Raw genomic sequence first — 229,249 nt, forward strand, 5'->3', positions numbered from 1 at the left:
ATCCTCGTCGGCCTGCAGGTGCCGCAGGCGGACCACGCGGAGTTCGACCGCTTTCTCGCGGCGCTCGGCTATCCGTTCTGGGAAGAAAGCGACAATCCCGCGTATCGTCTCTTCCTGTCGTAATCCGGAATCCACATACGATATGAACCCCGAACACTCCCCGCTCGGCAAGACGACCGTCTACTCGGGCGCCTACGACGCGTCGCTCCTGTTTCCGATTCCGCGCGCGGGCGCGCGCGAACAGATCGGCATCGGCACGCAGTTGCCGTTCTTCGGCACCGACATCTGGAACGCGTACGAGCTGTCGTGGCTCAACGCACGCGGCAAGCCGCAAGTCGCGATTGCGACGTTCTACGTGCCGGCCGAATCGCCGAACATCGTCGAATCGAAGTCGTTCAAGCTGTATCTCGGTTCGTTCGCGCAGACCGCGTTCGAATCGGCCGACGCGGTGCGCGACACGCTCAAGCGCGACGTGTCCGCCGCGTGCGGCGCGAATGCGACGGTGCGCCTGTCGACGCCCACCGAGTTCCGCAAGCTGCGGATGGAGGAACTCGACGGGCTGTCGCTCGATCGCCTCGATCTCGAAGCCGATGTCTACGAACCCGATCCGTCGTTCCTCACCGCATCGCACGAAGAAGCGCCCGTCGAGGAAACGCTCGTGACTGATCTGCTCAAATCGAACTGCCCGGTGACGGGCCAGCCCGACTGGGGCAGCGTGCAGATCCACTATGTCGGCGCGCCGATCGATCATGCGGGCCTGTTGCGCTACATCATCTCGTTTCGCAATCACACGGGCTTTCATGAGCAGTGCGTCGAGCGGATCTTCATCGACATCCTGCGCGCGTGCAAGCCGGTGAAGCTCGCCGTCTACGCGCGCTACACGCGCCGCGGCGGGCTCGACATCAATCCGTTCCGCACGAACTACAACCAGCCGATGCCGGACAACGCGCGAACTGCGCGGCAGTGACGCCCGCGGTGCGGAAGCCGTTCGGCGCCGCGCGGCCGGTACCGGCACCCTGCGATCCGCTCGCCGGTTCGTTTGCCCAAGAAAAACGGGGCCCCGCTCGGGACCCCGTTTTCCGTTTACCGGCCGCGCTCGCCGCGCGTCACTTCGCCGGCGCCTTGTACGCGATGCAGTCGACTTCGACCTTGCAGTCGATCACCATGCTCGACTGCACGCACGCGCGCGCGGGCGGATGCTCGCCGAAGTACGAGATGAAGACCTTGTTGAACGACGCGAAGTCACGCGCGTCGTCGAGCCACACGCCGCAGCGCACGACGTGCTCGAGACCGTAGCCCGCTTCCTTCAGGATCGCGATCACGTTCTCGATCGCCTGCTTCGACTGCGTGACGATCCCGCCCTCGACGACCTCGCCGCTCACCATCGGCGTCTGGCCGGACACGTAAAGCCACCCGTCCGCCTCGACCGCACGCGCGAACGGCATCACCTGACCGCCCGTGCCCTTCGCTTCGCCCACGCCATATCGCTTCATCGTTTCACTCCTTCGTTTCGTTTGCCAACACGCGCCGCCTGCGCGATGCAGGCGACGCGCGACGATCGGTCGCCGGCGCGCGCGTCGAACGGCCCGCGCGCGCCGAAATCCGTCAATCGAGAATGCTCAGAACGCATCGTCCGCCGTCGCCGCAGCGCGCTCGCCGCGCGCGACGAAGCGGCCCGCGCGCTCGCCCGTCGGCTCGCCGTCGCGATACGACAGCACGCCGTTCACCCACACAGCCTCGATTCCGTGCGCGGGCTGCTGCGGCTTGTCGAACGTCGCGGCGTCGCGCACCCGCTCGGCGTCGAACAGCACGAGATCCGCGTGATAGCCGACCCGCACCTCGCCGCGCTGCGCGAGCCCGAAGCGCCGCGCGGATAGCGACGTCATCTTGCGCACCGCCTCTTCGAGCGGAATCAGCCGCTCGTCACGCGCGTAGTGGCCGAGCACGCGCGGGAACGCGCCCCAGAGACGCGGATGCGGCAGCGGATCGTTCGGCAGGCCGTCGGAGCCGACCATCGTCGCCGGATGCGACAGGATCCGGCGCACGTCGTCCTCCGACATGTTGTGATAGACGGCGCCCGCCGGTTGCAGGCGGCGCGCCGCGTCCTGCTCCGGGACGCCCCATTCGGCCGCGATCGCCTTCAACAGCTTGCCCGCCATCTCCGGATGCGGATTGGACCATGTGATCGTGATGTCGATGTCGCCCGTCGCCTGCTTGACGTCGAGCGTCGACGAGCTGCGGCTGTACGGATAGCAGTCGCAGCCGACGGGCTGGAGCCGCCGCGCGCCTTCGAGCGACGCGAGCACTTCGGCGCTGCGTCCCCAGTTCGACGGCCCCGCGCACTTCAGATGCGAGATCACGACGGGCACGCGCGCGTGCCGGCCGACGCGATATGCCTCGTCCATCGCATCGAGGATCGCGTCGAACTCCGTGCGCATGTGCGTCGTGTAGACGGCGCCCGCGTTCGCGAGCGGCTCGGCGAGCGCCATCACTTCTTCGGCCGGCGCGGCGAACGCCGAGCCGTACGCGAGCCCGGAGCTCAGGCCGAGCGCGCCGTGCGCGAGCGCTTCTTCGAGCTGCGCGCGCATCGCGGCGATTTCGGCGTCGGTCGCCGCGCGGTCGAGCCGGTCCATCTGGTTGTTGCGCAGCGCGGTATGGCCGACGAGCGCCGCGACGTTGACGGCCGGCTTCGCCGCGTCGACCGCGTCGACGTACGCGGCGAACGTCGGATAGCGGAACGCCGCGCGGGCGCCGAGCAGGTTCATCGGATCAGGCGGATCGCCTTTCAGCGCGACGGGCGACGCGCTGATCCCGCAGTTGCCGACGATCACCGTCGTCACGCCCTGCGAGATCTTCGGCAGCATCTGCGGCGCGTCGATCACGTGCGTGTCGTCGTGCGTGTGCACGTCGACGAAGCCGGGCGCAAGCGCCCGGCCGTTCGCCTCGATCACCTGGTCCGCGAGCCAGTTCGTCAGATTGCCGATCGCGACGATCCGGTCGCCGCGGATCGCGACGTCGCGCTCGACGCTAGGCGCGCCCGTGCCGTCGTACAACTGGGCGCCGACGATCAGCGTATCGGCTGCTTCGGGATGCGAGTGCATGTCAGTCTCCTAACGGTTGGCGGTCGCCGCCGCCGCGGTGCATGTCGAGCGCGTGCTTCATCCGGCGCAGCCGCTCGCGGCAGTCGTCGCCGAGCCGCAGCGCGACCTCGGTGACGAGCACGTCGAGCGCCATCAGCATCGCATAACGCGATGTCGACGGCTTGAAGATGAAATCGGTTTCGAACGCGACGACGGGAATCAGGTGGTCGGCGAGCTGCGCGAGCGGCGACGCCGGCGCGGTGATCGCGATGAGCGTCGCGCCATAGCGCTTCGCGAGCGAGCAGCTTTCGAGCTGCTCGGGGACGCGCCCCGTCACCGACAATGCGACGACGACGCAGCCGGGCGTCGCCGTGCTCGCGACCATCCGCTGCAGCAGCGCATCCTGATACGTCGCGACCGGCCGGCCGAAGCGCACGAGCCGAAAGCGCAGCTCGTCGGCGAGCGCGGTCGAGCCGCCGCCCTGCCCGTACACGTAGATCATGTTCGCGGCGGCGAGCGCGGCGGCCGGCTCGCCGAACGACGTCTGGCGCAGCAGCCGGTGGTTGTGCTCGAGCGCGATCTGCACATCCTCGTACACGCGCGCGACGGGCGTCTCGTCGCGCTGCGCATCGGCTGCGGCCGGGGTCAGAAAGCGCTGGCCGACGGCCGCCGCCTGCGCGAGCCGCAGCTTCAGCTCGCGCACGTCGCGGCAGCCGACCGCCTTCGCGAAGCGCGTGACGGTCGCGACGCTCACGTCCGCCTGCGCGGCGAGCGCGCTGATGCTCGCGTGCGTGGCGCGGGTCAGATCGCCGAGGATCAGCGCGGCGACCTTGCGTTCGGCGCCGCGAAGCTCGGGCGCGCACTCGGCGATCCGGGCGACGATGTCGAAGGCGGGCGGCTCGGTGGACGGAGTCATCGGCGACGGCTAGCAGGGACGGCCGGCGCGAACCGGCTTGTTAATAAATAACATTACCGCAGCGATGCTACTTTCTGTACTATCGCGAAGTCAACTTTGCATCAATATATATGGACGATGGAGCGAGATGAGATGAAAGTTACAAACTATCAGGAAGCGACGATCGATCCGTTCGGCAAGGGTCTCGGCAACGTACCGAGCGCGAGCGTGCCGCTATCGGACGCAGCCCGCCTCGAATGGAATCTGCTCGCCGAGGACGTGAGCCTGCCCGCTGCCGTGCTGTACGCGGACCGGATCGAGCACAACCTGAAGTGGATGCAGGCGTTCGTCGCCGAATACGGCGTGAAGCTCGCGCCGCACGGCAAGACGACGATGGCGCCGCAGTTGTTCCGCCGCCAGCTCGAGACGGGCGCGTGGGGCATCACGCTCGCCACCGCGCATCAGGTGCGCGCCGCGTATCACGGCGGCGTGCGGCGCGTGCTGCTCGCGAACCAGCTCGTCGGCCGGCACAACATGGCGATGATCGCCGAACTGCTGACCGACCCCGATTTCGAGTTCTTCTGCCTCGTCGATTCGGTCGACGGCATCGAGCAGCTCGGCCGCTTCTTCGGCGCGGCGAGGAAGCCGCTCAACGTGCTGCTCGAGCTCGGCGTGCCGGGCGGCCGCACCGGCGTGCGCGACGACGCGCAGCGCGACGCGGTGCTCGCCGCGATCGAGCGTCACGCGGGCGTGCTGAAGCTCGCGGGCATCGAGCTGTACGAAGGCGTGCTGAAGGAGGAAGGCGAGATCCGCGCGTTCCTGCGGCGCGCGGTGACGCTCGTGCACGCGCTCGCGGCGGCCGGCCGCTTCGCGCGCACGCCGGCGCTGCTGTCGGGCGCGGGCTCCGCGTGGTACGACGTCGTCGCCGACGAGTTCGCGCAGGCGTCGGACGCCGGCGTGATCGACGTCGTGCTGCGTCCCGGCTGCTATCTGACGCACGACGTCGGCATCTACAAGAAGGCGCAGACCGACATCTTCGCGCGCAACCCGATCGCGCAAAAGATGGGCGAGGGCCTGTTGCCCGCGCTGCAGCTTTGGGCGTACGTGCAGTCGATTCCGGAGCCGGAGCGCGCGATCGTCGCGCTCGGCAAGCGCGACTCGGCGTTCGACGCTGGCCTGCCCGAGCCGGCGCGCCACTTCCGCCCGAGCGCGGGCGGGCTGCCGCGCGACATCGCTCCGGGCGAAGGCTGGGAAGTGACCGGGCTGATGGATCAGCACGCGTACCTGAAAATCCCGGCGGGCGCGGACCTGAAGGTCGGCGACATGGTGTCGTTCGACATCTCGCACCCGTGCCTCACGTTCGACAAGTGGCGGCAGCTGCTCGTCGTCGATCCGCAGTACCGCGTGACCGAAGTGATCGAAACGTACTTCTGACGCCGACGCGAATCTCTGGCGGGCGCAAGGGCGGCGGCTGTCGCCCTTGCGGGGCGGCGCAGCGCGCGCCGCGCCGCCGCTTCCGCGCTTCGCTGCGGCCTCTTGCCTTTGCGACAAGCTCGCGCCTCGCATCATCGCGTGCGCTTTACGTCCGCTTCACGCGCGCGTCATCTGCGCCGCGGCGGGCCGGGGTACACTGCCCGTTCGTCCTGGATCATCCGCTGTTGTTCAACAGGAGAACACCATGGCAGCAAAGAAGATTCTGTTCCTGACCGGCGACTTCGCCGAAGACTACGAGACGATGGTGCCGTTCCAGGCGCTGCTCGCAATCGGCCATCACGTCGATGCCGTATGTCCCGGCAAGCGCGCGGGCGACCAGGTGAAGACGGCGATTCACGATTTCGAAGGCGACCAGACCTACACCGAGAAACCCGGCCACCAGTTCACGCTGAACGCGACGTTCGACGACGTCGACGCGACCGGCTACGACGCGATCGCGATCGCGGGCGGCCGCGCGCCCGAATATCTGCGTCTCGACCCGAAAGTGATCGCGCTCGTGCGCGCGTTCGCCGAAGCGAAGAAGCCGATTGCGGCGATCTGTCACGCCGCGCAATTGCTCGCGGCAGCCGACGTGATCCGTGGCAAGCGAATCTCCGCTTACCCGGCGTGTGCGCCGGAAGTGCGGCTCGCGGGCGGCGAATACGCGGACATCCCGGTCGACGCCGCCGTCACCGACGCGCCGTTCGTCACGGCGCCCGCATGGCCCGCGCATCCGGCGTGGCTGTCGCAATTCCTCGCGCTGCTCGGCACGCGCATCGAGCTCTGAGCCGCCGCGCGCGCCGGCACGCGACGCGCCCCACGCGCGCGCCTCGCGCTCAGCGCGGCGCGGCCTTCGTCTGCGCCGCGCCGCCCGCCTCGGCGACGCGCGCCTCCAGCATCGTCAACGCGCCGGACAGCGCGTTGAGTGCATCGTCCGGCAGCGACGCCATCGTGTCGTGCAGGAACGCGTTGCGGCGCGGCAGGCATGCTTCGAACGCCGCGCGTCCGGCCGGCGTCAGCTTCACGTTCGTCACGCGGTTGTCGCGCGAATCGGCTTCGCGGTCGATCCAGCCGAGCGTCTCGAGCGTCTTCAACTGGCGCGTGAGCGCGCCCGGATCGACGCGCAGCAGTTCGACGAGCCGCTTCTGCGACGACGCGCCGCCGTGCTGCTCGAGCGCGACCATGATGCGCCAACGCGGCAGCGGCTGCCCGACGTGCGCCTCGAACGCGGCCATGAACGCGCGGTATGTGCGTCCGAACTGCTGCAAGATCGCGATGCGGTCCTGTTCTTCCATGCGCTGACTTCGGCTCCGTAACTGACTGACTTGGATGACGTGAGCAAACGCTCGCTCACTCGGCGACGACGGCCGGCTCGAACGCGCGGCGCAGCTCGACGGGCGGCACGCGGCGGCTCTGCCACACCGCGACGAGCGCGACGAGCGCGCCGACCGCGATGCCGATGTGGATCGCGCCGACGAGGGAATCGCGCGCCGCCTCGAACAAATGGGCGCCATGATGCCCGGCGCGCACAAGTTCGTCCACCAGGCGCGTCTGCGCGGCGCGGTCGATCAGGACCTGCGGATCGGCGAGGCTCGCCTGCCAGCGCAGCGCGCCGTCCGCCGCGAGCGCGTCGTGCACGCCGCTCGCGTAGAGCTGGTTGACGAGCGTGCCCGTCAGCGCGGTGCCGACCATCCCGCCCACCATCCGCAGCGACTGGAGGAGCGCGGTCGCGATCCCGAGATGCTCGCGGCCCGCCGTCTGCTGCGCGAACACGGTCAGGTTCGGCAGCACGAAGCCGAGGCCGACGCCGCCTGCGACCATCAGCGCCATCAGCACCCAGCCTGGCGTCTCGTGCGACGACGCGACGACGCCCGCGCACGCGATCGCGAACAGCAGGAAGCCGGCGTACAGCATCGCGTTCGGGTTGCGGATCCGCGTGATCACGCGGCCGTTCATGATGCTGCCGATCGTGATGAACACGACGAGCGGCGTGATGACGACGCCCGCCTGCTGCGGCGACATCCCGAAGCCGCCCTGGAACAGCAGCGGCGCGTAGAAGAGGAGCGAGAACATCGCGAAGCCGGCGAGGATCGCGAGGATGAAGAGCGTCGACAGCGCGCGGTTCGCGAACATGTCGAACGGCAGAATCGGCTGCGCGCAGCGCTTCTCCCAGCGCCACAGCGCGACGCCGCCGGCGAGCGCGACGACGAGGAGGAGCGTCGGCCAGCCGCCGATCCCGTATTTCGGCAGCCACTCGACGAAGAGCTGCATCGCGCCGAGCGTCGCGGCGATGAGGAGCGCGCCCGGCCAGTCGAGCCGCATCTTGCTGCGGTGCTCGACGTGCCGCAGATGAGGCAGATAGCGCCAGACGAACAGGAGCGACAGCAGGCCGACCGGCAGATTCACGTAGAACACCGAGCGCCAGCCGTAGTGCTGCGTCAGCACGCCGCCGAGCGACGGTCCGACCGCGTTTGCAATCCCGAACGCCGAGCTCATCAGCACCTGCCAGCGCAGCCGCACGACCGAATCGGGAAAAAGATCGGGGATGCACGCGAACGCCGTGCCGACGAGCATCCCGCCGCCAATGCCCTGCAGCCCGCGCGCGAGCACGAGCGACAGCATGTCCTGCGCCATCCCGCACAGCACCGACGCGCCCGTGAACACGACGAGCGACGCGATCACGAACGGCTTGCGCCCATAATAGTCGCCGAGCCGGCCGAAGACCGGCACGGTGATCACCGACGCGAGCAGGTACGACGTCGCGACCCAAGCGTACAGGTCGAAGCCGCGCAGCTCGGCGACGATCGTCGGCAGCGCGGTGCCGACGACGGTCTGGTCGAGCGCGACGAGCATCGTGACGAAGGAAATGCCGAGCATCGCGAGCAGCGACTCGCGAAACGGCAGGACTTGCCCGCTCGAATGGTGGGCGGCGGTATGGACGGCCATCTTTTGTTCGTGCAACTTTTGATACATCAACGAATCAAAAATTCTATCATGCATCGGGTAATCTAGCCGGCGCCCCCATGCGATGCGCGCGCCGCGAAGGAGTCAGATGGAACCGCTCACAATCGTTGCCGGACCGACGCTGTCGGCCGAGGATCTCGACACGCTGCGGCGCGCGAAGCTCGCGCTCGAGAGCCCGTCGCTGACGGTCAAGCTGACGAGCGTCGTCGGCGCGCCCGTCGAGAAGATGATCGGCAAGCTGCCCGGCTTCGCGACCGACAAGATCAACGACGCGACGCAGCTCGCGCTGCGCAAGTGCCTGCACCTCGCGCTGCGCACGCTCGGCAAGTCGGGCGGCGTCGCGAGCGACGGCGAGACGCCGAACAAGCCGAGCAACCTGCTGCACAAGCTGGCCGTCGCGACAACGGGCGCGGCGGGCGGCGCGTTCGGCCTGTTCGCACTGCCCGTCGAGCTGCCCGTCACGACGACGCTGATGTTCCGCTCGATCTGCGACATCGCGCGCAGCGAGGGCGAGGATCTGTCGATCGCCGAGGCGCAGTTGCAATGCCTCGCGGTGCTCGGGATGGGCGGCGGCTTCGGCCCTCTGCCGGGCGCGGGCAAGAAGGACGGCAAGGGCGGCAAGGAAGAGGAAGACGCCGACATCGGCTATTTCGTGCTGCGCGGCGCGCTCGCGCAGGCGGTGTCGAAGGCGTCGTCGGAGATCGCGTCGAAAGGTTTCGCGACGCACGGCTCAACCGCCCTCTTCCGCCTCGTGCAGACGATCGCGTCGCGCTTCTCGGTGCAGGTGACCGAGCAGATCGCCGCGAAGTCGATTCCGGCGATCGGCGCCGTGCTCGGCGCGACCGTCAACACGCTGTTCATCGACCACTTCCAGCAGGCCGCGCACGGCCACTTCGCGGTGCGCCGGCTCGAGCGCGAGTACGGCCAGGCGGCCGTGAAGGCCGCGTATCAGACGATCGACGCGTCGGCCGTGCGCTGAGTCGCGCGCTCGACCGCGGTGCGCCGCACGAACGCGGCCGCGCGCACGAGCGCCCGCGCCGATTCGGGTACGAACGGCACGTAGATCTGCCATACGTGCGGCATCTCCGGCCATACCTCGAGCTCCACGTGCACACCTGCCGCGCGCGCCTTGTCGGCGACGCGCCGCGAATCGTCGAGCAGCACCTCAGTGCTGCCCGCCTGGATGAAGAGCGGCGGCAGCCCCTTGAAATCCGCATAGAGCGGCGATGCGTACGGATGCGTGCCCGGCGTGTCGCCGAGATAGAGGCGCGCCGCGCGGCCGAGCGCCGCGCCCGCGAACATCGGATCGAGGCCGTCGTGCGCGCGCAGCGTGTCGCCCGTCGCGGCGAGATCGGTCCACGGCGAAAACAGCACGGCCCCCGCGGGCAGCGGATCGCCCGCGTCGCGCAGCGCGACGAGCGTCGCGAGCGCGAGGCCGCCGCCGGCCGAATCGCCGCCGAACACGATCGACTCGGCCGGCGTGCCGGCCGCAACAAGTTGCCGGTACGCCGCGAGCGCGTCGTCGACCGCGGCCGGGAACGGATGCTCGGGCGCGAGCCGGTAGTCGAGCGAGAACGAGCGCACGCCCGCGTGCTTCGTCAGCGCGAACACGAGCGGACGGTGCGTCTGCGGTGAGCAGAAATAATAGCCGCCGCCGTGGAAATACAGCAGCATCCGGCTTTGCGGCGCGCGGCCGGACGCGGCGTCCGCGCGCTCGAGCCATTCGCCGCGCAGCGGCGCGTCGCCGGGGCCGTAGCGCTCGCGCAGCCGCCAGCCCGCGGGCGGACGGCGCGGCACACGCATCCGCAGCTTCGCCAGACGCCGCGCACGCGCCGGATCGATCACGGGACGCAGCGTCTCGGGACGAAACTGCCGGCGCAGCAGCCAGCACGCAACCTTGCTTTGCCAACTCATCGGACGTACTCCGAACCCAAACAACGTGACGATACTACGAGCGATTCGGCGCACGTCCGTCGATTGGCCCCTCTAAATCCGGATCGCCCGGCTCAGTTCGCCGGCCGGACCTGGCCGCGAATCTCGCCGCCAGGATGGGCCTTCGTGTGCACATTGAAATACCACTTGGCCGCCATCAGGTCGCCGACCTGCTCGTCGGTCAACGCCTTCTCACCTGCAATCGGACTCGCGAGCGCGTCCTTCGGAATCGGCACCTGCACGCCCGCGTTCTGGCCGACGGACGCCGGGCCGTGAAAGTGCGCGGCGGTCGCGGGTCCCGTCAGATCGCGATACGTGACGTTCCAGCGCAGCATGCGGGTTGCGGTATCGTAGGTCGCGTCGAGCGAGCCCGAGCCCTTGCTCGTCGTCGGCGGCACTTCGCTCGACGGCTGCAGGTTCGCGACGAACTTCACCGTCTCCGCACGCGCGATGCCCGCCGCGAATGCACACGCGAGCACGCCGATTCCGATCTTGCGCAATGTCAACATGATTCCTCCTTGCGATCGCCGACCGTATTGCGCGGGCGAGCTCGATGCCCGCCCGACATCCGATGGTAGTCGATCTTGTGCGCGCGGCGCTCGACGCAAAGTGGCGGCCAATCTCGCTCGGCGCCGCGTTCGGCGGCCGTTGCGCGGATGGCGGCGTGCGGCAAGCATCCGCCGAGAACAGAGATTTGCACGAAATCGTCTGAATCCGCATGCGGGGTTTCGCTACACTGCTTGTACACAGTTGCATGTTTCCTTCCGTTCGAAGGAATATCTGCGAGTTTTGACGCGGCCTTCGGGCCGCTTTTTTTGCGCGCCCCCAACGCGCGCGCGCCGCATCATCGACTGCATGGCGGCGGATCGCGTTCGCGCCGACTTCGCGCGGCATGCGCGCAACACCGCATTGCCTGCGAACGACTCGCGCGCGCCGCCATGAGCGAAATCAGCATCGTTCCCCCACGACACGACGATGCTTCACAATTTACGCGATAATCGGCTCGTCTCGAATGAAACAATGTGGAAGGCCATGCCGATTTGCCGCTTGTCGCCGCCGCTTCGCGTCACTCCGTTCGCCCGGCTCCTGTTGCGAAGCGCCCTCTGCTTATCCACGCTCGCCGCGACATCCGCACATGCGCAGGAATTCGCATTGTTCGGCGGCCTGCTCGCGGGCGGCGGCGGTCATAGCTACGCGTGGGCGTTCGATTATCAGGAAGGGCTCGGCCGCTATGCCGCCGCAGGCTTCACCTGGTACAACGAGGGACACATTCCGAATCACCATCGCGACGGCCAGGCGGTCCAGCTCTGGGGCCGACTGCCGCTGCGCGACAACCGCTTCGTGATCTCGGCAGGCGCGGGTCCGTACCGCTACTTCGACACGACCGCGGCCACCGAAGGCCGCGGCTATTCGAACTCGCACGGCTGGGGCGTGCTGATGAGCGTGCGCGCCGCGTATTACACGTCGCACCGCTGGCTCGCGCAACTGCAGGTGAACCGGACCCAGGTGTTCAGCGGGCCGAACACGACATCGCTGATGTTCGGCATCGGCTATCAGCTCGACGCGCCGGACACTCCCGGCCCGCGCGACTACGCGGCGAGCCGCGCAGGCCGCGTGACCTCGAACGAAGTCACCGCGATGCTGGGCGAGACGATCCTCAACAGCCGGCGCTCGCCGAGCGCGCTCGGCGGCAGCCTCGAATACCGGCGCGGCGTCGCGAAATACGTCGACTGGACGGCGACCTATCTATACGAAGGCTCGAAGCAGTCGATCCGCCGCAACGGAATCGCATCGCAGTTCTGGCTCACGCGCGCGTTCCTCGACGACAAGGTCGCGCTGTCGGCCGGCGCGGGCGCGTATCTGACGCTCAACGAGCGCGACATTCGCGACCGCCCCGGCGAAGGCGACGGGCGTGTGTCGGGCATCGTGTCGATATCCGCGAGCTACCGTTTCGACGATCGCTGGCTCGCGCGCATCACGTGGAATCGTGTCGTCACGCGCTACGATCGCGACACCGACGTGATTCAGGCCGGGCTCGGCTACCGGTTCTGAGTTCCGTCAATCCAGCGCGCGCAGCACGCCGATCAATTGCTTCGCGGCGACGTCCCAGCGGAATCGCGACGCATGCCGCCGCCCCTTGTCGCGCATCTCGCGCCGCAGCTCGGCATCGCCCATCAGCTGCGCGATCGTCGCCGCTATGTCGATCGCATCGTGTGCGTCGCAATACAGCGCGGCGTCGCCGCACGCCTCGGGCAGCGACGCCTCGCGCGACACGATCACCGGGCACCCGCAATACATCGCCTCGAGCGGCGGCAGGCCAAATCCTTCGTATAGCGAAGGAAACACGAAACAGCCGGCGTTCTCGTAGAGCGCCTTCAGCTCGCCGTCGCTCACGTAGCCTGCCCACGTCACGTTGCGCGCGCTTGCGTTGTCGCCGAGCGTCGACGTGCCGAAGATCTTGATGTTGCTGCCGCCCGCGATCACGAACTTGAGCTCGGGACGCGTGCGCTCGAGCCTCGCGATCGCGTCGAGCGTGCGCGCGAGATTCTTGCCTGGCGCGATCGAGCCGACGATCAGCACGAAGCCGTCGTATGCGAGACCGAGCCGCTCGAGCACCGCCGGATCGCTGTCGATCCTTCCAAAGTGATCGACGCCGGACGCGATCGTCGTCACGTCGGTCGGCGCGACGTTAAGGCGTGCGACGATCCGCTCCTTCGAGAAGCGCGACACCGTCAAGATGTGCCGCGCGTTGCGCTTCAGCATCCAGAACGCGAAGCGATACCAGAGCCGGAACGCGAGCGAATAGCCTTGCGGAAAGTCGAACACGGCGACGTCGTGAATCATCACCACCTGGTTGCGCTTGAAAAGCGGCCCGACGTTGCAGAGGCTGACGAGCGTCTGCCCGCGCGTCGCGAACGGCAGCGCGAGCTGCTCCCACAGCGCGCCGCGCAAGCGGGGCACGACGCGTCGCGCGACCGCGGGCGGCAGCGCATCGCTCGCGTGATCGCGAGGCACGACGAGCGTCGGATTGCGCTCGCCCGGCAACAGACGCGCGAGCGCCGACGTGAACTCGTGCGCGACGCGCTGCACCCCCGTCAGGCGCTGCGACGTGAACTTGCCGTTGATCGCGACGGGCGTCGGCAAGGCCGTGGCGCTCGCACGCTCGCCGGCAAATGCAACGCGATGCGGCGTGTCGTGCACCGTGCCCGCCGCCTGCGACGCGCTCGCCGACGTTACATCGACGTCCTGACGATCGCGCAGCGTGTGCAGCGACGGCTTGGATAAGGGGGAAGACAGATTCATGGCGGCTGCAACGGCGTGACGACACCCGGTTGACGAACGCATCCGCGACGTTCGCGGAAGCGCGCTATACACGTTCCAGTGTCGTCATTCCGTTGCGCGCGGTCTGTGCGTTCCGTCGCACAACGCGGCGCACGGCACGTGAATCTCGCCGTACGCCGCATTCGCGTGCGTCAGCGACCGCGGCTCACCGACCAGATCAGATAGAACGATTCGGCGGTCGGCAGGATCTGCGCGAGCATCCGATTGAAGCGCGCAGCGGGCGCCGTGCCGACGTATACGACGTCGAGCGGCTTCATGTCGAACTCGGTCGCGAGCATCAACGCGTCCACCTGCGTCATGTCGAGACGGAACACTTCGGGCTTGTTGTGTTCGGGCGCGTAGTTGACCTTCTTCAGGCCTTCCTGCAATCCGCTTTGCACGCCGGGCGCCTGCGCGAGCGGCGGATTCGGATGGCGAATGACGATTACCTGGCGCGGGTTCGCCCCCGTCGGATCGATGCTGCCGGCTGCGCTCAACGCGTCCGCGAGCGACAACTGCCCCTGGTTCATGTAGACCGTCTGCGGCTTTGGCACCTCGCCCATCACGAACACGCGGTTCTGCGTACGGTCGGGCACGTGAACGATGTCATCCGCTTGCAGCACGATGTTCTGTCGCAAGTCGCCGCGATTCAGAATGCGGTTCACGTCGATCGTCATCACCTGATCGCCGCGCGTAACGAGCACGCGCTGCAGATCCGCGTCGGAATTGCCGCCGCCCGCGCGGTTGATCGCGTCGACGACACGCAGATGCGAGCCCGTCAGCGACAGTTGCCCCGGGTTCTTCACGTCGCCCGTCACCTGCACGCGCTGGCTGCGGTACTGCATCACGCGCACGTCGATCTGAGGATTTCTGATCTGCTTGCTCAGACGCCGTGCGAGCAGCGCGGAGATCTGCACGGGGCTCATCCCTTCGACGCGCAAGCGGCCGAGCGTCGGAAAGAAGATCGTGCCGTTGGCGGCGACGCGCTGGCCCGGCGAGTCGACCTCGCCCTGCCCGTTCGTGCCGAATGCGCTGACCTGCTGCGGCAGCACGCCGCCGAGACCGCCCGACGCCTGCAGCGTGCCGATGTCGGCGAGCGGCGACGTGTCGGCGCCCGTGCCGTTCCCGCCGCCGCGCGAGAGCTCGGGGTGGTCCCAGACAACGATGCCGAGCACATCGTCCGGGCCAGCGCGATAGTCGGCCGGCGCAGCGGGCAGGCTCTGTCCAATGCCTGCCTCCTTCGCGCGCGTGTCGGCCTCGTCGGCCTGCTTGAGCGTATAGACGAGCTGCGGCGTGATCAGCTTGACGTCGTACACCGTCGAATCCGTCGGTGCGCTGAGGTTGTCGTTCATGCGGCTCGAATCGAGCGCCGGTCCCGGGGCCAGCGCACAGCCCGACAAGGCGACCGCCGCAGCGGTCGCCCATGCTAGGGGCTTCAACATCTTGTCGTTTCTCCTTGGTAGCGTGGTCGTCGAAGACGATCTTGGTTCTCGGTGTACGCGCTGCAGGCTGCTCAGAACGCGTTGCGGCCGATGAATCCCTTGACGAGCGTAATCAGGATGATCTTGATGTCGAACCAGAAGGTCCAGTTCTGCATGTAGAAGAGGTCGAACTTCACGCGCGCGGCCATCTTCTCGACCTTGCGCGTCTCGCCTCGATAACCGTTCACCTGCGCCCAGCCGGTGATGCCGGGACGCACGCGATAGCGGTACATGTAGCCGTCGACGAGCTCCTTGTAGATGTCGTCGTGCTCGATCGCGTGCGGACGCGGACCGACGACCGACATCTGGCCGAACAGCACGTTGAGAAATTGCGGCAGCTCGTCGAGCGACGTGCGGCGCAGGAACGCGCCGACCTTCGTGATCCGCGAATCGTTGCGCGACGCCTGGCGCACGACGCCTCCCTCCTCGGCATGCACGCGCATCGTGCGGAACTTCAGGATCTCGAACTCGCGGCCGTCGACGCCCTTGCGTTTCTGCCGGAACAATACGGGGCCCGGCGACGACAGCTTCACCGCGAGCGCGAGCGAGGCGAGAATCGGCGACAGCGGAATCAGCACCGCGAGCGCGAACAGACGATCGAACATGAACTTGGGCCACAGCTGCGGAATCGACAGCGGGCTCGTCGCGAGATTGATCGCGGGCATGCCGACCACCTGCGTGACCGACCGGTTGAAGAACGTGATGCCGCGCACGTCGGGCAGGAAGCGCAGGTTCACGAAATCGTGCCGAAACTCGCGCACGATCCGCTGAATCTGCCGCTCGTGCGACAGCGGCAGCGCCAGCCAGATCTCGTCGATCGCGCCTGCGCGCACGCGGCGCTTCAGCTCGCGCAGATCGGCGACGACGGGCACGCCGCCGACATGACGCTCCGCATCGGCGACGCACACGCTGTCGTCGAATACGCAAACCGCCTCGTAGCCGTGCGACGACGACGCACGCAGTTGCTCGATCACCGCACGCCCATAAACCTCGGAGCCGACGATCGCGACCGCGCGCGGCTTCGCGCCCGGCCGGCGCAAACCGGTCAGCACGCCGTGGATCGACGCCTTGCCGAGTAGCAGCACCGCGCCCGACATCAGCATCGTCCGGCCGAGCCAGACGAGCGACACGTCGGCGTCGCGATGCAGCAGCAGCGTGAACGCCGCGGCGATCGCGGCAACGCCGAGCCAGCCGAGCAACACGCGCGACAGCGTGCGATACGACATCTGCTCGCGCGCGCCGTCGTACACGCCGATCGCCGGAAAGACGATCAGCGTCAACGCGCACAGCAGCGCGATGGCCGTACGCTGCGCGTCCGGCACGTCGAGCGTGCCGCTGTCGTACAGCACCTGTGCGAGCAACGCCCCCGCTGCCACCAGTACCACGTCGAGCAACTTGTTCAAGAGTCCCAACATTGCCGAATCTCCACTTTCCTCGTTCTGTCGTCTCAAGCAGCCGAGCGCACGACGCCGTGATAACCGGCGGCGCGTAGCGGCCGGCCTTCCGCCGGAATCGGCTGCGGCGTGTGCGCTTCGCGCGTCGCCTCGAGGATGAGGCGGTTGAATTCGCCGCGAATCACGCCGTAGCACTCGCACGCGTGCGTTTCGAGGCCGTGCCGGTCGAGCACCGTGATGTGTCCGCGGCGCTGGCGGATGAACCCCGCCTCCTGCAGCTTGCCCGCCGCTTCGGTAATGCCTTCTCGACGCACGCCGAGCATGTTCGCGATCGTCTGTTGCGTGACCGCGAGTTCGTCGCCTTCGACGCGATCGTGCGCGAGCAGCAGCCAGCGGCTCAGTTGCTCGCTGACGGAGTGATGACGGTTGCAGAGCGCGCTACGCGCGATCTGCGTCATCGCGGCCTGCCAATAGCGGAGCATCAATTGGTAGGTGTCGAGCGAGCGGTCGAATTCGCGCCGAAACACCTGGGTCGGCACGCGATAGGCGAAGCCGCCGCTGCGCACCTCGACGCGGCCCGACGCCCCGCCGCAGCCGTAGTCGGCGAGCGTCGACACGCCGACCACGCCTTCTCTGCCGACCGCGGCGACTTCGACCATCGCGCCGTCCTCCATCAGATACAGCACGGACATCATCGCGGTGGTCGGGAAATACAGATGACGCATCGGCTCGTCGGTTTCGCAAAGTAGTTGCGCGCTCTTGATCTTCACGAGCTCGAGATGCGGTGCGAGCGCGCGGAGGCTGTCGTCGGCAAGCGAGCCCAGCAGGGCGTTGGCATGAAAACCACTGGTCTGATGAAGCATGTTCGTGTCCCGGTTTGTCAGCGCCGCTCAAGTCGCGGCGCAGGGTTCCGTTTTTCGCAAGACACGGTCACAGCAAGAATCGTTGTTCCTCGGAATCGTGTCGGCGGCCCTTCTGGTCGTCCTCATACAAGCTGATGCATCACCCTCTTGGGGGGGGGGGGTGAAAACCCTTAAGCGATTAACGTGCCAATTGGTACAGCTCCTTAATATATAAAGGCATTGGCCGGACAATTCCTATCTGAATATCCTTTCTCCAACCGAAAGCGTCTCATTCGCGGACACTTTGATACGGATCGAGCGACAGCAGGTGTCTCATCTAACAGTTTCGTAATCTTTACGCAGCCCTTGCCGCTTAGTGCTTGGCCCTTTCATTACAACGGCTTGTGAACCTTTACAGACAAGAATGAAATGATGTGAACATTTCATCTCAATAAAACGAGAGTTCGCAGCGGTTCTTGGGAAACTGTCTCAGATGTGAGTCAGCGAGGGACGGACACACTCTGTCATCCAACCCACATATACACGCCAAGCCATTGATTACAAACGATTTGACAAAAACACAAAAGGCTCGCGAAACCTAACCGGCGTAAAAAGGTAAAAATTTCTGATCAGCCCCCCCTGGAATCGGAAATAGATACCGAAAACGGAGGCACCAGCCCCATTAAAAATGGTAAAACCGATTACTCCCTCTCGAAATAATTAAATTCATCCGAAATTAATTTAGGAATATTCCTAAATGTCAAAACTTGTGAAATGCGCATCGCATGCAAACCTCAAAAATGCCGACGTGATAATCTGAAATTGCATTTTCAACGTCAAGCTGAATTAACAAATAAAAATCGTACCTGTCTAGCCAGGCGGGTTCGATTGCGCGCGGCGCCCGGCCAGGCACTGCGCCGTTGCTCCGGATCTGCGATCCGGAAAGGACAAACCGTGACCTACCGCGAATTCAAAGAGCCCGCGACGAGGGCCGGCGGCATCATCGAGCTGCCGCACCGCACCGACGCCAACCGCTTCCTCGCATCGCTCGGCGTCGCCGAGCGCGCGACGCTCGCGAGCCACCTGCAACTCGTGCACGTGAAGTCCGGCCAGGTGCTGTGCGAACCGGGCATGCCGCTCGAGCACGTCTATCTGCCCGTCACGACCGTCATCTCGATCCAGTACGCATCGTCCGACGGCATGACGCTCGAGATCGCGGAGATAGGCAACGAAGGGATCGTGAGCCCGCAGCTCGTCGGCAGCGACGGCGCGATTCCGTGCCGCGTGCTCACGTGCCGGGACGGCTTCTCATATCGGCTCAGCGCGCGCGTGCTGTCGAACCTGCTCGAGGAATCGACGCAGATGCGCCAGGCGGTCTTTCGCTGCACGCACCTGCTGATGGCGCAGGCGAAGCAGATCTCGTTTTGCAGCCGGCATCACGTACTGAAGAACCAGCTGTGCCGCTGGTTCCTGCTCGCCTACGACCGCTCGCGAAGCGTCGAGATCCAGGTCACGCACAGCATGCTCGCGCAGATGCTCGGCGTGCGCCGCGAAACCGTCACCGACGCGGCCGGCGACATCCAGAAAATGGGGCTGATCCGCCAGTACCGCAGCTCGATCATCCTCGTCGATCTGCCCGGGCTCGATGCACAGTCGTGCGGATGTCACACGATCATTCGCGAAGAGATGAAGAAGATTCTGTCCGCGCCGACGAGCGCGTCCGGCGCGCTCACCGAATTGCGCAGCTAGCCCGTTCCGCGCCGCTCGTTCGCAGCGGCGGCTGCGCCTCGCACGACAATGACGCCGCACGCGCGGCTCCCGCCTTCGGCGCGACGCCCGACACCGTCGGTTAGGTGCCGAACAGAACCGCCTCATGCCCGATGGTCTACTACCCGTCGTACGCCACGCGGGCGTCATACGTCTTGCCCGCAGATACGGGGACCCTCATCCAAGCCGGAGCCGCCAGATGAAAAACGAATTGAGAACAATCATCAAGGACGTCGCGCATCTCGAAGCGTCGATCGACCATATCGCGGACAGCGACGACCTTTACGAAGCGGGCCTGTCTTCGCTGAACACGATTCAGTTGATGCTCGCCATCGAGAAGCGCTTCAACATCGAGATTCCGGACGAAATGCTGAACCGCCAGCTCTTCCAGAGCATCGACTCGCTTGCCGGAGCCGTCACGCATCTGCAGCGTGCCGCACAATCCGCATGAAGCGCTTCGACGCCGAAACCGGCAACGCACGCGTCGCTGCCGTCGAATCCCTGCTCGCCGACGATCACTCGTTGAACGAAGCCGCGCGCCGCGTCGCGCAAGTCGCCGCACGCTTCGCCGACGCGGTCGATCGCGACGCGCGCTTTCCGACCGAAGCGATCGACGCGATGCGCGAAGAGCGCCTGCTCGGCGCGCTCGTGCCGGCCGAACTGGGCGGCCGCGGCGCTTCGCTTGCAGCCGTCGCCGCCGCGTGCCGGATCATCGGCCAGGCCTGTTCGTCGGCCGCGATGATCTATGCGATGCATCAGACGCAGGTCGCGAGCATCGTCGATCACGCGCTGTCGAGCGACTGGCACCGCCGCTTCGTCGAGCAGCTCGCCGAGCGCGAATGGCTGCTCGCGTCGGCGACGTCCGAAGAAGAAGTCGGCGGCAATCTGCGCAACAGCCGCTGCGCGATCGAAGCCGAAGACGACACCTTCACGCTCGCGAAGCTCGCGCCGACGATCTCGTACGGCGCGCAAGCGGACGCGATCCTCGTGACCGCGCGGCGCCATCGCGACGCGCCCGCCGCCGAGCAAGTGCTCGTCACGCTGCTGAAGGAAAACGCGACGCTCACGCGGCGCAGCGGCTGGGACACGTTCGGCATGCGCGGCACCTGCAGCGAAGGCTTCGCGCTCGACGCGCGCGGCCACTGCGAGCAGATCTTCCCCGTGCCGTTCGCGCAAATCGCCGAGCGAACCATGGTGCCGACGTCGCACATCCTGTGGGCGGCAGTATGGACCGGCATCGCGAACGACGCATTCCTGCGCGCGCATCAATTCTTCCGCGCGCAGATGCAGAAGCAAGGCGGCGCGCTGCCGCCGTCCGGCCGCCGGATCGCCGATGCGCTCGCGCTGCTGCAGGCGATGCAGGCGCGCATCGACGGTGCACTGCGTCTGCATGAGCACAGCGCCGCTCGCTCGTGGTCCGCGTCGATGGCGCAGGCGGCCGAGATCAACACGCTGAAGACCTACGTGTCGACGACCTCGCTCGACGTGGTCAAGCACGCGACGATGATCTGCGGGATGGCGTCGTACAAGAACGGCACGCCGTACACGCTCGGCCGCCACATCCGCGACCTGCATTCGGCGCCGCTCATGATCAGCAACGACCGCATCGAAGCCAATACAGCCAACCTGCTGCTCGCGTTGCGTCCGGCAACGCTGGAGAGAGAGATTTGAACGACATGACCAATCCTTCTGCGCACGCGGCCGAAACGGCTCAGGCACCCATCGATCGCGACGGCGTGAACGCGCTGCGCGACGAGCTCGTCGAAGCGGGGCTGTTGATCTCGACGGGCATTCAGGGCCTCTTCGGTCGCAGCGAGAAGTTCGAGCGCGTCGTCGACGCGCTCGACGCCTACATCACGCGCCTCGGCGCCGACCAGCATGCGGAAGTGCTGCGCTTTCCACCTGCGATGAGCCGACCGGAGTTCGAGCGCAGCGAGTATCTGAAGAGCTTCCCGCAGCTCGCGGGCACCGTGCACAGCTTCTGCGGCGGCGAGCACGATCAGCAGCGCGTGCTGCAATGCCTCGATCGCGGCGAGGACTGGACCGAGAGCCAGAAGCCGACCTACGTCGTGATGACGCCCGCCGCATGCTATCCGGTCTATCCCGTCATCGCGCGGCGCGGCGCGCTGCCCGCCGACGGCCGGATCGTCGACGCGTTCTCGTACTGCTTCCGCCACGAGCCGTCGCTCGATCCGACGCGCATGCAACTGTTCCGGATGCGCGAGTACATCCGGATCGGCACGCCCGAACAGATTCTCGCGTTCCGTCAGGGCTGGATCGAGCGCGGCACGCGGATGATCGAAGCGCTGCGGCTGCCGAACAGCATCGACCTCGCGAACGACCCGTTCTTCGGGCGCGGCGGCAAGATCGTCGCGAGCAGCCAGCGCGACCAGAACCTGAAATTCGAACTCCTGATTCCGATCGAATACGACGGACGCCTGACCGCATGCCTGAGCTTCAACTACCACATGGACCACTTCGGCCTGCTGTGGGGCATCAAGACGGCCGACGCCGAGATCGCGCACACGGGCTGCGTCGGCTTCGGCCTCGAACGCCTGACGCTCGGCCTCTTCAGGCATCACGGCTTCGATCTCGACGCATGGCCGCAGGCGGTACGCGACGTACTGTGGGGACATCGATGAGCAGCATCCTGCTCGATGCGCCGGCGAACGGCGCGTCGCTCGAAGAAATCTTCACCGACATCCGGCATCGCGTGCGGCACTACCGGCCGCACGCGCTGCACGGACCGCAGATGGTCTGGAAGCAGACCAACTGCTACGTCGATCTATGGATCGAAGTGCTCGGCTGGTGGGGGCTCAATCCGTATGCGGCGCTGCCGTTTACGATCACGCTCGACTTCGAGGGCGACCAGTTCTCGTTCTTCAAGTTTCCGTTCGAGGATCTCGAGACGCTGTACGGGATCGTCGTACAGGAGCATGCGATTTTCGAGCCGGTCGACGTGCACGTCGAGAACCAGGTCGCGCGCGGCCACCTGATGCTCGTCGAAGTCGATGCGTGGTATCTGCCGGATACGCGCGGCAACAGCTATCAGACCGAGCATACGAAGACGACGATCGGCATCGACGCGATCGACCGAGAACGGCGACGCGTCGGCTACTTCCACAACAGCGGCTACTACCTCGCGGAAGGCATCGACTACGACGGCCTGTTCGGCAAGCACGCGCCGTCGCAGCTCGTGCCATACGTCGAATGCGCGAAGCGCCGATTCAAGCCGCTCGAGGAACGCGAGCTGTGCGAAGCGTCGCTCGCGCTTCTGGCGCGCCATCTGAAGCGGCGGCCGACGTCGAATCCGATCGCGGCATTCCGCCAGCAGCTCGCTCGCGACGCGAAGACGATCGCGTCGCAACCGATCTCGTACTTTCACGCGTATTCGTTCAACACGCTGCGGCAGCTCGGCGCGAACTTCGAGCTGTTCGGCCGCTATCTGCGCTGGCTCGAAGCGAGCGGCTGCAGCGGCCCGTTCGACACGCTCGTCGCCGCATGCGACACGATCGCGTCGGAATCGATGGTGCTCGAATTCCGTCTCGCGCGCGCGAGCGCGCGCGGCAAGGAGGAGCGCGGCGAAAGCAGTCTCGACATTCTCGAGCGCGCGCATGCGTCGCTCGTCGGCGGCGTCGCGCGAATCGCACCGCCCGGCAAGGCCGAGCCGAATCCGCCATTCGGCACGCTGTACGTGCCGCCGAGGCCCGTCTCCGCGGTCAGATGAAATCCGCGCCGGATCGCGCGGCGCTCAGCGCCGCCCAATGGACGTTGATCGCGACGCCCGCGGGCGCGATCGCGCGACCGAGCGAGCTCTGCGAAACCGGCTGGTGCGCCGCGCCCGTGCCCGGCACCGTCGCGCAGGCGCTCGCCGCCGCGCGGCGCTTCGATCCCGCGCATCCGTATCCGCTCGGCGACAGCGACTATTGGTATCGAACGACCTTGCACGGCGCGGGACCGCGCATCGTCCGACTGAACGGTCTCGCGACGATCGCCGAGGTCTGGCTCGACGATACGCTGCTGCTCTGCTCGGACAATATGTACATCGCGCACGATGTCGCCGTGACGCTCAGCGGCGCGAACCGCTTCTCCGTCTGCTTCCGCTCGCTCGACCGGCATCTCGCCGCGCACCCGCCGCGCGGCCGTGCACGCTGGCGCACGCGTCTCGTCGACACGCCCGCGCTGCGCGGCGTGCGCGCGACGTTCCTCGGCCGGATGCCCGGCTGGTTTCCGGCGATCGAGCCGATCGGTCCGTGGCGCGCCATCGAAATCGCGAATCCGGCCGGCGCGCCGACGATCTTGCGCGACACGCTGCGCGCGACGTTCGACGGCCGCGACGGCATCCTCGACGCGACGCTCGAATTCGCCGCGCCGCTCGCGAACGCGGCGCACGCGCAACTCGTCTGCGGCGCGCACGCGGCGGCGCTCGAGACAACCGGTCCGCACACCGCGCGCGCGACGCTGAGGATTCCGAATGTCACGCCGTGGTGGCCGCACACGCACGGCGAGCCGGCGCTGTACGACATCGGCGTCGAAATCGGCGGCGCGACGATTCCGCTCGCCAAAACCGGCTTTCGCATGCTCGCCGTCGAACGCGGCGCCGATGGCCGAGGCTTCGCGCTGTCGGTCAACGGCACGCCGATCTTCGCGCGCGGCGCGTGCTGGACGAGCGCAGACCCGGCCGGCCTGCAGGCCGATCCCGCTGCATACCGCCGCGCACTCACGCTCGCGCGCGACGCCGGCTGCAACATGATCCGCGTCGGCGGCACGATGATCTACGAAGCCGACGCGTTCTACGCGCTGTGCGACGAACTGGGCCTGCTCGTCTGGCAGGACTTCATGCTCGCGAACTTCGACTATCCGTCGGCTGACCCGCGCTTCACCGAGTCGCTGAAGCGCGAAGCCGAACAGTTTCTCGATCGGCATGCCGCGCGGCCGTCGATCGCCGTGCTGTGCGGCGGCAGCGAAATCGCGCAGCAAGCGGCGATGGTCGGGCTCGCGCCAGACGAGCGTCGCACGCCGCTCACCGAGCAGTTGCTCGCCGAGCTCTGCGTCGAGCATCGGCCCGATGCGATCTACATCGCCGATTCGCCGCACGGCGGCGTATTGCCGTTCGCGCCGCGCGAAGGCGTCACGCATTACTACGGCGTCGGCGCGTATCTGCGGCCGCCCGAAGACGCGCGCCGCGCCGGCGTACGCTTTGCGAGCGAGTGCCTCGCGTTCGCGAATGTGCCGTGCGACGCGACGCTCGCATCGATCGGCTCGCCCGCCGCGCACGAGCCGAACTGGAAACGCGCAGTGCCGCGCGATCCGGGCGCACCGTGGGACTTCGACGACGTGCGCGACCATTACCTGCGCACACTATACGGCGTCGAGCCCGCGCGTTTGCGCGGCAGCGACCCCGCGCGCTATCTGACGCTGTCGCGCGCGATCGTCGCCGATCTCGTCGCCGAGACGCTGTCCGAATGGCGGCGCGTCGGTTCATCGTGCGCGGGCGCGCTCGTCTGGCAGTTCCAGGACGTGATGCCGGGCGCCGGCTGGGGCCTCGTCGACGCGCATGGCCGGCCGAAATCCGCCTGGCATGCGCTCAAGCGCGTGTCGCAACCACGGCAGATCCTGCTGACCGACGAGGGGCTCAACGGTCTCGACGTGCACGCGCTCAACGACACGCCCACGCCGCTCGACGCTCGCGTCGAGCTCGTCGCGTTGCGTGACGGCAGGACGCCTCTCGTGCGCGTGGACCATGCGTTGCGCATCGACGCCCACGCCGGCGTATGCATGAACGCCGCCGGTCTGCTCGGACGATTCTTCGACTTCACGTACGCGTATCGCTTCGGCCCGCGCGAGCACGACGTCGTGCTCGCATCGCTGTATGCGGCCGACGGCGCGCTGCTGTCGCAGGCCTTCCACTTCCCGGAACGTACCGCGCCGACCGTGTTCGAGCGCGGCGATATCGGCCTCGAAGCGAGCGTCGCGTATCGCGACGGCCGCTGGCACGTCGACGTGCAGACGCGCACGTTCGCGCGCTACGTGCACGTCGTCGCGCCCGGCCTGCTGCCGGACCTCGACTGGTTTCATCTCGCGCCCGGCGCCGCCGCGCGAATCGAGCTCTCTGCCGACCCTCGTTTCCCCGCTTCCGACGACAACCCGCCCGACGCGCCCGCAGCTCGCCCTGCGCCGCCCGCGATCGAGGTGCGCGCACTGAATTCCAACAAGACCGTTCGCTCGAGGATAGAAAATTGAGACCAGTTCGATTCGACGATTGCTTAGGATGGCTGCATGAGGGACGCACGCGACGCGGCGCTGTCATTTGCGAAGCGCTCGGACACGAGGCGTTGTGGACGCACAAGGTGGTTCGCGCGCTCGCCGAGCGTCTCGCCGACGACGGCATGTGGGTGCTGCGCTTTCATTACCCGTCCGCGGGCGACTCGGCGGGCGACGATCTCGCGCCGGGGCGGCTGCCTGCGAGCGTCGCGAGCGTGCGGCGCGCGCTCGCCGTGCTGCGCGACAGCGCGCCCGTCGACGACGTCACGCTCGTCGGCCTGCGCGCGGGCGCCGCGTTCGCGATGCTCGCGCTCGCGGGCAACGACACGCCGGCCGTCGATGCGTTCGTCGCGCTCGCGCCTGTCGTGCGCGGCCGCGCCTATCTGCGCGAACTCTCGGTCGTGCAGAAGCGCTGGCTCGACACGACGCCGCCCGCGATCCGCGAGCAGCATCACGAGGAAGCGTGGCTCAACATCCTCGGCCACCGCTACCCGGCCGATTTCGTCGCCGATCTGAAGCAGGTCGATCTGAACGACGCGGTCGCGGCGACGATCGCGCCGCCGCGCGCCGCGCTGCTCGTCGATACCGGCTACGGCGACGGCCCCGCGCTGCGCGCCGCGCTCGTCGCGCGCGGCGTGTCGACGGACGTCGAGCCTTTCCCGGAATGGCCGAACGCGCTGCAGGAAGGCGCGCGCTCGCGCGTGCCGCTCGCGGCGCTCGAATCGATCGCGCGCTGGATCGGGCGCGGCGAACGTTCGGCGGAATCGGCGTCGGCTGAGGCCGTCCGCGACGATCTCATGACCGCCGCACCGGCATCGAATGAGGCGATCGCGATTGCATCGCGCATCGCCGAGACGGCCAACGCAGCGAACGCTTCAAATGCAACGCGCGCCGCACATGATGCGAAAGCCTCTTCGCCGATCACGTTCGCATTCGACGGCGTCGCCGAAACGCTCGTCTACATCGGCGCAAAGCGGCTCGTCGGCACGCTGTGCGAACCCATCGCGCCTGCGCACGCCGGCACGCCGTGCCTGCTGATCGCGAGCACCGCGGCGAATCCGCGAAGCGCGGACGGCCGCATCGGCGTACGACTCGCGCGCACGCTCGCGCAACGCGGCATCGCATCGCTGCGGGTCGACATCGAAGGCATCGGCGACAGCGGCGCGCGCGCGCCGGACGATCAATCAGTGGTGCTGTATTCCGATCCGGCGATCGCGGACGTCGTCACGGCCGCCGACTGGCTCGGCGCGCGCTGCCGACGGCCGGTCGTCGCGTTCGGCGTGTGCTCGGGCGCGTTCGCCGCGCTGCATGCGACCGCGCATGCGCACGCGACCGTCGGCGTGATTGCAGTCAATCTGCCGCGCTTCATCTGGCCGCGCGGGCTCACGATCGCCGAAGCACGCAAGCAGCAGACGAACTCCGCGCGCGGCTATTTCGCATCGATGCGCGACTGGGACAAATGGCGCCGGCTGCTGCGCGAAGGCCGCGACCTGCGCCCCGTGCTGAGCGCGCTGCGTCGCCACGTCACCGCGCGCCTGAGCGAGCCGGCGGGACGCCTCGCCGAACGGCTCGGCCGGCCACCGAAACGCGACACGCCGCGCGGTCTGATCAAGGCGCTCACCGACCGAAATGTCCGCACGATGCTCGTCTACGGCGAATTCGACCCCGGCGTCGACGAGCTGAGCCGCTACTTCGGCTCGCCGCGCCGTGCGTTCAAGCGCTCGCCGCTCGTGAGCGTCGAGATGATCCGCCTGCTCGATCATTCGGTGTACGGCACGTCGGCGGCAGAGATGGTCATCGCGCTCTGCATCGACACGTTGACGGCCTGGGGCGACAAGACACGCGGACTGCAGCCGCGAATCCGGCCGACCGACAGGCGGCACGGCGCGCCGCACGCGGCTTCCGCCGATGCGGCCGCGTCGTCCTGACGGCGACGACGCTCGCGCGGGCGCGCCGCTTTCGCATCGGCGCACCGGCGCACCGGCGCATCAACTGGACGAAGCGGTGCTGCGCGGACGTTCGATGCCGTACGCCTCCATCCATCGATACAGCGTCGCGCGCGAGATGCCGAGCTCGCGCGCGGTGCCGGCGAGACGCCCGCGATTGCGCAGCAGCGCGAGTTCGATCACTTCCCGCTCGATCGATTTGCGAATCGCCGCGACCGACAGCGGCGCGACCTCGATGCAATGGTCGAGTTCGAGATCGTGCGCGGTGACGAGCCGCCCTTCCGCCATCACGAGCGCGCGGCGCACGCGATTGATGAGCTCGCGCACGTTGCCCGGCCAGTCGTGCTTGTAGAGCGCTGAGATTGCATCAGTCGAGAAGCCGCGCACACGGTGCCGCGCATCGGCGCGAAAGCGCTCGAGCATGTGCCGCGCGAGCAGCTCGATGTCCTTGCCGCGCGCGCGCAGCGGCGGCTGATCGACGCGCAGCACGCAAAGACGGTGATACAGGTCCGCGCGAAAGCGCCCGTCGTTCATCGCGCCGCGCAGGTCGACGTGCGTCGCCGAGACGATGCGCACGTCGACGGGCACGGGTTCGTTGCTGCCGAGCCGGTGAATCGTGCGCTCCTGCAGGAAGCGCAAGAGACTCGCCTGGCTTTCGAGCGGCAGATCGCCGATCTCGTCGAGCAGCAGCGTGCCGCCGTTCGCCGCCTCAACGTGGCCGATCTTGCGCGTGCTCGCGCCCGTGAACGCGCCGCGCTCGTAGCCGAACAGTTCCGACTGCAGCAGATGCGGCGGAATCGCGCCGCAGTTCACCGCGACGAACGGCCCCGCGCGGCGCGCCGAATGCTGATGGATCGCGGCCGCCGTAAGCTCCTTGCCGGTACCCGTCTCGCCCGACACGAGCACGGGCGCGTCGGTGCGCGCGATGCGGCGCACCGTGTCGAACAGTTGCAGCATCGCATCGCAGGTGCCGATCATCCCCTGGTCGGCGGACGCGATGGGCGCCGTGCTCGGCGCGAACAGACACTCCATGCCGTACGCGTGACCGACCGCGTCGGCGACCCGCTGATGCGATGCCGGCAGCGTGATGTAGTCGAAGCAGTAATCGCGCAGCAGCGTGCGCACGTCGGGCACGTTCGCCTGATGCGCTTCGACGAGCGCGACCCACGCGACATTGCGCAGCGACGCGCACACGGACGCGACTGCACTCATCTCCTCGATCGATACGGCGCTCAGATCGAGAATGCCGCCCGTGACTTCGCCTGCCGTCGTGCGCACCTGGTTCGCGCTCGCGACGACCGAAATCTTCCAGTCGCGGCGCGCGAGCTCCCGGCGCAGCAGCGTCGACGGCTGATGCGTCCAGTAAATCAGCGGCCGCTGTCGGATAGATCTCCGGGAGAGCCCCCCGATGATCGCGCTAGTCGTCACTGGTGCCTCCGATAATGAACTGACTGTGTGACTCGACGAATCCATGTGTGGGCAAAAGCCGACAATCGTCCGCCTGCCGGCAACGCCGTGCGAGATGGGAGCGTGTCGCACCCCGCCCGTACACGATGCCGGGACGCGCCCGCTCGTATCGTTCGGGAGCGCGCGTCAGATGCCTCTTTGGTCTCTGATTGAAGGTTAGATTTCGCAAAGAAAGCGGCGACGTATCGTTTCGGCCGCGTTTTTCACGTGCGGCGCGCCGCAGGATCCGCAGGCGGCCTTGGACAAGGGACGCAAGGTCCGCTCCGAAAGCCGCGACACGCGCCGAATCGCCCGCGTGGCCGGGCTTGTTGAACTCGTCCGGAAAGATCGTGCGGCACACCGCGCAATCCTCATCACCTCGCTCTCTCAAGATGGCTTTACTACGTCATGCTCATGAAGCCGACTGTCGAAGTTACTCTACCATTCGCACTCTTTTACGATCGAATTCCCAACCTTGATTTGACCATCGTTGACCATCTATTGGGCAATTGCCACGGCCGGAATCGGACACTTTCGCCACGGCATACCCATTGTGGCGCAGCGGCGCCGTAATGTTTGTGTATGAATGAAACAAATCCTTCCGGATCGATCGATGTCTGCCCGGTTTTTATTGAGATAAGACATTTGCGTTATTCCGTTGAGTCGTTTCATTGAATGTCTGCGTGGCTTCTCTGCGTTGCTTGAATATGGCTCGCGCGTTCAGCGCGTATCGTCGAGCCAGACGCGGCTCCATTCGGCGAATTTCGGCGCGGCGTGCGAAATCCATGCGCTCACAGGCGCGCTTCGTCCGTAACACGACAAGGCGATCGTGCAAGCCGCCGCGACGAACGCGATCGTCGATCGCGAAACGCCCGCTGCACGTCGTGCGGCGACGGCGTCGACGTACGCGTGCGTGTTGCGATCCGCACGCGTCGACGTCGAACGAACCGCGCCTGCATGCGCGTCGCCGGCACGCGCACCGGCGCGACGCAGGCGACTCGCCGTCGACATCGCGACGCCCGCGCCAAGCAGCCAGCCGGATGCGATTTCGGACCATGAATGAAAGCCGAGCAGCACGCGCGAAATGCCGATCGCGAGTGCGAATGCAAGACCCGCCGCCACTGCACGCCGTACGTGGGCGTCGCGCACGCTGATCGCCGCGACGAGCGGGTACACGGCCGCGCCGAGCATCGTGTGGCCGCTCATGCCGGTGAATCGCCAAGCGGCGATGCCGATTCCCCAGCCTGCGTAGATGAATTTCGTCGACGCGACCAAGCCGACCGCGCACGCGAAACCGATCGCCCAATATAGCGCTGCGCGACGGCGTCCGGTCGCCGCGAGCCAGCTCGACACCGCGACGGCGAGCGGCGCGGTAAGAAACGGGTCGCCGAAATTGGTCAACAGAACGAGTAATCGCATCACGTCAGATAGAAGAAGCGTCCGCGCTCAAGTGCGCGCGAGCGTTTCGTTCCGGGAGGCGTCGTGCAGCGACGTCGTCGCATCGCATTCGACGGGCGCGGTGCCCGCCGGGAACAGCGATGCAAGCGGCTCGGCTTGCGTCGTGGAAACGATCGACGCGCCCGGCGCCGGCGCGGCGCCCGACGACTCGCCCAATTCCGCTTGCAAGACCGCATAGCCTTCGAGCACGAAACGCGAGAATGCCGAGCGGAACCGCGCGGCGCTGAAACGCTCCGCATTCGCGCGACAAGCGTGCGGATCGAACGCGCCCGCCGGCATCGCCTCGAACCGGTCGATCGCATCGATCAGCGCGTCGCACGTCTGCTTCGCATAGAAAAGACCTGTCGGCGCCGTGCCCGTCGCGCGCACCGATTCGCAGACGCCGCCCTTGCCATACGCGATCACGGGCGTCCCGCACGCCTGCGCTTCGACGGGCGAAATGCCGAAATCCTCTTCCGCCGCGAACACGAACGCCTTCGCACGCTGCAGATGATCGTGCAGCACGTCGAACGGCTGGTAGCCCAGCAGCATGACGTTCGGGCCCGCGAGCGCGCGGATCTTGCCGGCCTCCGGCCCGTCGCCGATCACGACGAGCCGGCGCGACGGCATGTGCGAAAACGCTTCGACGATCAGATCGATCCGCTTGTACGGCACGAGGCGCGACGCGGTCAGATAGAAGTCGTCCTTCGCGTCGCGCAGCGCGAGATGATCGACGTCGACGGGCGGATAGATGACCGTCGCGTCGCGTCGATACGTCTTACGAATGCGGCGCGCGACGAAGCGCGAATTCGCCGCGAGCAGATCGACGCCGTTCGCCGAGCGTGCATCCCAATTGCGGATGTAATGCAGCAGCGAGCGCGCGAGCGCCGACTTCAAGCCGCGCGCGAGTCCTGCTTCGTTCAGGTACTGGTGCTGCAGATCCCATGCATAGCGGATGGGCGAATGCACGTAGCTCGCGTGCAACTGATCCGGCCCGTTCAACACGCCCTTCGCGACCGCATACGAGCTCGACAGGATCAAGTCGTAGCCGGACAGGTCGAATTGCTCGATCGCGAGCGGAAACAGCGGCAGGTAGCTGCGGTATTTGCTGCGCGCGAACGGCAGCTTCTGGACGAACGACGTGTGCACCGGCCGGCCACGCAGGCACGAGCGGTCGTCGAGAAAATCGACGAGGCTGTAGATGTCGGCTTGCGGAAAGCAGTCGATCATCTGCGCGAGCACACGCTCCGCGCCGCCATGCACCACCAGCCAGTCGTGAACGATTGCTACCTTCAAGCGGGAAGTCCTTTTGATGTGCGCATTGGCGCGTCGAATCGAACGCAGGGTGCGTCGTCAGCGAACGGCGCGGCGGGCACGGTGTCGCGTCGTCATCGCATGACGGCCATTATCCGAACAAGCGCGGACGCCCTATGTGCGGAAGCGCACAGTACGCAAGGATCGGCGCAGCGACTCGCGTGCGCTGCGCACACCGGCATGCAGCACGACGCGTCCCGCTCGTCACGAGCACGGTACGCTTTCGAACAGAACGGCACGAGGTCCGCCCGTATCTTGGCGACCATAGGCCGCATCGGGAACATCTCATGTCGCGGCGCACAAAACCCCGCGCCGCACGACGCGGCACGCGGCCCAGAAACGAGGACTCTCCATCATGGACTGGACATGCTGCGAATTCAGGCATCTGAATTCGAACGAGCTTTACATGATCCTTCGCGCACGCAACGCGGTCCTGGTCGTCGAGGATGCGCACACGTATCTCGACATCGACGGCAAGGACGAATTCGCGATCCACGTGTTCGCAACCGACAAGCGCGGCGAACGGCCGTCGATCGCCGCGTATGCGCGTCTTATGCCGGGTGACGACATCGATCCCGAAACGACGATCGACAAGATCCTGACGAGCGCCGCGCATCGCGAAGACGGGACGATAGACGCGCTGATCGAACACGTGCTGGCCGCCGCGCACGCGCGCTGGCCGGACGCGCCGGTGCGCGTTCAGGCGCCCGCGCATCGCGAAGACTTCTACAACCGCTTCGGTTTCCGCAAGGTCGACGGACCGTATCTCGAGCATGGCGCGCCGTACGTCGGCATGCTGCGCGCGGCGAGCAGCCCGTCGAAGGCCGTGCGCAACCTGCTCGATCTCGTCGGCGCCGCGACGACCGCGAGCGCCGTCGCGACATCGGCGCCGCGCGCGAAGCGCAAGGCCGATGCCGAATCCACCGCCGACGGCGAGCGCTATGCGTTCGCCACCCGACTTCCGGCCGATTCCGGGATGAACCGATGACCGATCACGCCATGAACCCGACTTCCGCCGCGCCGCGCCAAGCGCTGCCGCGCATCCTGCCCGTGATTCTCGCGGGCGGCTCCGGCACGCGCCTCTGGCCGCTGTCGCGCGAGCATCATCCGAAACAACTGATCGATCTGATCGCCGACGAATCGCCGCTGTCCGCGACCGCGCGCCGCCTCACGGGCATCGCGAACGCCGAGCTCGCCGACACGCTGCTGCTCGTCTGCGGCGAGCAGCATCGCTTCACGAGCGCCGCGCAAGTGAGCGCACGCGGCCTCAAGGCGCGCATCCTGCTCGAGCCGGCCGCGCGCAACACGGCGCCCGCGCTCACGCTCGCCGCGCTCGAAGCGCTCGCGCATCACGGCGATCCGGTGCTCGCGGCGATGCCCGCCGATCATGCGGTGTCCGACACGCGCGCGTTCCAGGACACGATCGCGCAAGCCGCGCGCTACGCGCAGGACGGCGCGATCGTCACGCTCGGCGTGCTGCCGCGCCGCGCGGAGACGGGCTACGGCTACATCAAGGTAGGCGCGCCGCTCGCGGATTCGCAGGGTGTCGAAGGCGGCCACGCGATCGACAGCTTCGTCGAGAAGCCGCATCAGGAGCTCGCGCAGCAATACCTGCAATCCGGCGACTACTGGTGGAACAGCGGCATCTTCGTCGTGCGCGCGTCGACGTGGCTCGCTGCGATCCGCGCGCTGCATCCGGACATGCATGCGGCATGCGAAGCCGCATGGCGCAACGGCACGACCGAAGGCTCGTTCTTCAAGGCAGACGCGACGGGGTTCGCCGCCTGTCCGTCCGACTCGATCGACTACGCGGTGATGGAGCGGTTGACGGGCGCGCGCGAGCTCGACATTCCGGGCGTGATCGTCCCGCTCGCGGCCGGCTGGTCCGACGTCGGCTCGTGGGACGCGATCTGGGAACTGCTGCCGAAGGACGAAGCGGGCAACGTCGCGCGCGGCGACGTGCTGTTCGAAGGCACCGTGGACAGCTTCGCGCGCTCCGAGGGCCGGCTCGTCGCATGCGTCGGGCTGAAGGACGTGGTCGTCGTCGAGACGCCCGACGCCGTGCTCGTCGCGAACAAGCATCGCGTGCAGGACGTGAAGACCGTCGTCGCGCGCCTGAAGTCCGGGCAGCACGAGCAGGTGCGCGATCATCGCAAGGTGCAGCGCCCATGGGGCTCCTATGATTCGATCGATCGCGGCGAGCGCTTCCAGGTGAAGCGGATCGTCGTCGATCCGGGCAAGCAGCTGTCGCTGCAGATGCACTATCACCGCGCCGAGCATTGGATCGTCGTGCGCGGCACCGCGAAGGTCACGCGCGGCGACGAAACATTCCTGCTGAGCGAGAACGAATCGACGTACATCGCGGTCGGCGCGGTTCACCGCCTGGAGAACCCGGGCAAGATTCCGCTCGAGATCATCGAGGTTCAATCGGGGGATTATCTCGGCGAAGACGACATTGTCCGATTCGACGACCGCTATGGCCGCGCGAGCGTGCAATCCACACCCGAAGCGGCGAAGCCGGCCGCAGCCGAGCTCGAGCCCGCCCGCGCGCTCGGCGAGCACTGACAAACGCGGGCGGGCCGCCCGCGTCGTTTCGCATGAAAGTACTCGTCATCAACGATTTCGCCCGCAAGGGCGGCGCCGAAGAGGTCTACCGGACATCGGTCGACGTGTTGCGTGCGCAGCCGGGCGTCGAAGTCGTGACGTTCGACGAAAGCGCGTTCGGCGGCGCATCGAACGGCGCGGCGCGCGCATGGAATGCGCCCGCCGCGCGCGCGCTCGCGGCCGTCCTCGGACGCGAGGCGCCGCAGCGCGTGCTCGTGCACAACTACCACAATCTGCTGTCGCCTTCCGTCGTGCCGGTGATCGCGCGCTATAAGCGGCGCGCCGGCTGTCGCGTGTACCTCACGTGCCACGACTATCACCTCGTCTTCTACAACCCGAACCTGCTGACCTATCCGGGCGGACGCGCGACGCCGCTGCCGCTCGACGCGCTCGCGCGCGGCACGCGGCTCTTCGAACGCGCGAGCCCGCGCGGCGCGCTGCACGACGCGATCAAGAAGCTGCATTGGCATGCGATCGACGCGCTCGTCCAGCCGGCCGGCGTATTCGACCTGCTGCTCTGCCCGAGCCCGTACATGCGCGACGCGCTCGCTCAGCGCGGCATCACGCGCACCGCGCTGCTGCACAATCCGGTCAGCACCGCGCTCACGCCGCGCGAACCGAAATGCGTGAATCGCGAAAAGCTCGACCTCGCGTTCGTCGGCCGCATCGATCCCGAAAAGGGGCTCGACGAATTCCTCGATCTCGCGCGCGCGTCGCGCTTCGATCGCATCGCGAGCGTGACCGTGTACGGCGACGGCGGCCAGCGCGCGGCGCTCGAACGCAAGTACGCGGACCTGCTCGCCGCAGGGCAGCTGCGCTTCGCCGGCCGCCTCGATCACGCGCAGCTCTTCGTCGCGCTGCGCGAGCACGATGCGCTCGTGCTGCCGTCGGTATGGGCGGAGAACGCGCCGCTCGTGATCGTCGAGGCGGCGATGATCGGGCTGCCGGTGCTCGTCCACGACGTTGGCAGCCTGTCGAGCTTCGGTGACGAGATCGGCAACAAGATCCTCTACACGCGCAACGAGACGAGCCTCGCGCACGCGCTCGACGCGCTGCGCGCGCATCTGCGCGATCCGCAGCGCCGCTACGACTGGTTGTTCTACACGCGCCGGCATTACGCCGAGCGTCTGACCGCGTTGCTGCAACTGAGCGCCGACGAAATCCGGGATCTCGCGCCACAATGCGATTGATCGATCCGGTTCACTCCGGCGCGTGCGCCACGCGCGCACGCGCCAAGATGTCGCCCGTGCGACGCGAAGGCCACGCATGACGACCGTCCGCAAGAACTTCCTGCTGCTGATGACGCTGCAGATCTCGACCTATGTCGTGCCGCTCGTCACGCTGCCGCTCCTCACGCGCGTGCTCGGGCCGGAAGCATACGGACAGTTGTCGCTCGTGCTCGCCGTCATCACGTATTTCATCAATTTCACGAACTACAGCTTCGATCTGACCGCGACGCCGCGCGTCGCGCTCGCGCGCGACGATCTCGCCGCGCGTTCGAAGATCTTCTGGGCGACCTTCGCCGCGCAGGCCGCGATCACGGTGGCCGGCTTCGCGATTCTGCTCGGGCTCACGTTCACGATCGACCGCTTCGCGCTCGATCGCACGCTGCTCGTCATCGGCTTCGGGATGACGGTCGGCGCCGCGCTCACGCCCGGCTGGTATTTTCAGGGCATCCAGAAGCTGCGCATCTACAGCATCACGCTGTTCGTGTGCCGCGCGCTCAGCGTGCCCGCGATGTATCTGCTCGTACGATCGCCTGCCGACCTGATCGATGCGGTCGCGATCAACGCCGCCGTGCCGCTCGTCTGCGGCGTGCTCGTGTTCGGCTATCTGATCGTGCAGCGCGAAGTCGAATTCGTGCGCATCGGCGCCGTCGACGTCGCCGCGTCGCTCAAGGGCGGCTGGCAGGTGTTTCTCGCGTCGACGTCGGTCGCGTTCTATGCGTCGACGAACACCGTGCTGCTCGGCTTCGTGTCGGGCAACGTCGCGGCGGGCTACTTCGCCGCCGGCGACAAGCTGATCCGCTCGGCGATCAGCCTGCTGCAGCCGCTGAAGGCGGCCGCGTATCCGCACGTCAGCTACCTGATGCATCACGCGCGCGAAGACGCGATGTCGTTCCTGCGCAAGCTGCTCGTCGTGCAGGGCGCGATGGTGCTCGCGATTTCGCTGACGATCTTCGCGCTCGCGCCGCTTGCCGTGCATATCCTGTACGGCCCGACCTACGAGCCGACCGTCGGCGTGCTGCGCTGCATGGCGTTCATTCCGTTCATGGCCGGCATGACCGATCTGTTCGGTGTACAAACGATGCTGCCGCTCGGCATGAAGACCGCGTTCAGCCGCGTGCTGATTTCCTCCGGCGTGCTGAACGTCGCGCTGCTGCCGATCCTCGCGAAGTTCTTCGCCGAGCAGGGCGCGGCCGCCGCGGTGCTGATCGCCGAGACCACGGTCGCCGCGACGCTCGCGTACGTGCTGTACCGGCGCCGCGTGTCGATCTTCGCGCGCCCGGCGCCGCGGCCCGCCGCGGACGGCTGACGGACGACGCTCGTCTGCGGCGCACGCGGCGCCCAGGTCCGTTCACGCGAACGGCGGGCTTGCGAACGCGCATCGCCGGTCGCAATGACGGCCCCTACGAACACATCGCCTCGCTCCACGGAACGGGCCGGCCGATGTAATAGCCCTGCGCATAGTCGACGCCGAGCGCGGTGAGCTTTTGCAGCGTCGCCGCGCTGTCGACGTACTCGGCGATCGTCTTGCAGTTCATCGCGTGACCGATGTCGTTGATCGACGCGACGATGCCGAGGCTCGCCGCATCATCGTTCGCGATGTCCGTCACGAAGCTGCCATCGATCTTCAGATACTCGACCGGCAGTTGCTTCAGATAACTGAACGACGCCATCCCCGCACCGAAATCGTCGAGCGCGAATCGGCAGCCGAGCGCTTTCAGTTCGTGCATGAAGCGCAGCGCGCCGGCCAGGTTCGCGATCGCGGCCGTCTCGGTGATCTCGAAGCAGATCAGCGCGGGCGCGACGCCCGTCCGCGCGAACTGGCCGAGCACGTAGCCGAGAAAGCGTTCATCGCCGATCGACATCCCGGACAGATTGATCGCGTATTCGGTGAAACGCCGGTACGGCGTGCGCGCGAGCGCGTCGAGCACGGTGCGCACGACCCAGCGGTCGATGTCGGTCACGAGCCCGTAGCGCTCGGCCGCGCGAATGAACAGGCCGGGCGGCGCAATGCCTTCGCGCGCGCCGAGCGTTCCCATCCGCAACAGCAGCTCGCCGCGGCTTGCATGCGGCAAGCCTGTCACGCCATGCGCCGCCGTATCGATGATCGGCTGCACATACAGGCAGAAATCGTCGTATTCGAGCGCTTGCCTCACGCGCGCACACCACGATACGTCGCTGATGTGATGCGCGAGCTCGCGATCGAGCGGATCGGCAAGCTGCACGCGGTTGCGTCCGCGCGCTTTCGCGACGTCGCACGCAATGCCCGCGAGGCGCACCGCATCCTCGACGCGCCGCGCGCGTTCGGGCGTACCGAGCAGCGCGACGCCGACGCTCGCCGTCACCGAGAACGGCTGGCCGTCCCAGACGAACACGAAGCCGTCGACGCTCGCGCGCAGCCGCTCCGCCGCGCAAACGGCCGCCGCTTCGTCGCACGCGTCGAGCAGCACGCAGAATTCGTCGCCGCCGAGCCGGGCGACGACGTCGCCCGACGCCGCGCACGCGACGAGGCGCGCGGCGAGCGCGGCGAGCATCGCGTCGCCCGCTCCATAGCCGCACGTGTCGTTGACGATCCGGAAGCGATCGAGATCGACGAACAGCAGCGCGACCGGTCCACGCGCGCCTCCCGCAAGCGCGAAATCGACGTGACGTTCGAATTCGGTGCGATTCGGCAGGCCGGTGAGCGGATCATGCGTCGTCTGCCACGCGAGACGACGCACGAACTCATGCTCGGTCGCGAGGCTCTTCAGCACGAGCACGCGGCCGCTGCCGCGCGTGCGCTCGGACGTCGGCGCGATCGACGACGCCGTCGCACGCACGGCGATCTCGCCGCCGTCCGTGCGATGCAGCATCACGTCGCAGCTTCCGCCGTCCTCGAGATCGCCGAGCGACGCATCGGGCGATTCGGGTGAATCGGGCGGATCGGCCGCGTCGCCATTCGCGCGCGACAGCCTCAACGTCGTGATGAGCGGCCGCCCTCGGCAATCGTCGGCGAGCAGGCCGATCAGTCGCTCCGCGGCGGGATTCAGGCATTCGACGCGCCCCGCCCGGCCGGTGAAGATCACGCCGTCGCCGACGGCGACGAGCGCCGCGCGAGTGCGCGCTTCGCTCATCGCGAGCGCGCCTTCCGCTTCGCCGAGGCGAAGCGCGAGCCGCCTGATCCGAAAGACAGGCAGCAGTGCGAGCACGATCATGCCGAGCAGGCCGAGTGCGAGCACGATGGCGGCCGGTTCGCGAAGCGTCGAATGGATCATGTCCGAATACGATTGCATGTGGGGGACCGCCGCGGCGCCCGCATCGGACTGCCGAGGCATCGAATTCGAAACGGCGCGCGGCGCGACGTCGACGCCCACGCCGCGATCGAGCGCATCGGCCCACGCGGACAGCGCGACCTTGCACGCAAGCGCACGCCCGGACCGCCACGCAAGCAGTTCGTCCGACGCCGTCGCGTTCGCCATGCACGTCGCACCGCGTGCGCGCGTTTCGCGCGTGCCGATTCTGCCGAACACACGCTGGATCGCATCTAAGTCAGCCGCCGCGCCCATCGACGCCGCGCTCGGCAACGATGCCGCTCCGACACGACCCGCGACGTCCATGCAGCGAAGCACGCGCGCGCCGATGCTCGCCGGTACCGCAAAATACGCATGGCCGCGCGCGATTTCGCGAAGCTCGACCGACAGCAGCGCCATACCGAGCAACACCGCCGTCAGCGCGGCCGCAATGGCCGAGCGCGCGCACCGAACGCGCCATGCGCCCGGACCGCCGGACAGTCGACTCGGAACGGAAGCCATCGATGCATCACCGAAAGCGGCAAGCCGCGATCATTTCGAGGGCGCGTTCTATTAATCGATCAATCTGAAATTCGGATGCCAAATCGATTTCAATTTTCGCCCATTCAATTTGATGCGATCATCCACGACATCAAGGCACGAGTGTGTGGGCTGGATGACGTAATTCATTTCGAATTAACCGGCGCTTCGCACGGCGATCCATTTTTTCGTATCCGTCACGCCTGGCGCGCGGTTCCACTATGCATCCGATGAAAACGAATCGGAACGTTCCTGCCGCACTCGCATACGAAAATCATCGAATGAAATCGAAAATTAAAACATAAACCATTAAATTTCACTTCCGAATGCCGACGTTCCGGTTCAATTGATTCTCTATATTTGAAGTCGATCCGGTGAACGATTTTGATCGAAACAATCCGCTGCCGCCGCATTCAGCCGCGGTAATTCGGATCGATCCGATCGACGATCCGCTGCAGCGCGTCGAACGCATCCTGTCCCGCGCCGTAGCGCGGATCGAGGTTCAGCGAATCGCGCGCGCACGCTTCGAGGATCGGCGTGCCGATCTCGAGCGGCGCGCCGACCGCGTGTGTCGCGACCTGCACTTCGCATGCGCGATTGAGCAGCCACATCAGCGAGAACGCGTGTGCGAGCGTGCCGCCGATCGTAACCGGCCCGTGATTGCGCAGCAGCAGCACCGGACGCCCCGCCGCGCTGTCGACGATCCGCTTGCCTTCGTCGAGCCGCACGGTGATGCCTTCGAAATCGTGATAAGCGACCTTGCCGTGCAGTTGCGCCGCGTAGAAGTTCGAGAACGACAGTCCGTGCCGCGACGCGCAGACGGCCATCGTCGGCGTCGTGTGCACGTGCATCACGCAATGCGCGCCGGGCAGCGCCGCATGAATCGCCGCATGAAACGTGAAGCCGGCCGGATTGATCGGCCAGTCCGCATGGCCGATCGGATTGCCGTCGAGATCGATCTTCACGAGATTCGACGCGCAGACCTCGCGATAATGCAGCCCGAACGGATTGATCAGGAAGTGTGCGTCTTCGCCCGGCACGCGCAGCGAAATGTGGTTGTAGATCAGCTCGCTCCAGCCGAGATGATCGACGATCCGATACGCGGCCGCCAATTGAACGCGCGCTTGCCACTCCGCTTCGGCAAACCGCGACGGGCGGGCGAACGGCTGGTTCGGCGCGTGAGTCATGTCGTGCGCTCCTTGTCGAATGGAATCGATGCGAACGCGCCGCGCACGCGAACCGGGCGCGGCGCTCCTGATTCCGGCGGCCGATGCCGCCGGACTCGCCGCTACAGAAACAGCAGCGCGCGATTGAGTGCGTCTTCGTCGCGCGGCTGCTCGCGCCAGCCTTCGAGGACAGGCACCGAATACAGCCGCTGCGCGCCGAAGCGCGGCCAGAAGTGGCAAAGGCCAGGCGCGATCACCTGCACGACCGGCAGGCCGATGTCGGGCCGCGTCTTGTCGACGACGAGCGTATCGATTCCCGCCGCCGACAGCCGTGCGACGCATCGCTCGATGTCGCCCTTCAGATCGGCGGCGGCGCTCGTCGCGCGCGCCGATGCGCGCGTCGGCGGCAGCGCGGCGTCGGGATGGAGGAACGCGTCGCTCGACAGCTTGTCGACGTCCCATGGCGGCGGCGCCGACGCGCCGACGTCGAGCAGCTGGTTCACTTCGGTGAGCGCGCGCTGCAGCGCGATCCGGCTGTCGAGATGGCAGCCGAAGCCGATCGAGAAGCGCCCCGTCGCGGCTTCGCGCGCGAGCGCGACGAAGACGGGAATGCGCAGGTCGTGCGTGATGTCGAGCGCCCACAGACGCCAGCCGAGCGATGCGTATTCGGCGACCAGCGCGTCGAAGTACGGATCGCCGAAGCTCGCGACGTCGATGCTCGGCCGGCAAAGTTCGTTGTACCACCAAATCGCGACCGCATCACGCTCGACGAGCTCGAGCAAACCTTGCAGGATCGCTTCCTCGATGCACGCGCCCGCCGCGCAACCGTTCGGGTTGTGCACGCAATAGGCGGCCCCGCTCGTTGCGGGCGCTTCAGCATAGCAATAACCGAGCGGCACGAGCCGCCGCACGCCCGTCGCGATCGACCATGCGGGCGTCCAGTCGATCACACTGTGCGACGTGAAGCGCCGCGGCACCTGCTTGCGCGGATCATCGGTCGTCGCGTTGTGGCGCTCGCGCCGTTCGAACTGGCGATCGCTGTACTGCTGCAGCGCGTTGACGTCGATCGGCCCGCCGCCCGGCGGCGCCTGCGCGGACAGTTCCGCGAGACTGCCGCGCAGCGCCGCTTCGTCGCCCTGATAAACGCCGCTGAACCGTTCGAGCGCCTCGGCGAGCGCGCTCGCGCGCGCCTGCGCGTCGCTCGCGCCCTTGCCCGAGCACAGCTTGTCGAACCGGTTCTCGCGCGGCGCGCTCTGTGGACACACCAGATAGCCCGCGACGTACACGTGCCGCATGCCGGCGTTGCGCCCCGGCATCGGATGCAGGTAGGCGATCGGGCCGCTCACCGGAGAAATCAGATGTCCGTAGCGTTTGAAGAGTTCGCCCGCGGCGAGCGTCCGATAGCCGCCTTCGCGACGCGCGCCCTCGCCCGCGTCCGCCACGGCGAGCGTCACCGGACGCTCGGCCTGCTCGCGCATCCACGCCGGATTTCCGCAGCGCGGGCATTGCGGCCGCCGGACCACGCGATGCGCGGCGGTCGCGAGCGTATCGATGCGCAGCGACACGATGTGCGTGCCCGCATGACGACGACGCTGCGCATTCACCGCGAACTGCTCGACGAACGATGCGACGAGTGCCGCGACGGCGGCGGCGCTCGCGCGGCTGTGCACGGGCGGCAGACGCGCCGCGTCGCTGCCGTGCATGCGTGCGAGCAGCGCTTCGACCGGACGGTTGAGCGCCATCCAGTAGCGCACGCATTCGATGCAAGGCGGCGCATCGGCCGCGCCGGGCGATGCCGCGAGCGGGCCGATCAATGGCCCGAGCAGCGGCTCCACGCGACCGGGGGCGACGACGAAGAGCGCGCCGCCTCGCGCGGCCGCGCGTTCGGCGGCATCGATCAATTCGGCGCGGTCGTATCCGTCGGTCAATGCGATCGTCATCGGCGCATCCGGCGCGACGTCGATCCCGCACGCGGCGAACGCATCGCGCTGCGCACGCGGATCCACGCCGAACGCTTCGACGGCGACCGCGAGCCGCGATGCGATGCCGCTCGCCGCATCGCCGTCGACGCCCGTACGCTCGAAGAAGCCGATCGCGGCGTCGCGCTCGCTCGGCGCGTCGGCGCGCGCGTAGCCGCGCCGCACGAGATGATCGAGCGCGGCGAGCACCTCCCATTCTGAAAACCGCACGGCCAGCGTCGCGAATGTCTGCGCGATCGTCAGGCCGTCGCGGATGCACGCGGCCAGTGCGGGAAACACGTCGCCCGGCAGCACCGAGCGTCTGAATTCGTCCACCACGTACAACGCGCCGGGACCGGCGTCGCGCACCAGCAGATGCGGCTTGAAACGCAGTACGCGCGAGAAGTCTTCGAGCATCGTCACCCCGTATCGGATACCGCGATCGGAATGGGCGGCGCGACCCGCGAGCGAAACGCTTCGGGCCGCGCCGCCCGTTGCCGTATGAACGGCTCAGCAGCAGGTGAACAGATAGGCAGGTCCGGCGTCGTTATACGCGGCGAGCGCGATGCCCTCGTCGGCGAGTTCGCCAGGCCGCGTCGGGATGCCGACGCTCATCGCGTTGACCGGCAGGTGCCAGCGCCGCGTATGCGGCTTCCAGCCATATCCGTCTTTCGGGTTCGCTTCGACGATCTTGAGATTCAGGATCCATGGACAGCGATAGTCGAGATAGCGTTCGAGCGCGTCGTACGGATCGGCGAGCAGCTTCTTCCTGAACTCATCGTTCTCCCAAGACAGCGCGATCGCGCGCAGATAGACTTCCTGAAACTCGAGCATCGATTCCTGCGAGGGGACTGCGTTGTTGTCGGCCATGTCAGATCTCCTTGCGGTCCGGTCCAAACAGACTGATGTGCTTCGCGTTGTACGCGGCGAGCGCGGCCGCCCGCTCTTCCGGCGGCGGCGCCGGCGGCAGCGCGAGCTCGAGCGTGTTGGTCTCGTTCGTCGTCCAGCCGCCGTTTATACGCGGCGCCCACGTCGCGCTGTCCTCATGCACCTTCAGATGCATCTTCATCGGGAACCGATAGTCGAAGTACTCGTGCAGCGCTTCGACCGGGTCGTCGATCAGTTGCGCGCGAAACTTCGGGTCGTGCCAGGCCGCCGCGATCGCCTGCACGATCACGGCGCGGTATTCGAGAAACTGGTCGTACGACGGCATATTAGGGCCTTGGTCCATCATCGCTCTTCTCCCGTGGTTGAACGGAGTTCTCGTTGCAACTCGCGCAGCTCCGCCTGCGCTTTCTTCACGATTCGAGCCATGCCGCCCTGCTTCGCGACGGCGGCAGCCTGCACGCACAACGCCTCGACGGCGTCGCCCGCGCGGCGCCCGTGCGCTTCGTGCACGCAGCGCGCTTTCTTGAGCAGCAGTTCAGCGACGTAGTAGCGCTCGTCCGTCGATTCGGCGAGCGCGAGACACTCGTCGAGCGTCGCAACGGCGGCATGCCAATCGCCGCGCGCGGCGTCGATGTCGGCGACGACCGACGCGTAATAAGTGAGTCCCAGCAAGCATCCCGATACGCGCAGCGCGTCGACGTTCGCGAGCGCCGCGTCGCGATCGCCGCCGCACCACGCGTGCACGACGGCCGCGTAGCGCTCGACCGCATTGAGCCCGTAGCAGCGCGACAGCCGCAGCACCGCGTCCGACGTCACGCGCGCGCCGTCGCGATCGCCCGCGCATTGCTGCATCCGCGCGAGATACATCATCGTCACGCCGATCGTCGGCAGATGATCGCTGCAGGTCGCGAGATGGACCGCATCGTGCGCGAGCGCGAGCGTATGCGCGACGTCGTCGTCGATGCCCCACAGCACGCTCGCGCGCGCGGTCAGCGCCCAGGCGCGCGTATCGAGGCCGAACGTGCGGCGATGGTCGGCGTCGCGGCGCGGGTCGTACGCGGCGAGCGCCGCATCGAACGCGTCGAGCGCGAGCGTGTAGTGGCCGTCGATCCAGAGGCTCATCCCGCGCAGCGTGTCGGCGGCGACGCCGAGATCCGCGAGCGCCGACGCGCGCGCGAGATCCGACAGCTGCGCGCCGATGCGGCGCACCGCCGCACGATCGCCCGCGACGTGGTGATACACGGCGACCGTCCACAACGCGCTCGCCGCCGCCTTCGCGTCGCGCAGCGCGCCGACGCGCGACAGCACGCGGTCGGTGTGCTCGCGCACGCGCGGCTCGCCCCAGCCGTCGCGCGCCATCTGCGCGTGCGCGAGCGTCAGGTCGACCGCGACCGCATCTTCTTCCTGCCCCGGATAATCGCAATGCAGCAGCCAGCCGCGCACGGCGCCCGCATAGCGGATCGCGTCGTCGTGCAGCGCACGCTCGAGCGCGCGGCGCGCCGAAGCAATGCCGTGCGGCACCGCTTCGGCGAACGCATGCGCGTGCGCGAAATGATCGGCGATGCTCGCGGACCGCGCCGCCGGATCGCCGCCAGCGGGACGCGCGAGCAACGCCTGCGCGACACGCCGGTGATTCGCGCGGCGCATCGCGGCCGGCATCGATTCATACGCGGCCTCGCGCAGCAGCGCGTGGCGGAACACGTACGTCGCGCCGCCGATCCGGTGCTGCGCGTACAGCACGCGGCCTTCGAGCAGCCGCCGCAGACGCTCGTCGAGCGCCGCGCCCGCATGCGGCGACGCGTCGGCGAGCAGCCGCGCGTCGACTTCGAGGCCGATCGTCGCGGCGAGCTGCACGGTGTCGAGCGCGTCGTCCGCGTGTTCGAGCGCGAGCTCGAGTGTCTCGCGCAAGCTGCCAGGCAGCGGGCAGCGCCCCGCCTCGGCGAGATCCGCCAAGCGCCCGCCTGCCGCCGGCGCGATGCCGCCGAAAGCGAGCGCGCGCATCGTTTCCTCGACGTACAGCGGCACGCCGCCCGTGCGCTTCACGAGGAAGTCGAGCGCCGCGCGGTCCGCGCCGGCATCGGGCATCAGCGACATGATCAGGTTGCGCGTCGCGGCGGCCGACAGGCGGCGCAACATGAGCCGCTCGGTGCCGCCGCGCCAGCGCTCGAGTTGTTCCGGCCGCGACGTCAGCACGACGCACACCGCCGCGCAGGCCGGGTGATGTCCGAGCGCGTCGAGAAAATCGCCTGTCGCGCTGTCGACCCATTGCACGTCGTCGACGATCAGGAGCACGGGACCGCCGCCGCCGAGCGAGCCGAGCAACTGGCACAGCACGTCGAAGAGCGCCTGCTGCTGCCGCGCGCCCGACCAGCGCAGCTTGTCGGCGCCGCCCGGCAGGCCGAGCCACGCGGCGAGCGTCGCGCGCGCGGACGCGCGATCGCCGTCGAACACTTCGAGCATCCGGTCGAGCGCCTGCGGATCGCCCGCATCGAGCTGCCAGTGCGCACGCACGAAGCGCAGGATCGGAAACAGCGCGTGGTTCGTTTGCTCCGGCAGGCACACGCACGCGGCGCACGCGCCGTGCTGCGCACGCACCGTCTCGCGCAGCGCGTGCACGAGCCGCGACTTGCCGATCCCCGGCTCGCCGACGACGAGCGTCGCGCGCCGCGCGGCCGCGTGCTTGCCGCCCGCCGCCGCGCGCGCCGCGTCGCGCCACGCGCGCGCGAGCGCCGCCTGCTCGCGATCGCGTCCGACGATCGGCGCCGCGTCGCCGAGTTCGAGCGACTCGAACGGCCCGCGCTCGTAGCGCTCGCCGAGCAGCTCGCGCACCGGCTGCGGCGCCGCGCCGGGCGCGGCGAACGCGAGCGGGGTCGCCGCGGCGTCGACGTGACGCTCGAGCGCGCGCGCCGCTTCGTCGCTCAACAGGATGCGGCCCGGCTGCGCGACGCGCTGCAGGCCGACGGCCGCGCTCGCGATCGCGCCGCCCGACGCGCCGCGCGCATTCGCGAGCGCCGTGCCGACATGGATCGCGCCCGCGATCTCGACGCGCCACGCGGGCTCACCCGCGCCGTCGGCCACCGGCTGCGGCGCGCTCGCCGCCTGCCCCGCCTGCCGCGTCATTTCGAGCGCCGCGCGGCACGCGCGCTGCGCGGGCCGATCGATCCCTTCCGGATAGCCGAAGTAGAACAGCAGCGTGTCGCCGAGCGCGCCCGCGACATGGCCGCCATAGCGCACCGCAATGTCCGAGCAGCGTGTGAGCCAGTGCGCGTGGAACGCATCGAGCGCCTCTTCGGCCGCCGCCGCGTCGTCCGGCTGCGCGCCGTCCGCGACGACCGCGACGCGACAGCACAGCGCAGTGACCTGCCGCCGTCCGACGGGCGCGTCGACGGCGGTCTGCCCGCCGCGCTCGCTGTACGCGACACCCGGCTCCGCCTGCGCGCGCGGCCCGTAGCGCAAGCCGCCGACGAGCGCCGGAAAATGGATCGCGCGAAACCGGTTCGCAAGCGCCTGCGCGGATTCCGCACGCTGCCGCGGATCCTTGTTCAGCGCATCGCGCAGCACGTCGCCGATCGGATGCGCGGCGATCGCAGGCGGCAGCGCGACGTCGACGGGGCTCAGATGCTGATACAGCACGTCCGCGACGCTCGCGCCCTGCATCACCGGATGCCCGGTCAGGCATTCGATCACCATCAGGCCCCACGCGTAGAAATCGCTTTTCGCGGTCGGCGGCTCGCCGCGCAGTTGCTCCGGCGCGCAATACTGCGGCGAGCCGAGCACCTCGGTCGTCGCGGTGAGCGTCAGCTCGTCGGCCGCATGCGCATCCGGCAGCAGCGCGCCGATCCCGAAGTCGAGGATCTTCGCGCGCGGCTCGCCGTCGATCGTCGTCACCATCACGTTCTGCGGCTTCAGATCGCGATGCACGACGCCGCTCGCGTGCGCGTGCGCGAGACCGTCGAGCACCTGCGCCATCAGCGCGCCCGTCGCCTCGGCGGGCAACGCGCCGTCGGCCGCGAGCAGCGCACGCAGCGTGCGGCCCGCGACGTGCTCGAACACCGCGAACAGCACGCCGTCCGGCGTCTCGCCGCTGTCGAGCAGCGCGACGACGTTCGGATGCGACAGCCGCGCGCACAGCGCCATCTCGCGGCGAAAGCGCGCGCGCAGGCGGGCGCTTTCGCGCACGCCGCGCGGCGCATCCTCACGCAGCAGCTTGACGGCGACGCGCTGCGACGTGTCGAGCCGGCTCGCTTCATGCACACGGCCCGCGCCGCCTTCGCCGAGCACGGCGCCGAGCCGGTAGCGATGCTCGCCCTGCAGCTCATCGCCTTCGCCGGGCAGCGGCGGCGCCGGCATGCGCGACGCGTGGCGATTGCCGGCGTGCGCGCGTTCGGCCAGAACGGAAGAAGACATGAAGTGCCGCTCAGCCCAGCGGGGCGGGCGAGACGAACGTCGATGCGCCGCGCGCGGCCGGTTCGGGTATCGGCGCGAAAGCGTCGGCCTCGACCGACTGGCATTCGAGCCGGTCGCCGCGCACGACGCGGAACGCGAGCGCGCCGAACCGCACGCCGCCGCGGCGGCGCTCGACGAGCTCGGGAGAGCCGGGGGACAGGAGCGGCAGGAATTGCGTGCGGGCGCGATGGATCTGTACGTTGACGTGCGATTCGTCGAGACCGAGCATGCGTGCGAGCACGTCGAGCTCGATCCAGCCCTGCGACGCGGCGTCGTAGCCCGCTTGAGCATCGGCGAAACGCGCGCGTGCGAGCGTCACGAGACAGTAGTGATGGGCGCGCGCGCCGAGATCGACGACGCCGCCGCGCGTGTGCAGCGTCGCCGTCACGTGCTCCTCGTCGCGGCTCACCGTGAAGTCGATTCGCTGCGGCAGCGTCGCATCCTGCGCGGCGCGCGGCAGCGCGGCCGTCATGCTGCGATGCGCGAGCACCAATTGCCATGCGAAATCGCCGCAGATCACCGCATCGCCATCGTGCAGCACGCGCGGCGGCGCCGTGTCGTCGCAGAGCCAGTCGCCCTGCGCGGAGCGGCTGACGGTGATCGCCGCGCCCGGCAGCGCCTGCGCGCGATCGAGCGTGATCGGCTGCGCGGGCGAACGCAGCGGCCACAGCATGTCGACGGGCTCGCCGAGATGACGGGCCCGCCAGCGAACCGAGCCGGCGCTGCCGAACTGGATCAGGTCGCCGTCGGTCAGCACGACCCGTTCGCCTTCGCCGACGAATCTCCCGGACACGAACGTGCCGTTGCGGCCGTGGTCGTGCAGTTCCCACTGCCCCGCCGCCCAGCAGATGCTCGCATGGATGCGCGACACGTAAGGATCGGCGATGACCGTGTCGCAGCGCTGCGGATCGCGACCCAATACGTGGTGCGCGCGCAGCAGACAGGCTTCCCCGGAAAGACCGTTTTCCAATAACGCCATTTCGTCGACCTGCGGAAAAATGCACGACAACCTGTGGCACCGCTATATGGATATCGTGCGCGTCTTATGTGAATGATTGACGGTCGAATATCAGATTCTGTTGAATCATAGGCAAGCGCCGCATCAGCGACAAGGCGTAATTGGATGTAATGGATTTCGTTGATCGTCTCGCCTACGTTTTGTTTCACCGGCACATCCGTATGCCGGCGAAGATTCAATATTCCGAAAATGTGACGGATATCTAGCGTTTGGAGACCATCATGGGATTCTATGGACCCGAGCCGTTCGAAAAAGCGCGCGCCACGTACGTGTGGCTGGGCCTGCGCGTACCCGGCGCCCTCATCGTTGAGGTGGAAGGCAACGCGCCTCGCTTCACGACTGGCATTCAACTGGTACGCGATCCACACTTCGTCGGCGGACTGAAGGTGGACGTGATGGGCTGGACGGGGCCGCTGTCGAGCGGCACGCAGCCATACCGGGTGCGACATACGTTCCAGGGCGTATTCCATCCGACGATCGTCGTCCACGGCAGCAACAAGACCGAGGTCGTCGAGGTCAAGCAGATCCCGCACGAAGAAGCCGACGCGTTCCTGCAGGCGCTCGACGCCGCGTGATCGCGGCGCGCCGGCCGGGTCGGAACCGGCCGGCGGCGGCGAACGCCGCATTCCGAATCGTTTGCACGACAATCGGAGACGAGCGCTTTAAAAGCCAGAAAATCGCCGAACAAGAACAAGCGAACGAAAGCACCCGGCGTCCGGCAACGGATCGCCGGTTTTTTTATCGCAAGTCCGCCGGTCTCTCGAAACGAGCGCGCCGCATCGCGATTATCGAGAGACAAATGCGCGACGCGCCGCGTTGAATGTGTTTCGATCCCGATGCTTCGCGATTGCGAATGTCGGCGACATCGCATTCATTGCCGACTGTCACGGTCGATGAATACGTCGATCGGAATCGGGACGATTTCGTGCGTGCATGTGTGCACGTGTGCATGCCGGCGGAATTGCTTGGCGACACGCGGCGGCGAAATCGATTTCGCATCGAGCCGCGGCTGCATGCGTCGATGCGAACCGAGGCGCGCCGCAGACCCACGATCCACCGCACACCGCCCGTCGCGCGCGACGTAATCGAGTGTAATGGATTTCGCCGCCCCGCCGCCGTACTGTTCGTTTCACCGGCACTGCCGCATGCCGGCAACGATGCTTCTCTCGATACATGACGCTGCGGGAAGCGGCGCGTGGAGACCAACATGAGTTCGTCGGACATCATCCAACCACGCCGGGTCCTCGTCTCGGTCGCGAGCGCAAAGGCTATGTATACGGCCTTGAGCCCGCACGTGCCGGGCTTCTTCCATATCATCGCGGAAGGCGAAGCGCCGCTCTTCGTCGGCAACATTCACCTCGCGCACGATCCCGGCTTCATCGGCGGGGTGCTCCTCCAGGTGGTGGGCATCGCCGGACGCCCGTCGCCGAGCGTCAAGAAGTACCGGACGCCGACTTGCTCGTTCGAGAGTCAGTATCACAAGGAGATCTTCATCCGTGGCGCGAACGGGATCATTCCCGTCAGCGTCGGGCTGTTCTGTCATGACGCCGCGCAAGCGCCCATGGCAACGCTCGACGCCGAGTGAGCCGACGAACGCCGCGCTTCCGCTCCGATCGATCGCCTGACGACAACAACAGAGAACGGGCATGAACCAAGACCTGCTCGCACATATTCGGGCCGACCAGCTCGACGAGAGTATTTTCAACGCGTCCGGACATTCGGTGACGATCGGTCCGGTCACGCTGGAGTTTCGCGTCAGCGGGAAACCGGCTTCCGCGACGGCCGAGCTGTACATCGCGCGGCAGTTGATCGGCGGCTGCACGCTGAACCCCGCGCATCCGAGCGGCAAGTTCGGCGGCGCGGTCGACAAGCTGAAGTCCGAAGTCGATCTGACGCTCGACGTGCCCGGTAAGAAGCTGGACTACAGGCTTACCGTCTGCGCGCCGATCATCGGAGGCACGAGCAAGAGCGGCACGCTCGGCCTGTGACCGTCGAACGAGGGCCGGCTGACTGCGAACCGGCCGCCGCGGATTGCCGCGGCGGCGGCAAGCGGGGCACGCGCGGCGGACATCGGCTTCGGCAAATCGTGCGCCGTCGATCCGAAACGGCGCCCGGCAGACCGCGCATCGTCTGTCCGGAATAAAAACTATTTCGGTAGCACCTTGGTATCGTTTCGCGATAATGCAGGCACGCCCGTCCGAATGCGGCGGGATCGACAAAACAAGAAGCGCGCAAACGAAAAACCCGGTGATCCGGTCAGGATCGCCGGGTTTTGTTTTTACCGGCCGCAGCCGAGGACGACGTGCGAGCGGCGCAGCGATCCCGCTTTCGTTTCGCCGATTCCCACATCGGATTGAAATACGTCTGTCAGGATGCCGAATGAGAAGGCGCGGCGGGGGCGTGGCCGGCTTCCCTGAAGCGCCCCGGGGATGAAGAGAGCGGGAGCATATCCGATTCCAACGGGAGAACTCGGGGTCACCGCATTTATAGCACCGTTACGCGGAACGGCGCGTGCAACGGCCGCTTCCGGTCGCCGCGGCCGTCCCTTGTGGGTCGCCTCCGGCCCGATCCGATTATAAAAACCTACAGGCCAATGATCCCAGCCTTATGCGTGAGCTTTGAGAGTTCCCGGCGGGAATGGCCCGCTCCTGCGATGCATTTCCGCGCCCCCTCCTCCAAAACCCAAACCACCGGCATTCAATCGCATCGCCGACATCAACATCGCTTACAACGGATGAGCCGCCCCCGCCTGCAACAACAACGACACAGCGACCGGATCGGGCATACCGTCTGCGTCGATCGCGCCCGCTCCCGCGAGCGCGCCGAGATCGCTGTCAACGCCCGCTTGTCCGACGACGAACGGCGTCGTCAGAAACGCCGGCGCCGTCAGCGTGACCGCATAGCGCTGCTGGAGGTTCGTGACGACTGCCGCTTGCGCGGCCAGCACGTCGGTCTGATTTTCCAGCACCTGCTGGAAGCGCGAATTGCCCGGAAAATCCCTGATCAGATGGGCCGTGTTCGTACCCAGCTGCGAAGCGAGGTAAACCAGCATCAGCTCGGTCTCGGGCGTCGTATTGAACGTGCCGCCGGCAAATGCCAGCGAATGCAGCGTCGTGCCGCCGGAACTCACGGAGATGACACAGGGAAGCGTGGCATTGAACGTGATGCTGTAGTGCCCGCCGCCATCCGACAGGGTAGCGCCCGAACCCTGCGCACAATCGACGTTGACCATCGCACTCGCCAGCGCCCGGCCAGTGGCGGCCGTGCCGGATAGGGAGATGGTCTGCATGCCGTTTTCGTTGAAACATCCGTCGAAGCCGAAGCAGGCGTCGCCGCCGCACGCGTAAAGCGTCGCAAGCGAAGCAACGCAAAGTGCGCCCAGTGTCGGGCGAACGAAGCGCACGCTGTGAATGTTCATGGCCCGTGCAGTCGATAGAAAGAGGAAAAAACGACTGGTTCCACGCCAGACGACAGGCGCTACGTCCCATTCTAGATCGTGGGTTCCGAAACCGCTGATCGCGTCGATCCCATTCGCGACCGCATTTGTTCTCGCGTCATGAAGCGCCAGCAGCGTCGGGTTATCGCAGCAGTCGTCGTGCAAGGACGCGGTGCGCCGTACCGACACTTTGCGACACTGGATGGATTCGCATGCCACGATCGTCATCGGACAGCGAAAGGCTAACGGCCTTATCGACGACTTCCACACCATCCGGCGGCCGCTTGACTCTGGAATCCGTCGTTCCCGTGATGATTCGTCGAAGGGTTGCAACGGATCGGCTATCGATACGGCCTTCGGCCGCAAGCGGATAGGCGAAGCGAGAGATTCCCGATACGCTTCACATGTCTGCAAAAACCGAAAACGATACAAAACCCCCACGAACGTCAACCTCCCCTCTCCCCTCCCGCCCCTCAACAGGACTACACTAAAGGCGCTGAAAGCGGAGACAACCATGATTCCTCCCGACCCTGAAAGCACCTTCCGTGGCTTGCCGTTGACACCCGAGCAGGACGCTGAAGTAAGGCATTACATCAAGGTTCGAACGCAGCGCGGTCTGCCGTGGGACACGCCCGAGTTGCAGGCGATGATTCGCGACATGATGCAGCCCCCGGAAGACGACGCCAACGAATCCGATTTCCTGTCTGACGAAGCGAAAGCGGTCGCCGAGCGCGCGATGTCGTCGGTGGAAGACGAGATGGACCCCACCGAGGCGCGCGAGGAATGGCGAGCGGCGATGGAAGCGGAAAACATGAAGGGCCTGCGCCGATAGCCGCCCTCTCCGCGTCCAAGGCCGTCGCGCGCAATGCGCCCCGCCAAGCACGACAGCGAATGTCCGTCATCGACGGTTTCCGCGCGCACGCGCGAGCCGCCGATCGCGTTGGCGTGACTCGCTCACGCCCCGTCCATTAACGTCGAACGCACGAGAGGACGACCATGCGACTGATTGAACCGAGCGAACACGCGGACTATCTCGCGGCCCTGCACAGCTGCGGCCTGTCGGGCAGCGACTTCGCGCTTCGCGAAACGGATACGACCGACCCGAAAAGCGACGAGAACATCGGGCAAATGGGCTTCGTCACGATCACCCGACGATCGACGCACGTGACGAAGGAATACCCGCTCGGCGACGCAAGCGATTGGCTCCTGCACTTCAGGAAGGATCTCGAAGCGGGCGTGTTCGACCAGGCGAACGACAACTCGCACGCCGCCGGGGCGTAACGATCAAGCAATGCGCGGCCGTCCCGCACACGGACGACGACATTACGCCCACCGATACATGCACGGGGGCCGCGGCCTCGACGATTCCGGCGTCTCCGAATCGGGGATGTCGCGCGCGCCATCAGCAAGCCGTAGTTGATCGCGCGATGATCGCAACTGCATCGTCCGCGGACGATCGGTGCGGACGAACAGCACCGGATATCGTGAACACCTGCGTCGAAATGGCTCCACGACCGCTTTGTCCGGAGCCTCGTTGCCCGCATCGCGTTCTCTGGCGACATCCTCATGCACGATTGCCCGTCGCCTATTGCGGCGCATCGCACACGCCCGACGATCTTTCATTCCCGGTCATCCTTAGACTGACGCGACCGACGAGGTCCATTCGAAACGCCGCGCGTGACCGCGCACGGCATCGATCGGTCCGCCGACCCTCAATGGATCGATCGCCCTCCATTACGTTCAACATCTACCTGATGCCGAGGATGACCCGATGATCGACCTGATACTCGAATGGCCGACCTACATCCTGTCGGGGACCATGCCGCCGGATGCGCTGGCCGCCGCGCGAAAGCGCGCCTCCGATCCGATCGTCGCGCGGCGACTTGAAATGTGCAGTCGACAAAAAAGCCCGCAACTGCGAGGGTTGCGAGCTTTTTAGCTACCGCTTCGTGAGATCCGGTCGGGGATTTAGAACGGGATATCGTCGTCCATCTCGTCGAACCCGCCGCCCGCCGGCGCGCTCGGCCGGCTCGCACCACCACCGCCGCCGCCGCTGCGCGCAGCCGCGCCGCCCGCCGCACGGCCGCCACCGCCATTGTTGCCGCCGCGCTCGGCATCGCCGCGACCGCCGCCATAACCGCCACCGTAGCCGCCGTCGTCACCACCGCCGCCGCCCGAACCGCCACGGCCGCCCAGCATCTGCATCTGGTCGGCGACGATCTCGGTCGAATAACGGTCCTGGCCGTCCTGGCTTTGCCACTTGCGCGTGCGGATCCGGCCTTCGATGTACACCGACGAGCCCTTCTTCAGATACTCGCTGACGATCTCGGCGAGACGACCGAAGAACGCCACGCGGTGCCATTCGGTCATTTCCTTGAATTCGCCGGACGCCTTGTCCTTGTAGCGGTCGGTCGTCGCGAGGCGGATGTTCGCTACCGCGTCGCCGCTCGGCAGATAACGCACTTCGGGATCGGCGCCGAGATTGCCGACGAGAATGACCTTGTTGACGGATGCCATGTGTTTCTCCAGTTGATTCGATGCAAAACAGCGCGGCAAAACCGTTCACGGCTTCATCGGCCGGCGTGTGCCGGACCGGAGCACGCCGCGCGCTTAGAAAGGCGTTCGCGTGTCAGGCTTTGCGCGGCGGCTGTTTCATGCCGGCCGCGATTATAAGCCACACGGCTACGAGTGCCGAACACGCGAAAAACACCGTATTCGCGCCGCCGCTCTTCAGCAGCAGGCCGCCCAGGCCGCCGCCCAGCGCGAGCCCGATGGACTGCGTCGTGTTGTACACGCCCGTGGCCGCGCCCTTGCGCGATCCGGGCGCGAGCTTCGACACGAGCGACGGCTGCGACGCCTCCAGAATGTTGAAGCCCAGGAAGTAGACGAACAGGATTGCCGCGACAATCAGAATCGTATGTGTTGCAAAGCCAAGCAACAACTGGCCGATTAGGATAGCTGCAATTCCGCCCAACAGCACGGGCTTCATCTTGCCCTGTTTTTCCGCGACGATGATGGCCGGCACCATCGTCACGAACGCGAGCCCCATCACCGGCAGATAGACCTTCCAGTGCAACGCGACGGGCAAGCCGCCGTCGACGAGCAGCCGCGGCACGACGAGAAAGAGCGCGGTTTGCGTCGCGTGCAGCGCGAGCACGCCGAAATTCAGGCGCAGCAGCTCGACGTTGTGCAGCACTTCGGCAAACGGCGCCGGTACGTGCACGGGCAGCGGCGCGTCCGGCACGACCCACAGCACGACGCCGATCGCGGCGACCGACAGCGCGCCGACGATCGCGAAGAGCCCGCTCATCCCGACCCAATGGAACACGATCGGCGCGCCGACGATCGCGACCGCGAACGACACGCCGATCGAGCCGCCCACCATCGCCATCGCCTTCGTCCGGTTGTGCTCGGACGTGAGGTCGGCGATGAACGCGAGCACCGCCGACGATACCGCCCCCATTCCCTGGATGACGCGGCCGACGATGATCCACGTGATGTCGTGCGCGAACGCCGCGACGAAGCTGCCGAGCGCGAAGATCAGCAGCCCCGTGGCGATCACCGGCTTGCGTCCGAACTTGTCCGACGCCCAGCCGTAAAAAATGTAAAGCAGGGATTGCGTGACGCCGTATGCACCGAGCGCGATGCCGACGAGCACGACGTTGCCGCCGCCGGGAATCGTCTTCGCGTAGACGGAGAACACCGGCATGATCATGAAGAGGCCGAGCATGCGCAGCGCGAAGATCGCCGCGAGCGACGTGGTCGCGCGCAGCTCGGGTGCGCTCATGCGAGTGGAAGTAGCGGACGGATTGGACATCGGGCGTGTGTTCGAGTGAATCGGTAGTCCGCCCGCTGCCGGGCGGCGGAAGATCCGGGCGGGCCGCCTGCCGCCGCGCGCCGCCTCGCTGCGGCTCGGGCGTCGCGAAAGCCCGCCGCCGGCAGGCGCGGGAATTGGTTGGGAGCCTGAAACGACGGACTCGAAAAGTCGTTATAGTAGCAGGTTTGGTTCTCTCATCTTCCGCCGGGTTCATGGAACAAATTCGTATCCGTGGGGCGCGCACCCACAACCTGAAGAACGTCAATCTCGACCTGCCGCGGCACAAATTGATCGTGATCACCGGGCTGTCCGGCTCGGGCAAGTCGTCACTCGCATTCGACACGCTGTACGCAGAAGGCCAGCGGCGCTACGTCGAAAGCCTGTCGGCATACGCGCGCCAATTCCTGCAGTTGATGGAGAAGCCGGATGTCGACCTGATCGAAGGCCTGTCGCCCGCGATCTCGATCGAGCAGAAGGCGACGTCGCACAATCCGCGGTCGACGGTCGGCACCGTCACCGAAATTCACGATTACCTGCGACTTTTGTACGCACGGGTCGGCACGCCGTATTGCCCGGATCACGAGATCCCGCTCGAGGCGCAAAGCGTGTCGCAGATGGTCGACGCCGCGCTCGCGCTGCCCGAGGAGACGAAGCTGATGATCCTCGCTCCCGTCGTCGCGAACCGCAAGGGCGAGCACGCCGAGCTGTTCGAGGAGATGCAGGCGCAGGGCTTCGTGCGCTTTCGCGTCCGCTCGGGCGGCGGCACGGCGAACGAAGGCGTCGCGAAGATCTACGAGGTCGATTCGCTGCCGAAGCTCAAGAAGAACGACAAGCACACGATCGACGTCGTCGTCGATCGCCTGAAGGTGCGCCCGGACATGAAGCAGCGTCTCGCCGAATCGTTCGAGACCGCGCTGCGCCTCGCCGACGGCCGCGCGATCGCACTGGAGATGGATACCGAGCAGGAGCATCTGTTCAGCTCGAAGTTCGCGTGCCCGGTATGCTCGTATTCGCTACAGGAGCTCGAGCCGCGCCTCTTCTCGTTCAACAACCCGATGGGCGCGTGCCCGGAATGCGACGGCCTCGGCCAGATCACGTTCTTCGATCCGAAGCGGGTCGTCGCGCATCCGTCGCTGTCGCTCGCGGCGGGCGCGGTCAAGGGCTGGGACCGGCGCAACCAGTTCTACTTCCAGATGCTGCAAAGCCTCGCGGCGTTCTACGATTTCGACATCGACACCGCGTTCGAGGACCTGCCCGAGAAGATCAAGAAGATCCTGCTGTTCGGCTCCGGCAAGCAGACGATCCCGTTCTCGTACATCAACGAGCGCGGCCGCACGACGATCCGCGAGCACGTGTTCGAAGGGATCATCCCGAATCTCGAGCGCCGCTACCGCGAGACCGATTCGGTCGCGGTCCGCGAGGAGCTCGCGAAGTATCAGAACAACCAGCCGTGCCCGTCGTGCGACGGCACGCGCCTGCGCCGCGAGGCGCGCTTCGTGCGCGTCGGCCAGGGCGACTACGCGCGCGCGATCTACGAAGTGAGCAGCTGGCCGCTGCGCGACACGCTCGGCTACTTCGACGGCCTCTCGCTCGACGGCGCGAAGCGCGAGATCGCCGACAAGGTGATCAAGGAGATCGTCGCGCGGCTCACGTTCCTGAACAACGTCGGCCTCGATTATCTGTCGCTCGAGCGCAGCGCCGAGACGCTGTCGGGCGGCGAGGCGCAGCGCATCCGGCTCGCGTCGCAGATCGGCTCGGGCCTGACAGGCGTGATGTACGTGCTCGACGAGCCATCGATCGGCCTGCACCAGCGCGACAACGATCGCCTGATCGCGACGCTCAAGCACCTGCGCGACCTCGGCAACTCGGTGATCGTCGTCGAGCACGACGAAGACATGATCCGCACGGCCGACTACGTCGTCGACATGGGCCCGGGCGCCGGCGAGCACGGCGGCACGGTGGTCGCCGAAGGCACGCCGAAGCAGGTGCAGGCGAACGGCGATTCGCTGACGGGCCAGTACCTCGTCGGCAAGCGGACGATCGAGTTCCCGGACGAGCGGATCGGGCCCGATTCGGAGCGGATGCTGCGGATCGTCGACGCGCACGGCAACAACCTGAAGCACGTCGACCTCGAGCTGCCGGTCGGCCTCCTGACCTGCATCACCGGCGTGTCCGGCTCCGGCAAGTCGACGCTGATCAATGACACGCTGTATCACGCGGTCGCGCGCCACTTGTACGGCTCGTCGGCCGAACCCGCGCCGCACGAGTCGATCGAGGGCCTCGAGCACTTCGACAAGGTGATCAACGTCGACCAATCGCCGATTGGCCGCACGCCGCGCTCGAACCCGGCCACCTACACGGGCGTCTTCACGCCGATCCGCGAGCTGTTCTCGGGCGTGCCGACCTCGAAGGAGCGCGGCTACGATCCGGGCCGCTTCTCGTTCAACGTGAAGGGCGGCCGCTGCGAGTCGTGCCAGGGCGACGGCGTGCTGAAGGTCGAGATGCACTTCCTGCCGGACGTCTACGTGCCGTGCGACGTTTGCCACGGCAAGCGCTACAACCGCGAGACGCTCGAAGTCCAGTACAAGGGCAAGAACATCAGCGAAGTGCTCGACATGACGGTCGAGCACGCGTACGAGTTCTTCAACGCGGTGCCCGTCGTCGCGCGCAAGCTGAAGACGCTGCTTGACGTGGGCCTCGGCTACATCCGGCTCGGCCAGTCGGCGACGACGCTCTCCGGCGGCGAGGCGCAGCGCGTGAAGCTGTCGCTCGAGCTCTCGAAGCGCGACACCGGCCGCACGCTCTACATCCTCGACGAGCCGACGACCGGCCTGCACTTCCACGACATCGCGCTCTTGCTCGAAGTGATCCACCGGCTGCGCGACCAGGGCAACACGGTCGTGATCATCGAGCACAACCTGGACGTCATCAAGACAGCCGACTGGGTGATCGACCTGGGGCCGGAAGGCGGCGCGGGCGGCGGCCAGATCATCGCGCAGGGCACGCCCGAGCAGATCGCGAAGACGAAGGCGAGCTTCACCGGCAAGTACCTCGCGCCGCTCCTCAAGCGCGGCAAGTAAGCGGGACGCGGCCGTCCGGGCGCACGCCCGGCGGCCGCCCGGTCCGCGCGCAACGCGCGGCCTCCATGCGCCCCCCCCAAAAACGGCCCCGGCGCACGGCCGATACGGCGCCAAATTCTTCCTTACAACATCCTAATATTCAGGTCGATAATCGTTGCTATACTTCGCGGCGATGCAAGGTTATGCCCGCTTGCGGCCACAAGCGCGCCGAATAGCCTCCGAATACAGGGATACTCATGGAGAAGCAATCTGAGCCGCCGCGCGAGCCGCAAACGCGGGAACCGCACCTGCGCAGCGTCCGGCTGACGAGCGATTTCAGCCTGCCGAAGCTTTCGGCGATCGAGATCGGCAGCTACCTCCTCGCCCTCGTCGGCCTGTGGCTCGTCCTGCACCTGAGGCTGCTCGGCGGCCTCTTGGCCGGCCTCCTCGTCTATCAGCTCGTCCACATGATCGCGCCCGCGATCGAACGCCACATGTCGAGCCAGCGCGCGCGCTGGGTCGCGGTCGTGCTGCTGTCGGCGGCGATCGTCGGCGGGCTCGCGGGCCTCACGATCGCGGTCATCGAGCATTTCGAGCACACCGTGCCGAACGCGCAGAACCTGCTCGGCCAGGTGATGCAGATCATCGATCAGGCGCGCATGCGCACGCCCGAGTGGATCTCGAACCTGCTGCCCGTCGACGCCGAGCAGATGCGCACGAAGGCCGCGGGCCTGATGAACAAGCACATGGATCAGCTGCAGCAAGGCGGCAAGAGCGTCGCGCGCGGGTTCGGGCACGTGCTGTTCGGGATGATCATCGGCGCGATGATCGCGATCGGCGTCGATCGCCACAAGCAGCGCCAGCCGCTGTCGACCGCGCTCGTCACGCGGATCTCGCGCTTCTCCGACTCGTTCCGCCGGATCGTCTTCGCGCAGATCAAGATTTCGGCGCTCAACGCGTTCTTCACGGCGCTCTACCTGCTCGTCGCGCTACCGATCTTCCATCAGCGGCTGCCGCTGTCGAAGACGCTCGTGCTCGTCACGTTCATCGCGGGCCTCCTGCCCGTGGTCGGCAATCTGATCTCGAACACGCTGATCGTCGCGGTGTCGCTGTCGGTCAGCATGGGCACCGCGATCGCGTCGCTCGTGTTCCTCGTCGTGATCCACAAGCTCGAATACTTCCTGAACGCGAAGATCATCGGCGGCCAGATCGAATCGCGCGCGTGGGAGCTGCTGCTCGCGATGCTCGTGATGGAAGCCGCGTTCGGCGTGCCCGGCGTGATCGCCGCGCCGATCTTCTATGCGTACATCAAGCGCGAGCTGATCTATCTGCGACTCATCTGAGCGCCGCGCGCCGCCGCCCGTCCGCGGGATCTCGCGCCGCCGCATTCCCTAGCAAAAAGAAAGGCCGCGTCCGTCGCCGGACCCGGCCTTCGTTCGTTTCGTTGCGCCGCCGCCCGCCGCCGCGCCTCGCGCGCCGGCCGAGCGGAAAACACGCGCGCGGCTTAGCAGCCTAGCGGAACACCACCGTCTTCGTGCCGTTCAGCACGATCCGGTGCTCGACGTGCCACTTGACCGCGCGCGCGAGCGTCACGCATTCGACGTCGCGGCCGACGGCCGTCAGCTCGTCCGGCGTCATGCTGTGATCGACGCGCTCGACTTCCTGCTCGATGATCGGGCCTTCGTCGAGATCGGTCGTCACATAGTGCGCGGTCGCGCCGATCAGCTTCACGCCGCGATCGAACGCCTGGTAGTACGGCTTCGCGCCCTTGAAGCTCGGCAGGAACGAGTGGTGGATGTTGATCGCGCGGCCGGCGAGCTGCTCGCACATGTTCGGCGACAGGATCTGCATATAGCGCGCGAGCACGACGAGATCGGCCGAATGCTCGTCGATCACCTCGAGCACGCGCGCCTCCTGCGCGGCCTTCGCGTCGGCCGACGCGCCCGCAGCGAGCGGGAAGTGATGGAACGGGATGTCGTAGCTCGCGGCGAGCTGATAGAAATCCTTGTGATTCGACACGATCGCCGAGATCTCGATCGGAAGCTGGCCGGTGCGGTAGCGGAACAACAGGTCGTTCAGGCAGTGGCCGATCTTCGACACGAGGATCACGACGCGCGGCTTCACCGACGCGTCGTGCAGTTCCCAGCGCATCGCGAACTGCTCGGCGAGCGGCGCGAACTCGGCGCGCAGGCCGTCGAGCGCGGTCGCGGCGCCGGCGCCGCTCGTCTGCTCGAAATGCACGCGCATGAAGAATTCGCCGGTGCGGCTGTCGCCGAATTGCGCCGAATCGACGATGTTGCTGCCGCGCTCGAGCAGGAAGCCCGAGACCGCGTGAACGATGCCGCGCCGGTCCGGGCACGACAGTTTCAGGATAAAGCTGTGATCGGCCGACATGACCGCTACTCCCTTTTCTAATCTTCTGAACAATGGATTCGATTCGCGCTCAGCAAAACGGCGGCGGCGGCGCGAACAGCGCGTCGAGCCCGCGCGCGTCGTCGGGCGGGATCGCGCGGTGGCGCAGCAGGCTGTCGAGCATCGCGAGGCTCGCATCGACGGTGGCTTCGCCCGCGCGCAGCCATGCGACCACCTCGTCGACGCCGGCGAGCAGGTGCTCGGCGACTTCGCCGTCCTGGTTGTGAGGCGCGAAATCGCCCGGCAGCGGCAAGTCGTAGATGAAAATCTGCTCGGCCTGCGTGCCTTCCGGCAGCGAGCACAGCACGTGCGCGATGCGGCCGGGAATCGCGCGCGCGGCGAGGTCGGCCGGAATGCCCGCTTCTTCCCAGCATTCCTTCGCGATCGTGTCCTCGATCCCGAGTCCCCAGCCGATGCCGCCCGCGACGACGTTGTCGAGCATGCCCGGATCGGTCGCCTTGGTCGCGCTGCGGCGGCCGAGCCACATCCGAAGCGGCGCCGAAGGCGCATATTCTACGATGCCGTTCAGATGCACCGCGTACGTCATCGTACCGAAGAAGCGCGACGCCGCCCGCTCGATGTACGCGAGCGGCGGATCGTCGAAGCGGTTGCGGATCGCATAGATCTCGTCGCGCCAGCCGACGATCGCGCCTTCCGCCGCGAGCGCGCCGATCGGGCTCGCGAGCGCCATGCTGCGTGCGTCGACGCTGTCGTAGCGCGCGCAAAGCTCGACGCATCCCGCCGGAAAATCGAACACGTCGGGCCAGCGCGCAAGGCGTGCGACGTCGTCGCGGCGCAGCCAGCCGACCTGCCGGCCGGCGATCCGGAACGGCAGGTGCGCGAACGCGTCGAAGTGGCGCGCGGCGGCGATGCACGGAAACGTCATCGCAATCTCCGTCAGTCCTTCAGCGCGACGCGCAGGCCGAGCGCGATGAACGTCGCGCCCGCGAACCGGTCGAGCCACACGCCGACGCGCGGCCGGCGCTTGAGCCACACGCCGATCACGCCCGCGCCGACGCCGAACACCGAGAACACGACGGCCGTCTGCGCCATGAAGAGCGCGCCCAGCTCGAGCATCTGCAGCGCGACGGGTTGCGCGCCGTGCGGATCGACGAATTGCGGCAGGAACACGACGAAGAAGAGCGTTACCTTCGGATTCAGCAGATTGCCGATCACGCTCTGGCGGAAGATCGTCGACAGCGGCTGCGGCGCGCGCTCGTGCGCGGTCGCGAGGCCCTTGCTGCGCAGCGCCTTGACGCCGATCCAGATCAGGTACGCGCCGCCCGCGAGCTTGAGCAGCTGGAACGCGACGGGCGACGAGCGCAGCAGCGCGGCGACGCCGAACGCGGCGAGCGTCGTGTGAAACAGCACGCCCGACGCGAAGCCGAGCGCCGCGACGATGCCGGCCGCGCGGCCTTGCGAGATGCCGCGCGCGAGCACTTGCAGGTTGTCGGGGCCGGGCGCGACGGTGATCGCGATCGACGTGGCGAGGAACAGCATGAAGTTGGGCATCGCGGGCTCGCTTGAATCGGCGGACAAGTGGACTGACGCTGAATGAAACCTGAACCGGGGGACGGACGACGCGCGGCGGCGCGCCGCGCTCAGTGTCCGGGAAATTCGGTGACCGTATAAAGCGGCAGGCCCGCCTGGCGCAGCAGCGCCGAGCCGCCGAGATCCGGCAGGTCGACGATCGCCGCGCCTTCGACGACGACCGCGCCGAGCCGCTCGAGCAGGTTCTTGCCCGCCATCATCGTGCCGCCCGTCGCGATCAGGTCGTCGACGATGACGACGCGGTCGCCCGGCCGGCAAGCGTCCTCGTGGATCTCGACGGTCGCCGTGCCGTACTCGAGCGCGTACGACTCGCGCTGCGTCTTGTGCGGCAGCTTGCCGACCTTGCGGATCGGCACGAAGCCGACGGAAAGCTCGTACGCGACGATCGGCGCGATGATGAAGCCGCGCGCATCGAGGCCGGCGACGTAATCGAGCTTCGCATCGACGTAGCGCTCGACGAACAGATCGACGAGCACGCGCAGCGCCTTCGCGCTCTGCAGCAGCGGCGTGATGTCGCGGAACATCACGCCCGGCTGCGGCCAGTTCGGCACCGTGCGGATGCGGCTGTGAATGAACTCGACGGGATCGAGCTGCGCGTCCGACGACGTGGACATCATGAAAATCTCCGAAAAAAACGGCGCCGAATCACGCGCTGTTCGTCGATCGCTCGACAACCCAAAAAAATCAGCGGCCGCACGATATCACGCCGCCACGGTCGATCCGCCGTCGCGCCGGTGCCGCGACAGCCGCTCCTCGGCCTCCGCGAGCGCTTCCGGCAGCCCGCGCAGCACGACGATGTCGCTCGCGCGCAGCTTCGTCTCGGGGTCGGGCTCGACGCCGCGAATCCCGTGGCGGCGGATCGCCGTCACCTCGAGGCCGAGCGCGAACAGCCCCAGCTCGGCGAGCGAGCGGCCGACCGCGTCCGCGCGCGCGTCGACGGGCACCGATTGTAGCCGCACCTGCTCGTGATCGTCGTCGTCCGCGTCGTCGGCGCCGCGGAAATAGCCGCGCAGCAGGCTGTAGCGCGCGTCGCGCATCTCCTCGACGCGCCGCACGACGCGCCGCATCGGCACGCCCATCAGCACGAGCGTGTGCGACGCGAGCATCAGGCTCCCCTCGACGATCTCCGGAATCACCTCGGTCGCGCCCGCGGCGAGCAGCTTCTCGAGGTCGGCGTCGTCGACGGTGCGCACGATCGCGGGCAGCGTCGGCTCGAGCTCGTGCACGTTGTGCAGCACGCGCAGCGCGGACGGCGTGTTCGCGTAGGTGATCGCGACGGCCGCCGCGCGGTGGATGCCCGCCGCGAGCAGCGACTCGCGGCGCGCGGCGTCGCCGAACACGACCGATTCGCCCGCCGCCGCGGCCGCCGTCACACGGTCCGGATCGAGGTCGAGCGCGACGTACGAGATTCCTTCCTGTTCGAGCATCCGCGCGAGGTTCTGCCCGGCGCGGCCGTAGCCGCAGATGATCACGTGGCCCTTCTGCTTGATGCTCTGCGTCGCGATCCGCGTCATCTGCAGCGACTGCTGCATCCATTCGGCCGACGACAGCCGCATCGCGATCCGGTCGGCGTTCTGGATCAGGAACGGCGCGGCGAGCATCGACAGCAGCATCGACGCGAGGATCGACTGCAAGAGCGTCGCGTCGACGAGATGCCGGTCGAGGATCAGGTTCAGCAGCACGAAGCCGAATTCGCCCGCCTGCGCGAGCCCGAGGCCCGTGCGCATCGCGACGCCAGGCGTCGCGCCGAACGCGCGCGCGAGCCCCGTGATCATCACGCTCTTCAGCAGCACCTGGCCGGCGAAGAAGCCGAACACGAGGAACGGATGCCGCCAGATCACGCTCGGATCGAGCAGCATCCCGGTCGTCACGAAGAAGAGGCCGAGCAGCACGTCGCGAAACGGCTTGATGTCCTCCTCGACCTGATGCCGGTACGGCGTCTCGGAGATCAGCATCCCGGCGATGAACGCGCCGAGCGCGAGCGACAGGCCGAAGCGATCGGTGATGAACGCGGCGCCGAGCGTGACGAGCAGGAGGTTCAGCACGAACAGCTCCTGCGAGCGCCGCCGCGCGACGACGTTCAGCCACCGCGTCATGAAGCGCTGGCCGACGATCAGGAGCAGCGCGAGCGCGACGACGATCTTCACCGCCGCGAACCCGAGCGACATCACGAGATCCTTCGACGACTCGCCGCCGAACGCGGCGATCACGATGAGGAGCGGCACGACGGCGAGATCCTGGAACAGCAGCACGCCGAAGATGTTGCGGCCGTGCTCGGTTTCGATCTCGAGCCGCTCGGCGAGCATCTTCGAGACGATCGCCGTCGACGACATCGCGAGCGCGCCGCCGAGCGCGACGCTGCCTTCCCACGTGATGTGCATCCAGCGCTCGAAGAGCGCGCCCAGCAGCAGCGCGATCGCGATCGTGCCAAGCACCTGCGCGAGCCCGAGCCCGAACACGAGCCGGCGCATCGCGCGCAGCTTCGACAGCGAGAACTCGAGGCCGATCGAGAACATCAGGAATACGACGCCGAACTCGGCGAGATGCTCGGCCCGTTCGAGGTCGGCCGCGAAGCCAAGCGCGTGCGGGCCGACGACGATGCCGACCGTCAGATAGCCGAGCATCGGCGGCAGGTTCAGCGAACGGAACACGACGACGCCCGCCACCGAGGCAAGCAGCAGCAGAAGCGTCATTTCGAGCGGGGAAATCACGGGCGAAGCGTCCTCGTTCGTCGTCGGCGCCGCATGACGGACGCCGGGTTGGGCCGGGAGAATACTCGGGAAGGTGGGCGCAAGGGGCCCGGCGCGGCGAACAAACGCCTTTGCTATACTCCGCGCATGATAGCGAAAATCAATGATGATCGGGCGCTCGCGCTCGCCCGCGACGTGCTCGACATCGAGGCGAACGCCGTGCGCGCGCTCGCCGATCAGCTCGACGGCGAGTTCGTCGCCGCGGTCGGGCTGCTTCTGAATTGCAGCGGCCGCGTCGTCGTATCCGGGATCGGCAAATCGGGGCACATCGCCCGCAAGATCGCCGCGACGCTCGCCAGCACCGGCACTCCCGCGTTCTTCGTCCACCCCGCCGAGGCAAGCCACGGCGATCTCGGCATGGTCACGAAGGACGATGTGTTCGTCGCGATCTCGCACTCAGGCGAATCGGAGGAACTCGTCGCGATCCTGCCGCTCATCAAGCGGCTCGGCGCGAAGCTGATCGCGATGACGGGCCGCCCGGCATCGAGCCTCGCGACGCTGTCCGACGTCCATCTGAACGCGGGCGTCGCGAAGGAAGCATGCCCGCTGAACCTCGCGCCGACGGCGAGCACGACGGCCGCGCTTGCGCTCGGCGACGCGCTCGCCGTCGCGGTGCTCGACGCGCGCGGCTTCGGCTCGGAGGATTTCGCGCGCTCGCATCCGGGCGGCGCGCTCGGCCGGCGCCTCCTCACGTACGTACGCGACGTGATGCGCATGGGCGACGAGGTGCCCGCCGTCCCGCTCGACGCGACGCTGTCCGACGCCCTCTTCCAGATCACCGCGAAGCGGATGGGAATGACGGCCGTCGTCGACGAAGCGGGCCGCGTGGCCGGCATTTTCACCGACGGCGACCTGCGGCGCGTGCTCGAGCGCGACGGCGATTTCCGCCGTCTGCCGATCGTCGACGTGATGACGCGCAACCCGCGCACGATCGCGCCGGACCATCTCGCCGTCGAAGCGGTGGAACTGATGGAACGCCACCGGATCAACCAGATGCTCGTCGTCGACGACAAGGGCGCGCTGATCGGCGCGCTCAACATGCACGATCTGTTCTCGAAGAAGGTGATTTGATGTCCGCGTCCCCTGTCACGGCGGCCGAACGCGCGAGCCGCGTGAAGCTGATGATTTTCGACGTCGACGGCGTGTTGACCGACGGCGGCCTCCATTTCACCGCGACGGGCGACACGATGAAGTCGTTCAACACGCTCGACGGCCACGGCGTGAAGCTCCTCGGCGAAGCGGGAATCGCGACCGCGATCGTCACCGGCCGCCGCTCGGACGCGGTCGCCGCGCGCGCGAAGGAAATGCGGATCGCGCATCTGCATCAGGGCGTCGAGAACAAGCTGGCCGTGTTCGGCGAACTGCTGCGCACGCTCGGCCTCGAAGCCGGGCAGTGCGGCTACATGGGCGACGACTGGCCGGACCTCGCGGTGATGCTGCGCTGTGGCTTCGCCGCCGCGCCGGCGAACGCGCATCCGGACGTGATCGCGCGCGCGCACTGGGTCGCCGAGGCCCGTGGCGGTCATGGCGCGGTGCGCGAAGTGTGCGACGCGGTGCTGCGCGCGCAGCACCGCTACGACGCGCTGCTTGCAGCCGCCTGCGGAGCCTGACCGAATGGACGGCAAATTCCGGCTGACATCGATGATCCCGCTCGTCGCGATGGCGGCGCTCGCGGGCGGCACGTACTGGCTGCTGCAGGCAACGCTGCCGCCGCCCGGTGAGAGCGTCGTGCGTCCGAAGTCGCACGCGCCCGACTATTTCGCGGATAACTTTTCCGTCACCGAGCTCGACCAGACGGGCTCCACCCAGTACCGGCTGACGGCCGCGGGCCTCGTCCATTACGAAGACGACGAGACGAGCGACCTGACGCAGCCTGCGCTGCGCGCGTTCCAGCCCGGCAAGCCGACCGTGACCGCAACCGCGAAGCGCGGCACGGTCAACGGCGACGTGTCGATCGTCGATTTGTATGACGAAGCGCGGATCCTGCGCGCGGCGGGCGGCACCGACCCGCAGATGCAGGCGGACTCCGAGCATTTCCGGGTGTTGGTCAACGACGATGTGATCGAGACCGAAAAGCCGGTTAAACTTCAGCGCGGCCTGTCGATCGCGAACGCCGCCGCCGGGATGAAGTACAACAACGTCACCCGAGTCATCGAACTCTACGGCAACGTGCGCGGCACGATCGCCGCTTCCGACGCGTCCGGCGGCGCTCCAGGCCAACCCAAGTAACTCACCACGCGGGACTGCATGAACGAATCGTTCCCTTGTTTATTTCAGAGCGGTGCACGCCGCGTCGTCCGCGCCGCACTCGCGGCGGCGCTCGTCGCGATGCCGCTCGCGGGCGTCGCGCCCGCGGCCCATGCCGAAAAGGCCGACCGCGACAAGCCGATCAACGTCGAAGCGGACAACCTGACCTATGACGACCTGAAGCAGGTCACGGTCGCGACGGGCAACGTCGTCATCACGAAGGGCACGATCCTGATCAAGGGCGACCGCGTCGAGGTGCGCCAGGATCCGCAGGGCTACCAGTACGCGACCGCGACGGCGAGCGGCAAGAAGCACGCGTCGTTCCGCCAGAAGCGCGAAGGCCTCGACGAATACGTCGACGGCGACGCCGAGCGGATCGACTACGACGGCAAGCAGGATCTGACCACGCTGACGACGAACGCGACCGTGCGCCGCCTGCAGGGTCTGTCCACCGTCGCCGACACGGTCCACGGCAGCGTGATCACGTATGACGGCCAGCGCGACTTCTACACCGCGCGCGGCGGCAAGGACGTCGCCGGGCCGGGCAATCCGGGCGGCCGCGTGCGCGCGATGCTGACGCCGAAGAACAGCGGCCCCGCGCCGCTGTCCGGCAGTCCGGCTCAACTCGCGCCGTCGAACAACATCCAGGGGACACCGAACCCGTGAACGCGCTCCCCAATCGCCAGCCGGCCGGCACGTCGAGCTCGCTCGTCGTGCGCAACCTGAAGAAGCGCTACGGCACGCGCACCGTCGTCAAGGACGTGTCGCTCGACGTGAAGAGCGGCGAGGTCGTCGGCCTGCTCGGCCCGAACGGCGCCGGCAAGACGACGTCGTTCTACATGATCGTCGGCCTCGTGCCGCTCGACGCGGGCGACATCTCGCTGAACGGCAGCCCGATCAGCCTGATGCCGATCCACAAGCGCGCGTCGCTCGGCCTGTCGTATCTGCCGCAGGAAGCGTCGGTGTTCCGCAAGCTGACCGTCGAGGAGAACATCCGCGCGGTGCTTGAGCTGCAGCACGACGACAACGGCAAGCGGCTGTCGAAGGACGAAATCGGCGCGCGCGCGGAAGCACTGCTCGAAGAGCTGCAGATCGCGCATCTGCGCGAGAATCCGGCGCTGTCGCTGTCGGGCGGCGAGCGCCGCCGCGTCGAGATCGCGCGCGCGCTCGCGAGCAACCCGAGCTTCATCCTGCTCGACGAGCCGTTCGCGGGCGTCGACCCGATCGCGGTGCTCGAGATCCAGAAGATCGTGAAGTTCCTCAAGCAACGCAACATCGGCGTGCTGATCACCGATCACAACGTGCGCGAGACGCTCGGCATCTGCGATCACGCATACATCATCAGCGACGGATCGGTCCTCGCGTCCGGCGCCCCGAAGGACATCATCGAAAACGAAAGCGTACGGCGCGTCTACCTCGGCGAGCACTTCCGCATGTAAGCGGCGCGGGACACGATCCCGCCGCCGCCCTTTCCCCGGCGCGACCCGCGCCCTCGCTCCGCACGCCCGGCTCGCGCCGCTCGTGCGCATTCGCGCGCCAAGCGTCATTCCGGATGCCTCAACGCGCCGCCCTCGTGGCAAACTTCCGGTACGACTCCCTTTTTGCCATGAAAGCCAGCCTCCAACTCCGCCTGTCGCAGCATCTCGCGCTCACCCCCCAGCTTCAGCAGTCGATCCGGCTGCTGCAGCTGTCGACGCTCGAACTGCAGCAGGAAGTCGCGATGGCGGTCGCGCAGAATCCGCTTCTCGAAAACGAAGACGACTGGATCGCGAGCCCGCTGCGCGTTGCGGCCGACGGCTCAGTGATCGCGCAGACGCCCGCATCGTCGGCGCCCGAGCCGATGCAGGGCGCATCGAACGGCACGAGTGCGACGAATGAGCGCACCGAGCGCACCGAGCGCGACGAGCCTGCGGGCGTCGACGAATACGACAGCTATTCGGCCGACAGCGGCGATGCGAGCCAGTGGAACCTCGACGACTTCGGCCGCTCGCCCTCCGCCTCGGACGACGACGATCTGCCGCCGATGCAGATCCACGAAACGGCGACGTCGCTGCGCGACCATCTCGCCGCGCAACTGCGCGTCACGCAAGCGAGCCCGCGCGATCGCGCGCTCGTGATGTTCCTGATCGAATCGCTCGACGACGACGGCTACCTGACCGCGTCGCTCGAAGAAGTCCTCGCCGATCTGCCGCCGGAGCTCGAGGTCGACCTCGACGAACTGAACGCGGCGCTCGCGCTGCTGCACAGCTTCGATCCGGCAGGCGTCGGCGCACGCTCCCCGTCCGAGTGCCTGAAGTTGCAATTGCTGCGGCTGGATCCGTCCCCGACGCGCGCGCTCGCACTCGACATCGTGTCACAGCATCTCGAGCTGCTCGCCGCGCGCGATTTCACGCGCCTGCGCAAGCAACTGAAGGCATCCGACGACGAGCTGCGCGATGCGCACGCGCTCATCCGCTCGCTCGAGCCGTTCCCCGGCGCGGCGTACGGCAAAGCCGAAGCGGATTACGTGGTGCCCGACATCATCGTGAAGAAGACGGGTCAGAACTGGCAGGCGGAACTCAACCCGGAAGTCGTCCCGCGGCTGCGGATCAACCATCTGTACGCGAACATCCTGCGCAATAGCCGGGGCGATCCGAGCGCGGGTTCGCTCAAGCAGCAACTGCAGGAAGCGCGCTGGCTGATCAAGAATATTCAGCAGCGATTCGAGACGATCCTGCGCGTCGCGCAAGCGATTGTCGAACGTCAGAAGAATTTTTTCGCGCACGGCGAAATTGCGATGCGCCCCTTGGTTTTGCGGGAAATAGCTGATACGCTGGGCCTACACGAGTCGACTGTCTCCCGTGTGACAACCGGCAAGTACATGCTGACCCCGTTCGGCACACTTGAATTTAAGTACTTCTTCGGATCGCACGTTTCGACAGACACCGGAGGTGCCGCGTCGTCGACGGCAATCCGCGCCCTCATCAAACAACTGATAGGAGCCGAAGACCCCAAATCCCCTCTTTCGGATAGTCGCATAGCCGAACTGCTAGCGGAACAAGGGTTCGTGGTCGCGCGCCGCACGGTTGCCAAATATCGCGAAGCCCTCAAGATCCCGGCGGTAAATCTGCGCAAGTCTCTGTAGCCCGTCGCCACGCGGTGGGCGTTTTCCGGCCGCCGCATCGTCGACGGCAAAGTCGGCCGACCGATCCGCTCGCTGCGGCGAGCGTCGGCAAACGAAATCGGCAGGCGCTGCCGCCTCTATGCGGAAGGTGGTCATTAGCTTGGAGAAGCACTATGAACCTGAAGATCAGTGGACACCATCTCGAAGTCACACCTGCTATCCGCGAATACGTGATCACCAAGCTCGACAGGGTGCTACGGCATAGCGATCAGGTCATCGATGGCGCTGTGATCCTCACGGTCGACAATCACAAGGAGAAGGACAAGCGGCAAAAGGCGGAAATCACGCTGCATCTGAAGGGCAAGGATATCTTCGTCGAAAGCGCGAATGGCGATATGTACGCCGCGATCGATCTGCTGATCGACAAGCTCGACCGGCAAGTCGTCAAGCACATGGAGCGTCTACAAACGCACGCGCACGAGCCGATCAAGCACCATCAGGTGGCCGAGCAAATCGAACTTCCGCCGCAATGAGCCGTGGCGCGGCAGCGCTGGCCGAACCGCCCGCTTCGACGGGCGGTTTTTTATTGTGCAAACCGCTGTGGCGCGACGCGCGAACACTGCACAATAGAAGCGTTTCTCGACGTTTCGCACAGCGCGCGGCGCCGTCTGCAGTGCTCTATAATGTCTCGGTTATTATCGGGGGCGATGAGCCGGCTCGCCGTGCTTCACAGGTCTCCTTCGCCTAACGCCGTCCTTTTTGACCGACATGGAAAATCAGTCCGCCGCGAGGAGATCCCAGGCCGCCCCTATGCCTGCCAACATGAATCGCCTAGCCAAAATCCTGCCTCTGGAGAATGTCGTCATCGACCTCTCCGTCACCAGCAAGAAACGCGTCTTCGAACAAGCCGGCCTGATCTTCGAGAATCAGAACGGCATCGCCCGCAGCACCGTCACCGATAATCTGTTCGCGCGCGAGCGTCTCGGCTCGACGGGTCTCGGCGAAGGGGTCGCCATTCCGCACGGCCGGATCAAGGGGCTCAAGCACCCGCTCGCCGCGTTCGTGCGGCTCGCCGAGCCGATCCCGTTCGAGGCGCCGGACGGCCAGCCCGTCTCGCTGCTGATCTTCCTGCTCGTGCCGGAACAGGCGACGCAGCAGCACCTCGAAATCCTCTCCGAAATCGCCCAACTGCTGTCCGATCGCGACACCCGCGAGCGTCTGCACACCGAAACGGACCGCGACGAGTTGCATGGACTCCTGACTCAGTGGCAACCTTAAGCTGATCGGGGCGGTTCGTTCCCCATTGCGTCGCGGCCCGCGCCGCCGAGCCGAGCCGCCCGCCGCCGGGCCGGAGCCGCAACCTTCGTTGCAGCGTCCGGGCGCCGGCTCCTTGGAGTAACGGACTCATGGATACGTCCAGCATCAACGCCCAGAGCATCTTCGACGACAACGCGGCCATGCTGAAGCTCAGCTGGCTGACGGGGCATGAAGGCTGGGAACGCGGGTTTTCCGCCGACACGGTCGCGAATGCGACGTCGAGCGCCGACCTCGTCGGCCACTTGAACCTGATCCACCCGAACCGGATCCAGGTGCTCGGCGAAGCCGAGATCGACTACTACCAGCGCCAAACCGACGAAGATCGCTCGCGCCACATGGCCGAGCTGATCGCACTCGAGCCGCCGTTCCTGGTGGTCGCAGGCGGCGCCGCCGCGCCGCCCGAGCTCGTCCTGCGCTGCACGCGCTCGTCGACGCCGCTCTTCACGACGCCGATGTCGGCCGCCGCGGTGATCGACAGCCTGCGCCTCTACATGTCGCGGATCCTCGCGCCGCGCGCGACGTTGCACGGCGTGTTCCTCGACATTCTCGGAATGGGCGTGCTGCTGACGGGCGATTCGGGCCTCGGCAAGAGCGAGCTCGGCCTCGAGCTGATCAGCCGCGGCCACGGGCTCGTCGCCGACGACGCTGTCGATTTCGTCAGACTTGGCCCCGATTTCGTCGAAGGGCGCTGCCCGCCGCTCCTGCAGAACCTGCTCGAAGTGCGCGGCCTCGGCCTTCTCGACATCAAGACGATCTTCGGCGAGACCGCGGTCCGCCGGAAGATGAAGCTGAAGCTGATCGTCCAGCTCGTGCGGCGGCCGGACGGCGAATTCCAGCGGCTGCCGCTCGAAAGCCAGACGGTCGACGTGCTGGGTCTGCCGATCAGCAAGGTCACGATCCAGGTCGCGGCGGGCCGCAACCTTGCGGTGCTCGTCGAGGCGGCGGTGCGCAACACGATCCTGCAACTGCGCGGCATCGACACGCTGCGCGACTTCATGGACCGCCAGCGCCTCGCGATGCAGGACCCGGACAGCCAGTTCCCCGGCAAGCTCGTGTAACTCGCGCCGGCTCCCGCCGCCACGCTGGCGCAATGAGCCGGTGCTATGATGAAACGTCAGGATTTTCTCTTTCCATGCGCATTGTCCTCATCACCGGCATCTCCGGCTCCGGCAAGTCCGTCGCGCTGAACGCGCTCGAGGACGCAGGCTACTATTGCGTCGACAACCTGCCGCCCCACGTGCTGCCCGAGCTCGCCCACTACCTTGCCGCCGAAGGCCAGAACCGGCTCGCCGTCGCGATCGACGCGCGCTCGAGCGCCTCGCTCGACGAAATGCCGGGCCTCATCCGCGCGCTGTCGCGCGAGCACGACGTGCGCGTGCTGTTCCTGAACGCGAGCACGCAGGCCCTGATCCAGCGCTTCTCCGAAACGCGCCGCCGCCATCCGCTGTCGGGCTCGCCGTCGCACGACGCGGACGTCGGCCTGCTCGTGTCGCTCGAAGAGGCGATCGAGCGCGAGCGCGACCTCGTCGCGCCGCTCGCCGAATTCGGTCATCAGATCGACACGAGCAACCTGCGCGCGAACGTGCTGCGCACGTGGGTCAAGCGCTTCATCGAGCAGAAGAACGACGATCTCGTGCTGATGTTCGAATCGTTCGGCTTCAAGCGCGGCGTGCCGCTCGACGCCGATTTCATGTTCGACGTGCGCGCGCTGCCGAACCCGTATTACGACCACGAGCTGCGCCCGCTCACCGGGCTCGACCAGCCGGTCGTCGCGTTTCTCGACGCGCTGCCCGTCGTCCATCAGATGCTGGACGACATCGAATCGTTTCTCACCAAATGGCTGCCGCATTTCCGCGAAGACAATCGCAGCTACCTGACGGTCGCGATCGGCTGCACGGGCGGCCAGCATCGATCGGTGTTTCTCGCGGAGACGCTTGCCGCGCGTCTTTCGCGGCAGGCCAACGTGATCGTGCGGCATCGTGACGCGCCCGTCGCCGTGGACGCGTCGTCGCGGCTGGTGACCTAGCGCCGCTCACTTTTCCCGTCCCCGCCATGTCCTCTCTGTCGACCACGCTCATCGATTTGCCGCTCTTTCCACTGCATACGGTGTTGTTTCCGGGCGGACTCTTGCCTCTGAAAGTCTTCGAGGCGCGCTATCTGGACATGGCGCGCGCGTGCCTGCGCGACGACTCGCCGTTCGGCGTGTGCCTGCTGAAGAGCGGCCCCGAAGTCGCTCAGGAAGATGAAGTATCGGTGCCCGAGACGATCGGCTGCATGGCGCGGATCGTCGAGTGCGACACCGGCGAATTCGGCATGCTGTTCCTGCGCACGATCGGCACACAGCGCTTCGAGCTGCTGTCGCATCGGGTCGAAGCGAACGGCCTGCTCGTCGGCATCGCCGAGCCGATGCAGGACGACATCCCGCTCGAAGGCGATGAAGCGCTCGCGCAATTCGGCGCGTGCGCGGAGGCGCTCGACCGGATCGTCGACGTGCTGCGCAAATCCGAAGCCGAGTTGCCGTTCGCGGAGCCGTTCCGCTTCGAAGACCCGACATGGGTGTCGAATCGGCTCGCCGAAGTGCTGCCGCTCGATCTGCGCGCGCGGCAGAAGCTGATGGAGTTTCCCGACGTCGGCGCACGGATCGACGCGGTTCATCGGGAATTGAATCGTCACGGATGGCTGTAGGCGCGAGGCGTCGTTCGATCGCCGGGGCTTTGAGACAGGACAGCCGGAACTGCTCGGCGTTTTTGGGTATGAGCCGCACTCGGCCGGATCCTTGGCCAGCGACAGGCAGCACATTCGTACGCGACGATCCGTGCTACCGCCCCGAACATCGCTTCATGACGAAGGCTCGTCGGCCACAACCCGCTGCCCTTTCGCAGCGCGCCTTCGATGCCGCGCGCCGTCGCCGCACGGCTCGCCGGCGCGCGCATCATCCGGCCTTTGACCGACCACCCAGCCTACAGCAAAGACCCGCTCAGCCCGTCGAGCAGCTTACGCACGGGCGCCGGCACGCCGTATGCGTCGAGCTTGTCGAGCGCGACCCATGCGGCCTCGTCGTCGGCGGCCGGCAACACGCCGCCCGCCGCGCTGTCGAGCTCGGCAAGCCGCGGCTCGATCTCGAGCCTGAAGTGCGTGAACGTATGCGTGAGCGGCGCGAGCGGCGCGAGCTCCGCGCCACCGAACTCGCGCGCGCGCAGCGCGAGCGCGGCATCGCCGTCCGCTTCGGGCAGGCTCCACAAGCCGCCCCAGATGCCCGTGGGCGGACGCCGCAGTAACAGCACCGCGTCGCCGTCGCGCAGCACGAGCATCCATGTGCGGCGCGTCGGCACCGCCTTTTTCGGACGCGCGGCGGGCAGCTCGCGCTGCCGCCCGCTCTGCTCGGCCACGCAGTCGCCCGCGAACGGGCAGCGCGCGCAATCGGGCCTGCCGCGCGCACAGAGCGTCGCGCCGAGATCCATCAAGCCCTGCGTGTACGCGGTGACGTCGGCCGGCTCGCCCGCATCGGGCAGCAGCGCCTCGGCGAGGGCCCACATCTCGTTCTCGACACGCTTGTCGCCCGGAAAACCCTCGACGCCGAACACGCGCGCGAGCACCCGCTTCACGTTGCCGTCGAGGATCGTCGCGCGCGCACCGAACGCGAACGACGCGATCGCCGCGGCCGTCGACCGGCCGATGCCCGGCAGCTCGGCGAGCGCTTCGGGCGACGCCGGGAACGCGCCGCCGTGCAGCTCGACGACCGCCTGCGCGCAGCGATGCAGATTGCGCGCACGCGAGTAGTAGCCGAGCCCGGCCCACAGCGCCATCACGTCGTCGATCGGCGCGGCCGCGAGCGCGGCGACGTCCGGATAGCGCTCGAGAAAGCGCATGTAATACGGCACGACGGTCGATACCTGCGTCTGCTGCAGCATGATCTCCGACAGCCAGATCCGATACGGATCGCGGGTGTTCTGCCACGGCAGGTCGTGGCGGCCGTGCTTGCGCTGCCACGCGATCAGCGTCGGCGCGAAGGCGGTGTGAAGCGGCGTGATGACAGGCGGTGCGAGGGGGATGCGGGGCGGTTTCAAGATTTCAACGCTGGCAATTCGGACAAAAATAGGTGGACCGCTGGCCTTGGACGATCTGGCGGATCGGCGTGCCGCAGACTCGGCACGGCTCGCCCGCGCGATCGTAGACGGAACAATCGAGCTGGAAATAGCCACTCTCGCCGTTGCTGCCGACGAAGTCGCGCAGCGTGCTGCCGCCGCGCTCGATCGCATCGGCGAGCGTCGCGCGCACGGCTTCGGCGAGGCGCTCGCAGCGCGGCAGCGACACGCGCCCCGCCGCGGTGGTCGGCCGGATGCCGGCGCGAAAGAGGCTCTCGGACGCGTAGATGTTGCCCACGCCGACGACGATGTCGCCCGAGAGCAGCGCCTGTTTGACCGACACTGTGCGTCCGCGCGTGCGCTTGAAGAGGAGCGCACCCGTGAACGCGGGCGAGAACGGCTCGACGCCGAGGCTCGCGAGAAGCGGATGCGCCTGCACGTCGCCCGCGTCGCGCGGATGCCAGAGCACCGCGCCGAAGCGGCGCGGATCGCGAAAGCGCAGCACGAACTCGTCGAAGATCCAGTCGACGTGATCGTGCTTCGCGGGCGCGGGCGGCAGCGCGTCGTTCGGCAGCACGCGCAGCGTGCCCGTCATCCCGAGATGGACGATGAACCATCCGGCATCGACTTCGAACAGCAGGTACTTGCCGCGCCGCTCGACGTTCAGCACCTCGCGCGCCCTCAGCAATTCGGCGAAGCCGGCGGGCACGGGCCAGCGCAGCATCGCGGTGCGCACGTCGACGCGCTTCACGCGCCGCCCGGCGACGAACGGCTCGATGCCGCGGCGCGTAACCTCGACTTCCGGCAACTCTGGCATGTTTTACGGGTCTCTAATCTGGCTAATGGCGATTGTGCGCGTATTGTAGCGAGCGCGTTACAATCGGCTGAAACATCGAACGGATTTCCATGACTTTGTCCTCGAAGCTGTCCCAGAAGCGCCCAGCCGCGACGCGCGGCCCGCGCGCCGTCCCGGTGCGCCGCGCGATCGGCGCCGCGCTCGTCGCGGCGTGGACGTTCGCCGCGTTCCCCGCACACGCGCAAGACGATGCAGGCGGCGACGCCCCTCAGGCCACGTTCGCGCCGACGCTGCCAGAAGAGCAGAAGGATCTGCCGAACGTCGCGCTGACGAGCCAGATCGTCTATCAGGTGCTCGCGGCCGAAGTCGCGCTGCAACGCAATCTCCCGGCACCCGCCTACCAGACCTACCTCGCGCTCGCGCGCGACACCCGCGATCCGCGGATGGCGCAGCGGGCGACCGAGATCGCGCTCGCCGCACAGAGTCCGGCCGATGCGCTGACCGCCGCGAATCTGTGGCGCGAGTATTCGCCGAGCTCGCCCCGCGCCGCGCAGGTCGACGCCGCGCTGCTCGTGCTCGGCGGCAAGCCGGCCGACGCGCAGCCGATGCTCGCGCGGAAGCTCGCGCGCGCGACGGGCGAGAACCGCGGCGAAGCGATCATCGCGCTGCAGGCGCTGCTCTCGCGCGGCCCGAATCGCGTCGGCGGCCTGACCGTGCTGCAGGATCTGCTGAAGAACGACATGAACCGGCCCGAGGCGCGGCTCGCGATCGCGCGCCAGCAGCTCGCGACCGACGACAAGGACGGCGCGACGCAGTCGCTGAAGGAAGCGCTGCGGATCAAGCCCGATTACCTGCCGGCCGCGCTGATGCTATCGCAGATGGGACCGAACGAGCGCGCGGCCGGGGTAGTGTCGTTCGAGAAGTTCGTCCAGCAGAATCCGAAATCGCGCGACGGGCGCCTCGCGCTCGCGCAGCTCTATCTCGCCGACGACCGCCTCGACGACGCGCAGAAGCAGTTCGAGGCGATGCGCCGGAACGATTCGAGCGACCCGACGCCGCTGATGGCGCTCGCGCTCATCAAGATCCAGCAGAAGCACCTCGACGACGCGAGCACGTACCTGAAGCAGTACGTGAAGGTCGCTCAGAAGAAGCCGGGCGCGGACGTCGGCCAGGCTTACGTCTATCTCGCGCAGATCGCGCTCGACCAGAACAACGAGACGCTCGCCGCGCAATGGCTCGACAAGGTCGACGAATCGAGCCAGCAATACGTGCCCGCGCAGGTCACGCGCGCGCAACTGCTGCAGAAGCAGGGCAAGGCCGAAGAAGCGCGCAAGCTGCTCGCGAACCTGCAGGTGTCCGACCCGCGCGACGCCGCGGTGATCGCGCGCACCGACGCGTCGATCCTCTTCACGTCGAAGCGCTACAAGGAAGCCGCGGACCGGCTCGCGCAGGCGGTCGAGGATTTCCCGGACGATCCCGATCTGCGCTACGACTACGCGATGGCGAGCGAGAAGATCGGCCAGTACACGACGATGGAGCAACAGCTGCGTCTGCTGATGCGCGCGCAGCCGGATAATCCGCAGGCATACAACGCGCTCGGCTATTCGCTCGCCGATCGCAACCTGCGCCTTCAGGAAGCGGACACGCTGATCGAGAAAGCCAGCTCGCTTGCGCCGAACGACGCGTTCATCATGGACAGCCTCGGCTGGGTCAAGTACCGCCTCGGCGACATGACGGGCGCCGCGAAGATCCTGAAGCGCGCGTACGACCTGCAGCCGAACGCGGAGATCGGCGCGCATCTCGGCGAAGTGCTATGGAAGGCCGGCGCGCAGGACGAAGCGCGCGCCACGTGGCGCGCCGCGCAGAAGCTCGAGCCCGACAACGACACGCTCGTGCAGACGCTCAAGCGCTTTCAGGTGAACGGACTTTGATGACGATGCCGCGTTTCGCCCGGCCGCGCGCGCACGCCGCGCGCGGCTTCGCCCTCGCTGCGGCGGCCGCTGCCGCCGTCGCGCTCGCCGGCTGTGCGACCCAGCCCAAGCGCGCGCCCGTCACCGCCCCGAACGCGCTGCAGACCGAGCAGAATCGCGCGTATACGGGCCGCTTCGCGGTCCAGTACCAGGACCAGCTCGGCAATCCGCGCAACGTCTACGGCAATTTCGATTGGCAGGAACAGGGCACGAACGTGTCGCTCGAACTGCGCAGTCCGCTCGGCCAGACGCTCGCGATCGTGAAGTCGGCGCCGAACGGCGCATCGCTCGAACTGCCGAACCGTCAGCCGCAGTACGCGCCCGACGTCGGCGAGCTGATGCAGCGGGCGCTCGGCTTCGCGCTGCCGCTCGACGGCCTGCGCTACTGGCTGCTGCCGACGCCCGCGCCCACGACGCCCGCGGCCACGGTGCGCGATCCGCAGGACGGCACGCGGATCAAGGAAATCCGTCAGGACGGCTGGACCATCGATTACGTCTCGTACGCCGACGCGCCCGCCGCCGGCGTGAAGCGCATCAACCTGGCGCGGCAGACGCCGCCGCTCGACATCAAGCTCGTGCTCGACCGCTGATCGCGTGCTTTTCTCCGACAAAGCTATTCGCATGACCGATACGACCCGCTCGCTGCGCGACTGCCTCGCCCCGGCGAAACTGAACCTGTTCCTGCACATCACGGGCCGCCGCCCGGACGGCTATCACGAGCTGCAAAGCGTGTTCCAGCTGCTCGATTGGGGCGATACGCTGCATTTCACGCTGCGCGACGACGGCAAGGTGTCGCGCAGGACCGACGTGCCGGGCGTGCCGGAAGAAACCGATCTCGTCGTACGCGCGGCCTCGCTGCTGAAGGCGCACACGGGCACGGAAGCCGGGGTCGACATCGAAATCGACAAGCGCCTGCCGATGGGCGCGGGCCTCGGCGGCGGCAGCTCGGACGCGGCGACGACGCTGCTCGCGCTCAACCGCCTGTGGAAACTCGATTTGCCGCGTGAAGAACTGCAAGCGCTCGCGATAAAGCTCGGCGCCGACGTGCCCTTCTTCGTGTTCGGAAAAAATGCGTTCGCAGAGGGTATCGGAGAAGCGTTGCAGCAGGTACAATTACCGGTTCGTTGGTTCCTGGTTGTGACGCCACGGGTTCATGTTCCGACCGCAGCGATTTTCTCCGATAAATCGTTGACAAGGGATTCAAAGCCCATCACAATTACGGACTTTCTTGCACAGCAAAGCTGCGACGCAGGATGGCCAGACAGCTTCGGCCGGAATGACATGCAGCAAGTTGTGACAGGCAAGTACGCGGAAGTTGCAAAGGTGGTCGAATGGTTTTACAATCTGACCCCCGCGCGGATGACCGGCTCTGGAGCTAGCGTGTTTGCGGCGTTCACGAGCAAGGTTGAGGCAGAAGCGGCGCAAGCCCAACTGCCGGCCGGCTGGAACAGCGCAGTTACCGAGAGCTTGAGTGAGCATCCACTCTTCGCTTTCGCGTCATAGAGTTTTGCGCCATCGGATGGCCTACACTTCCGGTGGAGCTCAGAGTTAAGTGTAGGGGAGTCGCCAAGTTGGTCAAGGCACCGGATTTTGATTCCGGCATGCGAGGGTTCGAGTCCTTCCTCCCCTGCCAAAATTTCTTTCCCGCATTTCCCGCCTAAGCCTGAAGCAGGTGTACGATGAGCAGCCATGACGGCCTGATGGTTTTTACTGGCAACGCCAATCCCGCGCTTGCTCAGGAAGTCGTCAAAATTCTTGGTATTCCCCTCGGCAAAGCGATGGTCAGCCGTTTCTCCGACGGCGAGATCCAGGTCGAAATCCAGGAAAACGTGCGCGGCAAGGACGTCTTCGTCCTGCAATCCACGTGCGCGCCGACGAACGATAACCTGATGGAACTGATGATCATGGTCGATGCGCTGAAGCGCGCATCCGCAGGCCGGATCACCGCCGCCATCCCCTACTTCGGCTATGCGCGCCAGGATCGCCGTCCGCGTTCGGCGCGCGTCGCGATTTCCGCGAAGGTCGTCGCGAACATGCTGGAAATCGCCGGCGTCGAGCGGATCATCACGATGGATCTGCACGCCGACCAGATTCAAGGCTTCTTCGACATTCCCGTCGACAACATCTACGCGACGCCGATCCTGCTGGGCGACCTGCGCAAGCAGAACTACCAGGATCTGCTCGTCGTGTCGCCGGACGTCGGCGGCGTCGTGCGCGCCCGCGCGCTCGCGAAGCAGTTGAACTGCGACCTCGCGATCATCGACAAGCGTCGTCCGAAGGCGAACGTCGCCGAAGTGATGAACATCATCGGTGAAGTCGAAGGCCGCACTTGCGTGATCATGGACGACATGGTCGACACGGCGGGCACGCTCTGCAAGGCCGCGCAAGTGCTGAAGGAGCGCGGCGCGAAGCAGGTGTTCGCATACGCGACGCACCCGGTGCTGTCGGGCGGCGCGGGCGACCGGATCGCCGCTTCGGCGCTCGACGAGCTCGTCGTCACCGACACGATTCCGCTGTCCGCCGAATCGCTCGCGTGCCCGAAGATCCGCGCGCTGTCGAGCGCGGGCCTTTTGGCCGAAACGTTCTCGCGGATCCGCCGCGGCGATTCGGTGATGTCGCTGTTCGCGGAATCCTGAAGCGAACCGCAGCTGAAATTGTTTAGCGCAAAAAGCGAAGCGACGAGCTTCGCTTTTTGCACAATCGGCCGGGACCGACGAACCCCCGGCCATTCGATCGGGGGCCTCATGCAGTCGCGGGGCCCCGTTTTACTGCCTGGTCGCGGGCAGCAAATGGAGAAACACATGAAAGTCGTCGCTTTCGAGCGCCAACAGCAAGGTACGGGTGCGAGCCGCCGCCTGCGCAACGCCGGTAAGACCACGGGTATCGTGTATGGTGGTGAAGCAGCCCCGCAAATGATCGAACTCGATCACAACGCCCTGTGGCACGCGCTGAAGAAGGAAGCCTTCCACTCGTCGATCCTCGATCTCGAAGTGGCCGGCCAGTCGCAACAGGTTTTGCTGCGCGACGTGCAATACCATCCGTTCAAGCAGCTCGTGCTGCACGTGGACTTCCAGCGCGTCGACGCGAAGAAGAAGCTGCACACGAAGGTGCCGCTGCACTTCCTGAACGCTGAAGTCAGCCCGGCCGTGAAGCTGTCGAGCGCAGTCGTGTCGCACGTCGCGACCGAAATCGAAGTCGAGTGCCTGCCGGCCGCTCTGCCGGAATTCCTCGAAGTCGATCTGTCGAAGATCGAAGCAGGCCAATCGCTGCATGCGAAGGACATCGCGCTGCCGAAGGGCGTCGCGCTGGTCGCGCACGTCGACGCCGAAAACCCGGTGGTCGCTTCGGCGACGATCCCGGCCGGCGCCGTGTCGGAAGAAGCGGCTGCGGGCGAAGGCGAAACGCCGGCTGCCTAAACGCCCTTCGGACCGTTTCGCACGACGGTCGACGACCCGCCGAGGCTTGCCCGGCGGGTTTTTTCATTTTTGCAGCCCGCGAGGGCAAGCCCTGACGGGCAAGCGTTCATCATGATCAAACTGATCGTCGGCCTCGGCAACCCCGGGGCGGAATACACCGCGACGCGCCACAACGCAGGCTTCTGGCTCGTCGACCAGCTCGCGCGCGAAGCCGGCGCGACGCTGCGCGACGAGCGGCGCTTCCACGGCTTCTACGCGAAGGCGCGCCTTCACGGCGAGGAAGTCCATCTGCTCGAGCCGCAAACGTACATGAATCGCTCCGGCCAATCGGTCGTCGCGCTCGCGCATTTCTTCAAGATCCTGCCGGACGAGATCCTCGTCGCGCACGACGAGCTCGACCTGCCGCCCGGCGCGGTCAAGCTGAAATTGGGCGGCGGCAGCGGCGGCCACAACGGCCTCAAGGACATCTCCGCGCACTTATCGTCGCAGCAGTACTGGCGGCTGCGGATCGGCATCGGCCATCCGCGCGACCTGATTCCCGAAAGCGCGCGCGCGGGCGCGAAGCCCGACGTCGCGAACTTCGTGCTGAAGCCGCCGCGCAAGGAAGAGCAGGACGTGATCGACGTCGCGATCGAGCGCGCGCTCGCCGTGATGTCGACCGTCGTCAAGGGCGAGACCGAGCGCGCGATGATGCAGCTGCATCGCAACGGCGCGTAAGCCGGGCGCCTTTCCCGCCGCCGCTTGCCGTGCACTCGGGGCGGCGCACATCGGTTAAGCTCGTCCTTTTACTGCTTCTTTTACCGCATCAGGAGCCACGTGGTGAGCCGTTACTGGAGCGACATCGTCCATCAACTCGAGCCGTACGTGCCGGGCGAGCAGCCGGCGCTCGCGCATCCCGTCAAGCTGAACACGAACGAGAATCCGTATCCGCCGTCGCCGCGCGCGATCGACGCGATCCGGCGCGAGCTCGGCGACGCGGGCGAGGCGCTGCGCCGCTATCCGGACCCCGTCGCGCGCAAGCTGCGCGAGACGGTCGCCGCGCATCACGGCATCGCGCCCGAGCAGGTGTTCGTCGGCAACGGCTCCGACGAAGTGCTCGCGCACATATTCCAGGCGCTCTTGCAGCACGACCGGCCGCTGCGCTTTCCGGACATCACGTACAGCTTCTATCCGACCTATGCGCGGCTCTATCGCGTCGCATACGAGACGGTGCCGCTCGCCGACGACTTCTCGATCGACATCGACGACTATCTCGACGACACCGGCTGCGTGCTGTTCTCGAACCCGAACGCGCCGACGGGCCGCGCGCTGCCGCTCGCGGACGTCGAGCGGATCGTCGCCGCGAATCCGAGCTCGGTCGTCGTGATCGACGAGGCGTATGTCGATTTCGGCGCGGAGTCGGCGGTGTCGCTGATCTCGCGCTATCCGAACCTGCTCGTCGTGCACACCGCATCGAAGGCGCGCTCGCTCGCCGGCATGCGCGTCGGCTTCGCGTTCGGCGATGCGGCGCTGATCGACGCGCTCACGCGCGTGAAGGACAGCTTCAACTCCTACCCGCTCGATCGACTCGCGCAGGTCGCGACGCAGGCGTCGTACGAGGACGACGCCTGGTTCCAGGCGACGCGAAAGCAGGTGATCGCGAGCCGCGAGCGGCTTGTCGGCGCACTGGTCGCGCTCGGCTTCGACGTCGTGCCGTCGGCGGCGAACTTCGTGCTCGCGCGCCATCCTCGCCGCGACGCGGCGACGCTTGCAACGCGGCTGAAGGAGCGGGAGATTTTCGTGCGGCACTTCAAGCTGCCGCGGATCGATCAGCACCTGCGCATCACGGTCGGCACCGACGCGGAGTGCGGCACGCTCGTCGCGGCGCTGCGCGAATTGCTCGCGTAGCGGCCGGCTAGTGCGGATTCACGCGCGAACGCAAGCGAAAACAGGAGCGGCAAGGCGGCGAGCAGGCCGCCGTCGCAAGCAAGCCAGCGGCGACAGGCTCAACCCGCCCGCCGCGACGCATCACACGCCGTCCTTCTCCGCCGCGATCAGCACGCGATACTTCGCCATCAACTGATCCTTCGTCTCGGGACGACTCGGATCCTGCGGAATGCATTCGACGGGACACACCTGCTGGCACTGCGGTTCGTCGAAATGGCCAACGCACTCGGTGCACTTGTTCGGATCGATCACGTAGATTTCCGGGCCCATCGAAATCGCGCCGTTCGGGCACTCAGGCTCGCACACGTCGCAATTGATGCACTCGTCGGTAATCATCAAAGCCATACTGGTCTCACTTCCGCCGGCGCGCGGCCGGCCGCTTCGGGCCGCCTGCCGCGCGCGCGGCGCTCACGCGGACGGCGCCTGGGCCATCGCGGCCACTTTCTCCGTCAGCCACTTTTCGACCGACGGGAACACGAACTTGCTGACGTCGCCGCCCAACTGCGCGATCTCGCGCACGATCGTGCCCGAGATGAACTGATATTGGTCCGACGGCGTCATGAACATGGTCTCGACGTCGGGCAGCAGGTAGCGGTTCATCCCCGCCATCTGGAACTCGTACTCGAAGTCCGACACCGCGCGCAGGCCGCGCACGATCACACGCGCGTCGTTCGCCCGCACGAAATCCTTCAGCAGCCCGGTGAAGCCCATCACCTTCACGTTCGGGTAATGGCCCAGCACCTCGTTCGCAATCTTCAGACGCTCCTCGAGCGAGAAGAACGGCTTTTTCGCGCGGCTGTCGGCGACGCCGACGACCAGCGTATCAAAAATGCTCGACGCGCGCCGCACGAGATCCTCGTGGCCGCGCGTCAGCGGATCGAACGTACCCGGGTACACGGCGACTACCATGTCGCTCCTCCTGTCATCGAGCCAATTGGGGTCAGGGCCAGACGCGTCGCGCGCGGCCACCGACGTGGGCGCACGTCGCGACTGCACGCGGCGCCTCGTTTGGAACGCGCATTATTCATCATTTTCGCGTTGCAGCAAATGATAGTGGACGGCGCCCGCCTTGCCGTGCCGCGTCACTTGCCAGCCGGCGAGCGACGCGTGTTCGGACGGATCGAGCGGCGCGCCCGTCTCGACGTACAGATAGCCGCCCGGCGCGACGAGATTCGGCGCGAGCGCGAGCGCGCGCGTGAAGGCAGCCGCGTCGCCGAACGGCGGATCGACGAACACGACGTCGAACGAGCGCGGCGCGAGGCCCGCCGCGATGCGCAGCGCGTCGGCTTCGGCGATCTCGATCGCGCGCGCCGCGAGCTTGTCCTTCAGCGCGCGCAGCTGCTGCGCGGCGCGCGGATGGCGCTCGACCATCACGACGCTCGCCGCGCCGCGCGACGCCGCCTCGAAGCCGAGCGCGCCGCTGCCCGCGAACAGGTCGAGGCAGCGCCGGCCTTCGAGATCCTGGCCGAGCCAGTTGAAGAGCGTCTCGCGCACGCGGTCGGGCGTCGGACGCAGACCGTCCAGGTCGAGCACCGGAAGCGGCGTGCGCTTCCAGTCGCCGCCGATGATGCGGATCGTGTGCGGCTTGCCGCGGCCGGCCGCTGAGGCTCGCTGCGCCGGCGGCCGCGCCGGAGAGGAACGGGACATACGGAAGAATTCGATACGGAAGCGTTGGAAACGGAATGAACCGGTCGAAAACGGCGCGATGCGCCGCGATGACGCGCACGTTACCACAAGCGGCGCGCATGCTCTGCCGCAGCCACACGGCAAAGCCCGTGCGCCTGATAAAATGCCGGGTTTCCGGTGCGCGGGCGCGCCGCACGCGCGCCGCCAGGCTCTCGCACAGGGCCCGGCCGCTCGGCGCACCCGGCGCCGCGCCCCGCCTCTTCCGCAAGCGAAACCATGTTCAGCTTCTTCAAACGATTCAAGAAAGCGCCCGAAGCCGCACCGGTCGAGCCGCCGCAGCAAGCCCCCGACGCGCAGCAGGACGACGCGGGCAGCCCCGCCGCGCCCGAGACCGCGCGGGTCGATGCGCCTGTCGCACCGGTCGCGCGCGATGAAGCGCCGGCCGTCGCGCCGTCGATCCCCGTCGCGCAGCCGTCCGCCGCTGCAAGCGCGCCCGCGACGCCGCGTGCCGCTCCGTCCGCCACGACGCCGGAACCGCCGGTTCAGCAGCAACCGTCCGCAGAACCCGCGCGGCCGTCCGCCGAGCCCGCGCCTTCCGTCGTGATGACGGTCACGCCGTCCGCGAACGGCCGCAACGAGGTCGTCGAGACGGTCGAGATCGTGCCGCCGCCCGCCCCCGAGCCGGCCGCGAAGAAATCGTGGCTCGCGCGGCTGAAATCCGGCCTCGCGAAGACGAGCTCGAGCATCACGACCGTGTTCGTCAACACGAAGATCGACGAGACGCTCTACGAGGAGCTCGAAACGGCGCTGCTGATGTCCGATGCCGGCGTCGACGCAACCGAACATCTGCTCGACGCACTGCGCGAGAAGGTACGCACGGGCCGCCTCACCGATCCGCAGCAGGTGAAGGACGCGCTGCGCGGCCTGCTCGTCGATCTGCTGAAGCCGCTCGAGAAATCGCTCATGCTCGGACGCGCGCAGCCGCTCGTGATGATGATCGCCGGCGTGAACGGCGCGGGCAAGACGACGAGCATCGGCAAGCTCGCGAAGCATCTGCAAAGCTTCGATCAGTCGGTGCTGCTCGCGGCGGGCGACACGTTCCGCGCGGCCGCGCGCGAGCAGCTCGCGATCTGGGGCGAGCGCAACAACGTGACCGTCGTCCAGCAGGAAAGCGGCGACCCAGCCGCGGTGATCTTCGACGCGGTCAGCGCCGCGCGCGCGCGCAACATCGACGTGATGATGGCCGATACCGCGGGCCGCCTGCCGACGCAGCTGCATCTGATGGAAGAGCTTCGCAAGGTGAAGCGCGTGATCGGCAAGGCGCACGACGGCGCGCCGCACGAGGTGCTGCTCGTGATCGACGCGAATACCGGACAGAACGGGCTTACGCAGGTGAAGGCGTTCGACGATGCGCTCGGCCTCACGGGCCTCATCGTCACGAAGCTCGACGGCACCGCGAAGGGCGGCATCCTCGCCGCGATCGCGCGGCAGCGGCCGATTCCGGTGTACTTCATCGGCGTCGGCGAGAAGGTCGAGGATCTGCAGCCGTTCAGCGCGGAGGAATTCGCGGACGCGCTGCTCGGCTAAGCCGCGCGCGCCGCGATCGATCCGTCGCGATCTTCGCGATTCCGCCATCCCGCAACGAAACGGGCGCCCCGCAAGGCGCCCGTTTTTCATTGGCGCGCGGCCGATGCAACGCTCATTCGGCGTCGGGCTGCGCGGCGGGCGCGGCCGCCTTGAAAGCGTCGAGCGTCATCGCGTGATCGTGGATCCGCTGGATCGTCGGAAACCGCTCGAGGCCGATCGAGAAGCGGTGCGCGTTGAACACCTGCGGGACAATGCAGAGATCGGCGAGCGTCGGCGTATCGCCGAAGCACAGCTTGCCCGTGCGCGGATCGTTCGAAAGACGCGCCTCGAGCGACTTGAAGCCCGCCTCGATCCAATGGCGGTACCACGCATCCTTCGCGTAGTCGTCGACCTTCAGCGTGTGCTTCAAATACTTCAGCACGCGCAGGTTGTTGAGCGGATGGATCTCGCAGGCGACCTGCAACGCGATCGCGCGCACGTACGCGCGGTCGACGAGCGCCTTGGGCAGCAGCGGCACGTCCGGGTACGCTTCTTCCAGATACTCGATGATCGCGAGCGACTGCTGCAGCGCCGATTCGCCGTCGATGAGCGTCGGCACGAGCGCGTCGGGGCTGAGCGCGCGATATTCGTCGGTCAATTGCTGGCCGCCGTCGCGCAGCAGATGCACCGGCACGTAGTCGAACGGCAGCTTCTTCAGATGCAGCGCGATACGCACGCGAAACGCCGCCGAACTGCGGAAATAGCTATATAGCTTCATCAGTGTCCCTCATTGTCTCGATCGTCGACCTTCTCGCCGGCGCCCGCGCGCGGTTCCCGCGATGCGCGCGAAAGCGCGAACCGCGAGACGGGCGTCTGCCCGTCCCGCCGCGCCGAATGCTCCGGTATCGGCCGAAAGTGTAACGCGGCTCGCGCGACGCCGGTTTCGCGCTGCCGATCCGGCGGCACTTTGTCGGTGCAGTACTGTCGCGATGCACGCTTCGCGTGCGAATCCGTTCGTTCGGCGTGCGCCGGCGCACCAAGCGCACGCGCGCGATCCGCGCCCGCCACCCCGCCGTCCTGTTAATTAGCGGCCCAATAAAAAGTGGCATGGCGCTTGCTATTTTTGTGCATCGAACACGGGCCCCCATGACAAGCGGCCCAGTCAGGAGATCCCCGATGCGGAAGATGAAGCTGGTGATGGTCGGCAACGGCATGGCCGGAGTGCGCACCCTTGAAGAACTGTTCAAGCTCGCCCCCGATTTGTACGACGTGACGGTATTCGGCGCCGAACCGCATCCGAACTACAACCGGATCCTGCTGTCTCCCGTGCTCGCGGGCGAGCAGACGCTCGAGCAGATCGTGCTCAACGACTACGCGTGGTACGAACGGCACGACATCACGCTGCACGTCGGCAAGAAGATCGTGAAGATCGACCGCGTGAAGCGCGTCGTGATCGCCGAAGACGGCACCGAGGCCGCGTACGACCGCCTGCTGCTCGCGACCGGCTCGAATCCGTTCATGCTGCCGATCCCGGGCGCGGATCTCGACGGCGTGCTCGGCTATCGCGACATCGCCGACACGCAGGCGATGATCGATGCCGCCGCGCGCCACACGCATGCGGTCGTGATCGGCGGCGGCCTGCTCGGCCTCGAGGCGGCGAACGGCCTGAAGCTGCGCGGAATGGACGTGACGGTCGTCCACCTCGCGCCGACGCTGCTCGAGCGTCAGCTCGACGCGACGGCGGGCGGCCTGCTGCGCACGTCGCTCGAAGCGCGCGGCCTGAAATTCGCGATGCCGAAGGAAACGCAGGCGCTCGTCGGCGACGAGAGCGGCCGCGTGTGCGCGGTGCGCTTCAAGGACGGCGAAACATGCAAGGCCGATCTCGTCGTGATGGCGGTCGGCATCCGCCCGAACACAACGCTCGCCGAAAGCGCGGGCCTCTATTGCAATCGCGGAATCGTCGTCAACGACACGATGCAGACCTACGACCCGCGCATCTATGCGGTCGGCGAATGCGTGAGCCATCGCGGCATCGCATATGGCCTCGTCGCGCCGCTCTTCGAGCAGGCGAAAGTCGCGGCGAACCATCTCGCGCAGTTCGGCATCGGCCGCTACACGGGCTCGGTGACGTCGACGAAGCTCAAGGTCACGGGTATCGATCTTTTCTCCGCGGGCGACTTTCTCGGCAGCGGCGACACCGAAGACATCACGTTGTCCGATCCGATCGCAGGCGTGTACAAGAAGCTCGTCATCAAGGATGACAAGATCGTCGGCGCGTGTCTGTACGGCGACACCGCCGACGGCGCATGGTATTTCAAGCTGCTGCGCGAAGGCCGCAACGTCGCCGACATCCGCGACACGCTGATGTTCGGCGAGACGAGTCTCGGCGACACCGGCCACAGCGGCGCGACGCACGCGATGACGATGGCCGACGACGCCGAAGTGTGCGGCTGCAACGGCGTGTGCAAGGGGACGATCGTCTCGGCGATCAAGGAAAAAGGCCTCTTCACGCTCGACGACGTGCGCAAGCACACGAAGGCGTCCGCGTCGTGCGGATCGTGCACGGGCCTCGTCGAGCAGATCCTGATGTCGACGCTCGGCGGCGACTATTCGGCGTCGCCGAAGGCGAAGCCCGTGTGCGGCTGCACCGACCGCACGCATTCGGAAGTGCGCGCGGCGATCCGCGAGCACAAGCTGCTGTCGGTGCCGTCCGCGATGCATTTCCTCGAATGGCGCACGCCGAACGGCTGCGCGACCTGCCGCCCGGCGCTCAACTATTACTGCATCAGCACGTGGCCGCACGAAGCGAACGACGATCCGCAATCGCGCTTCATCAACGAGCGCGCGCACGCGAACATCCAGAAGGACGGCACGTATTCGGTCGTGCCGCGGATGTGGGGCGGCGTGACGACCGCCGGCGAGCTGCGCCGCATCGCGGACGTCGTCGACAAGTACGCGATTCCGACGGTGAAGGTCACGGGCGGGCAGCGCATCGACCTGCTCGGCGTGAAGAAGGAAGACCTGCCGGGCGTCTGGCACGACCTCGGGATGCCGAGCGGCCATGCGTATGCGAAGGCGCTGCGCACGGTGAAGACCTGCGTCGGCTCGGAATGGTGCCGCTTCGGCACACAGGACTCGACGCTGATGGGCCAGCAGCTCGAGCGCGCGCTGTGGCGCATGTACGCGCCGCACAAGGTGAAGCTCGCGGTGTCCGGCTGCCCGCGCAACTGCGCGGAATCGGGGATCAAGGACGTCGGCGTGATCGGCGTCGATTCGGGCTGGGAAATCTACGTGGGCGGCAACGGCGGCATCAAGACCGAAGTCGCGCAGTTCTTCTGCAAGGTGAAGACGCACGAAGAGGTGCTCGAGTACGCGGGCGCGTTCCTGCAGTTGTATCGCGAGGAAGGCTGGTATCTGGAGCGCACCGTGCACTACCTCGAGCGCGTCGGCCTCGACCACGTGAAGGCCCGCATGCTGGACGATGCGGACAATCGCCGCGCGCTGTGGGAGCGCCTGCAATTCGCGCTGAAGGACGAGCCGGATCCGTGGCACGACTCGAAGGAAGCGCAGGTCGATCTGCGCCAGTTCATCCCGATCGCGGTCGCGCCCGCCGACGCGTGATGCGCGTCGATGCGCCGCGCATCGCGCCGCACGCCGGCCAGGTCAATCAACCAGGAATTCGAAACATGTCCGTCACGCCATCCGAATGGATCGCCGTCTGCGATCTGGGCGACATCCCGCCGCTCGGCGCTCGCGTCGTCACGCGTCCCGCGGGCGCGCCGATCGCGCTCTTTCGCACCGCGAGCGACACCGTGTTCGCGCTGCTCGACCGCTGCCCGCACAAAGGCGGCCCGCTGTCGCAAGGCATCGTCCACGGCGAGCAGGTCGCCTGTCCGCTGCACGGTTTCAACATCGCGTTCGAGAGCGGCCGCGCGCTGCCGCCCGACGACGGCTGCGCGACGGTCTTTCGCGTGAAGCGCGAAGGCGATGCGGTGCTGCTCGATCGCGCGGAGCTCGCGACGCTCGGCGTCGACGACGCGCCGCAACCAATCGCATTCGTTGCGCCGGGCGCCGCGGCATGACGGTCGACACGTTGGCGCGGCCCGCGCAAGACGCGCCGGACGCCGTGCGCGAAACGCGTTCGACCTGCTGCTATTGCGGCGTCGGATGCGGCGTCGTCATCGAAACGCGACGCGACGCCGACGGCCGTGATCGGATCGTCGGCGTACGCGGCGATCCCGAACATCCGGCGAACTTCGGCCGCTTATGCTCGAAGGGCAGCACGCTGCATCTGACCGCGACGCCCGAGCGCTACGCGCAGACGCGCGCGGCGCATCCGGAACTGCGCCTGTCGCGCGATGCGGCGCGCACGCGCGTGTCGTGGAACGACGCGCTCGATCATGTCGCGCTGCGCTTCGCGCGAATCGTCGAGCAGCACGGCCCCGACGCGGTCGGCTTCTACATCTCCGGCCAATTGCTGACCGAGGACTATTACGTCTTCAACAAGCTTGCGAAGGGGCTCGTCGGCACCAACAACGTCGATTCGAACTCGCGGCTTTGCATGAGCTCGGCCGTCGTCGGCTACAAGAAGACGCTCGGCGCCGACGCGCCGCCGTGCAGCTACGAGGATCTCGATCACGCGGGCACCGTGCTGATCGCGGGCGCGAATCCCGCGTACGCGCATCCGATCCTGTACCGGCGGCTCGAAGCGGCGCGCGCGCGCAATCCGCAGATGAAGGTGATCGTCGCCGATCCGCGGCGCACCGATTCGGCGAGCGACGCGACGCTGCATCTCGCGCTGCAGCCCGGCACCGACACGATGCTGTTCAACGCGATGCTGCACGTGCTGATCTGGGACGGCGCGCTCGATCGCGCATTCATCGACGCGCACACGCAAGGCTTCGACGCGCTGCGCGACGCGGTACGCGACGCGACGCCCGCCGCCGCCGCGCAAATCTGCGGCCTGCGCGCCGACGACATCGTGCAGGCCGCGCGCTGGTTCGGCGTGGGGCCGTCGCTGTCGCTGTATTGCCAGGGGCTCAATCAGTCGGCGACCGGCACGACGAAGAACGTCGCGCTGATCAATCTGCATCTCGCGACCGGCCAGATCGGCAAACCGGGCGCCGGGCCGTTTTCGCTGACGGGACAGCCGAACGCGATGGGCGGCCGCGAGGTAGGCGGCATGGCGACGCTCGCGTCCGCGCACCGCGATCTCGCGAATTCCGCCGACCGCGCGGAAATCGCGCGCCTTTGGGGCGTGCCCGACTTGCCGGCGAAGCCCGGACTGACTGCGGTCGAGATGTTCGAGCAGCTCGCCGAAGGCACGCTTAAGGCGATCTGGATCGTCTGCACGAACCCCGCGCATTCGATCCCGAACCAGGCGATCGCGCGCGCGGGGCTCGAGCGCGCAGAATTCGTCGTGCTGCAGGACGCATACGCGCACACGGGAACCGCGCCGTACGCGGACGTGCTGCTGCCCGCCGCGACCTGGGGCGAGAAGGAAGGCACGGTGACGAACTCGGAGCGGCGGATCTCGCGCGTGCGCGCGGCGACGGCGCCGCACGGCGATGCGCGCGCCGACTGGCAGATCGCCGCCGACGTCGGCCGCCGGATCGAAGCGCGGCTCGCGCCGGGCCGCCCGACGCTCTTTCCGTACGCCGACGCCGAAGCCGTATGGAACGAGCACCGCGCGACGACGATCGGCCGCGATTGCGACATCGGCGGGCTGTCGTGGCCGCTCATCGCACGCGACGGTCCGCAACAGTGGCCATTCCCGGCGGGCGCCGAGCGCGGGCTCGCGCGCCTGTACGCGGACGGCCGCTTTCCGACCGCCGACGGACGCGCGCGCTTCGTGCTCACGCCTTATCAGCCGGTCGCCGAGGCGGTCGACGCGCGCTACCGCTTCGCGCTGACGACGGGCCGCCTGCGCGACCAATGGCACGGCGGCAGCCGCACGGGCACGGTCGCGAAGCTGTTCGCGCATGCGCCGCAACCGTGCGTCGACCTGAATCCCGGCGATTGCGCCCGGCTCGAGGTCGGCCCGCACGACTTCGTCCACGTGACGTCGCGCCGCGGCAGCGCGCTCGTCCCCGCGCGCGCCGACGATGCGGTCGCCCCCGGCCAGGCGTTCGCGCCGATGCACTGGGGCGACGAATACGTATCGGGCGTCGCGGGCAACCGCGCCGCGACGGGCGTCAACGCACTGACGACGCCGATGCGCGATCCGTACTCGCAGCAGCCGGAATTGAAGCATGCGGCGATCAAACTGCTGAAGGCCGACCTGCCGTGGCGCTGGCTGATCGCCGCACGCGTGCCGGCCGACCGGATGCTCGAGCGTCAGCGCGCCGCGCGTACATTCTTCGCGTGCTTTCCGTACGCGAGCTGCGTGCCGTTCGGCACCGACGAGTACACCGGGCTCGCGTGGCGCGTCGCCGCGTACGAGCCCGCGCCCGCCGAGCTCCAGCGCGAAATCGAGGCGCTCTTCGAATTGCCCGCGCACGCGGCCGACGTGATGAGCTACGGCGACGCGCGGCGCGGCGCCGGCCGGCGCGTGCGGATCGTCGACGGCGCGCTCGCCGCGTTCTCGGTCGCGGGCGCCGCGGGCGCGACCGAAGAGAGCGCGGCCGTGCTGCGCGACTATGTCGAGAGCGGCGCGAGCGTCGGCGCGCTCGGCCGCCTGCTGCTGTTCGCGGGGCGCGTGCCGCTGCAGACGGCGCCCGCGCGCGGCCGCACGATCTGCAACTGCGTCGGCGTCGGCGAGCGCGAGATCGGCGCGATGCTCGCCGCCGACGCGCCGTCCGCGACACCCGGCGAGCGGCTCGCGAACTTGCAAGAACGGCTCAAATGCGGTACTCAGTGTGGTTCCTGCATACCCGAGCTGCGCCGCCTGATCGCCGAAACGGCGACGGCCGCGGCTCCCGCTCCTCGATGACCGAATCCCAAGCCAATGCAGCCTTGCCCGATCACTTTCCGTGCGCCCGCTTCATCAAGGAGATCGGGCGCGGACCAAACGGCGCACGCCCGCTGTCGTACGACGACGCGTCGGCGCTCTATCGCGCGATGCTCGACGGACACGTATCCGACGTCGAGCTCGGCGCGATCCTGATTGCGTACCGGCTCAAGGGCGAAACGGCCGCCGAGCTCGCGGCGATGCTCGCCGCCGCGCACGCGTCGTTCGAGCCGCTGCACGTGCAGGACGCCGCGTTCCGCACGGTGTCGATCCCGAGCTACAACGGCGCGCGCAGGCAGCCCAATCTCGTGCCGCTCCTCGCGCTCCTGCTTGCGCGGGAAGGCGTGCCGGTGCTCGTGCACGGCGTGACCGAAGACCCGGGGCGCGTGACGAGCGCGGAGATCTTCGCCGAGCTGTCGATTCCGCCCGGCGCATCGCACGACGGGATCGAGGACACGCTCGCCGAGCGCCGCGTCGCGTTCGCGCCGATCGACGTGCTCGCGCCGAAGCTCGCGCGGCTAATCGCGCTGCGGCGCGTGCTCGGCGTGCGCAACTCGACGCACACGGTCGTCAAGCTGCTGCAGCCGTTCGAGCCGGCCGGGCTGCGGCTCGTCAACTACACGCATCCGCCGTACCGCGACAGCCTCGTCGAGCTGTTCCGCGAACATCCGGAAGCAGCTGCGGGCGGCGCGCTGCTCGCGCGCGGCACCGAGGGCGAGGCGGTCGCCGACACGCGCCGCCAGGTCCAGGTCGACTGGCTGCACGACGGCCTGTGCGAAACGGTCGCCGAACCGGTGCGCTCGTCGCCCGACGCGCCGCCCGTCGAGCTGCCCGCGTCGCGCGACGCCGCGACGACAGCCGCGTGGACCGACGCCGTGATGCGCGGCGAAATCCCGGTTCCGGACGCGGTCGCGACGCAAGTCGAAACGATCGTGCGGCTCTCGCGGATCGTCGAATGAGCGCCGGCGGCGCTGCCGGGGAGGCGGCGGATCGCTGCGATCGCGCGGACCGGCGGATGCGGCGCCGCGGTGGTGCAGCCTGACGCGTCGCCTCGCGCGCCGTGAGACGCCTCTCGGCGCGCCCCCGGCACGAAGCCCGACGCATCGCGCCGGAAGCCCGGCCGGCCGCCGGCACGGCGTTCCGCGCGCCGCATCATGCCGACGCTCGCACGCCGGGCCTTCGCGTCGCTCGCGCGCCCTCTGCGTCCTGCCTCCTCGTCCTGCGTCCTGCCCCTCCCACCGGCAAGCCGCACACGCCGCCCCCGCGTCACGCCCCCGCCTTCGAATACCCCGATGATTGACAGCCGCCGCCGACTTCGCATAGAGTTGCCGACATGCGTTCCTTCCCGAACCCCCTCCGAATTACCTCCGGCCGCCTAGCGCGGCCGCTATCGCTACGACTAGCGTAAAGCTGTCGTAGCGCCGCGCCGTCCCGGCGCGGTCCCTTCCCTAGCTGTTCCTCGCAGTTTTTTACAACCCGTAGTCGTCAGCTTTCGTCCGTCGATCCGTCGGGCGAATCGCGAAGATTCCCGCGTCGTCGTGCCATCGGGCATGCACGTGCGCAGGCGGCGCCCACCGGCGCGACATGCCGCCCGTCTTCGCTCGCGACTTGACCGCCCGAGGCAAAGATGAAGCGCAACCCCGCTGAGAAATACCGACCGTTCGAACCCGTTCGCATCAACGGACGCCGATGGCCGAGCCGCACGATCGAGCGCGCGCCGATCTGGATGAGCACCGATCTGCGCGACGGCAACCAGTCGTTGATCGAGCCGATGAGCATCGAGCAGAAGCTCGAGTTCTTCGAGATGCTCGTTTCGATCGGCTTCAAGGAAATCGAAGTCGGTTTTCCGTCGGCGTCGCAAACCGACTTCGATTTCGTGCGCAAGCTGATCGACGAGCAGCGCATCCCCGACGACGTGACGATCGAAGTGCTCGTGCAATCGCGCGAAGACCTGATCGCGCGCACGTTCGACGCGCTCGAAGGCGCGCCGCGCGCGATCGTGCACCTGTACAACGCGATCTGCCCGTCGTTCCGCCGGATCGTGTTCGGGCTGTCGAAGGACGAGGTGAAAGCGCTCGCCGTCGACGGCGCGCGGATCATCAAGGCGCACGCGCAGGCGCGCCCCGACACGCACTGGACGTTCCAGTACTCGCCCGAGACGTTCAGCATGACCGAGCTGTCGTTCGCGCGCGAAGTCTGCGACGCGGTCGCGCAGACGTGGCGGCCGACCCGCGATCACAAGATGATCGTGAACCTGCCCGCGACCGTCGAGGCCGCGACGCCGAACGTGTTCGCCGACCAGATCGAATGGATGGACCGCAATCTCGGCTATCGCGACAGCATCGTGCTGTCCGTGCATCCGCACAACGATCGCGGCACCGCGGTCGCGGCGGCCGAGCTCGCGCTGCTCGCGGGCGCGGATCGCATCGAAGGCTGCCTGTTCGGCAACGGCGAGCGCACGGGCAACGTCGACCTCGTCACGCTCGCGCTCAATCTCTACACGCAAGGGATCGATCCGGGCCTCGATTTCTCGGACATCGACGCGGTGCGCCGCGTCGTCGAACGCTGCAACCAGATCCCCGTGCATCCGCGCCATCCGTACGCGGGCGACCTCGTGTTCACCGCGTTCTCCGGCTCGCATCAGGACGCGATCCGCAAGGGCTTCGCGCAACAGCAGCCCGACGCGATCTGGGAAGTGCCGTATCTGCCGATCGATCCCGCCGATCTCGGCCGCGGCTACGACGCGGTGATTCGCGTGAACAGCCAGTCCGGCAAGGGCGGGGCGACGTACCTGCTCGAGCGCGGGATGGGCTTCTCGCCGCCGCGCCGCGTGCAGATCGAATTCAGCCATGCGGTGCAGGCGCTCGCCGATGCATCGGGCGAAGAAGTGACGGCCGACGCGATCTGCGCGCTGTTCGCGCGTGAATATCTGGAGACGATGGGTCCGGCCGCGCGCGCGGGCGCGTCGGCGAGCTGGCATGACCGCGAAGCCGCGCTCGCTCACGCGGACGACGCGCAAAGCGCGGCGCGGCAGGCGGCCGCCGTGTTCGCGGCGGCGGCGGGCGTCGAGATCGACGTCGCGTCGTGCGAGGTCGAGCGCACCGCGAATGGCGACACCGTCGTGTTCGTCGGCGCGAAGGTCGGCGGGGCCGCGCTGCGCCACGGCGCGGGCGTGCATCGCGATCCGGTCGCCGCCGCGACGGATGCGGTCGCAAGCGCGATCAACCGCTCCGCCTGGAGCCGCGACGAGCGGCGCGCGGCCGCCTGACGCGGCGCGACCGACACGCGAAAGGACCAGGCGCGGCGCACGCCGCTGCGCCAAACCGGTGCGACGCGCGATCCGCGGTGCGCCGGTGCAAACCGTGCAGCTCACGAAGCCGCGCGGCGACGGAAGGCTCCGACGAGGGGCCGAAAGAAACGGCCGGGAAAGGGCCGGAAAAGAACCGAAAAAGCGGGCGGCAGCTGCGGGCGAGAATGGCGGGCGAAGGCGTGCTTCGTGCCTAGCTCTCGGTCGCGCAGCGCGTCGCCTGCCATGCGAGGAGGCGCCAGCGGCCGCTCTCCAGCGTCTGCACCGCGGTGTAGGCGACCGGAAACACGAGGCCGCCGTTGTTCGTCTCCATCTCGATCAGCGCGCGCCCCGCGACGACATACGTGGCGTCGCCGTCGCCGACGGGCAGCACCTCCTGCGACTGGATTTCGATCTGCCGATAGCGGCGGCGCCCTGCCGCGATCGCGTCGATGAACTGCTGCTTGGTCTCGCGCTTGCCATTGGTGTGCACGTAGTAGACCTTGTCGGACAACAACGCTTCGAGCGCCTCGCCGTCGCCGTCGACCATCGCACGAAACCGGTCGCGCTCGAGCGCGCGAATCGCATCGATCACCTTCGCCACCATCGCCATACTCCTCGACTGCATGCGCGCCTCCGGCGCGCCGATCAGAAGTTGTATTGCACGTAGAGCTGGCTGAAATTTATACCAGGATTCGGGTCTTTGATACCCGCGTTCGACACGTGCTGGAAGCGCAAACCCGCCTGATACTGCTGACGATCGCCGAATTGCGCGCCGACGCCGATCATGTCGGCGAACTGAAACGCGGTCGACATCGAGTAGTTCTGCGAGATCGTCGGATGCGACAGGAAACGCACGCCGACGCCCGCCTCGATGAACGGCCGCACGTAGCCGGCGCTCTTGATGAAGCGCACGATGGGCGTTGCGCCGACTTCCCAGACGCTGTCGTTGATCGCGCGATCGCCCGTGTACCGCCAATACGACAAGTGTCCTTCGGCGACGAACGCAAAGTGCCAGCCGCCGATTTCCCACCAGGCCCAGTTCGGATCCCAAGCGACAGCGATGTCGCCCTTCTTGATGTCGTGGTCGGCGACGCCGCCGCCGAGCTGCAATCCCCAACGATCCGCGAAAGCGGCGCCGGAGGCGCCGACAAGCGCCGCTGCCACTGCGACCTGCGCGATGACCCGCCCCGCCCGACCGCCGTTTTTATCGTTCATCTCTTACTCCAACTTCTCTGGTTGAATAGAGCCTCGCTGCAATCCGCATGCGGTGCCCGAGCGAACAGAATCTTATGGTAAAGGACTTTTCTGATCGGCATCGTCTGACGAAATGGTTTTCTGCCGAATTGACAAGAATCAGGATCCTTTACCCGAAACGCCCGTAAAACAACGACTTATGGACGACGAGCAGAAAAAGGGCTCCGGCATGGGCTATCACTTCATCAAAATCAATAGCAAAATGGGAACTCCAGCGACCCTGTTCCTTCTAAGGATTAGCACTCCGGTAGATGGAGTGCTAAGATTCATCGAGGAATCGCCCCGGCAAAGGGGCTTGTCCCTGATTCCAAAGGAGTTTTTTACGTGAGCAACGCATTGACCCTTCCGAACATTCTGCGCCCGGCGTCCGCTAAGGCCGCATCGGCAGGCTCGCTGGCGCTCGCATCCCAGTCGATGCTGCCCGGCCAGTTGGGCAACATCGACGCCTATATCCAGGCCGTCAACCGGATTCCGTTGCTGACGCCGGAAGAAGAGCGCCAATACGCGACCGAATACCGCGACAGCAACGACCTCGACGCCGCGCGCCAGCTCGTGCTGTCGCACCTGCGGCTCGTCGTGTCGATCGCGCGCAATTACCTCGGCTACGGCCTGTCGCACGGCGACCTGATCCAGGAAGGCAACATCGGCCTGATGAAGGCGGTCAAGCGTTTCGATCCCGCTCAGAACGTACGTCTCGTGTCGTATGCGATCCACTGGATCAAGGCCGAGATTCACGAGTACATCCTGCGCAATTGGCGCATGGTCAAGGTCGCGACGACGAAGGCGCAGCGCAAGCTGTTCTTCAACCTGCGCAGCCACAAGAAGGGCACACAGGCGTTCACGCCCGAGGAAATCGACGGCCTCGCGCAGGAGCTGAACGTCAAGCGCGAGGATGTGGCCGAGATGGAAACCCGCCTGTCGGGCGGCGACGTCGCGCTCGAAGGCCAGATCGACGACGGCGAGGAGTCGTACGCGCCGATCGCGTATCTCGCCGATTCGCACAACGAGCCGACCGCCGTGCTCGCCGCGCGGCAGCGCGACATGCTGCAGACGGACGGCATCGCGCAAGCGCTCGAGTCGCTCGACGCACGCAGCCGCCGGATCATCGAGGCGCGCTGGCTGCACGTCGACGACGACGGCTCGGGCGGCTCGACGCTGCACGACCTCGCGGCCGAATTCGGCGTGTCGGCGGAGCGCATCCGCCAGATCGAGGCAAGCGCGATGAAGAAGATGCGCACGGCGCTCGCCGCGTACGCGTAACGCTCGATCACCCGGCCCACCAGGCCGCGTCGAAACGGAAAAGCCCGCTGTCTTGTGACAGCGGGTTTTTTTGTGCACTGCGAAATCGCACGCGTTGCGCGTATGCTTGATCAACGTTATGAAAAATTCCCCCGGTACATTGCGATTTACGTAAGTCTTGAGCCAGCTCAAGCTTTCGCGATTGCTTCGCGACGGTGTGCCGCAGCGCGGCACACCGGGTTTTCCGGGACACCTCCTACAATTGGGAGGACCGGCCAACGGATGCTGCGCGTGCACAAGCGCGTCACGAGACCGGCCTAGTTTTATGCCTATCGCGCTATCCCGGACCTCATGGCTTTGACTCTCATCAACAAAAAGGCGTCGCCCCGCGATACGCCGCCCGCTCGTCCGGCGGGCTGGCGCGATCGGGCGGCCGCCTGGGCCCGCGGCCCGACCCTCGCGCGCGACATCTCGATCGTGCTGGTCTTCAAGCTGATCCTGCTCGTCGCGCTCAAGTACGCATTCTTCAACCATCCGCAGGCCGAGCACATGTCGTTGCCGCCTGCCGTCGTCGCCGCGCAGTTGCTGTCGACGACGCCATCCGAACCCACTCGGGGAGACCGCCATGATAAGTAGCGAAGTCGTCGATCTGTCGCGCCTGCAGTTCGGCATCACAGCGCTCTACCATTTCCTGTTCGTTCCATTGACGCTCGGCATGTCCTGGCTGCTCGTCATCATGGAATCCGTCTACGTGATGACCGGCAAACAGGTCTACAAGGACATGACCCAGTTCTGGGGCAAGCTCTTCGGCATCAACTTCGCGATGGGCGTGACGACGGGCATCACGCTCGAATTCCAGTTCGGCACGAACTGGTCGTACTACTCGCACTACGTCGGCGACATCTTCGGCGTGCCGCTCGCCGTCGAAGGACTGATGGCGTTCTTCCTCGAATCGACGTTCGTCGGCCTGTTCTTCTTCGGCTGGAACCGTCTGTCGAAGGTCCAGCACCTGATCGTCACGTTCCTCGTCGCGCTCGGCTCGAACCTGTCCGCGCTGTGGATCCTCGTCGCGAACGGCTGGATGAACAATCCGGTCGGCGCCGAGTTCAACTACCAGACGATGCGCATGGAGCTGTCGAACCTCTTCGACGTGATCTTCAATCCGGTCGCGCAGGTGAAGTTCGTGCATACGGTGTCGGCCGGCTACGTGACGGCCGCGATGTTCGTGCTCGGCGTGTCGGCGTGGTATCTGCTGAAGAAGCGCGACACGGATTTCGCGCTGCGCTCGTTCGCGGTCGCCGCGGGCTTCGGCCTCGCGTCGACGCTCTGCGTGATCGTGCTCGGCGACGAATCCGGCTACACGACGGGCGAAGTGCAGAAGATGAAGCTCGCCGCGATCGAATCCGAATGGGAGACGCAGCCGGCACCCGCATCGTTTACGCTGATCGGCCTGCCGAACCAGGCCGAGGAGCGCACCGACTATGCGATCAAGATCCCGTACGCGCTCGGCCTCATCGTGACGCGCTCGATCGACGAGCCGGTAATCGGCCTGCGCGAGCTCGCGAAGCGCAGCGAGGAGCACATCCAGAGCGGAATGGTCGCATACGGCGCGCTGCAGAAGCTGAAGGCGGGCGACACGAGCGCCGAGACGAAGGCGACCTTCGACCAGCACAAGCAGTATCTCGGCTACGGCCTGATGCTCAAGCAGTTCACGCAGAACGTGACCGACGCGACGCCGGATCAGATCAAGGCCGCGGCCAAGCAGACGATCCCGCCCGTCGCGCCCGTGTTCTTCTCGTTCCGGATCATGGTGTTCCTAGGCTTCCTGTTCCTCGCGACCTTCATCGCCGCGTTCTGGTTCTGCGCGCGCCGCCAACTGCTGCAGGACAACCGCCGCTGGTTCCTGCGCTACGCGGTGTGGGCGATTCCGCTGCCTTGGCTCGCCGCCGAGTTCGGCTGGATCGTCGCCGAAGTCGGCCGCCAGCCGTGGACGATCGCGGGCATCCTGCCGACGCATCTGTCCGCGTCGAGCCTCACGCCGACCGATCTGTACCTGAGTCTTGCCGGCTTCATCCTGTTCTACACGGCGCTCTTCATCATCGAGATCACGCTGATGTTCAAGTACGCGCGCCTTGGCCCGTCGTCGCTGCACACCGGCCGCTATCACCACGAACAGGGCGAGCGGCAGCTCGACAAGGCAGTCGCCGGAACGGCCGCCTGACGACCTCGCCACATCGAATTCGCACAAGGAATCGCTATGGACTACGCAACTCTCAAAGTCATCTGGTGGCTGCTCGTCGGCGTACTGCTCATCGGCTTCGCGCTGACGGACGGCTTCGACATGGGCGCGGCCGCGCTGCTGCCGTTCCTCGGCAAGACCGACGACGAGCGCCGCATCATCGTGAACACCGTCGGCGCGACCTGGGAGGGCAACCAGGTCTGGCTCATCACCGCGGGCGGCGCGATGTTCGCCGCCTGGCCGCTCGTCTACGCCGCGTCGTTCTCGGGCTTCTACTTCGCGATGCTGCTCGTGCTGTTCGCGCTGTTCTTCCGGCCCGTCGGCTTCGACTACCGCAGCAAGCGCGACGATCCGCGCTGGCGCACGAGCTGGGACTGGGCGCTCTTCGTCGGCGGCTTCGTGCCCGCGCTCGTGTTCGGCGTCGCGTTCGGCAATCTGCTGCAGGGCGTGCCGTTCGCGTTCGACAACGACTTGCGCGTCACCTATCACGGCAGCTTCTGGGCGCTCCTGAATCCGTTCGCGCTGGTCTGCGGGCTCGTGAGCCTGACGATGCTCGTCGCGCACGGCGCCGCGTTCGTCAAGATGAAGACGGACGGCGTGATCGCGAAGCGCGCGTCGATCGCGCTGCGCGTATCTTCGCTCGTCGCGGTCGCGCTGTTCGTGCTCGCGGGCGTGCTGATCGCGTCGTTCATCGGCGGCTTCCAGATCACGCAGGCGGCGCCCGTCGACACCGTCGCGAACCCGCTCCTCAAGCAGGTTTCCGCAGCCCCGGGCCTGTGGCTCGTGAACTACGGGCTGTATCCATGGACGATCGCCGCGCCGATCGTCGGCATCGCGGGCGGCGTGCTCGCGATGCTGCTCGCGGGCTCGAAGCTGGAGAAGACTGCGTTCATCTGCACGGGCCTCATGATCACCGGCGTGATCCTGACGGCGGGCTTTTCGATGTTCCCGTTCATCATGCCGTCGTCGCTCGATCCGAAGAGCAGCCTCACGGTCTGGGATTCGACGTCGAGCAAGCTGACGCTCCAGGTGATGCTCGCCGCCGTGATCGTGTTCCTGCCGGTCGTCCTGCTCTACACGGGCTGGGTGTACCGCGTGCTGCGCGGCAAGGTCACGCCGCGCGCGCTCGAGGAAAACCGGCACTCGATGTATTGACGTTCGGCCGGCCGCCGCGTGCTCGGCACGACGCGGCCGGTTCTTGGCAAGATTCGCAAGGAGTCAGATCATGTGGTACTTCAGTTGGATACTCGGCATCGGCGTCGCGCTCGCGTTCGGCATCATCAATGCGATGTGGCTCGAAGCGCGGCAAAAGCGCGATGCGTAACGGCGGCGCGCGCGTCGGGCCGGCCTAGCGCTGCGTCGGATCGGCAGCGGACGCGAGCGGTCGTCGTTGTTCGCTCGTTCGCTCGTTCGCTTGTCTGTTCCGGGCTCGAGACGCTCGATTCAATGCCGCAGGACAAAGCCCTCGCCGCGCGCGAGGGCTTTTTGTTTCGCCTTGCGCGTGAGCGGGCGCGGTTTCGCGCATAGCCATCGCGGATCAGCAGCGACGCGCCCGGGACGGCGACGCTCTCGTTTTCGTCGCACCTGCCGCCCGCGTCGATGCGATGCCGTTGATTTCGGCGAATCGCTCGCAGCCCGTTTCGCGGGAGATGAACGGCGCGGCGCGCCGCCGATGCATGTCGCTTACGTCTTTCGCTTTCGCTCCTCGCTCCCCCCGCCGGCTTCTTTCGTCGCCGCTCGCTTGCCGCGGCCGCGACTTCTCGGCGCGCGTCTTCGCCCCGCCTTCGCTGAACGCGCCGCCCACCCGCCGCATCGCTCAATCCATCCTTTTTTGCAAAATCCAATTCCAATCAGATTCCAAATTGATACCACTTGAACACCAATCGAAGGTTTCATAAGATCTTTCACACGGCCGCTCACAGGCCGCATCCACATCGGTGGAGGAGGCATGAAGGATCCCCGTTTGGCCGGCATCGTCGCTTCCAACGCATTCGACGCAACCGGCACCCACCGCTTCCGCTCGCGCCGTGCCTCGATGACTCGACCTGAACGTTCGCTGGCGGCTCATCCCGCGCCGTCGACGAATCGCGCCGCGCGGCCCGCTCGTTTCGCGCCCGATGCCTTCGGCGTCGGCTTCGGCATCGGCGTCGGCGTCGGCGTCGGCATCGGCATCACGGCAGGCTTCGCCTTCGCTCGCATGGCCGCGCGCCGCTCATGAACACACCCGCGCCCGCGCGCCGCCGCCCCGACCGGCACGACCGCCCCGAATCCGATCCGTGACACGCGAACGCGCGCGACCGCAGCTTCGTCCTTCCTTTCGTCCGCGCGCAGCCCCCGAGCCTTCCCCAGCAGCTTCCTTGAAAGACCCGATCGCAGCGACGTAATCCCACGGCGTCGTATCGCCGTTTTTTTCCGAGGAATCCCCATGAATCGAATCTCGCATTCCCTGTGCACCGCCTTGCTGGCCGCGGCGGCGCTAGTGCCTGCGGCATCGCGCGCGCAGTTGCCCGCGCGGGCAACTGCGGCCGCGGCGGCCGCACGGCCGTCCACCTCGCCCGCCACGCCCGCCGAGCTCGCCGCGCTGCTGTCGAACGGCCTCGCGGTGCGCGTCTCCGTCGACAACAATCATGCGGCGTCGGCAGGCGTGCCGTGCGCCGGCCTCGGCGCCGATTGGGCGAGTTGCGCGACGGGCCGCCTGATCCTGCAGAACCGCGGGCACCCGCAGATCACCGACGGCGGCTGGCGGCTGTATCTGCACAGCATTCGACGGATTCTCCGGATCGATCGCCCGGGCTTCACGCTGCGCCATCTGACGGGCGATCTGTACGAGCTGACGCCGCAGCCCGGCACGATCAAGCTTGCGCAAGGCGAGCGGATCGAGTTGCCGTTCGTCGCCGAATACTGGCTGCGCCGCTACAGCGACGTGATTCCGCGCCCGTACGTCGTCGTCGACGGTGCGCCGCCCGCGGTGCTCCGCTACGACGACACCGACGACGAGCTGCGCTACGTCGAAACGCTGCCCGCCGACGCGCAGAGCGACTCGCCCGGCAATGCGCCGCCCGTCGCCGCGCAGCCGGTCGCGAGCCGCGCGCTGCCGAGCGTGAAGCGAGAGCGCGCGCTGCCCGGCGCGCTCGATTTGCGCGGCGTCGATCTGACGCTGCCGGAGCTGTCGTCCGCGCAGGTCGCGGCGTTGCGCGATCGCGCGGGCACGCTCGGTCTCGACGGCGCGGCCGTGCCCGTCTGGGGCGTCGTCGCGCCGCGCCGGCTGCCCGCCGACATCGCGGCGCCGGGCGGCTACCGGCTCGCGATCGGGCCACGCGGCGCGTTCGTCGAAGGCTACGATCGCGCCGGTCTGTACCACGGCGTGCAGACGCTCTTCTCGCTCGCGCCGGCGGGCGGCGGAACCGTGCCGGCGATGCTCGTCGAGGACGCGCCGCGCTTCGCCCATCGCGGAATGCACGTCGATCTCGCGCGCAACTTCAAGCAACCAGCGACGCTGCGCCGCCTGATCGACCAGATGAGCGCGTACAAGCTCAACCGGCTGCATCTGCATCTGTCCGACGACGAGGGCTGGCGCATCGAGATTCCGGGCCTGCCGGAGCTGACCGACATCGGCTCGCGCCGCTGCCACGATCCGAGCGAAACGCGCTGCCTGCTGCCGCAGCTCGGCTCCGGGCCGGACAATCGCTCGGGCGGCGGCTATCTGACGCGCGACGACTACATCGCGCTGCTGCGCTACGCGGCCGATCGCTTCGTCGAAGTGATCCCCGAGATCGACATGCCCGCGCACTCGCGCGCGGCCGTCGTATCGATGGAGGCGCGCTATCGCCGCTTGCACGCGGCCGGCCGCGAGCAGGAAGCGAGCGCGTATCGTCTGCTCGATCCGCAGGACACGTCGAACCTGCTGACGGTCCAGTTCTACGACCGGCGCAGCGATCTGAACCCGTGCATGCCGGGCGCGCTCAACTTCGCGTCGAAGGTGATCCGCGAGATCGCGTCGATGCATGCGGACGCGCAAGCGCCGTTGCGCATCTGGCACTTCGGCGGCGACGAGGCCAAGAACATCCTGCTCGGCGCGGGCTTCCAGCCGCTCGACGGCACCGATCCGGGCAAGGGCCGCGTCGATCTCGCCGCGCAAGACAAGCCGTGGGCGCGCTCGCCAGCATGCACCGCGCTGCTGCAGCGCGGAGAAATCAAGTCGATCGACGCGCTGCCGACGCGCTTCGCGAAGCAGGTCAGCGCCGTCGTGAACGCGAACGGGATCGGCGCGATGGCCGCGTGGCAGGACGGCATCAAGCATGCGAACGGACCGCAGGACTTCAGCACGCGCAGCGTGATGGTGTCGCTGTGGGACACGATCTTCTGGGGCGCGTCCGACAGCGCGCGCGACCTGAGCGCGAAGGGCTATCGGACGGTGCTCGCGCTGCCCGACTACCTGTACTTCGACTTCCCGTACACGCGTAATCCGCGCGAGCGCGGCTACTACTGGGGATCGCAGGCGACGGACGAGTACAAGGTGTTTTCGCTCGCGCCGGAGAACCTGCCGCAGAACGCCGAGGTGTTCGGCGATCGAGACGGTAATCCGTTCGAGGTGACGAGCGCGGGTGCGACGCCGCGCATCGAGGGCATCCAGGGGCAGGCGTGGGGCGAAGTGATGCGCAACGGGCAGTTGCTCGAATACATGGTGTATCCGCGCCTCCTCGCGCTCGCCGAGCGCGCGTGGCACCGGGCCGATTGGGAGCTGCCGTATGCGGCCGGCGTGCGCTACAAGCTCGGCGACACGCATCACGTCGACACGGCGGCGCTCGAACGCGACTGGGCGGGCTTCGCGACCGTGCTCAAGCGGCGCGAATTGCCGAAGCTCGAACGCGCGGGCATCGGGTATCGCAAGCCGACGTTCACGCTGACGGGCAAGTGATCCGCGAGCCGGGCGACGCGTTGCGTGCGCGTCGCCCGGCTTGTTCAATTTCAATGCGCGGGTCGAGCGGCACTCGGTCGAGCGGCAGATGTCCGGTTCGGACGCATGCGTCGCTCGCGGCTTCGCGAGGCCCATTGCGGCGCGGCTTCATCGATGGGCCATCTGCCCGGCGCGCCGCGACGCTCGATCGGGACGCCGCCCGTGCGGCGAATCATCGGCTCGGCCAACCGTCGTCGCGCCTGATTTGCCGAAGCGCGTGCTGCGGGCCATTCATTGCATCGCCAACGCGACCGCGGAAACGATGCAGGCGTGCCCCGGCGCCGATCGTCGCGGCGCCATGCCGAGTGCGATGGCCGCTCCCGATCGTCGCTTTCGTCGTGCGACAGGCGCGGCGCTCGCATCCGGAATCGGGCTTCGCTGCTTCGATCCGGCGCGCGGCCGCCTTCTCGCTTGTCCGCTCGCTCGCCGCTTCGCAAGTCGCCACGCCGAATCGCACATCGAATCGCAATGTCTCGCGCATCGTGCAAGCCGCCATCGGCACGCCGGCGATCCATGATGTCGCGCGGCCAAGACGGCAGAAAGCCGCGACGCCGCCCGCGTGCCGTTTCCTTTGCCGTTCGCCCTCCGCAACGCGAAGACCGCCCACGCCGATCGCCGAGCCAAAGAAAAACGGCTTGCGGCAATCGCAAGCCGTTTCCCGTTTGCCGATCGAAGCCGAACCCGCCGCGCGGATTCGGCCGACCCATGTCGCGTCAGGCCGGCTGAGCCGCCGCGCCGCCGTCCGTCGACAGCAGACGCGCTGCGAGTTGCTGCGCGTAGCGCGGCGCCGCCGGACCGCAGACGATGTGGAACGTGTCGCTCGACACCCACGCGACGTCAAGCGTCGCGAGGCGCTGACGATCGACCACCGACGGATCGCGCACGACGATGCGCAGCCGCGTCGCCGCAACCGCGTCGAGCGACGCGACGTTCGTCGCGCCGCCGAACACCGCGAGCCAGCGCGTCGGTTCCGGATCGAGCGGCCCGGCCTGCGAGCCCGCGGCCGATGCCGCCACAGACGCGGCAGGCGCGGCCGCAGCCGCAGCGCCGGCCGGCGCGGACGCCCCCGCGCCGCTGCCGAGCGTCGCGCGAATCTCGTCGGCGATGATGTCCGCCTCCGGCCCGATGATCACCTGCACGCTGCTTCCGCCGCGCTTCAGCACGCCGCGCGCGCCGATCGTGCGCAGATCCGCTTCGGACACCTTGTTCGGGTCGACGACGGACAGACGCAGACGCGTCGTGCACGCATCGACGACCGACAGGTTCGCCGCGCCGCCGAGCGCCGCGATGTAGCGCTGCGCGCGCGGCACGGACGCGCCCGCCGCCGGCGCGACGAAGCCGCCCGACGCGAACGACTGCACTTGCGCGTCGGCGCCGGCCGGCTCGCGGCCCGGCGTCGCCATGTTGAACCTGCGGATGAAGAAGCGGAACAGGCCGTAGTACGCGACGCCGTACGCGAGGCCGAGCGGAATCGCAATCCAGCCCTTCGTCGCCAGCCCGTAGTTCAGCACGTAGTCGATCGCGCCCGCCGAGAACGTGAAGCCGAGCTTCACGCCGAGCATCTGGCAGATCGCGAGCGAAAGCCCCGTCAGCACCGCGTGAATCACGTAGAGCACCGGCGCGAGGAACATGAAGCTGAACTCGATCGGCTCGGTCACGCCCGTCAGGAACGACGTGAGCGCCATCGAGAACAGCAGGCCGCCGACGACCGCGCGGCGCTCCTTCGGCGCTTCATGAAACATCGCGAGGCACGCGGCCGGCAGGCCGAACATCATGATCGGGAAGAAGCCCGCCATGAAGCCGCCGGCGGTCGGGTCGCCCGCGAAGAAGCGGTGCAGGTCGCCCGTCACCGCCGCGCCGCCCGCCGCCGGCGTGAACGTGCCGAACACGAACCAGACGAGCGAATTGATGATGTGGTGCAGCCCCGTGACGAGCAGCAGACGATTCAGGAACCCGTAGACGAACGTGCCGATCGCTCCCGCCGTCAGCAGCCACTGGCCGATCGCGTCGATCGCGTGCTGCACGGGCTGCCACACGTAGCCGAACACGATCCCGAGCACGACGCACGCGAGCCCCGTGATGATCGGCACGAAGCGCTTGCCGCCGAAGAACGCGAGGTAGTCGGGCAGCTTGATGTCTTTGTAGCGGTTGTACAGGAGCCCCGCAACGACGCCCGCGATGATCCCCGACAGCACGCCCATGTTGAGCTTCGGATCGATGTCCTTCATGATCGCGACTTCGATCAGATAGCCGATCGCACCCGCGAGCGCCGCAACGCCGTTGTTGTCCTTCGCGAAGCCGACTGCGACGCCGATCGCGAACAGCAGCGGCAGGTTGTCGAAGATCGCGCCGCCGGCGTCGGCGATCATCTTGATGTTGAGCACGTCCTGCTGCCCGAGGCGCAGCAGGATGCCCGCCACCGGCAGCACCGCGATCGGCAGCATCAGCGCCCGACCGAGGCTTTGTATTTTCAGAAACGGGTTCCCGTCCATTCGATCCTCCAATCCTTATTGTGTCTCGTCGTTGAATAATTGATCAGCCATGTGGGTTGAAACCGAAACGCACGCGATTCGCCTGACGCCGGACGCTCTTCAGTCCGCCGGCCAGATCTCGCGGCTTGCTGCCCTCACCGCCTGCGCCGATTCGAGCGCGAGCAAGTCTTGCGCGCGCTGCCGGCACAACTGGTAATCGAGACGGCGCACCCGCGCCTTGATGCCCGGCACCGACACCGGGTCCACCGACAATTCCGTCACGCCGAGGCCGACCAAGACCGGCACCGCGACCGGGTCGCCGCCCAGCGCGCCGCACACGCCGACCCACTTGCCGTGCTTCTCGGCGCCGCGCACGGTTGCATCGACGAGCCGCAGCACGGCAGGATGCAAGCCGTCCGCGAGCGCCGCGAGATCCGCTTGGCAGCGATCCATCGCGAGCGTGTATTGCGTGAGATCGTTCGTGCCGATCGACAGGAAGTCCGCGTGCTTCGCAAGTTGATCGGCGAGGAGCGCGGCCGACGGCACCTCGATCATCACGCCCACTTCGACGGGCTCCGCGCGGCCCATCGCGCGCGCGAAGTCGTCGATGCGCTTGCGGATGCGCACGAGCTCGCCGACGTCCGTCACCATCGGCAGCAGGATCCGCACCGAGCCGTACGGCTGCACCGCGAGGAGGCCCTGCAACTGATCGTCGAGCAGATCCGGGCGCACCTGCGCGAGACGGATGCCGCGCAGGCCGAGCGCCGGGTTCGGCTCGGGCGGCAGCGTCAGATAGTCGACTTCCTTGTCCGCGCCGACGTCGAGCGTGCGGATGATCGCCGTGCGCCCTTGCAGCGCGTCGACGATCGATTGATAGCTCTGCCGATGTTCGGACGTCGTGGGCGCGGCCTGCCGGTGGATGAACATCAGCTCGGTGCGCAACAGGCCGATCGCGTCGGCGCCGTTGTCGACCGCGACGCGCGCGTCGTCGAGCGTCGCGATGTTCGCGGCGACTTCGATCTTGTGGCCGTCGCGCGTCACCGCGGCTTCGCCCGACACACGCCGGTTCGCTTCGCGCACGCCCGCGAGACGCTGCCGTTCCAGGCGCGCGCGCTCGACGTCGAGCGCGGTCGGCGCGTATTCGAGGCGGCCCGCGCTCGCATCGACGACGACTTGCGTGCGCTCGGGAATCGCATACAGCGCATCGCCGACCGCGACGAGCGCCGGGATGCCGAGCTGGCGCGCGATGATCGCCGCATGCGACGTCGCGCCGCCGCGCGCCATTACGAGCGCCTGCACGCGCTCGCGATCGAGCGACGACAGATCGGACGGCGTGAATTCCTCCGCCGCGAGCACCGCTTCGGCGGGCAGCTCGCGCGCGGTCGCGCTCGCGTAGCCGAGCGCGCGCAGCACGCGCTTGTCGATGTCGCGCAGATCGGCCGCGCGCTCGGCGAGAAGCGCGTCGTCGACGTCGGACAGCACGGCGGTCTGCGCGCGAATCGTCTCGCGCCACGCGTGGCCCGCGCTCTTGCCGAGGCTGATCAAGTCGCGCGCGGCGTCGACGAGCGCCGGGTCTTCGAGCAGCACGCGGTGCACGGCGAAGATGCCGGCTTCGCCGATCGCGCCGCGCTGCGACGCTTCGCGCACCGTCGCCTCGAGCTCCGCGTCGACGGCGGCGAGCGCGCGGTCGAGCAGGCGGCTCTCGGCCGCCGGCGTGCCGCTCGCAAGCTCGGGCGGCGCGATGTCCGCGTCATCCCAGCGCACGAGCGCGCCGACCGCGATGCCGGGCGCCGCGCACACGCCCGCGAGCGTGTTCGGATCGAGCGGCGCGAGCCCCGCCGCCGCGACGACGGGCGCCGGAGACACGATGCGCGCCGGCTTCTCTTCGGCCTCGCCGTGCGCTTCGCGCAGCAGCTCGTGCGCGACGAGCTCGATCGCCTGCGCGGCGTCGCGGCCCGTCGCAACGAGCTCGATCGCCGCGTGCTCGCCCGCGCCCAGGCCGAGCAGGCCGACGACGCTCTGCAGCGCCGCCTTACGTCCCTCGAAATGCACTTCGACGTGCGCGTCGAGCCCGCGCGCCGCTTCGCGCGCGCGCGCGGCAGGCCGTGCATGCAGGCCGCCCGGCTGCGTGAGCGTGATCGACTTGCGCACCTCGGCGGCGACGCTCGCGCCGTCGCCAGCCGCGCCCGCGCCCGCCGCCGCGCCGCGCGCGCGCAGCTTGAGCAGCGGCGTCTCGCCCGCCTTCGCGACGCCCGCGCCCGCGCGCTCGACGACTTCGAACGCATCCGAATTCGCGATCGCGATCACCGACACGAGGCTGTGCGCGGCGCGCGCGATCGAATCCTGATCGAACTCGATCAGCAGATCGCCCGCCGCGACGCGCGCGCCTTCCGCGACCTTCGCCGCGAAGCCGAGGCCGTTCAGCTCAACCGTGTCGATGCCGATGTGCAGCAGGATCTCCGCGCCGCCGTCGGCCGTGATCGTCACCGCGTGGCCGGTGCGCGCGACGTGCGACACGATGCCCGCGCACGGCGCGACAAGCCGGCCTTCGAGCGGGTCGATGCCGATGCCGTCGCCGAACATGCCGCCCGAGAACACGGGATCGGGCACGTCGGCGAGCGGCACGACGGGTCCCGTCAACGGAGCGACCAGCACGGTCTGGTCGTGGGATGCTTGCTTCAACTGTGACTCCTCGGCACGTCTCATGGCTGTCTCGTCTCGTCGGTGATCGTCAGTGCGTTTCGGTGACTTTGTGCAGATGGCGCGGCGCGTCGGGATCGCGGCCGCGTGCGACGGCGAGCTCGGCTGCCATCACGTAGAACGAAAGGATGGCCGCAATCGGATCGAGCGCCGGATGCGCGGTGCGCGCAAGCGGCAGCGTCGCATCGGGCGTGCCCGCGGGCGCGGCGAGCAAAACGCGCGCGCCGCGCGCGCGCATGTCGCGCGCGAGCTGCAGGAGGCCCTTCTGCTCCGGCCCGGGCGGCGCGAACACGAGGAGCGGATAGTCGCGGTCGATCAGTTCCATCGGGCCGTGCCGCACTTCGGCGCTCGAGAACGCCTCGGCCTGGATGCCCGACGTCTCCTTCAGCTTGAGCGCCGCCTCCTGCGCGATCGCGAGGCCGAGCCCGCGGCCGATCACGATCATCCGCTCGACGTCGCGCAGTTCTTCGACGGCGGACGACCAATCGAGCCTGCCCGCCTGATCGAGCGCGTCGGGCAGGCTGCGCAGCGCGGAGACGAGCGCGGCGTCGCGCTGCCAGAACGCGACGAGCTGCGCGGACAGCGACAGCATCGCGATATAGCTCTTCGTCGCGGCGACCGACAGCTCGGGGCCGGCGAGGAGCGGCAATGGGTGCTCGCACGCGTCGGCGAGCGGCGACGGCAGCACGTTGACGGCGGCGACCGTCAGCGCGCCGGCTTCGCGCAGCGCGGTCATCGTGTCGACGAGGTCCGGGCTCTTGCCCGATTGCGAGAACGCGAGCGCGAGCTGGCCCTGCACCTTGAGGGGCGCCTGCTGCAGCGTCGCGACCGACATCGGCAGCGACGCGACGGGCACGCCGAGGCGGCTCATCGTCAGGCTCGCGAAATAGCTCGCCGCGTGATCGGAGCTGCCGCGCGCGACGGTCAGCGCGACCTGCGGCGCGTTCGCGGCGAGATGGAGCGCGAGCGCCTCGACGCGGCGCGTGTCCGCGAGCTGCGCGGCGACGACGCGCGCCGACTCGCGCGCCTCGTTAAGCATATTCGACAATCGATTCTCCTTCGACAAAGGTCGCAGTCAGGTTCAGTTCGCGATCGAACACGACGAGATCCGCCCACGCGCCGCGCTCGATGCGGCCGCGATCGGCGACGCCGAGATAGTCGGCCGCATAGCGCGACATCCGGTTCGACACGTCGGCGATCGGCAGGCCGAGCGACACGAGATTGCGCAGCGCCTGGTCCATCGTCAGCGTGCTGCCGGCGAGCGTGCCGTCGGCGAGGCGCACGCCGCCCAGGCACTTCGTCACGCGCTGGCTGCCGAGCCGGTACTCGCCGTCGGGCATGCCCGTCGCCGACGTGCTGTCGGTCACGACGTACAGACGCGGGATCGCGCGCAGCGCGGCGCGGATCGCGCCCGGATGCACGTGCAGCAGGTCGGGGATGATCTCCGCGTATTCGGCGTGCGCGAGCGCCGCGCCGACGATGCCCGGATTGCGGTGATGCAGCGGCGACATCGCGTTGAACAGGTGCGTGAAGCCGCACGCGCCGTGCTTGAGCGCGGCGACCGCGTCGTCGTACGTGCCGAGCGAGTGACCGAGCTGCACGCGCACGCCGCGCGCGGCCATCTCCGAAATGATCTCGATGTGGCCGGAGATCTCCGGCGCGAGCGTGACGACGCGGATCGGCGCGATCGACAGATACTTCAGCACCTCGTCGAGCACCGCGGACACCGCCGCGTCCGGCTGCGCGCCGAGCTTGCCGGGATTGATGTACGGGCCTTCGAGATGCACGCCGAGCACGCGCGAGCCGCCCGGCGTGCGCACGCGCGCGACGTCGCCGAGATCCGCGACGACGCGCATCAGTTCGTCGCGCGGCGCCGTCATCGTCGTCGCGAGCAGGCTCGTCGTGCCGTAGCGCGCGTGCGTGCGCGCGATCGTCTCGATCGCATCGCCGCCTTCCATCACGTCGGCGCCGCCCGCGCCGTGCACGTGCAGATCGATGAAGCCGGGCAGCACGTATTGCGCGTCGTTCCTCGACGGATCCGTCGCGTCGCCCGACAGTGCGGTGATCCGGCCGTTCTCGAACTCGAGCGTGCCGTGGATCCAGCCTTCGGGGGTGAGTATGTTTCCGGTCAGCATGACGTTCTCTGATATCTGGTGATGCGTATTGGGTCGGTACTGCGTACTGCTGCGAGAGGGCTTGCGGGTCGTCCGGGCTGCCGCCGACAGTCTGTCGTGTCAGCGTTTCAGCTCGGCGCCGAAATCGTAATAGTCGTCACGGCAATAGGTTTCGGTCGTCTCGATCGCGCGCCGGTCGGCGCCGTAACCGATCCGCGTGATGACGAGCAGCGCGGCGCCCGGCGCGATGCCGAGCCACTGCGCGACGTCGGGCGGCGCGTTCGCCGCGCGAAACCGCTGCGACGCGCGCACCACTTCGAGTCCGCGCGACTGCAGGTAGCTGTACAGCGACCCTTCGAGCGCCTGCGGCTCGGGCACGCAGGTCGCGGGCAGCGTCGAGCGCTCGTACGCCATCACGATGCCGTCCGCGCGCCGCAGCCGTTCGAGGCGCGCGACCGTCGCGCCGGGCGAAAGGCCGAAGCACGCGATTTCGTCGCGGCGCGCGGCGCGCAGGCTGCGCGCGAGCCACACCGAATCGGGTGCGAACCCGCGCTGGCGCATCTTCGCCGAAAACCCGACGAGCCTCGACAGCGGATCGGCGACGCGCGGCGTGATGAAGCTGCCCGCGCCGCGCACGCGGCGGATGAGGCCCTGCTCGGCGAGGAGCGCGAGCGCGCGGCGCGCGGTGATCCGCGACACGCCGGCCGCCGACGACAAGCCGCGCTCGGACGGCAGCGCCTCGCCGGCGCACCATGTGCCGCCGTGAATCGCGCCGGCGAGATTGCGGGCGAGCTGCAGGTAGAGCGGGGTGTCGCTGCGGGCATCCAGCGCCAGCGCCGACCAGCCGATATCCATAGGTCTCCGGGTGCGAAAACGGGTGGGCGTCGTCCGAAAGCGAGGCCATTATATAACCAAAATAATACCAGTCAATTTGATCAAAATCGGTACGCCGAATCGCTGGAAAGCGTTGTCGGTCAAAGGTTGGCACGCACCGAAGCCCTTTATTTACAGCATGTTACGAGATAGGTATTTACCCTAACACCCAAAACCGGCCGTCGGACGAACACACCGGAGCAGACTGGATTTTGACGAAATAGAGACCGAAATAGCACCAGTGCTGCGCACTGGTATGCACCGGTCCGCATCAATGGAATTCGCGGCTCTCGGTCCGCAAGCCGGCGATGAGCGGCGTCAGATCCTCGAGATATTGCGCGACGAGATGCCGGACGTCGCTCTCGCACTGCCACACGCCCGATACCGCGAGCAGCCGCGAATCGAGCGTCTCGCGCCGCTGCCGCTCGAGCAGCTCCGGCCGCACGATCACGTTCACGCAGCCCGTCTCGTCCTCGAGCGTGACGAACAGCACGCCCTTCGCGGTGCCCGGCATCTGCCGCGCGGTCACGAGCCCGCATGCGCGCGCGAGCTGGCCGTTGCGGCGATCGCGCAGCGCCACGGCGGACGACAGCCGCCGCGCGTCGAGCGCGGGCCGCAGCAGCGCGACCGGATGCCGGTTCAGCGTGAGGCCGATCGTGTGATAGTCGGCGAAAACGTCGTCGGCCTCGGACGGCGCGCCGAGCGCGGGCTTCTCGGCTTCGTCGATCGGCGCGGCGGCGAGCAGATCGCGCTCCGGCGCCGCGGCGACCGCCTGCCACAGCGCATCGCGGCGATTGCCGGCCAGCGTCGCGAACGCGTTCGCGGCGGCGAGCGCCTCGAGATCGCGGCGCTCGAGGCGTGCGCGGCGCGCGAGCTCGTCGACGCTCGCAAACGGCCCAGCCGCACGCGCCGCTTCGATCCGCCGCGCGGCGTCCTCGCCCAGGCCGCGCACGAGCGACAGGCCGAGCCGCACCGCCGGCTGCCCGTCGGGCGGCATCTCGCCGAGCTGCGCTTCGAGCGACGCGTCCCAGCCGCTTGTCATCGCGTCGATCGGCAGCACCGTCACGCCGTGGCGCTTCGCATCCTGCACGAGCTGCGCGGGCGGATAGAAACCCATCGGCTGGCTGTTCAGCAGCGCGGCGACGAAGATCGCCGGCTCGTGGCACTTGAGCCAGCTGCTCGCGTAGACGAGATGCGCGAAGCTCGCCGCATGGCTCTCCGGAAAGCCGTATTCACCGAAGCCCTTGATCTGCTCGAAGATCTGCTCGGCGAATTCGGGCGGATAGTCGCGCTCGCGCATGCCGCCGACGATCTTGCGCCGATACTGCTCGAGATTGCCCTTGCGCTTCCACGCGGCCATCGCGCGGCGCAGCGCGTCGGCCTCGCCGGGCGTGAAGCCCGCGGCGATGATCGCGATCTGCATCACCTGCTCCTGGAAGATCGGCACGCCGCGCGTGCGCTCGAGCGCCGGCTTCAGGTCATCCTTCGGATACGTGACGGGCTCGAGGCCCTGCCGCCGCTTCAGATACGGATGCACGGCGCCGCCCTGGATCGGCCCCGGCCGCACGATCGCGACTTCGATCACGAGATCGTAATAGTCGCGCGGCCGCAGACGCGGCAGCATCGACATCTGCGCGCGCGATTCGATCTGGAACACGCCGACCGTGTCGGCGCGGCAGATCATGTCGTACGTCGCCGCGTCGTCCTGCGGGATGCTCTGCATCCCGAACGGCTTGCCGTCCCGCTTGCCGCGCCACGCCGTGACCATGTCGAACGCGCGATGCAGCGCGGACAGCATGCCGAGCGCGAGCACGTCGACCTTCATCAGCCCGAGCGCCTCCAGATCGTCCTTGTCCCACTGGATCACGCGCCGCCCTTCCATCGCCGCGTTCTCGACCGGCACGAGCCGCGTGAGCTTGCCGCGGCTGATCACGAAGCCGCCCGAATGCTGCGACAGATGGCGCGGAAAGCCAAGCAGCCGCGCGGCGAGCTCGGCCCACGCGCGAATCAGCGGCGTGTCCGGATCGAGCCCGACCGACTCGAAGCGCGCGAGCAGATCGCGGCTGCCGTCGAACCAGCGATGCGCCTTCGCGACCCGTTCGACGAGCATCGGATCGACGCCGAGCGCCTTGCCGGTCTCGCGCAGCGCGCCGCGCGGGCGATAAGTCGACACGGCAGCGGCGAGCGCCGCGCGGTCGTGGCCGTATTTTTCGTAGAGATACTGAATGACCTCCTCGCGACGCTGATGCTCGAAGTCGACGTCGATGTCGGGCGGCTCGCCGCGTTCGCGGCTGATGAAGCGCTCGAACAGCAGCGAGCTCTTTTCCGGATGCACTTCGGTCACGCCGAGGCAAAAGCAGACGACGGAGTTCGCGGCCGACCCACGCCCCTGGCACAGGATGTCGCGGCTGCGCGCATATTGGACGACGTCGTAGACCGTCAAAAAATACGGCTCGTATTTCAGCTCGGCGATCAGCTCGAGCTCGTACCGGATCCTCTCCTGCACCGTGTCCGGCACGCCGTGCGGATAGCGCTTGCGCGCGCCCGCCCAGGTTTCCCGCCGCAGGTAGCTCGTCGGCGTATGGCCTTCGGGCACGAGCTCGCGCGGATATTCGTAGCGCAGTTCGTCGAGCGAGAAGTCGCACGCGTCGAGTATCCGGCACGTCTCCGCGATCGCCTCGGGCGGAAACAGCTGCGCGATCCGCTGACGCATGCGCAGGTGCTGCTCCGCGTTCGGCGCGAGCGCGTAGCCGCATTCGGCGATCGGCGCCCCGAGCCGGATCGCCGTCATCGCATCCTGCAGCGGCTTGCACGAGCGCGCGTGCATCGTCACGTCGCCGAGCGCGACGATGTGCATCCCGCACCGCTCGCCCGCCGCCCGGATCTCCTCGCGATGCGCGCCGTCGAGCGCGCGCTGCAGTTGCACGAGCCCGAGCCGCGCGCGTTCGCCGAACAGCGCATCGAACCACGCGAGCTGCGCATCGAGCATGTCGGCGCGCGCCGGATACGTCGGCACGAGAATCGCAAAGCAGTCGGGCACGCCGCGCAGATGCGCGAATTTCGACGGCGGCGCGGCCAGCATCCGCGGCGTGAGCCGGTAGGTGCCCTTCGGCGCGTCCATCCGCCGCCACGAAATCAGCTCGGACAAGTTGCCGTAGCCTTCGCGATTCCGCGCGAGCAGCACGAGGCCGAATGCGCCGGGGCCCGGATCGCGTCCCGGCGCGACGTCGTCAGGCGTCACGCCGAAGTACGCGCCGACGACGAGCGGCAGCCCCTTCGCGTTCGCCGCGACGTGCATGCGCGGCGCGCCGGCGAGCGAGCATTCGTCGGTGATCGCGATGCCGCGATAGCCGTGCGCCTTCGCCTGCTCGACGAGCTCGTCCGCCGACGACGCGCCGTGCAGGAACGAGAAATTCGACCGGCAGAACAGCTCCGCGTAGTCGGGCAGGATCTTGGATGCCGCGTCCATGCCGCTCACCCGAACAGGCCGTGCAGGAACCAGCACTGCCCCGCCGCGCCGCTGCCGCGCTCCTGGTAGACCCAGTAGCACGCGCCGTCGTCGTCCTGCGCGACGCGATAGTCGCGCGCGACGAGCTGGCCGTCGAACCAGCCCGCCTCGATTCGCTCGATCGACGACACGAACTTGAGCGGCGTGCGATAGACCGGCCAGTTCTCGCGCATCACGAGCGGCAGCGGCTCCGCGAGCAGCCACGCGGGACGCGGCGGCGCGACGGGCGGCGCGGCCGGCTTGCCGGCCGGCGCGTCGAGCGGCAGCCAGCGGTTCGCCGCCTCGGGCCGGTGATCGGCGACGGGCGCCGCGCGCAGCACGTTGTCCGCGCCGAGCCGCGCGGTCAGGAGTTCGACGAGCCGTGCGCGCGCCTCGCGAGTACCGCCCGGCTCGGGGAACAGATCGTCGGCGGGCGGCGTGACCGATTCGACGCGCGTGACGGTCAGGCGCACCGCGATCACCGCGGCTGGCAACGTGACGCGCGCGAGCCGCTCGCCGAGAACGCGCATGAAGTGCGTCTCGTCGCGCGCGGGCTCGGCGAACGCGAGCTCGAGCGACGTCGGCGGCACCGCCTGGCGGCCGCGCTCGTGCTCGAGCGCAAACGTCATCGCCGACAGCGACAGGTGCCGCGCGGCGAGCCAGCCGCATAGCTGCACGACGAGCCGCCGCGAGACGAACAGCACCGCCTCCGCATATTCGACGCGCTCCGGCAATTCGAGCCGCGCGTCGAACACGGGCGGCGCCGGCATCCATGCGAGCGGCTCCGCGACGTCGCCGTACGCGCGATCGAGCGCGGCAACGAGCGCGGGACCGCAGCGGCGCGTGAGCCCCGCGCGCGGCAGGCGGCGCAGGTCGGCGAGCGTGCGGCAGCCGAGGCCGTCGAACCAGCCGGCGTACGGGCGCGCGTCGGGCAGCAGCTCGCACGGCAGCGCATCGAGCGCGCGCACGAGCGACGCCGTCCGCACGATCCGCCGCCGCGTGCGCGGCCGGCCCGGTGCGCGCGCGAGCAGCCACGCGCCGCGCCCGGTCGGCGCGGCGGCAAGACGCGCCGCGTAGCCGAGCGTGGTGAGCGTCGCGCGCACCTGCCGGCACAGCGACGGCAGGCCGCCGAACAGCCGCAGGCTCGCGCCGACGTCGACGACGAGCGTCGCTTCGTCGTCGAGCGCGACGCACGGCGAGAAGCGCAAGAGCGCGAGCGCGACCGCACGCAGCGCATCAGCCTCGCGCGCCGGATCGCGCTCGACGAGCCGCGCGCCTGGCGCGAGCGTCAGCACGCCGCCGCGCTTCATGCCGGCGCGCACGCCGCGCGCGCGCGCGGCCGAATCGGCGACCAGCACGACGCCCTGTTCGAGCACCGCGCAGCCGTCGCCGCCGTCAGGCGACGACGGCGCGCACACGTCGAGCGGCAGGCGCGGCAGATGGATGCCGAGCAAGACGCGCATAACGGCTCTCCACGATGGGCGACGGCAACTCGAGCGGGAGCGGCTCGCCGCGCGCCGGCCCGCGGCGCTTGACGATCTCGACCGACACGCCGCCCGGCGACGGATGCAGCGCGACACGCAGCACCGCGGGCGACGGCTGCCGCGCGGCCGCAAGCGGCCGGAACATCACGAACAGCGTGTCGCCCGCGCGCGCGGCGGCGAGATGCAGGCGGCGCAACGCATCGGCGCGCGTGTTCTGCTGCCACAGCAGGAGCGCGCCGCAGCAGCCGGTCTTGAGCGCCTGCTCGGCCGCCCACAGCGCATCCGCGCCGCTGTCCGCGCGCAGCCACAGCATCGCGTCGAGCGGCACGCCGAGGCCGGTGAGCGCGCACGCATGCGGCGATTGCGGCGGCGCGACGAACGCGAGCGGCCGCCGCGCGCTGCCGGTCGCAGCGAGCGCGGGCGCGAGCACGCGCATCTCGCCGCAGCCCGCGTGCGGCACGAGCAGCTCGACGAGCCCGCCGACCGGCCAGCCGCCCCCCGGCAGCTCGGCCGACAGCGCCGCATAACCGGTGTCGACCGTGCGCGGACCGCCGCGCGCGAGCTGGGAGCCGCGCCAGAGCGACGGATGCAGCGATTCGAGGGAAAGGGAGGAGGCGGACATCGCGTTGCCGATAACTGTATATTTGTACAGTATATGGCAACGCCTCCGCGACGCACAGCAACCGATGCGAAACCGGCCTTTCGTCAGAGGATCGGGTGGAAAAATCGAATCGGAACCCGCGGAGCGCTACGGCAACGAGCCTCCGCTGTCCCGCTCCAGACAGCCGCAGGACAGCCGCTCGGAATTGCCCGCATCGGCAAGCCGCGACACCCGCTCGCACGAAGTCGCGGCGGCCGGAAACGCAAAATCCCCGCCGCCGCACCGGTCGAAACGAAACCGCCGCACCCGGAACCCGAGAACGGACGGCTTGCCCCGCGTCGCACGCCGCCGCCCCTTCGCCGCCCCGAATGCCGCGCGCAACGCCGCCGCGTCCCCGTCCCGCCGCCGAACGTCAGCCGAGCAGCAACGCGTCGTCGTCGAGCTTCTCATGTCGCGTCTTCTCGAACAGTTTCAGCAGATCGGGCACGTCGAGCCCGCGGCGCTCGTCGCCGGACACGTCGAGCACCACCTGCCCCTGATGCAGCATCACCGTGCGATCGCCGTAATCGAGCGCCTGCCGCATGCTGTGCGTGACCATCATCGTCGTCAGCTTGCTCTCGGCGACGATTCGCGCCGTCAGCTCCAGCACGAACGCTGCCGTCTTCGGATCGAGCGCGGCCGTGTGCTCGTCGAGCAGCAGGATCCGCGACGGCTGCAGCGACGCCATCAGGAGGCTCACCGCCTGCCGCTGCCCGCCCGACAACAGGCCGATGCGGTCGGCGAGCCGGTTCTCGAGCCCGAGATTCAACAGCCGCAGCTTGTCGCGAAACAGCTCGCGCGACGCGCGGTTCAGCGACGGCCGAAAGCCGCGCCGCGCGCCGCGCGCCATCGCGAGCGACATGTTCTCCTCGATCGTCAGCGCTTCGCAGGTGCCAGCCATCGGATCCTGGAACACGCGCGCGACAAGTGGCGCGCGGCCCCACGCGGGCTTGCGCGTGACGTCGACGCCGTCGATCGTGATTTGCCCCGAATCGACCGGCTGATCGCCGCTCACCGCGTTCAGGAACGTCGACTTGCCGGCGCCGTTCGAGCCGATGACCGTGACGAATTGGCCGTTCGGGATGTCGAGCGACAGCCCTCGCAGCGCGCGCGTCTCGATCGGCGTGCCGGGGTTGAACGTGAGCTTCAGGTCTTGTGCGGACAGCATTTACACCCCTCCCGTCTTGCGGGCGAACAGCTTCTTGCGCGTCGCGGGCAGCACGAGCGCAACCGTCACGAGCACGGCCGTCACGAGGTTCAGGTCCTGCGCCTTCAGGCCGATGAACTCGCTGTTGAGCGCGAGCGCGATGAAGAAACGATAGAGGATCGCGCCGAGCACGACGGCGAGCGTCGTGAGGAAGAGCCGCCGCGCGGGCAGCAGCGTCTCGCCGATGATCACGGCGGCGAGCCCGATCACGATCGTGCCGATCCCCATCGAGATGTCCGAGCCGCCCTGCGTCTGCGCGAACAGCGCGCCCGCGAGCGCGACGAGCGCGTTCGACAGCGCCATCCCGGACAGCGTCGCGCGGCCGGTCGCGATGCCTTGCGCGCGCGCCATCCGCGGATTCGCGCCCGTCGCGCGCATCGCGAGCCCCAGCTGCGACGAGAAGAACCAGTCGAGCCCGAGCTTCGCGACCACGACGACGACGAACAACAGCGCCGGCCGCAGCACGTAGTCGGGCATCCAGTCGGGCTGCAGCACCGTGAAGATCGTGGGCTCGGTGATGAGCGGCACGTTCGGCCGCCCCATGATCCGCAGGTTCACCGAATAGAGCGCGATCATCATCAGGATGCTCGCGAGCAGATCCATGATCTTCAGGCGCACGTTGAGCCAGCCGGTGACGAAGCCCGCGCACGCGCCTGCGGCGATCGCGACGAGCGTCGACGTGAACGGATCGTGGCCCGCGGAGATCAGCGTCGCGGCGACCGCGCCGCCGAGCGGAAAGCTGCCGTCGACGGTCAAGTCGGGAAAGTTGAGGATGCGAAACGAGATCAGCACCCCGAGGGCGACGAGGCTGAAGATGAGGCCGATCTCCAGCGCGCCCAGAAGAGAGAAAAGAGACATGGTGGGGAAATCCTGTTGCTGCGTGCCGGGTGGGACGGGACGGCGCGCGGCGGCGGCGCCCGACCCGGCCCGAGCCCGTGGGCCGCGCGCAGCGAGCGGCCCGCCGAGGCCCGCCGAACGAGCACCCTCGTTCGGCGGGCGCCGGCTCGCGCGCTCGCGTTACTTGATGACCGTCTTCGCCTCTTTGACGAGATCGGGCGCGAGCGTCACGCCCTGCTTCGCGGCCGCGTCGGCGTTGACGAACAGCTCGAGGTTGCTGCTCGTCTCGGACGCGATCGCCCCCGGCTTCTCGCCCTTCAGGATCCGCGCGACGACCTTGCCCGTCTGCCGGCCGAGGTCGCCGTAGTTGATGCCGAGCGCCGCGACGCCGCCGCGCTTCACGCTGTCGGTGTCGCCCGCGACGAGCGGGATCTTCGCCTCGTTCGCGACCTTCACGAGCGATTCGTACGCGGACACGACGTTGTTGTCGGTATTCGTGTAGATCACGTCGACCTTGCCGATCAGGCTCTTCGCGGCGGGCGCGATGTCGACGGTGCGCGGCGCGGCGGCTTCCTTGAGCGCCATCCCCTGCTTCGCGAGGATCTCCTTCAGCGCCTTCACGACGACGACCGAATTCGCCTCGCCCGGGCTGTAGACCATGCCGACCGTCTTCGCCTTCGGCACGACGCGCTTGATGAGCGCCACTTGCCTGTCGAGCGGCAGCTTGTCGGACACGCCCGTCACGTTGGTGCCCGTCGGTCCCCAGCCCTTGACGAGCTGCGCGGCGACAGGATCGGTCACGCCCGTATAGACGACGGGCACGCTCTTCGTCGACGCGACGACGGCCTGCGCGGCGGGCGTCGCGATCGCGACGATCACGTCGGGACGATCGCCGATGAACTTGCGGGCGATCTGCGCGGCGGTGCCGGTGTTGCCCTGCGCGCTCTGGTATTCCCACTTGAGCTTGTCGTCGCCGTAGCCCTCGGCCTTCAGCTCCGCGCGCACGCCGTCGCGGATCGCGTCGAGCGCCGGATGATCGACGATCGACAGCACCTTGACGGTCTGCGCGTGCACGGCGCCGGCGCCGAGCATCGCGAACGCCGCGACGCCCGCCGCGATCGAATGAGCGGCAACGATCTTGAATCGCTTCATGAGTCTGTCTCCCCCGGTTCTGAATGGTAGGCGGGCCGCGCTCCCCGGAACGTGCGCGGCTCGCGCCGCCGCGCCGAAAACGGGGCGCGACGGCATGCGTCCGAGGATATCATTTCCGCAGACTATTCAATATTTCGGGACAGTACGGACGAGCGTGCGCCGGCGGATCGCAGGCCGCTTCGCCTAAAACAAAAAAGCCCGCGCGATGCGCGGGCCTTCCGGCGATTCGAAGCTATCGGACGGCGCTCAGAAAGACGCGACCATCGAACCCTTGAACTGCTTCGCGATGAATTCCTTCACTTCCGGCGACTGGTACGCCTTCACGAGCTTCTTCACCCAAGGCTGATCCTTGTCCTTCGCGCGGACCGCGATCAGGTTCGCGTACGGGCTCGTCAGCGATTCGAGCGCGATCGCATCCTTGGTCGGCTGCAGGTTCGCGGCGAGCGCGTAATTCGTGTTGATCACGGCCGCGTCGACGTCGGACAGCACGCGCGGCAGTTGCGCGGCGTCGAGCTCGGTCAGCTTCAGCTTCTTCGGATTCTCCACGACGTCGAGCACGGTCGCGTTGTTGCCGCCCGTGCCGGCGCCCGCCTTCAGCTTGATCACGCCTTGCGTCTGCAGCAGCAGGAGCGCGCGGTTCTCGTTCGACGGATCGTTCGGCAGCGCGACCTTCGCGCCGGCCGGCAGATCCTTCAGCGACTTGAACTTCTTCGAATAGACGCCGATCGGCGAAATGTACGTGAGGCCCGCGCTCACGATCTTGTAGCCGCGCTGCTTCACCTGGCTGTCGAGGTACGGCTGGTGCTGGAAGCTGTTCGCGTCGAGGTCGCCCGCGTCGAGCGCCGCGTTCGGCTGCACGTAGTCGTTGAATTCGATCACCTTCACGCTGAGGCCCTGCTTTTCCTTGGCGACCTTCTGGACGACTTGCCAGACCTGCGCGTCCGGACCCGCGACCGTGCCGACCTTGATCACCTTGTCCTGCGCTTGCGCGCCGACGGAAACGGAGAGGGCAGCCGCGCCGGCCGCGACTGCGGAGACAACTTTCAGGAGAGTGCGACGCTTCATCTATTTCTCGCTTGCTTGCAGAACCATCCAGGCTCGATAAAGGGGGCGCGACGGCCTGACCGGCCGGGCCGCGCTGACGAAAGCGCAAATGGTGTCACAAGATCGCAAGGCTGTGAAATACATCCCGCTCATATAGGTATGGGATTGCGTCATGCGAGCGCCGGCTCGACGCGCCCGGACGAAGCGGCCGCATTCGGGCCGCCGCCCGCCGTACCCGCAGAAGCCGCGCCGTCGCCGACCTGGAACGCACTCACCGATTCACGCAGGCGCGCCGCCTGCTCCTGCAGCGACGACGCGGCGGCGGCCGCCTCCTCGACGAGCGCCGCGTTCTGCTGCGTCATTTCGTCCATCTGCGTGACGGCGCGGCCGACCTGCGAGATCCCGCTCGACTGCTCCTCGGATGCGGCCGCGATCTCGCCCATGATGTCGGTCACGCGCCGCACCGCCTGCAGGATCTCGGTCATCGTCGTGCCCGCCTGGCCGACGAGCGCCGAGCCGTTGTGCACGCGCTCGACCGACGCGTCGATCAGCTGCTTGATCTCCTTCGCCGCGGTCGCGCTCCGCTGCGCGAGCGAGCGCACCTCGCCCGCGACGACCGCGAAGCCGCGCCCCTGCTCGCCCGCGCGCGCCGCCTCGACGGCCGCATTGAGCGCGAGGATGTTGGTCTGGAACGCGATGCCGTCGATCACGCCGATGATGTCGGCGATCTTCTGCGAGCTGTCGTTGATCTCGCCCATCGTGCCGATCACGCGGCTCACGACGTCGTTGCCCTTCAGCGCGATCTCGGACGCGCTGTTCGCGAGCCCGCTCGCCTGTCGCGCGTTCTCGGCGTTCTGCTTGACCGTCGCGGTCAGCTCTTCCATGCTCGCCGCGGTCTCCTCGAGCGACGCGGCCTGCTGCTCGGTGCGCTGAGACAGGTCGTGATTGCCCGCTGCAATCTCGTGGCTCGCCGCCGCGATCGACTCCGCCGCAAGGCGTATGCCGCCGATCGTCGACTGCAGGCGGCCCTGCATGTCGCGCATCGCGGCCATCATGCTCGTCTCGTCGCCCGCGCGCACCGCGACGGGCCGCGTCAGGTCGCCCGCCGCGATCCGCGCGGCAAGCGTGGCCGCCTCGTCCGGCTCGCCGCCCAGGCTCGCGCGCACGTTGCGGATGATGACGAGCATCGCCGCCGTGATCACGAAGCCGATCACGAACACCATCGCGAGGTGGCCGACGAGCGTCTCGTAGTAGACGGTGTCGATGTCCTTCAGGAACACGCCGCTCGAGATGTTCCAGTCCCACGGCGCAAAGCGCGTCACGTAGCTGATCTTCGGCACCGCGGTCTCGCTGTGCGGCAGCCGCCCGCGATACTCGGCGAAGCCGTGCCCACGCTCCTTCGCCGCGTTCAGGATCGCGACGAAGAGCGGCTTGCCGTCCGGATCCAGGTAATCGCCGACCTGCGTGCCGACGAGCTTCGGCAGCGTCGGATGCATCAGCACGATGGGCTTCGAATCCATCACGAACAGATAGCCGGAATCGCCGTAGCGCATCGCCGACAGGCGCTCGAGCGCGTCGCGCCGCGCATCGGCGTCGCTCATCTTGCCGCTCTGCGCGAGCGCGTAATACGCCTTCACGACGCCCGCCGCCGAATCGACGAGGTTCGCCATCCCTTCCTTGCGCTCGGCGAGCATCGTCGAGCGCGTCTCGAACGCGCTCCACGCCCCCACCCCCAGCAATCCGACCCATACGAGCGCAAGCGCCAGCCACAACTTGCGATTCAAGCTCATTCTGTTCATCGTGTGTGCCTTCCCGTGTCGTGTTCGTTGCGCACCATCCGCGCCGCGGCCCCGGCAACGAACGATCGCTGCCGCTATTTACGGCACGCTGACTTACAACTTGAATGGAAGCGCGACGGCGGCGGTTGTGCTACAAGGACGGCTTGGCCGCGACAGGGCGTCGCGGTCCGCTTTCCGACGAGGCCTCCATGTACGTGATCGACATCCGCTACACCGCGCCGCTCGAGCGCATCGACGACGCGCTCGAACGCCACCGCGCGTATCTGCAACGCCATCTCGACGCCGGCGTGTTCGTCGCGTGCGGGCCGAAGGTGCCGCGCGACGGCGGCGTGATCCTCGCCGTGCGGATCGATCGCGACGTGCTGGATGCGATCCTCGAAACCGACCCGTTCGTCACCGATGGCCTCGTCACGTACACGGTGACCGAATTCAAGACGACGCGCGTCGCGCCGGGCGTCAATCTGCCGGCGCTGCCGTAAGCGGCGCGCGGGTTCGGGAAAAGAAAGGGAGAAGCGCGAAGGCGGGATCGACTGACGGGACGGCAAAACCGGCTGCTTGCGGCAAAACGCCGTTGTCCGCGGCGATTGCCGCGATCGCCGCGCCGCGATTTCCGCCATCGTCATGAAAAACACCCCGAAGGCCGGACCGGCGTCCGACGCTTCGGGGTGCATGTCGCGCCGACGTGCGGCCGCGCGGCCGCACGTTTCGCTATCAGTCGAGCAGCAGCTTCAGGTCGTGGACCCACGGCCCCGGCCCCTGGCCGTCGCGCACGAAGAGGCGCAGCTTGCCGTTCGGATCGAACACGTAGCTCGCAGCGGTGTGGTCCATCGTGTAGCTGTCGGGCGTCTTGCCCGGCACCTTCGCGTAATAGACGCGGAAATCCTTCGTCACCTTCTTCAGCTGCGCCTCGTCGGCGGGCCGCAGGCCGATGAAGGCCGGATTGAACGCGGGCACGTACTGGCCGAGGAGCGCCGCGGTGTCGCGCTCCGGATCGACGGTGACGAACAGCACCTGCACGCGCTTGCCGTCCGGGCCGAGCTGCTGCAGCGCCTGCGACAGCTCCGCCATCGTCGTCGGACACACGTCCGGGCAGTGCGTGTAGCCGAAGAACACGACGACCGCCTTGCCCTTGAATTCGCCGAGCGTGCGGATCTTGCCCGTCGTGTCCGGCAGCGCGAAGTCGCTCGCGAATTGCGAGTTGCCGGTGATGTCGAGATTCTGGAACGCCGGCTGCTTGTTGCAGCCCGCGATCGACAATGCGCCCGCGAGCATGCAGGCGAACAGCCAGCCGCGCTGCGCGCGGCGGCGTGCGAACAGGGATTTGAGCATCGCAATCGAACCGTTGGAGTTACATCCCGATCACGGGACGTGCGTAGTGATCGACCAAAAGCGCGGCGAACAGCAGCGACAGATAGACGATCGAATAGCGGAACGCCTTGCGCGCGAGCGCGTCCGAATAATCGCGATAGATCTTCCACGCGTACGCGAGGAAGATCGCGCCAAGCAGCACGGCGCTCGTCAGGTAGACGGCCCCGCTCATGCCGGAAATGAACGGCATCATCGTGACCGCGAACAGGATCACCGTGTACAGCAGGATGTGCAGCCGCGTGAACTTCTCGCCATGCGTGACGGGCAGCATCGGCAGGCCCGCGTTCTCGTAGTCCTTGCGGCGGTACAGCGCGAGCACCCAGAAGTGCGGCGGCGTCCAGACGAAGATGATCAGCACGAGAATCCACGCGTCGCCCGGCACCGCGCCCGTGACGGCCGCCCAGCCGAGCGCGGGCGGCATCGCGCCCGACGCGCCGCCGATCACGATGTTCTGCGGCGTCATCGGCTTGAGCAGCAGCGTGTAGATCACCGCGTAGCCGACGAACGTCGAGATCGTCAGCCACATCGTCAGCGGATTCGTGAACGTGTAGAGCGTCCAGGCGCCGAGGCCGCCCAGTACGGTCGAGAACACGAGGATCTGCGCGGTCGTGATCTCGCCGCGCGCGGACGGCCGCCACGCGGTGCGCCGCATCATCGCGTCGATCTTCTGCTCGACAAGGCAATTGATCGCAAACGCGGCGCCCGCCAGCAGCCAGATGCCGATCGTGCCGCCGAGCAGCACGGTCCACGGCACCATCCCCGGCGTCGCGAGGAACATCCCGATCACCGCGCAGAACACGGCGAGCTGCGTGACGCGAGGCTTCGTCAGCGCCAGATACTGGGAGAGGCGGCTACCGGGCGTTTGGGAAAGTGTGGTGTCCATGTACGGTCAACGTCACGCGGGCGCGGCGTCGCGCGCGGGTTGCGCGGCGCGGCCGGGACGGCTTGAAAGGATGCGAAAGTTTAGCATGACGACGAGGAGGAGCAGGATCGCGGCCCCCCCGTTATGCGCGACCGCGACCGGCAAAGGCCACTGCAACACGATATTCGTCAAACCCGTGACGAATTGCAGCACGACGACGACGAGCACGCCGTTCGCCGGGCGCCGCAACGACGCGAAGCGGCGCATCTTCAGCGCGAACGCGACCAGGTACGCGACGACGACGAACGCGAACGTCCGGTGCGTCCAGTGAATCGCGACGAGCGCGTCCTGCGTGATCGCGTCGCCGTCGTTCGTCATGCCGAGCGCGCGCCACAGGTGGAAGCCGTTGCGGAAGTCCATCGGCGGAATCCATGCGCCGTTGCAGGTCGGGAAGTCGGCGCACGCGAGCACCGCGTAATTCGTGCTGACCCAGCCGCCGAGCGCGATCTGCGCGACGAGCAGGACGAGCGCGGCGAGCGCCGCCGCGCGATAGCGGCCGGCCTCGGGCTCGTATGCGGGCAGCGGCGTCTGGCGCGCGGCGAGCCAGCCGAGCGTGCCGAGCAGCGTGAGGCCGAGCAGCAGATGGATCGTCACGATCACCGGCTGCAGCTTCATCGTCACGGTCCACGCGCCGAACGCGCCCTGCACGAGAATCAGCAGCAGCAGGCTCGTCGGCCACCACGGCGATACGTGGAGCGGCCGGCGGCGCAGCCGCGCGGCCCACGCGATCACGGTCTGCGCGATGATCAGCACGCCGATCGCCATCGCGAAATAGCGGTGGATCATCTCGATCCACGCCTTCGTCATACTGACGGGGCCCGTCGGCATCGCCTGATGCGCGGCGGTGATCGCCGCGTGCGCGACGAACGGCGACGACGTGCCATAGCAGCCCGGCCAGTCCGGGCAGCCGAGACCGGAATCGGTCAGGCGCGTAAAGCCGCCGAACATCACGAGATCGAGCGTCAGGAACGTCGTGATCCAGACAAGCTTGCGGAACTTGTCGTCGTCCGCCTTCACCCACACGTACGACAGCGGCAGCAGCGCGATGCAGAGGCCGATCAGGCCGAGTTGCAGTAGATACATCCGTGTTTCTCTCTTACCCTCTATCGCCGGTCGCAGCCGGCGCTCAACCGATGCTCGACCACTTGAGGAGCTTCGTCACGTCCTTCTTGATCTTGCTCGGATCCGGATTCTTCGGGAAACGCATCATCAAATTGCCGTTCGGATCGACGAGATAGATGTGATCGGCGACCTGCGTGCCCGCGTCGGCCGGCAGCCATGCGGCGACGGCGGCCGGATCGGCGCGCAGCTTGACCGTGTCCGGATATGCGTCCGCGATCGCGGCCGGCACGTTCGCCGCGTCGCTCTTCAGCCACACCATCGTGATCCGTTGCCGCTCGCCCGCCTGCGTCGCGCGCACCTGGCGCATGAAATAGAGCTTCTTCGCGCACACGTCGTTGCACGCGCCGCCGTCTTCCATCACGAACAGCCACACGCCGCGCAGCGACGCGAGCGGCACCGTCTTGCCCGCTTCGTCGACGACGTTCAGATCGGGCGGAATCGGCCGCTGCGGCTCGATCAGCGTGCCGTAGTTGGTCGCGCCGCCGCGCGGCTTGATCACGTAATACGTGAAATACGACGCGATCACGGGCGCCGCGCAGACGAGCGCGAGCGCGAGCAGCACCCAGCGGCCGCGCTTCCATGAACCGCGCTGCGCGGGTTCCGCTTGCCGGCCGCCCTGCGGCTCCGTCGGACGGGAAAATTGCATCACCAAAGAAACCTCTTGAAACGATGGACGTCGCGCGTCGCAGCGCGACGGACCGGCGCCGCCGTCACGCGTCGCCGGACTGCTTTTTCGCCGCGCGCCGCGCGGCATACAGACCGAAGCCGGCGGCAGCCGCCGCCATGCCCCACCATTGGAACATGTAACCGTAGTTGCGCTCGACGCCCGTCGTCGGCGCGGGCCAGTCGCGCACGAGCTTGTCGCCGCCGTCGCTCGTCTGCTGAATCACGAACGGCTGCAGCGGCAGGCCGGTTTCCTGCGCGTACGCGGCGGCGTCGAGATTCTGCCGGATCTTCTGATGCGCGGCCGAGCCGCCTTCGCCGAGCTCGAACGCGCGCGACGCGCTGCCGCGCGCGATGCCCTCGATCGTCACGTCGCCCGCCGGCGTCGCGAACGGCTCAATCGCGGTGCGGTCGGCGAAATTGCGCGGCAGCCATCCGCGGTTCACGAGCACGTAGCCGCCGTTCGCAAGCTTCAGCGGCATCACGACATAAAAGCCCGGCTGATCGTTGTACGGCCGGTTGTCGAGGAACACCGCGAGCTCCGGCATGAAGCGGCCAACCGCGCGCACGCGGTGGAACTCGATGTCCTTCAGCGCGACGGGCTCGCGCGGCACGTCGAAGGGACTCGCGTGCTCGTAGCGCGTGATCTGCGATTCGAGCGCCTCCTTCTGATGCGCGCGGTCGCGCTGCCAGAAACCGAGCCGCACCGTCACCGCGATCACCGCGAGAATCAGCAGCGCGGGCAGCCAGCGAATCCTCATCGCGCCGCTCCCTGGGGGCGACGACTGCCCGACCGAAGTGAGATAATGTTTTTTTTCTTCCTCTAATTGCCGGTTTCCGGTTAGCTTCATGCACATTCTCGTTCCGATCGCCTTCGTACTCATCATCGCCAGCATGGTGTCGGCGCTGTATTTCATGATGCACGACCGGGGCCATACGAAGCGGATGGTCTGGTCGCTCGCGATGCGAGTCGGCCTGTCGATCTCGCTGTTCCTGTTCATCCTGTTCGCGAACTGGATGGGCTGGATCCATTCGACCGGCATTCCGATCGGCCGCTGATGCGGCATAACGCCGCACGAACACGATCCATTTAAGCAAAAACGCCGCCCGACGAAGTCGGGGCGGCGCACCGGTCGGCCTGCGGCCCTTCGGCGCACATCGCGGCGCCGACGAACCAAGCAAACGGCCCGCGCATCGCTGCGCGGGCCGTTTTCGTTGTTACAGCCAGTAGACGACGACGTACAAGCCCAGCCAGACGACGTCGACGAAGTGCCAGTACCACGCGGCGCCTTCGAATGCGAAGTGGTGATCCGGCTTGAAGTGGCCGCGGATCATCCGCGCCAGCACCACCGCGAGCATCGTGCCGCCCAGGAACACGTGGAAGCCGTGGAAGCCCGTCAGCAGGAAGAACGTCGAGCCGTACACGCCGGAGCCGAGCGTCAGGTTCAGCTCGTTGTACGCGTGGAAATACTCGAAGCCCTGCAGGAACAGGAAGCAGATACCGAGCACGAGCGTCGCGGCGAGCCATGCGATCGCCTTCGTGCGGTGATCGTCGCGCAGCGCGTGGTGCGACACCGTCAACGTCGCGCCCGACGACAGCAGCAGCGCGGTGTTGAGGGTCGGGATCGGCCACGGGCCCATCGTCTTGAAGTGGCCGACGAGCGCGCCCGGGCCTTCGTTCGGCCACACGGCGGAAAAGTCCGGCCAGATCAGCTTGTAGTCGAGGCTGCCGAGCTGATGCATCGCGATTTCACGCGCATAGAACAGTGCGCCGAAGAACGCGCCGAAGAACATCACTTCGGAGAAGATGAACCAGCTCATGCTCCAGCGATACGACTTGTCGACGCGCTTGCCGTACATCCCGCTTTCGGACTCGGCGATCGCGTCGCCGAACCAGTGATACAGCACGAACAGAAGCCACAGCAGCCCGACGAGCGCCGTGTAGGGCGCCCACGGCTCGCCGTTGACCCACAGCGCAAACGAGCCGAGCATGACCAGCAGGCCGACGGCCGCGCTGATCGGGTGCTGCGACGGATGCGGCACGAAATAGTACGGGCTCTCGTTTTGACCGGTCATGCTTGATTCTCCACTTCAGTCCAATTTGTTCCGGAACGATCCGGCTTATTTCTCTCTCGCGGCGCACGCGGCGCCGCCTCACCTTCTGCTTGCGGACTCGCGAAGCCGCGCGCCCGCCAAATCCGAATCCGCTACCCCACCACCGCGCGCACGATCAGGATCAGCACGCCGACGAAGAGCGCCGCCCCGATCAACGCGGCGATCAGCACGTGCAGCGGGTTGAGCTGCGTCGCGTCCGCTTCGAGATCGCGCCGCTTGCGCACGCCGAAGAACGACCACAGGACCGCCTTCATCGTCTGCAAGAACGTACTCTTGTTACCCGATCCGCTCGTCATTGTCGCCCTCCCCTGTGTCAGGCGGCGGGCTTCGCAGCGGCGCCGCCCGTCTGCCCCGCGGCGCCACGCGCAGCGGGCGCCGGCGTATTCAACTCGAAAAACGTGTACGACAGCGTGATCGTCTTCACGTCCTTCGGCAGCTTCGGATCGATCACGAACACGACCGGCATATCGCGCGTCTCGTTCGCCGCGAGCGTCTGTTGCGTGAAGCAGAAACATTCGATCTTCTTGAAGAACTCGGTGGCCTGCTTCGGCGCGTAGCTCGGGATTGCCTGCGCGACCACCGTTCTGCCCTGCCCGTTCGTCACTTCGTAGACGACCGTCGTCAACTCGCCCGGATGCACGTCGATGCTGTTGCGCTTCGGCTTGAAGCCGAGCGGTCCGCGCGCGTTCGCGTCGAGCTCGATCGACACCGTCCGGGTGTAATCGATCTGCGTGTTCTTCGCCTCGCGCTCGCTGACGTCGCGCTGCAGCAAGTTGTTGATGCCGGTGATCTGGCAGATCGCGCGGTACATCGGCACCAACGCGAAGCCAAAGCCGAACATCAGCCCCGCCACGACGACGAGCTTCACGAGCATCGACCGGTTGAACGCGCGATCGACGTTCGCCTCGGACTTCGACATCAAGCCTTCCTCAATACTGCGTCAGGACGTGGACGCAATCCACTGCCGGACGACGGCACCCACAAAGAAAACGGCGACGACGATGAGCAGGATCAAAAGCAGCCGCTTGTTGCCCGCGCGAATCTCGTCGGGCGTTCGTCTTTTTTGTGAATTCCGGGTCATGCGATATTTTTTCGATTGGGACTCCGCCGCCCGCGTCGCACGACGCGGGCGGCGAAAATAGGCAAACCGTTACTCGACCGTCGGCGGATGCTCGAACGTGTGGAACGGAGCCGGGCTCGGCACCGTCCACTCGAGGCCCGTCGCGCCGTCCCACGGCTTGTCGGAAGCCCGCTCGAGCTCGCCGCCGCCGCGATACGCGGGCAGCACGACCGCGAACAGGAAGTACACCTGCGCGAGACCGAAGCCGAATGCGCCGATCGTCGCGAGCTGGTTGAAGTCAGTGAACTGCGCCGGGTAGTCCGCATAGCGTCGCGGCATGCCCGCGAGCCCGACGAAGTGCATCGGGAAGAACGTGATGTTGAAGAAGATCATCGACGACCAGAAGTGGATCTTCCCACGCGTCTCGTTGTACATCCAGCCCGTCCACTTCGGCGCCCAGTAGTACCACCCGGCGAAGAGAGCGAACAGCGAGCCCGCGACGAGCACGTAGTGGAAGTGCGCGACGACGAAGTACGTGCCGTGGTACTGGATGTCGAGCGGCGCCATCGCGAGCATCAGGCCCGTGAAGCCGCCCATCGTGAACACGAACAGGAAGCCGATCGCGAACAGCATCGGCGTCTCGAACGTCAGCGAGCCGCGCCACATCGTGGCCGTCCAGTTGAACACCTTCACGCCCGTCGGCACCGCAATCAGCATCGTCGCGTACATGAAGAAGAGCTGGCCCGTGACCGGCATGCCGGTCGCGAACATATGGTGCGCCCAGACCATGAACGACAGGATCGCGATCGACGCCGTCGCGTACACCATCGAGCTATAGCCGAACAGCGGCTTGCGCGAGAACGCCGGGATCACCTGCGACACGATCCCGAACGCCGGCAGAATCATGATGTACACCTCGGGGTGCCCGAAGAACCAGAAGATGTGCTGGTACATCACAGGATCGCCGCCGCCTGCCGCGTTGAAGAACGACGTGCCGAAGTGACGGTCGAACAGCACCATCGTGATCGCGCCCGCCAGAACCGGCATTACCGCGATCAGCAGGTAAGCGGTGATGAGCCACGTCCACGCGAACATCGGCATCTTCATCAGCGTCATGCCCGGCGCGCGCATGTTGAGCACCGTCACGACGATGTTGATCCCGCCCATGATCGACGACGCGCCCATGATGTGCACCGCGAAGATCGCGAAATCCATGCCCGGGCCCATCTGCGTCGAAAGCGGCGCATACAGCGTCCAGCCGGCGGCCGTCGCGCCGCCCGGCGCAAAGAACGAGCCGACGAGGAGCACCGCCGCGACGGGCAGCAGCCAGAAGCTGAAGTTGTTCATCCGCGCGAACGCCATGTCCGACGCGCCGATCTGCAGCGGAATCATCCAGTTCGCGAAACCGACGAAGGCCGGCATGATCGCGCCGAACACCATGATGAGGCCGTGCATCGTCGTCAGCTGGTTGAAGAACTCCGGCCGCATGATCTGCAGGCCCGGTTCGAACAGCTCGGCGCGAATCGCGAGCGCCATCACCCCGCCCGACAGGAACATGATGAACGAGAACAGCAGGTACAGCGTACCGATGTCCTTGTGGTTGGTGGCGAACAGCCAGCGCCGCCAGCCGTGCGGGGTTTCGTGCGCGTGGTCGTCGTGCGCGTGGCCCGCGGCTACGTCGTGCCCGATGCTAGACATGAGAATCTCCTAATGCGAATACGTCGACAAACACAGCGACACGTCAAGCCGCCGGCCCGATCTCGACCCGCCGGGCTTCCTTCGCGTCAGCCCCGCCCGTGATCGTTTCCGGCTTCTTCAGAATGATGCGGTCCTCGGCGATGCCCGCGACTTTCAGCGCATCGCGCACGGCTTGTGCGCGGCGCTTGGCCAGTTCGGCGTTCGCGTCGGCCGAGCCCGTCTTGTCGGTGAAGCCCGACAGCGCGAGCTTCGCGTCCGGATGCGCTTTCACGTATTCAGCCGCCGCGGCGATCGCGTCCTTCGCGTCGGCCGGCAGTTCGCTCTTGCCCGTCTCGAAATAGATCTCCGCCGGCAGCGCCTGTGCCTGCGTCTGGGCGGCCGCGCCCGAGGCTTCCGCCGCCGGCGCCGCCGTGTCGCCCGCCTGTTGCGCGGCGTCTTCCGGCAGCTTGCCGTTGCGTGCGTCGGCCACCTGCTTCGGCTGCAGCGAGTCGCCCTTGTGGTTGCCCCACGAATTGCGTTCGTACGTGATCACCGACGCGATGTCGAGATCCGACAGCGACGCCCACGACGGCATCGCGCCCTTGCCCTTCAGCACCTGCTCGAGGTGGCCGGCGATCGGGCCGTTGACGATCTTGCCGCCGTCGAGCGCCGGGAAAGCGCCGACGCCCTTGCCGTTCGGCTGGTGGCACACCGCGCAGTTCGCCTTGTAAACCTCTTCGCCGTGCGCCATCAGTTCGGCGCGCGTATACACCTTGTTCGGATCGACCGCGCCGGCTGCGAGCTTCGCCTTCTGCGTGTTCACCCACTTCGCGTAGTCGTCGTCCGACAGCACTTCGACGACGACCGGCATGTACGCGTGCTCCTTGCCGCAGAGCTCCGTGCAGAAGCCGCGGTAGGTGCCCGTCTTCTCCGCCTTGAACCAGGTATCGCGGACGAAGCCCGGGATCGCGTCCTGCTTGACGCCGAACGCCGGGACGTACCACGAGTGGACGACGTCGTTCGCGGTCGTGATGATGCGGATCTTCTTGTTGACCGGCACGACGAGCGGGTGATCGACTTCCTGCAGATAGGTGTCGCTGATCGGCTGCTGACCGTTGACTTCACTACGCGGCGTCGACAGCGTCGACAGGAAGCTGATGCCTTCGCCCGGCCCCTTCACATAGTCGTAGCCCCACTTCCATTGGTAGCCGGTGACCTTGACCGTGAGATCGGCGTTCGTCGTGTCCTTCATCGCGACGACGGCCTTCGTGGCGGGCAGCGCCATCAACACGACGATGATGAACGGCACGATCGTCCAGATGATTTCGACGGTGGTGCTTTCGTGGAAATTGGCGGCCTTGTGGCCTTTCGACTTACGGTGCGCGAAGATCGAATAGAACATCACGCCGAACACGCCGACGAAGATCACCGTGCAGAGGATCAGCATCATCGTGTGGAGGTCGTAGAGCTCCTCGGCGATCTTCGTCACGGGCGGCTGGAGATTGATCTCGTTGACGCGGGGGCCGCCCGGGCTGTCGCCGACCGCCAGAGCGGCGCCGGACAAGAGCAACCCGCTGCATGCCAGCACGCCCGTGAGGGCTCGCTTGATTGTTTTCATAGCTTCCTTACCCAAAATTTCCATTCAAACCCTCCCCCGTCGCTGGCCGCCCGCTTCACGCCGACCACCCCGTTCAGCCGCAGCGCGACAGCGACGCGCGCAGCTCGCGCGCGAACTGCGCGCGCCGGTATTGCGCGAGGTGCTGCCCGACCACGACGGCCTCTCCGCGCGACACCAACTTGATGGGATCGCGCGGCGACGCACCCGGCTCGACCCGCACCCAGCGCGGGTTCAATTCGAGCTGCGTCAGCCGCTCCGCGCTCATCCGCTCGATGACGAGCCGGTGAGGATACAGCCGGATGCGTTCGTAATCGACCGCATGGCGCGCATAGACCGCGAACGCGACACCCACCGCCAGCAACTCGATCCCGGTGAAAGGCAGCACGAGCCAGGCTCCGCGCCACGACAACAGGACCGCGATCAACAGCGAAAACGCCGCGAGCGACACGTAGAACGCCACGAATTGACGCGGCGACACCGAACAGTTGCGCTTCATCAGCCAGTCCGCGAGGACCGGTTCGGCGTCATGCAAACCGTTCGCTGCTTCCATCGCTGCCTCTCGCGAATGGCGTCTGATGCTTGGCCCTCATCGGGCCGGCCGTCCTGTATTGTGAGGACCCCCAGGACGACAAACTGTCGCATTATAGGCGGGTTCAAAGTCATCCACAAGCAAACGGCCATCGCCCGGCAAGCCAAGCGCGACAAGCTTTCCGGCCATTTTAGGAGGCTTTTTCCAGCCTCCCGCGGCCGTTGATTCCCGGCATAACGAAACCCCGCTTTACCGCGTCACGAACGCTTCGGCCGCCCTCTGCCGATGTCCTGCACGCGCACGATGCTAAAGCCTTCCGCAGTCATGCGCGGTGCCGCCTTCCATGCGTGCCCGTAGATCACCTCGAACGTCAGCGGAATCGTGCCGTCGTCGCGCCGGCGCGCTTCGAGCGCATCGTGGAGCGCCGCGCGCAGGCGGCGCGACGCATGTCCCGACGCGTCGCGCCCGAACGGATACGCGCCCAGGCGGCGCACGTCCGCAAGCAGCGAATCGGGCGACTTGTAGGTGACGGTCAGCGTCTCCTGGTCCATCACCGGAATCTCGAAGCCGCTCTCGGCGAGCATGTCGCCGAGATCGTGCATGTCGACGAAATCGATCACGCGGGCGGCAGCGGGCGCGCCGCCCGCCGCGGCGGCCGCCTCCGCGCATGCGGCGCGCAGCTCGCGCAGCGTGTCGGGGCCGAGCGTGCTGAACATCAGCAGCCCGTCGACGCGCAGCACGCGATGCCATTCAGGGAACACGAGATCGGGACGCGCGTGCCAGTGCAGCGCGAAGTTGGACCAGAGGAGATCGAACGCGTCGCTCGCGAACGGCAACGCGGAGAAATCGGCTTGCGCGACGCGCGGCCCGCGATGGCCGAGCGCCTTCGACAGCGTCGCCGGCAGGAACCGGCGCCAGCTCGTCTCGGCGGTGTCGCGCGCGGCCGCGCGCACGAGCATCCCGCGCGACACGTCGACGCCGAACACGGGCGCTTCCGGGAAGCGCGCGCGCAGCAACGGCAGATCGTCACCCGTGCCGCAGCCCGCATCGAGCACGCCCGCCGGATTCACCTTGATGTAGTCGAGGCGCTCGCGCATCCGCTGCGCGATTTCGCGCGGCAGGAACGACACGGCGTCGAACGCGGCGGCGCGGCGGTCGAAGATTCGCTGCAAGCGCCGTGAATCATAGGCCGGACGGCTGGTTTCTACGGGAGCTGGGGACATGTCGGGCACACTGGCGAAGAGCCCGAAGTATACTCGCTCGCTTCGCGCCATTCAGCGAAGCGGCCCGTTGCAGGAGCCGGACCATGGCGAATCCCGTCGTATTGCGATGCGGCATACGGGCGGCGGCGGCGCGCTTGGGCATTGCCCTGGCACGTTTTTCCGCTGTTGCGCTGCCGAACCGCTGCGCACTGTGCGGCAATTTGTCACATCGGACAATTTGCGACTGTTGTGACCGCGCATATTGGAATGAGGCGCGGCTGCGCTGCCCGCGCTGCGCGTTGCCGCTGCCCGGCGCGCGCGGACCGGGCGGCGCGATGCGCTACCGTTGCGGCGCATGCGCCGAGTCGCCGCCGCCGTTCGACGCGACGCTCGCGCTCGCCGATTACCGCGCGCCGCTCGACAGCCTCGCGATCGACCTGAAGTTCCGCGCGCAACTCGCGCTCGGCCGCGAATTCGGCGAGCGCCTCGCGCGGCTCGCGGCGGACGCGCTCGACGGCGCGCCGCCGATCGACGTAATCGCGCCCGTGCCGCTCGCGCGGCGCCGGCTCGTCGAGCGCGGCTATAACCAGGCGTGGACGATCGCGCGGCCGCTCGCGCGTGTGCTGAAGGTGCGCGCCGACGCGACGCTCGCCGCGCGCGTGGCCGACACCGCGCCGCAATCGCGGCTCGCGTTCGATGCGCGGCGCGCGAACGTCGCGGCGGCGTTCGAGATCGCGCGCCCGGTCGCGGGCCTGCACGTCGGGGTCGTCGACGACGTGATGACGTCGGGCGCGACGCTCGACGCGCTCGCGCGCAAACTGAAGGAAGCGGGCGCGCGACGCGTGACGAACTTCGTCGCGCTGCGCACCGCGAAGGATTGACGGCGCGCCGCATCGCGCCACCCACACGCGTTCACACGCTTTTCACCGATCGAATCGAATCATGTTCAACGTCGTTCTCGTCGAGCCCGAAATTCCGCCGAACACCGGCAACGTGATCCGGCTATGCGCCAACACGGGCGCGCGGCTGCATCTGATCGAGCCGCTCGGCTTCCCGCTCGACGACGCGAGGATGCGCCGCGCTGGACTCGACTATCACGAATATGCGCAGATGCGCGTCCATCGCGATTGGGATGCGTTCATCGCCGCCGAGGCGCCCGATCCCGCGCGCATGTTCGCGTTCACGACGCGCGGCTCGGGACGCTTTCACGATCGCGCGTTCGTGCCGGGCGACTGGTTCGTGTTCGGCGCGGAAACGCGCGGGCTCGCGCCCGAGCTCGTCGAGCGCTTTCCGTCCGAGCAGCGCGTGCGGCTGCCGATGCGGCCGGGCAATCGCAGCCTCAATCTGTCGAATACGGTCGCGGTGGTCGTGTTCGAGGCGTGGCGGCAGGCGGGGTTCGAAGGCGGGGCTTGAGAAGCGCGCGGGGCATTGAGCGGATCGATTCGAGCGATCGGGACCACGGCGAAAAGCTGCGCCGAATGTCGCGCTGCCTGTGTCGCTGCCGGTCGCCGGCGAAAGTGAATCCGGCAAGGCGAACGGGCCGGGATCGTTCACGCCGCAGCGGGCCGCTCCGTAACGGATCGACGGCGAGACGGCGGGAACGAAGAAGGCCGCGACTTCGTCTTTGTGTACTACGTCGATGACAGCGCTCGACGCCCCCGTCAAAACCGCGCAAGCTCCGCGCGATAGAGCTCGAGCATCGCGTCGGAAAAGCACGCGAACACGATGCGCTCGAATTTCGCGCCGGCCAACGCGTCGACCACCGTGCGCACCGCGATCGCAGTCGCATCGTCGGACGGGAAGCGATACACGCCGCAACTGATCGCGGGAAACGCAAGCGACACGCAACCGGCGTCGGCCGCCACCTCGAGCGAGCGCCGGTAGCACGACGTGAGCAGTTCGGGCTCGCCGCGCCCGCCGCCGTGCCATACCGGGCCGACCGCGTGGATCACGAACTTCGCGGGCAGCCGGTAGCCGCGCGTGAGCTTTGCGTCGCCCGTCGCGCAGCCGCCGAGCGTCGCGCATTCCTTGACGAGCTCGGGCCCCGCTGCGCGATGGATCGCGCCGTCCACGCCGCCGCCGCCCAGCAGCGACTCGTTGGCCGCATTGACGATTGCGTCGAGCGCGAGCGTCGTGATGTCGACGACGCGCGCCTCGACCGACGTCGAACCGATGCTCGGCATGACGTCCTCCATCGAATTGATCGCGATACGCACAGCGTACGCTCGCCCGGCCCGTGCGCACAGACGCACGAAACCGGTGCGCGCAATGCCGCGCGCCCGATTTCGCTTGTCTCGCTTGGTTGGGTTCGATTCGGCTCGTCGGAGCCTATTCGGCCTTCGCATCCCTGCGCAGCAGGCCGCTCACCGCGTCGCGCGGCGCGACGCCGTCGAACAGCACCGCGCACACCGCTTCGGTAATCGGCATGTCGACCCCGCGCTCGCGCGCGATCGACAGCACCGCATGCGCGCACCGCACGCCTTCGGCCACATGGCCGAGCGCGGTCAGAATATCGTCGAGCGAACGGCCGGCGGCGAGTTGCAGACCGACGGTCCGGTTGCGCGACAGATCGCCCGTCGCCGTGAGGATCAGGTCGCCCAGGCCCGTGAGGCCGGTGAACGTCTCCGCGCGGCCGCCGAGCGCGACGCCCAGGCGCGACATCTCCGCCAGCCCACGGGTGATGAGCGCCGCGCGCGCGTTGAGCCCGAGGCCGAGGCCGTCGGCGATGCCCGTCGCGATCGCGAGCACGTTCTTCACCGCGCCGCCGACCTCGACGCCGACGACATCGTCACCGGTGTAGATGCGCATCGCGCCGTGATGGAACGCGGCGAGCGTGCGCTCGCGGCACGCGGCCGACGCGCTCGCGACCGTCAACGCAACAGGCAGCCCCTGCGCGACTTCGCGCGCGAAGCTCGGCCCGGACAGCACGCCGTAGCTGGCGTGATCCGGCAGCTCCTCGCCGACCATCTGATGCGGCAGCAGCCGCGTGTCCGCCTCGAAGCCCTTGCAGACCCAGACGAAGTGCGCGGGTACGCAGCCCGCATCGCGCATCGCGCGGCACAGCGCACGCAGCCCGGCCACGGGCGCGGCGATCACGCAAAGCGCGTCGTCCGCTTGCGCGTGCGACACCGCCGTCGCGAGATCGGCCTCGTAGCGCAGCGCCGGCGGCAGCGCGACGCCATCCAGGTAGCGGACGTTCTCGCGCCGCGCCGCGAGCTCGGCGACGAGCGCGGCGTCGCGCGCCCACAGCAGCGTGTCGTGCCGCGCGGCGAGATGCGCCGCGAGCGCGGTGCCCCACGCGCCAGCGCCGAGAACAGCGACTTTCATGCTCAGCACCGATCGTCGTTCGCGCTCAGTTCAGCGTCGTGCCGTTCGGCGCGCCGCCTTGCTGTTGTTGCGAAATTTCCGCGAGACGCTGCTCGTAGAGCGCCTGGAAGTTGATCTCGGCGAGATGGATCGGCGGGAAGCCTGCACGCGTGATCGAATCGGCGATGTTCGAGCGCAGGTACGGGAACAGAATCGTCGGGCATGCGATGCCGCAGAGCGGGTCGATCTGCTCGGCCGGGATGTTGCGGATATCGAAGATGCCCGCCTGCTTCGCTTCGACGAGGAACGCGACCTTCTCGTGCACCTTCGCGGTGACGGTGCCCGCGACGACGATCTCGTACACGGTGTCGGCAAGTCGCTCGGCCTTCACGTCGACTTCGACTTCAACGGCCGGCATCTCCTGTTCGAGGAAGATCGCAGGCGAATTCGGCTGCTCGAGCGACAGATCCTTCAGGTAGATGCGCTGGATGTTGAAGAATGGTTGGTTTTCTACGTCGGACATGGTGGCTCCCTAAAAATGATTTCGCGGCGGCCGGAACCCTCCGGCACGCCCGGTGTAATCGTGCTTGGACCGCGCGCCGTCCGCAAGGCGGTGGCGGAGCGGTTGCTTGCGCCTGGTCAGGCGGCTTCGAGGAGCGGCTTCAGGCCGCCTTCGCGGTCGAGCTTCGACAGGTCGTCGTAGCCGCCGACGTGCATGTCGCCGATGTAGATCTGCGGCACGGTGCGGCGGCCGGTGCGCTCCATCATTTCGGCGCGACGCTCCGGCTCCTTGTCGATCAGCACTTTCTCGACGTGCTCGACGCCGCGCAGCTTGAGCAGCCGCTCGGCCTGGATGCAATACGGGCACACCTGCGTGCTGTACATGACCACTTTGTTCACTTCGCCACTCCTTATTTGACGACCGGCATGCCGGCTTGCTGCCACGCGCTGAGGCCGCCCTGCAGCACGTGGACGTCCTGGTAGCCTGCGTCCTCGACGATCTTGCGCGCCTTTTGCGACTGCTGACCGTTCTGGCACACGAGCAGCACGGGCGTGCCCTTGTTCTTCGCGAGCTGGCCGGCCTTCGCCTGCAGCTCGCCGAACTCGACGGAGCGCGCGGACGGCAGATGGCCCGCGCCGTACTCGGCCGCCGGGCGCAGATCGACGACGATCGCGTTGCGGCGGTTGATCAGTTGGGTCGCCTCCGCGGCCGACAGGCCGCCGCCTCCGCGCCGCAGCGCGGGCCATGCGAGGAGACCGCCGGAAACCACCAGGATCGCGATGAGCGCGAGGTTCGTGTAATCGGTGAAAAACGTCACGGAGAATCCGCCGAAAAAGAGAAATCGGAAAGGGCAATCTTGCCATTATAAAATAACCGTCTGACGCGATGTCGCCCCGGAGCCGGGTCCGCATCCGCGCTTACCGCTTCCTCACTACCGACCGCAAGCATCTATGTACAAGCTCGTTCTCATCCGCCACGGCGAATCGACCTGGAACAAGGAAAACCGCTTCACCGGCTGGGTCGACGTCGACCTGACCGAACAAGGCAACCGCGAAGCCCAGCAAGCCGGCCAGCTCCTGAAGGAAGCCGGCTACGCGTTCGACATCGCGTACACGTCGGTGCTGAAGCGCGCAATCCGCACGCTCTGGCATGTGCAGGACCAGATGGATCTGATGTACGTGCCCGTCGTCCACTCGTGGCGGCTGAACGAGCGCCACTACGGCGCGCTGTCGGGCCTCAACAAGACGGAAACGGCCGCGAAGTACGGCGACGAGCAGGTGCTGGTCTGGCGCCGCAGCTACGACACGCCGCCGCCGGCGCTCGAGCCGACCGACGAGCGCGCGCCGTACGACGATCCGCGCTACGCGAAGGTGCCGCGCGAGCAGCTGCCGCTCACCGAATGCCTGAAGGACACGGTCGCGCGCGTGCTGCCGCTGTGGAACGAATCGATCGCGCCGGCGGTGAAGGCCGGCAAGCAGGTGCTGATCGCCGCGCACGGCAACTCGCTGCGCGCGCTGATCAAGTATCTCGACGGCATCTCCGATGCGGACATCGTCGGCCTGAACATCCCGAACGGCGTGCCGCTCGTCTACGAGCTCGACGAGAGCCTGAAGCCCATCCGGCACTACTACCTCGGCGACCAGGACGCGATCGCGCAGGCGCAGGCCGCCGTCGCGCAACAGGGCAAGGCAACCGCGGCGTAACCCCCCGCACGCACGCGCCGCGCGAACCTGTTTCGCGCGGCGTTGTCGGAATCCTGCTGGCGTTCCCCGTTTCGCCCCAATCCACAAGGCATCCGGACGAACAGTTATACTTGACCGTCCTATGACCGTCCCGTTGCTCCCGCGACAGCCACGCGCTTTCCGATCGCACCAGACTCTATGCGTATGAAATTGAAGAACATCGGCCTGATTGCCGCGGGCCTCGCGACCGGCGTCTTCGCGACGCTGCAAATCTCCGCGTCGGCCCAGCAGGCCGTCACGACGGCCGCAGCGCCGCTGCCGCTCGACCAGTTGCGGCTTTTCGCCGAAGTGTTCGGGCAGATCAAGCGCGAATACGTCGAGCCCGTCGACGACAAGAAACTGCTGACCGCGGCGATCAAGGGCATGGTGTCGAGCCTCGACCCGCACTCGTCGTATCTCGACAAGACCGATTACCAGGAACTGCAGGAGCAGACGAAGGGCCGCTTCGCCGGACTCGGCATCGAAATCTCGCAGGAAGACGGCCTCGTCAAGGTGATCTCGCCGATCGAAGACACGCCAGCATTCCGCGCCGGCATCCGTCCGGGCGACCTGATCACCCGCATCAATGATCGCCCGGTGCGCGGCATGACGCTCGACAAGGCGGTCAAGCAGATGCGCGGCGAACCCGGCACGAAGGTCACGCTGACGATCTTCCGCAAGAGCGACGACCGCACGTTCCCCGTCACGGTCACGCGCGCGGTGATCCGCGTGCAGAGCGTGAAGATGAAGCTGCTCGATCCGGGCTACGCGTACATCCGCGTCACGAGCTTTCAGGAACGCACGACGCCCGATCTCGCCGCAAAGCTGCAGGACATCGCGCGCCAGCAGCCGAACCTGAAGGGCCTGATCCTCGATCTGCGCAACAACGGCGGCGGCCTGCTGCAGAGCGCCGTCGGCGTCGCGGGCGCGTTCCTGCCGCCGGATTCCGTCGTCGTGTCGACGAACGGCCAGATCCCCGATTCGAAGCAGATCTATCGCGACAACTACGAGAACTACCGGCTGCCGTCGTTCGATTCCGACCCGCTGAAGAGTCTGCCGCCCGTCTTCAAGACCGTGCCGATGGTAGTGCTGACGAACGCGTATTCGGCGTCGGCGTCGGAGATCGTCGCGGGCGCGCTGCAGGACGCGCATCGCGCGGTCATCATGGGCAAGGCGACGTTCGGCAAGGGCTCGGTGCAGACGGTCCGGCCGATGACGGCGGACACCGCGCTGCGCCTGACGACCGCGTACTACTACACGCCGAGCGGCCGCTCGATCCAGAACAAGGGCATCCTGCCCGACATTCCGGTCGACCAGTACGCGGACGGCGATCCGGACGACGTGCTCGTCACGCGCGAGGTCGACTACACGAACCACCTCGCGAACACGCAGGATCCGAACGAGAAGAAGGAACTCGAGGACCGCGAGCAGCGCCGGATGGAGCAGTTGCGCATTCTCGAAGAGCAGAACGACAAGAAGACGCCCGAGCAGCGTCAGAAGGATCGCGAACGCAAGCCGATCGAATTCGGCAGCGCCGACGATTTCATGATGCAGCAGGCGCTCAACAAGCTCGAAGGCAAGCCGGTTGAGCAGTCGAAGATGCTCGTCGCCGAAAGCGCGTCGAAGGGCGCGGCCGACAAGGCGGCTGGCGCGTCGGCGCCGAAGGCCGCATCGAAGGCTGCGCCGAAGCCCGCTTCGGCGGCCAAGCCGGCATCGGCAGCGAAGCCCGCTTCGGCGCCGCAGCCGCAGTAAGCGCGCGACGCAACGCACGGGCCATCGCGGCAAGCCGCCGCGATGGCCCGTTTTCTTTGCGCGCCTAGAATAATATCGAGACCGTTTCCCCGTCCCGCATCCCCACGATGAACGACGATCAACTCCTCCGCTACTCCCGTCACATCCTCGTCGACGAAATCGGCATCGAAGCGCAGCAGCGCTTTCTCGACGCACATGCGATCGTCGTCGGCGCGGGCGGGCTCGGGTCGCCTGCGGCGATGTATCTTGCGGCGGCGGGCGTCGGCACGATCACGCTCGTCGATGCCGACACCGTCGATCTCACGAACCTGCAGCGGCAGATCCTGCACGTGACGGCGTCGGTCGGCCGCCCGAAGGTCGAATCGGGACGCGACGCGCTCGCGCGGCTCAATCCCGACGTGAAGGTGAACGCAATCGCCGAGCGTGTCGACGACGCGTGGCTGAACGCGCACGTGCCGCAAGCGAGCGTCGTGCTCGACTGCACCGACAACTTCGCGACGCGCCACGCGATCAACCGCGCGTGCGTCGCGCATCGCGTGCCGCTCGTGTCGGGCGCGGCGCTGCGCTTCGACGGGCAGATCAGCACGTTCGACTTCCGCGATCCAGGCTCGCCGTGCTACGCATGCGTGTTTCCGGAAGATCAGCCGTTCGAGGAAGTCGCGTGTTCGACGATGGGCGTGTTCGCGCCGACCGTCGGCATCATCGGCGCGATGCAGGCGGCCGAGGCATTGCGCGTGATCGGCGGAATCGGCACGACGCTCGTCGGCAGGCTGATGATGCTCGACTCGCTGCGGATGGAATGGAACACGATGAAGATCGCGCGGCAACCGGATTGCCCGGTGTGCGGCGCGGGGGAATCGCATTGAGCGGCGGCGTTGGCGTTGAAACTTAACGCGCGATCGCGCTTTCGAGCGGCCCGCGACGAACGAGCCTCCCCACTGCGCGCGAACACTTCAGCTCCGGCTTCCGTAGACGACGCGCGCGCCCAAGCACACGCCCCGCCCGGTCAAGCCGCGACGTCCGCCCGCGGTTCGGCGCTCGCGAGCCGTGTGAGCGCGGCCTGCACCTCTTCCGGCTCGAACGCCGCGAGCACGTCCGCGGTCGGCTTCTCGAGCGCCTTCAGATGCGCGCGCAGGATTTCCTGCTTCACGACGAGCAACTGGCTCGGATGCATCGAGAACTCGGTGAGCCCCATGCCGAGCAAAAGGCGCGTCAACGCCGGATCGCCCGCCATCTCGCCGCACACCGACACCGGCACGCCCGCGCGCTTCGCCTCGCGCAGCGTGAACGCGATCAGGTGCAGCACCGCCGGATGCAGCGGATCGTACAGATGCGCGACCGCGTTGTCCGCGCGGTCGATTGCGAGCGTGTACTGGATCAGATCGTTGGTGCCGATCGACAGGAAATCGACGCGCTTCAAGAACAGCGGCAGTGCAATCGCCGCAGCCGGAATCTCGATCATCGCGCCGACGCGCACGTTCGGATCGTACGCGAGTCCCGCCGCGTCGAGCTGTCGCTTCGCCTCGCTGATGAGGTCGAGCGTCTGGTCGATCTCCTGCGCGTGCGCGAGCATCGGCACCAGGATCTTGACCTGGCCGAACGCCGACGCGCGCAGGATCGCGCGCAGCTGCGTCAGGAACATTTGCGGCTCCGACAGGCTCCAGCGAATCGCGCGCAGGCCGAGCGCCGGGTTCGGCGCGGTTTCGTAGCCTTCGTCGTGCAAGTCGAGCGGCTTGTCCGCGCCGACGTCGATCGTGCGGATCGTGACGGGCATCCCGCGCATCAGCTCGACCGCACGCTTGTACGCGGCGAACTGCTCCTCTTCCTCCGGCATCCGGTTCTTGCTCATGAACAGGAACTCGGAGCGGAACAGGCCGACGCCGACCGCGCCCGCGTCGACGGCCGCCTTCGCGTCGTCGGGCAGCTCGATGTTCGCGAGCAGGTCGATCTTCGTGCCGCAGAGCGTCTGCGCGGGCGAGAACTTGAGCCGCTGCAGCTTGCGCTGCTCGAGCGCCTTCTCCGATTGCCGGTATGAGTATTCCTCGAGCACGATCGGCGCGGGATCGACGATCACGATTCCCTGGTCGCCGTCGACGATGATGAGATCGTCCTGGCGGATCAGCGCGCTCGCGTGCTGCACGCCGACCGCGGCCGGAATCCCGAGGCTGCGCGCGACGATCGCCGTGTGCGACGTGCGTCCGCCCAAGTCGGTGACGAACGCCTGGAACGACTGCGTCTTGAACTGCATCATGTCGGCGGGCGCGATGTCGTGCGCGACGACGATCATCTCGTCGCGGCCGTTGCCCGCGGCCCGGTCGAGCGCCTGCGCGGCGGACGGCGCGCCCGCGAGCGCCTTCAGCACCCGCTCGACGACCTGCTCGATATCCGCCTTGCGCTCGCGCAGGTATTCGTCTTCGATGTCGTCGAAGTGGCTGGCGAGCACGTCGAGCTGCTCGGTCAGCGCCCATTCGACGTTGTAGCGGCGCGCGCGGATGAGGTCGATGGTTTCCTGCACGAGCAGCGCATCGCCGAGGATCATCGCGTGCACATCGATGAACGCGGCGACTTCGGTCGGCGTATCGTCGGTCAAATCGGCGCGCAGCGCATTCAGCTCGCCGCGCACCGCTTCGAGCGCCGCGCGGAAGCGCTCGATCTCGGCTTCGATCCGCTCGGCCTCGATCAGATAATGTGCGACGTCGAGCGCCGCCGGCGCGATCAGATACGCTCGTCCGATCGCGATGCCTCTTGAAACGGGAATCCCATGCAGCGTGAAGGACACGCGCACCTCCTTGATCACGTGAGCCGCGGCGCACCGCTGCGATGCGCTTATGACCCCGACGGTCGATTATAAATTCCGCACGACCCGCGTGACTGCGTGCAGTGCAGCATCGCTGCGCGACGTCACATGACGAAAAAAATGCCGCGACGTGGCGCGGCATCCTCGCTGGATAGCGAAACGGCATGCCGCCGTGGCGTTATTGCCCTTCGCCGAATTTGTCGGCGATCAATTTGAGGAGCGCGTCCATCGCCTCTCGCTCGTCGGGCCCTTCGGTCTCGATCGTCACCGCGCTGCCGATGCCCGCCGCGAGCATCATGACGCCCATGATGCTCTTCGCGTTGATCCGGCGACCATTGCGCGTCATCCAGACTTCCGACTGAAAATTGCCCGCGAGCTGCGTGAGCTTGGCCGACGCGCGCGCATGGAGCCCCAATTTGTTCACGATGGTTGTTTCTTGTTGAAGCATGGTGTTCCGATGAGGTCAAAACGGGCTGCGGCCGGCCTGCCGGCCGCACGAGGGTAATGCGAATCGGTGCGTCGGCTCAGTGCGGCTGGGTCTGTGCTTTTGGCTCCGGCGGAATCGGTGCGCACTCGCCGCAGCCGAGCGCGCTCGGTCGTGGCGGCGGCGTGCCGGCGGCGATCTCGTGGATGCCTTTCGTCGAGCCGGCGAGCGCCTTGTCGACGAGCGTGTCGAGCGGCGTCGTCCGGTAGCAGACGGCGCGCACGAGCATCGGCAGATTGACGCCTGCGAGCACCCGGACGCCTTCGATCTTCGCGAGCTGCCCGGCGATGTTCGCGGGCGTCGCGCCGTACATGTCGGTCAGCACGAGCGCGCCGTTTTCTTCCTTCAGGCGCGCGAGTTCCGCGTGCGCGAACGCCATGACCTGGATCGGATCGTTGTCCGCCTGCACGTCGATACAACCGATGCGCGCGGGCAACCCGCCGTAGATGTGCGCGATGCAGTCCCGCAAAGCGGTAGCGAGCGGCGCATGCGCGATGATGAGAATGCCTGCCATGTCAGCCTTGCAACGTGTTCGGCCCGACCGCCGGGCCTGACGCACGGAAAACCGTGCCGGGCGAGCGGGCATTGTAGCAGGCCAGTCGAGCCCGTCCGGCCGAGCGTCCCGTCCGGCCGAACCGATCCGGCGACGGGGGCCTGCGCAGCCGCCGCCGGGTCGTGCGCGCATCAGCCGACCGCGCGCTCCAATGCGTCGACAAACATGCCGGCGACGTCGTATCCAGTCTGCTCCATGATTTCGCGAAAGCAAGTCGGGCTCGTGACGTTCACCTCGGTCAGCCAGTCGCCGATCACGTCGAGTCCGACGAGCAGCAGGCCGCGTGCCGCGAGCACCGGACCGAGCGTCGCCGCGATCTCGCGGTCGCGCTCGGTGAGCGGCTGCGCGACGCCGACGCCGCCCGCGGCGAGATTGCCGCGCACCTCGTTGCCCTGCGGAATCCGCGCGAGCGAATACGGCACCGGCTCGCCGTCGATCAGCAGAATCCGCTTGTCGCCGGCTTTGATCTCCGGGATGAACTTCTGCACCATGACCGAGCGCGCACCATCGTGGCTCAGCATCTCGATGATCGAGCCCAGGTTCATGCCGTCCGGCTTCACGCGGAACACGCCCATCCCGCCCATGCCGTCGAGCGGCTTCAGGATCACGTCGCCGTGCTCGGCGTGGAACGCGCGCAGCCGCGCGGCGTCGCGCGTGACGAGCGACGGCGCGACGAACTGCGGAAACTCGCCGATCGCGAGCTTTTCCGAATGATCGCGGATCGTCTGCGGCTTGTTGAACACGCGCGCGCCCGCGCGCTCGGCGAGCTCGAGCAGCCACGTCGACGTCACGTACTCCATGTCGAACGGCGGATCCTTGCGCATCAGGATCGCGCCGAACGACGGGAGCGCGCGCGACTCGTGCGCGCGCGCCTCGTACCAGCGATCGCGATGCAGGTCGGCCGTGTCGCCGACGATCGTCACGCGGCGCACGTCGGCCTCGACGCCCGCGACCGTCCACGCGAGCTGGTTCGGCTCGCACGCGTACACCGCGTGCCCGCGCCGCGCCGCCTCGGCCATCATCGCGTAGGTCGAGTCCTTGTAGATCTTGAAGCGGTCGAGCGGGTCGGCGATAAAGAGAATGTCCATGCGAGTCCTGATGCTATAAGGGATGCGTCACACCTGGATCGCTTCCGGGTCGGTCTTCTCGAGTTCGACCGACGACGCGAGCAGCCCGAGCCGTGCGACGACGCCATACATGTAGAAGCGGTTCGGCGGCGCCGCGCCGGGCTTCGCGTGCGCGTCCGGCAGCGCCGTGTGCTCGAAGCCGAGCGGCACGTAGTGCATGCCGGGCGCGTTCAGATTCTGGTCGCGCTCGCGCGCGCCGTGTGTGCGGTAGAACCCGCCCACCACGTAGCGATCGATCATGTAGACGACGGGCTCCGCCACTTCGTCGCCGATCCGCTCGAACGTGTAGACGCCTTCCTGCACGATCACGTCGCTCACCGGCACGCCCGCCTTCGATTCGGCCATCTGCGCGCGCTCGTGCTTCGTCATCCGGCCGATCTCGGACGCGTCGTGCACGGTCATCACGCCGCGCCCCGCCGTGCCCGCATCCGCCTTCACGACGACGTACGGCTTCTCGCCGATCCCGTATTCGCGATACTTGCGCGCGATCTTCTTGAGCACCGCGTCGATCGCGTCGGCGAGCGCTTCGCCGCCGCCGCTGCCATGCCAGTCCACGCCTTCGACGTGCGCGAAATACGGATTCAGCATCCATGGATCGACGCCGACCATCTTCGCGAACTTCTTCGCGACGTCGTCATAGCAGGAAAAGTGCGTCGACTTGCGGCGCACTGCCCAGCCGGCATGCAGCGGCGGCAGCAGATACTGTTCGTGCAGGTTCTCGAGCACGCCCGGGATGCCCGCCGACAGATCGTTGTTGAGCAGGATCGAGCACGGATCGAAGTTCTTGAGGCCGAGCCGGCGCGGCGTGCGCTCGAGCGGCTCCAGCACGATCTTCTGGCCGTCGGCGAGCGTGATCGGCGTGATGTCGGAGATGCTCGGATCGAGCGAGCCGAAGCGCACGTTCAGCCCCGCCTGGCGCATGATCGTCGCGAGGCGCGCGACGTTCTCGAGATAGAACGCGTTGCGCGTCGGCAGCTCGGGAATCACGAGCAGATTCTTCGCATCCGGGCAGATCTTCTCGATCGCGGCCATCGCCGCCTGCACGGCGAGCGGCAGCACTTCGGGCGGCAGGTTGTTGAACGCGCCAGGAAAGAGATTCGCGTCGACGGGCGCGAGCTTGAAGCCCGCGTTGCGCAGATCGACCGAACAGTAGAACGGCGGCGTGTGTTCCTGCCATTCGAGCCTGAACCAGCGTTCGATCGCAGGCGTGGCGTCGAGGATCTTCCGCTCGAGCTCGAGCAGCGGGCCGTTTAACGCCGTAACGAGATGGGGAACCATGTGTAACTCGCGGACGGGAGAAAAAAGATTGTAGAGCAATTGCCCGTCGCATTTGGGGATTGTTCCCGGGATCGCAAGGATTTACCGAATGTTTGTCGCTATTGACCCGATAGCACGAAGGGTCAACGAACGCGGCCCGCGCCGGGCGGGCGTCGGAGCCGGCATGCGACGCCCGGCGCGCGGCGCCGACGCAAAGAAACGACGAATCGAATGACGAAAAAAACCCGCCTCGGAGGCGGGTCGAAGTCGCTGCGCTCATTCCGGCGGGCGGCAAAGCATGCGTGCGCTTCGACGCCCCGGGATCGGGGATGAATCCGATTATTCGACGTGCTCGCCGTGCAGGATCACGTCGAGGCCTTCGCGTTCTTCTTCTTCCGTCACGCGCAGGCCGATCACGAGGTCGATGACCTTCAGCAGCACGAAGCTGACGATGCCGCTGTAGACGAGCGTGATCAGCACGCCCTTCGCTTGCAGCAGCAGGCTGCCGTCGGCGCCGCCGATGTCCTTCACCGCGAACACGCCGGTCAGCAGCGCGCCGAGGATACCGCCCACGCCGTGCACGCCGAACGCGTCGAGCGAATCGTCGTAGCCGAGCTTCGACTTGAGCCACGTCGCCGACCAGAAGCAGACGACGCCCGCGGCGATGCCGATCACGAGCGCGCCCGCGACGCCGACGAAACCCGCGGCCGGCGTGATCGCGACGAGGCCCGCGACGGCGCCCGACACGATGCCGAGCACGGAAGGCTTACCCTTCGCGATCCACTCGGCGAACATCCAGCCGAGCGCCGCGCATGCGGTCGCGACTTGCGTCGTCAGCATCGCGAAGCCGGCACGGCCGTCGGCCGCGACCGCGGAACCCGCGTTGAAGCCGAACCAGCCGACCCACAGCATCGAACCGCCGATCAGCGTCAGCACGAGGTTGTGCGGCGCCATCGCTTCGCGGCCGTAGCCGACGCGTTTGCCGAGCACGAGGCACGACATCAGGCCCGCGATGCCGGCGTTGATGTGCACGACGGTGCCGCCCGCGAAGTCGAGCACGCCGTCCGACGACAGCCAGCCGGTCGGCTCCCAGACCATGTGCGCGATCGGCACATAGACGATCAGCGACCAGAGCGTCATGAACACGAGCATCGCCGAGAACTTCATCCGGTCGGCGAACGCGCCGCAGATGAGGGCCGGCGTGATGATCGCGAACGTCATCTGATAGACGAAGTAGACGGTTTCCGGAATCGTCGGCGCGAGGTGGCTGACGGTGAGCGTCGTCGCCTTGTCGCCGTGGATGTAGTTCATCCCGGACAGGAACACGCGCGAGAAGCCGCCGATGAAGCCGCTGCCCGGCGTGAACGCGAGGCTGTAGCCGACCACCGTCCACAGGACCGTGATGAGCGCCGTGATCGCGAAACTCTGCATCACGGTCGCGAGCACGTTCTTCTTGCGGACCATGCCGCCGTAGAACAGCGCGAGGCCCGGGATCGTCATGAACAGCACGAGGGCGGTCGACGTCAGCATCCACGCGGTGTCGCCCGAGTTGATCTTCGACGAATCGACCGAGAACGGCGCGGTCGGTGCGGCAGGCGCTGCGGCAGCGGCGGCCGAAGCCGGTGCGGCGGCCGATGCGGCGGCGGGGGCCGACGACGCGTCGTCGGCCATCGCAGCGCCGATGCCGCCCGCAAGCAGCGAGCCGGCCATCAACAGGGACATCAGGATTTTGCGCATCTTGGTTTTCCTCTTATCGCTCGTGTCTCTTGTTACAGGGCGTCAGCGCCCGTCTCCCCAGTACGGATCCGAATCACCTGCTCGATCGACGTGACGAAGATCTTGCCGTCGCCGATCTTCCCCGTCCGCGCCGCGCGCTCGATCGCCTCGACGGCCTGGTCGACGAGATCGTCCGATACCGCGGCCTCGATCTTCATCTTGGGAAGGAAATCGACGACATACTCGGCACCCCGATACAGCTCGGTGTGCCCCTTCTGGCGGCCGAACCCCTTCACCTCCGTCACCGTGATGCCCGAGACGCCGAGCGCCGAGAGCGCCTCGCGCGTCTCATCGAGCTTGAACGGCTTGATGATTGCGGTAATCAGTTTCATGAAGTCCTCTCGCTATGGTGGTTGTCCCATCACTGCTGCAATGTGTGGCGGAACATCTACAGCAACTCGCATGCCATGTCGGCTCATGCAGATCTCGAAAGGCTTTCAGGCAGATTTCCGCCATCGACACACGCTTGCGCGAACGCAAGCGCGCCTTGGCCGAACGGCCAGCGCGGGCCCGGTTTGCTGGCGCGCTGAAAGGAAGGTTGCTAGAGTGCACGCACGTCCGGCGCACGGCGAACGCGGCTTCTCGCGGTCGAATGCCCGGAAAACGGGCCTGTGAGCGCACCAATTTCGGTCATGCGCAATTCGCGGGCACGACTGCAACGGCAATTGCACAAATTTTGTGCATCTGGAAGGGGAACACCATGAAGCAACCCAGCGACGTTTTCAACGACCTGCAATCGCGCATCGGCGATCTGCTGAAAAACTCGCCGGCCAAGGACGTCGAGCGCAACGTGAAGGCAATCCTCACGCAAGGCTTCTCGAAGCTCGATCTCGTCACCCGCGAGGAATTCGACACGCAGGCGCAAGTGCTCGCGCGCACCCGCGCGCGGCTCGAAGAGCTCGAAAAGCGCGTCGCCGAGCTCGAACAGAAACTGGCCGACGTCCAATCGTGACGGCCGCCGCCGCTCGCATTCGCTGAGCGGTTCACCCCCGCAGCTCGCGCCACGCCGGCAAGCGCGCATCGAAACCATTCTCCGGACGCCACGGGCGGCGCAGTCCGCGCCGCCCGGTCCGGTCCACGCGGAGTCGAATCATGTCGCTTGCCGTGGTGCGCAGCCGCGCGCCCGCTGCCGGCCGCGCGCCGGAAGTCACCGTCGAAGTCCATCTCGCCAACGGGTTGCCGTCGTTCTCGATCGTCGGCCTGCCCGATCTCGAAGTCCGCGAAAGCCGCGAGCGCGTGCGCGCCGCGCTGCAGAACTGCGGCTTCGAGTTCCCCGTGCGGCGCATCACCGTCAACCTCGCCCCCGCCGACCTGCCGAAGGAGTCCGGACGCTTCGATCTGCCGATCGCGCTCGGCATCCTCGCGGCAAGCGGCCAGCTTCCGGCGAACGCGCTCGACGGCCGCGAGTTCGCGGGCGAGCTGTCGTTGACGGGCGCGCTGCGGCCGATGCGCGGCGCGTTCGCGATGGCGTGCGGCGCCGCGCGCGGGCAGCAGGCGGACGAAAGCGGTTCGGCCGAGTCCGCGCCTTTACCCGCCGCCGCACCCGAACTCTATCTGCCGCTGCCGAGCGCAGGCGAAGCGGCGCTCGTGCCGGGCGTGACCGTGTACGGCGCGGCCGACCTGCCCGCGTTGTGCGCGCATCTCGCCGACGCGCCGGGCGGGCGGCTCGCGCCGGTCGCCGCCCCGCGCCTCGACGATCTGCCCGCCACGTCCGCGCCCGACCTCGCCGACGTGATCGGCCAGACGGGCGCGAAGCGCGCGCTCGAAGTCGCGGCGGCGGGCGGCCATCACATGCTGATGATCGGGCCGCCGGGCGCGGGCAAGTCGATGCTCGCCGCGCGCCTGCCGGGCCTCTTGCCGCCGCTCACCGATGACGAGGCGCTGACGTCGGCCGCGATCCTGTCGTCGAGCCGCGCGGGCTTCGCGCCCGCTCAATGGCGGCGGCGGCCGTTTCGCGCGCCGCATCATTCGTCGAGCTCGGCCGCGCTCGTCGGCGGCCGCAATCCGCCGCAGCCCGGCGAAATCACGCTTGCGCACTTCGGCGTGCTGTTTCTCGATGAGCTCCCTGAATTCGACCGGCACGTGCTCGAGACGCTGCGCGAGCCGCTCGAAGCGGGTCGCATCACGATCTCGCGCGCCGCGCTGCAAGCCGATTTCCCGGCCGCGTGCCAGTTGATCGCCGCGATGAATCCGTGCCCGTGCGGCTGGCGCGGCGATCCCGGCGGCCGCTGCCGCTGCTCGCCCGACGTCGCCGCGCGCTATCTGCGCAAGCTGTCCGGGCCGCTTCTCGACCGGATCGACATCCAGATCGAGATCCCGGCGCTCACCCCCGCCGAACTCGCCGAGCGGCCGGCGACGGCGGGCGAATCGAGCGCGACCGTCGCCGAACGCGTCGCCCGTGCGCGCGAGCGACAATTCGCGCGGCAACGCAAGACGAACCACATGCTGACGGGCCGCGAAACCGACGCGCTCTGCCGCCCGGACGGCACGGGCGAAGCGCTGTTGCGCGAGGCGGGCGAGCGGTTCCGCTGGTCGGCGCGCGCGTACTACCGGGTGCTGAAGGTCGCGCGAACGATCGCGGATCTGGCAGGCGACGACGCGCCGAGCGCGGGACAGATCGCCGAAGCGATCCGTTATCGGCGGGTGTTTTCACCGGTCTGAATAGGAGCCGATTGCAAGCCCTTGCGCCCGATCCGGCCGACGAACAGGAAGATGCGAGGCGTCCCGCAGCGCGGTGCGGCGAAGTGCGGGGCGGGGCCGGACGCGAGTCGAATCATCGGCTTGCTGTCGAAGCCTTGCGCCGACGCGCCATCGGCAATGTTCTCCGGCAACCGCCGTTCAGGATAAGGGCGAAGGCGGCCGACGCGGTCGGCCACCAGCTTGAATGATGATTCGAGCGAGAAGGCAGATAGGTCAAGCGTGCCGCGCTCCCGTCCCGAACGGCGATACGCGCTTGGGCAGCGAGCGTCGCGTAACGGCAGGCGGCGCGATACCGAACGTGCCGCGCAGGAGCGCCCAGCGCTCGCAATACGCAAAGGAGTGTCATCCGCCGCCCTCCTCACGCGATTCCAGCAGCAGATACTCGCCATCGTCGGACACACCCGAGCCGATCTCGACGAACCGATGCGCGCGATAGAACGCGAGCGCGCGTTCGTTCTGCGTCAGACACTTGAGCCGATAGCGCGCGGCGGGCCAGCCGGGCAGCGCACGCAGCAACGCGCTGCCGATTCCTTCACGCAGCCGCGATCCTGCGACGTACAGGTGATGGATGAAGCGCTCCGGCCCCCACACCAAGATGAAGCCGACGATGCCCGAACCCGCCGCTTCGGCGACGAGCAGCGATTCGCCTCGCGTGTGTTCGTCGAAATCGTCCAGCGCGAAACCATCGGCTGACAGCCAGTCGAACGTGTCGCGGCGAGTTTGCAGAAAGATTCGGCGCAACGCCGGCCGGTCGTCGGCAACGGCCGTGCGAACGGTGATCGTCATGATCGTTTTATCTGGGTACGGTGGAGACGAGGACAGTGGGCGGCACGCAGCTCTCGCCGCCTGCAGCGGAACGATCGACGCGCCCGCCCGGCCGCCGGTTGCGACACGCCGCACGGCGAGCACCTGACGCAAACGCACGAACGCGATCCGATGCCGTTTCCCGATCGTTGCCGGCTGCAACGCGGTGCAACTCGGTCCGGCGTGGAGGTCGCGGACTCGTGACGTGCAACGCGCGATGCGCAACGGCAAACGTCGATGACGCAATAAAGCGCCACAACCGCAAAACGAAGGCGGCAGGCGAATCGTAATATAGTAGGGTCAATAACGGTGCACGTTTTCAATGACCGAGTTGCCTCACATTAAAAGTAACCGAACGGGGTAGGCGCAAGGGATCGTTGCCTCAAATTGTTGGTAACCGAAGCACAGGGCGTTACCGACATGGGGAAGAAGGAAAGACAGGCGTACCTGAAGGCCATACGAGGCCGCTATGCCAAGGCGGAGCGGGCCGAGAAGAGCAAGATTCTTGATGAGTTCTGCGCGGTGTGCGGGTACGCCCGTAAGTACGCGCTACGGCTGCTGGGACGGCCACCCACGAAGAGCTCGCCGGCCAAGCCTGGGCGACCATCGCGATACGCCTGCGAGGCGGTGCTCACGCCGCTTCGCGCGATTTGGATGGCGACCGACCAGATGGCCTCAAAACGCTTGAGCAGCGCCTTGCCGCTGTGGCTGCCGCATTACGAGGCGGTACACGGTACGCTGGACGCTTCGGTGCGTGAGCGGTTGCTGGCGATCTCGCCGGCCACCATCGACCGGTTGCTCGCGCCAGTGCGCGCTCAGGCAGGCCGCCGCGGCTTGAGCGGCACCAAGCCCGGCACGCTGCTGAAGAATCAGATTCCGCTGCAGACCAACACCTGGGACGTGTCGGTTCCTGGTTTTATGGAGGCCGACACGGTCGCGCATTGCGGCACGAGCCTGGCCGGCGACTTCGTCTGGAGCCTGACCATGACCGATCTGTACTCGGGCTGGACCGAATGCCGAGCCACTTGGAACAAGGGCAGCGCTGGCGTGATGGCGCAGATCCAAGCTATCCAGTCCGCCTTGCCCTTCGCGCTGCGCGGCTTCGATTGCGACAACGGCTCCGAATTCCTCAATTGGCACTTGCTGCGGCACTTCCAGAACCGCGATCAGCCGATCCAGTTCACGCGCTCACGCCCCTACCAGTCCAACGACAATGCTCACGTCGAACAGAAAAATTGGTCCTGCGTGCGGCAACTGTTCGGCTATGACCGGTTCCACAATCCCAAAGCGGTCGCGCTCATGAACGACTTATACGCCAAGGAATTCAGTTGGCTAACCAACTTCTTCTGCCCCACCATGAAGCTGGCCGAGAAAAAGCGGGTGGGCGCCAAGATCGTCAAAAAGCACGCCCCGCCTCAGACACCGGCGCAACGCCTGCTCGATCACCCCGACGTCGATGAGGCCACCAAAGAACGTTTGCGCCGCCAGCAAGATGCGCTCAACCCGTTCGAGCTGCGCGATACTATCCAGCGCAAGCTCCGACGGATCTTTAAACTCCTTCGGTAACCTCACTTCTGAGGCAACGATTCACCCCTTCGGTGTCTTTTTATTCTGAGTCAACGCGTGACGCCATCGTCCCGCGACGCCATCGTCCCGCGCGCCGAGCGTCTGTGGCGGCGTCGGACCGTCCAAGATTTGCCTTCCCCGACTGGAGCGAACGCGCATGGCCTTGCTGCCCGGCACCCTCACCATTCCCGACAGGCGCGAACACGCGCGGCACCGGCTGCTGATGTTCCATCACGCGTGCGGCTCCGCGACGAACTACTACAAATGGGCGACCGCGTTTCCGGCGCATATCGAGGTCTGGCTCGTCGAGCTGCCGGGCCGCGGCAGGAATCTCAACCGCCCCGCGATCGATGCGCTGCCGCAATTGCGCGACTACCTGCGCGAGCTCGCTCCCGAGCTCCCTTCCGACTATGCGATCTTCGGCCACAGCATGGGCGCGCTCGTCGCGTATTGCTTCGCGCACGACATGACGCAGCTCGGACGTCCGCCGCGCTGGCTCGGCGTGTCGGGCGCCGACTCACCGTTCGCGGCATCGCGGCGCCGCGCGTTTCCGGTTCATCAGCGCACCGAAGCGGCGATTGTCGACTACCTCGCGGCGCTCGGCGGCACACCGCCTGAAGTCTTCGCACACGACGAGCTGCGGGCGATGCTGCTGACGCTCGCAAAGGCCGACTTCCGGATCGTCGAGGCATTCTTCCCGCTCGCATCGCCGACGCCGCTGCCCGTTCCCGTCACGGTCTTCGCGGGCCGGCAGGATGCGGTGCTGTCCCCGGAAGGGCTGCGTGACTGGCAGCGCGCATCGACGCGGCTGATCGAGTTCCGGGCGTTCGACGGCGGGCATTTCTACCTGCTCGATGACCTGTCCGCGGTCCATGACGCAGTGGACGCCGCGCTCGCGCGGCATGAGCGGCCGCCGGCGAACGGCGCGACGGGTACCGGTGTCTTCGATGGAGCGCCTTGCGCCGGATAGCCGCGCGATTTGGCGCTTGCACGCACTCGGCGCAGACGCCGATCGCCCGACGACGCCCCAGCGCTTTGCGCTCGATCGGCCGGCACGAAAGCGTTTCGTCCGCTCGGGGCTTCAGCACCAATACGCAAGCGCACACCGTGGCCGCCAACCCGCCCGCCCGGCAAACGGGCGACTCCCGGAAAACACGCACCGCGGAACCGCCGGAAAGCCTCGAAAAAAACGCGCCGCATCGTCGGAAGCCACGCGCCACAGGGCATCCGGGCTTGCCTCTCGTCGCCCGGATGGCAAATAAATGGCTGTCAAGACTTGACTTATGCACAATTAGGCGAATCCGACCCAACTTCCGCACGCCCCAGCCGTTACTTGAAGCTTCTTTTGCAAATTATTGATTTTGTTGATTTTTTGCAGGTGCAAAGATTCGAGGCAATCTAACTGAAAGGCCCTCTGGCGGGACTTTGCAGAAGGCCCGGCAAAGTTTTCAACAAAGTTATCCACAGTCTTTGTGGATAGTTTAAAAAATCCCACAAAATCCGGCGATTAGCGTCCTTTCTTGTGAAGGAACTTTCAGTTCGGAATCGGCTCTCAGATATCCCGCATCGCTCGATCAGTCGAGTTTTAACGAGCCGAAAAATTGTTCGAGCGGCTCGGCGGCGAGCGGCGCGTCGGAGATCACGATGACCTCGTACACGTGCCGGCCGTGCGCGATGAGCCGCGCAATCACCGTCTTCGACGCGCCCGCGTCGGATGAAACCGATTCCCGCGCCGCACTGGGCGCCCTGCCCGACGCGCCACCAGGCGCCCCGCTCATCCGCAGCTCGACGCCCGCCGTCTGGCCGCCCATCGCGAGCGGCACGAGCACCGCCTGCTCGGCCGGCTGCGCACGCAGGTTGCGCGCCAAACCGGTGCGCAGATAGTCGAGCACCGCGCGCTGGGTCGCATCGCGGTCGTCGGGCAGCATGATCGTGCCGACGGCGAACACCGCACCACCGACGTGCGCCGCCTGCATCCGCATCTTCATCGGCACGCCGCCGATCGCGACCGGGTGCTCTTCGACGGTCGGCTTTGCCGGCAGATCGATCGTGTAGCCGGCGTCGTTGTGCAGCGTGCGCCAGTCGTAAGCGGGCGAACAGGCGGCAAGCGACGCGAGCGCGCCGAACGCGACGGCGGCGCGGCGCGCACGGGACGCAAAAGATGCGACGAACGCGCGCAACGGCTCTGGCGGATGGAGCGAAGCCGACCGGCCCGATGGCCCCACTGGCCCACGTGAACCAAGCAGGCCAAACAAGCCGACCAGACGAAGCAAACGAAGCAGACGAAGCAGACGAAGCAGACGCGCGTAGCGAAAACCGGCACGAATCATGAAAGGAACGGGTTGCAATGGACGGTAAACGAAGCCGCATTATCGCCGGTCGGCGCGTCCGCGCGGCGCCGGTGCGCGCGCCCGATTGACGGTACAATGAGCGCCGTTCGCACCGCTTGGGCGCGCCGCCCGTGTGGCGTCGCCCGCATTCCAGAGGTTCAGCAGATGAGTCCCGCTCCCGCCCCCACCGGCCGCCGCGCCGGCCCGTTGCGCTACGTGGCGATCGCCGTCGCCGCTGTCGCGATCGCCGTCGCCGGCTATTTCGCGTTCAACGGCAAGTCGAGCGCGCCCGAAGCGACGTTCACGCTGTTGTCCGGTCAGAAGATCTCGACCGGCGCCGATCTGAAGGGCAAGGTCTACCTCGTCAACTTCTGGGCGACGAGCTGCGCGACCTGCATGCAGGAAATGCCGCAGATGGTCGACACGTACAACCGCTTCAAGGGCCAGGGGCTCGAGTTCGTCGCGGTCGCGATGAGCTACGATCCGCCGATGTATGTCGCGAACTACGCGCAGACCCGCCAGTTGCCGTTCAAGGTCGCGCTCGACGACGGCAGCGTCGCGAAGCAGTTCGGCAACGTCCAGCTTACGCCAACAACGTTCGTGATCGGCAAGGACGGCAAGATCCTGAAGCGCTACGTCGGCGCGCCGCAGTTCGCGGAGCTCGACCAACTGCTGCAGAAAGCGCTCGGCACGAGCGCGTAAGCCCTCCGGCCGCGCCGCACGGCGCGCCGCCTCCCTCCGACGGATCGCTCGAGACGGGTCACGCCCGCTTCAGCGGTCCGTTTCTCCTTTCGCCGACAGCCCGTAGCGCTTCATCTTCTCGTAGAGCGTCGCCTTGCCGACGTGCAGCTTGTCGGCCGTCGTGGCGACCGCGCCGCCCGTGCGATTCAGCGTCTCTGCGATCACCGCGCGCTCGAATTGCTCGACCCGCTCCTTGAGCGACCGCTCGGCGTCCTGTTCCGCGCCCGTCCCTGCATCGCCGACAATGCCCTCCGTCACGCCGAGCACGAAGCGATCGGCCGCGTTGCTCAGCTCGCGCACGTTGCCCGGCCAGTCGCGCTGCATCAGGCTCGCGCGCTGGCGATCGGTGAGCAGCGGCGCGGGGCGTCCGTAGCGAACGGCCGCATCGAGCATGAAGTGCTCGAAGAGCGGCACGATGTCTTCGCGACGCTCGGCGAGCGGCGGCAGCGCGATCGTCACGACGTTCAGCCGATACAGCAGATCGCGCCGGAACGTGCCGGCCGCGACGTGCTCGCTCATGTCGCCCTTCGCCGCCGCGACTACGCGGCAGTTCACGCGGATCGGCTGGTTCGAGCCGAGCCGCTCGAGCACGCCGTCCTGCAGCACGCGCAGCAGCTTCACCTGCAGCGCAAGCGGCATGCTCTCGATCTCGTCGAGGAACAGCGTGCCGCCCGACGCGTACTCGAGCTTGCCAATACGACGTTTTGCCGCGCCGGTAAACGCGCCCGGCTCGTAGCCGAACATTTCGGATTCGAACATCGGCTCCGGCAGCGCGCCGCAGTTGACCGCGATGAACGGCTTGTTGCGGCGCGGCGACAGCTCGTGCAGGCTGCGTGCGATCAGCTCCTTGCCCGCGCCGGTGTCGCCGTTGATGAGGACCGACGCGTCGGTCGGCGCGACGTTCGCGATCAGCCGCCGAACCTGCTCGATCGCGGGGCTTCTGCCGATGATCCGCGGCGCGACGACGCCCTGCCCCGCGAGCTCGCGCCGCAGCGCGTGGTTCTCGAGCACGAGCGCGCGCCGCTCGAGCGCGCGCCGCACCGTCTCGGTCAGGCGCTCGGCCGCGAACGGCTTCTCGATGAAGTCGTATGCGCCGTCGCGCATCGCCTGCACGGCCATCGAGATGTCGCCGTGTCCGGTGACGAGCACGACGGGAACGTCGGGCGTGCGTTCGCGGCACTGCGCGAGCAGGTCGAGCCCGCTCGCGCCGGGCAGACGGATGTCGGATACGATCACGCCGGCCGCATCGCCGACGATCGCCTTCTCGGCCGCCTCGACCGAACCGAACCCGGCAACGTCGAAGCCCGCGAGCTGCAGGCTCTGCACGCTCGCGCGGCGCACGAGCTCGTCGTCTTCGATGTAGATCACTTGCAGGCGGTTCGCCATCTTCTGTCACCCAATGATGCTGTGCGGGCCGCGCGCGCACGCGCGTTCAGCTCGCGGCGGAAGTGTCCGGATGATGCGTGCGCGCGCGGCGCAGCGTCAAGACGAACTCCGCGCCGCCCCCCGGCGCGTTGCGCGCGGTGAGCGAGCCGCCCGCGTCGCGCGCGATCGATGACGAGATCGCGAGGCCGAGCCCGAGCCCGCGCCCCATTTCCTTCGTCGTGAAGAACGGCTCGAACAGACGCGCGAGCGATTCCGGCGGAATCCCCGGCCCATTGTCGCGCACGACGATCGACAGCGTCGCGGCCGTCGCGTCGATGGTCACGTCGATGCGCGGCGCGGCGACCGTCGCAACCGCGTCGAGCGCGTTGCCGAGCAGGTTGATGAGCACCTGCTCGAGCCGCAGATCCTCGCAGCGCGCGACAAGCGGCGGATAGTCGAGCGACGGATCGAAGCGCACGGTTTCCACGGGATCGCGCGTCTCGTCGCGCAACGCGAGCCCGAGCTCGACACCCTTCATGCGCACCTTCAGCAGCGCGACCACGTTGCGCAGCGCGCGCGCGACCTGCGCCTGCTCGTTGCGCGGCTTCGCGCGCCCGACGAACAGCTTCAACTGATTGGTGATCTTGCCCATCCGCTCGGTGAGCGCCGCGATCGCCTCGAGATTCTCGCGCGCGGCCGCCTGGTCGCCGCGGTCGAGCAGCACGCGCGTGTTGTCGGAGAAGCTGCGCAGCGCGGCGAGCGGCTGGTTCAGCTCGTGCGTGATGCCGGCCGCCATCTGGCCGAGCGCGGCGAGCTTGCTCGCCTGGACGAGCTCGTCGTGCGCGGCGCGCAGTTCCTGCTCCGCGCGAATCCGCTCGCCGACTTCCTTCTTGAGCCGCGCATTCGCCTGCGACAGATCGGCCGTGCGCTCCTCGACGCGCCGGTTCAGCTCCGCATACGCGCTTTGCAGCAGCACGCGGCTGCGGAGCATCTCCTTCACGCGCGCGCGCCGCGTGCGCCAGTAGAAGCCGAGCAGGCCGAGCGACACGAAGCCGAACGCGGTGACGATCGTCGCGTTGCGCGCGTCGGTGTCGACGGGCTCGATCCGCGCGAGCGTGACGAGCTGCCAGTCGGGCTCGCCGAGCAGGCGGCGCGTCGCGAGATAACGCGGCGCGCGCCGCCCCGCGCCCATCCGGACGATCTGCGCGTCCGGGCCGAGCACACGCTCGACGCGCAGCGGAAGCGGCGTCACCGGATATTGCGCGTATTGGCGCGTCTCGTGGATCGATGTCGCGATCGGCCCCGGCAGCGGCCTGAGCGTGTGGTACTTCCATTCGGGCACCGACGACAGGAAGATGACGCCGTGGTCGTCAGCGACGACGAGCGGCTCCGACGCGTCCGCGCCCTGGAACCATTCGAGATTGAGCTTCACGACCGCGACGCCGATGATCTTGCCGTCGCGCCGCACGGGCTGCGAGATGTAGTAGCCGGGATCGCGCGAGATCGTGCCGATCCCGAAGAAGCGGCCGGTGCCGCCCTTCACCGCGTCGATGAAATACGGACGAAACTGGTAGCCGATGCCGGTGAAGCTGTCCGGCCCGCGCCAGTTGCTGGCCGCGACGCACAGCCCGTCCGCCGTGATCACGTAGGTCGCCGTCGCGTGCGCGTGGCGGTTCATGTCCTCGAGGTACAGGTTCGCGCGATTCACCCGGCGGCGATTGCCGGGCGCGGCGAGAACGTCCTGCACGAACGGGTGGCCGCCCAGCAGGTACGGCAGCGATTCGTAGCGGTCGAGCGTACTCTTCAGTGCGTTGGTGGTGCGGTCGACGCGCGCCGCCGCGCTGTTCCGCAGATCGGCGACGCCACGCTGCCACGTGATGGTCCACGTGAGCGCGCAGGCCGCCGCGAGCATCGCGGCGAGCGCGAGAAGGACGAGCAGGCGGCGCTTCACGGTGACGGCTTCCGGACTGTATGGATCGTCTATTGTGGCATAGCCCCCGCTCGGAAAGACCGCGGGGCCGAACGGAGCGCGCCTCGACGCGCCCGGTTCGGCCCCGCCCGGCGCGGGCGCTGCTGCGCGCCCCGCCGTGTTTCCGCTCACCGTCAGACCCGGGCGGCTTCGCCCGCTGCGACTTCGCCGCCGCCCGTGAGCGCGGCGCGCAGTTTCTTGCGATCGAGCTCCTTCTCCCATGCGGAGACGACGACCGTCGCGACGCCGTTGCCGACGATGTTGGTCAGCGCACGGCACTCGCTCATGAAGCGGTCGATGCCGAGAATCAGCACCATGCCGGAGAGCGGAATGGTCGGCACGACGGCGAGCGTCGCGGCGAGCGTGATGAAGCCCGCGCCCGTCACGCCGCTCGCGCCCTTCGACGTCAGCATCGCGACCGCGAGCAGCGTGAGCTGCTGCATCCACGTGAGCTCGATGTTGGTTGCCTGCGCGATGAACAGCACGGCCATCGTCATGTAGATGTTGGTGCCGTCGAGGTTGAACGAATAGCCGGTCGGCACGACGAGGCCGACGACCGAGCGCGAACAGCCGGCCTTCTCGAGCTTCTCCATCAGCTGCGGCAGCGCCGCCTCCGACGAGCTCGTGCCAAGCACGATCAGGAGCTCTTCCTTGATGTAGCCGACGAAGCGGATGATCGAGAAGCCCGTGAAGCGCGCGATCGCGCCGAGCACGACGAGCACGAACACGATCGACGTCAGGTAGAACGTGCCGATCAGCTTGAGCAGCGGCACGAGCGAGCCCACGCCGTACTTGCCGATGGTGAACGCCATCGCGCCGAACGCGCCGATCGGCGCGAGCTTCGTGACGATGTGCACGATGCCGAACAGCACGCGCGTGATGCCGTCGATGAAGTCCGTGACGACCTTGCCGCGATCGCCGAGATGCGCGAGCACGCTGCCGAACAGCAGCGCGATCAGCAGGATCTGCAGGATCTCGCCTTGCGCGAACGCGTCGATCATCGTGTTCGGGATGATGTGCATCAGGAAGTCGACGGTCGACTGGCCGTGCGCCTTCGCCGCGTACGACGCGACTTCCTTGCCGTTCAGCGTCGCCGGATCGATGTTGAAGCCGACGCCCGGACGCAGGATGTGCGTCGCCGCGAGACCGAGCACGAGCGCGAACGTCGACACGATCTCGAAATAGAGGAGCGCCTTGCCGCCGACGCGTCCCACCTTCTTCATGTCCTGCATGCCGGCGATGCCCGTCACGACGGTACAGAAGATGATCGGGCCGATCACCATCTTGATCAGCTTGATGAAGCCGTCGCCGAGCGGTTTCATGTCGACGGCGAGCGACGGATAGTAATGACCGAGGATCACGCCGACGACGATGGCGAAGATCACCTGCACGTAGAGGACTTTATAGAACGGTTTCTTCACGATGGTTCCAGAGAAGAGAGAAGATGAGTCGAAGCAGGCCGGCGTCACGCGCGCGGACGAAAAGCCAGGGGAGCCACTCGCCCGCGCGGCTGCCGTGCCGCAACAAGCGATGGCCTCAGTGGATCCGGGGGAGGTGGATTGAGTGGGTCATCGAATGTCTCCTTGCTGTAGTAGTTAGGCCGAGGCGGCCTTGGGCATTTACTTCGCAAGGTCGATGCCAGCTGCTCGATCAGGTCCAGCCTGTTGATTTCTCTGGATTTTCCTAATCGAGACCGGCGCGCGCATTCCGGCTTTCCAGAAATCTGGAATGCAGCCGTCCGGATCGCCGGACGGATCGCGCCTTTCGTCAGATGTTTCGGTGCCGAACCGCCTGCTCGGCGAGCGTATGCGGCGCGGGCGCGACGAGCAGGATGAAGCCGTGGTGCGTCGCGATCATCAGCGCCGTCGGCGTGAAGCTGAAGCCGCGCCGCGCAGGCGCCGCGCTCATACGACGCGGTCGGCCCGCAATTGCGCGATCTCGCGCTCGGACATCCCGAGCCAGTCGCCGAGCACGTTCGCGGTATCCGCGCCGAGCACGGGCGGCGCGCCGCGCACGGGCAGGCGCTCGCCGTCGAAGCGGTACGGCGGCGCGAGCACGTCGACCTCGCCCGCGACCGGATGCGGCTGCCGCGTGACGAGCCCGGCCGCCCGCGCTCGACCGGACGTGAGCGCCTCGCGCAGGCCGAGCACTTCGCCGCACGGAATGCCTGCTTGCGCGAGCGCCGCGAGCAGCGCCGCGCGCGTCCGCGCGCCAAGCTCGCGGCGAATCTCCGGCAGCAGCTCCGCGCGATTCGCGGAACGGGCGATGTTCGTCGCGAAGCGCGCGTCGGCCGCGAGCGCCGGCCGGCCAATCACGTCGCAAAAGCGCGCGAACTGCGGGTTGTTGCCGACCGTGATCACGATCGGGCCGTCCGACGCGTCGAATACGCCGTACGGGACGATCGACGGATGCGCGTTGCCGTAGCGCGGCGGGTCTTCGCCCATCAGCAGCGCCTCGAGCCCATAGTACGACGTGACCATCAGCCCGCAATCGAAGAGCGCCATCTCGATGCGCCGCCCGCGGCCCGTCGCTTGCCGCTCGTAGAGCGCCGCGAGGACCGCCTGCGCCGAATACATGCCGGTAAAGAGGTCCGCCACCGCGACGCCGAACTTGAGCGGCGGCTGCCCGGCGTCGCCGTTCAGCGCCATCAGGCCGGTCTCGCCCTGCACGACGAGGTCGTAGCCCGGCCGGCCCGCTTCGGGCCCAGAACGGTCGTAGCCGGAAATCGCGCAATGGACGAGCCGCGGATTCAGCGCGGCGAGCGCGTCGTAGCCGAGGCCGAGCTTCTCCGCGCCGCCCGCCTTGAAGTTGTGCACGAGGACGTCCGCCTGCGCGGCGAGCGCGCGCGCGACACGCTGCCCCGCCGCCGCCTGCAGATCGACGCAGATCGAGCGCTTGCTGCGGTTCACGCTATTGAAATAGGTCGTCTCGGTATCGCCGACACGCAGGCCCCAGTCGCGCGTGTCGTCGCCGCGCTGCGGATGCTCGATCTTGATCACTTCCGCGCCGAGATCCGCGAGCACCATCGCGCACCACGGTCCCGCGAGCACCCGCGAGAAGTCGAGCACCTTGACGCCCGCGAGCGGCTGCGCGCCTCGTTCGTTGCGCATCTTCGTCTCCACCGTCCGTTCGCGGTTATTGCATCGACTGCGGCTTCGACAGCGCGATGTAGCGCGCGAGATGATGATCTTCGTCGCCGAGCTGGTGATCGATCATCACGAGCCGCTTCGCATAGTGCGACAGCGGCAACTCCCACGTCATCCCGATCCCGCCGTGCAACTGGATGCTCTCCTCGGCGACCAGCGTGCCGATTCGGCCGACGCTGTACTTCGCTGCGGCAAGCGCCCGCTCGCGCGCGACACGCGGCGCGTCGAACTGCGCGGCGGCGTTGATCACGGCGGAGCGCGCCTGCTCGATTTCGAGCAGCACGTCCGCCATCCGGTGCTGCAGCGCCTGGAAGCTGCCGATCGGCACGCCGAACTGCTTGCGCGTGCGCAGGTAGTCGAGCGTGTGCGCCTTCGCGGCGTCCATCGCGCCGAGCGCTTCCGCCGCGAGCGCGAGCAGGCCGAAGCCGATCGCGCGCTCGATCGCGTCGGCCGCTTCGCCCGGCGCGCCGAGCAGTGCGGCGTCGGCGAGCGTCACGCGCTCGAAGCGCACGTCGGCCGCACGACCGCCGTCGATCTTCCGATAGCCGCGCACCGACACGCCCGGCGCCGACTTCGGCGCGACGAAGAGCGACAGGCCCGCCGCGTCGTCGTCGCCGCCCGCGGTGCGTGCGCTGACGACGTAGAACGTCGCGTGCTCGCCGCAGTCGACGACGGCCTTCGTTCCGTCGAGCACCCAGTGATCGCCTTCGCGCATCGCGCGCGTGCGCACCGTGTGCAACGCGTAGTGCGTGTCGGGCTCCGCGTGCGCGAACGCGCCGATCGCGCGGCCTTCGATCAGTTCCGCGACGAGCGCGCGATGCGCGTCGCCGGGCGCGTCGGCGAGCGCGCGCCCGGCCATCAGCGCGCCCGCGAACGGCTCGACGACGAGCCCGCGCCCGAGGCATTCGAACACGAGCGCGATGTCGAAGCCCGCGCCGCCGAAGCCGCCGCAGTCCTCGGGAAACAGCGCGCCGATTGCGCCGAGCTCGGCGAAGCGCCGCCACATGTCGTCGCTAAAGCCGGCGTCCGACAGCGCGACCCTGTCGCGCACGGCGAACGGATATTGCTCGGCGATGAAGCGATTCAGGCTGTCCGCCAGCATCCGGCGGTCTTCGGTATGTCGAAAGTCCATCGTGTTCTCCTGTCGACCAGGGTTAGCGCTTCAGCGCTTACTCTGGTCCCATGCAACGCTGTCGACCAGAGTTGGCGCTTCAGCGCTCACTCTGGTCCCATGCATCGCTGTCGACCAGGGTTAGCGCTTCAGCGCTTACTCTGGTCCCATGCAACGCTGTCGACCAGAGTTGGCGCTTCAGCGCTTACTCTGGTCCCATGCATCGCTGTCGACCAGATGTCGACTGAACTTAGCGCTTCAGCGCTTAGTTCACAGTCCCATGCAAAGCTGTTGGCGCTTTAGCGCTCATGTCGACCGGAGCGAGTGCTTCAGCATCGACTCCGGTCCCACGCTTCGCGCTCCGGCCCCCCCCCCTGCAAAACCTACAGCCCGAGGATCATCTTCGAGATGATGTTCTTCTGAATTTCGTTCGAGCCGCCGAAGATCGACAGCTTGCGATTGTTGAAGTACTGCGTCGCCGCGCTCGCCGCTTCGGGCAGGCCGCCGAGCGGTTCGCCGTCATGGCCGGCGTCGAGCGCTTCGTCGACGAACGGCTGCGCGTACGGCCCCATCGCGCGCCGCATCAGCGACGAGATTTCCTGGCGGATCTGCGTACCGCGAATCTTCAGCATCGAACTCTCGGCACCCGGCGCGCCGCCGCCCGCGACTGCCGCAAGCACGCGCAGGTTCGTCGTCTTCATGTTGTCGAGCTCGATCTCGACGCGCGCGACGCGGGCGGCGAAGAGCGGATCGTCGGCGAGCGGCCGGCCGTTCTTCTTCACCTTCGCCGCGACCGCGCGCAGCTTCTCGAGCGCCGCGACCGAGAAGCCGACGCCCGCGATGTTCGTGCGCTCGTACGTGAGCAGGTATTTCGCGTAGGTCCAGCCGCGGTTCTCTTCGCCGACCAGGTTCTCGACGGGTACGCGCACGTCGGTGAAGAACACCTCGTTCACTTCATGCTCGCCGTCGAGCGTGACGATCGGGCGGACTTCGACGCCGGGCGAATGCATGTCGACGAGCAGGAAGCTGATGCCTTCCTGCTTGCGGACGTCGGTCGCGGTGCGCACGAGGCAGAAGATCATGTTCGCGTAGTGGCCGAGCGTCGTCCACGTCTTCTGGCCGTTGACGACGTAGTGGTCGCCCTGCGCGTCGACACCCCGCACCGCGCTCGTCGCGACCGACGCGAGATCGGAGCCCGCGCCCGGCTCCGAGTAGCCCTGGCACCACCAGTCGGTGCCGTCGAGGATGCGCGGCAGCCAGCGGCGCTTCTGCGCTTCGCTGCCGTACTTGATCAGCACCGGGCCGAGCATGTTCACGCCGAACGGCACGATGCGCGGCGCGCCCGCGAGCGCGCACTCGTTGTCGAACAGGAACTTCTGCGCGACGCTCCAGCCGGGGCCGCCCCACTCGCGCGGCCAGTGGCTCGCGAGCCAGCCCTGTTCGTCGAGGATCGCGTGCCATTCGCGCATGTCGTCGCGCGTGAGCCGCAAGCCGCCCTTCACCTTGCGCGAGATGCGCGGCGGCAGCTTGTCGGCGAGAAAGCGCTGCACTTGCGCGCGGAACGCTTCCTCTTCTGCGGTGAAATTCAGATCCATGTGGCGTCGTTCTCGAATGCCTGAGGTAATTGAATTGACGGGCGATCGAACGCGGCGTCAGCCGATGCGGTTCAGGCTCGCGAAGGTCTCGCCGCGCGCGACGAGATCGACGAGGAGCGGCGACGGCTTCCAGAAGACCGGGGCCTCGTTCGCGAACACGCGGATGTCGGCGAGCACGTTCGCGAGGCCCACGGTGTCCGCGTAATGCATCGGGCCGCCGCGATAGCGCGGAAAGCCGTAGCCGTGCAGAAACACCGTGTCGACGTCGAGCGGGCGCAGCGCGATCTTCTCGTGAACGACGTTCGCGCCTTCGTTGATCATCGCGGCGAGATAGCGGCGCACGATCTCTTCGTCAGTGAACGCGCGCGGCGTCACGCCCTTCTGCGCGCGCGCGTCAGCGATGATCGCCTCGACTTCCGGATCCGGCGTGCCGACGCGCGCGCCGTCCGGATACAGGTAGTAGCCACGGCCCGTCTTCTGGCCGAACCAGCCGCGCTCGCACAGGCGGTCCGGAATCTCGACGTAGCGCAGCCGCGGATCGCGCGTTGGCGCGCGCCGCTTGCGGGTTGCCCAGCCGATGTCGCCGCCCGCGAGGTCGACGACCTGGTACGGCCCCATCGGGAAGCCGAATTCGCGCACCGCGCGGTCGATCTGATACGGCGACGCGCCGTCTTCCATCATGTAGTCGGCGGCCGTCCGGTAGACGGCGAGCACGCGATTGCCGATGAAGCCGTCGCACACGCCCGCGCGCACCGGGATCTTCTTCAGCTTCTTCGCCAGCTCGAACGCGGTCGCGACGACGTCCGCGCTCACCTGCGCCGGCACGACCACTTCGAGCAGCTTCATGATGTTCGCGGGCGAGAAGAAGTGCAGGCCGATCACGTCGGATGCGCGCTCGACGCTCGCGGCGATTTCGTCGATGTCGAGATACGACGTGTTCGTCGCGAGCACGGCGCCCGGCTTGCAGACGCGCGCGAGCTCCGCGAACACGGCCTTCTTCACCGTCATGTCCTCGAACACCGCTTCGATCACGACGTCGGCCTGCGCGAGCGCGTCGTACGACGTGCCGCCCTTGAAGCGCGCGAGACGCGCGGCCTGCGCGGCGGGCGTCATCCGGCCCTTCGCGACGAGGCCCGCGTAGACCTTCTCGACGTGCGCGCGGCCGCGTTCGAGCGATGCGTCGTCGCGCTCGATCATCGTCACCGGGAGGCCGGCGTCGAGCGCCGCGACCGCGATGCCCGCGCCCATCGTGCCGCCGCCGACGACGCCGATCCGCTCGATCGAGCGCGCCGCGCCGCGCCGCGTTTCCGGCGACTTCGCCGCTTCGCGCTCCGCGAAGAACGCATGGACGAGACCCGCGCGCTGCGGGCTGTCGAGGCACTCGAGAAACAGCCTGCGCTCGGTGCGCAAGCCCTCGTCGATCGGTTGCGCGAGCGCCGCGGCGACCGCGTCGACGATCTTCGCCGGCGAGAACAGCCCGCGAAACTTCTTCGCGACGTCGGCGCGCGCCGCGTCGAGCGCCGCTTCGGCCGCCGCGCGATCGGCGAGCCCCTGCGCGTCGCGCGCGCGGCGCACGGGCGCGCCCGCCGCGAGCAGTTCCTGCGCGTACGCGAGCCCTTCGGCGAGCGTGTCGCCGCTGTGCGCGAGCCGATCGACGAGGCCGAGCGTCAGCGCCTCCTCGGCCGACGCGTGCCGGCCGCTCAGCATCAGGTCGAGCGCGGCCTTCGCGCCGATCAGGCGCGGCGTGCGCTGCGTGCCGCCCGCGCCCGGCAGCAGGCCGAGCTGCACTTCCGGCAGGCCGAGCCTCGCGCCCGGCACGGCGATCCGGTAGTGCGCGGCGAGCGCGATCTCGAGGCCGCCGCCGAGCGTCGCGCCGTGCAGCGCGACGACGACGGGTTTGCCGCTCGTCTCGATCCGGTTGCACACGTCGGGCAAGAGCGGCGGCACGGGCGGCTTGCCGAACTCGCGGATGTCCGCGCCGGCGATGAAGTTGCGCCCGGCGCCGACGATCAGCACCGCGCCGACGGCCGCATCGGCGTCGGCTGCGTCGAGCGCGTCGACGAGGCCGCGCCGCACGTCGGCGGACAACGCGTTGACGGGCGGATGGTCGATCGTGACGACGAGCACCTTGTCGCGCCGCTCGCGCGTGACGGTGCCGGTTTCGTGGGATGCCTGCTGATTCATGTCTCTCGCTCCGTACGGAATACGCGCCCTCGCTTCAACAGACGAGACGCGGGGTTTGCCTCGATTCTCGATTGATCTAGATTGATTGACAATTCCAGCTTTCTTTAACAACCCGTCAAGTCATATTTGACAAATACCTTGAACATGCGGACACGGCGATGGATCTGAATGCGCTCACGCTGCTCGTCGACATTCTCGACGCGGGCAATCTCAGCAAGGCGGCGCAGCGGCTCAAGATGAGCCGCGCGAACGTCAGCTACCGGCTCAACCAGCTGGAAAAGTCGATCGGGCTGCAGCTCGTGCGGCGCACGACGCGGCGCATCGAGCCGACCGAGATCGGGCTGCGGCTCTACGAGCACGGCCGGCGTATCCAGAACGAGCTGTTCGCCGCGCGCGAGGCGGTGACGACGCTCGGCCAGGACCTGCAGGGCCGTGTGCGGTTGTCGGTACCGAGCGGCTACGGGCAGCTCGTGATGTCGAACTGGCTGATCTCGTTCAAGCAGCGCTATCCGGGGATCGTGCTCGACGTCGTGTTCGAGAACCGCGTCGAGGATCTGATGCGCGACGAAGTCGACATCGCCGTGCGCGTGATGTCCGAGCCGCCGCAGAATCTCGTCGCGCGCGACATGGGCGCGGTGCGCTACGTCGCGTGCGCGTCGCCCGGCTTCGCCGCGACGCACGGGATGCCGACCGAGCTCGATCAGCTGTTCGACGCGCCCGTGATCACGGCGACGGTGGTCGGCCGGCAGTTGCGCGTCGCCGCGTATCTCGGCGACGAGCGGCACGAGGTGCTGCTCGAGCCGACGCTCATCTCCGAGAATTTCCTGTTCCTGCGCCAGTCGATCCTCGCCGGGCTCGGCGTCGGCATCGTGCCGGACTACGTCGTGCACGACGACGTGCGGCGCGGCGCCGTCGTCACGACCCTCGACGCGTACCGGCTCAGCATCTTCGGCACGCACATGTACATGCTGTACATGCCGAACCGGCATCACACGCGCGCGACGTCGACGTTCATCGAATTCGTGCTCGAAGAGGCGAGGAACGCCGGGCGCGGCCAGTGACGCCCGGCGGCCGTTCGCGACCCGACCCTTAGGGTTTGTTGTCAGATGACAGGCCGCTTCCAACGCGGCGACAATAGCCCGCCCGTGCGGCGCCGCATGGGGCGCTGCCGCCATTCGCCGTGTATTGCCCGTGCATCGCCGTCTTTCCTTCGTACCGAGGTATTCATGACCGACCGGATCCGTCCGCGCTCGTCCAACCCGTGGGCGGGCGCGATCGCCGCCGCCCTGTTCGCCTTCACCGCCGGATGCGCGAACGCGCCCGGCTCGGGCGCGCCGAATGCCGCCGCTGCCGCATCGGCTTCCGCGGTCTCAGCGGCCGCCGCGACATCGACGGCGGAACCGCAGGCCGCGCCCGCCGAGCTGTCGAGCTGGGTCGACAAGCCGGGCTGGACCTCGCAGCGCGACATGATCGCGGCCGCGCATCCGCTCGCCGCGCAGGCCGGCCAGGAGATGCTGAAGGCGGGCGGCACCGCAGTCGATGCGGCGATCGCCGCGCAGATGGTGCTGATGCTCGTCGAGCCGCAGGCGTCGGGGATCGGCGGCGGCGCGTTCCTGCTGCACGCGGACGGCAAGACGGTCGAAGCGTACGACGGCCGCGAAACCGCGCCCGCCGCCGCCACCGACCGCCTGTTCTACGGCGCCGACGGCAAGCCGCTGCCGCCGTCGGCGCTCGGCGCGCGCGCGGTCGGCGTGCCGGGCGTGCTGCGGATGCTCGAGCTCGCGCATCGCGCGCACGGCAAGCTGCCGTGGCGGCGCCTGTTCCAGCCCGCGATCCGGCTCGCCGAGCAAGGTTTCCCGCTCGGCCCGCGACTCGCGGCGATGATCGCGAACGATCCGTCGCTGGCAAGCGATCCTGCCGCGCGCGCGTACTTCTATGACAAGAACGGCGCGCCGAAGCCGGCGGGCACGACGCTCAAGAATCCGCAGCTCGCGGCGACGCTCAGGCTCGTCGCCGCGCACGGCGCGAACGCGCTCTATACCGGCGCGATCGCGCGCGACATCGTCGCGAAAGTCCGCCAGGCGCCGAATCCGGGCGTGCTGAGCATGCAGGATCTCGCGCAGTACCGCGCGAAGGTCCGCGAGTCGCTGTGCGCCGACTATCGCAAATGGACCGTGTGCGGGATGCCGCCGCCGTCGGCGGGCGGGCTCGTCGTCGCGCAGATGCTCGGCCTGCTCGAAGCGCAGCCGGACTGGCGGCAGATCGGCGCGCAAAAGCCGGTGCGCAACGCGACGGGCCTCGAGCCGACGCCGTTCGCCGCGCATCTGTTCAGCGAAGCGGGCCGCCTCGCATACGCGGACCGCGCGCAGTACGTCGCCGATCCCGATTTCGTCGCGCCGCCGGGCGGCAGTTGGAAGAGTCTCGTCGAGCGACGCTACGTCGCCGAGCGCGCGCGCCTGATCGGCGACACGGCCGTCGGCAACGCAAGCGCCGGCTCGCCGTCCGGCCTGCCGCCCGCGTCCGCCGCGGACCGCGGCGCGGAGCCGCCGTCGGCGTCGCAGATCACGGCCGTCGACCGCTACGGCAACGCGGTGTCAATGACGTCGACCCTCGACGACCGGTTCGGCTCGCGGCTGATGGTGCGCGGCTTCCTGCTCAACAGCCAGTTGCTCGACTTCTCGCCCGTGTCGACCGAGCATGGCAAGCCGATCGCGAACCGCGTGCAGCCAGGCAAGCGCGCGCGCTCGACGCTCGCGCCCGAGCTCGTGTTCGAGAAAGGCTCGCGGCGGCTGATGATGGCGCTCGGCTCGGCGGGCGGCGCGTCGACCGCGAGCTACGTCGCGAAGACGCTCGTCGGCATGATCGATTGGGGGATGACGATGCAGCAGGCGATCGCGCTGCCAAACTTCGGCTCGCGCAACGGGCCGACCGAGCTCGAAAAGGGGCGCGTATCCGATGCGCTCGCGGATGCGCTGAAGGAGCGCGGACACGACGTGCGCATCGTTGAGCTGGGGTCGAGCCTGCAAGGGATTCAGCGGATCAACGTCGAGGGGCGGTCGGTGTGGCTCGGCGGCTCGGACCCGCGGCGCGACGGCGTCGTAGCGGGGGATTGAGTCCGCCGCAGGCGACACGTCCCGCGAAAAGCACAAAAAAACCCGCAGCCTTCGCTGCGGGTTTTTCATCGACTGACTGGCCGGACCGTCGGTTCGACGGACCGTCGCCTACCGTCAAACCACGCCGGCGCCGTGCGCCTGGAGATCGGCGTGATAGCTCGACCGCACCATCGCGCCGACGGCCGCATGCGTGAAGCCCATCTGGTACGCCTCGTCCTCGTACATCTTGAACGTGTCCGGGTGCACGTACTCGCGCACCGGCAGGTGGTGTTCGGACGGCTGCAGGTACTGGCCGATCGTCAGCATGTCGACGTCGTGCGCGCGCAGATCGCGCATCACCTGCAGGATCTCTTCGGGCGTCTCGCCGAGGCCGACCATCAGGCCCGACTTCGTCGCGACGTCCGGATGCAGCGCCTTGAAATCCTTCAGCAGCTTCATCGAATGCGCGTAGTCCGAGCCGGGACGCGCTTCCTTGTACAGGCGCGGCACCGTTTCGAGATTGTGGTTCATCACGTCGGGCGGCGCGGCGTTGAGTATCTGCAGCGCGCGGTCGAGGCGGCCGCGGAAGTCCGGCGTCAGGATCTCGATGCGGGTCTGCGGCGACTGCTCGCGCACTTCGCGGATGCATTCGACGAAGTGGCCGGCGCCGCCGTCGCGCAGGTCGTCGCGGTCGACGCTCGTGATCACGACGTACTTGAGCTTCAACGCCGCGATCGTGCGTGCGAGGTTCTTCGGCTCGTCCGCATCGAGCGGATCGGGCCGGCCGTGGCCGACGTCGCAGAACGGGCAGCGGCGCGTGCACTTGTCGCCCATGATCATGAACGTCGCGGTGCCCTTGCCGAAGCATTCGCCGATGTTCGGACAGCTCGCCTCCTCGCACACCGTGTGCAGGTTGTGCTCGCGCAGGATCGTCTTGATCTCGGAAAAGCGCGAGCTGCCGGTGGCCGCCTTCACGCGGATCCAGTCGGGCTTCTTCAGCTTCTCGATCGGGACGATCTTGATCGGAATCCGCGCGGTCTTCGCCAGCGCCTTCTGCTTGGCGGTCGGATCGTACGCGGGCGCGGCCGGTTCGGCGGGTGCGGAGGGAGCGGTAAGGTCAGTCATTCGATTGTTCCAGTGCCTGCTGCGGCAATGCGGCGGCCGCGGTTGCGCCGTCGAGGTTGGCGATCAGACGGCGCACGAGCGTCCGTGCGACTTCGTGCCAGTCGGCGGTCGCGCCGAGGCTCGCCATGTCGATCGTTTCGAGTCCCGCGTAACCGCACGGGTTGATCGCGAGAAACGGACGCAGATCCATCTTCACGTTGACGCTCAGACCGTGATAGCTGCAGCCGTTGCGGATCTTGAGACCTAGCGCGGCGATCTTCGCGCCGCGATGCGGCCCCGATTCCACGTAGATTCCGGGCGCGCCGGCCTTGCGGATCGACGCGAGATTATACGCCGCGAGCGTCTCGATCACGGCCTCCTCGATCCGCGTGACGAGCGTGCGCACCATCAGCTTGCGCCGCCTCAAGTCGACGAGCAGATAGGCGACGATTTGCCCCGGACCGTGATAGGTGATTTGCCCGCCGCGGTCGACCTTCACGAGCGGCACGCCGCTGTCGGCGACGAGCAGGTGCGACGGATTGCCGGCCTGGCCGAGCGTGTAGACGGGCGGATGCTCGACGACCCAGATCTCGTCGTCGGTGTCCGGCGTGCGCGCGTCGGTGAACGTTCGCATCGCGTCGAAGCACGCTTCGTAAGATGTTTCGCCGAGCCAGCGAACCGTGACAGGCAGCGCGGAGGACGAACACGAGGAAGCCGACGCGGCGGCGTCGGGCGCGGCGGACGCGACGGAAGCGGGTGGCACGATGGAAACCGGCGAGGCTGACATGGACGGTAGTTTACCGAAAACCCATGCACCTCGCCGGTGCCCGAAGGGGACGGATCACGCGGCGGCACGCACCGGCGACCACGGGGCGCTCAGACGGTGCGCCACCCGTCGCGAAAGCGCGCGGCGAACCGCGTCGCGAACCGCACGATGCCGGACACGGCCGCCTGCCGCGGCGGCACGGCGATCGAGAACGACACGCATGCGCTCGTCTCGCCGTCGGCGCTCAGCCACAGCCGCTCACCGCGCCGCAGCTTCAGCGTCTCGCCTGGCGACAGGAAATAATCGTGGACGTCGTTGCTGCGCGTCGCCCACACGGACGCGCCGCGAACGCTCAACCGCGTGCTGCGCGCCACCTTCATCGGCACCGTTTCGCCGGGCTGGATCTCGAACGTGATGCTTGAAGAAATCTCTCTCATGACCGCCTCCGCCAAAAATGCTCCAGTGGCTACAATCGTAGTGCGCGCAAGGCTCGGCGTAAAACGATCGATTTTCACGTGCTAGTGAGAAAAACTAACCAATGAACCTCCGTCAGCTGCCGATGTTGAACGCGCTGCGCGTGTTCGAAGCCGCCGCGCGGTACGAAAGCTTCTCGCGCGCGGCGGACGAGCTGTCCGTCACGCACGGCGCGGTCAGCCATCAGATACGCGCGCTCGAAGCCGAGCTCGGCGTGCAGTTGTTCGTGCGCCACGGCAAGCGGCTCACGCTGACGGATGCGGGCGGCCGCTACGCGCAGCAGGTGCGCGCCGCGCTGACGCTCATCGCCGACGCGACCCGCGACATCCGCGCGAGCGATCGCGACAAGCGGCTCGTCGTGTCGACGCTGCCGTCGTTCGCCGCGCGCTGGATCACGCCGCGGATCGGCCCGTTCATCGAGCGGCATCCGGAAATCGATCTCGAATTACGGGCGAGCGACGCGCTCGTCGACTTCGCGCGCGACGACGTCGACATCGCGATCCGCTTCGGCTACGGCGTCTATCCGGGGCTGTACGTCGAGCCGATCCTCGACGAGACGTTCTTCCCCGTCTGCGCGCCGACGCTCAACGGCGGCGTGCTGCCCGAGACGCCCGCCGATCTCGCCCGCTATCCGCTGCTGCGCTCGGACGACGAGCTGTGGCGCCCGTGGTTCGACGCGGCGGGCCTCGACACGTTGACCGAGCCGAAGCGCGGCGTGCTGTATCAGGATTCGTCGAATCTGCTGCAGGCAGCGATCGACGGTCAGGGAATCGCGCTCGTGCGGCGCTCGCTCGCGGTGCCGGATCTGGCGGCGGGCAGGATCGTGCGGCTCTTCGACATCGCGGGGCCGAGCCCGTGGCACTACTTCTTCGTGTGCCCGCCGTCGCTCGCGCAGACGCCGCGCGTACAGGCGTTCCGGACCTGGCTGCTGGAGGAGATCGCGCGCTTCAACGCGGTGTGCGCGACGCTGGAGGCGCAGCACGCGGCGGCCTGCGCGGCCGCGCGTGTGCGAAGGGAAAGGATTGGCGGGGACTAGCCTGGCGGCCGGCCGTCAGAGCACGACCTTGACCATCGGGTGGCCGGTCAGCGCCCGGTAGATGTTGTCGAGCTGCGCCTGGCTCGTCGCCCGCACGGTGATCGTGAGGCCCGTGTAGTTGCCGCCGCTCGACGCGCGCTCCTCGATCTTCTCGAGATCGATCTCGTTGTCGTGGACGCTCACGACCTTGAAAATCGTGTCCTTGAACTCCGGATGCGCGCGCCCCATCACCTTGATCGGGAAATCGCACGGAAATTCGAGCAGCGTTTCCTTGGGCGTCGCGATTTCGCCCGTCAGCTCGACGGTCTTGTTTGATTCGGTCATGTCGTTCTCCACGCGTCGAGGGCCGGGCCCGCTCAAACGCTTTCCAACTCACGCGCCTTCGCCTGCTGATACGCGGCGTACAGCGCCTCGAACACCGGGCCCGGCCGGCCGCCCTGCACGGGCAGGCCGTCGAGCAGGGTCACGGGCAGGATTTCCTTCGTCGCCGACGTGAGCAGGATCTCGTCGGCCGCACGCAGTTCCGCTTCGTTGATGTCGCGCGCGACGAAGCGGATCCCGCACGCCTCCGCGAGCTCCTCGACGAGCGCGTAGCGGATCCCTTCAAGAATCCTGTAGCTGCGCGGCGGTGCGATCAGCTCGCCGTTCTTCACGATCCACACGTTCGACGACGAGCCCTCCGTCACGTTGCCGTCGCGCAGCTGGATCGTCTCGACTGCGTCGTGCTCGGCCGCATGTTGCGCCATCAGCACGTTGCCGAGCAGCGACACCGATTTGATGTCGCAATGCAGCCACCGGCGATCCTCGGCCGTCACGCAGCGCACGCCCTGCGCGCGCTGCGCGTCGGTCGGCAGCGACAGCGGGCTCGCCATCGCGAACACCGTCGGCACCGCGTTCAGCGGAAATGCGTGGCCGCGCTTCGCGACGCCGCGCGTTACCTGGATGTAGACGATCGCGTGCTGGCCGTCGCCGAGCGCCGCCGCGTTTGCGTCGACGACGCGCGCGACGAGCGCGCGCCAGCCCGCTTCGTCGTGCGGATCGTCGATGCCGATCTTCTTCAGGCTGCGCGCGAGACGCGCGAGATGCTGCGCGATCCGGAACGGCGCGCGACGTGCGCCGTCGGCGTAGATCGGCACGACTTCGTATACGCCGTCGCCGAAGATGAAGCCGCGGTCGAGCACCGGTACGCGCGCTTCGGACAGCGGCACCAACTCTTCCCGCGACGCGACGCTCAGGTAGACGGTCGGTTCGATATCGGCTTGGCTCATGGCGTTAAACGAGTGACGAAATCATGACGAAGGGATCCGGTCCCAGTGAATCCGGTCCGCAGGACCCTGATCCCTGGAGACCCGGTCCGGCGAGACCCGGACAGCTTACTTCTTTTTGCTGAACATCAGCAGGATCGAATCCCAGATGCGGCCGAGGAGGCCTGCTTCCGGCACCGGCTGCAGCGCGACGACCGGGAATTCCGCGACCGTCTTGCCGTCGGCGACGAGCTTCACCGAACCGACCGCCTGACCGTCCGCGAGCGGCGCGATGAGCGGCGCGTTCAGCGCGACTTCCGGCTTCACCTTGTCCGCCAAGCCGCGCGGCACCGTGATGAACTGATCCTTCTTCACGCCGACCTGCACGTTGTTGCTCTTGCCCTTGTAGACGCGCGGCGTGTCGATCGCCTGGCCGGCCTTGTAGAGGCGCACCGAATCGAACGCGGTGTAGCCGTAGTTCAGCATCTTCATGCTGTCCTGCACACGGTCGCTTTCCTTCGTCTCGCCCATCATCACGGTGACGAGGCGGCGCGTCGCGTCGGCCGCGCCCGGCAGCGAGCGCTTCGCCGACGCGATCAGGCAGTAGCCCGCCGCCTGCGTGTGGCCGGTCTTCAGGCCGTCGACGGTCGGGTCGAGCCACAGCAGACGATTGCGGTTCGGCTGCTTGATGTTGTTGTACGTGAAGTCCTTGACCGAGAAGATGCTGTAGTAGTCCGGATAGTCGCGGATCAGGTGCGTCGACAGCTTCGCGAGGTCGCCCGCCGTCGTGTAATGCTGCGGGTCGGGCATCCCGTTCACGTCGGCGAAGTGCGTGCCCTTCATCCCGAGGCGCTGCGCTTCCGCGTTCATCATGTTGACGAACTGCGCTTCGCTGCCGCCGACGAGCTCGGCGAGCGCGATCGCGGCGTCGTTGCCCGACTGGATGATCATCCCGTAGACGAGATCGTGCACGCTGACGGGCTTGTTCGCCTCGATGAACATCCGCGACTCGTCACGGCCGACGCGGCGCACCGCTTCGCCCGGCGTAACGATCTGCTCCATCGTGATCTTCTTCGCATCGAGCGCCTCGAACACGAGGTACGCCGTCATCAGCTTCGTCAGCGACGCGGGCTCGACGCGCTCGTCTGCGTTGCCCGATGCGAGCACCTGATTGCTCGTCGCATCGACGAGCACCCACGAGCGCGCGTTCACGCCGGGCGGCGGCACCGCGCCCGGCGCATACGTGGCGGGTGCGCCCGTCGGCGCGGCGGCGGGCGCGGCGGCCGCGTGCTTCGCCTTGGCGGCGGGCTTCGCCTGCGCGACGGCGATCGTCGACACGAGCGCGGCGGGCAGCACGACGCCGAGCGCAACGTTACGCGCGGCGACGGCAAAAGCGGTGGAGGTGGCGAGTGACGTGAGGCCGAAGGAAGACAGACGCATATCGATTCAGGCTGATGGCAGAAATTGCAGCGCACACGGGGCGCGCGGTTGAAGGGCCGGCGGCGGCGTTCCGGCGGCATCTCTGGGAAGGAAGGCTCGCGAAACGCGCCGATTGGACAGGCGGCGGCGCGATCGGTTCGCTAAGCGAAAAGCGGCGCGGCGGCCTGCACGGCGCATCGGACGTCCGTGCGGACGGGCCGACGCAAAACCCGGCCATTATACGGAAGTTCGCAGCGGCGCTTTTCGGGATTGGGGAGCTTGTCGCGTGGCGGGCGGTGTGATTCGGTCGCGGCGGGCGGGCCGGCGGCCGATCGCGGGTCGATCTTTGGTCGATCTTTGGTCGATCTTTGGTCGATCGATTGTCGATCACGGACGGAACGGTGATCGCGCCGGACGCCCATGTCGCGTGCCGCAATTACCATGCAGTCGCCCAAGCCGCGTGCCGCGCCGCTCGGTGCGGTGCCGTGTGGTGCCGTGCGGTGCCGTGTGGTGCCGCGCTGCGCCGGTTGTGCAACTCGACCGCGCCATCCATGCACGCCGCGAGATGCAGCACCGCGCCGCAGCGATCCGCCGCAACGCGCCCGGCACGACGAACGTCCGGCATCCGCCCGCTCGCTCGCCGCGCGGCTCACAGCTCACGGCTCACGGCGAAACGAAACGCCGCTCGTCGCGCGTCAGCGCCACGCGCCGACGACGACGCGCTTCAGGATGTGCAGCTTGCGATGGAAGAAGTGCTCGGCGCCCGGAATCACGACGACGGGCAGCTCCTGCGGCCGCGCCCAGTCGTAAACCGACGCGATCGGCACCGTGTCGTCGTTCTCGCCGTGGATTACGATCGTGTCTTCCGGCACGTCGGCGACCTGCCAGCGGCTCGCCGCCGTGCCGACGAACACCATCCGCTCGATCGCCTGCCCCGCATCGCGCAGCCGCTTGCCGACGTGCGACAGCACGAACGTGCCGAACGAAAAGCCGGCGAGCACGACCGGCAGTTCCGCGTGGCCCGGCAGCGAACGCATGTGCGCGAGCACGGCGAGCAGGTCGTCGACCTCGCCCGCGCCGTTGTCGTGCGCGCCTTCCGTCGCGCCCACGCCGCGGAAATTCGAGCGGATCACCGCGTAGTTCAACTGGACGAAGATGCGCGCGAGCGTCTGCGCGACCTTGTTCTCCATCGTGCCGCCGAAGAGCGGATGCGGGTGCGCGACGAGCGCGATCCCGCGCGGCGCGGCCGAGCCGTCGCGCACCGCGTCGGGCAGGTCGATCGCGATCTCGATGTTGCCGACCGGGCCGGCGATCAGGGATTTCTGGGTGTAGGCGTTCATGCAGCAGCGTGCGGGGTGATTCGAAAAACCGTGCTCAGATTCTCAGCCGCTCGACGACCTGGCCATCGCGCAGATGCGACTCGACGATTTCGTCGATGTCGTTCTTGTCGACGTACGTGTACCAGACGCCTTCCGGATAGACGACGACGACGGGGCCTTCCTCGCAGCGGTCGAGGCAGCCCGCCTTGTTGACGCGCACCTTGCCCGCGCCCGCGAGGCCGAGCGCCTTGACGCGCTGCTTTGCGTATTCCTGCATCTCCTGCGAACCGCAGTTCGCGCAGCTCGGACGTTCGGCGCCCTTTTCGCGCTGGTTCAGGCAGAAAAAGACGTGGTGTTGATAGTAGGGATCCATGATGTGGCCCATTGCGTGGGGGCGCCGCGTGAGCGCCCCGCGTTGTCGGACGGAATCGGCAGGCGAGTGGCCGATTATAGCGAGCGGCGCCGTTTGCCGCTGGCGCCGCGCGAAGCGCCCGCCGCGCGCTTCGCGAGCCATGCGCGCTCCGCGCGTCCGGCGAGCCAGACGAGCGCCGCGTACGGCCAGATCCACGCGAGCCAGCGCGCGATGCTGTTGAAGTGCACGTAGCGGCCCTGCTGCCAGCCGGACAGCGCGAAATCGAAGAACGGATTGACAGGCAGCACGTTGACGAGCACGAGCGCGGCGGCGAGCGCCGCCGCGGCCAGCGCCGCGCGCCACGCGCTCGCGAGCCGCAGCGCGGCGAGCGCGGCGACGAGACCCGCCGCGATGCCGAGCCGCGCGCCGGGCGTCGCCCAGTCGAACACGAGGCCCGTGTACGACTGCATGAACGTCGCGGCCGCCTTCAGCGCGAGCGCGAACACGGTGAAGCCGGCGACGAGCCGCACGCGCGGCGCGCGCTCGCGCATCGCGAGCGACGCGACCGCGAGCGCCGCGAACAGGCCGAGCGCGGCAATCAGCGTCTCCCACGCGGAATCGGACAGCAGGCCGTCGAGCCGGCCCGGCCACGCGGGCACGTTCCACGCGGCGGGCGTCCACGCGAGGAGCGCGCCGCGCATCGACACGTCGGCGCTCTCCCAGAGCTCGCTCGGCCAGTCGCCGATGCCGAACAGGAACGGCGACGGAAACAGGATCGCGCCCGCCCACAGCGCGGCGAGAAAGATCGGCGTCGACGCATCGCGCTCGAACCACGCGAAGCGCACGCGCCGCACGACGCCGCGCTCGATCAGCGCGGTCGCGGCGGGCGCGGCGAGCGTCGCGCCGATCAGCGCGCCGAGCGCGTTCGCCGCGAGATCGAGATTCGACGACACACGCGCCGGCAGATACGTCTGCAGCGCTTCCATCGCGCCCGACAGCAGCGCGCCCGCCGCAGTCGCGGCGAACACGGCCGGCACGCCGCGCAGCGGATAGAGCGCGAGCACCGCGAGCGCGCCGAACGGCAGATAGCCGAGCACGTTGGTGACGATGTCGAACGCGGTCAGATAGCGCGGCAGCGGCGCGAGCAGATAGTCGAACGGGCCGATGCCGAGCGAGCGCCAGCCCGTGAACGGATAAAGCGACGCATAGAAGACGAGCGCCGCGTAGACGGCGAACGCCTGACGCGCGAGCGTCGAATGACGACGCTGCCAGCGCGCGGCGCGTTTCATCTCGGCGGCGCCGCGCACGGCGCGGCAAACGCGACAAACGCGGCGTGCGCGGCGGCGTTCATGGCGCGGCGGCGTGCGCCTGGACGCCGAGCCACGCGACGAGCTGCGAGACGAGTTCGTCGCTCGCCGTCGCGAGCGCCTGCGCGCCGCCCGCCGCATCCGGCGTGCTCGACGGCGCGCGCGACACGAACGTGCGCTGGCCGAGCACCTTGCCGTCCTGCGTGAGCGTCGCGCGCGCGGTGACGGCCGCGTGGCTCTCCGAGCGGCCGTCGAACACCTGCTCGAACTCGGACAGCTCGACCTTCAGCACGGGCGCGCGCACGCTGTCCCCGCCCTCGAGCACCGCGCCGCGCTGCGACAGCGCGCCGCGCAGCCTTTGCGTCAGCAACTGCGCGGGCGGCGCGGTCCATTTGCTGTCGCGGTACACGGCGATGCGCTGCGCGTCCGTGTACGCGAGCCGGTAGACGAAGCGGTCCGAATTGAGTGCGTCGGGCGCGCTCACGTCGAGCACCTTGAGCGCCGGACCCGCGCCCGCCGACGCGGCCGGCTGCGCGGGCCCGAGGTCGTAGCGGATGTTCGAGAGCGCGGCGGGCGTCCCCGCGCAGCCGTTCAGGCTCGCGATCGTGAGCGCCACGGCGAGCGCGAGCGCCGGACGGCTTCGGCGGAAGAAAGGACCTGACATGAAGTGTGCGTGCATCGCGAATTCCAAGAGTACTTATTTGGCGGGCGTGACGCCCGGCCACACGAATCCCGTCTCGCCCGGGCCCGGCTCGGCGAGCGGCGCGCCGAACAGCAGGCTGCGCGGATTGCGGCCGACATCGCCCGCGACGTCCTTCAGCGTGCGCGACGCGTCGCCGACGTTCGTCGCGAGCGCGTTGAAGCGCGGCAGCGTGTCGTAGCGCACGCGCGCGCTCAGCTCGGCGAGCGTGTCGTTCATCGACGCGAGCGCCTGCCCCGCGCGGTTCAGGTTCGTGACGAGCGGCCCGCCCGGCGCGACGAGCGCGTTCGCCGACGTGAGCGCATGGTTCACGTGCGCCATCGTCTCCGGCATCTGCGCGAGCGCGGGCTCGACCTGCTTCGACAGCTCGGCGACGCCGTCGGCCGCATGCTGCATGCTCGCCGCGGTCGCCTTCAGTTGATCGCGCATGTCCGGCGACAGCATCTCGTTGACGCTCTTCGCGGCGATCTCCATCTGCTTGAGCAGCACGTCGCCGCGCTGCTGGAGCTGGTCGAAGAGACTCGGGTGCATCGGAATCTGCGCGACCGCCTTCGCCGACGTCGGCAGCGGCGCCTGATCCGCGCCCGTGTCGTCGAGCTGCACGAACGCAATGCCCGTCACGCCCTGGAAGCCGAGGCTGCCGAACGTCGAGCGCGTGATCGGCGCGTTCGCGTCGACGAGGATGCGGATCACGATCTCTCCCGGATGCCCGCGGTCGAAGTTGATCGACTGCACCTTGCCGACGTCGAGCCCGCGATAGCGGACGGCCGCGTCGGGGAAGAGCCCCGTCACGTTCGAGCGCGACACGAGATCGTAAGGCACGCGCACCGTGCGATCGACGTTGAACCAATAGACCGCGCCGACGATCGCGAGCAGAAGCCCGATCGTGAACAGGCCGGCCCAGAACGCGTGTGATTTGTTTTCCATGTGGGGGTTCCCTCGTTTTACAGCTCGACGTCCGAAGGCGCCGGTTCGAGCGCCGCCTTCGGCAGGCGCGCGCGACGCTCGGGCGGCAGCGCCTGCAGCGCGCGGCGGCCGCGCCGCCCGAGAAAGTACTCGCGGATGAACGGATGATCGACGCCCGCCGCCTCTTCGACGGGCGCGGCGACGAGCACCTTGCGGTCGGCGATCACCGCGACGCGCGTCGACAGCGCGACCATCGTGTCGAGATCGTGCGTGACCATCACGACGGTGAGGCCCAGCGTGCGATGCAGCGTCGCGATCAGCTCGACGAACTCGTCGGACGCGCCGGGATCGAGCCCCGCCGTCGGTTCGTCGAGAAACAGCAGCTCCGGCTCGAGCGCGATCGCGCGCGCGATCCCGACCCGCTTGACCATCCCGCCCGACAGCGCGGCCGGCATCTTCGACGCGTGCTTGCACGGCAGCCCGACCATCTCGAGCTTCAGCATCACGATGTCGTGCAGCAGGTCCTCCGGCACGCGGCCGAGCTCGCGCAGCGGCTGCGCGACGTTGTCGAACACGGTCAGCGACGAGAACAGCGCGCCGTGCTGGAACAGCATCCCCGAGCGGCTGCGCATCACGCGCGCGGTCTCGGCGTCGATCTTCGACGTGTCCTCGCCAAACACCTTGATCGTGCCGGACGTCGGCCGCTCGAGGCCCAAGATCTGCCGCACGAGCGTCGTCTTGCCCGAACCGGAGCCGCCGACGATCGCCACGATCTCGCCCGGGCGCACGTCGAAGTCCAGGTGCTCGTGGACCACGTTGCGCCCGTAGCGCTTCGTCAGGTCGCGCACCTCGATCACGAAATCGTCGTCGCGCGCGCTCATCCGAGCCCCACGTTCTGAAAGAGGATCGCGAACACCGCGTCGGCGAGGATCACGACCGTGATCGACGTGACGACGGACGTCGTCGTCCCTTCGCCCAGGCTCTGCGAGTTCGCCTTGATCCGGAAACCGAAGTGGCACGCGACGAGCGCGATCAGCATCCCGAACACGACGCCCTTGCCGAGCCCGATCCACAGGTTCGCGATCGGCACGACGGACGGCAGCGAGCGCACGAAGAAGTTCAGGTCGATGGCGAGCACGAACTTCGCGGCGAGCGCGCCGCCCGTCAGCGCGATGACGTTGGTCCACATCACGAGGAGCGGCATCGCGACGCCCAGCGCGAGCACGCGCGGCAGCGTGATCCGCAGGCCGTGCGGGATGCCCATCACGCGCATCGCGTCGAGCTCTTCCGTCACCCGCATCACGCCGATCTGCGCGGTGATCGCGGAGCCCGAGCGGCCCGCGACGAGGATCGCCGACAGCACCGGCCCGAGCTCGCGGATCACGGACAGGCCGAGGATATTGACGATGTAGCGGTTCGCGCCGAATAGCTGCAGTTGCTGCGCGGACAGATAGGACAGCACGATGCCGATCAGGAACGCGACGAGCGCCGTGATCGGCAGCGCCTTCGCGCCCGCGGCGTAGACGTTCGCGGAGATCTCGATCCACGGCATCGTGCGCGGCCGGCGCAGCACCGACAGCAGATCGATGATCAGCCCGCCGAGCAGCCCGATGCCGCCGTACAGATGCTCGCCGAACGTAAAGAGGCCCTGGCCGAAGCGCGTGACCGGGTCGGTCCGCACGACGGGCTCGGGCGCCTCGCGGCCTTCGTCGAGCCGCTCGAGCCGCTCGAACACGGTCCGCTGATTGTCGGTGAGCGCGAGCCCTTCGGGCAGCCGGCGGCCCCACACGCGCCAGAGCGCCTGCCCGCCGACGTGATCGAGCCGGACGACGCCGGACAGATCCCACTCGCCGACGGGCTCTTTCGCGAGCCGCGCGATCCGGCGCGCGACGTTGCCGCGGTCGCGCGCGAGGGCAAGCGCCGTCCACTGCCCGTAAAGGCGCACGGTCTGGCCTTGGCTGCCGGAATCGACCGACAGGCCGGGGGGAGTCTGGAAGTCCAAAGGTCGATTTTGCAAAACGGTGACAGCGGTCATTGTAGCGAACCGCTTCGCCGCGCGAAGTCTCGTTTCGCCCGGCCGTCCGGCGCGGTGCGGCGGCGCGCGGCGGCGCACGCATACAGGCTTTGCGTCGCCTCCCGACACCCCGCGACGACGCCGTGCCGAAACACATGCCAGCGCGCACCGCCACACGAATGCCGGACAGAAAAACGAAGCAATCGGCGATTTCAACAAGAGGCGTGCGCAACGATCGTGTACCAATACGTGTTGCAGCCGCACCGTGCGGTTCGGCCGCGCTTGCCGTCCGGCGAGCAACCCCGTTTCACGCAACGCCCTCGTTCGACACGATACCCATGACCATCTGTTTTTCCGACTTCTCGCCGAGCATCCGCTCGACTCCGGCGCCTTCCCCGCACGACGGCGCGACCGACGCGCTACTCGCGGAGCTCGCACAGCGGCTGGGACTGCGCAGCCTGCATTTCGACGCGCACGGCCATTGCCGCCTGCTGATCGACGAATCGCTGCCGATCCTGTTGCGCCGTAGCGGCGCACAGCTCGTCGTCATCGGGCGCATCGACTGGCCGCTGCCCGCATCGGCGAGCGAAGACACGCTGCGTCTGTTGCTGCATGCGGCGCTCAATCCGCTCGTCGGCGCGCAGCCGGGCATCGGCTGGCATGAGGAACTGGGGCTCGTCGCGTACCGGGTCGAGCCGGCATTGGAGCTGACGGCCGAAGCGCTCGCGCACCGGCTGTCCGATTTCATCGTCTGGGTAAAGGCGTTTCCCGCGTCGCTGCGCGAAACCGCGCACGTGGCGCGATACGAGAAGAGTGTGATTCATGATCGAGTTTAAGCATCTTGCCGCAACGGCGAGCGCATCGCCGAATGCGCCGCAGGACGTCCGACACGTAGGAACATTGAAGGTCGGCGGGCACGAACACCGCGTCGACGCGGCCTCGCAGCGGCTGCCGCATACGCATCCGCAACATGCGGACGTCAGCCGCTTCTTCGAAGGCGCGAGCCGGGTCTTCGAGAGCGACGGCCCGACGCCGGCCGGACGCCACGCGCCCCCGCCGCCCGCACCGGCGCCCGGCGTGCGGATGCCGCCTCCACCGCCCAGCGCATTGCCGCCTCCAACGCCCGGCGCGCTGCCGCTACCGCCGCTGCCGCCTGCCGCGCGCCCGGCTCCCGTGACGGCAGCGGCACCGCGCACGTCGACGCAGCCGTTTCAGCCGACCGAGCTCAAGCCGTTCGTGAACGAGAACAAGCAGTTGTCGCCGCGCTGGTCGGTGAAGAACTATGTCGACACCGACAAGCTGAGCGCGGGCATTGCGGCAGTGCTCGGCATTGCGCCGCCGCGGATGGACATCGCCGAGACGACGATGGAAGGGCTGTCGAGCGTGATGAGCATCCCGTACTACGCCGACGAACCGACGCTCAATCCGATCGCGTGGACGTCACCCGAAGGCAGGATCTACATGGCGACCGATGCGCCCGAATATTCGGCGGGCGGCGTGCTCGATGCGGCGAAGATCCGATCGACGCTCGTGCACGAGAGCGTGCATGCGGCTTCGCACGATCACACGGGCTTTCAGCAGACGACGAAGGAAGCCGGCATCAATTCGAACTGGAACTACGACGAGTTCGCGACCGACTATTTCGCGCACAAGGTTTATCAGCGGCTCTATCCGGATGCCGATTACAAGACGAACTACTTCACGACGGATCTCGGCGGACAGCCGAAGGTCTGGGGCGGCAACCTGATCGCGTTCATGGTCCAGTCGGGGCACATGAGCGAGGCCGACATCACGTCGGCCTACGCGAACGGCGATGGCTCGCTCGCGCTGCTCGAAGGCGAGAAGCTCGATGCCTGGAAGCAGTATGCGAAGACGGGGCGCGCGACGGCGCTGCAGAAGCACGTTCAATAAGTCGGGCGCTTCGCGCGGCGGTGCCGGGCCGTCCATCGGCGGATGGGCGGCGCGGCCTCTTCGGCCGGCGATTCTCTGGATTCGGCGTCGCGGCGCATGGCGATCGCTGACTTCGCCGGCGATGCCGGGTCGAGGCGTTTTGTTGGGGGCGTTTGGGGCGTTTGGGGCGTTTGGGGCGTTTGGGGCGTTTGGGGCGTTTGGGGCGTTTGGGGCGTTTGGGGCAAATCGCTCCGGCATGCGTCCGCCAAACGCACGATTCGAATCGCCGAACTCACCCTCAAACGCATTCGCCGAGCTGCCGCGCCTCGCACGCGATGCAACAGAAACAGGATCCAAGCCCCCCTGCGCTCGATCGGCGTCGCGCGAAGGCATGTCGACGTGAACCGGTCCCGGCACGCTCGCGCATCGCACCGCCCCGGTTTCTCCGCCTCGCGCCACGCCGAACACATTCCGTATCGGCGTGCTGACACGTCGCGCACACGCCGCGCGAACCCCTCGCTCGCGTGAAGCGGCCGTCGCGCCGACGCCGCGTGACGACCCGCCGGCCAACCATCGCAATCGATCGGCGTGCATTCCCACTGACGCATGCTCGCGCATCCCGGCACGACGCCCGATACATGCCCGATCCGCGATTACGCCCGCGATGCCGCGTCGATGTCCACGTCGAAGCGATCGAGCGCGCCGGCCACTACAATCGGAGTCTTTCGCGCTCTGTGGGCGACGGTTCGCCGACGCGACGTGCGCAATCGCCTGTCGCCTGTCGCCTGTCGCTTGCCGCCTGTCATCCGCCAACCGTCGGTCGCCGATCCCGCAGTCCCGCGATTTGTCGCCTCGGCGCGATCCACCGATCCACCGATCCGCCGCACGCGCCGAGCATTCGCGCAGCACGCGCCGCAGCCCCGCCAATCGCCCGTCGCCGGACGACGCGGCTATGATGGGCGAATCGCCGACGAACGCATGAAAGAACGCGATCCGCAATCCCCCGTCAAGCGACGGGACAATCGAACTTTACGCTGGCAACCGTCGACCAGTTCCGCAACAATACGCGCCATGAATGTCGCCACCCTCCCTTCAACGCCCGCAGACGACGGGCCGCTCATCGATCGCGCACGCGTCGATGCACGCCTTGTTCCCGCAGCCCGCGAATGGTCGATCGAGATCGTCGACACGACGGGTTCGACCAACGCTGACCTCGCCGCGCACCTGAAGACGCTGCGTCGCAACCGCGACGCGCTCGCCGCGCCGATCGCGCGCGTCGCGTACGAGCAGACGGCCGGACGCGGCCGGCAAGGCCGCCCGTGGTTCGCCAGGCCGGGCGACGCGCTGCTTTGCTCGATCGCGTGCGTATTGCCGTGTCCGGTCGGCGAGCTCGCGGGCCTGAGCCTCGCCGTCGGCGTCGCGCTCGCCGAAGCGCTTGCCGGGACGGACGGCGCGCCGCTTGCGGGCCAACGCGCGAACGCTGCTGCCGACGCCCATCGCATCGCGCTCAAATGGCCGAACGATCTGCTCGTCACGACAACGCGCGACGGTGAAACCGCGATCGCCGGCAAGCTCGCCGGCATCCTGATCGAAACCGTCTGGAACACGAACGATGCGACCGCGGTCGTGATCGGCTTCGGCGTCAATGTGCGCACGGCCGACGCCGCCGCAGCCGAAGTCGACGCGCTGCGCGAGCGCGACGCGACGCTCGCGAGCGGCCTGCCGCCCGTCGCGCTATCCGCCGTTCGGCCCGGCGCGAATCTCGCCGACGCGTTCGCCGCCGCGCTGAACGCGCTCGCCGTCGCGCTGCCCGCGTTCGCAGCGGACGGCCTCGCCCCGTTCGCCGCGCGCTGGAACGCACTGCACGCGTATGCGGGCCGCGACGTCGTGCTGCTCGAACGCGGCGCGGAAATCATGCGCGGCGTCGCCGTCGGAATCGACGCGACCGGCCAGTTGCTGCTCGACACGCCCGCCGGCCGGCAAGCGATCGCGGCGGGCGACGTGTCGCTGCGCGCGCCGGGAGCCGTCCGATGAGCGGCTTGTGCTTGCTGATCGACGCGGGCAACAGCCGCGTCAAATGGGCGCTCGCGGACACCGAACGCCATTTCGTCTCGATCGGCGCGTTCGGGCACGCGGACGACGCGCCGGACTGGTCGACGCTGCCCGCGCCGCGCGGCGCATGGATCTCGAACGTCGCGGGCGACGCGGCAGCCGCACGCATCGACGCGCTGATCGACGCGCACTGGCCCGCGCTGCCTCGCACCGTCGTGCGCGCAAGCGCCGCGCAGTGCGGCGTGACGAACGGCTACACGGAGCCGGCACGTCTCGGCAGCGACCGCTGGGCAGGCCTCATCGGCGCGCATGCGGCGTTTCCGGGCGAGCATCTGCTGATCGCGACGTTCGGCACCGCGACGACGCTCGAAGCGCTGCGCGCCGACGGCCATTTCGCGGGCGGGCTGATCGCGCCCGGCTGGGCGCTGATGATGCGCTCGCTCGGCACGCACACCGCGCAGCTGCCGACGGTGTCGATCGACGCGGCGACGAACCTGCTCGACGAGCTCGCCATGAACGACGCGCACGCGCCGTTCGCGATCGACACGCCGCACGCGCTGTCCGCCGGCTGCCTGCAGGCGCAGGCGGGGCTCATCGAGCGCGCATGGCGCGATCTGGAAAAGGCATGGAAGGCGCCCGTGCGGCTCGTGCTGTCGGGCGGCGCGGCGGACGCGATCGTGCGCGCGCTGACCGTCCCGCACACGCGGCACGATACGCTCGTGCTGACGGGCCTCGCGCTGATCGCGCATTCGGCGTGACGCGCGCCGCGCGAGCGCGCCGCCCGCACGCCTTCGGCGCACGAGGCGGCGCATCGCCGCCATGCGCGGCGGATTGACGGTAACGGAACGATTCTCGGGAGTATTGACGATGCTGCGCTGGCTGATCGCTATTCTCTTTCTCGCCAACATGCTCGCGTTCGTCGTGGTACGCGGCCTGTTCGGCCCGATGCCTGCCGCGGGCGCGCGCGAGCCGGGTCACGCGCTGCTGCAGGTGCGGCCGGATGCGCTGCGCGTGACGCCCGTGTCCGAGGCGATGGATCAGCCGACCGTCGGCGGGCCGATCACGTCGCCGCCGCTCGATACCGCACCGCTGAACGCACCGGGCTCGGCGCCCGGCTCAGCCGCCGGCGCCATGCCGGGCTCGCCGGCGCCCGCATCGGCGTCCTCGGCGCCGCCCGCCAAAGCCGCGACGCCCGCGTCGGCGCAAACCACGTCGAACGCCTCCGCCGCGCAATGACGCAGCGGCGAGCCGCAGCCGCGACGACAGCCGCGTATGCCTTCGCTCAGTTCGACGGCGACCGCACTTTCTTCAGCAGCGCGGTCGTCGAGCGATCGTGCTCGAACGGAATCGCGAGCGCCCGCCCGCCCCAGCCGCGCACGAGCGCCGATTCGGGCAGCGCGTCCATGTCGTAATCGCCGCCCTTCACGAGGATGTCGGGACGCACCGCGTCGATCAGCGAAACCGGCGTCTTTTCGTCAAAGCCGACGACCCAATCGACGCATTCGAGCGCAGCGAGGAGCGCCATCCGGTCTTCCTGGGCGTTGATCGGCCGATCGTCGCCCTTGCCGAGCATGCGCACCGACGCGTCGCTGTTCACGCCGACGACGAGACATGCGCCGAGCGCCTTCGCATCGGCGAGATAGGTGACGTGGCCGCGATGCAGGATGTCGAACACGCCGTTCGTAAACACGACGGGCGCGGGCAGCGACGCGCGCAATGCGACGAGCGCGTCGCGGGTGATCAGCTTGCGTTCAAACGAAGCGGGCATGGTGCGAAAACTCGTTGGGCGGGATGATCGGAAAACGACGTCGAGCATCACGCTCGACGCGCGCCGGCTGCGACGCGAAGCAGCAAAAGAAAAGCCCGCCGGGCCTGCGAGCGGGCTTTTCGCGCGATGCGGCGCCGCGTGCTGCGCGCGTTACGCGGGCTGCGTGGCGGCCGAGCCGCTTCCCGCCTGCAGGCGCACCGTCACTTCCTTCCGATAGCGGTTCAGTTCCTGCGCGGTCGCGAACGTGCGCTCGAACAGCACCGACAAATTGTGCAGGATCCGGTCGACGACCTTCTTTTCCCACTCGCCGTCGAACAGGATCTGCTCGTCGAGCCAGCGCTCGAGCCATTCCGGATCGGGCAGGCGCGATTGCACGGTGTCGCGCGGGAACAGCGCCTGGTTCACGTGCAGGTTCGTCGGGTGCAGCGGCTTCTCGGTGCGGCGCGCCGACGCCATCAGTACGCCGATCTTCGAGAACGCCGCGCGCGCGACGTCGCCGCAATTGTTGAGCGCCTTCTTCATGTAGCGCAGGTACGCGCCGCCATGACGCGCCTCGTCGCGCGAGATCGTTTCGTAGATGTGCTTGATGACGGGCTCGGTATGCCACTCGGCCGCACGGCGATACCAGTGGTTCAGGCGAATCTCGCCGCAGAAGTGCAGCATCAGCGTCTCGAGCGGCGGCGCCGGATCGAACTCGAAGCGCACCGCATGCAGTTCCTCTTCGGTCGGCATCAGCTCCGGCCGGAAGCGGCGCAGGTATTCCATCAGCACGAGCGAGTGCTTCTGCTCCTCGAAGAACCAGACGCTCATGAACGCGGAGAAGTCGCTGTCGTGATGATTGTCGCGCAGGAACATCTCCGTCGCGGGCAGCGCCGACCACTCGGTGATCGCGTTCATCTTGATCGTCCTCGCCTGCTCGTCGGTCAGGAGCGACGCGTCGAACTTGTCCCACGGAATGTCCTTCTCCATGTCCCAGCGGACGGCTTCGAGCGACTTGTAAAGTTCCGGATAAAGCATGGTGTTCATGGTCCCACCCCTGTTCTGCGCAATGCGACAACTTAAACGAGACTGTTGCGGCAAACCGGCCCAGTGCGGGCGTTTTCGCAACCAAGTCGATAATTTTACGCGCTAATCCGGGCCCGGACGCAGGTTTCGCGCCGGACGCCGGGCGGCCGCGCTACCACCGTGGGGCAGGCCGCACTCAGCGCTCCCGACGAGATCGAAAGCCGCGTCGCGCATGCCTGAAAGGCGCCGGCGCACCGCCGGCTTCGTTGCCGGGACCCGCGCGCGCCTTGCAGAACGGCTGCGCTCGAGCGGCCCGATATGATGTATTCGGCGGCGGCCATGATAGCACGCGACTGTGACCGTTCCGAGACGGCGGCGGGCGCCGGGACCACGCCCATGCGGCAAAGCGTCGCGGCGAAAGCTTTCTGTCAGCGTGGCGAAAACGCAACCCAAGCGGCGGATGCGGCGGCCGAATGCGTGTCGCCGTCCGAATCGGGCCGAGCGGGCTGCATCGTCACGCGGCCGTCAGTGCCGCGCCGCCCGGGCGGGCGCGCCCGACAAGCTCGACACGCTCGACATGCCGCCGTCCGACGTGTCGTCGCCCGCGCCCGCGACGCTCGCGCTCGCTTCGCGGCCGGCGCCCGGGCCGTGCTCGGCCTCCGCGCCGCTGCGCTCGGCGGACGCGATCCACTGCGCGAGCCGCTCGCGCTGCCCGTGCGCGTCACGGTAGCCGAGCTCGACGAGCTCGCGCGTGAATTCGGCCTCGAACAGCAGATAGCTCGCGAAAGACGCGCCCGCCGGCTTGTTGCCGCCCACCGCGCCGAGCAGCCCGCGCACCGTGAGCGGCAACCGCTTCAGATGCTTCGACGCGATGAGCTCGATCCGCTCGGACGGCGCGATCGCGAGCACGTCGACATGCCGCCAGCCGCTCGTCGGCTCGACGTAGGCCGGCAGGTGCTCGATCATCCGGTTCACGTGGTCGATCCGCTCGATGTCGGCGCCGATCGAATCGAGGAACACACTCGCGAGCACCTGCTGGCCAATCTGCGCGAGCGACGGATAGCCGCGCCCGTTGCCGTTCGCGGCGGGAATCTCGGGCCGCGGGTCGGCGGCGCCGACGACGACGATCCGATCGCTGCCGAAATGGATCGCCGGCGACAGCGGCGCGATCTGCCGGATCGAGCCGTCGCCGAAATATTCGATCTGGCCGTCGAGCACGAGCGGCACTGCGGGAAACACGAACGGGATCGCCGACGACGCGAGCAGATGCCCGGCCGACAGGTCGACCATCCGCGCGGTGCGCTCCGCGCGCCGCCACGCCTGGATCGGTTCGCTCGCCTGATAGAACGTCAGATGCCGGCCGCTCGAATAGCTGAGCGCCGTTACCGACAGCGCATGCAGCTTGCGCGCCTCGAGCATCAGCTCGATCCGGTGGAAGTCGAGTTCGCGCCGCAGCAAGTACGCGAGCGGCGAGTTGTCGAGCAGCCCGCGCGGCGAACGGCGCGCCGCCCAGCCGAGGCTCATCGCCGCGAGCCAGCGCGCGCCCGCGGCGGCGATGCCGAGCCAGTCGGTTCGATAAACGTGATCGGCGCGCAATTGTTCCCAGAAATCGAGGAGACGCCGCACGCCGTGCTCGAAGTCGTCGGCGTGACTCGCGAGCGACGTCGCGTTGATCGCGCCCGCCGACGAACCGCAGATCACCGTGAACGGCGACGTGCGCCGCTTCGGATCGACGTCGCGCGCGATCTCGGCGAGCCCCTTCAGCACGCCAACCTGATACGCGGCGCGCGCGCCGCCCCCCATCATCACGAGCGCGAGCCGCATGTCTGCCTCAGCGTGTCCTCATCGGCGGCGCGCGCATCACGGGCTGCGCCTCGCCGTCTTCTTCGCGGCGGCGGACTTCGCGCCGCCGGCCGCGCTCGATGCACGCTCGGCCGCCGAACCGCTCGCGCGCGGCGAAGCCGCACGGCGCGTGGCCGGCTTCTTCGCGGCGGACGGCTTCTTCGCCGCCTCGTCGCCCAGCGCATCCGCGTCGGCGGGCGGCGTCATGCCCGGTTGCGTCATCGCGAAGCGCGCGAGCTGGTTGAACTGCGATTGCAGCAGATTCCACCAGCCCGCCGGATCGAACGCGTCGGCGCCCGGCGCCGCTTGCGGCGGCTCGGTACCGCTGGCGTCGGCTGCCGCGCTCGCGGATGCACCGGCGCGCGCGCGCGCATCGTCTTCGCGCGACGACGCGAGCGCGGCGGAAGAGGATTCACCGTGCGCCGAGTCGTCGGGCGACAGCGCGGCTTCCGCCGCGGCCATCGACGTCTGCGCAAACGCGCCGAACGCGCGCAGCGTCGCGAGCGTCGCGCGCTGCACCTCGAGCGCCTGGATCGCGGACTGCAGCATGCCGAGGTTGAGCTTCAGCCACTGCTCGACCGCGCGCAGATCGGTGATCCGCTTGTCGAGCTCCTCGACGCTCGCGAGCGGCGCCATCAGGTCCGACATCGCCGACAGCGACGGCGGCAGCCCTTGCGACGCGCCGGGAAACCCGCCCATTCCGCCGAACGGCGTGAGACGCATCATGTCCCACATCTTGTCGAGGAAGCCGGCGGGCTGAAAGCCGCCAAAGCCGGAAAACGGATTGGAGCCGTTGGTGTCGGTCATCGTCGATTCCTTCGAAACGAATGAAGCGGGTCACGGGGAAACGCCGCGCGGCGGCGTCCATGGTCGATCATAGCGTGCGCCGCGCTCACGACGGCGCGTCGCCCGTGAAATCCGGCGTGCGGCGCTCGCGCAGCGAACGAATCCCTTCGCGCACGTCCGGCCCGGAAAACCCCATGAATTCGAGTGCGAGCGACGCGTCGAACGTCGGCCCCGCGAGCCGCAGCCAGTTGTTGAGCGCGTACTTGGTCCAGCGGATCGCGCTTTGCGAGCCGTGCGCGAGCCGCTCGGCGACCTCGTACGCCTTCGGCAGCAGATCGTGATCGTCGACCGCGAGCGACACGAGCCCGATGCGCTCGGCTTCGTCGCCGCTCACGGGCTCGCAGAGCAGCAGGTGGTATTTCGCCTTCGCCATCCCGCACAGGAGCGGCCAGACGATCGCCGCATGATCGCCCGCGGCGACGCCGAGGCGCGTGTGGCCGTCGATGATCCGCGCGCTCTTCGCGGCGATCGACACGTCGGCGAGCAGCCCGGCGACGAGCCCCGCGCCGACGGCGGGCCCGTGCATCGCCGACACGATCGGCTTGCCGCAGTTGATCACGTTGTAGACGAGATCGCGCGCCTCGCGCCAGACGCGCTCGCGCACCGCGTGGTCGTCGGCCATCCGCTCGACGAGCGCGAGATCGCCGCCCGCCGAGAAGCCCTTGCCTTCGCCGCGAATCACCGCGACGCGCGCGTGCGGATCGCGATCGACGTCGCGCCAGATGTCGGCGAGCTCGCGATGCATCGCTTCACTCGCGACCGCGAGACCGCTGCGGTTCGCGCCTTCGCCGCTCATCACGATTTCGAGGATGCCGTGCGGCTGGCGTCGGATGCGCAGCGCTTCGTAGCCGGCATAGAGGGCGAGATCGGGCATGCTGGACCTTCCTTCGATTGAGGGTGGGCGGCCGGGAGGCTTTCTGTCTCTCGATTCAGTGTAGCGAAGCCCGTTCGGACGGGCATCGGGCGAAACCCGGCGCGGGATCGGGAATCGGCGACGGGGCGCCTCGGAGAGAGTTTCTCACGTGTCGGCGGATAGTATCGTCGTGGCGACGCCCCCACCCCGCCAAATGCGCGTCGTTCTCGCCGCGCGCGCGGAACCCGTCTTTGTCCGGATCAATCGGCGTGAGCTTCGCAGGCGGCGCGACGACGTCCGGCATCGGATGGTCGCCATTCGCCGCGCCCGCCGCCGATACGCTGCCGCCCAGGTTTCTGGCGCTCCGCGCGGGATCTGCGCCGCCATGGAATTCAGCGGCCCGCCAGCATCGCGGCGGCTTCAGCCCGCCATCCTGCAGTCGGCCGATCACGGTCGCGCGAGCGCCCGGCAATGTCCGGCATGTCGGGCCGAGTCGACAAGAAAACGAGCTTCCCCCTATCGATCCAACGGCGCCACCGCCTGCTCGATCGCCCCGAAGATCGACTTGCCCGCCTCGTCGAACATCTCGATCTTTACCTTGTCGCCGTAACGCATGAACCCGGTCTGCGGCGCGCCGTGCTCGATCGTCTCGAGGCAGCGCTTCTCGGCGATGCAGCAGTAGCCGCGCTTCGCGTCCTGGTTCGACACCGTGCCCGAGCCGACGATCGAGCCCGCGCGCACATTGCGCGTCTTCGCCGCGTGCGCGATCAGTTGCCCGAAGTGAAACACCATGTCGGCGCCCGCGTCCGGCTGGCCAACCTTCTTGCCGTTCCAGTGGACGATCATCGGACGGTGCACGCGGCCGTCGCGCCAGTGCTCGCCGAGCTCGTCCGGCGTCACGGCGACCGGCGCGAACGCGGACGCCGGCTTGCTCTGGAAAAAGCCGAAGCCCTTCGCGAGCTCGGCGGGAATCAGATTGCGCAGCGACACGTCGTTGACGAGCGTGACGAGCCGCACGGCCTTCAGCGCTTCGTCGGGCGTCGCGCCCATCGGCACGTCGGCCGTGATCACCGCGACTTCCGCCTCGAAATCGATGCCCCACTCGTCCGACGCGCAGACGATGTCGTCGCGCGGCCCGAGGAAGTCGTCGCTGCCGCCCTGGTAGAGCAGCGGATCGGTCCAGAACTCCGGCGGCATCTCGGCGCCGCGCGCGCGGCGCACGAGCTCGACGTGGTTCACGTAAGCGGAGCCGTCCGCCCATTGGAACGCGCGCGGCAGCGGCGCCATGCAGTCGGCGGGCTCGAACGGGAACGCATTCCGCGCGCGGCCCTGGTTCAGCGCGTCGTACAGGTCGCGCAGCTGCGGCGCGTAGAACGCCCAGTCGTCGAGCACGCGCTGCAGCGTCGGCGCGATCGCGTCGGCGATCGCCGCCGTGTGCAGATCGCGGGATACGACGATCAGCTGGCCGTCGCGCGTGCCGTCCTTGAGCGAAGCAAGTTTCATAGAGAAGTGAGCCGTTGTAGTGACGATGGAAGGAATCTATTTTACGATGGTGAATCCGCTCGGCGGCGCGCGCCGCAAGCCGCGCGGACGTTCCGTTCTCTTTCTTCCCGCCACGCCGTGAACAAGTTCGCCTCAAACGCTCCCGACGACGATCTCGCCGACGACAACGACACCGCCGAGGAAAAGGTCCGCTCGGGCATCCAGTCGATCGAGGTCGGCTTTCGCCTCCTCGACGTGCTGACGAGCGAGCCGCGCGCGATGATGCTGCGCGACCTCGCGCAACGTGCGGAGATGAGTCCGGCGAAGGCGCACCGCTATCTCGTGAGCTTCCAGCGGCTCGGGCTCGTCTCGCAGGATCCGGTGTCGGGCCGCTACGAGCTCGGCGGCTTCGCGCTGCAGATGGGCCTCGCGCGGCTCGCGCGCGTCGACGGCGTGAAGCTCGCGCGGATCGCGCTGACCGCGCTGCGCGATCAGCTCGACCAGACAGTCGGCATCGCGGTATGGGGCAACCAGGGGCCGACGATCGTCCACTGGATGGAGTCGAGCCATCCGGCGAAGGCGTCGCTCAAGCTCGGCGATGTGATGCCGCTCCTTGGCTCGGCGACGGGCCTCGTGTTCGCCGCGTATCTGCCGCGCAGCAAGACGGTCGCGATGATCGAGCGCGAGCTCGCCGACACGCGGCGCGCAACGCATTACACCGGGCCGCGCACGCTCGCCGAAGTCGATGCCGTGCTCGCCGACGTGCGCGCGCATCGCGCAGCGCGCGTCGAAGGGATGCTGCTGCCGACGATCAACGCGTTCGGCATGCCCGTGTTCGACGCGGTCGGCGATCTCGCGCTCGCGATCATCGCGCTCGGCCACGAAGGCGCATTCGACCTCCGCTGGGACGGAGAGATCGACGTCGCGCTGCGCGCATGCGCACGGAAGCTGTCGTACGAGCTTGGGTATAGTGAAGGGGCGCGCGACGCCTGACCGGCGCCGCCGCATCCCGGCCGCGCGACTCGCGCGCGCCCCGTTTCGTCGCCGTTCGAGATGTTCGCCCGCCCTTGATGCCGCCGTCGTCCACCGTTTCGCCGAATCCGCGCATCGCGCCGCACCGCGTGCGGCGCGCGGTGCTCGCCTTCGCGCTCGTGCTCGTGCTGCACTGGCTCGCCGCGCTGTGGCTCGTGCGCTTTCGCGAGCCGTTCAAGCCGGTCGAGCCCGAGAACGTGCCGGTTCAGGTCGAATTGCTGAAACCCCGGCAGATCGAGCGCGCGCCGGCGCCGGCCAAGCCCGCCGCCGCTCGGCCGCAGGCCGCGCAAAAGCGCGCGGCTCCCGCGCCGCGCGCCCGCGCGCCGCATCGTTCGGAGCCCGTATTGAGCGCCGTCGAGTCTCCCGTCGAATCGCCCGCCGCGGCACCTGCGGCCGAGCCCGCGAGCAGCACCGCGACGGCCGGCGCGGCCAACAGCGCGTCGGGCAGCGCGGCAAGCGCCGCGTCGGGCGCCGGCGCAACCACGCGGCCCGGTGAAGGATCGATGGACGATGCATCGCCCGGCGTGAAGTTCGCGCTGCCGCCGTCGGGCGAGCTGCAATACGACACGTTCTACAACGGCATGCAGAACATGCCGGGCACGATCCACTGGCAGACGGACGGCAGCCGCTATTCGCTGTACGTGTCGATGCCGATGCCGTTCGTCGGCCCGTACACGTACGAGAGCCGCGGCCGCGTCGACGCATTCGGCATCGCGCCGGAGCGCTACGTCGAGACGCGCGGCAGGCGGCCGCCCGACTTCGCGATCTTCAATCGCGAGACGAAGCAAATCGTGTTCACGAGCACGCCGAATTCGGTCGCGCTGCCGGACGGCGCGCAGGACCGCTTCAGCATGCTGATGCAGCTCGCGGGCCTCGTCGGCGGCGATCCCGATGCGTATCGCCCCGGCGTCACGCGCGAGTTCTTCATCGTCGATCGCGACAGCGGCGAAACCTGGCCGATCACGACGATCGGCGACGAGACGATCTCGACGAGCGCGGGCTCGCTCGACGCCAGACATTTCATGCGCCTGCCGCGCCGCACGGGCGACACGCGCCGCATCGACATCTGGCTCGCGCCGTCGCTCGGCTGGCTGCCCGTGCGGATGGTTCAGACTGAACCGAACGGCGCGCAGATCGAACTGCTCCTGCATCGCCGCACGAGCACGCGCGGCGCGTCGAGCGATAGCGCAGACATAAGCGCGAACGCACGTGCGGGCTCAAGCGCAAACGCGGGCGCCGCACCCACATCGGCATCGGGCGCACCGCTCGGCGCAGACAATTCGGTAAATTCGACCGAAGCTACGCCGGCCATTTCGCCGGCTGTTCACGAGCAGCAACAACCTTGACAATCTTTGACACCAAGTTTCGTCCACGGGTGGAGAATCGGAAACGTTTTAAGGTCATCGGCATCCAACCGATACGCCCAGTGTAAAAACGACCGGCGTGCAGCGCCAACCCCTTGAAACCGGCTCGGTCTGCCCCACTTACGGGGCAACGAGGCCGAAAGCCATAGCAAAGAGGAGTGCCGCCATGCAAATGATCTACAACAGCCCCAACTACTGCGTCGTCGAATTTCCGCCGCAGGACGGCCATCACGCGATGAACTCAGGTGGCTACGAAATCGTCGACAAGAACGCGCAGCGCGAAATCTTCATCGACGGCGAACTCGCCGCGCGCTTTCGCGAGCACGTGAAGCAATTGATCCAGGCCGAGCCGTCGCTCGACGAGGTGGACGAATTCCTCGGACAGTTCGATAGCCTGATGACGCAGCCCGTCGTCCTCCACTGACGTCGCGCGGACGCGGCCGCTCGCCGGACCCGCAGGTCCGCCGAAGCGCCGCCGCCCGACGCGATCCGGCGCACTCCAACCCGCCCCCGCCCGGCTTGCCGCGCGGGGGCTTTGTTTGCCCGCGAGCGAGCGCCTCACGTACGACGGAAGCAGCGGCTACAATGACGGCTTTCCGATTGCCGGTAATCCGCCATGTCCGAGCCTACGCCGATCGTGTCTTCCGCCCAATCCGCCGCCCTCGCCGCGTCGTATACGCGCGGCGCCGAGCTGCCGCAGCTGCTCCAGAAGCGCATCTTGATCCTCGACGGCGCGATGGGCACGATGATCCAGCGCTACAAGCTCGACGAAGCCGCGTATCGCGGCGAGCGCTTCAAGGATTTCCCGCGCGACGTGAAGGGCAACAACGAGCTGCTGTCGATCACGCAGCCGCAGATCATCCGCGAGATCCACGATCAGTACTTCGCCGCGGGCGCGGACATCGTCGAAACGAACACGTTCGGCGCGACGGCCGTCGCGCAGGCCGATTACGGAATGGAAGACCTCGCCGTCGAGATGAACGCCGAGTCGGCCAAGCTCGCGCGCGAATCGGCCGCCAAATACGCGACGCCCGACAAACCCCGCTTCGTCGCGGGCGCGATCGGGCCGACGCCGAAGACGGCCAGCATCTCGCCCGACGTCAACGATCCGGGCGCGCGCAACATCACGTTCGACGAGCTGCGCGACGCGTACTACGCGCAGGCGAAGGCGCTCCTCGACGGCAGCGTCGACCTGTTCCTCGTCGAGACGATCTTCGACACGCTGAACGCGAAGGCCGCGCTGTTCGCGCTCGATCAACTGTTTGAAGATTCCGGCGAACGCCTGCCGATCATGATCTCGGGCACCGTGACCGATGCGTCTGGCCGCATCCTGTCCGGCCAGACGGTCGAAGCGTTCTGGAATTCGCTGCGCCATGCGAAGCCGCTCACGTTCGGCCTGAACTGCGCGTTGGGCGCGGCGCTGATGCGCCCGTACATCGCCGAGCTCGCGAAGCTGTGCGACACCTACGTGTCGTGCTACCCGAACGCGGGCCTGCCGAACCCGATGAGCGAAACCGGCTTCGACGAGACGCCCGACGTCACGTCCGGCCTCCTCAAGGAATTCGCGCAGGCGGGCCTCGTGAACATCGCAGGCGGCTGCTGCGGCACGACGCCCGAACACATCGCGGCGATCGCGAAGGCGCTCGCCGAAGTCAAGCCGCGCCGCTGGCCGAACCAGTACAGCGAAGCCGCCTGACGCACGCACGAGCCGCCGCCTCCCCACTCCAACCCGAATACGCACCGCCATGACCGACCATACGATGCGCCTAGCCGGCCTCGAGCCGTTCAACGTCACGTCCGGGACGCTCTTCATCAACGTCGGCGAACGCACCAACGTCACCGGCTCGAAGGCGTTCGCGCGAATGATCCTCAACGGCCAGTTCGACGAGGCGCTCGCCGTCGCGCGCCAGCAGGTCGAGAACGGCGCGCAGGTGATCGACGTCAACATGGACGAGGCGATGCTCGATTCCAGGGCGGCGATGGAGCGCTTCATGAACCTGATCGCGTCGGAGCCGGACATCGCGCGCGTGCCGATCATGATCGACTCGTCGAAGTGGGACGTGATCGAGGCGGGCCTCAAGTGCGTGCAGGGCAAGGCGATCGTCAATTCGATCTCGCTGAAGGAAGGCGAGGAAGCGTTCCGCCACCACGCGAACCTGATCCGCCGCTACGGCGCAGCAGCCGTCGTGATGGCGTTCGACGAGACGGGCCAGGCCGATACCTACGAGCGCAAGACCGAGATCTGCAAGCGCTCGTATGACTTCCTCGTAAACGAAGTCGGCTTCCCGCCGGAAGACATCATCTTCGATCCGAACATCTTCGCGGTCGCGACGGGCATCGAGGAGCACAACAACTACGCGGTCGACTTCATCGAGGCGACTCGCTGGATCAAGCAGAACCTGCCGTACGCGAAGGTGAGCGGCGGCGTGTCGAACGTGTCGTTCTCGTTTCGCGGCAACGACCCGGTGCGCGAGGCGATCCACACCGTGTTCCTCTACCACGCGATCCAGGCGGGGATGGACATGGGCATCGTCAACGCGGGCCAGCTCGGCGTGTATGCGGAACTCGATCCGGAATTGCGCGAGCGCGTCGAGGACGTGATCCTGAACCGCCGCGCGGATTCCACCGACCGCCTGCTCGAGATCGCCGACAAGTTCAAGACGGGCGCGGCGAAGAAGGAAGAGAACCTCGAGTGGCGCAACCAGCCTGTCGAGAAGCGTCTCGCGCACGCGCTCGTGCACGGCATCACGAACTTCATCGTCGAGGACACCGAGGAAGCGCGCGCGAAGATCGCCGCCGCCGGCGGCCGCCCGATCAACGTGATCGAAGGCCCGCTGATGGACGGCATGAACGTCGTCGGCGACCTGTTCGGCCAGGGCAAGATGTTCCTGCCGCAGGTCGTGAAGTCGGCGCGCGTGATGAAGCAAGCGGTCGCGCACCTGATCCCGTTCATCGAGGAAGAGAAGCGCCTCCTCGCCGAAGCGGGCGGCGACGTGCGCGCGAAGGGCAAGATCGTCATCGCGACCGTGAAGGGTGACGTGCACGACATCGGCAAGAACATCGTGTCGGTCGTGCTCCAGTGCAACAACTTCGAAGTGGTCAACATGGGCGTGATGGTCCCGTGCAACGAGATCCTCGCGAAGGCGAAGGTCGAGGGCGCGGACATCATCGGGCTGTCCGGCCTCATCACGCCGAGCCTCGAGGAGATGGCGTACGTCGCGTCGGAAATGCAGCGCGACAACTACTTCCGCGTGAAGAAGATTCCGCTCTTGATCGGCGGCGCGACCACCTCGCGCGTGCACACGGCCGTGAAGATCGCGCCGAACTATGAAGGCCCCGTCGTCTATGTGCCGGACGCGTCGCGTTCGGTGTCGGTCGCGTCGAGCCTGCTGTCCGACGAGGGCGCGACGAAGTACCTCGACGAGCTGAAGTCCGATTACGAACGCATCCGTCACCAGCACGCGAACAAGAAGGCGCTGCCGCTCGTCACGCTCGCAGAGGCGCGCGCGAACAAGACGAAGATCGACTGGGCGCACTACACGCCCGTCAAGCCGAAGTTCATCGGCCGGCGCGTGTTCAAGAACTACGACCTGAACGAGCTCGCGAACTACATCGACTGGGGCCCGTTCTTCCAGACCTGGGATCTCGCCGGCCCGTACCCGGCGATCCTGAACGACGAGATCGTCGGCGAATCGGCGCGGCGCGTGTTCTCCGACGCGAAATCGATGCTCGCGCGCCTGATCCAGGGCCGCTGGCTGACCGCGAACGGCGTGATCGCGCTCTTGCCCGCCAATACGGTGGGCGACGACGACATCGAGATCTACAAGGACGACACGCGCTCGGAAGTGCTGCTCACGTGGCGCAACCTGCGCCAGCAGAGCGTGCGCCCGGTGGTGGACGGCGTGATGCGGCCGAACCGGTCGCTCGCCGACTTCATCGCGCCGAAGGATTCGGGCGTCGCCGACTACATCGGGATGTTCGCGGTGACGGCCGGGATCGGCGTCGATGCGAAGGAAAAGCAGTACGAGGCGGATCACGACGACTACAGCGCGATCATGCTGAAGGCGCTCGCGGACCGCTTCGCCGAAGCGTTCGCCGAGGCGATGCACGCGCGCGTGCGCCGCGAGCTGTGGGGCTACGCGGCGGGCGAGCAGCTCGACAACGACGCGCTGATCGCCGAGAAGTACGCGGGCGTCCGCCCGGCTCCCGGCTACCCGGCGTGCCCCGATCACCTCGTGAAACGCGCAATGTTCGAAGCGCTTCATACGGACGAGATCGGGATGAGCATCACCGATTCGCTCGCGATGCTGCCTGCCGCGAGCGTGTCGGGCTTCTATCTCGCGCACCCGGACAGCACGTACTTCTCGGTCGGCAAGATCGGCCAGGACCAGCTCGATGATTACGCGCGCCGGATGGCGCTGTCGAAGGCGGACGCGGAGCGCGCGCTCGCGCCGCTGCTCTGACGGCCGCTACCGCCGCCGCGCGCGGGGGGCGAGTCGGGGAAGTGGCGGCAGTGCGTCTCCGCCGCCGCCGCAACCCGTTTCCGCCCTCGGCGCGCGCAAGCCTCGTCGCGCCGCCGGAGGGCGGCCACGCCGCCCTCCGCGGCCCCAAAAACGCAAAAAGCCCGCACGAGGCGGGCTTTCCGGGTGGCGAAGGGCCGGCGAACGGCGCTCAGAAGCCCCAGTGGATGTCGGCGTTCTGCGCCTTCGCTTCGCGCAGCATCACGAGGAACGGCGCGACGCGTTGCGCGAGGCTCGGCGCGACTTCGTGGTGCGGATGATCGGGTTCGTCTTCATGGAAGTGGCCCGCATGCTCGGCCCGCGCCTGCCTGGCCTGGTTGACGGCGCCTTCGAGCTTCGCGATCGCGTCGTCGAGCTCGTCGGACGTGATCACGCCGCGCTCGCCGAGCTGCTTGCCGACGACGCCGAGCACGTAGACTGCGAAATCCTTCAGCACATCCAGATCTTGTGCCGCCTTGCTTTTGAACGTAATCATGACAACTCCCTTTTCATCTTGTCGTGCTCGCCGTACGTCCGCGACGGACGCCCGGCCGGCGCGCTGAACAAACGTCGGGGGCGCTTGGCACCTTAGCGGCATATTAGCACCTGTTAAAATTCAGCGATCCCTGAAACGCGCGCCGTGCGGCGCGACGGCGGCCCGGCGGGACCGCCGCCAACGATATCTTCGACCAGCATGCTGCCTGCTCAAAAACATACTCTCGAAACCCTGCTCGAAAACAGCGTGAAGCAGGTCGTCCAGGCGTCGAAAGGCGACGCCGACGCCACATTCGTCCTCCCCGCGATCGCCCTCGAGCGCCCGAAGGTCGCCGCGCACGGCGACGTCGCGTGCAACGTCGCGCTGCAACTCGCGAAGCCGCTCGGCGCCAATCCGCGCCAGCTCGCCGAGAAAATCGTCGCCGCGCTGACCGCGCAGCCCGAAGCGGCGGGCCTCGTCGACGCAGCCGAGATCGCCGGCCCCGGCTTCATCAACCTGCGCTTGACGCCCGCGTCGAAGCAGGCGGTGATCAGCGCGGTATTCGCCGAGGGCCGCGCGTTCGGCGCGTCCGACCGCGACCACGGCAAGCGCGTGCTGCTCGAATTCGTGTCCGCGAACCCGACGGGCCCGCTGCACGTCGGCCACGGCCGCCAGGCGGCGCTCGGCGACGCGCTCGCGAACGTGCTCGCGAGCCAGGGCTACGCGGTGCATCGCGAGTTCTACTACAACGACGCGGGCGTGCAGATCGGCAATCTCGCGATCTCGACGCAGGCGCGCGCCCGGGGCCTGAAGCCGGGCGACGCCGGCTGGCCTGAGGCCGCGTACAACGGCGAGTACATCGCCGACATCGCGCGCGACTACCTGAACGGCGAAACCGTCGCCGCGAGCGACGGCGAGCCGGTGACGGGCAAGCGCGACATCGAGGATCTCGAAGCGATCCGCAAGTTCGCGGTCACGTACCTGCGCCGCGAACAGGACATGGACCTGAAGGCGTTCGGCGTGAAGTTCGACCAGTACTATCTGGAGTCGTCGCTCTACACGGAAGGCCGCGTCGAGAAAACGGTCGATGCGCTGATCGAGGCCGGCATGACCTACGAGCAGGAAGGCGCGCTGTGGCTGCGCACGACCGACGAAGGCGACGACAAGGATCGCGTGATGCGCAAGACGGACGGCACGTACACGTACTTCGTGCCGGACGTCGCATACCACGTGACGAAGTGGGAGCGCGGCTTCACGAAGGTCATCAACATCCAGGGCTCGGATCACCACGGCACGATCGCGCGCGTGCGCGCGGGCCTGCAGGGGCTGCACATCGGGATTCCGAAGGGCTATCCCGACTACGTGCTGCACAAGATGGTGACGGTCATGCGCGACGGCCAGGAAGTGAAGATCTCGAAGCGCGCGGGCAGCTACGTGACGGTGCGCGACCTGATCGAATGGTCGGGCGGCGCGACGCCTGGCTCGGAGGCGTCGCCCGACCTGCTCGACGAGGCGACGATCACGCGCGGCCGCGACGCGGTGCGCTTCTTCCTGATTTCCCGCAAGGCGGACACCGAATTCGTGTTCGACATCGATCTCGCGCTGAAACAGAACGACGAAAACCCGGTCTACTACGTGCAGTATGCGCATGCGCGGATCTGCTCGGTGCTCAACGAGTGGAAATCGCGCTACGGCGCGACCGACGCGCTCTTCGCGAACGCGGACCTGTCGCCGCTCGACAGCAAACAGGCGACGGCGCTGATGCAGAAGCTCGCCGAATACCCGGACGTGCTCGCGCATGCGGCGAGCGAGCTCGCGCCGCACGCGGTCGCGTTCTACCTGCGCGACCTCGCGAGCGAGTTTCACTCGTTCTACAATGCGGAGCGCGTGCTCGTCGACGAAGAAGCGCCGCGCACCGCGCGCGCCGCGCTCCTTGCGGCGACGCGCCAGGTGCTCGAAAACGGTCTCGCGATGCTCGGCGTATCCGCGCCCAGCAAGATGTAAAGCCGAGGCCGTCGGCCAAGCGCCGCGGTGCAGCGCGCCGCGGCTGTTTCACGAAATTTTTCGCAGGTGACTCAAGCAATGGCAAAACCACGCCGCACGTCGAAGCAATCGAAACAAGCCGGAGGAACATTTCTTGGTATCGTGCTGGGCCTCATCGTCGGCCTGGCCATCGCGGTAGTGGTGGCGCTCTATATCACCCGCGCGCCGTCGCCGTTCGTGTCGAAGGTCGCGCCGCCGTCCGACAACAACGCGAGCCAGCCGCAGCAGTTCGACCCGAACCGCGCGCTGCAGGGCAAGACGCCCGGCCAGCCGGTCACGCCGCAGGCCGCGCAGCCCGCGCCGCCCAACACGGCGCCCGGCCAGGCCGCGAACCCGAGCCAGCCGCCGCTCTTGCCCGAGCCGCAGATCGTCGAAGTGCCGTCGTCGAATAACGGCAACGGCTCGACGAGCGCGTCGAACAATGCCGCGGACAACGGCGTCGCCGTCGCGCCGAAGCCCGCCGACATCACGCCGCCGCCCGCGAAGAAGCCGCAGACGGCCGCGAACGGCAGCTCGGCGCCGCACGTCGCGAACAACAACGCGCAGGCGAGCGCCGCGACGCCGCCGAAGACCGCGCAGGCGCCGAAGGGCGCGTCGTCGGCGACGACGGCCGCCGCGAAGCCGGCGCCGGGCGCCGACGCGAACACCGGCTACTTCCTGCAGGTGGGCGCGTACAAGACCGAGGCGGACGCCGAGCAGCAGCGCGCGCGCCTGGGCTTCCAGGGCTTCGAGTCGAAAGTGTCGAAGCGCGACGTGAGCGGCGTCACCTACTTCCGCGTGCGGATCGGGCCGTTCTCGAAATTCGAGGACATGAACTCCGCGCGTCAGCGGTTGTCCGATGCGGGAGTCGATACCGCCGTGATCCGCTTCACGAAGCAGTAAGCTGCGCCGTCGCCCGGCATCCGCCCGACATCGTTACCCACGCAACCGATTGAACGTTCGAACATGAAAAAACTGCTTAGCACGCTGTTCCTGTCCCTGAGCCTCGTCGCGGGTTTCGCGCAGGCGTCGCCCGCCGCGCCCGTGGCCGGCAAGGACTTCGAAGTGATGAAGTCGCCGCAGCCGGTGTCCGCGCCGGCCGGCAAGGTCGAGGTGATCGAGTTCTTCTGGTACGGCTGCCCGCACTGCTACGAGTTCGAGCCGACGGTCGAGACGTGGGTGAAGAAGCAAGGCGACAAGATCGCATTCAAGCGCGTGCCGGTCGCGTTCCGCGACGACTTCATCCCGCACTCGAAGCTGTTCTATGCGCTGTCGGCGCTCGGCATCTCCGAAAAGGTCACGCCCGCCGTGTTCAACGCGATCCACAAGGAGAAGAACTATCTGCTGACGCCGCAGGCGCAGGCCGACTTCCTCGCGACGCAAGGCGTCGACAAGAAGAAGTTCCTCGATGCGTACAACTCGTTCAGCGTGCAGAGCCAGGTGAAGCAATCGGCCGAGCTGCTGAAGAGCTACGCCATCGACGGCGTGCCGACGATCGTCGTCCAGGGCAAGTACAAGACGGGCCCGGCATACACGAACAGCCTGGAAGGTACAGCGCAAGTGCTCGACTACCTCGTCAAGCAAGTGCAGGACAAGAAGCTGTAACGTCCCGCCCCGCGCCGGCATGAACGCCCCTCTTCCCCTCAAGGTCTTCATCACCGGCGCGTCCAGTGGCCTCGGCCTCGCGCTCGCCGCCGAATATGCGCGGCAGGGCGCGACGCTCGGCCTCGTCGCGCGGCGCGCGGATGTGCTCGCCGAATTCGCGCAACGCTTCCCCAAAGCCGCGATCTCGATCTACCCGGCCGACGTGCGCGACGCCGACGCGCTCGCGCTCGCTGCGGCGCGCTTCGTTGCCGCGCACGGCTGTCCGGACGTCGTGATCGCGAACGCCGGCATCAGCAAGGGTGCGATCACGGGCGAAGGCGATCTCGCCGCGTTCCGCGAGATCATGGACGTCAACTACTACGGGATGGTCGCGACGTTCGAGCCGTTCATCGCGCCGATGACAGCCGCGCGGCGCGGCACGCTCGTCGGCGTCGCGAGCGTCGCCGGCGTGCGCGGGCTGCCTGGCTCGGGCGCGTACAGCGCGTCGAAGTCGGCAGCAATCAAGTATCTCGAGGCGCTCCGGGTCGAGCTGCGGCCCGCGCAGGTTGCAGTCGTGACGATCGCGCCCGGCTACATCCGCACGCCGATGACCGAGCACAACCCGTATCCGATGCCGTTCCTGATGGACGCGGACCGCTTCGCGAAGCGCGCGGCGATCGCGATCGCGCAAAAGGCGGCGTTTCGCGTGATTCCCTGGCAGATGGGCGTCGTCGCGAAGCTGCTGCACGTGATGCCGCGCTGGCTGTACGACCGCCTCTTCGAGAAAGCGCCGCGCAAGCCGCGGGCGAAGGCGGGCTGAACAGGGCCGCGAGCGGCGTCTGTCGCCGTTTGCCGGTTCGTCGTTGGCCGTTTTTCTCGTTGCCGTTGAGCGGCGCGCTTTGCGCTGCGTCTCTCGTCTCTCGTCTCTCGTCTCTCGTCTCTCGTCTCTCGTTCGCTCGTCGGACGAACGTCGACGAACGGTAGCGTGCCAAAAACAAGCCTCGGCCGACAATCGCAACGAGCTTCACGCCCCGTCGCCCGCGGCCCGCTCCCCGTCGCCGGTCAACGCTCGCACATCCCGCACTGCACCTTCGCGTCCCGTCATCGTCACACGAGCCGTATCACGTGCGGCCGCGTAGATCTTCTTCGCGCCGGCGGCCTTCAGCCCTCCGACAAACGCGCGCCCCAGACCGCGATTCGAGCCGGTCACCAATACGACAGCATCATCCAGTTTCATCTCAATGCTGGCTGACAAGACCACGGATTCGCACGGCGTTGTCCGCATGCGCAAGCGAGCAACGCCGCAACCCGGACGAAGCCGCATGCGTCGAGATCGACGCGCACGTCTCGCCGCCAAATCGATGCATATGCATTTATTCGTCGGCCAAGACAGCGAAACATTACCCCGATATGCCGCCGCCAATCGGCACGAAATCATGCATATGCATTTTGTACGTCATAGAATATTCGTTGCCGACGAACCCTTCAGAAGGACCCGCGATGAGCGACGCTCCGATGAGACTCCTGTGCCACTGCGGCACGTTGCGCCAGGCCACGCGCGCCATCACGTCGCTCTATGACACGCATCTCGCGAAGCACGGCATCCGCGTCACGCAGTTCACGATCCTCGCGGCGCTGCACGGCTACGGCACGCTGCAGACGGGCGAGCTCGCGACGCGCCTGCTGCTCGACCAGACCACGCTGAGCCGCACGCTCGCGACGCTGCAATCGAATCAGCTTGTGCGCGCCGAAACCGGCGACGATCAGCGGGTGCGCTTATGGCGCCTCACGCCGAAGGGCGCCGCGTTGTACAAGGCGTCCCGTGTCGATTGGGAAGCGGCGCAGCGCGACGTGTATCGGCGCATCGGCAAGCGGAACATGCAAGCGCTCGACGCCGAGATCTTCGCGCTCGCCGAGGCGCTCTCGGACTGATCCGCCGTTCGGCGACGCTCCACCCACGCGGCGCACCGCTCCATGCTGCGCGCCGCGGTGCGGCACACGCGCCCATCCGCACACGCGCAGGAGCCCGAATGGTTCACGACGGCGCCGATCGGCGCACTGTGCAAGCTGTTCGCGCGCACCGGCTGGCAGCCGTCGGACATCGACTATTACGAGATCAACGAGGCGTTCGCGATCGTGCCGATGGCGGTGATGCGCGAATTCGGCCTGCCCCGCGCACGCGTGAACGCGCACGGCGGCGCATGCGCGATCGGCCATCCGATCAGCGCGTCGGGTGCGCGCATCGTCGTCGCGCTGCTCGGCGTGCTGCGCGCACGCGGCGCGCGGCGCGGCGTCGCGAGCCTCTGCATCGGCGGCGGCGAGGGGACCGCGCTGGCGATCGAGCTGACGTAACGCCGCCGCCCCGCGGCACCGCGCCGCTGCGGCGGCGATTCCGGCGTCGCGACACGGTGCGTTCCGACGCCGATTAACGTCGAGCGCATATTGACGGTATGCTATCCCGCTGGCGTGCGGCCGCTGCGGCGTTGCCGCCCGCCGTCATCAGAATTACGCCACGTGGGAGATCTCATGCGCTTCACGCTCATCGCCGCCGCTGCGCTCATCGCCGCCGCCCCCGCCGTCGTCGCCGCGAAACCGCTGACGGTCTGCACCGAATCGAGCCCGGACGGCTTCGACGTCGTGCAGTACAACTCGCTCGTCACGACGAATGCGTCCGCCGACGTCATCTTCAACACGCTCGTGTCGTACGACGAAGCGACAAAGAAGGTGGTGCCCGCGCTCGCGGACAAATGGGACGTCAGCGCCGACGGCCTCACGTACACGTTCCACTTGCGCCCGAACGTCGCATTCCAGACCACCGACTACTTCAAGCCGACGCGCGCGCTCGACGCGGACGACGTCGTCTTCACGTTCAGCCGGATGCTCGACGATGCGAATCCATGGCACAAGGTCGCGGGCGCGAGCGGCTTTCCGCATGCGCAGTCGATGGGGCTCGTGAAGCTCGTGAAGGCGGTCACGAAGGTCGACAACGATACCGTGAAATTCGAGCTGAACGAGCCGAACGCGACGTTCGTGCCGATCCTGACGATGGGCTTCGCGTCGATCTACCCGGCCGAGTACGCGGATCAGCTTCTCAAGGCGGGCAAGCAGACCGATCTGAACGCGAAGCCGATCGGCACCGGCCCGTTCGTGCTGAAGAGCTACACGAAGGACGCGGTGATCCGTTACGAAGCGAACCCGACGTACTGGGGGCCGAAGCCGAAGGTGGAGCGCCTCATCTACGCGATCACGCCCGATCCGTCGGTGCGCGCGCAGAAGGTGAAGGCGGGCGAATGCCAGATCGCGCTGTCGCCGAAGCCGCAGGACGTCGCGGCGGCGAAGGCCGACCGCGCGCTGAAGGTCGTCGAGACGCCCGCGTTCATGACCGCGTTCGTCGCGCTCAACACGCAGAAGAAGCCGCTCGACAACGACAAGGTCCGCGAGGCGATCAATCTCGCGTTCGATCGCACGACCTACCTGAAAGTCGTGTTCGACAACACCGCGACGCCCGCGACGAACCCGTACCCGCCGAACACGTGGAGCTATGCGAAATCGATCGCGCCGTATCCGCACGATCCGGCGAAGGCGAAGCAGCTGCTCGCGTCGGCGGGCTTCCCGAACGGCTTCGCGACGACGATCTGGGTGCGCCCGACGGGGAGCGTGCTGAACCCGAACCCGAAGGCGGGCGCGGAGCTGCTGCAGGCGGACCTCGCGAAGATCGGCGTGAAGGCGGACGTGAAGGTGATCGAATGGGGCGAGCTGATCAAGCAGGCGAAGCTCGGCCAGCACGACCTGCTGTTCATGGGCTTTGCCGGCGACAACGGCGATCCGGACAACATCCTCACGCCGCAATTCAGCTGCAACGCGGTGAAGTCGGGGCTCAACTTCGCGCGCTATTGCGATCCGAAGCTCGACAAGCTAATCACCGACGGCAAGGAAACCGCCGACCAGGCGAAGCGCGCGAAGCTGTATGAAGCCGCGCAGAAGATCATCCACGACGAGGCGCTGTGGATTCCGCTCGGCTATCCGACCGCGGCGGCGATCACGCGCCCGAACGTCACCGGCTATCGCGTGAGCCCGTTCGGGCGGCAGCACTTCGACACGGTGTCGGTGCAGTAAAGCCGAGCCGCCACGGCCCGGGCGCAAGCCGCGCACCGGGCCATGCTTGTCTGTCGAGCGCACCGCTTGCTATACTGCGCGCACCTTTCATCCGACGAATTCCGAGCCGCCAAGTGGACAACTGAGCCTTTCCAGAATGGTTTCGCCGCCGTGCGATGCACATCGTGCGCGCCGCGCGAAAGTCGCAACCCATTTTCGGAGGTGCTCATGGCTCAGGCCGCATCCGCCACCGCGCTCGTCGCGCTCCATCGCGTTTCCTTCCGCTTCGACGACGGCGTCACGCTGTTCGATTCGCTCGACCTCACGTTCGATCGCACGCCGACCGCGATCGTCGGCCGCAACGGCGCCGGCAAGAGCGTGCTCGCGCGCCTGATCGCGGGCCGGCTCGCGCCGACGGCGGGCGCGATCGGCCGGCATGCGTCGATCGCCTTCGTCGCACAGCACGATGCCGACGCGACGCACGACCCGCAACGCACGGCCGCCGCCGTCGCGCATCTCGACGCACCGCTAGCGGCGCTCGAGCGCGTCGCGCGCGGCGATGCGCTCGAAGACGACTTCGACACGCTCGACGGGCGCTGGGATCTTGCCGAGCGCTGGCGCGCGGCGCTCGACGATGCCGGCCTGCCGATCGACGCCGATGCGCCCGCGCACACGCTGAGCGGCGGCCAGCTCGCACGCGTCGCGATGATCGGCGCGCTGCTGTCGGGCGCCGACCTGCTCGTCCTCGACGAGCCGACGAACCATCTCGATGCACCCGGCCGCACATGGCTGCGCGCCGCGCTCGCCCGCTGGCGCGGCGGCCTGATCGTCGTCAGCCACGATCGCGCGCTGCTGCACGAGGTCGCGCGGATCGTCGAGCTGACGCCGCGCGGCGCGCGCGTCTACGGCGGCAACTACGCCGCGTATCGCGCGCAGCGCGACGCCGAAGCGCACGCGGCGCAGGCCGCGCTCGATCACGCACGCGCGGAGCGCGACCGCGAGCGCCGCCGGCTCGCGCGCGAGCACGACACGATCCAGCGGCATGCGGCCGGCACACGCCGCTATGCGCTGACGGCAAACGTGTCGAGTACCGAGCGCATGGCGCTGATCGGCAGTGCGAACGACATCATGGGCCGCGTGCGGCGCGATCATCGCGACGCGAAGGCCGCAATGAGCGACGCAGTGCAGGAGGCGGCGCAGCGCGTCGAGCCGGACGCGCCGGTGCTGGTGTCGCTGCCGGGCACCGAAGTCGGCGCGCGCCGCCGGCTCTTCACGCTCGACGCCGCGCGCCTGCCGTGGCTGCCCGCGCACGCGCGCGCCGCGACCGTCACGTGGTCCGCGTACGGGCCCGCGCGGATCGCGCTCGCGGGACTGAACGGCTGCGGGAAATCGACGCTGCTGCGCGTGCTCGCCGGCGAACTCGCGCCTCGCTCGGGACGCTGCGACACGCACGTGCCGCTCGCGTATCTCGATCAGCGGCTCGCGCTGCTCGATCCGCAGCGCTCGGTCGTCGAGCAGCTCGCGGCGCTGCGCACGCCGCTCGTGGAAGGCGAGCTGCGCAGCCGCCTCGCGCTGCTACAGCTCGACGCGACGCGCGCGACTCAGCCGACCGCGCGCCTGAGCGGCGGCGAGCGGCTGAAGGCCGCGCTCGCGTGTGCGCTCTGGCGCGAGACGCCCGCGCAGCTCTTGTTGCTGGACGAGCCGACGAACCACCTCGATCTCGAATCGGTGCAGGCGTTCGAAGCGGCGCTCGAGGATTTCCCGGGCGCGATCGTCGTGGTGTCGCACGACGCGGCGTTCATCGACGCGCTCGCACCGACGCATACGATGCGGTGGACGGCAGATGGGTGGCGCTTCGAGCCCGTCGCGTGACGCCGGATCGCCGGGCATCCGAGATTGGGCCGGCGACGGCGATTCGATGTCGGGAGCGGGATCGAGCCGAGGCATGAAACCGGTGGCCTGAAGACGGCCGACGGCCCGCAACAAGCGATGCGCTCGCTTGCTGAGGCGGCGGATGGCTGCCTGCCTCAGGGGAGGGCATGCGCGCGGCAAACATCGCACGCCGAACGATGCCGGGCAATCGACGATCGGCGCAACGCGAACGGCAATCGAATCAACCACCCGCAAGCGACATCGACGCGCCGCAATCGACAGCCCGAAATCGATCGCCCGAAGCCGCCCCCGCGCCGCCGGCCGCATCAGCCCGCCTGCCGGAACCGGATCACGCCGTCCGCGCCCGTCTCGCGCACGAGCTCGCCCGCGAGCCACAGCAGGTTCAGGTGCGCGATCGCCTCGCCGAGCGCAAAAGTCATCTGATGAATGTCGAGCTCGCGCCGCCGGAACATGATCGGCACGATGTCGGCCGCGCTCGACGGCCGCTCGCGGCACGCGTCGCGCACCTCGGCGAGCCGCGCGTCGTGATGCGCGCGCAGCTGCGCGATGCGCGTGTGCAGCCCGCGGAACGGCTTGCCGTGCGACGGCAGCACGAGCGTGTCGGACGCCATCGCCTCGTAGCGGCCGAGCGAGCCCAGATAGAGCGCGAGCGGATTCGCCTCCGGCTCGAGATCGAACACCGACACGTTCGTCGAGATCCGCGGCAGCACCATGTCGCCGGAAATCAGCACACCGTCCGCTGCGCTGTGGAGCGCGCAATGTTCGGGAGAATGGCCGTAGCCCGTGACGACGCGCCATTCTCGTCCGCCGATCTCGACCGCGTCGCCCTCGCGCAGCCGCCGGTAGCGCGGCGGCACGCCGGGCACGAGATCCGAGAAGTAGCTGCGGCGGTTGCGCAGCTTGTCGAGCGCGGCGGCGTCGGTCAGGCCATGGCGCGCGAAGTGCTCGGCCGCGCCCGGCCCGCCCGCATTCGAGCCGTTGCCGGCCGCCATCAGGCAGCCGAACAGGTATTCGCCGAGCGTCATCCACAGCCGCACGTTCCAGCGCGCGCCGTCGCCGCCTTCGCACAGCCAGTTCGCGAGTCCGAAATGATCCGGATGGCAGTGCGTGACGATCACGCGCAGCACGGGCAGGCCGTCCAGATGCGCATCGAAGATCCGCTCCCAATGCGCCTTGATGTCCGCCGACGCGATCCCGCAGTCGACGATCGTCCAGCCCGCCTGCCCGTCGATCTCGTCGCGCAACAGCCAGAGGTTGATGTGGTCGAGCGCGAACGGCAGCGGCATGCGCAACCAGCGCACGCCCGGCGCGACCTCGACGAAGCTGCCCGGCTCGGGCAGCGTGTCGGCGAACGGGTAATCGAGTTGGTGTTCCAGTGCGTTCATCGGGGGTGTCTCGTTGCGTTGTCGTCGGGCCCGCGGTGCGGCGCGAACCGGAACCGATTCTATCGCTCAACGCGAAACCGCGCGCCGCGAGCCTTCGCGCCCCTGAAAAAAGATCGCGCCACGATCCCGCGCGAACCCCGAGCGTTGCGGGAAGATCCGCGAAACGTCGGCGAACGTCGCTGAACCGTTCGCGCGGGCCGCCTGCGCCGAATCGCCCCGCTTTGCCTAAAGCACGCCGTCCGGGCGCTAAAATGGCGTGAGCTTTCCGCCTGTGAGCCCGCGCACGATGAATCACTTTCCCAAACTGCTGTCCTCGCAGATCGGCTTCGACGTCGCGCAGACGATCCTCGAGAACTTCGATCGCCACTACCGGATCTTCCGCGAAGCGGCCGTCGAAGCGAAGGATCTGTTCGAGGGCGCGAACTGGCATGGGCTGCAGCGGCTCGCGCGCGAGCGCATCACGTCGTACGACGACCGCGTGCGCGAATGCGTCGAGCTGCTCGAAGACGAGTACGACGCCGAGAACATCGACAGCGAAGTCTGGCCGCAGATCAAGCTGCATTACATCGGTCTCCTGACATCGCACCGTCAGCCCGAATGCGCGGAGACGTTCTTCAATTCGGTGTGCTGCAAGATCCTGCATCGCTCGTACTTCAACAACGACTTCATCTTCGTGCGCCCGGCGATCTCGACCGAATACATCGAGAACGACGAGCCCGCCGCGAAGCCGACCTACCGCGCGTACTATCCGGGCAGCGAGGGGCTCGCGGCGACGCTCGAGCGGATCGTCACGAATTTCCAGCTGAACCCGCCGTTCGAGCATCTCGAGCGCGACATCGCCTGCATCATGCAGGCGATCCACGACGAGTTCGGCGCGTTCGACGAAGCGGTGAATTTCCAGATCCACGTGCTGTCGTCGCTGTTCTACCGGAACAAGACCGCGTACATCATCGGCCGCATCATCAACGGCGACCGCGTGCTGCCGTTCGCGGTGCCGATCCGCCACGTGCGCGCGGGCCTTCTCGCGCTCGACACCGTGCTGCTGCGCCGCGACCAGTTGAAGATCATCTTCAGCTTCTCGCACTCGTACTTCCTCGTCGACATGAACGTGCCGTCCGCGTACGTGCAGTTCCTGCGTTCGATCATGCCGGGCAAGCCGAAGGCCGAAATCTACACGTCGGTGGGCCTGCAGAAGCAGGGCAAAAACCTGTTCTATCGCGATCTGCTGCATCACCTGTCGCATTCGAGCGACCGCTTCATCGTCGCGCCCGGCATCAAGGGGCTCGTGATGCTCGTGTTCACGCTGCCGTCGTTTCCGTACGTGTTCAAGATGATCAAGGACCGCTTCCCGCCGCCGAAGGAAACGACGCGCGAGCAGATCATGGACAAGTACCTGCTCGTCAAGCGCCACGACCGTCTCGGCCGGATGGCGGACACGCTCGAATACTCGAGCGTCGCCCTGCCGCTCGCGCGGCTCGACGACGCGCTCGTGCGCGAGCTCGAAAAGGAAGTGCCGTCGCTGCTCGAATACGACGGCGACAACCTCGTCATCGAGCACCTGTACATCGAGCGCCGGATGGTGCCGCTCAACCTGTATCTGCAAAGCGGCAACGACGCGAAGATCGAGCACGGCGTGCGCGAGTACGGCAACGCGGTGAAGGAGCTGATCCAGGCGAACATCTTCCCCGGCGACATGCTGTACAAGAACTTCGGCGTCACGCGCCACGGGCGCGTCGTGTTCTACGACTACGACGAGATCGAGTACCTGACCGACTGCAACGTCCGCCGCGTGCCGCCGCCGCGCACCGACGAAGACGAGATGTCCGGCGAACCGTGGTATACGGTCGGCCCGCACGACATCTTCCCGGAAACCTACGCGCCGTTCCTGCTCGGCGATCCGCGCGTGCGCGAATACTTCATGAAGCATCACGCCGACTTCTTCGATCCGCAACTCTGGCAGGACAGCAAGGACCGCCTGCTGCGCGGCGAGCTGCCCGATTTCTTCGCGTACGAGCCGGCGCTGCGCTTCTGCATCCGCTATCCGGCGCGTTTCTCCGAAGGCGACGCGGCCGACGCCGGCAAGCGCGCCGCCGCATGAGCGCGGCCGCCCGCCGCGCACGAACGCCCCTCTTTCATCCCACGGAAACGACTTGAGATGAACACGAACGACCATCCGCTCTCCCATCTGTTCGACAACAACGACGCCTGGGTCAAACGCAAGCTCGCCGGCGACCCGCAATACTTCTCGCGCCTCGCCGACCAGCAGGCACCCGAGTATCTGTGGATCGGCTGCTCCGATTCGCGCGTGCCCGCGAACCAGATCATCGGCCTGCCGCCCGGCGAAGTGTTCGTCCACCGCAACATCGCGAACGTCGTCGTGCACACCGACCTCAACTGCCTGTCGGTGATCCAGTTCGCGGTCGATCTGCTGAAGGTCAAGCACATCATGGTCGTCGGCCACTATGGCTGCTCCGGCGTGAACGCGGCGCTGCACAACCGCCGCGTCGGGCTCGCGGACAACTGGCTGCATCACGTGCAGGACGTGCGCGAGAAGCACGCGTCGCTGCTCGACGAATGGCCGCTCGGCGAAGCGCGCTACCGGCGCCTCATCGAACTGAATTCGATCGAGCAGGTCGTCAACGTGTGCCGCACGACGATCGTCAACGACGCGTGGGCGCGCGGCCAGCCGCTCACCGTGCACGCGCTCGTGTACGGCGTGCAGGACGGCCGGATGCGCAATCTCGGGATGTCCGTGTCGCATCCCGACGAACTGGATGCGACGTACCGTCGCGCGGTCGGCGCGCTCTCGGCAAAAAGCGCGCATTCGGCGGACAATGACGTCGTGGCGGCCGACGCGGCGCAGCTCGCCGGCGCGGTCGATCTCATTGCCCAAACCATCAAGGAGACGAAACATGACGGCTGTTGATCAGGATCCGATCGTCATCGCTTCGGCGGCACGCACGCCGATCGCGGGCTTTCAGGGCGACTTCGCTTCGCTCGCCGCGCCGCAGCTGGGCGCGGCCGCGATCGCCGCGGCGCTCGAGCGCGCGGGCCTGAAACCGGAGCAGATCGACGAAGCAATCATGGGCTGCGTGCTGCCCGCGGGTCAGGGCCAGGCCCCCGCGCGGCAAGCGGCGCTCGGCGCGAAGCTGCCGCTTTCCGTCGGCTGCACGACGGTCAACAAGATGTGCGGCTCGGGCATGCGCGCGGCGATGTTCGCGCACGACATGCTCGTCGCGGGCTCGGTCGACGTGGCGATCGCGGGCGGCATGGAAAGCATGACGAACGCGCCGTACCTGCTGCCGAAGGCGCGCGCGGGGATGCGGATGGGCCACGGCCAGGTGCTCGACCACATGTTCCTCGACGGCCTCGAGGACGCGTACGACAAGGGCCGCCTGATGGGCACGTTCGCCGATGAATGCGCGGGCGAGTACGCGTTCACGCGCGAGGCGCAGGACGCGTTCGCGATCGAATCGCTCGCGCGCGCGAAGCGGGCGAACGAAGACGGCTCGTTCGCGTGGGAAATCGCGCCCGTGACGGTCGCCGGCAAGAAGGGCGAAACGATCGTCGCGCGCGACGAGCAGCCGTTCAAGGCAAGCCCCGAGAAGATTCCGACGCTCAAGCCCGCGTTCAGCAAGACGGGCACCGTGACCGCCGCGAATGCGTCGTCGATCTCCGACGGCGCGGCCGCGCTCGTGATGATGCGCCGCTCGACGGCCGACAGGCTGGGCGTCGCGCCGCTCGCGCGCGTCGTCGGCCATTCGACGTTCGCGCAGGCGCCGTCGAAGTTCACGACGGCGCCCGTCGGCGCGATCCGCCGCCTGTTCGACAAGAACGGCTGGCGCGCGGCCGAAGTCGATCTGTACGAGATCAACGAGGCGTTCGCGGTCGTCACGATGGCGGCGATGAAGGAGCACGACCTGCCGCACGGCAAGGTGAACGTGAACGGCGGCGCGTGCGCGCTCGGCCATCCGATCGGCGCATCGGGCGCACGCATCCTCGTCACGCTGATCGGCGCGCTGCGCGCGCGCGCGGCCAAGCGCGGCGTCGCGAGCCTGTGCATCGGCGGCGGCGAGGCGACCGCGATGGGCATCGAGCTGATCTGACCGAGCCGGCGCGCACTCGAACAGGAGTCCTTCGATGAAGACCGTATTGATCGTCGGCGCATCGCGCGGCATCGGCCGCGAGTTCGCGCGCCAATATCTGCACGACGGCTGGCGCGTGATCGCCACCGCGCGCGACGAAGCGTCGCTCGCATCGCTCGATTCGATCGGCGCGCGCGCGCTCGCGCTCGACGTCGCGCAGCCCGAAGCGGTCGCCGCGTTCGACGGGCGGCTGGGCGACGTCGCGCTCGACGCGGCCGTCGTCGTGTCGGGCGTGTACGGTCCGCGCACGGCGGGCGTCGAGCCCGTCAGCGCGGGGGACTTCGACGCGGTGATGCACACGAACGTGCTCGGCCCGATGCTGCTGCTGCCGATCCTGCTGCCGCTCGTCGAGGAGAGCCGCGGCGTCCTCGCGGTGCTGTCGAGCAAGATGGGCAGCATCAGCGAGGCGACCGGCACGACAGGCTGGCTGTATCGCGCGAGCAAGGCGGCGGTGAACGACGCGCTGCGGGTCGCGTCGCTGCAGGCGCGGCATGCGGCCTGCATCGCGCTGCATCCGGGCTGGGTGCGCACCGACATGGGCGGCGCGCAGGCCGCGCTCGATCCGCAGGCGAGCGTCGCCGGCATGCGCCGCGTGATCGCGCAGGCGGCGGGCGACCGCGAGCATGCGAACGGCCGCTTCTTCCAATACGACGGCGTCGAGCTCGGCTGGTGAGCCGGCCGCTCCGTCCCTCGAATCACGATGCAAGCCACGACGAATATCTCCGAGCGTCCGCTCGACTGTCCGTGCGGCGGCGCCGCGCCCGGCGCGTCCGCGAATGCACGGGCGCCGCGTTACGCGGATTGCTGCGGACGCCTGATCGACGAGCATGTCCCCGCGTCGACGGCGCTCGAGCTGATGCGTTCGCGCTATAGCGCCTACGTGCTCGGCGCGACCGACTACCTGCGCGCGACCTGGGACCCGCGCACCTGCCCGCCCGACCTCAACGCAAACGCCGACGCCGGCCGCGCGGACGCGCCGCGCTGGCTCGGCCTCGCGATCAGGCGTCATGCGCCGCTCGACGATACGCACGCCGAAGTCGAATTCGTCGCGCGCTACAAAGTCGGCGGACGCGCGCACCGGATGCACGAAACGAGCCGCTTCACGCGCGACGCGCAAGGCGCGTGGCGCTATGTCGACGGCGATGTAAGCGACCGCTGAGTTCGCCCCGGCCGATATCCGCGGACTGCGACGAATTTCGCAATGCCGGGTTATTCCGGCATTGCACAACCGAAATTTGTCAGGCTAGGATGGCCCACATTTGGTGCAATTCGCGTCGGTGGGCTCAGGCATGGCATTTGGCAAGGTGATGACGGGATGGATCGCGGCATGCGTGCTGTCGGCCGCTCAGGCCGGTCCGCTGCCGTCCGGCATTCCGTCCGCGCCTGCCGCCGCGCCCCGCGCGCTCGCGAACGCCGAGCGCTTCGACTACGGCGATTCGGGCCTGCCGCCCGTCGCCGCGAATCTCAACGAAACGATCATCCGCATCCCGATCGACGCCGCCGGCACGGTCACGCTCGAGGCGACGGTGTTCAAGCCGGACGGCCCCGGCCCGTTCCCGCTCGTCGTCTTCAACCACGGCAAGAATCCCGGCGATCTGCGCGCGCAGCCGCGCAGCCGGCCGCTGTCGTTCGCACGCGAGTTCGTGCGGCGCGGCTATGCGGTCGTCGCGCCGAACCGCGAAGGCTTCGCGGGCTCGGGCGGCGCGTACATCCAGGAAGGCTGCGACGTCGAGCGCAACGGCGTCGCGCAGGCGCGCGACGTCGCCGCGACGATCGGCTACATGTCGAAGCTGCCTTACGTCGACGCGCGGCGCGTCGTCGTCGCGGGCACGTCGCACGGCGGCCTCGTGTCGCTCGCCTACGGCGCCGAAGCCGCGCGCGGCGTGCGCGGGATCATCAACTTCTCGGGCGGGCTGCGCCAGGATCTCTGCGAAGGCTGGCAGAAGAACCTCGTCAACGCGTTCGATACGTACGGCTCGCGCACGCACGTGCCATCGCTGTGGCTGTACGGCGACAACGACTCGGTGTGGTCGCCCGCGCTCGTCGCGCGATTGCGCGACGCGTACACGTCGCACGGCGCGAGCACGCTCTTCGTCGACTTCGGCCGCTACAAGGACGACGCGCACCGGATCATCGTCGATCGCGACGGCGTGCCGATCTGGTGGCCGCCCGTCGCGTCGTTCCTCGCGCAGCTCGATCTGCCGACCTCGGTCCGCTACGCGGTCGCGAATCCGCACGAGCCGAAGGCGACCGGCTACGCGGCGATCGACGCGGTCGAAGCCGTGCCGTTCGTCGACGACGCCGGCCGCGCCGCGTATCGCCGCTTCCTCGCGCAGCATCCGAGCCGCGCGTTCGCGGTATCGAGCGAAGGCGCGTGGTCGTGGGCCGAAGGCGGCGACGATCCGATGGCGCTCGCGCTCGAAGGCTGCCGCAAGCAAGGCGCCGGACAATGCCAGCTCTATGCGGTCGACAATCGCGTCGTCTGGCGCGATGCGGGCGCGCAAACGGCAGACGAATCGCCGAGCGCCGCGCGCGCGCTCGCGAGCCGCTGATCGGCTGACCGGCCGCACGACGTTTACCGGCGTCGAGGCGAGACGCTTTCCTTCCCCGCTTTTTTCCGCTTTCCTCACATCGATGCCGCGCGTCGTCCGCGCGCGCCACCGGCTCCTCAGTCCACGCCGATTGCATTCGACCGCGCGCGAAAGCGCTTTTTTCCGTCGCTCACCGTTTTTCGGCCGCGCGCAGCATGGTTTCCGTCCGACGGGTAGCGACTCTTTGCCGTCGCCTTCTGCGCCCTATTCGAACGATCTGGACCGAACCGTCGCGAGCCGTCGCGAAGTGCGCCGAACTCCGCCCCCAGAAAGGCGCCGGCGTTTTGTAACGGGTACTGCAACGAAGCGCAAAACACGCTAATCTCAGCCCCGGTTTTCGTATTGCACACGCGTTTTCGCCATCCGATCGAGCGCCTTCGCCGCCGTTCGATCCCGCATGAGCGAGCGGCGCCTCTCGCGCCCTCGACGCGTTTTGGTCCCGGAGCAGTCTTGAGCACACACGCAACCGACGACTGGGTCGCGCGCAGCCTGCGCGCGGTCTGGCACCCTTGCACGCAGATGAAGCACCACGAGCGGCTGCCGCTCATCCCGGTCGCGCGCGGCGAACGCGCGTGGCTCGTCGATCGCGCAGGCAACCGCTATCTCGACGCGATCAGCTCGTGGTGGGTGAACCTGTTCGGCCACGCGAACCCGCACATCAACGCGGCGCTGAAAGCGCAGCTCGACACGCTCGAGCACGCGATGCTCGCGGGCTGCACGCACGAGAGCGCGATCGAGCTCGCCGAGCGTCTCGCCGCGCGCACGCGGCACACGCTCGGCCATGCGTTCTTCGCATCGGACGGCGCGTCGGCCGTCGAGATCGCGCTGAAGATGAGCTTCCATGCGTGGCGCAATCGCGGCCGCGGCGACAAGCACGAATTCGTCTGCATCGCGAACGGTTATCACGGCGAGACGATCGGCGCGCTCGGCGTGACCGACGTCGCGCTGTTCAAGGACGCGTACGATCCGCTGATCCGCGCCGCGCACGTCGTCGCGTCGCCCGATGCGCGCAACGCGCAGCCGGGCGAAACGGCCGCGGACGTCGCCGCGCGCGCGCTCGAAGACGTGAAGCGCCTCTTCGCCGAGCGCGGCGACAGGATCGCCGCGCTGATCGTCGAGCCGCTCGTGCAGTGCGCGGCCGGCTTCGCGATGCACGATCCGTCGTACGTGCGCGGCTTGCGCGCGCTGTGCGACGCGCACGACGTGCATCTGATCGCCGACGAGATCGCGGTCGGCTGCGGGCGCACCGGCACATTCTTCGCGTGCGAGCAGGCGAACGTGTGGCCCGATTTCATGTGTCTGTCGAAGGGCATCAGCGGCGGCTATCTGCCGCTGTCGCTCGTGCTGTCGCGCGACGCGATCTTCGATGCGTTCTACGACGACGACGTCGCGCGCGGCTTCCTGCACTCGCATTCGTACACCGGCAATCCGCTCGCGTGCCGCGCGGCGGTCGCGACGCTCGACCTGTTCGACGCCGACGACGTGCTCGCCGAGAACGCGCGCAAGTCCGCGCTGATGCGCGCAGCGCTCGCGCCGCTCGCGTCGCATCCGCACGTGCGTCACCTGCGCGAGCGCGGCACGATCTTCGCGTTCGACGTCGCGCTCGAAGGCGACGCGGCAAAGACGTTCCCGCGCCGCTTCTTCGAGCACGCGCTCGCGCGCGAGACGCTGCTGCGCCCGATCGGCACGACGGTTTATCTGATGCCGCCGTACATTCTCGACGACGGCGAAATCGAATGGCTCGCTTCGCGCACGCGCGCGACGCTCGACGCAACGCTCACGGAGGCACGCTCATGAATCTGCTCGCCACGCTCGAACGCGGCCTCGCCGATCTCGACGCGCAAGGGCTGCGCCGCCGCCGTCGCATCGCCGACACCGCGTGCAGCGCGCACATGACGGTCGACGGCCGCGAGATCGTCGGCTTCGCCAGCAACGATTATCTCGGGCTCGCCGCCCACCCCCGGCTGATCGAAGCCTTCGCCGAAGGCGCGCGCCGCTACGGCTCGGGCAGCGGCGGCTCGCATCTGCTCGGCGGCCACTCGCGCGCGCACGCGGCGCTCGAAGACGAACTCGCCGCATTCTCGGGCGGCTTCTCCGACGCGCCGCGCGCCCTCTACTTCAGCACCGGCTACATGGCGAACCTCGCCG

The 229,249-nt window shown here is 67.7% G+C and carries 205 protein-coding genes, 1 tRNA gene and 5 pseudogenes (1 of these 211 cut by a window edge); 101 read left to right on the forward strand and 110 right to left on the reverse strand.

Annotated features, from left to right (window positions below; all coding sequences use genetic code 11):
* Window positions 1-123: pseudogene (locus WS69_RS31235) on the forward strand (threonine dehydratase); the annotation flags it as partial.
* A gap of 19 nt (window positions 124-142) precedes the next feature.
* Window positions 143-967 carry an NADPH-dependent 7-cyano-7-deazaguanine reductase QueF gene (queF, locus tag WS69_RS16075; protein ID WP_059471724.1) on the forward strand — a complete coding sequence of 275 codons (825 nt, stop codon included), beginning with the start codon at window positions 143-145 and terminating at the stop codon, window positions 965-967.
* A gap of 139 nt (window positions 968-1,106) precedes the next feature.
* Here the strand turns inward: queF and WS69_RS16080 are convergent, their stop codons facing one another.
* The 3 genes from WS69_RS16080 to WS69_RS16090 form a co-directional block, all read right to left on the reverse strand.
* A complete protein-coding gene (locus WS69_RS16080) occupies window positions 1,107-1,493 on the reverse strand; it encodes a RidA family protein (protein ID WP_059471725.1) in 387 nt (128 codons plus the stop codon).
* Between the two features lie 126 nt (window positions 1,494-1,619).
* Window positions 1,620-3,101 carry an N-acyl-D-amino-acid deacylase family protein gene (locus WS69_RS16085; RefSeq protein ID WP_059471726.1) on the reverse strand — a complete coding sequence of 494 codons (1,482 nt, stop codon included), beginning with the start codon at window positions 3,099-3,101 and terminating at the stop codon, window positions 1,620-1,622.
* Window position 3,102: 1 nt separating this feature from the next.
* On the reverse strand, window positions 3,103-3,996 hold the full coding sequence (locus WS69_RS16090; protein ID WP_059471727.1) for a MurR/RpiR family transcriptional regulator: 894 nt from the start codon (window positions 3,994-3,996) through the stop codon (window positions 3,103-3,105).
* Window positions 3,997-4,128: 132 nt separating this feature from the next.
* Here WS69_RS16090 and WS69_RS16095 point away from each other — a divergent pair, with 132 nt between their 5' ends.
* Together WS69_RS16095 and WS69_RS16100 are read left to right on the forward strand one after the other, a co-directional pair.
* Window positions 4,129-5,409: an amino acid deaminase gene (locus WS69_RS16095; RefSeq protein ID WP_059471728.1), complete on the forward strand. Its 1,281-nt coding sequence runs from the start codon at window positions 4,129-4,131 to the stop codon at window positions 5,407-5,409.
* 244 nt (window positions 5,410-5,653) lie between these two features.
* A complete protein-coding gene (locus tag WS69_RS16100) occupies window positions 5,654-6,235 on the forward strand; it encodes a DJ-1/PfpI family protein (protein ID WP_059471729.1) in 582 nt (193 codons plus the stop codon).
* 49 nt (window positions 6,236-6,284) lie between these two features.
* On the opposite strand, the gene WS69_RS16105 is transcribed toward WS69_RS16100, so the two are convergent.
* Together WS69_RS16105 and WS69_RS16110 are read right to left on the reverse strand one after the other, a co-directional pair.
* Window positions 6,285-6,743, reverse strand: coding sequence for a MarR family winged helix-turn-helix transcriptional regulator (locus tag WS69_RS16105; RefSeq protein ID WP_059471730.1), 459 nt, complete (start codon window positions 6,741-6,743; stop codon window positions 6,285-6,287).
* A gap of 55 nt (window positions 6,744-6,798) precedes the next feature.
* Window positions 6,799-8,394, reverse strand: a complete 1,596-nt coding sequence (locus tag WS69_RS16110) for an MDR family MFS transporter (RefSeq protein WP_059471969.1) — start codon at window positions 8,392-8,394, stop codon at window positions 6,799-6,801.
* Between the two features lie 106 nt (window positions 8,395-8,500).
* Between WS69_RS16110 and WS69_RS16115 the strand changes: the two genes are divergently transcribed.
* Complete coding sequence (locus WS69_RS16115; protein ID WP_059471731.1) at window positions 8,501-9,391, forward strand: EcsC family protein; 891 nt, start codon at window positions 8,501-8,503, stop codon at window positions 9,389-9,391.
* Here the strand turns inward: WS69_RS16115 and WS69_RS16120 are convergent.
* Together WS69_RS16120 and WS69_RS16125 are read right to left on the reverse strand one after the other, a co-directional pair.
* Complete coding sequence (locus WS69_RS16120) at window positions 9,361-10,326, reverse strand: alpha/beta hydrolase (protein ID WP_059471732.1); 966 nt, start codon at window positions 10,324-10,326, stop codon at window positions 9,361-9,363. The two genes, WS69_RS16115 and WS69_RS16120, sit on opposite strands and share 31 nt — an antisense overlap.
* A gap of 92 nt (window positions 10,327-10,418) precedes the next feature.
* Entirely contained in the window at window positions 10,419-10,853 is a 435-nt protein-coding gene (locus tag WS69_RS16125; RefSeq protein ID WP_059471733.1) for a CHRD domain-containing protein, read from the reverse strand.
* A gap of 523 nt (window positions 10,854-11,376) precedes the next feature.
* Here WS69_RS16125 and WS69_RS16130 point away from each other — a divergent pair.
* On the forward strand, window positions 11,377-12,396 hold the full coding sequence (locus tag WS69_RS16130) for a hypothetical protein (protein ID WP_059471734.1): 1,020 nt from the start codon (window positions 11,377-11,379) through the stop codon (window positions 12,394-12,396).
* Window positions 12,397-12,402: 6 nt separating this feature from the next.
* On the opposite strand, the gene WS69_RS16135 is transcribed toward WS69_RS16130, so the two are convergent.
* From WS69_RS16135 to WS69_RS16150, 4 genes are all read right to left on the reverse strand, one after another.
* A complete protein-coding gene (locus WS69_RS16135; protein WP_059471735.1) occupies window positions 12,403-13,647 on the reverse strand; it encodes a glycosyltransferase family 4 protein in 1,245 nt (414 codons plus the stop codon).
* A gap of 170 nt (window positions 13,648-13,817) precedes the next feature.
* Window positions 13,818-15,107, reverse strand: coding sequence for a polysaccharide biosynthesis/export family protein (locus tag WS69_RS16140; protein ID WP_059471736.1), 1,290 nt, complete (start codon window positions 15,105-15,107; stop codon window positions 13,818-13,820).
* 71 nt (window positions 15,108-15,178) lie between these two features.
* Window positions 15,179-16,561, reverse strand: a complete 1,383-nt coding sequence (locus WS69_RS16145; RefSeq protein ID WP_059471737.1) for an undecaprenyl-phosphate glucose phosphotransferase — start codon at window positions 16,559-16,561, stop codon at window positions 15,179-15,181.
* Between the two features lie 32 nt (window positions 16,562-16,593).
* A complete protein-coding gene (locus WS69_RS16150; protein WP_059471738.1) occupies window positions 16,594-17,403 on the reverse strand; it encodes a Crp/Fnr family transcriptional regulator in 810 nt (269 codons plus the stop codon).
* Window positions 17,404-18,336: 933 nt separating this feature from the next.
* On the opposite strand from WS69_RS16150, the gene WS69_RS16155 reads away from it, so the two are divergent.
* The 7 genes from WS69_RS16155 to WS69_RS16185 all read left to right on the forward strand — a co-directional run bounded on the left by WS69_RS16155 (window position 18,337) and on the right by WS69_RS16185 (window position 27,341).
* Window positions 18,337-19,131, forward strand: a complete 795-nt coding sequence (locus tag WS69_RS16155) for a Crp/Fnr family transcriptional regulator (protein WP_059471970.1) — start codon at window positions 18,337-18,339, stop codon at window positions 19,129-19,131.
* Window positions 19,132-19,348: 217 nt separating this feature from the next.
* Window positions 19,349-19,600, forward strand: coding sequence for an acyl carrier protein (locus WS69_RS16160; protein WP_010101690.1), 252 nt, complete (start codon window positions 19,349-19,351; stop codon window positions 19,598-19,600).
* Window positions 19,597-20,820: an acyl-CoA dehydrogenase family protein gene (locus WS69_RS16165; protein ID WP_059471739.1), complete on the forward strand. Its 1,224-nt coding sequence runs from the start codon at window positions 19,597-19,599 to the stop codon at window positions 20,818-20,820. Before WS69_RS16160 ends, WS69_RS16165 begins: the two co-directional genes overlap by 4 nt.
* On the forward strand, window positions 20,817-21,791 hold the full coding sequence (locus WS69_RS16170; protein WP_059471740.1) for an amino acid--[acyl-carrier-protein] ligase: 975 nt from the start codon (window positions 20,817-20,819) through the stop codon (window positions 21,789-21,791). The genes WS69_RS16165 and WS69_RS16170 overlap by 4 nt, the downstream gene beginning before the upstream one ends.
* Window positions 21,788-22,876: a DUF1839 family protein gene (locus tag WS69_RS16175; RefSeq protein WP_059471741.1), complete on the forward strand. Its 1,089-nt coding sequence runs from the start codon at window positions 21,788-21,790 to the stop codon at window positions 22,874-22,876. The genes WS69_RS16170 and WS69_RS16175 overlap by 4 nt, the downstream gene beginning before the upstream one ends.
* Window positions 22,873-25,392 (forward strand): glycoside hydrolase family 2 protein, encoded by a 2,520-nt coding sequence (locus tag WS69_RS16180; RefSeq protein ID WP_059471742.1) that lies wholly within the window; start codon window positions 22,873-22,875, stop codon window positions 25,390-25,392. Before WS69_RS16175 ends, WS69_RS16180 begins: the two co-directional genes overlap by 4 nt.
* Complete coding sequence (locus tag WS69_RS16185; protein ID WP_059471743.1) at window positions 25,389-27,341, forward strand: alpha/beta hydrolase; 1,953 nt, start codon at window positions 25,389-25,391, stop codon at window positions 27,339-27,341. Before WS69_RS16180 ends, WS69_RS16185 begins: the two co-directional genes overlap by 4 nt.
* Window positions 27,342-27,401: 60 nt before the next feature.
* Here WS69_RS16185 and WS69_RS16190 read toward each other — a convergent pair whose 3' ends face one another.
* The 3 genes from WS69_RS16190 to WS69_RS16200 all read right to left on the reverse strand — a co-directional run bounded on the left by WS69_RS16190 (window position 27,402) and on the right by WS69_RS16200 (window position 31,538).
* Window positions 27,402-28,787, reverse strand: coding sequence for a sigma-54 dependent transcriptional regulator (locus WS69_RS16190; RefSeq protein ID WP_059471744.1), 1,386 nt, complete (start codon window positions 28,785-28,787; stop codon window positions 27,402-27,404).
* Between the two features lie 738 nt (window positions 28,788-29,525).
* Window positions 29,526-30,224, reverse strand: a complete 699-nt coding sequence (locus tag WS69_RS16195) for a phosphatase PAP2 family protein (RefSeq protein ID WP_059471745.1) — start codon at window positions 30,222-30,224, stop codon at window positions 29,526-29,528.
* 27 nt (window positions 30,225-30,251) lie between these two features.
* The gene (locus tag WS69_RS16200) at window positions 30,252-31,538 is read right to left on the reverse strand and encodes a glycosyltransferase family 4 protein (protein ID WP_059471746.1); all 1,287 of its coding nucleotides are present in this window, start codon (window positions 31,536-31,538) and stop codon (window positions 30,252-30,254) included.
* A gap of 18 nt (window positions 31,539-31,556) precedes the next feature.
* Between WS69_RS16200 and WS69_RS34820 the strand changes: the two are divergent.
* The 5 genes and pseudogenes from WS69_RS34820 to WS69_RS16220 all read left to right on the forward strand — a co-directional run bounded on the left by WS69_RS34820 (window position 31,557) and on the right by WS69_RS16220 (window position 36,695).
* Window positions 31,557-31,945, forward strand: a pseudogene (locus WS69_RS34820) (hypothetical protein).
* A complete protein-coding gene (locus WS69_RS16205) occupies window positions 31,912-32,544 on the forward strand; it encodes a GNAT family N-acetyltransferase (RefSeq protein ID WP_059471747.1) in 633 nt (210 codons plus the stop codon). The pseudogene WS69_RS34820 and the gene WS69_RS16205 overlap by 34 nt, the downstream one beginning before the upstream one ends.
* Entirely contained in the window at window positions 32,541-34,121 is a 1,581-nt protein-coding gene (locus WS69_RS16210; protein ID WP_082716234.1) for a mannose-1-phosphate guanylyltransferase/mannose-6-phosphate isomerase, read from the forward strand. The genes WS69_RS16205 and WS69_RS16210 overlap by 4 nt, the downstream gene beginning before the upstream one ends.
* 32 nt (window positions 34,122-34,153) lie before the next feature.
* Complete coding sequence (locus WS69_RS16215; protein WP_059471748.1) at window positions 34,154-35,350, forward strand: glycosyltransferase family 4 protein; 1,197 nt, start codon at window positions 34,154-34,156, stop codon at window positions 35,348-35,350.
* A gap of 76 nt (window positions 35,351-35,426) precedes the next feature.
* Window positions 35,427-36,695, forward strand: a complete 1,269-nt coding sequence (locus WS69_RS16220) for a flippase (protein WP_059471749.1) — start codon at window positions 35,427-35,429, stop codon at window positions 36,693-36,695.
* Between the two features lie 94 nt (window positions 36,696-36,789).
* On the opposite strand, the gene WS69_RS16225 is transcribed toward WS69_RS16220, so the two are convergent.
* Window positions 36,790-38,982: a putative bifunctional diguanylate cyclase/phosphodiesterase gene (locus tag WS69_RS16225; RefSeq protein WP_442854909.1), complete on the reverse strand. Its 2,193-nt coding sequence runs from the start codon at window positions 38,980-38,982 to the stop codon at window positions 36,790-36,792.
* Between WS69_RS16225 and WS69_RS34825 the strand changes: the two genes are divergently transcribed.
* The gene (locus tag WS69_RS34825) at window positions 38,876-39,232 is read left to right on the forward strand and encodes a hypothetical protein (protein ID WP_231747157.1); all 357 of its coding nucleotides are present in this window, start codon (window positions 38,876-38,878) and stop codon (window positions 39,230-39,232) included. The two genes, WS69_RS16225 and WS69_RS34825, sit on opposite strands and share 107 nt — an antisense overlap.
* A 376-nt stretch (window positions 39,233-39,608) precedes the next feature.
* Here WS69_RS34825 and WS69_RS16230 read toward each other — a convergent pair whose 3' ends face one another.
* From WS69_RS16230 to WS69_RS16255, 6 genes are all read right to left on the reverse strand, one after another.
* The gene (locus WS69_RS16230; RefSeq protein WP_059471750.1) at window positions 39,609-40,382 is read right to left on the reverse strand and encodes a class II aldolase/adducin family protein; all 774 of its coding nucleotides are present in this window, start codon (window positions 40,380-40,382) and stop codon (window positions 39,609-39,611) included.
* Window positions 40,383-40,483: 101 nt separating this feature from the next.
* Window positions 40,484-42,736: a TOMM precursor leader peptide-binding protein gene (locus WS69_RS16235; RefSeq protein ID WP_059471751.1), complete on the reverse strand. Its 2,253-nt coding sequence runs from the start codon at window positions 42,734-42,736 to the stop codon at window positions 40,484-40,486.
* Window positions 42,737-42,829: 93 nt separating this feature from the next.
* The gene (locus WS69_RS16240) at window positions 42,830-43,189 is read right to left on the reverse strand and encodes a BMA_0021/BMA_0022 family TOMM bacteriocin (RefSeq protein WP_059471752.1); all 360 of its coding nucleotides are present in this window, start codon (window positions 43,187-43,189) and stop codon (window positions 42,830-42,832) included.
* A gap of 1 nt (window position 43,190) precedes the next feature.
* Complete coding sequence (locus WS69_RS16245; protein ID WP_059471753.1) at window positions 43,191-43,553, reverse strand: BMA_0021/BMA_0022 family TOMM bacteriocin; 363 nt, start codon at window positions 43,551-43,553, stop codon at window positions 43,191-43,193.
* Window positions 43,550-47,614: a TOMM system kinase/cyclase fusion protein gene (locus tag WS69_RS16250; protein ID WP_059471754.1), complete on the reverse strand. Its 4,065-nt coding sequence runs from the start codon at window positions 47,612-47,614 to the stop codon at window positions 43,550-43,552. Before WS69_RS16250 ends, WS69_RS16245 begins: the two co-directional genes overlap by 4 nt.
* 10 nt (window positions 47,615-47,624) lie before the next feature.
* Complete coding sequence (locus WS69_RS16255; RefSeq protein ID WP_162498981.1) at window positions 47,625-48,623, reverse strand: FHA domain-containing protein; 999 nt, start codon at window positions 48,621-48,623, stop codon at window positions 47,625-47,627.
* A 269-nt stretch (window positions 48,624-48,892) separates the two neighbouring features.
* Here WS69_RS16255 and WS69_RS16260 point away from each other — a divergent pair, with 269 nt between their 5' ends.
* The 4 genes from WS69_RS16260 to WS69_RS16275 all read left to right on the forward strand — a co-directional run bounded on the left by WS69_RS16260 (window position 48,893) and on the right by WS69_RS16275 (window position 50,659).
* A complete protein-coding gene (locus WS69_RS16260) occupies window positions 48,893-49,246 on the forward strand; it encodes a hypothetical protein (RefSeq protein WP_010101657.1) in 354 nt (117 codons plus the stop codon).
* 245 nt (window positions 49,247-49,491) lie between these two features.
* The gene (locus WS69_RS33415) at window positions 49,492-49,848 is read left to right on the forward strand and encodes a hypothetical protein (protein WP_197419271.1); all 357 of its coding nucleotides are present in this window, start codon (window positions 49,492-49,494) and stop codon (window positions 49,846-49,848) included.
* A 30-nt stretch (window positions 49,849-49,878) separates the two neighbouring features.
* Complete coding sequence (locus WS69_RS16270; protein ID WP_059471974.1) at window positions 49,879-50,256, forward strand: hypothetical protein; 378 nt, start codon at window positions 49,879-49,881, stop codon at window positions 50,254-50,256.
* A 61-nt stretch (window positions 50,257-50,317) separates the two neighbouring features.
* Window positions 50,318-50,659, forward strand: coding sequence for a hypothetical protein (locus WS69_RS16275; protein WP_059471756.1), 342 nt, complete (start codon window positions 50,318-50,320; stop codon window positions 50,657-50,659).
* A 737-nt stretch (window positions 50,660-51,396) separates the two neighbouring features.
* Here the strand turns inward: WS69_RS16275 and WS69_RS16280 are convergent.
* Complete coding sequence (locus tag WS69_RS16280) at window positions 51,397-52,089, reverse strand: hypothetical protein (protein ID WP_059471757.1); 693 nt, start codon at window positions 52,087-52,089, stop codon at window positions 51,397-51,399.
* Window positions 52,090-52,621: 532 nt separating this feature from the next.
* Between WS69_RS16280 and WS69_RS16285 the strand changes: the two genes are divergently transcribed.
* The 3 genes from WS69_RS16285 (at window position 52,622) to WS69_RS33420 (ending at window position 54,046) form a co-directional block, all read left to right on the forward strand.
* On the forward strand, window positions 52,622-52,939 hold the full coding sequence (locus WS69_RS16285; protein WP_059471758.1) for a hypothetical protein: 318 nt from the start codon (window positions 52,622-52,624) through the stop codon (window positions 52,937-52,939).
* A 164-nt stretch (window positions 52,940-53,103) separates the two neighbouring features.
* Window positions 53,104-53,388, forward strand: a complete 285-nt coding sequence (locus WS69_RS16290; RefSeq protein WP_059471759.1) for a hypothetical protein — start codon at window positions 53,104-53,106, stop codon at window positions 53,386-53,388.
* A 490-nt stretch (window positions 53,389-53,878) separates the two neighbouring features.
* A complete protein-coding gene (locus WS69_RS33420; protein ID WP_156438185.1) occupies window positions 53,879-54,046 on the forward strand; it encodes a hypothetical protein in 168 nt (55 codons plus the stop codon).
* 29 nt (window positions 54,047-54,075) lie between these two features.
* Here the strand turns inward: WS69_RS33420 and WS69_RS16295 are convergent, their stop codons facing one another.
* On the reverse strand, window positions 54,076-54,624 hold the full coding sequence (locus WS69_RS16295; protein WP_059471760.1) for a single-stranded DNA-binding protein: 549 nt from the start codon (window positions 54,622-54,624) through the stop codon (window positions 54,076-54,078).
* Between the two features lie 112 nt (window positions 54,625-54,736).
* A complete protein-coding gene (locus WS69_RS16300) occupies window positions 54,737-55,924 on the reverse strand; it encodes an MFS transporter (protein ID WP_059471761.1) in 1,188 nt (395 codons plus the stop codon).
* Between the two features lie 212 nt (window positions 55,925-56,136).
* Here WS69_RS16300 and uvrA point away from each other — a divergent pair, with 212 nt between their 5' ends.
* The gene (gene uvrA, locus WS69_RS16305; RefSeq protein WP_059471762.1) at window positions 56,137-59,004 is read left to right on the forward strand and encodes an excinuclease ABC subunit UvrA; all 2,868 of its coding nucleotides are present in this window, start codon (window positions 56,137-56,139) and stop codon (window positions 59,002-59,004) included.
* A gap of 236 nt (window positions 59,005-59,240) precedes the next feature.
* Window positions 59,241-60,326, forward strand: a complete 1,086-nt coding sequence (locus tag WS69_RS16310) for an AI-2E family transporter (RefSeq protein ID WP_059471763.1) — start codon at window positions 59,241-59,243, stop codon at window positions 60,324-60,326.
* A gap of 169 nt (window positions 60,327-60,495) precedes the next feature.
* Here WS69_RS16310 and purU read toward each other — a convergent pair whose 3' ends face one another.
* The 5 genes from purU to WS69_RS16335 form a co-directional block, all read right to left on the reverse strand.
* Window positions 60,496-61,377, reverse strand: coding sequence for a formyltetrahydrofolate deformylase (purU, locus tag WS69_RS16315; RefSeq protein ID WP_059471764.1), 882 nt, complete (start codon window positions 61,375-61,377; stop codon window positions 60,496-60,498).
* 49 nt (window positions 61,378-61,426) lie between these two features.
* A complete protein-coding gene (locus WS69_RS16320) occupies window positions 61,427-62,281 on the reverse strand; it encodes an NUDIX hydrolase (protein WP_059471765.1) in 855 nt (284 codons plus the stop codon).
* 11 nt (window positions 62,282-62,292) lie between these two features.
* Window positions 62,293-62,907 carry a LysE family translocator gene (locus tag WS69_RS16325; RefSeq protein WP_059471766.1) on the reverse strand — a complete coding sequence of 205 codons (615 nt, stop codon included), beginning with the start codon at window positions 62,905-62,907 and terminating at the stop codon, window positions 62,293-62,295.
* 89 nt (window positions 62,908-62,996) lie between these two features.
* On the reverse strand, window positions 62,997-63,563 hold the full coding sequence (locus WS69_RS16330; RefSeq protein ID WP_059471975.1) for an adenine phosphoribosyltransferase: 567 nt from the start codon (window positions 63,561-63,563) through the stop codon (window positions 62,997-62,999).
* A gap of 84 nt (window positions 63,564-63,647) precedes the next feature.
* Entirely contained in the window at window positions 63,648-65,657 is a 2,010-nt protein-coding gene (locus WS69_RS16335) for a monovalent cation:proton antiporter family protein (RefSeq protein ID WP_059471767.1), read from the reverse strand.
* A 126-nt stretch (window positions 65,658-65,783) separates the two neighbouring features.
* On the opposite strand from WS69_RS16335, the gene kdsD reads away from it, so the two are divergent.
* The 11 genes from kdsD to WS69_RS16390 all read left to right on the forward strand — a co-directional run bounded on the left by kdsD (window position 65,784) and on the right by WS69_RS16390 (window position 75,048).
* A complete protein-coding gene (gene kdsD / locus WS69_RS16340) occupies window positions 65,784-66,767 on the forward strand; it encodes an arabinose 5-phosphate isomerase KdsD (RefSeq protein ID WP_059471768.1) in 984 nt (327 codons plus the stop codon).
* A complete protein-coding gene (locus WS69_RS16345; RefSeq protein WP_059471769.1) occupies window positions 66,767-67,306 on the forward strand; it encodes a KdsC family phosphatase in 540 nt (179 codons plus the stop codon). Before kdsD ends, WS69_RS16345 begins: the two co-directional genes overlap by 1 nt.
* 4 nt (window positions 67,307-67,310) lie before the next feature.
* Window positions 67,311-67,925 carry an LPS export ABC transporter periplasmic protein LptC gene (gene lptC, locus WS69_RS16350; protein ID WP_059471770.1) on the forward strand — a complete coding sequence of 205 codons (615 nt, stop codon included), beginning with the start codon at window positions 67,311-67,313 and terminating at the stop codon, window positions 67,923-67,925.
* Between the two features lie 18 nt (window positions 67,926-67,943).
* Window positions 67,944-68,609 carry a lipopolysaccharide transport periplasmic protein LptA gene (gene lptA / locus WS69_RS16355; protein ID WP_059471771.1) on the forward strand — a complete coding sequence of 222 codons (666 nt, stop codon included), beginning with the start codon at window positions 67,944-67,946 and terminating at the stop codon, window positions 68,607-68,609.
* Window positions 68,606-69,382 carry an LPS export ABC transporter ATP-binding protein gene (gene lptB, locus WS69_RS16360; protein WP_010113867.1) on the forward strand — a complete coding sequence of 259 codons (777 nt, stop codon included), beginning with the start codon at window positions 68,606-68,608 and terminating at the stop codon, window positions 69,380-69,382. The genes lptA and lptB overlap by 4 nt, the downstream gene beginning before the upstream one ends.
* Window positions 69,383-69,549: 167 nt before the next feature.
* Window positions 69,550-71,067, forward strand: coding sequence for an RNA polymerase factor sigma-54 (locus WS69_RS16365; protein WP_059471772.1), 1,518 nt, complete (start codon window positions 69,550-69,552; stop codon window positions 71,065-71,067).
* Between the two features lie 152 nt (window positions 71,068-71,219).
* On the forward strand, window positions 71,220-71,579 hold the full coding sequence (hpf, locus tag WS69_RS16370) for a ribosome hibernation-promoting factor, HPF/YfiA family (protein WP_010101605.1): 360 nt from the start codon (window positions 71,220-71,222) through the stop codon (window positions 71,577-71,579).
* A 235-nt stretch (window positions 71,580-71,814) separates the two neighbouring features.
* Window positions 71,815-72,324: a PTS IIA-like nitrogen regulatory protein PtsN gene (gene ptsN, locus WS69_RS16375; RefSeq protein WP_059471773.1), complete on the forward strand. Its 510-nt coding sequence runs from the start codon at window positions 71,815-71,817 to the stop codon at window positions 72,322-72,324.
* Window positions 72,325-72,452: 128 nt separating this feature from the next.
* Window positions 72,453-73,421: an HPr(Ser) kinase/phosphatase gene (gene hprK, locus WS69_RS16380; protein WP_004195225.1), complete on the forward strand. Its 969-nt coding sequence runs from the start codon at window positions 72,453-72,455 to the stop codon at window positions 73,419-73,421.
* Window positions 73,422-73,495: 74 nt separating this feature from the next.
* Window positions 73,496-74,389, forward strand: a complete 894-nt coding sequence (gene rapZ / locus WS69_RS16385; RefSeq protein WP_059471774.1) for an RNase adapter RapZ — start codon at window positions 73,496-73,498, stop codon at window positions 74,387-74,389.
* A gap of 26 nt (window positions 74,390-74,415) precedes the next feature.
* The gene (locus WS69_RS16390; RefSeq protein WP_059471775.1) at window positions 74,416-75,048 is read left to right on the forward strand and encodes an LON peptidase substrate-binding domain-containing protein; all 633 of its coding nucleotides are present in this window, start codon (window positions 74,416-74,418) and stop codon (window positions 75,046-75,048) included.
* Window positions 75,049-75,323: 275 nt separating this feature from the next.
* Here the strand turns inward: WS69_RS16390 and mutY are convergent, their stop codons facing one another.
* Together mutY and mutM are read right to left on the reverse strand one after the other, a co-directional pair.
* The gene (gene mutY, locus WS69_RS16395; RefSeq protein WP_059471776.1) at window positions 75,324-76,430 is read right to left on the reverse strand and encodes an A/G-specific adenine glycosylase; all 1,107 of its coding nucleotides are present in this window, start codon (window positions 76,428-76,430) and stop codon (window positions 75,324-75,326) included.
* 4 nt (window positions 76,431-76,434) lie between these two features.
* The gene (gene mutM / locus WS69_RS16400; RefSeq protein ID WP_059471777.1) at window positions 76,435-77,265 is read right to left on the reverse strand and encodes a bifunctional DNA-formamidopyrimidine glycosylase/DNA-(apurinic or apyrimidinic site) lyase; all 831 of its coding nucleotides are present in this window, start codon (window positions 77,263-77,265) and stop codon (window positions 76,435-76,437) included.
* Window positions 77,266-77,354: 89 nt separating this feature from the next.
* On the opposite strand from mutM, the gene WS69_RS16405 reads away from it, so the two are divergent.
* The 8 genes from WS69_RS16405 to hisC all read left to right on the forward strand — a co-directional run bounded on the left by WS69_RS16405 (window position 77,355) and on the right by hisC (window position 84,517).
* Window positions 77,355-79,175, forward strand: a complete 1,821-nt coding sequence (locus WS69_RS16405; RefSeq protein ID WP_059471778.1) for a tetratricopeptide repeat protein — start codon at window positions 77,355-77,357, stop codon at window positions 79,173-79,175.
* Window positions 79,172-79,804, forward strand: coding sequence for a lipoprotein insertase outer membrane protein LolB (lolB, locus tag WS69_RS16410; protein ID WP_059471779.1), 633 nt, complete (start codon window positions 79,172-79,174; stop codon window positions 79,802-79,804). The genes WS69_RS16405 and lolB overlap by 4 nt, the downstream gene beginning before the upstream one ends.
* 31 nt (window positions 79,805-79,835) lie before the next feature.
* A complete protein-coding gene (gene ispE / locus WS69_RS16415; RefSeq protein ID WP_059471780.1) occupies window positions 79,836-80,717 on the forward strand; it encodes a 4-(cytidine 5'-diphospho)-2-C-methyl-D-erythritol kinase in 882 nt (293 codons plus the stop codon).
* A 53-nt stretch (window positions 80,718-80,770) separates the two neighbouring features.
* Window positions 80,771-80,847: transfer RNA gene (locus tag WS69_RS16420), tRNA-Gln, on the forward strand.
* A gap of 46 nt (window positions 80,848-80,893) precedes the next feature.
* A complete protein-coding gene (locus WS69_RS16425; RefSeq protein ID WP_059471781.1) occupies window positions 80,894-81,850 on the forward strand; it encodes a ribose-phosphate pyrophosphokinase in 957 nt (318 codons plus the stop codon).
* A gap of 165 nt (window positions 81,851-82,015) precedes the next feature.
* Window positions 82,016-82,630, forward strand: coding sequence for a 50S ribosomal protein L25/general stress protein Ctc (locus tag WS69_RS16430; RefSeq protein WP_059471976.1), 615 nt, complete (start codon window positions 82,016-82,018; stop codon window positions 82,628-82,630).
* Window positions 82,631-82,741: 111 nt separating this feature from the next.
* Window positions 82,742-83,347 carry an aminoacyl-tRNA hydrolase gene (pth, locus tag WS69_RS16435; RefSeq protein WP_059471782.1) on the forward strand — a complete coding sequence of 202 codons (606 nt, stop codon included), beginning with the start codon at window positions 82,742-82,744 and terminating at the stop codon, window positions 83,345-83,347.
* Between the two features lie 102 nt (window positions 83,348-83,449).
* Window positions 83,450-84,517, forward strand: coding sequence for a histidinol-phosphate transaminase (gene hisC / locus WS69_RS16440; RefSeq protein ID WP_059471977.1), 1,068 nt, complete (start codon window positions 83,450-83,452; stop codon window positions 84,515-84,517).
* A 120-nt stretch (window positions 84,518-84,637) separates the two neighbouring features.
* Here hisC and WS69_RS16445 read toward each other — a convergent pair whose 3' ends face one another.
* The 3 genes from WS69_RS16445 to rsmD form a co-directional block, all read right to left on the reverse strand.
* On the reverse strand, window positions 84,638-84,901 hold the full coding sequence (locus tag WS69_RS16445; protein WP_059471783.1) for a YfhL family 4Fe-4S dicluster ferredoxin: 264 nt from the start codon (window positions 84,899-84,901) through the stop codon (window positions 84,638-84,640).
* Window positions 84,902-84,964: 63 nt separating this feature from the next.
* Complete coding sequence (coaD, locus tag WS69_RS16450) at window positions 84,965-85,465, reverse strand: pantetheine-phosphate adenylyltransferase (RefSeq protein WP_059471784.1); 501 nt, start codon at window positions 85,463-85,465, stop codon at window positions 84,965-84,967.
* 111 nt (window positions 85,466-85,576) lie between these two features.
* Window positions 85,577-86,203, reverse strand: coding sequence for a 16S rRNA (guanine(966)-N(2))-methyltransferase RsmD (rsmD, locus tag WS69_RS16455; protein ID WP_059471785.1), 627 nt, complete (start codon window positions 86,201-86,203; stop codon window positions 85,577-85,579).
* A 255-nt stretch (window positions 86,204-86,458) separates the two neighbouring features.
* On the opposite strand from rsmD, the gene ftsY reads away from it, so the two are divergent.
* Window positions 86,459-87,769 carry a signal recognition particle-docking protein FtsY gene (ftsY, locus tag WS69_RS16460; RefSeq protein ID WP_059471786.1) on the forward strand — a complete coding sequence of 437 codons (1,311 nt, stop codon included), beginning with the start codon at window positions 86,459-86,461 and terminating at the stop codon, window positions 87,767-87,769.
* Window positions 87,770-87,881: 112 nt separating this feature from the next.
* On the opposite strand, the gene maiA is transcribed toward ftsY, so the two are convergent.
* Complete coding sequence (gene maiA, locus WS69_RS16465; protein WP_059471787.1) at window positions 87,882-88,526, reverse strand: maleylacetoacetate isomerase; 645 nt, start codon at window positions 88,524-88,526, stop codon at window positions 87,882-87,884.
* A 398-nt stretch (window positions 88,527-88,924) separates the two neighbouring features.
* Here maiA and nirB point away from each other — a divergent pair, with 398 nt between their 5' ends.
* The 5 genes from nirB to leuA all read left to right on the forward strand — a co-directional run bounded on the left by nirB (window position 88,925) and on the right by leuA (window position 97,965).
* Complete coding sequence (gene nirB, locus WS69_RS16475) at window positions 88,925-91,369, forward strand: nitrite reductase large subunit NirB (RefSeq protein WP_059471788.1); 2,445 nt, start codon at window positions 88,925-88,927, stop codon at window positions 91,367-91,369.
* Window positions 91,370-91,434: 65 nt separating this feature from the next.
* A complete protein-coding gene (nirD, locus tag WS69_RS16480) occupies window positions 91,435-91,830 on the forward strand; it encodes a nitrite reductase small subunit NirD (protein WP_059471978.1) in 396 nt (131 codons plus the stop codon).
* The gene (locus WS69_RS16485; protein WP_059471789.1) at window positions 91,827-94,679 is read left to right on the forward strand and encodes a nitrate reductase; all 2,853 of its coding nucleotides are present in this window, start codon (window positions 91,827-91,829) and stop codon (window positions 94,677-94,679) included. Before nirD ends, WS69_RS16485 begins: the two co-directional genes overlap by 4 nt.
* Entirely contained in the window at window positions 94,676-95,656 is a 981-nt protein-coding gene (gene ybiB, locus WS69_RS16490; RefSeq protein WP_059471790.1) for a DNA-binding protein YbiB, read from the forward strand. The genes WS69_RS16485 and ybiB overlap by 4 nt, the downstream gene beginning before the upstream one ends.
* A 668-nt stretch (window positions 95,657-96,324) precedes the next feature.
* Window positions 96,325-97,965, forward strand: a complete 1,641-nt coding sequence (gene leuA / locus WS69_RS16495; RefSeq protein WP_059471791.1) for a 2-isopropylmalate synthase — start codon at window positions 96,325-96,327, stop codon at window positions 97,963-97,965.
* A 232-nt stretch (window positions 97,966-98,197) separates the two neighbouring features.
* Here the strand turns inward: leuA and WS69_RS16500 are convergent, their stop codons facing one another.
* Together WS69_RS16500 and WS69_RS16505 are read right to left on the reverse strand one after the other, a co-directional pair.
* Window positions 98,198-98,590 carry a nuclear transport factor 2 family protein gene (locus WS69_RS16500; RefSeq protein ID WP_059471979.1) on the reverse strand — a complete coding sequence of 131 codons (393 nt, stop codon included), beginning with the start codon at window positions 98,588-98,590 and terminating at the stop codon, window positions 98,198-98,200.
* A 41-nt stretch (window positions 98,591-98,631) separates the two neighbouring features.
* Entirely contained in the window at window positions 98,632-99,201 is a 570-nt protein-coding gene (locus WS69_RS16505) for an acyloxyacyl hydrolase (RefSeq protein ID WP_059471792.1), read from the reverse strand.
* A gap of 363 nt (window positions 99,202-99,564) precedes the next feature.
* Between WS69_RS16505 and rpoH the strand changes: the two genes are divergently transcribed.
* The 7 genes from rpoH to WS69_RS16545 all read left to right on the forward strand — a co-directional run bounded on the left by rpoH (window position 99,565) and on the right by WS69_RS16545 (window position 107,636).
* Window positions 99,565-100,500, forward strand: a complete 936-nt coding sequence (gene rpoH / locus WS69_RS16515) for an RNA polymerase sigma factor RpoH (protein WP_059471794.1) — start codon at window positions 99,565-99,567, stop codon at window positions 100,498-100,500.
* A 330-nt stretch (window positions 100,501-100,830) separates the two neighbouring features.
* Window positions 100,831-101,115, forward strand: coding sequence for a cytochrome oxidase putative small subunit CydP (cydP, locus tag WS69_RS16520; protein ID WP_059471795.1), 285 nt, complete (start codon window positions 100,831-100,833; stop codon window positions 101,113-101,115).
* Complete coding sequence (locus WS69_RS16525) at window positions 101,105-102,700, forward strand: cytochrome ubiquinol oxidase subunit I (RefSeq protein WP_059471796.1); 1,596 nt, start codon at window positions 101,105-101,107, stop codon at window positions 102,698-102,700. The genes cydP and WS69_RS16525 overlap by 11 nt, the downstream gene beginning before the upstream one ends.
* 36 nt (window positions 102,701-102,736) lie before the next feature.
* Window positions 102,737-103,873, forward strand: coding sequence for a cytochrome d ubiquinol oxidase subunit II (gene cydB, locus WS69_RS16530; RefSeq protein ID WP_059471797.1), 1,137 nt, complete (start codon window positions 102,737-102,739; stop codon window positions 103,871-103,873).
* Window positions 103,874-103,943: 70 nt separating this feature from the next.
* Window positions 103,944-104,042 (forward strand): cytochrome bd-I oxidase subunit CydX, encoded by a 99-nt coding sequence (gene cydX, locus WS69_RS16535; protein ID WP_004550904.1) that lies wholly within the window; start codon window positions 103,944-103,946, stop codon window positions 104,040-104,042.
* Window positions 104,043-104,666: 624 nt separating this feature from the next.
* The gene (locus tag WS69_RS33425) at window positions 104,667-104,936 is read left to right on the forward strand and encodes a hypothetical protein (protein ID WP_156438187.1); all 270 of its coding nucleotides are present in this window, start codon (window positions 104,667-104,669) and stop codon (window positions 104,934-104,936) included.
* Between the two features lie 207 nt (window positions 104,937-105,143).
* Window positions 105,144-107,636: a family 20 glycosylhydrolase gene (locus WS69_RS16545; protein WP_059471799.1), complete on the forward strand. Its 2,493-nt coding sequence runs from the start codon at window positions 105,144-105,146 to the stop codon at window positions 107,634-107,636.
* A gap of 752 nt (window positions 107,637-108,388) precedes the next feature.
* Here WS69_RS16545 and nagE read toward each other — a convergent pair.
* The 14 genes from nagE to WS69_RS16615 form a co-directional block, all read right to left on the reverse strand.
* Window positions 108,389-110,167 carry an N-acetylglucosamine-specific PTS transporter subunit IIBC gene (nagE, locus tag WS69_RS16555; RefSeq protein ID WP_059471801.1) on the reverse strand — a complete coding sequence of 593 codons (1,779 nt, stop codon included), beginning with the start codon at window positions 110,165-110,167 and terminating at the stop codon, window positions 108,389-108,391.
* 99 nt (window positions 110,168-110,266) lie between these two features.
* On the reverse strand, window positions 110,267-112,852 hold the full coding sequence (ptsP, locus tag WS69_RS16560; RefSeq protein WP_059471802.1) for a phosphoenolpyruvate--protein phosphotransferase: 2,586 nt from the start codon (window positions 112,850-112,852) through the stop codon (window positions 110,267-110,269).
* 25 nt (window positions 112,853-112,877) lie between these two features.
* Window positions 112,878-113,885, reverse strand: a complete 1,008-nt coding sequence (locus WS69_RS16565; protein ID WP_059471803.1) for an SIS domain-containing protein — start codon at window positions 113,883-113,885, stop codon at window positions 112,878-112,880.
* Entirely contained in the window at window positions 113,878-114,981 is a 1,104-nt protein-coding gene (gene nagA, locus WS69_RS16570) for an N-acetylglucosamine-6-phosphate deacetylase (protein ID WP_059471804.1), read from the reverse strand. The genes WS69_RS16565 and nagA overlap by 8 nt, the downstream gene beginning before the upstream one ends.
* Before the next feature lie 99 nt (window positions 114,982-115,080).
* On the reverse strand, window positions 115,081-115,815 hold the full coding sequence (locus tag WS69_RS16575; RefSeq protein WP_059471805.1) for a GntR family transcriptional regulator: 735 nt from the start codon (window positions 115,813-115,815) through the stop codon (window positions 115,081-115,083).
* Window positions 115,816-116,104: 289 nt separating this feature from the next.
* Window positions 116,105-119,302 (reverse strand): error-prone DNA polymerase, encoded by a 3,198-nt coding sequence (locus tag WS69_RS16580; RefSeq protein WP_059471806.1) that lies wholly within the window; start codon window positions 119,300-119,302, stop codon window positions 116,105-116,107.
* Between the two features lie 5 nt (window positions 119,303-119,307).
* On the reverse strand, window positions 119,308-120,783 hold the full coding sequence (locus WS69_RS16585) for a Y-family DNA polymerase (protein WP_059471807.1): 1,476 nt from the start codon (window positions 120,781-120,783) through the stop codon (window positions 119,308-119,310).
* Complete coding sequence (gene imuA / locus WS69_RS16590; RefSeq protein ID WP_059471808.1) at window positions 120,716-121,426, reverse strand: translesion DNA synthesis-associated protein ImuA; 711 nt, start codon at window positions 121,424-121,426, stop codon at window positions 120,716-120,718. Before imuA ends, WS69_RS16585 begins: the two co-directional genes overlap by 68 nt.
* Before the next feature lie 391 nt (window positions 121,427-121,817).
* Entirely contained in the window at window positions 121,818-122,612 is a 795-nt protein-coding gene (locus WS69_RS16595; RefSeq protein WP_059471809.1) for an ABC transporter ATP-binding protein, read from the reverse strand.
* Entirely contained in the window at window positions 122,613-123,509 is an 897-nt protein-coding gene (locus WS69_RS16600) for an ABC transporter permease (RefSeq protein WP_059471810.1), read from the reverse strand. It lies immediately after the preceding gene.
* A 159-nt stretch (window positions 123,510-123,668) separates the two neighbouring features.
* A complete protein-coding gene (locus tag WS69_RS16605; protein ID WP_059471811.1) occupies window positions 123,669-124,640 on the reverse strand; it encodes an ABC transporter substrate-binding protein in 972 nt (323 codons plus the stop codon).
* A 246-nt stretch (window positions 124,641-124,886) separates the two neighbouring features.
* The gene (locus WS69_RS16610) at window positions 124,887-125,705 is read right to left on the reverse strand and encodes a MetQ/NlpA family ABC transporter substrate-binding protein (RefSeq protein WP_059471812.1); all 819 of its coding nucleotides are present in this window, start codon (window positions 125,703-125,705) and stop codon (window positions 124,887-124,889) included.
* Window positions 125,706-125,858 carry a permease gene (locus tag WS69_RS31280; RefSeq protein WP_082716240.1) on the reverse strand — a complete coding sequence of 51 codons (153 nt, stop codon included), beginning with the start codon at window positions 125,856-125,858 and terminating at the stop codon, window positions 125,706-125,708.
* Window positions 125,855-127,483: a methyl-accepting chemotaxis protein gene (locus WS69_RS16615; RefSeq protein ID WP_059471813.1), complete on the reverse strand. Its 1,629-nt coding sequence runs from the start codon at window positions 127,481-127,483 to the stop codon at window positions 125,855-125,857. Before WS69_RS16615 ends, WS69_RS31280 begins: the two co-directional genes overlap by 4 nt.
* 188 nt (window positions 127,484-127,671) lie before the next feature.
* Here WS69_RS16615 and WS69_RS16620 point away from each other — a divergent pair, with 188 nt between their 5' ends.
* Window positions 127,672-127,962, forward strand: coding sequence for a YciI family protein (locus WS69_RS16620; protein ID WP_059471814.1), 291 nt, complete (start codon window positions 127,672-127,674; stop codon window positions 127,960-127,962).
* Window positions 127,963-128,194: 232 nt separating this feature from the next.
* On the opposite strand, the gene WS69_RS16625 is transcribed toward WS69_RS16620, so the two are convergent.
* From WS69_RS16625 to WS69_RS16645, 5 genes are all read right to left on the reverse strand, one after another.
* Window positions 128,195-128,812, reverse strand: coding sequence for an SCO family protein (locus WS69_RS16625; RefSeq protein ID WP_059471815.1), 618 nt, complete (start codon window positions 128,810-128,812; stop codon window positions 128,195-128,197).
* A 19-nt stretch (window positions 128,813-128,831) separates the two neighbouring features.
* Window positions 128,832-129,734 (reverse strand): heme o synthase, encoded by a 903-nt coding sequence (gene cyoE / locus WS69_RS16630; RefSeq protein WP_059471816.1) that lies wholly within the window; start codon window positions 129,732-129,734, stop codon window positions 128,832-128,834.
* Between the two features lie 12 nt (window positions 129,735-129,746).
* Window positions 129,747-130,856: a COX15/CtaA family protein gene (locus tag WS69_RS16635; RefSeq protein WP_059471817.1), complete on the reverse strand. Its 1,110-nt coding sequence runs from the start codon at window positions 130,854-130,856 to the stop codon at window positions 129,747-129,749.
* Between the two features lie 43 nt (window positions 130,857-130,899).
* Window positions 130,900-131,541: an SCO family protein gene (locus tag WS69_RS16640; RefSeq protein ID WP_059471818.1), complete on the reverse strand. Its 642-nt coding sequence runs from the start codon at window positions 131,539-131,541 to the stop codon at window positions 130,900-130,902.
* 64 nt (window positions 131,542-131,605) lie between these two features.
* On the reverse strand, window positions 131,606-132,319 hold the full coding sequence (locus WS69_RS16645; RefSeq protein ID WP_059471819.1) for an SURF1 family protein: 714 nt from the start codon (window positions 132,317-132,319) through the stop codon (window positions 131,606-131,608).
* A gap of 88 nt (window positions 132,320-132,407) precedes the next feature.
* On the opposite strand from WS69_RS16645, the gene WS69_RS16650 reads away from it, so the two are divergent.
* Window positions 132,408-132,617 (forward strand): twin transmembrane helix small protein, encoded by a 210-nt coding sequence (locus WS69_RS16650; RefSeq protein ID WP_004200193.1) that lies wholly within the window; start codon window positions 132,408-132,410, stop codon window positions 132,615-132,617.
* 159 nt (window positions 132,618-132,776) lie between these two features.
* Here WS69_RS16650 and WS69_RS16655 read toward each other — a convergent pair whose 3' ends face one another.
* The 8 genes from WS69_RS16655 to WS69_RS16685 all read right to left on the reverse strand — a co-directional run bounded on the left by WS69_RS16655 (window position 132,777) and on the right by WS69_RS16685 (window position 139,780).
* On the reverse strand, window positions 132,777-133,634 hold the full coding sequence (locus tag WS69_RS16655) for a cytochrome c oxidase subunit 3 (protein ID WP_059471820.1): 858 nt from the start codon (window positions 133,632-133,634) through the stop codon (window positions 132,777-132,779).
* A 131-nt stretch (window positions 133,635-133,765) separates the two neighbouring features.
* The gene (locus WS69_RS16660; protein WP_059471821.1) at window positions 133,766-133,969 is read right to left on the reverse strand and encodes a DUF2970 domain-containing protein; all 204 of its coding nucleotides are present in this window, start codon (window positions 133,967-133,969) and stop codon (window positions 133,766-133,768) included.
* A 17-nt stretch (window positions 133,970-133,986) separates the two neighbouring features.
* The gene (locus tag WS69_RS16665; protein ID WP_059471822.1) at window positions 133,987-134,592 is read right to left on the reverse strand and encodes a cytochrome c oxidase assembly protein; all 606 of its coding nucleotides are present in this window, start codon (window positions 134,590-134,592) and stop codon (window positions 133,987-133,989) included.
* A 21-nt stretch (window positions 134,593-134,613) separates the two neighbouring features.
* On the reverse strand, window positions 134,614-134,754 hold the full coding sequence (locus tag WS69_RS31290; RefSeq protein ID WP_004550920.1) for a cytochrome oxidase small assembly protein: 141 nt from the start codon (window positions 134,752-134,754) through the stop codon (window positions 134,614-134,616).
* A 69-nt stretch (window positions 134,755-134,823) separates the two neighbouring features.
* Window positions 134,824-136,431: a cytochrome c oxidase subunit I gene (ctaD, locus tag WS69_RS16670; protein WP_006024427.1), complete on the reverse strand. Its 1,608-nt coding sequence runs from the start codon at window positions 136,429-136,431 to the stop codon at window positions 134,824-134,826.
* A 43-nt stretch (window positions 136,432-136,474) separates the two neighbouring features.
* Window positions 136,475-138,052: a cytochrome c oxidase subunit II gene (gene coxB, locus WS69_RS16675; RefSeq protein WP_059471823.1), complete on the reverse strand. Its 1,578-nt coding sequence runs from the start codon at window positions 138,050-138,052 to the stop codon at window positions 136,475-136,477.
* A 49-nt stretch (window positions 138,053-138,101) separates the two neighbouring features.
* The gene (locus WS69_RS16680) at window positions 138,102-138,578 is read right to left on the reverse strand and encodes a DUF2244 domain-containing protein (protein ID WP_059471824.1); all 477 of its coding nucleotides are present in this window, start codon (window positions 138,576-138,578) and stop codon (window positions 138,102-138,104) included.
* Between the two features lie 236 nt (window positions 138,579-138,814).
* Window positions 138,815-139,780, reverse strand: a complete 966-nt coding sequence (locus WS69_RS16685) for a methyltransferase domain-containing protein (RefSeq protein WP_059471825.1) — start codon at window positions 139,778-139,780, stop codon at window positions 138,815-138,817.
* Between the two features lie 83 nt (window positions 139,781-139,863).
* On the opposite strand from WS69_RS16685, the gene WS69_RS16690 reads away from it, so the two are divergent.
* Together WS69_RS16690 and trmL are read left to right on the forward strand one after the other, a co-directional pair.
* Complete coding sequence (locus WS69_RS16690; protein ID WP_059471826.1) at window positions 139,864-140,640, forward strand: ComF family protein; 777 nt, start codon at window positions 139,864-139,866, stop codon at window positions 140,638-140,640.
* 61 nt (window positions 140,641-140,701) lie between these two features.
* Entirely contained in the window at window positions 140,702-141,172 is a 471-nt protein-coding gene (trmL, locus tag WS69_RS16695; RefSeq protein ID WP_059471827.1) for a tRNA (uridine(34)/cytosine(34)/5-carboxymethylaminomethyluridine(34)-2'-O)-methyltransferase TrmL, read from the forward strand.
* A 248-nt stretch (window positions 141,173-141,420) separates the two neighbouring features.
* Here trmL and WS69_RS16700 read toward each other — a convergent pair whose 3' ends face one another.
* The 5 genes from WS69_RS16700 to WS69_RS16720 form a co-directional block, all read right to left on the reverse strand.
* Window positions 141,421-141,942, reverse strand: coding sequence for an O-acetyl-ADP-ribose deacetylase (locus WS69_RS16700; protein WP_059471980.1), 522 nt, complete (start codon window positions 141,940-141,942; stop codon window positions 141,421-141,423).
* A gap of 145 nt (window positions 141,943-142,087) precedes the next feature.
* Window positions 142,088-143,086 carry an NAD(P)H-dependent glycerol-3-phosphate dehydrogenase gene (locus tag WS69_RS16705; RefSeq protein ID WP_059471828.1) on the reverse strand — a complete coding sequence of 333 codons (999 nt, stop codon included), beginning with the start codon at window positions 143,084-143,086 and terminating at the stop codon, window positions 142,088-142,090.
* Between the two features lie 25 nt (window positions 143,087-143,111).
* Window positions 143,112-143,588, reverse strand: coding sequence for a protein-export chaperone SecB (gene secB, locus WS69_RS16710; RefSeq protein WP_059471829.1), 477 nt, complete (start codon window positions 143,586-143,588; stop codon window positions 143,112-143,114).
* Between the two features lie 116 nt (window positions 143,589-143,704).
* Window positions 143,705-143,965 (reverse strand): glutaredoxin 3, encoded by a 261-nt coding sequence (gene grxC / locus WS69_RS16715; protein WP_059471830.1) that lies wholly within the window; start codon window positions 143,963-143,965, stop codon window positions 143,705-143,707.
* Window positions 143,966-143,976: 11 nt separating this feature from the next.
* Entirely contained in the window at window positions 143,977-144,384 is a 408-nt protein-coding gene (locus WS69_RS16720) for a rhodanese-like domain-containing protein (RefSeq protein ID WP_010101426.1), read from the reverse strand.
* Between the two features lie 133 nt (window positions 144,385-144,517).
* Between WS69_RS16720 and gpmA the strand changes: the two genes are divergently transcribed.
* From gpmA to WS69_RS16735, 3 genes are all read left to right on the forward strand, one after another.
* A complete protein-coding gene (gpmA, locus tag WS69_RS16725; protein WP_059471831.1) occupies window positions 144,518-145,270 on the forward strand; it encodes a 2,3-diphosphoglycerate-dependent phosphoglycerate mutase in 753 nt (250 codons plus the stop codon).
* Window positions 145,271-145,447: 177 nt separating this feature from the next.
* The gene (locus tag WS69_RS16730) at window positions 145,448-147,040 is read left to right on the forward strand and encodes a S41 family peptidase (protein ID WP_059471832.1); all 1,593 of its coding nucleotides are present in this window, start codon (window positions 145,448-145,450) and stop codon (window positions 147,038-147,040) included.
* Between the two features lie 107 nt (window positions 147,041-147,147).
* A complete protein-coding gene (locus WS69_RS16735) occupies window positions 147,148-147,906 on the forward strand; it encodes a HesA/MoeB/ThiF family protein (RefSeq protein ID WP_059471833.1) in 759 nt (252 codons plus the stop codon).
* A gap of 140 nt (window positions 147,907-148,046) precedes the next feature.
* Here the strand turns inward: WS69_RS16735 and ptsP (WS69_RS16740) are convergent, their stop codons facing one another.
* The 7 genes from ptsP (WS69_RS16740) to WS69_RS16770 all read right to left on the reverse strand — a co-directional run bounded on the left by ptsP (WS69_RS16740) (window position 148,047) and on the right by WS69_RS16770 (window position 155,366).
* The gene (gene ptsP, locus WS69_RS16740) at window positions 148,047-149,837 is read right to left on the reverse strand and encodes a phosphoenolpyruvate--protein phosphotransferase (RefSeq protein ID WP_197419272.1); all 1,791 of its coding nucleotides are present in this window, start codon (window positions 149,835-149,837) and stop codon (window positions 148,047-148,049) included.
* 178 nt (window positions 149,838-150,015) lie between these two features.
* Complete coding sequence (locus tag WS69_RS16745; RefSeq protein ID WP_059471834.1) at window positions 150,016-150,285, reverse strand: HPr family phosphocarrier protein; 270 nt, start codon at window positions 150,283-150,285, stop codon at window positions 150,016-150,018.
* Window positions 150,286-150,361: 76 nt separating this feature from the next.
* Window positions 150,362-150,835 (reverse strand): PTS sugar transporter subunit IIA, encoded by a 474-nt coding sequence (locus WS69_RS16750; protein ID WP_059471835.1) that lies wholly within the window; start codon window positions 150,833-150,835, stop codon window positions 150,362-150,364.
* Window positions 150,836-151,005: 170 nt separating this feature from the next.
* A complete protein-coding gene (gene gshB / locus WS69_RS16755; protein ID WP_059471836.1) occupies window positions 151,006-151,962 on the reverse strand; it encodes a glutathione synthase in 957 nt (318 codons plus the stop codon).
* A gap of 27 nt (window positions 151,963-151,989) precedes the next feature.
* Window positions 151,990-153,279 (reverse strand): glutamate--cysteine ligase, encoded by a 1,290-nt coding sequence (gene gshA, locus WS69_RS16760; RefSeq protein WP_059471837.1) that lies wholly within the window; start codon window positions 153,277-153,279, stop codon window positions 151,990-151,992.
* Window positions 153,280-153,597: 318 nt separating this feature from the next.
* Entirely contained in the window at window positions 153,598-154,995 is a 1,398-nt protein-coding gene (locus WS69_RS16765) for an ammonium transporter (RefSeq protein WP_059471838.1), read from the reverse strand.
* Between the two features lie 32 nt (window positions 154,996-155,027).
* Complete coding sequence (locus tag WS69_RS16770; RefSeq protein ID WP_004198020.1) at window positions 155,028-155,366, reverse strand: P-II family nitrogen regulator; 339 nt, start codon at window positions 155,364-155,366, stop codon at window positions 155,028-155,030.
* Window positions 155,367-155,734: 368 nt separating this feature from the next.
* On the opposite strand from WS69_RS16770, the gene WS69_RS16775 reads away from it, so the two are divergent.
* Both WS69_RS16775 and WS69_RS16780 read left to right on the forward strand, forming a co-directional pair.
* Window positions 155,735-155,986: an accessory factor UbiK family protein gene (locus WS69_RS16775; RefSeq protein ID WP_059471839.1), complete on the forward strand. Its 252-nt coding sequence runs from the start codon at window positions 155,735-155,737 to the stop codon at window positions 155,984-155,986.
* A gap of 140 nt (window positions 155,987-156,126) precedes the next feature.
* Window positions 156,127-157,695 (forward strand): YifB family Mg chelatase-like AAA ATPase, encoded by a 1,569-nt coding sequence (locus WS69_RS16780; protein ID WP_059471840.1) that lies wholly within the window; start codon window positions 156,127-156,129, stop codon window positions 157,693-157,695.
* Here WS69_RS16780 and WS69_RS33430 read toward each other — a convergent pair.
* Window positions 157,668-158,069, reverse strand: a complete 402-nt coding sequence (locus tag WS69_RS33430; protein WP_156438189.1) for a hypothetical protein — start codon at window positions 158,067-158,069, stop codon at window positions 157,668-157,670. The genes WS69_RS16780 and WS69_RS33430 overlap by 28 nt on opposite strands.
* A gap of 7 nt (window positions 158,070-158,076) precedes the next feature.
* Window positions 158,077-158,520: a GNAT family N-acetyltransferase gene (locus WS69_RS16785; RefSeq protein WP_059471841.1), complete on the reverse strand. Its 444-nt coding sequence runs from the start codon at window positions 158,518-158,520 to the stop codon at window positions 158,077-158,079.
* A 438-nt stretch (window positions 158,521-158,958) separates the two neighbouring features.
* Here WS69_RS16785 and WS69_RS16790 point away from each other — a divergent pair, with 438 nt between their 5' ends.
* Both WS69_RS16790 and WS69_RS16795 read left to right on the forward strand, forming a co-directional pair.
* Window positions 158,959-160,104 carry an integrase catalytic domain-containing protein gene (locus WS69_RS16790; protein ID WP_059471842.1) on the forward strand — a complete coding sequence of 382 codons (1,146 nt, stop codon included), beginning with the start codon at window positions 158,959-158,961 and terminating at the stop codon, window positions 160,102-160,104.
* A gap of 157 nt (window positions 160,105-160,261) precedes the next feature.
* Window positions 160,262-161,074, forward strand: coding sequence for a thioesterase II family protein (locus WS69_RS16795; RefSeq protein WP_059471843.1), 813 nt, complete (start codon window positions 160,262-160,264; stop codon window positions 161,072-161,074).
* 604 nt (window positions 161,075-161,678) lie between these two features.
* Here WS69_RS16795 and WS69_RS16800 read toward each other — a convergent pair.
* Entirely contained in the window at window positions 161,679-162,434 is a 756-nt protein-coding gene (locus tag WS69_RS16800) for a hypothetical protein (RefSeq protein ID WP_156438191.1), read from the reverse strand.
* Between the two features lie 165 nt (window positions 162,435-162,599).
* On the opposite strand from WS69_RS16800, the gene WS69_RS16805 reads away from it, so the two are divergent.
* Window positions 162,600-163,136, forward strand: coding sequence for a peroxiredoxin family protein (locus tag WS69_RS16805; protein ID WP_059471845.1), 537 nt, complete (start codon window positions 162,600-162,602; stop codon window positions 163,134-163,136).
* Window positions 163,137-163,205: 69 nt separating this feature from the next.
* Here the strand turns inward: WS69_RS16805 and WS69_RS16810 are convergent, their stop codons facing one another.
* The 8 genes from WS69_RS16810 to WS69_RS16840 all read right to left on the reverse strand — a co-directional run bounded on the left by WS69_RS16810 (window position 163,206) and on the right by WS69_RS16840 (window position 174,545).
* The gene (locus tag WS69_RS16810) at window positions 163,206-164,561 is read right to left on the reverse strand and encodes a sigma-54-dependent transcriptional regulator (RefSeq protein WP_059471846.1); all 1,356 of its coding nucleotides are present in this window, start codon (window positions 164,559-164,561) and stop codon (window positions 163,206-163,208) included.
* 46 nt (window positions 164,562-164,607) lie between these two features.
* Window positions 164,608-166,641, reverse strand: coding sequence for a sensor histidine kinase (locus tag WS69_RS16815; RefSeq protein ID WP_059471847.1), 2,034 nt, complete (start codon window positions 166,639-166,641; stop codon window positions 164,608-164,610).
* Window positions 166,642-166,643: 2 nt separating this feature from the next.
* Complete coding sequence (locus WS69_RS16820; protein ID WP_059471982.1) at window positions 166,644-167,933, reverse strand: dicarboxylate/amino acid:cation symporter; 1,290 nt, start codon at window positions 167,931-167,933, stop codon at window positions 166,644-166,646.
* A 343-nt stretch (window positions 167,934-168,276) separates the two neighbouring features.
* Window positions 168,277-168,417: a hypothetical protein gene (locus WS69_RS33435; RefSeq protein WP_156438193.1), complete on the reverse strand. Its 141-nt coding sequence runs from the start codon at window positions 168,415-168,417 to the stop codon at window positions 168,277-168,279.
* Window positions 168,414-169,619 (reverse strand): CaiB/BaiF CoA transferase family protein, encoded by a 1,206-nt coding sequence (locus WS69_RS16825; protein ID WP_059471983.1) that lies wholly within the window; start codon window positions 169,617-169,619, stop codon window positions 168,414-168,416. Before WS69_RS16825 ends, WS69_RS33435 begins: the two co-directional genes overlap by 4 nt.
* Window positions 169,620-169,644: 25 nt before the next feature.
* Window positions 169,645-170,787 carry an acyl-CoA dehydrogenase family protein gene (locus tag WS69_RS16830; protein WP_059471848.1) on the reverse strand — a complete coding sequence of 381 codons (1,143 nt, stop codon included), beginning with the start codon at window positions 170,785-170,787 and terminating at the stop codon, window positions 169,645-169,647.
* 362 nt (window positions 170,788-171,149) lie between these two features.
* The gene (locus WS69_RS16835) at window positions 171,150-172,361 is read right to left on the reverse strand and encodes an acyl-CoA dehydrogenase family protein (RefSeq protein ID WP_059471849.1); all 1,212 of its coding nucleotides are present in this window, start codon (window positions 172,359-172,361) and stop codon (window positions 171,150-171,152) included.
* A 57-nt stretch (window positions 172,362-172,418) separates the two neighbouring features.
* Window positions 172,419-174,545: a 3-hydroxyacyl-CoA dehydrogenase NAD-binding domain-containing protein gene (locus WS69_RS16840; RefSeq protein ID WP_059471850.1), complete on the reverse strand. Its 2,127-nt coding sequence runs from the start codon at window positions 174,543-174,545 to the stop codon at window positions 172,419-172,421.
* 158 nt (window positions 174,546-174,703) lie between these two features.
* Here WS69_RS16840 and WS69_RS16845 point away from each other — a divergent pair, with 158 nt between their 5' ends.
* Both WS69_RS16845 and WS69_RS16850 read left to right on the forward strand, forming a co-directional pair.
* Complete coding sequence (locus WS69_RS16845; protein ID WP_059471851.1) at window positions 174,704-175,606, forward strand: LysR family transcriptional regulator; 903 nt, start codon at window positions 174,704-174,706, stop codon at window positions 175,604-175,606.
* Between the two features lie 165 nt (window positions 175,607-175,771).
* Entirely contained in the window at window positions 175,772-177,658 is a 1,887-nt protein-coding gene (locus WS69_RS16850; protein ID WP_059471852.1) for a gamma-glutamyltransferase family protein, read from the forward strand.
* Between the two features lie 114 nt (window positions 177,659-177,772).
* Here the strand turns inward: WS69_RS16850 and lipA are convergent, their stop codons facing one another.
* The 3 genes from lipA to WS69_RS16865 all read right to left on the reverse strand — a co-directional run bounded on the left by lipA (window position 177,773) and on the right by WS69_RS16865 (window position 179,944).
* The gene (gene lipA / locus WS69_RS16855; RefSeq protein WP_059471853.1) at window positions 177,773-178,762 is read right to left on the reverse strand and encodes a lipoyl synthase; all 990 of its coding nucleotides are present in this window, start codon (window positions 178,760-178,762) and stop codon (window positions 177,773-177,775) included.
* The gene (lipB, locus tag WS69_RS16860; RefSeq protein ID WP_059471854.1) at window positions 178,755-179,528 is read right to left on the reverse strand and encodes a lipoyl(octanoyl) transferase LipB; all 774 of its coding nucleotides are present in this window, start codon (window positions 179,526-179,528) and stop codon (window positions 178,755-178,757) included. The genes lipA and lipB overlap by 8 nt, the downstream gene beginning before the upstream one ends.
* Window positions 179,529-179,617: 89 nt before the next feature.
* Complete coding sequence (locus WS69_RS16865) at window positions 179,618-179,944, reverse strand: DUF2917 domain-containing protein (protein ID WP_059471984.1); 327 nt, start codon at window positions 179,942-179,944, stop codon at window positions 179,618-179,620.
* 101 nt (window positions 179,945-180,045) lie between these two features.
* On the opposite strand from WS69_RS16865, the gene WS69_RS16870 reads away from it, so the two are divergent.
* Window positions 180,046-181,017: a transcriptional regulator GcvA gene (locus tag WS69_RS16870; protein WP_059471855.1), complete on the forward strand. Its 972-nt coding sequence runs from the start codon at window positions 180,046-180,048 to the stop codon at window positions 181,015-181,017.
* 15 nt (window positions 181,018-181,032) lie between these two features.
* Here WS69_RS16870 and WS69_RS16875 read toward each other — a convergent pair whose 3' ends face one another.
* The 10 genes from WS69_RS16875 to WS69_RS16925 all read right to left on the reverse strand — a co-directional run bounded on the left by WS69_RS16875 (window position 181,033) and on the right by WS69_RS16925 (window position 190,266).
* A complete protein-coding gene (locus WS69_RS16875; RefSeq protein ID WP_059471985.1) occupies window positions 181,033-181,341 on the reverse strand; it encodes an HP0495 family protein in 309 nt (102 codons plus the stop codon).
* 32 nt (window positions 181,342-181,373) lie between these two features.
* Window positions 181,374-182,285, reverse strand: a complete 912-nt coding sequence (locus WS69_RS16880; protein ID WP_059471856.1) for a D-amino acid aminotransferase — start codon at window positions 182,283-182,285, stop codon at window positions 181,374-181,376.
* A gap of 105 nt (window positions 182,286-182,390) precedes the next feature.
* Window positions 182,391-183,701 carry a D-alanyl-D-alanine carboxypeptidase family protein gene (locus WS69_RS16885; protein WP_059471857.1) on the reverse strand — a complete coding sequence of 437 codons (1,311 nt, stop codon included), beginning with the start codon at window positions 183,699-183,701 and terminating at the stop codon, window positions 182,391-182,393.
* A 674-nt stretch (window positions 183,702-184,375) separates the two neighbouring features.
* Complete coding sequence (locus WS69_RS16895) at window positions 184,376-185,020, reverse strand: alpha/beta hydrolase (protein ID WP_059471859.1); 645 nt, start codon at window positions 185,018-185,020, stop codon at window positions 184,376-184,378.
* 34 nt (window positions 185,021-185,054) lie between these two features.
* Window positions 185,055-185,372 carry a (2Fe-2S) ferredoxin domain-containing protein gene (locus tag WS69_RS16900; RefSeq protein WP_059471986.1) on the reverse strand — a complete coding sequence of 106 codons (318 nt, stop codon included), beginning with the start codon at window positions 185,370-185,372 and terminating at the stop codon, window positions 185,055-185,057.
* Between the two features lie 74 nt (window positions 185,373-185,446).
* Complete coding sequence (locus WS69_RS16905; protein WP_059471988.1) at window positions 185,447-186,640, reverse strand: VanZ family protein; 1,194 nt, start codon at window positions 186,638-186,640, stop codon at window positions 185,447-185,449.
* 58 nt (window positions 186,641-186,698) lie between these two features.
* On the reverse strand, window positions 186,699-187,337 hold the full coding sequence (locus tag WS69_RS16910) for an ABC-type transport auxiliary lipoprotein family protein (RefSeq protein WP_059471987.1): 639 nt from the start codon (window positions 187,335-187,337) through the stop codon (window positions 186,699-186,701).
* 18 nt (window positions 187,338-187,355) lie between these two features.
* Window positions 187,356-188,285 (reverse strand): MlaD family protein, encoded by a 930-nt coding sequence (locus WS69_RS16915; RefSeq protein WP_059471860.1) that lies wholly within the window; start codon window positions 188,283-188,285, stop codon window positions 187,356-187,358.
* 17 nt (window positions 188,286-188,302) lie between these two features.
* Entirely contained in the window at window positions 188,303-189,145 is an 843-nt protein-coding gene (locus WS69_RS16920) for an ABC transporter ATP-binding protein (protein ID WP_059471861.1), read from the reverse strand.
* Entirely contained in the window at window positions 189,142-190,266 is a 1,125-nt protein-coding gene (locus WS69_RS16925) for an MlaE family ABC transporter permease (protein WP_059471862.1), read from the reverse strand. The genes WS69_RS16920 and WS69_RS16925 overlap by 4 nt, the downstream gene beginning before the upstream one ends.
* Before the next feature lie 350 nt (window positions 190,267-190,616).
* Between WS69_RS16925 and WS69_RS16930 the strand changes: the two genes are divergently transcribed.
* From WS69_RS16930 to WS69_RS16950, 5 genes are all read left to right on the forward strand, one after another.
* Window positions 190,617-191,114 (forward strand): type III secretion system chaperone, encoded by a 498-nt coding sequence (locus tag WS69_RS16930; protein ID WP_059471863.1) that lies wholly within the window; start codon window positions 190,617-190,619, stop codon window positions 191,112-191,114.
* Entirely contained in the window at window positions 191,101-192,189 is a 1,089-nt protein-coding gene (locus tag WS69_RS16935) for a toxin (protein ID WP_226382774.1), read from the forward strand. Before WS69_RS16930 ends, WS69_RS16935 begins: the two co-directional genes overlap by 14 nt.
* A gap of 1,050 nt (window positions 192,190-193,239) precedes the next feature.
* Window positions 193,240-194,202, forward strand: coding sequence for a biotin--[acetyl-CoA-carboxylase] ligase (locus tag WS69_RS16940; RefSeq protein WP_059471864.1), 963 nt, complete (start codon window positions 193,240-193,242; stop codon window positions 194,200-194,202).
* Window positions 194,199-194,978, forward strand: coding sequence for a type III pantothenate kinase (locus tag WS69_RS16945; RefSeq protein ID WP_059471865.1), 780 nt, complete (start codon window positions 194,199-194,201; stop codon window positions 194,976-194,978). Before WS69_RS16940 ends, WS69_RS16945 begins: the two co-directional genes overlap by 4 nt.
* Window positions 194,979-195,087: 109 nt before the next feature.
* Window positions 195,088-195,456, forward strand: a complete 369-nt coding sequence (locus WS69_RS16950; RefSeq protein WP_059471990.1) for a hypothetical protein — start codon at window positions 195,088-195,090, stop codon at window positions 195,454-195,456.
* Between the two features lie 46 nt (window positions 195,457-195,502).
* Here the strand turns inward: WS69_RS16950 and rfaE2 are convergent, their stop codons facing one another.
* The 7 genes and pseudogenes from rfaE2 to WS69_RS16980 form a co-directional block, all read right to left on the reverse strand.
* Window positions 195,503-195,988, reverse strand: a complete 486-nt coding sequence (gene rfaE2 / locus WS69_RS16955) for a D-glycero-beta-D-manno-heptose 1-phosphate adenylyltransferase (RefSeq protein WP_059471866.1) — start codon at window positions 195,986-195,988, stop codon at window positions 195,503-195,505.
* Window positions 195,989-196,138: 150 nt separating this feature from the next.
* A complete protein-coding gene (locus WS69_RS16960) occupies window positions 196,139-197,005 on the reverse strand; it encodes a hypothetical protein (protein ID WP_059471991.1) in 867 nt (288 codons plus the stop codon).
* Between the two features lie 111 nt (window positions 197,006-197,116).
* Window positions 197,117-197,471: pseudogene (locus WS69_RS34830) on the reverse strand (hypothetical protein); the annotation flags it as partial.
* 47 nt (window positions 197,472-197,518) lie between these two features.
* Window positions 197,519-198,817, reverse strand: a complete 1,299-nt coding sequence (locus WS69_RS16965) for a patatin-like phospholipase family protein (protein WP_059471867.1) — start codon at window positions 198,815-198,817, stop codon at window positions 197,519-197,521.
* 36 nt (window positions 198,818-198,853) lie between these two features.
* On the reverse strand, window positions 198,854-199,642 hold the full coding sequence (locus tag WS69_RS16970) for a PhaM family polyhydroxyalkanoate granule multifunctional regulatory protein (RefSeq protein ID WP_059471868.1): 789 nt from the start codon (window positions 199,640-199,642) through the stop codon (window positions 198,854-198,856).
* Between the two features lie 85 nt (window positions 199,643-199,727).
* Entirely contained in the window at window positions 199,728-200,555 is an 828-nt protein-coding gene (locus WS69_RS16975; protein ID WP_059471869.1) for an enoyl-CoA hydratase/isomerase family protein, read from the reverse strand.
* Between the two features lie 495 nt (window positions 200,556-201,050).
* Window positions 201,051-202,037 (reverse strand): fumarylacetoacetate hydrolase family protein, encoded by a 987-nt coding sequence (locus WS69_RS16980; RefSeq protein ID WP_059471870.1) that lies wholly within the window; start codon window positions 202,035-202,037, stop codon window positions 201,051-201,053.
* 117 nt (window positions 202,038-202,154) lie between these two features.
* Here WS69_RS16980 and WS69_RS16985 point away from each other — a divergent pair, with 117 nt between their 5' ends.
* From WS69_RS16985 to metH, 5 genes are all read left to right on the forward strand, one after another.
* Window positions 202,155-203,009: an IclR family transcriptional regulator gene (locus tag WS69_RS16985; RefSeq protein ID WP_059471871.1), complete on the forward strand. Its 855-nt coding sequence runs from the start codon at window positions 202,155-202,157 to the stop codon at window positions 203,007-203,009.
* 77 nt (window positions 203,010-203,086) lie between these two features.
* Window positions 203,087-204,394, forward strand: a complete 1,308-nt coding sequence (locus WS69_RS16990; RefSeq protein ID WP_059471872.1) for a DUF3108 domain-containing protein — start codon at window positions 203,087-203,089, stop codon at window positions 204,392-204,394.
* Between the two features lie 184 nt (window positions 204,395-204,578).
* Window positions 204,579-204,836 (forward strand): BTH_I0359 family protein, encoded by a 258-nt coding sequence (locus WS69_RS16995; RefSeq protein WP_009893251.1) that lies wholly within the window; start codon window positions 204,579-204,581, stop codon window positions 204,834-204,836.
* A 192-nt stretch (window positions 204,837-205,028) separates the two neighbouring features.
* Window positions 205,029-206,108 (forward strand): homocysteine S-methyltransferase family protein, encoded by a 1,080-nt coding sequence (locus tag WS69_RS17000; RefSeq protein WP_059471873.1) that lies wholly within the window; start codon window positions 205,029-205,031, stop codon window positions 206,106-206,108.
* 49 nt (window positions 206,109-206,157) lie between these two features.
* Window positions 206,158-208,875, forward strand: a complete 2,718-nt coding sequence (metH, locus tag WS69_RS17005; RefSeq protein WP_059471874.1) for a methionine synthase — start codon at window positions 206,158-206,160, stop codon at window positions 208,873-208,875.
* Window positions 208,876-209,083: 208 nt separating this feature from the next.
* On the opposite strand, the gene WS69_RS17010 is transcribed toward metH, so the two are convergent.
* Window positions 209,084-209,407: a DUF1840 domain-containing protein gene (locus WS69_RS17010; protein ID WP_059471875.1), complete on the reverse strand. Its 324-nt coding sequence runs from the start codon at window positions 209,405-209,407 to the stop codon at window positions 209,084-209,086.
* Between the two features lie 198 nt (window positions 209,408-209,605).
* Between WS69_RS17010 and argS the strand changes: the two genes are divergently transcribed.
* The 4 genes from argS to WS69_RS17030 all read left to right on the forward strand — a co-directional run bounded on the left by argS (window position 209,606) and on the right by WS69_RS17030 (window position 213,812).
* Window positions 209,606-211,390: an arginine--tRNA ligase gene (argS, locus tag WS69_RS17015; protein ID WP_059471876.1), complete on the forward strand. Its 1,785-nt coding sequence runs from the start codon at window positions 209,606-209,608 to the stop codon at window positions 211,388-211,390.
* Between the two features lie 78 nt (window positions 211,391-211,468).
* Window positions 211,469-212,311: an SPOR domain-containing protein gene (locus tag WS69_RS17020; protein WP_059471877.1), complete on the forward strand. Its 843-nt coding sequence runs from the start codon at window positions 211,469-211,471 to the stop codon at window positions 212,309-212,311.
* 63 nt (window positions 212,312-212,374) lie between these two features.
* Complete coding sequence (gene dsbA / locus WS69_RS17025; RefSeq protein WP_059471878.1) at window positions 212,375-213,013, forward strand: thiol:disulfide interchange protein DsbA; 639 nt, start codon at window positions 212,375-212,377, stop codon at window positions 213,011-213,013.
* Window positions 213,014-213,032: 19 nt separating this feature from the next.
* A complete protein-coding gene (locus tag WS69_RS17030) occupies window positions 213,033-213,812 on the forward strand; it encodes an SDR family oxidoreductase (RefSeq protein ID WP_059471879.1) in 780 nt (259 codons plus the stop codon).
* 252 nt (window positions 213,813-214,064) lie between these two features.
* On the opposite strand, the pseudogene WS69_RS35675 reads toward WS69_RS17030, so the two are convergent.
* Window positions 214,065-214,277 (reverse strand): annotated as a pseudogene (locus WS69_RS35675) (short-chain dehydrogenase); the annotation flags it as partial.
* Window positions 214,278-214,507: 230 nt separating this feature from the next.
* Here WS69_RS35675 and WS69_RS17040 point away from each other — a divergent pair.
* The 4 genes and pseudogenes from WS69_RS17040 (at window position 214,508) to WS69_RS17055 (ending at window position 218,959) form a co-directional block, all read left to right on the forward strand.
* The gene (locus WS69_RS17040; protein WP_059471992.1) at window positions 214,508-214,924 is read left to right on the forward strand and encodes a MarR family winged helix-turn-helix transcriptional regulator; all 417 of its coding nucleotides are present in this window, start codon (window positions 214,508-214,510) and stop codon (window positions 214,922-214,924) included.
* A gap of 75 nt (window positions 214,925-214,999) precedes the next feature.
* A pseudogene (locus WS69_RS17045) lies at window positions 215,000-215,344 on the forward strand (acetyl-CoA C-acetyltransferase); the annotation flags it as partial.
* 174 nt (window positions 215,345-215,518) lie between these two features.
* Complete coding sequence (locus WS69_RS17050; protein WP_059471882.1) at window positions 215,519-217,108, forward strand: ABC transporter substrate-binding protein; 1,590 nt, start codon at window positions 215,519-215,521, stop codon at window positions 217,106-217,108.
* Between the two features lie 207 nt (window positions 217,109-217,315).
* Window positions 217,316-218,959 carry an ABC-F family ATP-binding cassette domain-containing protein gene (locus WS69_RS17055; RefSeq protein ID WP_059471883.1) on the forward strand — a complete coding sequence of 548 codons (1,644 nt, stop codon included), beginning with the start codon at window positions 217,316-217,318 and terminating at the stop codon, window positions 218,957-218,959.
* Between the two features lie 326 nt (window positions 218,960-219,285).
* Here the strand turns inward: WS69_RS17055 and WS69_RS17060 are convergent, their stop codons facing one another.
* Window positions 219,286-220,365 carry an MBL fold metallo-hydrolase gene (locus tag WS69_RS17060; protein ID WP_059471884.1) on the reverse strand — a complete coding sequence of 360 codons (1,080 nt, stop codon included), beginning with the start codon at window positions 220,363-220,365 and terminating at the stop codon, window positions 219,286-219,288.
* A 286-nt stretch (window positions 220,366-220,651) separates the two neighbouring features.
* On the opposite strand from WS69_RS17060, the gene aceK reads away from it, so the two are divergent.
* The 8 genes from aceK to bioF all read left to right on the forward strand — a co-directional run.
* Entirely contained in the window at window positions 220,652-222,463 is a 1,812-nt protein-coding gene (gene aceK, locus WS69_RS17065) for a bifunctional isocitrate dehydrogenase kinase/phosphatase (protein WP_059471993.1), read from the forward strand.
* A gap of 57 nt (window positions 222,464-222,520) precedes the next feature.
* A complete protein-coding gene (gene can, locus WS69_RS17070) occupies window positions 222,521-223,291 on the forward strand; it encodes a carbonate dehydratase (protein ID WP_059471885.1) in 771 nt (256 codons plus the stop codon).
* Entirely contained in the window at window positions 223,278-224,471 is a 1,194-nt protein-coding gene (locus tag WS69_RS17075) for an acetyl-CoA C-acetyltransferase (protein ID WP_059471886.1), read from the forward strand. Before can ends, WS69_RS17075 begins: the two co-directional genes overlap by 14 nt.
* Before the next feature lie 34 nt (window positions 224,472-224,505).
* A complete protein-coding gene (locus WS69_RS17080; protein ID WP_059471887.1) occupies window positions 224,506-225,183 on the forward strand; it encodes an SDR family oxidoreductase in 678 nt (225 codons plus the stop codon).
* 27 nt (window positions 225,184-225,210) lie between these two features.
* Complete coding sequence (locus tag WS69_RS17085; protein WP_059471888.1) at window positions 225,211-225,669, forward strand: YchJ family protein; 459 nt, start codon at window positions 225,211-225,213, stop codon at window positions 225,667-225,669.
* A 130-nt stretch (window positions 225,670-225,799) separates the two neighbouring features.
* The gene (locus tag WS69_RS17090; RefSeq protein WP_162498969.1) at window positions 225,800-227,062 is read left to right on the forward strand and encodes a dienelactone hydrolase family protein; all 1,263 of its coding nucleotides are present in this window, start codon (window positions 225,800-225,802) and stop codon (window positions 227,060-227,062) included.
* Window positions 227,063-227,551: 489 nt separating this feature from the next.
* Complete coding sequence (gene bioA, locus WS69_RS17095) at window positions 227,552-228,898, forward strand: adenosylmethionine--8-amino-7-oxononanoate transaminase (protein WP_059471890.1); 1,347 nt, start codon at window positions 227,552-227,554, stop codon at window positions 228,896-228,898.
* Window positions 228,895-229,249, forward strand: the 5' portion of a protein-coding gene (gene bioF / locus WS69_RS17100) for an 8-amino-7-oxononanoate synthase (RefSeq protein WP_059471994.1). It continues 830 nt past the right edge of the window; only the first 355 of its 1,185 coding nucleotides appear in the window; it begins with the start codon at window positions 228,895-228,897; its stop codon lies off the right edge, out of view. Before bioA ends, bioF begins: the two co-directional genes overlap by 4 nt.

The sequence above is a fragment of the Burkholderia sp. BDU5 genome (assembly GCF_001522845.1).
Taxonomy (GTDB): Bacteria; Pseudomonadota; Gammaproteobacteria; order Burkholderiales; family Burkholderiaceae; genus Burkholderia; species Burkholderia mayonis.

Bases quoted from the DNA above. Each gene is read 5' to 3' on its own strand.
- WS69_RS31280 (WP_082716240.1), bottom strand. From the start codon at position 125,858: ATGACGCAATCCCATACCTATATGAGCGGGATGTATTTCACAGCCTTG.
- WS69_RS16680 (WP_059471824.1), bottom strand. From the start codon at position 138,578: ATGGAAGCAGCGAACGGTTTGCATGACGCCGAACCGGTCCTCGCGGAC.
- WS69_RS16275 (WP_059471756.1), top strand. From the start codon at position 50,318: ATGAACCAAGACCTGCTCGCACATATTCGGGCCGACCAGCTCGACGAG.
- WS69_RS16310 (WP_059471763.1), top strand. From the start codon at position 59,241: ATGGAGAAGCAATCTGAGCCGCCGCGCGAGCCGCAAACGCGGGAACCG.
- ispE (WP_059471780.1), top strand. From the start codon at position 79,836: ATGACCGATACGACCCGCTCGCTGCGCGACTGCCTCGCCCCGGCGAAA.
- ftsY (WP_059471786.1), top strand. From the start codon at position 86,459: ATGTTCAGCTTCTTCAAACGATTCAAGAAAGCGCCCGAAGCCGCACCG.
- WS69_RS16910 (WP_059471987.1), bottom strand. From the start codon at position 187,337: ATGCACGCACACTTCATGTCAGGTCCTTTCTTCCGCCGAAGCCGTCCG.
- WS69_RS31290 (WP_004550920.1), bottom strand. From the start codon at position 134,754: ATGACCCGGAATTCACAAAAAAGACGAACGCCCGACGAGATTCGCGCG.
- WS69_RS16640 (WP_059471818.1), bottom strand. From the start codon at position 131,541: ATGCAATTTTCCCGTCCGACGGAGCCGCAGGGCGGCCGGCAAGCGGAA.
- WS69_RS16180 (WP_059471742.1), top strand. From the start codon at position 22,873: ATGAAATCCGCGCCGGATCGCGCGGCGCTCAGCGCCGCCCAATGGACG.
- WS69_RS16575 (WP_059471805.1), bottom strand. From the start codon at position 115,815: ATGGATATCGGCTGGTCGGCGCTGGCGCTGGATGCCCGCAGCGACACC.
- WS69_RS16805 (WP_059471845.1), top strand. From the start codon at position 162,600: ATGAGTCCCGCTCCCGCCCCCACCGGCCGCCGCGCCGGCCCGTTGCGC.
- WS69_RS16780 (WP_059471840.1), top strand. From the start codon at position 156,127: ATGTCGCTTGCCGTGGTGCGCAGCCGCGCGCCCGCTGCCGGCCGCGCG.
- WS69_RS33425 (WP_156438187.1), top strand. From the start codon at position 104,667: ATGAAGGATCCCCGTTTGGCCGGCATCGTCGCTTCCAACGCATTCGAC.
- WS69_RS16870 (WP_059471855.1), top strand. From the start codon at position 180,046: ATGAACCTCCGTCAGCTGCCGATGTTGAACGCGCTGCGCGTGTTCGAA.
- WS69_RS16845 (WP_059471851.1), top strand. From the start codon at position 174,704: ATGGATCTGAATGCGCTCACGCTGCTCGTCGACATTCTCGACGCGGGC.
- WS69_RS16610 (WP_059471812.1), bottom strand. From the start codon at position 125,705: ATGAAGCGTCGCACTCTCCTGAAAGTTGTCTCCGCAGTCGCGGCCGGC.
- lptA (WP_059471771.1), top strand. From the start codon at position 67,944: ATGAACGAATCGTTCCCTTGTTTATTTCAGAGCGGTGCACGCCGCGTC.
- WS69_RS16635 (WP_059471817.1), bottom strand. From the start codon at position 130,856: ATGTATCTACTGCAACTCGGCCTGATCGGCCTCTGCATCGCGCTGCTG.
- WS69_RS16250 (WP_059471754.1), bottom strand. From the start codon at position 47,614: ATGTCTTCTTCCGTTCTGGCCGAACGCGCGCACGCCGGCAATCGCCAC.
- WS69_RS16930 (WP_059471863.1), top strand. From the start codon at position 190,617: ATGACCATCTGTTTTTCCGACTTCTCGCCGAGCATCCGCTCGACTCCG.
- WS69_RS16835 (WP_059471849.1), bottom strand. From the start codon at position 172,361: ATGGATCTGAATTTCACCGCAGAAGAGGAAGCGTTCCGCGCGCAAGTG.
- can (WP_059471885.1), top strand. From the start codon at position 222,521: ATGAACACGAACGACCATCCGCTCTCCCATCTGTTCGACAACAACGAC.
- argS (WP_059471876.1), top strand. From the start codon at position 209,606: ATGCTGCCTGCTCAAAAACATACTCTCGAAACCCTGCTCGAAAACAGC.
- WS69_RS16260 (WP_010101657.1), top strand. From the start codon at position 48,893: ATGGGATTCTATGGACCCGAGCCGTTCGAAAAAGCGCGCGCCACGTAC.
- WS69_RS16270 (WP_059471974.1), top strand. From the start codon at position 49,879: ATGAGTTCGTCGGACATCATCCAACCACGCCGGGTCCTCGTCTCGGTC.
- nirB (WP_059471788.1), top strand. From the start codon at position 88,925: ATGCGGAAGATGAAGCTGGTGATGGTCGGCAACGGCATGGCCGGAGTG.
- WS69_RS16405 (WP_059471778.1), top strand. From the start codon at position 77,355: ATGACTTTGTCCTCGAAGCTGTCCCAGAAGCGCCCAGCCGCGACGCGC.
- WS69_RS16660 (WP_059471821.1), bottom strand. From the start codon at position 133,969: ATGACGAGCGGATCGGGTAACAAGAGTACGTTCTTGCAGACGATGAAG.
- WS69_RS16210 (WP_082716234.1), top strand. From the start codon at position 32,541: ATGACCGATCACGCCATGAACCCGACTTCCGCCGCGCCGCGCCAAGCG.
- queF (WP_059471724.1), top strand. From the start codon at position 143: ATGAACCCCGAACACTCCCCGCTCGGCAAGACGACCGTCTACTCGGGC.
- WS69_RS16905 (WP_059471988.1), bottom strand. From the start codon at position 186,640: ATGAAACGCGCCGCGCGCTGGCAGCGTCGTCATTCGACGCTCGCGCGT.
- leuA (WP_059471791.1), top strand. From the start codon at position 96,325: ATGAAGCGCAACCCCGCTGAGAAATACCGACCGTTCGAACCCGTTCGC.
- WS69_RS16080 (WP_059471725.1), bottom strand. From the start codon at position 1,493: ATGAAGCGATATGGCGTGGGCGAAGCGAAGGGCACGGGCGGTCAGGTG.
- WS69_RS16430 (WP_059471976.1), top strand. From the start codon at position 82,016: ATGAAAGTCGTCGCTTTCGAGCGCCAACAGCAAGGTACGGGTGCGAGC.
- WS69_RS33435 (WP_156438193.1), bottom strand. From the start codon at position 168,417: ATGAGCGCGGCGCCTGCGCGGCGCGGCTTCAGCTTCACGCCGACGGCG.
- WS69_RS16840 (WP_059471850.1), bottom strand. From the start codon at position 174,545: ATGAATCAGCAGGCATCCCACGAAACCGGCACCGTCACGCGCGAGCGG.
- ctaD (WP_006024427.1), bottom strand. From the start codon at position 136,431: ATGTCTAGCATCGGGCACGACGTAGCCGCGGGCCACGCGCACGACGAC.
- WS69_RS16750 (WP_059471835.1), bottom strand. From the start codon at position 150,835: ATGGCAGGCATTCTCATCATCGCGCATGCGCCGCTCGCTACCGCTTTG.
- WS69_RS16285 (WP_059471758.1), top strand. From the start codon at position 52,622: ATGATTCCTCCCGACCCTGAAAGCACCTTCCGTGGCTTGCCGTTGACA.
- WS69_RS16145 (WP_059471737.1), bottom strand. From the start codon at position 16,561: ATGTTGGGACTCTTGAACAAGTTGCTCGACGTGGTACTGGTGGCAGCG.
- WS69_RS16205 (WP_059471747.1), top strand. From the start codon at position 31,912: ATGGACTGGACATGCTGCGAATTCAGGCATCTGAATTCGAACGAGCTT.
- WS69_RS16280 (WP_059471757.1), bottom strand. From the start codon at position 52,089: ATGAACATTCACAGCGTGCGCTTCGTTCGCCCGACACTGGGCGCACTT.
- WS69_RS17085 (WP_059471888.1), top strand. From the start codon at position 225,211: ATGCAAGCCACGACGAATATCTCCGAGCGTCCGCTCGACTGTCCGTGC.
- WS69_RS16295 (WP_059471760.1), bottom strand. From the start codon at position 54,624: ATGGCATCCGTCAACAAGGTCATTCTCGTCGGCAATCTCGGCGCCGAT.
- WS69_RS16650 (WP_004200193.1), top strand. From the start codon at position 132,408: ATGCACATTCTCGTTCCGATCGCCTTCGTACTCATCATCGCCAGCATG.
- pth (WP_059471782.1), top strand. From the start codon at position 82,742: ATGATCAAACTGATCGTCGGCCTCGGCAACCCCGGGGCGGAATACACC.
- WS69_RS16795 (WP_059471843.1), top strand. From the start codon at position 160,262: ATGGCCTTGCTGCCCGGCACCCTCACCATTCCCGACAGGCGCGAACAC.
- imuA (WP_059471808.1), bottom strand. From the start codon at position 121,426: ATGTCCGCCTCCTCCCTTTCCCTCGAATCGCTGCATCCGTCGCTCTGG.
- WS69_RS16800 (WP_156438191.1), bottom strand. From the start codon at position 162,434: ATGATTCGTGCCGGTTTTCGCTACGCGCGTCTGCTTCGTCTGCTTCGT.
- WS69_RS17090 (WP_162498969.1), top strand. From the start codon at position 225,800: ATGGCATTTGGCAAGGTGATGACGGGATGGATCGCGGCATGCGTGCTG.
- nagA (WP_059471804.1), bottom strand. From the start codon at position 114,981: ATGCTGACCGGAAACATACTCACCCCCGAAGGCTGGATCCACGGCACG.
- WS69_RS16645 (WP_059471819.1), bottom strand. From the start codon at position 132,319: ATGAGGATTCGCTGGCTGCCCGCGCTGCTGATTCTCGCGGTGATCGCG.
- WS69_RS16705 (WP_059471828.1), bottom strand. From the start codon at position 143,086: ATGAAAGTCGCTGTTCTCGGCGCTGGCGCGTGGGGCACCGCGCTCGCG.
- WS69_RS16240 (WP_059471752.1), bottom strand. From the start codon at position 43,189: ATGGCCGACAACAACGCAGTCCCCTCGCAGGAATCGATGCTCGAGTTT.
- WS69_RS16425 (WP_059471781.1), top strand. From the start codon at position 80,894: ATGAGCAGCCATGACGGCCTGATGGTTTTTACTGGCAACGCCAATCCC.
- WS69_RS16130 (WP_059471734.1), top strand. From the start codon at position 11,377: ATGCCGATTTGCCGCTTGTCGCCGCCGCTTCGCGTCACTCCGTTCGCC.
- WS69_RS16885 (WP_059471857.1), bottom strand. From the start codon at position 183,701: ATGCGTCTGTCTTCCTTCGGCCTCACGTCACTCGCCACCTCCACCGCT.
- metH (WP_059471874.1), top strand. From the start codon at position 206,158: ATGACCGACCATACGATGCGCCTAGCCGGCCTCGAGCCGTTCAACGTC.
- WS69_RS16365 (WP_059471772.1), top strand. From the start codon at position 69,550: ATGAAAGCCAGCCTCCAACTCCGCCTGTCGCAGCATCTCGCGCTCACC.
- WS69_RS16165 (WP_059471739.1), top strand. From the start codon at position 19,597: ATGAAGCGCTTCGACGCCGAAACCGGCAACGCACGCGTCGCTGCCGTC.
- WS69_RS16810 (WP_059471846.1), bottom strand. From the start codon at position 164,561: ATGGCGAACCGCCTGCAAGTGATCTACATCGAAGACGACGAGCTCGTG.
- rsmD (WP_059471785.1), bottom strand. From the start codon at position 86,203: ATGTCCCGTTCCTCTCCGGCGCGGCCGCCGGCGCAGCGAGCCTCAGCG.
- cydB (WP_059471797.1), top strand. From the start codon at position 102,737: ATGGACTACGCAACTCTCAAAGTCATCTGGTGGCTGCTCGTCGGCGTA.
- lipA (WP_059471853.1), bottom strand. From the start codon at position 178,762: ATGACTGACCTTACCGCTCCCTCCGCACCCGCCGAACCGGCCGCGCCC.
- WS69_RS16950 (WP_059471990.1), top strand. From the start codon at position 195,088: ATGCTGCGCTGGCTGATCGCTATTCTCTTTCTCGCCAACATGCTCGCG.
- WS69_RS16920 (WP_059471861.1), bottom strand. From the start codon at position 189,145: ATGAGCGCGCGCGACGACGATTTCGTGATCGAGGTGCGCGACCTGACG.
- WS69_RS16445 (WP_059471783.1), bottom strand. From the start codon at position 84,901: ATGGCTTTGATGATTACCGACGAGTGCATCAATTGCGACGTGTGCGAG.
- WS69_RS16345 (WP_059471769.1), top strand. From the start codon at position 66,767: ATGTCCGCGTCCCCTGTCACGGCGGCCGAACGCGCGAGCCGCGTGAAG.
- WS69_RS17055 (WP_059471883.1), top strand. From the start codon at position 217,316: ATGGCTCAGGCCGCATCCGCCACCGCGCTCGTCGCGCTCCATCGCGTT.
- WS69_RS16500 (WP_059471979.1), bottom strand. From the start codon at position 98,590: ATGGTGGCGAAGGTGATCGATGCGATTCGCGCGCTCGAGCGCGACCGG.
- WS69_RS16135 (WP_059471735.1), bottom strand. From the start codon at position 13,647: ATGAATCTGTCTTCCCCCTTATCCAAGCCGTCGCTGCACACGCTGCGC.
- WS69_RS16330 (WP_059471975.1), bottom strand. From the start codon at position 63,563: ATGATGTCCACGTCGTCGGACGCGCAGCTCGATCCCGTCGAGTTCATT.
- WS69_RS33420 (WP_156438185.1), top strand. From the start codon at position 53,879: ATGATCGACCTGATACTCGAATGGCCGACCTACATCCTGTCGGGGACC.
- WS69_RS16850 (WP_059471852.1), top strand. From the start codon at position 175,772: ATGACCGACCGGATCCGTCCGCGCTCGTCCAACCCGTGGGCGGGCGCG.
- WS69_RS16615 (WP_059471813.1), bottom strand. From the start codon at position 127,483: ATGAACAGAATGAGCTTGAATCGCAAGTTGTGGCTGGCGCTTGCGCTC.
- WS69_RS16300 (WP_059471761.1), bottom strand. From the start codon at position 55,924: ATGTCCAATCCGTCCGCTACTTCCACTCGCATGAGCGCACCCGAGCTG.
- dsbA (WP_059471878.1), top strand. From the start codon at position 212,375: ATGAAAAAACTGCTTAGCACGCTGTTCCTGTCCCTGAGCCTCGTCGCG.
- WS69_RS16120 (WP_059471732.1), bottom strand. From the start codon at position 10,326: ATGAGTTGGCAAAGCAAGGTTGCGTGCTGGCTGCTGCGCCGGCAGTTT.
- WS69_RS16290 (WP_059471759.1), top strand. From the start codon at position 53,104: ATGCGACTGATTGAACCGAGCGAACACGCGGACTATCTCGCGGCCCTG.
- lipB (WP_059471854.1), bottom strand. From the start codon at position 179,528: ATGTCAGCCTCGCCGGTTTCCATCGTGCCACCCGCTTCCGTCGCGTCC.
- ptsN (WP_059471773.1), top strand. From the start codon at position 71,815: ATGGAAAATCAGTCCGCCGCGAGGAGATCCCAGGCCGCCCCTATGCCT.
- WS69_RS16110 (WP_059471969.1), bottom strand. From the start codon at position 8,394: ATGGCCGTCCATACCGCCGCCCACCATTCGAGCGGGCAAGTCCTGCCG.
- rfaE2 (WP_059471866.1), bottom strand. From the start codon at position 195,988: ATGCCCGCTTCGTTTGAACGCAAGCTGATCACCCGCGACGCGCTCGTC.
- nirD (WP_059471978.1), top strand. From the start codon at position 91,435: ATGTCCGTCACGCCATCCGAATGGATCGCCGTCTGCGATCTGGGCGAC.
- WS69_RS16580 (WP_059471806.1), bottom strand. From the start codon at position 119,302: ATGGACGCGGCATCCAAGATCCTGCCCGACTACGCGGAGCTGTTCTGC.
- WS69_RS16965 (WP_059471867.1), bottom strand. From the start codon at position 198,817: ATGCGGCTCGCGCTCGTGATGATGGGGGGCGGCGCGCGCGCCGCGTAT.
- WS69_RS16775 (WP_059471839.1), top strand. From the start codon at position 155,735: ATGAAGCAACCCAGCGACGTTTTCAACGACCTGCAATCGCGCATCGGC.
- WS69_RS33415 (WP_197419271.1), top strand. From the start codon at position 49,492: ATGTGTTTCGATCCCGATGCTTCGCGATTGCGAATGTCGGCGACATCG.
- WS69_RS17080 (WP_059471887.1), top strand. From the start codon at position 224,506: ATGAAGACCGTATTGATCGTCGGCGCATCGCGCGGCATCGGCCGCGAG.
- kdsD (WP_059471768.1), top strand. From the start codon at position 65,784: ATGATAGCGAAAATCAATGATGATCGGGCGCTCGCGCTCGCCCGCGAC.
- WS69_RS16895 (WP_059471859.1), bottom strand. From the start codon at position 185,020: ATGAACGCCTACACCCAGAAATCCCTGATCGCCGGCCCGGTCGGCAAC.
- WS69_RS16940 (WP_059471864.1), top strand. From the start codon at position 193,240: ATGAATGTCGCCACCCTCCCTTCAACGCCCGCAGACGACGGGCCGCTC.
- uvrA (WP_059471762.1), top strand. From the start codon at position 56,137: ATGGAACAAATTCGTATCCGTGGGGCGCGCACCCACAACCTGAAGAAC.
- WS69_RS16825 (WP_059471983.1), bottom strand. From the start codon at position 169,619: ATGCGCAACGAACGAGGCGCGCAGCCGCTCGCGGGCGTCAAGGTGCTC.
- WS69_RS16900 (WP_059471986.1), bottom strand. From the start codon at position 185,372: ATGGATCCCTACTATCAACACCACGTCTTTTTCTGCCTGAACCAGCGC.
- purU (WP_059471764.1), bottom strand. From the start codon at position 61,377: ATGTCGGCCGATCACAGCTTTATCCTGAAACTGTCGTGCCCGGACCGG.
- WS69_RS16545 (WP_059471799.1), top strand. From the start codon at position 105,144: ATGAATCGAATCTCGCATTCCCTGTGCACCGCCTTGCTGGCCGCGGCG.
- WS69_RS16390 (WP_059471775.1), top strand. From the start codon at position 74,416: ATGTCCTCTCTGTCGACCACGCTCATCGATTTGCCGCTCTTTCCACTG.
- WS69_RS17000 (WP_059471873.1), top strand. From the start codon at position 205,029: ATGTCCGAGCCTACGCCGATCGTGTCTTCCGCCCAATCCGCCGCCCTC.
- WS69_RS16195 (WP_059471745.1), bottom strand. From the start codon at position 30,224: ATGCGATTACTCGTTCTGTTGACCAATTTCGGCGACCCGTTTCTTACC.
- trmL (WP_059471827.1), top strand. From the start codon at position 140,702: ATGTTCAACGTCGTTCTCGTCGAGCCCGAAATTCCGCCGAACACCGGC.
- WS69_RS16140 (WP_059471736.1), bottom strand. From the start codon at position 15,107: ATGTTGAAGCCCCTAGCATGGGCGACCGCTGCGGCGGTCGCCTTGTCG.
- WS69_RS16095 (WP_059471728.1), top strand. From the start codon at position 4,129: ATGAAAGTTACAAACTATCAGGAAGCGACGATCGATCCGTTCGGCAAG.
- nagE (WP_059471801.1), bottom strand. From the start codon at position 110,167: ATGGACGGGAACCCGTTTCTGAAAATACAAAGCCTCGGTCGGGCGCTG.
- WS69_RS16325 (WP_059471766.1), bottom strand. From the start codon at position 62,907: ATGCCCAACTTCATGCTGTTCCTCGCCACGTCGATCGCGATCACCGTC.
- WS69_RS16765 (WP_059471838.1), bottom strand. From the start codon at position 154,995: ATGCGCAAAATCCTGATGTCCCTGTTGATGGCCGGCTCGCTGCTTGCG.
- WS69_RS16915 (WP_059471860.1), bottom strand. From the start codon at position 188,285: ATGGAAAACAAATCACACGCGTTCTGGGCCGGCCTGTTCACGATCGGG.
- WS69_RS16665 (WP_059471822.1), bottom strand. From the start codon at position 134,592: ATGTCGAAGTCCGAGGCGAACGTCGATCGCGCGTTCAACCGGTCGATG.
- WS69_RS17060 (WP_059471884.1), bottom strand. From the start codon at position 220,365: ATGAACGCACTGGAACACCAACTCGATTACCCGTTCGCCGACACGCTG.
- WS69_RS17010 (WP_059471875.1), bottom strand. From the start codon at position 209,407: ATGATTACGTTCAAAAGCAAGGCGGCACAAGATCTGGATGTGCTGAAG.
- WS69_RS16215 (WP_059471748.1), top strand. From the start codon at position 34,154: ATGAAAGTACTCGTCATCAACGATTTCGCCCGCAAGGGCGGCGCCGAA.
- WS69_RS16100 (WP_059471729.1), top strand. From the start codon at position 5,654: ATGGCAGCAAAGAAGATTCTGTTCCTGACCGGCGACTTCGCCGAAGAC.
- WS69_RS16980 (WP_059471870.1), bottom strand. From the start codon at position 202,037: ATGAAACTTGCTTCGCTCAAGGACGGCACGCGCGACGGCCAGCTGATC.
- WS69_RS16505 (WP_059471792.1), bottom strand. From the start codon at position 99,201: ATGAACGATAAAAACGGCGGTCGGGCGGGGCGGGTCATCGCGCAGGTC.
- WS69_RS16790 (WP_059471842.1), top strand. From the start codon at position 158,959: ATGGGGAAGAAGGAAAGACAGGCGTACCTGAAGGCCATACGAGGCCGC.
- ptsP (WP_059471802.1), bottom strand. From the start codon at position 112,852: ATGAGACGTGCCGAGGAGTCACAGTTGAAGCAAGCATCCCACGACCAG.
- WS69_RS16235 (WP_059471751.1), bottom strand. From the start codon at position 42,736: ATGCTCGAAGACTTCTCGCGCGTACTGCGTTTCAAGCCGCATCTGCTG.
- WS69_RS16865 (WP_059471984.1), bottom strand. From the start codon at position 179,944: ATGAGAGAGATTTCTTCAAGCATCACGTTCGAGATCCAGCCCGGCGAA.
- hpf (WP_010101605.1), top strand. From the start codon at position 71,220: ATGAACCTGAAGATCAGTGGACACCATCTCGAAGTCACACCTGCTATC.
- WS69_RS16690 (WP_059471826.1), top strand. From the start codon at position 139,864: ATGGCGAATCCCGTCGTATTGCGATGCGGCATACGGGCGGCGGCGGCG.
- WS69_RS16830 (WP_059471848.1), bottom strand. From the start codon at position 170,787: ATGGACTTTCGACATACCGAAGACCGCCGGATGCTGGCGGACAGCCTG.
- WS69_RS16225 (WP_442854909.1), bottom strand. From the start codon at position 38,982: ATGGACGTCGCGGGTCGTGTCGGAGCGGCATCGTTGCCGAGCGCGGCG.
- WS69_RS16090 (WP_059471727.1), bottom strand. From the start codon at position 3,996: ATGACTCCGTCCACCGAGCCGCCCGCCTTCGACATCGTCGCCCGGATC.
- lptC (WP_059471770.1), top strand. From the start codon at position 67,311: ATGGACGGCAAATTCCGGCTGACATCGATGATCCCGCTCGTCGCGATG.
- WS69_RS16605 (WP_059471811.1), bottom strand. From the start codon at position 124,640: ATGAAGCGATTCAAGATCGTTGCCGCTCATTCGATCGCGGCGGGCGTC.
- gpmA (WP_059471831.1), top strand. From the start codon at position 144,518: ATGTACAAGCTCGTTCTCATCCGCCACGGCGAATCGACCTGGAACAAG.
- WS69_RS16880 (WP_059471856.1), bottom strand. From the start codon at position 182,285: ATGAGCCAAGCCGATATCGAACCGACCGTCTACCTGAGCGTCGCGTCG.
- WS69_RS16085 (WP_059471726.1), bottom strand. From the start codon at position 3,101: ATGCACTCGCATCCCGAAGCAGCCGATACGCTGATCGTCGGCGCCCAG.
- WS69_RS16595 (WP_059471809.1), bottom strand. From the start codon at position 122,612: ATGCTGTCCGCACAAGACCTGAAGCTCACGTTCAACCCCGGCACGCCG.
- WS69_RS16320 (WP_059471765.1), bottom strand. From the start codon at position 62,281: ATGACGTTTCCGTGCATCGCCGCCGCGCGCCACTTCGACGCGTTCGCG.
- aceK (WP_059471993.1), top strand. From the start codon at position 220,652: ATGAATCACTTTCCCAAACTGCTGTCCTCGCAGATCGGCTTCGACGTC.
- WS69_RS16655 (WP_059471820.1), bottom strand. From the start codon at position 133,634: ATGACCGGTCAAAACGAGAGCCCGTACTATTTCGTGCCGCATCCGTCG.
- hprK (WP_004195225.1), top strand. From the start codon at position 72,453: ATGGATACGTCCAGCATCAACGCCCAGAGCATCTTCGACGACAACGCG.
- gshB (WP_059471836.1), bottom strand. From the start codon at position 151,962: ATGGACATTCTCTTTATCGCCGACCCGCTCGACCGCTTCAAGATCTAC.
- WS69_RS17050 (WP_059471882.1), top strand. From the start codon at position 215,519: ATGCGCTTCACGCTCATCGCCGCCGCTGCGCTCATCGCCGCCGCCCCC.
- WS69_RS16745 (WP_059471834.1), bottom strand. From the start codon at position 150,285: ATGCTTCAACAAGAAACAACCATCGTGAACAAATTGGGGCTCCATGCG.
- WS69_RS17030 (WP_059471879.1), top strand. From the start codon at position 213,033: ATGAACGCCCCTCTTCCCCTCAAGGTCTTCATCACCGGCGCGTCCAGT.
- WS69_RS16735 (WP_059471833.1), top strand. From the start codon at position 147,148: ATGAACGACGATCAACTCCTCCGCTACTCCCGTCACATCCTCGTCGAC.
- WS69_RS16245 (WP_059471753.1), bottom strand. From the start codon at position 43,553: ATGATGGACCAAGGCCCTAATATGCCGTCGTACGACCAGTTTCTCGAA.
- WS69_RS16970 (WP_059471868.1), bottom strand. From the start codon at position 199,642: ATGACCGACACCAACGGCTCCAATCCGTTTTCCGGCTTTGGCGGCTTT.
- WS69_RS16625 (WP_059471815.1), bottom strand. From the start codon at position 128,812: ATGCTCAAATCCCTGTTCGCACGCCGCCGCGCGCAGCGCGGCTGGCTG.
- WS69_RS16730 (WP_059471832.1), top strand. From the start codon at position 145,448: ATGCGTATGAAATTGAAGAACATCGGCCTGATTGCCGCGGGCCTCGCG.
- WS69_RS16995 (WP_009893251.1), top strand. From the start codon at position 204,579: ATGCAAATGATCTACAACAGCCCCAACTACTGCGTCGTCGAATTTCCG.
- maiA (WP_059471787.1), bottom strand. From the start codon at position 88,526: ATGAAGCTATATAGCTATTTCCGCAGTTCGGCGGCGTTTCGCGTGCGT.
- WS69_RS16600 (WP_059471810.1), bottom strand. From the start codon at position 123,509: ATGTCTCTTTTCTCTCTTCTGGGCGCGCTGGAGATCGGCCTCATCTTC.
- WS69_RS16945 (WP_059471865.1), top strand. From the start codon at position 194,199: ATGAGCGGCTTGTGCTTGCTGATCGACGCGGGCAACAGCCGCGTCAAA.
- secB (WP_059471829.1), bottom strand. From the start codon at position 143,588: ATGTCCGACGTAGAAAACCAACCATTCTTCAACATCCAGCGCATCTAC.
- WS69_RS16485 (WP_059471789.1), top strand. From the start codon at position 91,827: ATGACGGTCGACACGTTGGCGCGGCCCGCGCAAGACGCGCCGGACGCC.
- mutM (WP_059471777.1), bottom strand. From the start codon at position 77,265: ATGCCAGAGTTGCCGGAAGTCGAGGTTACGCGCCGCGGCATCGAGCCG.
- WS69_RS16125 (WP_059471733.1), bottom strand. From the start codon at position 10,853: ATGTTGACATTGCGCAAGATCGGAATCGGCGTGCTCGCGTGTGCATTC.
- WS69_RS16230 (WP_059471750.1), bottom strand. From the start codon at position 40,382: ATGACTCACGCGCCGAACCAGCCGTTCGCCCGCCCGTCGCGGTTTGCC.
- WS69_RS16960 (WP_059471991.1), bottom strand. From the start codon at position 197,005: ATGCTTTATCCGGAACTTTACAAGTCGCTCGAAGCCGTCCGCTGGGAC.
- WS69_RS16105 (WP_059471730.1), bottom strand. From the start codon at position 6,743: ATGGAAGAACAGGACCGCATCGCGATCTTGCAGCAGTTCGGACGCACA.
- WS69_RS16620 (WP_059471814.1), top strand. From the start codon at position 127,672: ATGTACGTGATCGACATCCGCTACACCGCGCCGCTCGAGCGCATCGAC.
- WS69_RS16220 (WP_059471749.1), top strand. From the start codon at position 35,427: ATGACGACCGTCCGCAAGAACTTCCTGCTGCTGATGACGCTGCAGATC.
- WS69_RS16700 (WP_059471980.1), bottom strand. From the start codon at position 141,942: ATGCCGAGCATCGGTTCGACGTCGGTCGAGGCGCGCGTCGTCGACATC.
- cydX (WP_004550904.1), top strand. From the start codon at position 103,944: ATGTGGTACTTCAGTTGGATACTCGGCATCGGCGTCGCGCTCGCGTTC.
- WS69_RS16565 (WP_059471803.1), bottom strand. From the start codon at position 113,885: ATGCTTAACGAGGCGCGCGAGTCGGCGCGCGTCGTCGCCGCGCAGCTC.
- cydP (WP_059471795.1), top strand. From the start codon at position 100,831: ATGGCTTTGACTCTCATCAACAAAAAGGCGTCGCCCCGCGATACGCCG.
- WS69_RS17040 (WP_059471992.1), top strand. From the start codon at position 214,508: ATGAGACTCCTGTGCCACTGCGGCACGTTGCGCCAGGCCACGCGCGCC.
- WS69_RS16525 (WP_059471796.1), top strand. From the start codon at position 101,105: ATGATAAGTAGCGAAGTCGTCGATCTGTCGCGCCTGCAGTTCGGCATC.
- WS69_RS16115 (WP_059471731.1), top strand. From the start codon at position 8,501: ATGGAACCGCTCACAATCGTTGCCGGACCGACGCTGTCGGCCGAGGAT.
- WS69_RS16770 (WP_004198020.1), bottom strand. From the start codon at position 155,366: ATGAAACTGATTACCGCAATCATCAAGCCGTTCAAGCTCGATGAGACG.
- WS69_RS16175 (WP_059471741.1), top strand. From the start codon at position 21,788: ATGAGCAGCATCCTGCTCGATGCGCCGGCGAACGGCGCGTCGCTCGAA.
- gshA (WP_059471837.1), bottom strand. From the start codon at position 153,279: ATGGTTCCCCATCTCGTTACGGCGTTAAACGGCCCGCTGCTCGAGCTC.
- WS69_RS16935 (WP_226382774.1), top strand. From the start codon at position 191,101: ATGATCGAGTTTAAGCATCTTGCCGCAACGGCGAGCGCATCGCCGAAT.
- WS69_RS16585 (WP_059471807.1), bottom strand. From the start codon at position 120,783: ATGCGCGTCTTGCTCGGCATCCATCTGCCGCGCCTGCCGCTCGACGTG.
- WS69_RS16990 (WP_059471872.1), top strand. From the start codon at position 203,087: ATGCCGCCGTCGTCCACCGTTTCGCCGAATCCGCGCATCGCGCCGCAC.
- WS69_RS16975 (WP_059471869.1), bottom strand. From the start codon at position 200,555: ATGCCCGATCTCGCCCTCTATGCCGGCTACGAAGCGCTGCGCATCCGA.
- coxB (WP_059471823.1), bottom strand. From the start codon at position 138,052: ATGGAAATTTTGGGTAAGGAAGCTATGAAAACAATCAAGCGAGCCCTC.
- WS69_RS16150 (WP_059471738.1), bottom strand. From the start codon at position 17,403: ATGCTTCATCAGACCAGTGGTTTTCATGCCAACGCCCTGCTGGGCTCG.
- WS69_RS16875 (WP_059471985.1), bottom strand. From the start codon at position 181,341: ATGACCGAATCAAACAAGACCGTCGAGCTGACGGGCGAAATCGCGACG.
- WS69_RS17075 (WP_059471886.1), top strand. From the start codon at position 223,278: ATGACGGCTGTTGATCAGGATCCGATCGTCATCGCTTCGGCGGCACGC.
- WS69_RS16785 (WP_059471841.1), bottom strand. From the start codon at position 158,520: ATGACGATCACCGTTCGCACGGCCGTTGCCGACGACCGGCCGGCGTTG.
- WS69_RS17020 (WP_059471877.1), top strand. From the start codon at position 211,469: ATGGCAAAACCACGCCGCACGTCGAAGCAATCGAAACAAGCCGGAGGA.
- cyoE (WP_059471816.1), bottom strand. From the start codon at position 129,734: ATGGACACCACACTTTCCCAAACGCCCGGTAGCCGCCTCTCCCAGTAT.
- ybiB (WP_059471790.1), top strand. From the start codon at position 94,676: ATGACCGAATCCCAAGCCAATGCAGCCTTGCCCGATCACTTTCCGTGC.
- WS69_RS16160 (WP_010101690.1), top strand. From the start codon at position 19,349: ATGAAAAACGAATTGAGAACAATCATCAAGGACGTCGCGCATCTCGAA.
- rapZ (WP_059471774.1), top strand. From the start codon at position 73,496: ATGCGCATTGTCCTCATCACCGGCATCTCCGGCTCCGGCAAGTCCGTC.
- coaD (WP_059471784.1), bottom strand. From the start codon at position 85,465: ATGGTAGTCGCCGTGTACCCGGGTACGTTCGATCCGCTGACGCGCGGC.
- WS69_RS16685 (WP_059471825.1), bottom strand. From the start codon at position 139,780: ATGTCCCCAGCTCCCGTAGAAACCAGCCGTCCGGCCTATGATTCACGG.